General features: G+C 71.2%; 215 protein-coding genes, 4 tRNA genes and 3 pseudogenes (2 of these 222 only partly in view). 66 read left to right on the forward strand and 156 right to left on the reverse strand.

All coding sequences use genetic code 11. The features are described from left to right. The 5 genes from ACTXG6_RS38660 to ACTXG6_RS38680 all read right to left on the reverse strand — a co-directional run. A protein-coding gene (locus ACTXG6_RS38660) for an ABC transporter ATP-binding protein (RefSeq protein WP_445190224.1) crosses the window boundary here: on the reverse strand, positions 1–129 show its start. The gene continues 1,758 nt to the left of window position 1, outside the view; 129 of the gene's 1,887 nt are visible here — the first part of the coding sequence; its start codon is at positions 127–129; its stop codon lies beyond the left edge, outside the window. 150 nt (positions 130–279) lie between these two features. Further along, positions 280–918, reverse strand: coding sequence for an alpha-ketoglutarate-dependent dioxygenase AlkB (locus ACTXG6_RS38665; RefSeq protein WP_445184270.1), 639 nt, complete (start codon positions 916–918; stop codon positions 280–282). Positions 919–992: 74 nt separating this feature from the next. Then, positions 993–1,793, reverse strand: coding sequence for an enoyl-CoA hydratase/isomerase family protein (locus ACTXG6_RS38670; RefSeq protein WP_445184271.1), 801 nt, complete (start codon positions 1,791–1,793; stop codon positions 993–995). An 18-nt stretch (positions 1,794–1,811) separates the two neighbouring features. Continuing rightward, positions 1,812–2,021, reverse strand: a complete 210-nt coding sequence (locus ACTXG6_RS38675) for a helix-turn-helix domain-containing protein (RefSeq protein ID WP_445184272.1) — start codon at positions 2,019–2,021, stop codon at positions 1,812–1,814. A 167-nt stretch (positions 2,022–2,188) separates the two neighbouring features. Then, positions 2,189–3,817: an ABC-F family ATP-binding cassette domain-containing protein gene (locus ACTXG6_RS38680; RefSeq protein ID WP_445184273.1), complete on the reverse strand. Its 1,629-nt coding sequence runs from the start codon at positions 3,815–3,817 to the stop codon at positions 2,189–2,191. 215 nt (positions 3,818–4,032) lie between these two features. Between ACTXG6_RS38680 and ACTXG6_RS38685 the strand changes: the two genes are divergently transcribed. The 4 genes from ACTXG6_RS38685 to ACTXG6_RS38700 are packed head-to-tail and all read left to right on the forward strand — an operon-like array spanning position 4,033 to position 7,561. Further along, positions 4,033–4,824 (forward strand): SDR family oxidoreductase, encoded by a 792-nt coding sequence (locus ACTXG6_RS38685; RefSeq protein WP_445184274.1) that lies wholly within the window; start codon positions 4,033–4,035, stop codon positions 4,822–4,824. A gap of 12 nt (positions 4,825–4,836) precedes the next feature. Continuing rightward, complete coding sequence (locus ACTXG6_RS38690; RefSeq protein ID WP_445184275.1) at positions 4,837–6,009, forward strand: lycopene cyclase family protein; 1,173 nt, start codon at positions 4,837–4,839, stop codon at positions 6,007–6,009. A 38-nt stretch (positions 6,010–6,047) separates the two neighbouring features. Then, positions 6,048–6,497: a universal stress protein gene (locus tag ACTXG6_RS38695; protein ID WP_445184276.1), complete on the forward strand. Its 450-nt coding sequence runs from the start codon at positions 6,048–6,050 to the stop codon at positions 6,495–6,497. After that, positions 6,494–7,561, forward strand: a complete 1,068-nt coding sequence (locus ACTXG6_RS38700; protein ID WP_445184277.1) for an adenylate/guanylate cyclase domain-containing protein — start codon at positions 6,494–6,496, stop codon at positions 7,559–7,561. The genes ACTXG6_RS38695 and ACTXG6_RS38700 overlap by 4 nt, the downstream gene beginning before the upstream one ends. 35 nt (positions 7,562–7,596) lie before the next feature. Here ACTXG6_RS38700 and ACTXG6_RS38705 read toward each other — a convergent pair whose 3' ends face one another. From ACTXG6_RS38705 to ACTXG6_RS38740, 8 genes are all read right to left on the reverse strand, one after another. Then, positions 7,597–7,902 (reverse strand): WhiB family transcriptional regulator, encoded by a 306-nt coding sequence (locus tag ACTXG6_RS38705; RefSeq protein WP_445190225.1) that lies wholly within the window; start codon positions 7,900–7,902, stop codon positions 7,597–7,599. A 395-nt stretch (positions 7,903–8,297) separates the two neighbouring features. Then, positions 8,298–8,654 (reverse strand): metal-sulfur cluster assembly factor, encoded by a 357-nt coding sequence (locus ACTXG6_RS38710; RefSeq protein ID WP_445190226.1) that lies wholly within the window; start codon positions 8,652–8,654, stop codon positions 8,298–8,300. A gap of 71 nt (positions 8,655–8,725) precedes the next feature. After that, positions 8,726–9,232 (reverse strand): Fe-S cluster assembly sulfur transfer protein SufU, encoded by a 507-nt coding sequence (gene sufU / locus ACTXG6_RS38715; protein WP_445184278.1) that lies wholly within the window; start codon positions 9,230–9,232, stop codon positions 8,726–8,728. Beyond that, positions 9,232–10,512 (reverse strand): cysteine desulfurase, encoded by a 1,281-nt coding sequence (locus tag ACTXG6_RS38720; RefSeq protein WP_445184279.1) that lies wholly within the window; start codon positions 10,510–10,512, stop codon positions 9,232–9,234. The genes sufU and ACTXG6_RS38720 overlap by 1 nt, the downstream gene beginning before the upstream one ends. A gap of 10 nt (positions 10,513–10,522) precedes the next feature. Continuing rightward, positions 10,523–11,305 (reverse strand): Fe-S cluster assembly ATPase SufC, encoded by a 783-nt coding sequence (sufC, locus tag ACTXG6_RS38725; protein WP_445184280.1) that lies wholly within the window; start codon positions 11,303–11,305, stop codon positions 10,523–10,525. A gap of 56 nt (positions 11,306–11,361) precedes the next feature. Next, positions 11,362–12,570, reverse strand: coding sequence for a Fe-S cluster assembly protein SufD (gene sufD, locus ACTXG6_RS38730; RefSeq protein WP_445184281.1), 1,209 nt, complete (start codon positions 12,568–12,570; stop codon positions 11,362–11,364). Further along, a complete protein-coding gene (gene sufB / locus ACTXG6_RS38735; RefSeq protein WP_445184282.1) occupies positions 12,567–14,018 on the reverse strand; it encodes a Fe-S cluster assembly protein SufB in 1,452 nt (483 codons plus the stop codon). The genes sufD and sufB overlap by 4 nt, the downstream gene beginning before the upstream one ends. Further along, positions 14,015–14,767, reverse strand: a complete 753-nt coding sequence (locus ACTXG6_RS38740) for a helix-turn-helix transcriptional regulator (protein WP_445184283.1) — start codon at positions 14,765–14,767, stop codon at positions 14,015–14,017. Before ACTXG6_RS38740 ends, sufB begins: the two co-directional genes overlap by 4 nt. Positions 14,768–15,028: 261 nt before the next feature. On the opposite strand from ACTXG6_RS38740, the gene mptB reads away from it, so the two are divergent. The 6 genes from mptB to ACTXG6_RS38770 all read left to right on the forward strand — a co-directional run bounded on the left by mptB (position 15,029) and on the right by ACTXG6_RS38770 (position 21,784). After that, positions 15,029–16,552, forward strand: a complete 1,524-nt coding sequence (gene mptB, locus ACTXG6_RS38745; protein WP_445184284.1) for a polyprenol phosphomannose-dependent alpha 1,6 mannosyltransferase MptB — start codon at positions 15,029–15,031, stop codon at positions 16,550–16,552. Between the two features lie 72 nt (positions 16,553–16,624). Next, positions 16,625–17,572 (forward strand): ABC transporter ATP-binding protein, encoded by a 948-nt coding sequence (locus ACTXG6_RS38750; protein ID WP_445184285.1) that lies wholly within the window; start codon positions 16,625–16,627, stop codon positions 17,570–17,572. Next, entirely contained in the window at positions 17,569–18,360 is a 792-nt protein-coding gene (locus tag ACTXG6_RS38755) for an ABC transporter permease (RefSeq protein WP_445184286.1), read from the forward strand. Before ACTXG6_RS38750 ends, ACTXG6_RS38755 begins: the two co-directional genes overlap by 4 nt. 100 nt (positions 18,361–18,460) lie before the next feature. Continuing rightward, on the forward strand, positions 18,461–19,468 hold the full coding sequence (locus ACTXG6_RS38760; RefSeq protein WP_445184287.1) for a COX15/CtaA family protein: 1,008 nt from the start codon (positions 18,461–18,463) through the stop codon (positions 19,466–19,468). Positions 19,469–19,587: 119 nt separating this feature from the next. Then, the gene (locus ACTXG6_RS38765; RefSeq protein WP_445184288.1) at positions 19,588–20,559 is read left to right on the forward strand and encodes a quinone oxidoreductase family protein; all 972 of its coding nucleotides are present in this window, start codon (positions 19,588–19,590) and stop codon (positions 20,557–20,559) included. 193 nt (positions 20,560–20,752) lie between these two features. Then, entirely contained in the window at positions 20,753–21,784 is a 1,032-nt protein-coding gene (locus ACTXG6_RS38770) for a phenylacetaldoxime dehydratase family protein (protein WP_445184289.1), read from the forward strand. 82 nt (positions 21,785–21,866) lie between these two features. Here ACTXG6_RS38770 and ACTXG6_RS38775 read toward each other — a convergent pair whose 3' ends face one another. Further along, positions 21,867–22,793, reverse strand: coding sequence for a heme o synthase (locus ACTXG6_RS38775; protein WP_445190227.1), 927 nt, complete (start codon positions 22,791–22,793; stop codon positions 21,867–21,869). 374 nt (positions 22,794–23,167) lie between these two features. On the opposite strand from ACTXG6_RS38775, the gene tkt reads away from it, so the two are divergent. The 8 genes from tkt (at position 23,168) to ACTXG6_RS38815 (ending at position 33,625) form a co-directional block, all read left to right on the forward strand. Beyond that, positions 23,168–25,282, forward strand: coding sequence for a transketolase (gene tkt, locus ACTXG6_RS38780; protein WP_445184290.1), 2,115 nt, complete (start codon positions 23,168–23,170; stop codon positions 25,280–25,282). A gap of 14 nt (positions 25,283–25,296) precedes the next feature. Next, complete coding sequence (gene tal, locus ACTXG6_RS38785; RefSeq protein ID WP_445184291.1) at positions 25,297–26,409, forward strand: transaldolase; 1,113 nt, start codon at positions 25,297–25,299, stop codon at positions 26,407–26,409. Beyond that, the gene (locus ACTXG6_RS38790; protein ID WP_445184292.1) at positions 26,406–28,010 is read left to right on the forward strand and encodes a glucose-6-phosphate isomerase; all 1,605 of its coding nucleotides are present in this window, start codon (positions 26,406–26,408) and stop codon (positions 28,008–28,010) included. Before tal ends, ACTXG6_RS38790 begins: the two co-directional genes overlap by 4 nt. A gap of 103 nt (positions 28,011–28,113) precedes the next feature. Further along, a complete protein-coding gene (zwf, locus tag ACTXG6_RS38795) occupies positions 28,114–29,670 on the forward strand; it encodes a glucose-6-phosphate dehydrogenase (RefSeq protein WP_445184293.1) in 1,557 nt (518 codons plus the stop codon). 90 nt (positions 29,671–29,760) lie between these two features. Further along, positions 29,761–30,711: a glucose-6-phosphate dehydrogenase assembly protein OpcA gene (opcA, locus tag ACTXG6_RS38800; RefSeq protein ID WP_445184294.1), complete on the forward strand. Its 951-nt coding sequence runs from the start codon at positions 29,761–29,763 to the stop codon at positions 30,709–30,711. Beyond that, on the forward strand, positions 30,708–31,490 hold the full coding sequence (gene pgl, locus ACTXG6_RS38805; protein WP_445184295.1) for a 6-phosphogluconolactonase: 783 nt from the start codon (positions 30,708–30,710) through the stop codon (positions 31,488–31,490). Before opcA ends, pgl begins: the two co-directional genes overlap by 4 nt. Before the next feature lie 293 nt (positions 31,491–31,783). Next, positions 31,784–32,566 (forward strand): crotonase/enoyl-CoA hydratase family protein, encoded by a 783-nt coding sequence (locus ACTXG6_RS38810; RefSeq protein ID WP_445184296.1) that lies wholly within the window; start codon positions 31,784–31,786, stop codon positions 32,564–32,566. A gap of 102 nt (positions 32,567–32,668) precedes the next feature. After that, a complete protein-coding gene (locus ACTXG6_RS38815) occupies positions 32,669–33,625 on the forward strand; it encodes an LLM class flavin-dependent oxidoreductase (RefSeq protein ID WP_445184297.1) in 957 nt (318 codons plus the stop codon). A gap of 55 nt (positions 33,626–33,680) precedes the next feature. Here the strand turns inward: ACTXG6_RS38815 and ACTXG6_RS38820 are convergent, their stop codons facing one another. The 22 genes from ACTXG6_RS38820 to metK all read right to left on the reverse strand — a co-directional run bounded on the left by ACTXG6_RS38820 (position 33,681) and on the right by metK (position 56,471). Beyond that, positions 33,681–34,952 carry a TrpB-like pyridoxal phosphate-dependent enzyme gene (locus ACTXG6_RS38820; RefSeq protein ID WP_445184298.1) on the reverse strand — a complete coding sequence of 424 codons (1,272 nt, stop codon included), beginning with the start codon at positions 34,950–34,952 and terminating at the stop codon, positions 33,681–33,683. Between the two features lie 123 nt (positions 34,953–35,075). Next, positions 35,076–35,420, reverse strand: coding sequence for an RNA polymerase-binding protein RbpA (locus ACTXG6_RS38825; protein WP_445184299.1), 345 nt, complete (start codon positions 35,418–35,420; stop codon positions 35,076–35,078). Between the two features lie 45 nt (positions 35,421–35,465). Next, positions 35,466–35,702: a preprotein translocase subunit SecG gene (gene secG, locus ACTXG6_RS38830; RefSeq protein ID WP_325703356.1), complete on the reverse strand. Its 237-nt coding sequence runs from the start codon at positions 35,700–35,702 to the stop codon at positions 35,466–35,468. 85 nt (positions 35,703–35,787) lie between these two features. After that, positions 35,788–36,573, reverse strand: coding sequence for a triose-phosphate isomerase (tpiA, locus tag ACTXG6_RS38835; protein WP_445184300.1), 786 nt, complete (start codon positions 36,571–36,573; stop codon positions 35,788–35,790). A 7-nt stretch (positions 36,574–36,580) separates the two neighbouring features. Next, positions 36,581–37,762 (reverse strand): phosphoglycerate kinase, encoded by a 1,182-nt coding sequence (locus ACTXG6_RS38840; protein WP_445184301.1) that lies wholly within the window; start codon positions 37,760–37,762, stop codon positions 36,581–36,583. Further along, positions 37,759–38,769 (reverse strand): type I glyceraldehyde-3-phosphate dehydrogenase, encoded by a 1,011-nt coding sequence (gap, locus tag ACTXG6_RS38845; protein WP_445184302.1) that lies wholly within the window; start codon positions 38,767–38,769, stop codon positions 37,759–37,761. The genes ACTXG6_RS38840 and gap overlap by 4 nt, the downstream gene beginning before the upstream one ends. A 113-nt stretch (positions 38,770–38,882) precedes the next feature. Further along, positions 38,883–39,866, reverse strand: coding sequence for a DNA-binding protein WhiA (gene whiA, locus ACTXG6_RS38850; protein WP_445184303.1), 984 nt, complete (start codon positions 39,864–39,866; stop codon positions 38,883–38,885). Further along, positions 39,857–40,861 carry a gluconeogenesis factor YvcK family protein gene (locus ACTXG6_RS38855; RefSeq protein ID WP_445190228.1) on the reverse strand — a complete coding sequence of 335 codons (1,005 nt, stop codon included), beginning with the start codon at positions 40,859–40,861 and terminating at the stop codon, positions 39,857–39,859. The genes whiA and ACTXG6_RS38855 overlap by 10 nt, the downstream gene beginning before the upstream one ends. A 62-nt stretch (positions 40,862–40,923) precedes the next feature. Beyond that, a complete protein-coding gene (gene rapZ, locus ACTXG6_RS38860) occupies positions 40,924–41,823 on the reverse strand; it encodes an RNase adapter RapZ (RefSeq protein WP_445184304.1) in 900 nt (299 codons plus the stop codon). Continuing rightward, complete coding sequence (gene uvrC, locus ACTXG6_RS38865; protein ID WP_445184305.1) at positions 41,820–43,916, reverse strand: excinuclease ABC subunit UvrC; 2,097 nt, start codon at positions 43,914–43,916, stop codon at positions 41,820–41,822. Before uvrC ends, rapZ begins: the two co-directional genes overlap by 4 nt. Positions 43,917–43,972: 56 nt before the next feature. Beyond that, a complete protein-coding gene (locus ACTXG6_RS38870; RefSeq protein ID WP_445184306.1) occupies positions 43,973–44,677 on the reverse strand; it encodes an HAD-IA family hydrolase in 705 nt (234 codons plus the stop codon). Positions 44,678–44,689: 12 nt separating this feature from the next. After that, positions 44,690–45,766 (reverse strand): dihydroorotate dehydrogenase, encoded by a 1,077-nt coding sequence (locus ACTXG6_RS38875; RefSeq protein ID WP_445184307.1) that lies wholly within the window; start codon positions 45,764–45,766, stop codon positions 44,690–44,692. A 352-nt stretch (positions 45,767–46,118) separates the two neighbouring features. After that, positions 46,119–46,613 carry a PH domain-containing protein gene (locus tag ACTXG6_RS38880; protein ID WP_445184308.1) on the reverse strand — a complete coding sequence of 165 codons (495 nt, stop codon included), beginning with the start codon at positions 46,611–46,613 and terminating at the stop codon, positions 46,119–46,121. Then, positions 46,610–47,098, reverse strand: coding sequence for a 6,7-dimethyl-8-ribityllumazine synthase (ribH, locus tag ACTXG6_RS38885; protein ID WP_445184309.1), 489 nt, complete (start codon positions 47,096–47,098; stop codon positions 46,610–46,612). Before ribH ends, ACTXG6_RS38880 begins: the two co-directional genes overlap by 4 nt. Before the next feature lie 108 nt (positions 47,099–47,206). Then, positions 47,207–48,499, reverse strand: coding sequence for a bifunctional 3,4-dihydroxy-2-butanone-4-phosphate synthase/GTP cyclohydrolase II (locus ACTXG6_RS38890; RefSeq protein ID WP_445184310.1), 1,293 nt, complete (start codon positions 48,497–48,499; stop codon positions 47,207–47,209). Further along, a complete protein-coding gene (locus ACTXG6_RS38895; RefSeq protein WP_445184311.1) occupies positions 48,493–49,155 on the reverse strand; it encodes a riboflavin synthase in 663 nt (220 codons plus the stop codon). The genes ACTXG6_RS38890 and ACTXG6_RS38895 overlap by 7 nt, the downstream gene beginning before the upstream one ends. Then, positions 49,155–49,826: a ribulose-phosphate 3-epimerase gene (gene rpe, locus ACTXG6_RS38900; RefSeq protein WP_445184312.1), complete on the reverse strand. Its 672-nt coding sequence runs from the start codon at positions 49,824–49,826 to the stop codon at positions 49,155–49,157. Before rpe ends, ACTXG6_RS38895 begins: the two co-directional genes overlap by 1 nt. 124 nt (positions 49,827–49,950) lie before the next feature. Beyond that, positions 49,951–51,390 carry an RsmB/NOP family class I SAM-dependent RNA methyltransferase gene (locus ACTXG6_RS38905; RefSeq protein ID WP_445184313.1) on the reverse strand — a complete coding sequence of 480 codons (1,440 nt, stop codon included), beginning with the start codon at positions 51,388–51,390 and terminating at the stop codon, positions 49,951–49,953. After that, positions 51,387–52,346, reverse strand: a complete 960-nt coding sequence (gene fmt, locus ACTXG6_RS38910) for a methionyl-tRNA formyltransferase (RefSeq protein ID WP_445184314.1) — start codon at positions 52,344–52,346, stop codon at positions 51,387–51,389. Before fmt ends, ACTXG6_RS38905 begins: the two co-directional genes overlap by 4 nt. 3 nt (positions 52,347–52,349) lie before the next feature. Further along, positions 52,350–52,910, reverse strand: coding sequence for a peptide deformylase (gene def, locus ACTXG6_RS38915; protein WP_445184315.1), 561 nt, complete (start codon positions 52,908–52,910; stop codon positions 52,350–52,352). A 206-nt stretch (positions 52,911–53,116) separates the two neighbouring features. Beyond that, positions 53,117–55,267 carry a primosomal protein N' gene (locus ACTXG6_RS38920; protein WP_445184316.1) on the reverse strand — a complete coding sequence of 717 codons (2,151 nt, stop codon included), beginning with the start codon at positions 55,265–55,267 and terminating at the stop codon, positions 53,117–53,119. 58 nt (positions 55,268–55,325) lie between these two features. Next, the gene (metK, locus tag ACTXG6_RS38925; RefSeq protein WP_445190229.1) at positions 55,326–56,471 is read right to left on the reverse strand and encodes a methionine adenosyltransferase; all 1,146 of its coding nucleotides are present in this window, start codon (positions 56,469–56,471) and stop codon (positions 55,326–55,328) included. Positions 56,472–56,758: 287 nt separating this feature from the next. Here metK and ACTXG6_RS38930 point away from each other — a divergent pair, with 287 nt between their 5' ends. Continuing rightward, positions 56,759–57,247: an SH3 domain-containing protein gene (locus ACTXG6_RS38930; protein WP_445184317.1), complete on the forward strand. Its 489-nt coding sequence runs from the start codon at positions 56,759–56,761 to the stop codon at positions 57,245–57,247. A 533-nt stretch (positions 57,248–57,780) separates the two neighbouring features. Here the strand turns inward: ACTXG6_RS38930 and coaBC are convergent. From coaBC to pyrR, 10 genes are all read right to left on the reverse strand, one after another. Beyond that, positions 57,781–59,007, reverse strand: a complete 1,227-nt coding sequence (gene coaBC, locus ACTXG6_RS38935; protein ID WP_445184318.1) for a bifunctional phosphopantothenoylcysteine decarboxylase/phosphopantothenate--cysteine ligase CoaBC — start codon at positions 59,005–59,007, stop codon at positions 57,781–57,783. An 8-nt stretch (positions 59,008–59,015) separates the two neighbouring features. After that, positions 59,016–59,291, reverse strand: a complete 276-nt coding sequence (rpoZ, locus tag ACTXG6_RS38940) for a DNA-directed RNA polymerase subunit omega (protein ID WP_445190230.1) — start codon at positions 59,289–59,291, stop codon at positions 59,016–59,018. Positions 59,292–59,293: 2 nt separating this feature from the next. After that, positions 59,294–59,911 (reverse strand): guanylate kinase, encoded by a 618-nt coding sequence (gene gmk / locus ACTXG6_RS38945; RefSeq protein ID WP_445184319.1) that lies wholly within the window; start codon positions 59,909–59,911, stop codon positions 59,294–59,296. Continuing rightward, entirely contained in the window at positions 59,908–60,225 is a 318-nt protein-coding gene (gene mihF / locus ACTXG6_RS38950) for an integration host factor, actinobacterial type (protein ID WP_445190231.1), read from the reverse strand. The genes gmk and mihF overlap by 4 nt, the downstream gene beginning before the upstream one ends. A gap of 344 nt (positions 60,226–60,569) precedes the next feature. Continuing rightward, positions 60,570–61,415, reverse strand: a complete 846-nt coding sequence (gene pyrF, locus ACTXG6_RS38955) for an orotidine-5'-phosphate decarboxylase (protein WP_445184320.1) — start codon at positions 61,413–61,415, stop codon at positions 60,570–60,572. Beyond that, the gene (gene carB / locus ACTXG6_RS38960) at positions 61,412–64,768 is read right to left on the reverse strand and encodes a carbamoyl-phosphate synthase large subunit (protein WP_445184321.1); all 3,357 of its coding nucleotides are present in this window, start codon (positions 64,766–64,768) and stop codon (positions 61,412–61,414) included. The genes pyrF and carB overlap by 4 nt, the downstream gene beginning before the upstream one ends. After that, a complete protein-coding gene (carA, locus tag ACTXG6_RS38965) occupies positions 64,768–65,925 on the reverse strand; it encodes a glutamine-hydrolyzing carbamoyl-phosphate synthase small subunit (protein WP_445184322.1) in 1,158 nt (385 codons plus the stop codon). The genes carB and carA overlap by 1 nt, the downstream gene beginning before the upstream one ends. Beyond that, positions 65,922–67,235 (reverse strand): dihydroorotase, encoded by a 1,314-nt coding sequence (locus tag ACTXG6_RS38970; protein WP_445184323.1) that lies wholly within the window; start codon positions 67,233–67,235, stop codon positions 65,922–65,924. Before ACTXG6_RS38970 ends, carA begins: the two co-directional genes overlap by 4 nt. Before the next feature lie 8 nt (positions 67,236–67,243). After that, positions 67,244–68,188: an aspartate carbamoyltransferase catalytic subunit gene (locus tag ACTXG6_RS38975; RefSeq protein WP_445184324.1), complete on the reverse strand. Its 945-nt coding sequence runs from the start codon at positions 68,186–68,188 to the stop codon at positions 67,244–67,246. Continuing rightward, on the reverse strand, positions 68,185–68,826 hold the full coding sequence (gene pyrR / locus ACTXG6_RS38980; protein WP_445184325.1) for a bifunctional pyr operon transcriptional regulator/uracil phosphoribosyltransferase PyrR: 642 nt from the start codon (positions 68,824–68,826) through the stop codon (positions 68,185–68,187). Before pyrR ends, ACTXG6_RS38975 begins: the two co-directional genes overlap by 4 nt. Positions 68,827–69,108: 282 nt before the next feature. Between pyrR and bldD the strand changes: the two genes are divergently transcribed. Then, entirely contained in the window at positions 69,109–69,597 is a 489-nt protein-coding gene (bldD, locus tag ACTXG6_RS38985; protein ID WP_445184326.1) for a transcriptional regulator BldD, read from the forward strand. A 62-nt stretch (positions 69,598–69,659) separates the two neighbouring features. Here the strand turns inward: bldD and nusB are convergent, their stop codons facing one another. From nusB to ppk2, 3 genes are all read right to left on the reverse strand, one after another. Next, positions 69,660–70,118 (reverse strand): transcription antitermination factor NusB, encoded by a 459-nt coding sequence (nusB, locus tag ACTXG6_RS38990; RefSeq protein WP_445184327.1) that lies wholly within the window; start codon positions 70,116–70,118, stop codon positions 69,660–69,662. 80 nt (positions 70,119–70,198) lie between these two features. Continuing rightward, complete coding sequence (locus ACTXG6_RS38995; protein ID WP_445184328.1) at positions 70,199–71,296, reverse strand: M24 family metallopeptidase; 1,098 nt, start codon at positions 71,294–71,296, stop codon at positions 70,199–70,201. A 34-nt stretch (positions 71,297–71,330) separates the two neighbouring features. Then, positions 71,331–72,197, reverse strand: coding sequence for a polyphosphate kinase 2 (gene ppk2 / locus ACTXG6_RS39000; RefSeq protein ID WP_445184329.1), 867 nt, complete (start codon positions 72,195–72,197; stop codon positions 71,331–71,333). Positions 72,198–72,363: 166 nt separating this feature from the next. Between ppk2 and ACTXG6_RS39005 the strand changes: the two genes are divergently transcribed. Further along, positions 72,364–73,071, forward strand: coding sequence for an MBL fold metallo-hydrolase (locus ACTXG6_RS39005; RefSeq protein ID WP_445184330.1), 708 nt, complete (start codon positions 72,364–72,366; stop codon positions 73,069–73,071). Positions 73,072–73,085: 14 nt separating this feature from the next. On the opposite strand, the gene aroQ is transcribed toward ACTXG6_RS39005, so the two are convergent. From aroQ to ACTXG6_RS39025, 4 genes are all read right to left on the reverse strand, one after another. Further along, entirely contained in the window at positions 73,086–73,532 is a 447-nt protein-coding gene (gene aroQ, locus ACTXG6_RS39010) for a type II 3-dehydroquinate dehydratase (RefSeq protein ID WP_445190232.1), read from the reverse strand. Between the two features lie 14 nt (positions 73,533–73,546). Beyond that, positions 73,547–74,647 (reverse strand): 3-dehydroquinate synthase, encoded by a 1,101-nt coding sequence (gene aroB / locus ACTXG6_RS39015; protein ID WP_445184331.1) that lies wholly within the window; start codon positions 74,645–74,647, stop codon positions 73,547–73,549. After that, on the reverse strand, positions 74,644–75,159 hold the full coding sequence (locus tag ACTXG6_RS39020) for a shikimate kinase (protein ID WP_445184332.1): 516 nt from the start codon (positions 75,157–75,159) through the stop codon (positions 74,644–74,646). Before ACTXG6_RS39020 ends, aroB begins: the two co-directional genes overlap by 4 nt. A gap of 606 nt (positions 75,160–75,765) precedes the next feature. Beyond that, positions 75,766–76,440 (reverse strand): TetR/AcrR family transcriptional regulator, encoded by a 675-nt coding sequence (locus tag ACTXG6_RS39025; protein ID WP_445184333.1) that lies wholly within the window; start codon positions 76,438–76,440, stop codon positions 75,766–75,768. 49 nt (positions 76,441–76,489) lie between these two features. Here ACTXG6_RS39025 and ACTXG6_RS39030 point away from each other — a divergent pair, with 49 nt between their 5' ends. Then, on the forward strand, positions 76,490–76,930 hold the full coding sequence (locus ACTXG6_RS39030; protein ID WP_445184334.1) for an ester cyclase: 441 nt from the start codon (positions 76,490–76,492) through the stop codon (positions 76,928–76,930). 99 nt (positions 76,931–77,029) lie between these two features. On the opposite strand, the gene aroC is transcribed toward ACTXG6_RS39030, so the two are convergent. From aroC to ACTXG6_RS39110, 16 genes are all read right to left on the reverse strand, one after another. Beyond that, a complete protein-coding gene (gene aroC, locus ACTXG6_RS39035; RefSeq protein ID WP_445184335.1) occupies positions 77,030–78,214 on the reverse strand; it encodes a chorismate synthase in 1,185 nt (394 codons plus the stop codon). 12 nt (positions 78,215–78,226) lie between these two features. After that, positions 78,227–78,955 (reverse strand): prepilin peptidase, encoded by a 729-nt coding sequence (locus ACTXG6_RS39040; RefSeq protein ID WP_445184336.1) that lies wholly within the window; start codon positions 78,953–78,955, stop codon positions 78,227–78,229. Between the two features lie 128 nt (positions 78,956–79,083). Beyond that, complete coding sequence (locus ACTXG6_RS39045) at positions 79,084–79,953, reverse strand: urease accessory protein UreD (protein WP_445184337.1); 870 nt, start codon at positions 79,951–79,953, stop codon at positions 79,084–79,086. Beyond that, the gene (gene ureG / locus ACTXG6_RS39050) at positions 79,950–80,612 is read right to left on the reverse strand and encodes an urease accessory protein UreG (protein WP_445184338.1); all 663 of its coding nucleotides are present in this window, start codon (positions 80,610–80,612) and stop codon (positions 79,950–79,952) included. The genes ACTXG6_RS39045 and ureG overlap by 4 nt, the downstream gene beginning before the upstream one ends. After that, positions 80,602–81,408 carry an urease accessory protein UreF gene (locus tag ACTXG6_RS39055; RefSeq protein ID WP_445184339.1) on the reverse strand — a complete coding sequence of 269 codons (807 nt, stop codon included), beginning with the start codon at positions 81,406–81,408 and terminating at the stop codon, positions 80,602–80,604. The genes ureG and ACTXG6_RS39055 overlap by 11 nt, the downstream gene beginning before the upstream one ends. A 58-nt stretch (positions 81,409–81,466) precedes the next feature. After that, complete coding sequence (locus tag ACTXG6_RS39060; RefSeq protein ID WP_445184340.1) at positions 81,467–83,194, reverse strand: urease subunit alpha; 1,728 nt, start codon at positions 83,192–83,194, stop codon at positions 81,467–81,469. Further along, a complete protein-coding gene (gene ureB / locus ACTXG6_RS39065; protein WP_445190233.1) occupies positions 83,191–83,526 on the reverse strand; it encodes an urease subunit beta in 336 nt (111 codons plus the stop codon). The genes ACTXG6_RS39060 and ureB overlap by 4 nt, the downstream gene beginning before the upstream one ends. A 59-nt stretch (positions 83,527–83,585) precedes the next feature. After that, positions 83,586–83,888, reverse strand: a complete 303-nt coding sequence (locus ACTXG6_RS39070) for an urease subunit gamma (protein ID WP_445184341.1) — start codon at positions 83,886–83,888, stop codon at positions 83,586–83,588. A 118-nt stretch (positions 83,889–84,006) separates the two neighbouring features. Further along, complete coding sequence (locus ACTXG6_RS39075; RefSeq protein ID WP_445184342.1) at positions 84,007–84,675, reverse strand: ATP-binding cassette domain-containing protein; 669 nt, start codon at positions 84,673–84,675, stop codon at positions 84,007–84,009. A 76-nt stretch (positions 84,676–84,751) separates the two neighbouring features. Then, the gene (locus ACTXG6_RS39080) at positions 84,752–86,461 is read right to left on the reverse strand and encodes a purine-cytosine permease family protein (protein ID WP_445184343.1); all 1,710 of its coding nucleotides are present in this window, start codon (positions 86,459–86,461) and stop codon (positions 84,752–84,754) included. Between the two features lie 173 nt (positions 86,462–86,634). Continuing rightward, the gene (locus ACTXG6_RS39085; RefSeq protein WP_445184344.1) at positions 86,635–87,495 is read right to left on the reverse strand and encodes a shikimate dehydrogenase; all 861 of its coding nucleotides are present in this window, start codon (positions 87,493–87,495) and stop codon (positions 86,635–86,637) included. 1 nt (position 87,496) lies between these two features. Then, entirely contained in the window at positions 87,497–89,071 is a 1,575-nt protein-coding gene (locus ACTXG6_RS39090) for an endolytic transglycosylase MltG (RefSeq protein ID WP_445184345.1), read from the reverse strand. 5 nt (positions 89,072–89,076) lie between these two features. After that, positions 89,077–89,517, reverse strand: a complete 441-nt coding sequence (gene ruvX / locus ACTXG6_RS39095; RefSeq protein WP_445184346.1) for a Holliday junction resolvase RuvX — start codon at positions 89,515–89,517, stop codon at positions 89,077–89,079. After that, on the reverse strand, positions 89,514–92,207 hold the full coding sequence (alaS, locus tag ACTXG6_RS39100) for an alanine--tRNA ligase (RefSeq protein ID WP_445184347.1): 2,694 nt from the start codon (positions 92,205–92,207) through the stop codon (positions 89,514–89,516). Before alaS ends, ruvX begins: the two co-directional genes overlap by 4 nt. Positions 92,208–92,337: 130 nt before the next feature. Beyond that, entirely contained in the window at positions 92,338–92,637 is a 300-nt protein-coding gene (locus ACTXG6_RS39105; protein ID WP_445184348.1) for a hypothetical protein, read from the reverse strand. Next, on the reverse strand, positions 92,637–93,038 hold the full coding sequence (locus ACTXG6_RS39110; protein WP_445184349.1) for a DUF948 domain-containing protein: 402 nt from the start codon (positions 93,036–93,038) through the stop codon (positions 92,637–92,639). The genes ACTXG6_RS39105 and ACTXG6_RS39110 overlap by 1 nt, the downstream gene beginning before the upstream one ends. A 220-nt stretch (positions 93,039–93,258) precedes the next feature. On the opposite strand from ACTXG6_RS39110, the gene ACTXG6_RS39115 reads away from it, so the two are divergent. Continuing rightward, positions 93,259–94,998 carry a DNRLRE domain-containing protein gene (locus ACTXG6_RS39115; protein ID WP_445184350.1) on the forward strand — a complete coding sequence of 580 codons (1,740 nt, stop codon included), beginning with the start codon at positions 93,259–93,261 and terminating at the stop codon, positions 94,996–94,998. Between the two features lie 13 nt (positions 94,999–95,011). Here the strand turns inward: ACTXG6_RS39115 and ACTXG6_RS39120 are convergent, their stop codons facing one another. From ACTXG6_RS39120 to ACTXG6_RS39130, 3 genes are read right to left on the reverse strand one after another with little or no spacing between them, the layout of a single operon-like run. Next, positions 95,012–95,371 (reverse strand): nuclear transport factor 2 family protein, encoded by a 360-nt coding sequence (locus ACTXG6_RS39120; RefSeq protein WP_445184351.1) that lies wholly within the window; start codon positions 95,369–95,371, stop codon positions 95,012–95,014. Between the two features lie 44 nt (positions 95,372–95,415). Beyond that, on the reverse strand, positions 95,416–95,742 hold the full coding sequence (locus ACTXG6_RS39125; protein ID WP_445184352.1) for a hypothetical protein: 327 nt from the start codon (positions 95,740–95,742) through the stop codon (positions 95,416–95,418). Next, a complete protein-coding gene (locus tag ACTXG6_RS39130) occupies positions 95,739–96,794 on the reverse strand; it encodes a class I SAM-dependent methyltransferase (RefSeq protein WP_445184353.1) in 1,056 nt (351 codons plus the stop codon). The genes ACTXG6_RS39125 and ACTXG6_RS39130 overlap by 4 nt, the downstream gene beginning before the upstream one ends. A 153-nt stretch (positions 96,795–96,947) precedes the next feature. Here ACTXG6_RS39130 and ACTXG6_RS39135 point away from each other — a divergent pair, with 153 nt between their 5' ends. Beyond that, positions 96,948–100,175, forward strand: coding sequence for an ATP-binding protein (locus tag ACTXG6_RS39135; RefSeq protein WP_445184354.1), 3,228 nt, complete (start codon positions 96,948–96,950; stop codon positions 100,173–100,175). Next, on the forward strand, positions 100,175–100,576 hold the full coding sequence (locus ACTXG6_RS39140) for an SRPBCC family protein (RefSeq protein ID WP_445184355.1): 402 nt from the start codon (positions 100,175–100,177) through the stop codon (positions 100,574–100,576). The genes ACTXG6_RS39135 and ACTXG6_RS39140 overlap by 1 nt, the downstream gene beginning before the upstream one ends. A gap of 9 nt (positions 100,577–100,585) precedes the next feature. Here ACTXG6_RS39140 and ACTXG6_RS39145 read toward each other — a convergent pair whose 3' ends face one another. Beyond that, positions 100,586–101,026, reverse strand: coding sequence for a MarR family winged helix-turn-helix transcriptional regulator (locus ACTXG6_RS39145; RefSeq protein WP_445184356.1), 441 nt, complete (start codon positions 101,024–101,026; stop codon positions 100,586–100,588). A 52-nt stretch (positions 101,027–101,078) separates the two neighbouring features. Here ACTXG6_RS39145 and ACTXG6_RS39150 point away from each other — a divergent pair, with 52 nt between their 5' ends. After that, the gene (locus tag ACTXG6_RS39150) at positions 101,079–101,711 is read left to right on the forward strand and encodes a TIGR03086 family metal-binding protein (RefSeq protein ID WP_445184357.1); all 633 of its coding nucleotides are present in this window, start codon (positions 101,079–101,081) and stop codon (positions 101,709–101,711) included. A 105-nt stretch (positions 101,712–101,816) separates the two neighbouring features. Here the strand turns inward: ACTXG6_RS39150 and ACTXG6_RS39155 are convergent, their stop codons facing one another. After that, positions 101,817–103,211 carry a replication-associated recombination protein A gene (locus ACTXG6_RS39155; protein ID WP_445184358.1) on the reverse strand — a complete coding sequence of 465 codons (1,395 nt, stop codon included), beginning with the start codon at positions 103,209–103,211 and terminating at the stop codon, positions 101,817–101,819. 81 nt (positions 103,212–103,292) lie between these two features. Next, a complete protein-coding gene (locus tag ACTXG6_RS39160) occupies positions 103,293–103,556 on the reverse strand; it encodes a hypothetical protein (protein WP_445184359.1) in 264 nt (87 codons plus the stop codon). A 197-nt stretch (positions 103,557–103,753) separates the two neighbouring features. Between ACTXG6_RS39160 and ACTXG6_RS39165 the strand changes: the two genes are divergently transcribed. The 4 genes from ACTXG6_RS39165 (at position 103,754) to ACTXG6_RS39180 (ending at position 109,404) form a co-directional block, all read left to right on the forward strand. Then, positions 103,754–105,916, forward strand: coding sequence for a hypothetical protein (locus ACTXG6_RS39165; RefSeq protein WP_445184360.1), 2,163 nt, complete (start codon positions 103,754–103,756; stop codon positions 105,914–105,916). A gap of 42 nt (positions 105,917–105,958) precedes the next feature. Next, the gene (locus ACTXG6_RS39170) at positions 105,959–106,459 is read left to right on the forward strand and encodes an Lrp/AsnC family transcriptional regulator (RefSeq protein WP_445184361.1); all 501 of its coding nucleotides are present in this window, start codon (positions 105,959–105,961) and stop codon (positions 106,457–106,459) included. A 13-nt stretch (positions 106,460–106,472) separates the two neighbouring features. Continuing rightward, complete coding sequence (locus ACTXG6_RS39175; RefSeq protein WP_445184362.1) at positions 106,473–107,630, forward strand: aminotransferase class I/II-fold pyridoxal phosphate-dependent enzyme; 1,158 nt, start codon at positions 106,473–106,475, stop codon at positions 107,628–107,630. Between the two features lie 181 nt (positions 107,631–107,811). Next, the gene (locus ACTXG6_RS39180; RefSeq protein ID WP_445184363.1) at positions 107,812–109,404 is read left to right on the forward strand and encodes a DUF2637 domain-containing protein; all 1,593 of its coding nucleotides are present in this window, start codon (positions 107,812–107,814) and stop codon (positions 109,402–109,404) included. 645 nt (positions 109,405–110,049) lie between these two features. Here the strand turns inward: ACTXG6_RS39180 and ACTXG6_RS39185 are convergent. From ACTXG6_RS39185 to ACTXG6_RS39215, 7 genes are all read right to left on the reverse strand, one after another. Continuing rightward, a complete protein-coding gene (locus ACTXG6_RS39185) occupies positions 110,050–110,871 on the reverse strand; it encodes an SGNH/GDSL hydrolase family protein (RefSeq protein ID WP_445184364.1) in 822 nt (273 codons plus the stop codon). A gap of 101 nt (positions 110,872–110,972) precedes the next feature. Beyond that, on the reverse strand, positions 110,973–112,214 hold the full coding sequence (locus ACTXG6_RS39190) for a hypothetical protein (protein WP_445184365.1): 1,242 nt from the start codon (positions 112,212–112,214) through the stop codon (positions 110,973–110,975). Between the two features lie 125 nt (positions 112,215–112,339). After that, complete coding sequence (gene aspS, locus ACTXG6_RS39195; protein WP_445184366.1) at positions 112,340–114,142, reverse strand: aspartate--tRNA ligase; 1,803 nt, start codon at positions 114,140–114,142, stop codon at positions 112,340–112,342. A 109-nt stretch (positions 114,143–114,251) separates the two neighbouring features. Further along, positions 114,252–114,662 carry a PPOX class F420-dependent oxidoreductase gene (locus tag ACTXG6_RS39200; RefSeq protein WP_445184367.1) on the reverse strand — a complete coding sequence of 137 codons (411 nt, stop codon included), beginning with the start codon at positions 114,660–114,662 and terminating at the stop codon, positions 114,252–114,254. A 29-nt stretch (positions 114,663–114,691) separates the two neighbouring features. Then, a complete protein-coding gene (locus ACTXG6_RS39205) occupies positions 114,692–116,077 on the reverse strand; it encodes a purine-cytosine permease family protein (RefSeq protein ID WP_445184368.1) in 1,386 nt (461 codons plus the stop codon). 87 nt (positions 116,078–116,164) lie between these two features. Further along, complete coding sequence (locus tag ACTXG6_RS39210; protein ID WP_445184369.1) at positions 116,165–116,632, reverse strand: nucleoside deaminase; 468 nt, start codon at positions 116,630–116,632, stop codon at positions 116,165–116,167. A gap of 100 nt (positions 116,633–116,732) precedes the next feature. Next, positions 116,733–118,817, reverse strand: a complete 2,085-nt coding sequence (locus ACTXG6_RS39215) for an intein-containing Rv2578c family radical SAM protein (protein WP_445184370.1) — start codon at positions 118,815–118,817, stop codon at positions 116,733–116,735. 151 nt (positions 118,818–118,968) lie between these two features. On the opposite strand from ACTXG6_RS39215, the gene ACTXG6_RS39220 reads away from it, so the two are divergent. From ACTXG6_RS39220 to ACTXG6_RS39235, 4 genes are all read left to right on the forward strand, one after another. Continuing rightward, positions 118,969–119,223 (forward strand): hypothetical protein, encoded by a 255-nt coding sequence (locus tag ACTXG6_RS39220; RefSeq protein WP_445184371.1) that lies wholly within the window; start codon positions 118,969–118,971, stop codon positions 119,221–119,223. Further along, positions 119,220–120,212 (forward strand): LysR family substrate-binding domain-containing protein, encoded by a 993-nt coding sequence (locus ACTXG6_RS39225; protein WP_445184372.1) that lies wholly within the window; start codon positions 119,220–119,222, stop codon positions 120,210–120,212. The genes ACTXG6_RS39220 and ACTXG6_RS39225 overlap by 4 nt, the downstream gene beginning before the upstream one ends. Positions 120,213–120,275: 63 nt before the next feature. Then, positions 120,276–121,493 carry a serine hydrolase domain-containing protein gene (locus ACTXG6_RS39230; protein WP_445184373.1) on the forward strand — a complete coding sequence of 406 codons (1,218 nt, stop codon included), beginning with the start codon at positions 120,276–120,278 and terminating at the stop codon, positions 121,491–121,493. A 61-nt stretch (positions 121,494–121,554) separates the two neighbouring features. Further along, entirely contained in the window at positions 121,555–122,889 is a 1,335-nt protein-coding gene (locus tag ACTXG6_RS39235) for a YibE/F family protein (protein ID WP_445184374.1), read from the forward strand. Here the strand turns inward: ACTXG6_RS39235 and hisS are convergent. Next, entirely contained in the window at positions 122,855–124,117 is a 1,263-nt protein-coding gene (gene hisS / locus ACTXG6_RS39240; RefSeq protein ID WP_445184375.1) for a histidine--tRNA ligase, read from the reverse strand. The genes ACTXG6_RS39235 and hisS overlap by 35 nt on opposite strands. Next, entirely contained in the window at positions 124,114–124,818 is a 705-nt protein-coding gene (locus ACTXG6_RS39245; RefSeq protein WP_445184376.1) for an MBL fold metallo-hydrolase, read from the reverse strand. Before ACTXG6_RS39245 ends, hisS begins: the two co-directional genes overlap by 4 nt. 183 nt (positions 124,819–125,001) lie before the next feature. On the opposite strand from ACTXG6_RS39245, the gene ACTXG6_RS39250 reads away from it, so the two are divergent. Continuing rightward, positions 125,002–125,877, forward strand: coding sequence for a peptidylprolyl isomerase (locus ACTXG6_RS39250; protein ID WP_445184377.1), 876 nt, complete (start codon positions 125,002–125,004; stop codon positions 125,875–125,877). An 807-nt stretch (positions 125,878–126,684) separates the two neighbouring features. On the opposite strand, the gene ACTXG6_RS39255 is transcribed toward ACTXG6_RS39250, so the two are convergent. The 15 genes from ACTXG6_RS39255 to pdxT all read right to left on the reverse strand — a co-directional run bounded on the left by ACTXG6_RS39255 (position 126,685) and on the right by pdxT (position 142,774). Next, positions 126,685–128,982, reverse strand: coding sequence for a RelA/SpoT family protein (locus ACTXG6_RS39255; protein ID WP_445190234.1), 2,298 nt, complete (start codon positions 128,980–128,982; stop codon positions 126,685–126,687). Between the two features lie 95 nt (positions 128,983–129,077). Continuing rightward, positions 129,078–129,644, reverse strand: coding sequence for an adenine phosphoribosyltransferase (locus ACTXG6_RS39260; protein WP_445184378.1), 567 nt, complete (start codon positions 129,642–129,644; stop codon positions 129,078–129,080). Continuing rightward, on the reverse strand, positions 129,641–130,906 hold the full coding sequence (gene secF, locus ACTXG6_RS39265) for a protein translocase subunit SecF (protein ID WP_445184379.1): 1,266 nt from the start codon (positions 130,904–130,906) through the stop codon (positions 129,641–129,643). Before secF ends, ACTXG6_RS39260 begins: the two co-directional genes overlap by 4 nt. Position 130,907: 1 nt before the next feature. Then, positions 130,908–132,686: a protein translocase subunit SecD gene (gene secD / locus ACTXG6_RS39270; protein ID WP_445184380.1), complete on the reverse strand. Its 1,779-nt coding sequence runs from the start codon at positions 132,684–132,686 to the stop codon at positions 130,908–130,910. Between the two features lie 321 nt (positions 132,687–133,007). Further along, positions 133,008–133,454, reverse strand: coding sequence for a preprotein translocase subunit YajC (gene yajC / locus ACTXG6_RS39275; RefSeq protein ID WP_445184381.1), 447 nt, complete (start codon positions 133,452–133,454; stop codon positions 133,008–133,010). A 40-nt stretch (positions 133,455–133,494) separates the two neighbouring features. Next, positions 133,495–134,541 carry a Holliday junction branch migration DNA helicase RuvB gene (gene ruvB, locus ACTXG6_RS39280; protein ID WP_445184382.1) on the reverse strand — a complete coding sequence of 349 codons (1,047 nt, stop codon included), beginning with the start codon at positions 134,539–134,541 and terminating at the stop codon, positions 133,495–133,497. A gap of 37 nt (positions 134,542–134,578) precedes the next feature. Then, on the reverse strand, positions 134,579–135,184 hold the full coding sequence (gene ruvA / locus ACTXG6_RS39285) for a Holliday junction branch migration protein RuvA (protein WP_445184383.1): 606 nt from the start codon (positions 135,182–135,184) through the stop codon (positions 134,579–134,581). A 5-nt stretch (positions 135,185–135,189) separates the two neighbouring features. Then, positions 135,190–135,810 (reverse strand): crossover junction endodeoxyribonuclease RuvC, encoded by a 621-nt coding sequence (gene ruvC / locus ACTXG6_RS39290; protein ID WP_445190235.1) that lies wholly within the window; start codon positions 135,808–135,810, stop codon positions 135,190–135,192. A gap of 694 nt (positions 135,811–136,504) precedes the next feature. Next, the gene (locus tag ACTXG6_RS39295; RefSeq protein WP_445190236.1) at positions 136,505–137,125 is read right to left on the reverse strand and encodes a nucleoside/nucleotide kinase family protein; all 621 of its coding nucleotides are present in this window, start codon (positions 137,123–137,125) and stop codon (positions 136,505–136,507) included. A gap of 83 nt (positions 137,126–137,208) precedes the next feature. Beyond that, complete coding sequence (locus ACTXG6_RS39300) at positions 137,209–138,159, reverse strand: PfkB family carbohydrate kinase (RefSeq protein ID WP_445184384.1); 951 nt, start codon at positions 138,157–138,159, stop codon at positions 137,209–137,211. Beyond that, entirely contained in the window at positions 138,156–138,956 is an 801-nt protein-coding gene (locus ACTXG6_RS39305; protein WP_445190237.1) for an ATP-binding cassette domain-containing protein, read from the reverse strand. The genes ACTXG6_RS39300 and ACTXG6_RS39305 overlap by 4 nt, the downstream gene beginning before the upstream one ends. 59 nt (positions 138,957–139,015) lie before the next feature. Continuing rightward, positions 139,016–139,999 carry an ABC transporter permease gene (locus ACTXG6_RS39310; protein ID WP_445184385.1) on the reverse strand — a complete coding sequence of 328 codons (984 nt, stop codon included), beginning with the start codon at positions 139,997–139,999 and terminating at the stop codon, positions 139,016–139,018. Between the two features lie 55 nt (positions 140,000–140,054). Then, positions 140,055–141,074 carry a substrate-binding domain-containing protein gene (locus tag ACTXG6_RS39315; RefSeq protein ID WP_445184386.1) on the reverse strand — a complete coding sequence of 340 codons (1,020 nt, stop codon included), beginning with the start codon at positions 141,072–141,074 and terminating at the stop codon, positions 140,055–140,057. A 245-nt stretch (positions 141,075–141,319) separates the two neighbouring features. Then, positions 141,320–142,075 (reverse strand): YebC/PmpR family DNA-binding transcriptional regulator, encoded by a 756-nt coding sequence (locus ACTXG6_RS39320; protein WP_445184387.1) that lies wholly within the window; start codon positions 142,073–142,075, stop codon positions 141,320–141,322. 42 nt (positions 142,076–142,117) lie between these two features. Beyond that, entirely contained in the window at positions 142,118–142,774 is a 657-nt protein-coding gene (pdxT, locus tag ACTXG6_RS39325) for a pyridoxal 5'-phosphate synthase glutaminase subunit PdxT (RefSeq protein ID WP_445190238.1), read from the reverse strand. Positions 142,775–142,874: 100 nt separating this feature from the next. Between pdxT and ACTXG6_RS39330 the strand changes: the two genes are divergently transcribed. After that, positions 142,875–145,040 (forward strand): elongation factor G-like protein EF-G2, encoded by a 2,166-nt coding sequence (locus tag ACTXG6_RS39330; RefSeq protein WP_445184388.1) that lies wholly within the window; start codon positions 142,875–142,877, stop codon positions 145,038–145,040. Positions 145,041–145,143: 103 nt separating this feature from the next. On the opposite strand, the gene ACTXG6_RS39335 is transcribed toward ACTXG6_RS39330, so the two are convergent. Together ACTXG6_RS39335 and ACTXG6_RS39340 are read right to left on the reverse strand one after the other, a co-directional pair. After that, positions 145,144–146,148, reverse strand: coding sequence for a cytochrome d ubiquinol oxidase subunit II (locus ACTXG6_RS39335; RefSeq protein WP_445184389.1), 1,005 nt, complete (start codon positions 146,146–146,148; stop codon positions 145,144–145,146). Then, on the reverse strand, positions 146,145–147,491 hold the full coding sequence (locus ACTXG6_RS39340) for a cytochrome ubiquinol oxidase subunit I (protein ID WP_445184390.1): 1,347 nt from the start codon (positions 147,489–147,491) through the stop codon (positions 146,145–146,147). Before ACTXG6_RS39340 ends, ACTXG6_RS39335 begins: the two co-directional genes overlap by 4 nt. An 81-nt stretch (positions 147,492–147,572) precedes the next feature. Between ACTXG6_RS39340 and ACTXG6_RS39345 the strand changes: the two genes are divergently transcribed. From ACTXG6_RS39345 to ACTXG6_RS39355, 3 genes are read left to right on the forward strand one after another with little or no spacing between them, the layout of a single operon-like run. Further along, a complete protein-coding gene (locus tag ACTXG6_RS39345; RefSeq protein ID WP_445184391.1) occupies positions 147,573–147,914 on the forward strand; it encodes a BlaI/MecI/CopY family transcriptional regulator in 342 nt (113 codons plus the stop codon). Continuing rightward, positions 147,911–148,672 (forward strand): M56 family metallopeptidase, encoded by a 762-nt coding sequence (locus tag ACTXG6_RS39350; RefSeq protein ID WP_445184392.1) that lies wholly within the window; start codon positions 147,911–147,913, stop codon positions 148,670–148,672. Before ACTXG6_RS39345 ends, ACTXG6_RS39350 begins: the two co-directional genes overlap by 4 nt. Continuing rightward, complete coding sequence (locus tag ACTXG6_RS39355; RefSeq protein WP_445184393.1) at positions 148,591–148,815, forward strand: hypothetical protein; 225 nt, start codon at positions 148,591–148,593, stop codon at positions 148,813–148,815. The genes ACTXG6_RS39350 and ACTXG6_RS39355 overlap by 82 nt, the downstream gene beginning before the upstream one ends. Here ACTXG6_RS39355 and ACTXG6_RS39360 read toward each other — a convergent pair whose 3' ends face one another. After that, the gene (locus ACTXG6_RS39360; RefSeq protein ID WP_445184394.1) at positions 148,816–149,124 is read right to left on the reverse strand and encodes an AzlD domain-containing protein; all 309 of its coding nucleotides are present in this window, start codon (positions 149,122–149,124) and stop codon (positions 148,816–148,818) included. After that, complete coding sequence (locus ACTXG6_RS39365; protein WP_445184395.1) at positions 149,121–149,744, reverse strand: AzlC family ABC transporter permease; 624 nt, start codon at positions 149,742–149,744, stop codon at positions 149,121–149,123. Before ACTXG6_RS39365 ends, ACTXG6_RS39360 begins: the two co-directional genes overlap by 4 nt. A 121-nt stretch (positions 149,745–149,865) precedes the next feature. Here ACTXG6_RS39365 and ACTXG6_RS39370 point away from each other — a divergent pair, with 121 nt between their 5' ends. Beyond that, a complete protein-coding gene (locus ACTXG6_RS39370; protein ID WP_445184396.1) occupies positions 149,866–150,420 on the forward strand; it encodes a helix-turn-helix domain-containing protein in 555 nt (184 codons plus the stop codon). Positions 150,421–150,900: 480 nt separating this feature from the next. Here ACTXG6_RS39370 and ACTXG6_RS39375 read toward each other — a convergent pair whose 3' ends face one another. From ACTXG6_RS39375 to ACTXG6_RS39415, 9 genes are all read right to left on the reverse strand, one after another. Then, a complete protein-coding gene (locus ACTXG6_RS39375; RefSeq protein WP_445184397.1) occupies positions 150,901–152,697 on the reverse strand; it encodes a hypothetical protein in 1,797 nt (598 codons plus the stop codon). Positions 152,698–153,022: 325 nt separating this feature from the next. After that, positions 153,023–153,961, reverse strand: a complete 939-nt coding sequence (gene pdxS / locus ACTXG6_RS39380; RefSeq protein WP_445184398.1) for a pyridoxal 5'-phosphate synthase lyase subunit PdxS — start codon at positions 153,959–153,961, stop codon at positions 153,023–153,025. A gap of 59 nt (positions 153,962–154,020) precedes the next feature. Next, a complete protein-coding gene (locus tag ACTXG6_RS39385; protein ID WP_445184399.1) occupies positions 154,021–155,004 on the reverse strand; it encodes an NUDIX hydrolase in 984 nt (327 codons plus the stop codon). Next, entirely contained in the window at positions 155,004–156,200 is a 1,197-nt protein-coding gene (locus tag ACTXG6_RS39390) for a glycosyltransferase family 4 protein (RefSeq protein ID WP_445190239.1), read from the reverse strand. Before ACTXG6_RS39390 ends, ACTXG6_RS39385 begins: the two co-directional genes overlap by 1 nt. A gap of 38 nt (positions 156,201–156,238) precedes the next feature. Next, positions 156,239–157,192, reverse strand: coding sequence for a phosphatidylinositol mannoside acyltransferase (locus tag ACTXG6_RS39395; RefSeq protein WP_445184400.1), 954 nt, complete (start codon positions 157,190–157,192; stop codon positions 156,239–156,241). Beyond that, positions 157,189–157,911 carry a phosphatidylinositol phosphate synthase gene (gene pgsA, locus ACTXG6_RS39400; RefSeq protein ID WP_445184401.1) on the reverse strand — a complete coding sequence of 241 codons (723 nt, stop codon included), beginning with the start codon at positions 157,909–157,911 and terminating at the stop codon, positions 157,189–157,191. The genes ACTXG6_RS39395 and pgsA overlap by 4 nt, the downstream gene beginning before the upstream one ends. A gap of 43 nt (positions 157,912–157,954) precedes the next feature. After that, a complete protein-coding gene (locus ACTXG6_RS39405) occupies positions 157,955–158,527 on the reverse strand; it encodes an HIT family protein (protein WP_445184402.1) in 573 nt (190 codons plus the stop codon). After that, positions 158,524–160,599: a threonine--tRNA ligase gene (gene thrS / locus ACTXG6_RS39410; protein ID WP_445184403.1), complete on the reverse strand. Its 2,076-nt coding sequence runs from the start codon at positions 160,597–160,599 to the stop codon at positions 158,524–158,526. The genes ACTXG6_RS39405 and thrS overlap by 4 nt, the downstream gene beginning before the upstream one ends. Positions 160,600–160,696: 97 nt before the next feature. Then, positions 160,697–161,953, reverse strand: coding sequence for an alpha/beta hydrolase fold domain-containing protein (locus ACTXG6_RS39415; protein ID WP_445184404.1), 1,257 nt, complete (start codon positions 161,951–161,953; stop codon positions 160,697–160,699). A gap of 808 nt (positions 161,954–162,761) precedes the next feature. On the opposite strand from ACTXG6_RS39415, the gene ACTXG6_RS39420 reads away from it, so the two are divergent. The 5 genes from ACTXG6_RS39420 (at position 162,762) to ACTXG6_RS39440 (ending at position 169,370) form a co-directional block, all read left to right on the forward strand. Beyond that, positions 162,762–165,788, forward strand: coding sequence for a transglycosylase domain-containing protein (locus tag ACTXG6_RS39420; protein ID WP_445184405.1), 3,027 nt, complete (start codon positions 162,762–162,764; stop codon positions 165,786–165,788). A gap of 64 nt (positions 165,789–165,852) precedes the next feature. Then, a complete protein-coding gene (locus ACTXG6_RS39425) occupies positions 165,853–166,047 on the forward strand; it encodes a hypothetical protein (RefSeq protein WP_445184406.1) in 195 nt (64 codons plus the stop codon). A gap of 63 nt (positions 166,048–166,110) precedes the next feature. Further along, positions 166,111–167,064, forward strand: a complete 954-nt coding sequence (locus ACTXG6_RS39430; protein ID WP_445184407.1) for an SDR family oxidoreductase — start codon at positions 166,111–166,113, stop codon at positions 167,062–167,064. Between the two features lie 288 nt (positions 167,065–167,352). After that, positions 167,353–168,879 (forward strand): linalool dehydratase/isomerase domain-containing protein, encoded by a 1,527-nt coding sequence (locus tag ACTXG6_RS39435; protein ID WP_445184408.1) that lies wholly within the window; start codon positions 167,353–167,355, stop codon positions 168,877–168,879. After that, positions 168,876–169,370 carry an SCO family protein gene (locus tag ACTXG6_RS39440; RefSeq protein ID WP_445184409.1) on the forward strand — a complete coding sequence of 165 codons (495 nt, stop codon included), beginning with the start codon at positions 168,876–168,878 and terminating at the stop codon, positions 169,368–169,370. Before ACTXG6_RS39435 ends, ACTXG6_RS39440 begins: the two co-directional genes overlap by 4 nt. A 26-nt stretch (positions 169,371–169,396) precedes the next feature. Here the strand turns inward: ACTXG6_RS39440 and ACTXG6_RS39445 are convergent, their stop codons facing one another. Then, complete coding sequence (locus tag ACTXG6_RS39445; RefSeq protein WP_445184410.1) at positions 169,397–170,062, reverse strand: TetR/AcrR family transcriptional regulator; 666 nt, start codon at positions 170,060–170,062, stop codon at positions 169,397–169,399. Between the two features lie 79 nt (positions 170,063–170,141). Between ACTXG6_RS39445 and ACTXG6_RS39450 the strand changes: the two genes are divergently transcribed. Continuing rightward, positions 170,142–170,966 carry an oxygenase MpaB family protein gene (locus ACTXG6_RS39450; RefSeq protein WP_445184411.1) on the forward strand — a complete coding sequence of 275 codons (825 nt, stop codon included), beginning with the start codon at positions 170,142–170,144 and terminating at the stop codon, positions 170,964–170,966. 31 nt (positions 170,967–170,997) lie between these two features. Here the strand turns inward: ACTXG6_RS39450 and ACTXG6_RS39455 are convergent, their stop codons facing one another. Then, a complete protein-coding gene (locus ACTXG6_RS39455) occupies positions 170,998–171,435 on the reverse strand; it encodes a hypothetical protein (RefSeq protein WP_445184412.1) in 438 nt (145 codons plus the stop codon). A gap of 192 nt (positions 171,436–171,627) precedes the next feature. Beyond that, positions 171,628–172,695, reverse strand: a complete 1,068-nt coding sequence (locus ACTXG6_RS39460) for a serine hydrolase (RefSeq protein ID WP_445184413.1) — start codon at positions 172,693–172,695, stop codon at positions 171,628–171,630. A 396-nt stretch (positions 172,696–173,091) separates the two neighbouring features. Here ACTXG6_RS39460 and ACTXG6_RS39465 point away from each other — a divergent pair, with 396 nt between their 5' ends. Both ACTXG6_RS39465 and ACTXG6_RS39470 read left to right on the forward strand, forming a co-directional pair. Further along, entirely contained in the window at positions 173,092–173,910 is an 819-nt protein-coding gene (locus ACTXG6_RS39465; RefSeq protein WP_445184414.1) for an amino acid kinase family protein, read from the forward strand. Between the two features lie 31 nt (positions 173,911–173,941). Beyond that, complete coding sequence (locus ACTXG6_RS39470; protein ID WP_445184415.1) at positions 173,942–174,781, forward strand: amino acid kinase family protein; 840 nt, start codon at positions 173,942–173,944, stop codon at positions 174,779–174,781. Here ACTXG6_RS39470 and ACTXG6_RS39475 read toward each other — a convergent pair. After that, entirely contained in the window at positions 174,765–175,238 is a 474-nt protein-coding gene (locus ACTXG6_RS39475; protein WP_445184416.1) for a hypothetical protein, read from the reverse strand. The two genes, ACTXG6_RS39470 and ACTXG6_RS39475, sit on opposite strands and share 17 nt — an antisense overlap. A 602-nt stretch (positions 175,239–175,840) precedes the next feature. Between ACTXG6_RS39475 and ACTXG6_RS39480 the strand changes: the two genes are divergently transcribed. Next, a complete protein-coding gene (locus ACTXG6_RS39480; RefSeq protein WP_445184417.1) occupies positions 175,841–176,821 on the forward strand; it encodes a helix-turn-helix domain-containing protein in 981 nt (326 codons plus the stop codon). A gap of 46 nt (positions 176,822–176,867) precedes the next feature. Here ACTXG6_RS39480 and ACTXG6_RS39485 read toward each other — a convergent pair whose 3' ends face one another. The 5 genes from ACTXG6_RS39485 to ACTXG6_RS39505 all read right to left on the reverse strand — a co-directional run bounded on the left by ACTXG6_RS39485 (position 176,868) and on the right by ACTXG6_RS39505 (position 179,613). After that, positions 176,868–177,344: a hypothetical protein gene (locus ACTXG6_RS39485; protein ID WP_445184418.1), complete on the reverse strand. Its 477-nt coding sequence runs from the start codon at positions 177,342–177,344 to the stop codon at positions 176,868–176,870. Between the two features lie 202 nt (positions 177,345–177,546). Beyond that, positions 177,547–177,621, reverse strand: a tRNA-Val gene (locus tag ACTXG6_RS39490). 47 nt (positions 177,622–177,668) lie between these two features. Further along, positions 177,669–178,076, reverse strand: coding sequence for a TIGR02611 family protein (locus tag ACTXG6_RS39495; protein ID WP_445184419.1), 408 nt, complete (start codon positions 178,074–178,076; stop codon positions 177,669–177,671). Then, positions 178,073–178,948, reverse strand: a complete 876-nt coding sequence (locus ACTXG6_RS39500; protein WP_445184420.1) for an anti-sigma factor domain-containing protein — start codon at positions 178,946–178,948, stop codon at positions 178,073–178,075. Before ACTXG6_RS39500 ends, ACTXG6_RS39495 begins: the two co-directional genes overlap by 4 nt. After that, entirely contained in the window at positions 178,945–179,613 is a 669-nt protein-coding gene (locus tag ACTXG6_RS39505; protein ID WP_445184421.1) for an RNA polymerase sigma factor, read from the reverse strand. Before ACTXG6_RS39505 ends, ACTXG6_RS39500 begins: the two co-directional genes overlap by 4 nt. Before the next feature lie 242 nt (positions 179,614–179,855). On the opposite strand from ACTXG6_RS39505, the gene ACTXG6_RS39510 reads away from it, so the two are divergent. From ACTXG6_RS39510 to ACTXG6_RS39525, 4 genes are all read left to right on the forward strand, one after another. Beyond that, entirely contained in the window at positions 179,856–180,287 is a 432-nt protein-coding gene (locus tag ACTXG6_RS39510; RefSeq protein WP_445184422.1) for an SsgA family sporulation/cell division regulator, read from the forward strand. Between the two features lie 92 nt (positions 180,288–180,379). Beyond that, a tRNA-Gly gene (locus tag ACTXG6_RS39515) sits at positions 180,380–180,452 on the forward strand. A gap of 54 nt (positions 180,453–180,506) precedes the next feature. Then, positions 180,507–180,578 (forward strand) — tRNA-Cys (locus ACTXG6_RS39520). A gap of 1 nt (position 180,579) precedes the next feature. After that, positions 180,580–180,654, forward strand: a tRNA-Val gene (locus tag ACTXG6_RS39525). 84 nt (positions 180,655–180,738) lie between these two features. Here ACTXG6_RS39525 and ACTXG6_RS39530 read toward each other — a convergent pair. The 3 genes from ACTXG6_RS39530 to ACTXG6_RS39540 all read right to left on the reverse strand — a co-directional run bounded on the left by ACTXG6_RS39530 (position 180,739) and on the right by ACTXG6_RS39540 (position 183,963). Continuing rightward, complete coding sequence (locus ACTXG6_RS39530; RefSeq protein ID WP_445184423.1) at positions 180,739–181,893, reverse strand: site-specific integrase; 1,155 nt, start codon at positions 181,891–181,893, stop codon at positions 180,739–180,741. After that, positions 181,877–182,170, reverse strand: coding sequence for a helix-turn-helix domain-containing protein (locus ACTXG6_RS39535; RefSeq protein WP_445184424.1), 294 nt, complete (start codon positions 182,168–182,170; stop codon positions 181,877–181,879). Before ACTXG6_RS39535 ends, ACTXG6_RS39530 begins: the two co-directional genes overlap by 17 nt. Positions 182,171–182,484: 314 nt before the next feature. Then, the gene (locus ACTXG6_RS39540) at positions 182,485–183,963 is read right to left on the reverse strand and encodes a YfjI family protein (protein WP_445184425.1); all 1,479 of its coding nucleotides are present in this window, start codon (positions 183,961–183,963) and stop codon (positions 182,485–182,487) included. 129 nt (positions 183,964–184,092) lie between these two features. On the opposite strand from ACTXG6_RS39540, the gene ACTXG6_RS39545 reads away from it, so the two are divergent. Further along, positions 184,093–185,793 (forward strand): IS1634 family transposase, encoded by a 1,701-nt coding sequence (locus ACTXG6_RS39545; protein ID WP_445190161.1) that lies wholly within the window; start codon positions 184,093–184,095, stop codon positions 185,791–185,793. Positions 185,794–186,159: 366 nt separating this feature from the next. Here the strand turns inward: ACTXG6_RS39545 and ACTXG6_RS39550 are convergent, their stop codons facing one another. From ACTXG6_RS39550 to ACTXG6_RS39590, 9 genes and pseudogenes are all read right to left on the reverse strand, one after another. Further along, entirely contained in the window at positions 186,160–187,134 is a 975-nt protein-coding gene (locus ACTXG6_RS39550) for a bifunctional DNA primase/polymerase (protein WP_445184426.1), read from the reverse strand. A gap of 251 nt (positions 187,135–187,385) precedes the next feature. Beyond that, a complete protein-coding gene (locus tag ACTXG6_RS39555) occupies positions 187,386–189,665 on the reverse strand; it encodes a hypothetical protein (RefSeq protein WP_445184427.1) in 2,280 nt (759 codons plus the stop codon). 156 nt (positions 189,666–189,821) lie between these two features. After that, positions 189,822–190,652, reverse strand: a complete 831-nt coding sequence (locus ACTXG6_RS39560; RefSeq protein WP_445184428.1) for a hypothetical protein — start codon at positions 190,650–190,652, stop codon at positions 189,822–189,824. Further along, a complete protein-coding gene (locus ACTXG6_RS39565; RefSeq protein WP_445184429.1) occupies positions 190,649–191,086 on the reverse strand; it encodes an SsgA family sporulation/cell division regulator in 438 nt (145 codons plus the stop codon). Before ACTXG6_RS39565 ends, ACTXG6_RS39560 begins: the two co-directional genes overlap by 4 nt. Positions 191,087–191,243: 157 nt before the next feature. Then, positions 191,244–191,717 (reverse strand): hypothetical protein, encoded by a 474-nt coding sequence (locus ACTXG6_RS39570; protein ID WP_445184430.1) that lies wholly within the window; start codon positions 191,715–191,717, stop codon positions 191,244–191,246. Beyond that, positions 191,714–192,073, reverse strand: a complete 360-nt coding sequence (locus ACTXG6_RS39575; protein WP_445190344.1) for a hypothetical protein — start codon at positions 192,071–192,073, stop codon at positions 191,714–191,716. Before ACTXG6_RS39575 ends, ACTXG6_RS39570 begins: the two co-directional genes overlap by 4 nt. Before the next feature lie 7 nt (positions 192,074–192,080). Then, a pseudogene (locus ACTXG6_RS39580) lies at positions 192,081–192,356 on the reverse strand (RRQRL motif-containing zinc-binding protein); the annotation flags it as partial. Next, a complete protein-coding gene (locus ACTXG6_RS39585) occupies positions 192,353–192,637 on the reverse strand; it encodes a hypothetical protein (RefSeq protein ID WP_445184431.1) in 285 nt (94 codons plus the stop codon). The pseudogene ACTXG6_RS39580 and the gene ACTXG6_RS39585, both read right to left, overlap by 4 nt. Next, positions 192,638–192,907, reverse strand: a complete 270-nt coding sequence (locus ACTXG6_RS39590; protein WP_445184432.1) for a hypothetical protein — start codon at positions 192,905–192,907, stop codon at positions 192,638–192,640. Between the two features lie 691 nt (positions 192,908–193,598). Between ACTXG6_RS39590 and ACTXG6_RS39595 the strand changes: the two genes are divergently transcribed. The 6 genes from ACTXG6_RS39595 (at position 193,599) to ACTXG6_RS39620 (ending at position 197,473) form a co-directional block, all read left to right on the forward strand. Further along, complete coding sequence (locus ACTXG6_RS39595; protein WP_445184433.1) at positions 193,599–194,438, forward strand: sigma factor-like helix-turn-helix DNA-binding protein; 840 nt, start codon at positions 193,599–193,601, stop codon at positions 194,436–194,438. A gap of 34 nt (positions 194,439–194,472) precedes the next feature. After that, a complete protein-coding gene (locus ACTXG6_RS39600; RefSeq protein ID WP_445184434.1) occupies positions 194,473–195,252 on the forward strand; it encodes a hypothetical protein in 780 nt (259 codons plus the stop codon). Positions 195,253–195,496: 244 nt separating this feature from the next. Then, positions 195,497–196,183, forward strand: coding sequence for a hypothetical protein (locus tag ACTXG6_RS39605; protein ID WP_445184435.1), 687 nt, complete (start codon positions 195,497–195,499; stop codon positions 196,181–196,183). 81 nt (positions 196,184–196,264) lie between these two features. Further along, positions 196,265–196,744 (forward strand): DUF732 domain-containing protein, encoded by a 480-nt coding sequence (locus ACTXG6_RS39610; protein WP_445184436.1) that lies wholly within the window; start codon positions 196,265–196,267, stop codon positions 196,742–196,744. 19 nt (positions 196,745–196,763) lie between these two features. Then, positions 196,764–196,976: a hypothetical protein gene (locus tag ACTXG6_RS39615; RefSeq protein WP_445190345.1), complete on the forward strand. Its 213-nt coding sequence runs from the start codon at positions 196,764–196,766 to the stop codon at positions 196,974–196,976. An 83-nt stretch (positions 196,977–197,059) separates the two neighbouring features. Beyond that, positions 197,060–197,473, forward strand: coding sequence for a winged helix-turn-helix domain-containing protein (locus ACTXG6_RS39620; protein ID WP_445190240.1), 414 nt, complete (start codon positions 197,060–197,062; stop codon positions 197,471–197,473). 473 nt (positions 197,474–197,946) lie between these two features. Here ACTXG6_RS39620 and ACTXG6_RS39625 read toward each other — a convergent pair. Beyond that, positions 197,947–198,374 (reverse strand): annotated as a pseudogene (locus tag ACTXG6_RS39625) (IS256 family transposase); the annotation flags it as partial. Between the two features lie 327 nt (positions 198,375–198,701). Between ACTXG6_RS39625 and ACTXG6_RS39630 the strand changes: the two are divergent. The 3 genes from ACTXG6_RS39630 to ACTXG6_RS39640 all read left to right on the forward strand — a co-directional run bounded on the left by ACTXG6_RS39630 (position 198,702) and on the right by ACTXG6_RS39640 (position 206,082). Beyond that, entirely contained in the window at positions 198,702–200,621 is a 1,920-nt protein-coding gene (locus ACTXG6_RS39630; protein ID WP_445184437.1) for a hypothetical protein, read from the forward strand. A gap of 3,360 nt (positions 200,622–203,981) precedes the next feature. Next, positions 203,982–204,182 (forward strand): hypothetical protein, encoded by a 201-nt coding sequence (locus ACTXG6_RS39635; protein ID WP_445184438.1) that lies wholly within the window; start codon positions 203,982–203,984, stop codon positions 204,180–204,182. 982 nt (positions 204,183–205,164) lie between these two features. Further along, positions 205,165–206,082 (forward strand): SCO6745 family protein, encoded by a 918-nt coding sequence (locus tag ACTXG6_RS39640; RefSeq protein WP_445184439.1) that lies wholly within the window; start codon positions 205,165–205,167, stop codon positions 206,080–206,082. 198 nt (positions 206,083–206,280) lie between these two features. Here the strand turns inward: ACTXG6_RS39640 and ACTXG6_RS39645 are convergent, their stop codons facing one another. From ACTXG6_RS39645 to ACTXG6_RS39660, 4 genes are all read right to left on the reverse strand, one after another. Next, positions 206,281–207,621 carry an NAD-dependent epimerase/dehydratase family protein gene (locus ACTXG6_RS39645; RefSeq protein ID WP_445184440.1) on the reverse strand — a complete coding sequence of 447 codons (1,341 nt, stop codon included), beginning with the start codon at positions 207,619–207,621 and terminating at the stop codon, positions 206,281–206,283. Positions 207,622–207,876: 255 nt separating this feature from the next. After that, positions 207,877–208,500: an NADPH-dependent F420 reductase gene (locus tag ACTXG6_RS39650; protein ID WP_445184441.1), complete on the reverse strand. Its 624-nt coding sequence runs from the start codon at positions 208,498–208,500 to the stop codon at positions 207,877–207,879. A 216-nt stretch (positions 208,501–208,716) separates the two neighbouring features. Beyond that, positions 208,717–209,142, reverse strand: coding sequence for a nuclear transport factor 2 family protein (locus ACTXG6_RS39655; protein WP_445184442.1), 426 nt, complete (start codon positions 209,140–209,142; stop codon positions 208,717–208,719). 283 nt (positions 209,143–209,425) lie between these two features. Beyond that, positions 209,426–210,160, reverse strand: coding sequence for an SDR family NAD(P)-dependent oxidoreductase (locus ACTXG6_RS39660; protein WP_445190241.1), 735 nt, complete (start codon positions 210,158–210,160; stop codon positions 209,426–209,428). A 292-nt stretch (positions 210,161–210,452) separates the two neighbouring features. On the opposite strand from ACTXG6_RS39660, the gene ACTXG6_RS39665 reads away from it, so the two are divergent. Next, the gene (locus ACTXG6_RS39665) at positions 210,453–211,376 is read left to right on the forward strand and encodes a LysR family transcriptional regulator (RefSeq protein ID WP_445184443.1); all 924 of its coding nucleotides are present in this window, start codon (positions 210,453–210,455) and stop codon (positions 211,374–211,376) included. Between the two features lie 258 nt (positions 211,377–211,634). On the opposite strand, the gene ACTXG6_RS39670 is transcribed toward ACTXG6_RS39665, so the two are convergent. The 5 genes from ACTXG6_RS39670 to ACTXG6_RS39690 form a co-directional block, all read right to left on the reverse strand. Then, on the reverse strand, positions 211,635–212,642 hold the full coding sequence (locus tag ACTXG6_RS39670; protein WP_445184444.1) for a zinc-dependent alcohol dehydrogenase family protein: 1,008 nt from the start codon (positions 212,640–212,642) through the stop codon (positions 211,635–211,637). A gap of 323 nt (positions 212,643–212,965) precedes the next feature. Further along, complete coding sequence (locus ACTXG6_RS39675; RefSeq protein ID WP_445184445.1) at positions 212,966–214,534, reverse strand: amino acid permease; 1,569 nt, start codon at positions 214,532–214,534, stop codon at positions 212,966–212,968. A 113-nt stretch (positions 214,535–214,647) separates the two neighbouring features. After that, positions 214,648–214,905: a hypothetical protein gene (locus ACTXG6_RS39680; protein ID WP_445184446.1), complete on the reverse strand. Its 258-nt coding sequence runs from the start codon at positions 214,903–214,905 to the stop codon at positions 214,648–214,650. Between the two features lie 61 nt (positions 214,906–214,966). Further along, positions 214,967–215,356 carry a VOC family protein gene (locus ACTXG6_RS39685; RefSeq protein ID WP_445184447.1) on the reverse strand — a complete coding sequence of 130 codons (390 nt, stop codon included), beginning with the start codon at positions 215,354–215,356 and terminating at the stop codon, positions 214,967–214,969. Continuing rightward, positions 215,353–215,649, reverse strand: a complete 297-nt coding sequence (locus tag ACTXG6_RS39690; RefSeq protein ID WP_445184448.1) for an ArsR/SmtB family transcription factor — start codon at positions 215,647–215,649, stop codon at positions 215,353–215,355. Before ACTXG6_RS39690 ends, ACTXG6_RS39685 begins: the two co-directional genes overlap by 4 nt. 291 nt (positions 215,650–215,940) lie before the next feature. On the opposite strand from ACTXG6_RS39690, the gene ACTXG6_RS39695 reads away from it, so the two are divergent. After that, entirely contained in the window at positions 215,941–216,375 is a 435-nt protein-coding gene (locus tag ACTXG6_RS39695) for a cupin domain-containing protein (RefSeq protein ID WP_445184449.1), read from the forward strand. Here the strand turns inward: ACTXG6_RS39695 and ACTXG6_RS39700 are convergent. From ACTXG6_RS39700 to ACTXG6_RS39745, 10 genes and pseudogenes are all read right to left on the reverse strand, one after another. Beyond that, positions 216,367–216,654, reverse strand: a pseudogene (locus ACTXG6_RS39700) (dioxygenase family protein); the annotation flags it as partial. The gene ACTXG6_RS39695 and the pseudogene ACTXG6_RS39700 overlap by 9 nt on opposite strands. Before the next feature lie 85 nt (positions 216,655–216,739). Beyond that, a complete protein-coding gene (locus ACTXG6_RS39705; RefSeq protein ID WP_445184450.1) occupies positions 216,740–217,591 on the reverse strand; it encodes a citryl-CoA lyase in 852 nt (283 codons plus the stop codon). Between the two features lie 24 nt (positions 217,592–217,615). After that, a complete protein-coding gene (locus ACTXG6_RS39710; RefSeq protein ID WP_445190242.1) occupies positions 217,616–218,473 on the reverse strand; it encodes a CaiB/BaiF CoA transferase family protein in 858 nt (285 codons plus the stop codon). Between the two features lie 17 nt (positions 218,474–218,490). Next, complete coding sequence (locus ACTXG6_RS39715; RefSeq protein ID WP_445184451.1) at positions 218,491–220,008, reverse strand: IS1634 family transposase; 1,518 nt, start codon at positions 220,006–220,008, stop codon at positions 218,491–218,493. Between the two features lie 64 nt (positions 220,009–220,072). Then, on the reverse strand, positions 220,073–220,441 hold the full coding sequence (locus tag ACTXG6_RS39720) for a CoA transferase (protein WP_445184452.1): 369 nt from the start codon (positions 220,439–220,441) through the stop codon (positions 220,073–220,075). Positions 220,442–220,461: 20 nt separating this feature from the next. After that, a complete protein-coding gene (locus tag ACTXG6_RS39725) occupies positions 220,462–221,976 on the reverse strand; it encodes an MFS transporter (protein WP_445184453.1) in 1,515 nt (504 codons plus the stop codon). A gap of 55 nt (positions 221,977–222,031) precedes the next feature. Beyond that, positions 222,032–222,679, reverse strand: coding sequence for a flavin reductase family protein (locus ACTXG6_RS39730; protein ID WP_445184454.1), 648 nt, complete (start codon positions 222,677–222,679; stop codon positions 222,032–222,034). A 28-nt stretch (positions 222,680–222,707) separates the two neighbouring features. After that, positions 222,708–223,187, reverse strand: a complete 480-nt coding sequence (locus tag ACTXG6_RS39735) for an enoyl-CoA hydratase-related protein (RefSeq protein WP_445184455.1) — start codon at positions 223,185–223,187, stop codon at positions 222,708–222,710. A gap of 336 nt (positions 223,188–223,523) precedes the next feature. Beyond that, the gene (locus ACTXG6_RS39740) at positions 223,524–225,017 is read right to left on the reverse strand and encodes an aldehyde dehydrogenase (RefSeq protein ID WP_445184456.1); all 1,494 of its coding nucleotides are present in this window, start codon (positions 225,015–225,017) and stop codon (positions 223,524–223,526) included. Positions 225,018–225,064: 47 nt separating this feature from the next. Next, a complete protein-coding gene (locus ACTXG6_RS39745) occupies positions 225,065–226,408 on the reverse strand; it encodes an MFS transporter (protein WP_445184457.1) in 1,344 nt (447 codons plus the stop codon). Positions 226,409–226,611: 203 nt separating this feature from the next. Between ACTXG6_RS39745 and ACTXG6_RS39750 the strand changes: the two genes are divergently transcribed. Next, positions 226,612–227,379, forward strand: coding sequence for an IclR family transcriptional regulator (locus ACTXG6_RS39750; RefSeq protein ID WP_445184458.1), 768 nt, complete (start codon positions 226,612–226,614; stop codon positions 227,377–227,379). Positions 227,380–227,482: 103 nt separating this feature from the next. Here ACTXG6_RS39750 and ACTXG6_RS39755 read toward each other — a convergent pair whose 3' ends face one another. The 3 genes in view from ACTXG6_RS39755 to ACTXG6_RS39765 are tightly spaced (each overlapping or abutting the next) and all read right to left on the reverse strand, a layout consistent with a single transcriptional unit that may run on beyond the window. Continuing rightward, a complete protein-coding gene (locus ACTXG6_RS39755; protein WP_445184459.1) occupies positions 227,483–228,262 on the reverse strand; it encodes an alpha/beta fold hydrolase in 780 nt (259 codons plus the stop codon). Then, entirely contained in the window at positions 228,259–228,738 is a 480-nt protein-coding gene (locus ACTXG6_RS39760) for a (2Fe-2S)-binding protein (RefSeq protein ID WP_445184460.1), read from the reverse strand. The genes ACTXG6_RS39755 and ACTXG6_RS39760 overlap by 4 nt, the downstream gene beginning before the upstream one ends. Beyond that, positions 228,735–230,686: the 3' portion of a xanthine dehydrogenase family protein molybdopterin-binding subunit gene (locus ACTXG6_RS39765; RefSeq protein WP_445184461.1), read on the reverse strand. Its footprint extends 382 nt past the window's final position; the window shows 1,952 of its 2,334 coding nt (coding positions 383–2,334); the start codon falls outside the window, past its right edge — the gene reads right to left on this strand; it ends in the stop codon at positions 228,735–228,737. Before ACTXG6_RS39765 ends, ACTXG6_RS39760 begins: the two co-directional genes overlap by 4 nt.

The following is a 230,686-nucleotide window of genomic DNA, read 5'->3' on the forward strand; positions in this document are numbered from 1 at the left end:
GATCACGGTGAGTAGCAGGAACACCAGGATCGACCGCCGGTACGGGCTGGCGAAGAGCCAGATCCGGGGCAGTGTGCCCTTGGCCACCGACCGCTCACCGATCTCCTCGCGCCGGGCCGCCGCCCGCATCATCGATCTGCCGCCCATGCCGCCCGCCATGGCGCCACCCGCTTCCTCGTCAATCGTTCCGCTCAGTCGAACACGGCGACAGCCGCGTCGCTTCCCCGAGCACCCGCGTTAGGAGTGTGCAACCTCAAGCTAAGTACAGGTCAAGCTGGGTCAGCCGAGGTAGGCGTGCCGGAACTGGACGCTGATCCGCGGCCCGGCCCTGCGCACCTTGGGCACCGCGTGCTGCCAGGTGCGCTGGCAGGAACCGCCGAGGACCAGCAGATCCCCCGGGCCGGGCATCAGCCCGACCGAGTGGCCACCGCCCGTCGGGCGCAGCCGGAACGGCCGCACCGCGCCCAGCGAGACCAGAGCCACGGTCGCCGTCGGCAGCTCCCTGGCGACCCGGTCGCCGTGCCACGCGACGCTGTCCGAGCCGTCCCGGTAGAGGTTCACGCCGACCTGGGTGAACTGCTCCGCGTACCGGGCGGACAGCACCCCGGCCATCCGGGCGAGCACCGGTTCGGCCAGCTCCACCGGTGACCGCTCGGTGAGCACCCAGCGGTGGGTCAGCCTCGGCTCCAGCACCATTCGCTCGTACATCCGCACCTCGCGAGGGCCCTGCCAGGGGGTGTTCGCCAGCAGTCGGTCGAACAGCGCGTCCGCCCCGCTGAGCCAGCCGGGCACCAGGTCGACCCAGGCTCCGTCGGACAGCCCGTACCGGCGGCGACCGGCGAAGCTCTCGTCGATGTCCGGAGCGTCGTCCCCGCCGCCGAACAGCGACGGCTGCCACCCGAGCTCTCCGACGGGCACTCCGGCCCCAGAACCGGCCCCAGAACCGACCACGAGAGCGACACTAGCTCACCTCGAACGTATATTCGAGTACGCTATCCCGTGCCGGCGACGAGCGAACGCAACCGCCGCACCTGGGCGGCCCGCTCGTTGGCCAGCGCCTCGGCCGGCCCCGCGCCGTCCACGATGGCGGACAGCAGCCCCAGCGTCGCGGCTGTGGCGCCGGCCGGCGCGGCGGTGAGGGAGTCGACGAGCTGGTCGACGGTGGCGTCCAGCTCGGCGTTGGGCACACTGCGCAGCGCCAACCCGATGTCCACCGCCTCGGCCGCCCCGACACGGCGCCCAGTCAGGCAGATCTCCACCGCCCTGGCGTAGCCCACCGCACGTACCAGCGGATAGGTGCCGCCCAGGTCGGGCACGATGCCCAGGGTCACCTCGGCCATGCTGAACTTCGCGTCGTCGGCGACCACCCGCAGGTCACAGGCCAGTGCGAGCTGGAACCCGCCACCGATCGCGTGGCCCTGCACCGCCGCAACGGTGAGCCATCGCGGTTCGCGCAGCCAGGCGAAACCAGCCTGGAAGCCGGCCAGGTGCGCCTCGGCCTCGGCCTCGGTCATGGTCGCGAGGCCGGCCATGCTCGGGACGCCGTCCAGCCCGGCTGGATCGAACATGCGTCGATCCAGCCCGGCCGAGAACGCGCGCCCAGCGCCCCGCACCACCACCACGCGAACCTGGTCGTTGACCTGGTCACGCAGCGAGTCGCCGATCGCGGCCAGCGCCGCCCAGGTGTGCGGCGTCTGCGCGTTCAGCGACTCGGGGCGATTGAGCGTGATTGTTGCTCGGGGTGGGCGAACCTCGAAGGTCAGCCCAGCCCGGTCCAGCAGGTCGGACGGCACTGATGGGGTCAGGGCGTCCTACTTCTTCTTGGTTCGGGTAGCGCCGCCGCGACCACGCAGCGTCACCCCCGTCTCGGAGAGGACCCGGTGGACGAAGCCGTACGAACGACCCGTCTGCTCCGCCAACGCACGGATGCTCGCGCCCTTCTCGTACTTCTTCTTGAGATCGTTCGCTAACTTGTCCCGCTGGGTGCCAGTGATACGAGCACCCTTTTTCAGGTCGGCCACTCGGTCGGCCCTCCTTCGCCGGTTCGGGATCGCTCCGCCAGATCCCTTGGTGGCGACATGATGATCCACCGGACCCGATCAACGCCAGGAGATCGACATAGAGATCGGCGAACGGTTCGGCCAAATGGCTTTCGCGTCTGGGTGATCATTGATACGCGTTCGGGTGATCAGGCCAGCGTGACGAGTTCCAGGTAGTCCGCGGACCAGTGGTCCTCGGTCCCATCGGGAAGCACGATCACTCGCTCGGGGTGCAGTGCGTTGGCCGCGCCCGGGTCGTGGGTCACCAGCACCACAGCGCCCTCGTAGCGGCGCAGCGCGTCCAGCACCTGCTCCCGACTGATCGGGTCGAGGTTGTTGGTCGGCTCGTCCAGCAGCAGCACGTTGGCCGCTGAGCTGACCAGCCCGGCCAGCGCCAGCCTGGTCTTCTCGCCACCGGACAGCGTGCCGGCGATCTGCTTGAGCTGGTCGCCGGAGAACAGGAAGGCGCCGAGCAGGGTCCGCAGGCGTTGCTCCGGGGCGTCCGGGGCGGCGTGCCGGATGCAGTCCCACACGGTGGCGTCCAGGTCCAGGGTGTCGTGCTCCTGGGCGTAGTAGCCCAGCCGCAGCCCGTGGCCCGCCAGCACCTCGCCGCTGTCCGGCTGCTCCTGCCCCGCGAGCAGCTTCAGCAGCGTGGTCTTGCCGGCGCCGTTGAGGCCCAGCACCACCACCCGGCTGCCCCGGTCGATCGCCAGGTCCACCCCGGCGAAGATCTCCAGCGAGCCGTAGGACTTCGCGAGCCCCTCAGCGGTCAGCGGGGTGCGGCCGCACGGCGCGGGTTCCGGGAACCTGATCTTGGCGACCTTGTCGTTCTGCCGTACGTCGTCGAGCCCCGCGATCAGGTTGTCGGCCCGGCGCGCCATGTTCTTGGCGGCCACCGCCTTGGTCGCCTTGGCACCCATCTTGGCCGCCTGCAGGTGCAGCGCGGCGGCCTTCTTCTCCGCGTTGGCCCGCTCGCGGCGGCGGCGCTTCTCATCGGTGGCGCGCGCGTCGAGGTAGCGCTGCCAGGACAGGTTGTAGCTGTCGATCTCGCTGCGGGTCGCGTCCAGGTACCAGACCTTGTTGACCACGGCGCCGAGCAGCTCGGTGTCGTGGCTGATCACCACCAGGCCACCCTCGTGGCGCTGCAGGAACGACCGCAGCCAGCTGATCGAGTCGGCGTCCAGGTGGTTGGTCGGCTCGTCCAGCAGCAGTGTGGTGGCCGAGCGGCCGCCGGAGCCGGCATCGCTGGCCGCGTACAGGATGCGGGCCAGCTCGACGCGGCGGCGCTGACCGCCGGAGAGCGTCTCCAGGGTCTGCTCCAGCACCCGGTCCGGCAGCCCGAGGTGGGCGCAGATCCGGGCCGCCTCACTCTCCGCTGCGTACCCGCCGAGCGCGGAGAAGCGCTCCTCGATGCGGCCGTACTCGCGGACCGCGCGGTCCCGCTCGGCGCCGTCCACCAGCTCGGCCATCGCGCCCTGCGCCTTCTCCATCTCGCGCAGCAGCTGGTCGAGCCCGCGCGCGGAGAGCACCCGGTCCTTGGCGGACACCGAGAGATCGCCCTCGCGCGGGTCCTGGGGCAGGTAGCCGACCTGGCTGGTGGCGGTGACCGAGCCGCCGTAGGGCTGCGCCGAACCGGCCAGCACGCGCATGCTGGTGGTCTTGCCGGCGCCGTTGCGCCCGACCAGGCCGATCCGGTCGCCGGCGGCCACCCGCAGGTTGGCGCCCGCGACCAGGGTGCGCGCGCCGGCACGCAGTTCGATGTCGGTCGCGGTGATCATGCGGGACCAGCCTGGGCCGTAGCGGCGAAAGCCGCGAGAACCACGAGAACCAGTTGCCAGGGGACGAGCCAGGACACGGGAAGAACTCCAAACGAGTGTCGGACAGGGCAGTCTGGCCCGCCAGCCGTGGCTGGTGGGCATCCAGGCGGCTTAGCTCGTCCGGACCACGCACTCCAGTGTAAAGGAAGGGGGTACTCCGATTAGGGTCAGCGTCCATGACCGCTGTCACCCCCGACCTGTCCGACCTCACCGGCCGCGTCGCCGTCGTCACCGGCGGCAGCCGGGGCATCGGCTACGGGATCGCCGCCGAGCTGCTCTCCCGGGGCGCCTCGGTGACGATCACCGCCCGGAAGCCCGACGAACTCGCCGCGGCCGCCGAGAAGCTCGCCACCGACGTCCCGGACGCCGCGAAGCGGGTGCTCGGGCTGCCCGGCAACGCCGGCGACGCGGCGTCCCGGGCCGAGACCGTGGCCACCACGGTCGAGCGCTTCGGCTCGCTGGACATCCTGGTGAACAACGCCGGCGTCAACCCGGTCTACGGCCCCCTGATGGACGCCGACCTGGACGGCGTGCGCAAGGTCTTTGACATCAACGTGGTGGCCGGGCTTGGCTACCTGCAGGAGGCGTACCGGGCCTGGATGGGCGAGCACGGCGGCGCGGTGGTGAACCTCGCGTCCACCGCCGGGTTCCGCTCCACCGGGGTGATCGCCGCCTACGGGGCGGCCAAGGCCGCGCTCATCCGGCTGACCGAGGAGCTGGCCTGGCAGCTCGGCCCGTCGATCCGGGTGAACGCGGTGGCCCCGGCCGTGGTCAAGACGAAGTTCGCCAGCGCGCTCTACACGGGGCGCGAGGAGCAGGTGGCCAACGCCTACCCGATGAAGCGCCTCGGCACCCCGGAGGACGTCGCCCAGCTGGTCGGCTTCCTGGTCTCCGACGCCGCGTCCTGGATCACCGGCGAGACCGTCCGGGTGGACGGCGGCATCCTGTCCACCGGCAGCCTGGGCTGAGCTCGCGCCACTGTGCTGGACGTGTTGGTGGTCGGCGCCGGGCCGGCCGGGCGCGCGGTGGCCGCCGCCTGCGGTGAGCGCGGGCTGCGCACCCGGGTGCTGGACCCGGCGCCGGGCCGGCCGTGGCGCGCGACCTACGGCGCCTGGCTCGACGAGCTGCCCGCCGAGCTGCCGGACTCGGTGGTGGCGGCCGCGGTGGCGGGCCGGGCCATCGCGGCCACTGAGCACCCGCTGAACCGGCGCTACGCGGTGCTCGACGTGCCGGCCCTGCGCGCCCACCTGGACGAGCGGCTCGCCGCCGCCGGGGTGCGGGTCGAGCGGGGCCGGGCCGAGCGGGGCGCGCTGCCACCGGCCGGGCTGGTGATCGACGCCGGCGGCGCGGCGCAACCGCTCTCGGTGCGGCGGCCCCGGCCCCGGGTGCGCGCCGAACAGACCGCGGTCGGTGTGGTGGTGCCGGCCGAGCTGGCCGCGCCACTGCTGCCGGCCGGTGACGCGCTGTTCATGGACTGGCGCCAGCACGGCGGCCCCGGCGGCTGGCCGACGTTCCTCTACGCGGTACCGCTGGGCGGCGGCCGGGTACTGCTGGAGGAGACCTCGCTGGCCCGCCGGCCGGGCCTCGACCTGGACACCCTCACCGCACGGTTGCGCGCGAGGCTCGCCGCGCACCGGATCCGGCCGCCCGCCGACGCCCCGCGCGAGGTGGTGCGCTTCGCTCTCGACCTGCCGCGCCACGCCGGCCCCGGCGTACTCGGCTTCGGCGCGGCCGCCCCGCTCACCCACCCGGCCACCGGCTACCAGCTGGCCGAGGCGCTGCGGCTTGCTCCGGCGGCGGCCGCGGCGGCGGCCACCGCGCTCCCCGACGGGCCGGCCGCCGCGCTCGCCGCGACCCGGGCGGTGCTCTGGCCGGCTCCGGCGCGGGCGGTGCACCTGCTGCGCCGGCGTGGCCTGGAGAGCCTGCTGCGACTGCCGCCGGCGCAGCTGCCGGCCTTCTTCGAAGGATTTTTCGCGCTGCCGGACCGCCGGCGCCGCGCCTACCTCAGCGGCCGAACCGATTTCGCCGGTACCGCCGCCGCTATGACGGGTATGTTCGCGACCACGAGCTGGCCGGTCCGACTTCGCCTGATTGGGTCTTCATTGCTGGTCAGCGCCCCTCCCGAGTCAACCACATGGAGCAACGTGGAGTAGTTTCTGACCTAACAGACGCCACAAGAAGGAGGCTCCCGGTGGGCTCCTACCAGAAAATTGTCGTGGGTACGGACGGCTCCGACACCTCGCTGCGCGCGGTGGACCGTGCCGGCTCCATCGCCGGCGACAGCAGCGCCGAGCTGGTCATCGTGTGCGCCTACGAACCGGCCAGCCGCGAAGAGGTCAGGGCCGCCGCCGACGCCCTGGGCAGCGAGGCCTACCAGGTGGTCGGCTCCGCGCCCGCCGAGAGCCTGCTGCGCGACGCGGCCACCCGGGCCCGCTCCGGCGGCGCCCAGAAGGTCGACACCATCGCCGTGCAGGGCAGCCCGGTCGAGGCGCTGAGCGACGCCGTGGACGACCGCAACGCGGACCTGCTGGTGGTCGGCAGTGTCGGGCTCAACACGCTGAGCGGCCGGATCCTGGGCTCGGTCCCGCAGAGCGTGGCCCGCCGTTCCGGCGTCGATGTGCTCATCGTCCATACGACGTGACCGATCACGCTCCCGCCAGGGAGCGCGTCTGGCTGGGCCGGCTCGGCCGGCTGCTCGACCTCGGCACCAGTCCCGAGGTGCGGCAGGACGACGACGCCCGGCACCGGCAGTTCGAGGAGCTCATCCTGGGCGGGCCTCGGCGCTACACCAGGGCCCAGCTGCTCGCGGAGAGCGGCATGGATCCCGATCTCATGATCCAGCTGTGGCGCTCCCTCGGGTTCGCCGAGGTGCCGGATGACGAGGTCGTCTTCACCGAGGGCGACCGGGACGCGCTGAGCCAGCTCGAGCTGCTGCGGCAGGCGGGATTGCTTCCGGTCGCCGTCGAGGACGCGGTGGCCCGTTCGGTCGGGCAGGCGATGGCCGGCCTGGCCGACTGGCAGATCGAGATGCTGTACCAGCTGTTCGACTACGGGCACCGCACCGTGGACGAGCGCGAGATGATGGAAATCACCGAACGCGTCATCCCGCTGCTCGAGCAGATGCAGGGCTACGTCTGGCGACGGCACCTGGCCGCCGCGGCCGGTCGGGTGCTCGCCGCGACGCCCGGCGAGTCGGAGACCCAGACCCTCACCGTGGGGTTCGCGGACCTGGTCGGCTTCACCAGGGCCACCCGCCGGCTCAGCCCGACCGACCTGACCAAGCTGATCGGGGACTTCCAGGGCGTGGCCACCGACGTGGTGGCCACCTGCCGGGGCCGCGTGGTCAAGACGGTCGGTGACGAGGTGCTGTTCGTCGCCGACGCCGCACCGGACTGTGTGGAGATCGCACTCCAGCTGGTCGAGCGGCTCGCGGCCACGCCGTCGCTGCCGGAGCTGCGGATCGGCCTCGCGGTCGGCGAGGTGGTGACCCGGTTCGGCGATGTCTACGGCGAGGCGGTCAACATCGCCGCCCGGCTCACGGCACACGCGCGGCCAGGTCGGATCCTGGTGGATCGCAACCTGGCCGCGGCACTCGAGCACGACTCACGCTTCCGACTGCATTCGCGCCGGCCTCTGGCTGTCCGGGGCTACCGGCACCTCCAACAGTGGGAACTGACTCGCGCGGACTCCGAATCCTCTTACTAGGCCGCCTCTGGAAGGCTGCCCCCTAGAACGCGTCTCTAGGCGACCGTCGACTCCTGGTACGACTGCTGCTTGATCTTCGCCGGCCGGCCGCGACCCCGCTTGAACGGGATCACCCGCCCCCGCTCGAAGATCTCGCCGCCCCAGACGCCCCACGGCTCGCGCCGGTTCAGGGCGCCGGCGAGGCACTGCCTGCGGATCGGGCATTCCTGACACAGGGCCTGCGCGCGGCCCAGCTGTTCCGGGTGCTCGGCGAACCAGAGGTCCGCCTCCTCGGTACGACACGGCAGCCCTACCTCGGCGCCCGGTGCGGCTGCGAGCAGCCCACCAAGGTCGGGAGCCAGGGTGTACTGCGAGCTGCCCGCACTGATGGTTCCGCCGTCAAGCGGAATCTTCGCGACGAACACTGTCTTACCCCCTCTATCACTGAGCGACACGGGTCGCTCAGTGATTCAGCCTGCCGGGTGGCGGCTTTGGGGGCGTCCCTCTCACGGACCGAACCATCTCCTCCTTAAGGTGGACAACAGCCCAACCTGAAGGATGAGATGTGCGGCTGACCTGCGGGTTCGTCAAAAGACACGCAGGTGGCGCCTGGGCGGCGCGCGAAGGATGCTACGTAAGTAGTACCCCGAACGATTCGGAACGCTACCAGCGTAGGACGCAGCGCCCTAGCGTTAATTGCTAGGAACCCTCATAGACATAGCGGGCTCATAACAATCGGCCGGTCCGAGCGAGGGTGTCAGACCGTGAAACCGAGCGCCCGGAGCTGCTCCCGGCCATCCTCGGTGATCTTGTCGGGGCCCCACGGCGGCATCCAGACCCAGTTGATCTTGACGTCGTCCACTAGGCCGCTGCCGCCGGAGCCGACCAACGCGGAACGGGTCTGGTCCTCGATGACGTCGGTCAGCGGGCAGGCCGCCGAGGTGAGTGTCATGTCCACCAGGGCGACCTTGTTGTCGTCCACCCGGATGTCGTAGACCAGGCCGAGATCGACCACGTTGATGCCCAGCTCGGGGTCCACGACGTCGCGCATCGCTTCCTCGAGGTCGTCCAGGCTCGGCGTGCCGGCGCTCGGTGCGGCGGCCGGCTCGGGCATGCCTGCCGCGCCGCGCACCACCTCGGTGCCGTCGGTGTCGGTTGCGGGTGTCGTGTCGGGCTGTACGTCAGTCACTTCTTTGCTCCGTTCACTCCCGGTGCCGTGCCGGATCCCTCTGTGCCGCGGACGACCGCGTCCTTGAACGCCATCCAGCCGAGCAGCGCGCACTTCACTCTGGCCGGGTACTTTGCCACGCCCGCGAAGGCCACTCCGTCACCGAGTACGTCCTCGTCCGGCTCGACCGTGCCCCGACTCTGCACCATCTCCTGGAACGCGTCCAGGATGCGCATCGACTCCGCCACGCTGCGCCCGACCACCAGGTCGGTGAGCACCGAGGCGGCGGCCTGGCTGATCGAGCAGCCCAGCGCGTCGTAGGACACGTCGGCGACCACGAGCGAGTCACCGGTGTCGGTGGCGGCCGTGCCGTTGCTCTTGAGCGACACCCGCAGCGTCACCTCGTCGCCGCAGGTCGGGTTGACCTGGAAGGACTCGGCGTCGAACGGTTCCCGCAGGCCGGCGCCGTGCGGGTTGCGGTAGTGGTCCAGGATGATCTCCTGGTACATCTGGTTGAGCTGCATCAGGCAACCCCGAAGAACTTCTGCGCGGTGCGGACGCTGTCGATCAGCACCCGGACCTCGTCGACCGTGTTGTAGACCGCGAAGCTGGCCCGCACGGTGGCGGCCACCCCGAAGCGGCGGTGCAGCGGCCAGGCGCAGTGGTGACCGACCCGGACGGCGACGCCCTCGTCGTCCAGCACCTGACCCACGTCGTGCGCGTGCACGTCGTCCACCACGAAGGACACCGCGCCGCCCCGGTCGTCCAGGCCGGTCGGACCGATGATCCGCACCCCGGGCAGCTCGGCGAGCCCGGCCAGCGCCGCCGAGGTGAGCTCGCGCTCGTGCTCGGCGACGACGTCCATGCCGATCGCGGTCAGGTAGTCGACCGCGGCGGCCAGCCCGACGGCCTGCGAGGTCATCGGCACGCCGGCCTCGAAGCGCTGCGGCGGCGGTGCGTAGCTCGAGCCCTCCATCCGGACCAGCTCGATCATCGAGCCGCCGGTGAGGAACGGCGGCATCGCGGCGAGCAGGTCCTCCCGGCCGTAGAGCACTCCGACCCCGGAGGGTCCGAGCATCTTGTGCCCGGAGAACACCGCGAAGTCCACCCCGAGCGCGGCCAGGTTCACCGGCCCGTGCGGCACCGACTGGCAGCTGTCCAGCAGCACCAGCGCGCCGACCTCGCGGGCCCGGCGGACCAGCTCCTCGACCGGGTTCACCGTGCCGAGCACGTTCGACTGGTGCACGAAGGCGACCAGCTTGGTGCGCTCGTTGATCAGGTTGCGCGCCTCGTCGGAGTCGAGGTCCAGCCGGCCGTCCGCACCCACCGAGAACCAGCGCAGGGTGGCACCGGTGCGCCGGCAGAGCTCCTGCCAGGGCACCAGGTTCGCGTGGTGCTCCATCTCAGTGACCACGATCTCGTCACCGGGGCCGACCGCGAACCGGGAGGCCGGGTCGCCGGCGCCGTAGCCGATGCTGGCGTTGCTGATCGCGTAGGCGACCAGGTTGACGCCCTCGGTGGCGTTCTTGACGAACACCACCTCGCCCGGCTCGACACCGACGAACCGGGCGATCCGGGCCCTGGCCGACTCGTACGCGTCGGTGGCCTCCTCGGCGAGCTGGTGCGCGCCGCGGTGGACCGCCGCGTTGTGCTGCTCGAGGAACGCCCGCTCGGCGTCCAACACCTGGCGCGGGCGCTGCGAGGTCGCCCCGGAGTCCAGGTAGACCAGCGGTTTACCGTCCCGCACGGTGCGGGACAGGATCGGGAAGTCGGCCCGCAGCTTGCCGACATCAAGCTCGGTCACGTCGGGCTCCCTACTGGGCGGCGGTGGCTGAACCGCTGGTGAAGCGCACGTAGCCGTGCTCCTCCAGCTCGTCGGCCAGCTCGGCGCCACCGGAGGCGACAACCCGCCCGGCCGCGAACACGTGCACCACGTCCGGGGTGATGTGCTTCAGGATCCGGGTGTAGTGCGTGATCAGCAGGACCCCGACGTCACCCTCGGCCTTGTACCGGTTGACCCCTTCGGACACCACCCGCAGCGCGTCCACGTCGAGCCCGGAGTCGGTCTCGTCCAGGATCGCGAACTTCGGCTTGAGCAGGGAGAGCTGCAGCACCTCGTGCCGCTTCTTCTCACCGCCGGAGAAGCCCTCGTTCACGCTGCGCTCGGCGAACGCCGAGTCGATCTCGAGGTCGGTCATCGCGGCCTTGACCTCTTTGACCCAGTGGCGCAGCTTGGGGGCCTCGCCGCGCACCGCGGTGGCCGCGCTGCGCAGGAAGTTCGACATGGAGACCCCGGGCACCTCGACCGGGTACTGCATGGCCAGGAACAGCCCGGCCCTGGCGCGCTCGTCCACGCTCAGCGCGAGAACGTCCTCGCCGTCCAGCAGCACCTCACCGGAGGTGACCTCGTACTTGGGGTGGCCGGCGATCGCGTAGGCCAGGGTCGACTTGCCGGACCCGTTCGGACCCATGATCGCGTGCGTCTCGCCGGACCGGACGGTCAGGTCGACGCCGCGCAGGATCTCCTTCGCTTCCGGATCCGACCCGGACCCGGCCCGTACCTCTACGTGCAGGTCCTTGATCTCAAGGGTGGACATGTGTGCTCGTGCTCCAGATCGTGTGTGGTGGGAAGTGTCGAACCGGACGGAGGCGTCTACCGTTCGTCGTTCATGGCGGCCAGCTCGGCCTCGACAGCTGCTTCGAGCCGCTCGCGCAGCGCCGGCACCGAGATCCGGTTGATGATCTCGTTGAAGAAGCCGCGTACCACCAGGCGGCGGGCGACCGTCTCCGGAATGCCCCGCGAGCGCAGGTAGAACAGCTGCTCGTCGTCGAACCGGCCGGTCGCGCTGGCATGCCCGGCGCCGGCGATCTCGCCGGTCTCGATCTCCAGGTTGGGCACCGAGTCGGCGCGGGCACCCTGGGTCAGCAGCAGGTTGCGGTTCAGCTCGAAGGTCTCGGTGCCCTCGGCCCCGGCCCGGATCAGCACGTCGCCGATCCACACCGTGTGCGCGTCCTCGCCCTGCAGCGCGGACTTGTAGACCACGTTCGAGCGGCAGTGCGGCGCGGAGTGGTCGACCAGCAGCCGGTGCTCCAGGTGCTGCCCGGCGTCGGCGAAGCTCAGCCCGGCCAGCTCGGCGTCCCCGCCGGGCCCGGCGTAGCGCACCGTCGGGCTGATCCGCACCAGGTCGCCACCGAGGCTCACCGTGGTGGCGCGCAGCGTGGCGTCGCGGCCGACCAGGATGTGCTGGGCGCCGACGTGCACCGCGTCGTCGGCCCAGTCGTCGATCACCACGAGGGTCAGCTTGGCGCCGTCGCCGAGCACCACCTCGACGTTGTCGGCGAGCGTGCCGGAACCGGTGTAGTCGAGGACCACGACCGCCTCGGCATGGGTGCCGGCGCGCAGCTGCAGGTGGGCGAGCGCGGTGCGCCCGGCGCCCGGGCCCGCCACCGTGATGGTGACCGGCTCGAGCTGGCCCTCCATGGTGACCACGGTGGCCGCCGGGGACCCCGACCACGCCAGCGCCGCCACCCGGTCGGCCGGCGCGCCGGCCTCCCCGATGCGCGGGTCGGCCGCCGGGTCGGCGGCCGCCACCGTCTCCACGGTCAGGCCCTCGGTCGGTCCGGACACCCGGAACTCGGCCTTGCCGTCGATCAGAGCCGTGGCTGTGTCCAACGGCCCGGCGAGCCCGCGTAACCGGCGCATCGGGGTGAAGCGCCAGTTCTCCTCGCGCCCGCTGGGTACCTCGAAGGCCGCCGGGTCGTAGGAGGTGAACCGCTCCCCCGCCGACGCGGCGGGCACCACTCCGGTGCCCTTCTTCGCCCCGGCGAGCTCCGGGGCCAAACCACTGACCTCTGTCGTCATCCGACAGAACCCTCCATCTGCAGCTCGATCAGCCGGTTCAGCTCCAGCGCGTACTCCATCGGCAGCTCGCGGGCGATCGGCTCGACGAATCCCCGGACCACCATGGCCATCGCCTCGTCCTCGGTCAGACCACGGCTCATCAGGTAGAAGAGCTGGTCCTCACTGACCTTGGACACGGTGGCCTCGTGGCCCATCGACACGTCGTCGTTGCGCACATCCACGTAGGGGTAGGTGTCACTGCGACTGATCTGGTCGACCAGGAGTGCGTCGCACTTGACCGTCGAGCGCGAGTGGTGCGCTCTCGGGTTCACCCGCACCAGGCCCCGGTACGAAGTGCGTCCGCCACCCCTGGCCACGGACTTGGAAATGATCGTGGAACTGGTGTGCGGCGCCAGGTGGGTCATCTTGGCGCCGGCATCCTGGTGCTGGCCCTCACCAGCGAACGCGATGGACAGCACCTCGCCCTTGGCGTACTCGCCCATCAGCATGACGGCCGGGTACTTCATGGTCACCTTGGAGCCGATGTTGCCGTCGACCCACTCCATGGTGGCGCCGGCTTCGGCCTTGGCCCGCTTGGTGACCAGGTTGTAGACGTTGTTCGACCAGTTCTGGATCGTCGTGTAGCGGCACCGGCCGCCCTTCTTCACGATGATCTCCACCACCGCGCTGTGCAGCGAGTCCGAGGAGTAGATCGGCGCCGTACAGCCCTCGACGTAGTGCACGTAGGCACCCTCGTCGACGATGATCAGCGTCCGCTCGAACTGGCCCATGTTCTCGGTGTTGATCCGGAAGTAGGCCTGCAGCGGGATGTCCACGTGCACGCCGGGCGGCACGTAGATGAAGGACCCGCCGGACCACACCGCACCGTTGAGCGCGGAGAACTTGTTGTCACCGTGCGGGATGACCGAGCCGTAGTACTCCCGGAACAGCTCCGGCTGCTCGCGCAGCGCGGTGTCGGTGTCCAGGAAGATCACGCCCTGCGCCTCGAGGTCCTCACGGATCGCGTGGTAGACGACCTCGGACTCGTACTGCGCGGCGACACCGGAGACCAGCCGGGCCTTCTCCGCCTCCGGGATGCCCAGCTTGTCGTAGGTGTTCTTGATGTCCGCCGGCAGGTCGTCCCAGGTGGCGGCCTGCTTCTCGGTGGACCGCACGAAGTACTTGATGTTGTCGAAGTCGATGCCGGACAGGTCGGCACCCCAGCGCGGCATGGGCTTGCGCTCGAACAGCTTCAGCCCCTTCAGCCGGCTCTCCAACATCCACTCCGGCTCGTTCTTCAAGGCCGAGATGTTCGCGACCACGTCGGCCGAGAGACCGCGCCGGGCGTTGGTGCCGGCCGCGTCGGAGTCCGCCCAGCCGAAGGCGTAGTTCCCCAGGGAGGCAATGGTCTCCTCCTGGGTGAGCTGCGTCTGGGGCGTCTCAGCCGTCCGCTCAGGAGCGGTAGTCATACGCGCTGCCTCCCTTTCGGGATGGTTGTGGTGGTTTCGTTCTGCCGCTCGGCGCGCGGTTGGTGGCCGCGATCGGGAATGCCGAGTGGGACGTGTGTGGTGCACGCGGCGTCGCCGCGGGCGATGGTGGCAAGCCGTTGCACGTGGGTGCCGAGCAGCTCGGCGAACACGTGGGTCTCCGCCTCGCACAGCTCCGGGAACTGCGCCGCGACGTGCGCCACCGGGCAGTGATGTTGACAGAGTTGCTCGCCGTTGCCGGTCCGGCGCGCCGCCGCCGCGTAGCCCTGGGCGGTCAGCGCCTCGGCCAGCGCGCTGGCCCGCTCGGCCACCGTCTCGCCCTCGGTGATGCCGATCCGGTGCCGCTCGACCAGCTCGGTGGCGCGGCGCTCGGCGAAGTGCCGCACCGCGTCCGGGCCACCGGTCTCGGCCAGGTAGCGCAGCGCGGCGACGGCCAGGTCGTCGTAGCCGTGCCCGAACCGCACCCGGCCGGCCTCGGTCAGCAGGTACAGCCGCGCCGGCCGGCCCCGTGCCCGGGGGCCGCGGCGGGGGGCCTCGCGGGTGGTCGCCTCGCCGTCGGCGAGCATGACGTCCAGGTGCCGGCGGACGGCGGCGACACTGAGCTCCAGCTCGGCGGCCACCTCGACGGCGGGCACCGGGCCGTGCTCGAGCAGCTGCCTGGCCACCGCGACCCGGGTGCCACCGTCGGAGACCGTGGCGCGGAGGCCGGAATCGGCCGTCCCGGCGCGCACGCCCTCGTCCGGCGCCGGCCTCTCGACCGTCGCCGGAGCAGCTCCGGTGGTTTTCACAACACCAGTGTTGCGTATTTCAGCTCGCACGTCCAAGGCGGGCCCCCCGTGGTGACCCGCCTCACTCTGGACTCTCACTCCGCGCTGACGTTCGATGACGGCGAGTTGCGGCTGGGAACCGCGCCCGCCGGCCGGTACCGGCGGCTTTGCCACGCCCTGACCCGATCAGGGCATGCGGCGGACCCTGCCATAGGCTTTCCCGCTATGGCGGCGCCCGACCTGAGCACTCACCAGGCGGCTGAGGGGTCCCCTGAGTCGGCCGCCGGGACGGGTCCGGCCAGGTCGAACCACCCCAGCGCGAGCACGGTGCGGCGCTTCGGCATGACCGGCGCACTGCTGATGGCGATCGGCGCGCTCGGCGCCGGTGCGCTGCCGGTACCCAACCCCCTGTTCGGCACCCGGCTGTTGGGGCTGCCCTCCCGCAACGCGACGGTGTCCATCGCCATCACCTACGCCGGCATGGCGATGGTGGTGCTGGGCTGGCTGTGGCTGGGCCGGATGCTGAAGCGGGACCAGAACGGCGGCACGCCGCTGGCCAAGGGCTTCATCGCGCGCACCATGATGCTGTGGGCGCTGCCGCTGCTGGTGGCCCCGCCGCTGTTCAGCAAGGACGTCTACAGCTACCTGGCGCAGAGCGCGATCGCCGCCAGGGGGCTGGACCCGTACCTGCTCGGTCCGGCCGACGCGCTGGGCATCGACGACCCGCTCACCCGCAGCATCCCGACGGTGTGGCGCCCCACCCCCGCGCCGTACGGCCCGCTGTTCCTCTGGCTCGGCAAGTGGATCACCGGGCTGACCGGCAACGACGTGGTGCTCGGCATCTTCGCCCACCGGCTGCTCGCGCTCTGCGGGCTCGCGCTGATCGTGTGGGCCCTGCCCCGGCTGGCCAAGCGCCTGGACCTGGACCCTCGCTCCGCGCTGTGGCTCGGGGTCGGCAACCCGCTGGTGCTGTTCCACCTGTTCAGCGGCGTGCACAACGAGGCCCTGATGCTCGGCCTGATGCTCGCCGGGCTGGAGGTCGGGCTGGCCCGGTCCTGGCTACTGGGCACCGTCATCATCACCCTGGGTGCGGAGATCAAGATCCCGGCGGCACTGGCGCTGGGCTTCCTCGGCATGTGGGCGGCCCGCGAGCGCGGTGGCCGGCCCCTCGACGTGGCCAAGGTCGGGGTGTCGATGGCGGTGGTGTTCAGCGCGGTCATGGCCGGCGTCGCCTATGGCACCGGTCTGGGCTTCGGATGGATCAACACCCTCGACATCCCGACGCTGATCCGCAGCTGGGTATCGGTGAGCACCGACCTGGGCGTCATCGGCGGCCAGCTCGGCGTGCTGGCCGGGATGGGCGACCACACCACCCAGGTGCTCACGCTGACCCGGGCGCTCGGCGGCGTGGTGTCCGCCGCGATCTGTGTGTGGTTGCTGTTCGGCACCCTGCGCGGCCGGATCGACCCGGTCACCGGTCTGGGCTGCGGCCTGGGCGCCGTGGTGCTGCTCAGCCCCACCGTGCACCCCTGGTACCTGCTGTGGGCGGCCATCCCGCTGGCCGCGTCCACCGCCCGGATCCGCTACCGCCGCCTCTCGGTGGCCGGCTCGGCGATCGTCGCGCTGCTGGTGCCGCCCACCGGGGCCGACTTCTCCTTCCGCCCCTACCAGCTGCCGATGGCCATCGTCGCCGGCGCGGTCATCCTCTTCGTCCCGCTCTGGCTGGTGCGCCACCGGATCCCGCGCTAGCCGGAGCACTGTGTCCAGGGTCCCCTCAGGGGCGTCCCGGCGACTGTTCGACGACACGTAGAATCAACTCCTGTGAGACCCTCCCCCGCCGCCGCGTCGCTGGATACCGCGCTCACGGTGCACGGACTGGTCAAGCGCTACGGCGGGGTCGCCGCGGTGGACGGGATCGACCTGGTGCTGCCGGCGGCCTCGGTTCTGACGCTGCTCGGCCCGAACGGCGCCGGCAAGACCACCACCGTGGAGATCTGCGAAGGCTTCCGCCGCCCGGACGCCGGCGAGGTCCGGGTGCTCGGGCTGGACCCGGTGACCCAGGGCGAGCGGCTGCGGGCCCGGATCGGCGTGATGCCACAGGGCGGCGGTGCCTACCCGAGCGTGCGGGCCGGCGAGATGCTGCGGGTCATCGCGGCCTGCTCGGCCCGCCCGCTGCCGGTCGAGTGGCTGCTCGACGTACTCGGCCTCACCTCCTCCGCGCGCACCCCGTTCAAGCGCCTCTCCGGCGGGCAGCAGCAGCGGCTCGCGCTGGCCTGCGCCGTGGTCGGCCGGCCCGAGCTGGTCTTCCTCGACGAGCCGACCGCCGGGATGGACCCGCAGAGCCGCCACCTGGTCTGGGAGCTGATCGGGGCACTGCGCCGGGACGGGGTCTCGGTGCTGATCACCACCCACCTGATGGACGAGGCCGAGGCACTCGCCGACCAGGTGGTGATCATCGACAACGGCAAGGTCGTCGCCCAGGGCACCCCGAGCTCACTGACCGCGCGCAGCGGCGAGCAGCAGCTGCGGTTCCGGGCCCGCCCCGGGATGGATCTGGACGCGCTGGCCGGGGCGCTGCCGTCCGGCTACCGCACCGAGGAGCCCATCGCGGGCAGCTACCTGGTGTGCGGCCAGATGAACCCGACGGTGCTGTCCGCGGTCACCACCTGGTGCGCCGACCAGGGCGTGCTGGCCGACGAGGTGCGGGTGGCCCGGCGCAGCCTCGAGGACGTGTTCCTGGACCTGACCGGGCGGGAGCTGCGCTCATGAGTTCTTCGCCTGCGTCCCGGTTCCCGGCCGGCACCTTCCTGCCCTCCCCCGGCCGCGGCCACCTCGGTCGGATGCTGGCCACCCAGGCCGGGGTCGAGGTGCGGCTGGCGTTCCGCAACGGCGAGCAGGTGATGCTGACGCTGCTCATCCCGCTGGCGCTGCTGGTCGGGCTCACGCTGCTCAACGTGGTCCCGCTGCCCGCGCCTCGGGTGGCCATGGTGGCGCCGGGGGTCCTCGCGCTGGCCGTGTTGTCCACCGCGTTCACCGGGCAGGCCATCTCGCTGGGCTTCGACCGCCGCTACGGGGTGATCCGGCGGCTGGCGGCCACCGCGCTGCCCCGCTGGCTGCTGGTGGCCGGCCGGCTGGTGGCCGTGCTCGGGGTGGTCGCCATCCAGCTGGTCGTGCTGGGCGCGGTGGCCGTCGCGCTTGGCTGGCGCCCGGCGGCGGCCGGGGTGGGCTGGGGGCTGTTGCTGGTGCTGCTCGGCTGCGCGGCGTTCGGCGGCCTCGGCATCCTGCTCGGCGGCACGCTGCGGGCCGAGATCGTGCTCGCGGTGGCCAACGTGATCTGGTTCGTGCTGCTGCTCGGCGGCGGCATCGTGCTCCCGGTGTCGCAACTGCCCGCCGGCCTCGCCGAGGTGGCTCGGCTGCTGCCCTCCGGAGCGCTCGCCGAGGGACTGCGGACCGCGCTGGTGACCGGGCAGTTCCCCGGGATCTCCCCGCTCCTAGTTCTGCTCGCCTGGGCCGCCGTCGCCGCCGGGGTGGCCGCCCGCACCGTCCGCCTGCGCTGAGCCGTTCGTCCGTCGCGGCGCGGCCGCGCGTCCGTCGCGGGTCGGGCCGGTCGGGAGCGGTCTGTGCGGGGCGTCGGAACCGGCCGCCTACGATGGCTCGGTGCCCCGTTCCACCCTGTTGAGCAGGCTCCCCGCCACCCCGCCTCGGGTCATGCGAGCACTGGCCATCGCGGCACTGGTCGCCAATGCGGGCATCGCGGTGACCGGCTCGGTGGTGCGGGTGACCGGGTCCGGCCTCGGCTGCCCGGCCTGGCCGTCCTGCTTCCCGGGCAGCCTCGTCCCGGACCCGCGCTACGACGTCGCGCCCCTGCACCAGTGGGTGGAGTTCAGCAACCGGCTGCTCACCGGCGTACTCAGCGCGGTCGTGGCGGCCTGCCTGCTCGCCGCGCTGAACACCCGGCCGCGCCGGCGCCGACTCACCCTGCTCGCGGTCTCCATGCCGGCCGGCGTCGTCGTCCAGGCGGTGATCGGCGGCATCACGGTGCTCGCCGGGCTGGCCTGGTGGACCGTGTCGGTGCACTACCTGGTGTCCATGGTGCTGGTCTGGCTGTCCGTGCTGCTGGTCCGCGCGACCGGGCAGCTGGACGGACCGCCGGTGCCGGCGCTGCCCGCCGCCGGCCGCGGGTTGGTCGCACTGAGCACGGTCGCGCTGGGCGCTCTCCTCGCCGCCGGCACCCTGGTCACCGCCGCCGGGCCGCACGCCGGCGACGCGAAGACCCCCCGGCTGGGCCTCGGCGTGCCGCAGATGGCCCAGCTGCACAGCGACCTGGTGATCGGCTACCTCGGTCTGCTGGTCGGGCTCGGCTTCCTGCTGCGCGCGGTCGACGCGTCGGCGGTGCTGCGGCGGCGGCACTGGGTGCTGGTCGCCGCGGTGCTCGCGCAGGGCGCGCTGGGTGGGATCCAGTACGTGCTCGGGGTGCCGGAGGTGTTGGTGTCGCTGCACGTGCTCGGCGCCTGCCTGACCACCGCGGCCGCCGCCGCGCTGTGGGCGGCCAGCACGGACCGGCCGCCGGTCCCGACGGTGCGGCCCGGCACCGACGGCGCTCCGGGGACCAGTACGCCGGATGCCGCGACCTCGTCGACGCCAGCCGGCAGCCACTCCCGCTGAGCCAGCTCCGCTCCGGCTGAGCACCGCACTCAGACCGTCGGAAAGGTTACGGCGGCGGCCCGCCGCGGCGGGCAGAATCGGCGGCGGATCTCACGGGCGGATCTCACGGAGGGAGCACGATGCGCGCGGTGCAGGTGGAGCAGACCGGCGGACCTGAGGTGATCAAGCTCGTCGAGCTGGACGACCCGGTCCCGGCCGAGGGCGAGCTGCTGGTCGAGGTCGCGGCCGCCGGGGTGAACTACATCGACACCTATCTCCGGTCCGGGCTCTACCCCAGGCCGACGCCGTTCGTGCTCGGCCTGGAGGGCGCCGGCACGGTCCGCGCGCTCGGCCCCGGGGCGACCGGCTTCGCGGTGGGCGACCGGGTCGCCTGGTCGGAGGCGCAGGGCAGCTACGCCACGCTGGCTGTCGTGCCCGCCGCTCGTGCGGTGCACATCCCGGACGCGGTGACCGATGAGCAGGCCGTCGGTGCGCTGCTGCAGGGCATGACGGCGCACTTCCTGGTGACCAGCACCTACCCGGTGGCGCGCGGCGAGTCGGTGCTGGTGCACGCCGCCGCCGGAGGCGTCGGACTGCTGCTCACCCAGCTGGCCACCGCGCGCGGCGCGCACGTGATCGGCACGGTGTCCACGCCGGAGAAGGCCGCGCTGGCCAAGGACGCGGGCGCCGCCGAGGTGATCCAGTACACCCAGGTCGCCGACCTGGCCGCCGAGGTCCGGGCCCTGACCGACGGCCAGGGGGTCTCGGTGGTCTACGACGGGGTCGGCAGGACCACGTTCGACGCCAGCCTGGCGAGTCTGCGCCCGCGCGGCATGCTGGTGCTGTTCGGCGCCGCCAGCGGGCCGGTGCCCCCGGTGGACCCGCAGCGGCTCAACGCCGGCGGCTCGCTCTACCTGACGCGGCCGACGCTGTTCCACTACGTGGCCAGCCGCAAGGAGCTGGAGTACCACTCCGGTGAGGTGTTCGCCGCCGTGGCCAACGGCACGCTGAACGTGCGGATCGGGCAGCGCTACCCGCTGCGGGACGCCCGCCGGGCCCACGAGGACCTGCAGGGCCGGCGCACCACCGGAAAGCTCATCCTGCTCCCCTGACCCCGCACTGAACCCCTTGTTACCGAGCTGCACACCAGGCAGGTTCCCGGCGCTCACAACCTGCCTCCTGTGCAGCTCGGTAACAACAGGCCGGCGCGTGGGTCAACGGGCCGGCGCACTGATGACCCGCTGAGTCAAGAAGGTCGGCAGTCCTGAACCAGCGGACCCGGCACCGGCGGGCCAGGCTGGGCCGATGGAGTCAGCCATCCCGGGCCACCTCACCGTCGAGCGCACCCGCCACCGCCGCGTCCCCGATGACTACGCACCCCCGTACCCGGCCTTCGTGGCCCGGAACCGAACCGGGGTACGCCAGGTCGTGATGGCCTATCTGGGGCTGCAGTTCCGGGGTGCGGCGCCCGGGCACGCCCTCGACGAGCTGGACTCCGCGTTCGCCGCACCGGACGGCCCCGGCCACCACGACCGGGCCAGCCAGACCGACCCGGCCGGCTACACCGACATCGTGAGCATCGCCTACTGGGACGACCCGGGGGCCTTCGACCGCTGGTTCAAGTCCCACCGGCAAGGCTGGCTGTCCGACGACCGGCCGGCCGACGGCACCGGGCGGTGGATCGAGGTGATCCGCCCGATGATCGAGGAGTTCGAGACCCTCTTCAACCTGCCGGACCGCCCGGAAGGGGTCGCGGTGATCGCGGAGGCCTGGAGCGACGAGATCCAGGAGCACGCCTACTGGGGCGGCATGCGGGACCGTATCCCGCTGTCCCAGAACGACCCGATGCCCGGCGGCGGCGCACCGGAGGTGCAGCGGGACGGCGCCCGGGTCCGGGTCCACCCGAAACAGGGACTGTGCCTGATCCGATCGGGGCAGGACTGGGCCGACACGGTGGGTGACGAACGCTCGCTGTACCTCGACGACGTCGAGCCGGTACTGCGCGCCGGCATGGACTTCCTGCGCGACGAGGGGCGCCCGATCGGGTGCTACGCCAACCGCTACCTCAGGGTCCTCGGGTCCGATGGCCAGCCGTCGGACCGGTCCTTCGGCATGAGCTGGTGGCGCAGCCTGGACGCACTGGAGCGCTGGTCCGAGTCGCACCCCACCCACGTCGCCATCTTCGGCGCCGCGATGAAGTACCTGATGAAGATGGGGCCGGCCGCGAAGCTACGGCTCTACCACGAGGTCTCGGTGGTCGGGCCCGACGAGCAGTACTTCGAGTACCTGGGCTGCCACGACGGCACCGGGCTACTCGGCGCCGGTCTCCGGGCCTGACGCGCGCGGCAGGGGCGCGAAGGCCGAACCGACCCGCGTGCGGAGCCGGTACCTGAGACCGGTTCTCAGGACCGCGCGCCGGTCAGAACGGCCAGCCGAGCACCGGCAGACCGAGCGCGGCATCCACCGCGACGGTGATGAACAACCCACACAGGTACGTGTTCGACAGGTGGAACAGCCGCATCGGCCGTGCCTCCCCGCCGGCCCGCACGGTGGCGTGCAGCCGGTGCGCCATCACCACGAACCAGCCGCCGGCCAGTACCGCCACCGCCGCGTACACCCAGGACGTGACCGGGACCAGCAGCAGCGACCAGGCCGCCATCAGCCAGGAGTAGACGACGATCCGGATGGACACCTGCGCCGGGGGGGCCACCACCGGGAGCATCGGCACTCCGGCGGCGGCGTAGTCGTCGCGGTAGCGCATGGCCAGCGCCCAAAAATGCGGCGGCGTCCAGAAGAAGATCACGCCGAACATGACGAAGGCCGGCCAGTCCACCCGCCCGGTCACCGCCGCCCAGCCGATCACCACGGGCATGCAGCCCGCCGCGCCACCCCAGACGATGTTCTGTGAGGTTCGCCGCTTCAACAGCAGGGTGTAGACCAGCACGTAGAACGCGATGGCGGTCACCGACAGCGCCGCGGCCAGCCAGTTCGTGGTGAGTCCCAGCCACAGTGCACTGAGCGCGCCCAGTACCAGGCCGAACACCAGCGCGTGTGCCTTGGGCACCTGGGCCTGGGCCAGCGGCCGGGCCTGGGTGCGCTTCATCTTGGCGTCGATGTCCGCGTCGACGACGCAGTTCAGCGCGTGCGCACTGGCCGCCGCGACGGCGCCCCCGACCAGCGTGGCGATCAGCAGCCACACCGAGGGGAGGTGTCCGCCGCCGGTGCGGCGGCCGGCCAGGAACATGGCCGGAACGGTCACAACGAGCAACTGCTCGATGATCCGGGTCTTGGTCAGCGATACGTAGGCCCGCAGTACCGACCGGCCGCGCTCGATCCGGGGCGTCATACGGGCGCGGGACGCCGACGGACTCAGCACGGGGCGTTCGTCCGCCCTGTTCGGCACACCGCGAGCACCTCACATGCAGGTCAATTCGGGAGTCGGCCCGAGATGGGCCGACAAGCGCGTCCACTGTGCGGAACGAGCCGAAGCCGATGTTAGCCGCCGGGTGTTTGCGCAAGGCTTACCGGGTAGTCCTACCGATCCGCCCGGAGTAGTGATCACAATAAGTGTCGGAGCAGGTCTAGATTGGTACCGAGCCGTCGACCGTAACTCTGGCCAGTTGTCGCGACAGGACCGGGTCGGAGATCGGCCCACTCGAACAGCGCCACACCAACGCACCGAAGTATCAGCGACGTACCAAGGTCAGGAGCAATCCTCCCGTGTCAGATACCACCATCGCCGAGCTCACCAAGCGCTCGGTTCCCGAGAACTGGACCGAGCTGGACACCCGGGCCGTTGACACGATCCGGGTGCTGGCCGCCGACGCGGTGCAGAAGACGGGCAACGGCCACCCCGGCACCGCGATGAGCCTCGCCCCGGTCGCATACAGCCTGTTCCAGCGGGTCATGCGGCACGACCCCAGCGATCCGGACTGGCTGGGCCGGGACCGCTTCGTGCTCTCCTGCGGCCACTCCAGCCTGACCCTGTACATCCAGCTGTTCCTGGCCGGGTACGGGTTGACCCTGGAGGATCTGGAGTCGCTGCGCAAGTGGGGCTCGCAGACCCCCGGCCACCCCGAGCACGGCCACACCCCCGGCGTGGAGATGACCACCGGGCCGCTCGGCCAGGGGCTCGCCTCCGCAGTCGGCATGGCGATGGCCAGCCGGCGCGAGCGCGGCCTGCTGGACCCGGACGCCGCCCCCGGGGAGAGCCCGTTCGACCACCAGATCTATGTGATCTGCTCGGACGGCGACATCGAGGAGGGCGTCACCTCGGAGGCCTCCTCGCTCGCCGGCACCCAGCAGCTGGGCAACCTGACGGTCATCTATGACGATAACCACATCTCGATCGAGGACGACACCTCGATCGCACTGTCGGAGGACGTCGCCGCGCGCTACGAGGCCTACGGCTGGCATGTACAGAAGGTGCACGGCGCCGAGGACGTGACCGCGGTGCTGGCCGCCATCGAGGCGGCCAAGGCGGAGACCGACCGGCCCAGCTTCATCGCGCTGCGCACGATCATCGGCTACCCGGCGCCGCACAAGATGAACACCGGCAAGGCCCACGGCGCGGCGCTCGGCGCCGACGAGGTGGCCGAGGTCAAGAAGGCGCTGGGCTTCGACCCGGACCAGAGCTTCGTGGTCGAGGACAAGGTGCTCGAGCACACCCGCGGCGCACTGGAGCGCGGCAAGCAGGCGCACGCGCAGTGGCAGAAGGAGTTCGACGCGTGGGCCTCGGCCAACCCGGAGCGGGCCGCGCTGCTGGACCGGATGCGCCGCCGTGAGCTGCCCGCCGGCTGGGACGACGGCCTGCCCAGCTGGGACCCGGAGGACGAGAAGAACGCCGGCGGGGTGGCCACCCGCAAGGCCTTCGGCGCGGTGATCAACGGCATCGCCGACGCGCTGCCCGAGCTGTGGGGCGGTTCGGCCGACCTCGCGGAGAGCAACAACACCACGATCGAGGGCGCGGTCTCGTTCGGCCCCTCCTCGATCGTCACCAAGGACTGGGGCAACTCCAGCCCCTACGGCCGCACGCTGCACTTCGGCATCCGCGAGCACGCCATGGGCGCGATCATGAACGGGATCGTGCTGCACGGCGGCACCCGGGTCTACGGCGGCACCTTCCTGGTGTTCAGCGACTACATGCGGCCCGCCGTACGGCTGGCCTCGCTGATGCAGCTGCCGGTCATCTACGTCTGGACCCACGACTCCATCGGCCTCGGCGAGGACGGGCCGACCCACCAGCCGATCGAGCACCTGCCGGCGCTGCGCGCGATCCCCGGCCTGAACGTGGTCCGCCCCGGCGACGCGAACGAGACGGCGTACGCGGTGCGGGCCATCCTGACCAACCCGACGGCGCCGGCCGGCATCGCGCTCACCCGGCAGAACCTGCCCATTCTCCAGGGCAGCTCGGCCGAGGGCGTCGCCAAGGGCGCCTACGTGCTGGCCGACTTCGACGACACCAGCCCGTCCGCCCAGAAGGTGATCATCCTGGCCACCGGGTCGGAGGTGCAGCTGGCCGTCGAGGCCCGCGAGCGCCTGGCCGCCGAGGGGGTGTCCGTCCGGGTCGTCTCGGTGCCCTGCCTGGAGTGGTTCGAGCAGCAGGACGAGGCGTACCGCCGCACCGTGCTGCCGCCGGAGGTCAAGGCCAGGGTCGCGGTCGAGGCGGCCCAGCCGCTGACCTGGTACCGCTGGGTCGGCGACGCCGGCGAGATCGTCGGCATCGACCACTACGGCGCGAGCGCCGACTACAAGACGCTGTACGAGAAGTTCGGGATCACCGGGGACAGCGTGGTTGCCGCCGCCCGCTCTTCCCTCCAGAAGACGAACAGCTGAGGAGCGCACATCCCATGACCGAGCAGAATCGACTCGCCGCGCTTAGCGAGGCCGGCGTGTCCATCTGGCTGGACGACCTGTCCCGGGAGCGGCTCGACTCGAACAACCTTGCCGAGCTGATCCGCGACTTCCACGTGGTCGGCGTGACCACGAACCCGACCATCTTCGCCAACGCGCTGAGCCACGGGGAGGCCTACAACGCGCAGATGCGCGAGCTGGCGTCCCGGGGCGCATCGGTGGACGACGCGGTGCGCGAGGCGACCGTGGCCGACGTGCAGCGCGCCTGCGACCTGTTCCGCAACACCTGGGAGGGCACCAGCGGCGTCGACGGCCGGGTGTCCCTCGAGGTGGCCCCGGACCTGGCGCACGACACGGAGGCCACCGCCGCGCAGGCGCTGGACCTGTGGAAGGGGGTGGACCGGCCCAACCTGATGGTCAAGATCCCGGCCACCGTGGAAGGCTTGCCGGCGATCACCAGCGCGATCAGCGAGGGAATCAGCGTGAACGTGACGCTGATCTTCTCCATCGAGCGCTACCTCACGGTGATGGACGCCTACCTGAGCGGCCTCGAGCAGGCCGCCGCCAACGGGCACAACCTCGCGTCGATCCAGTCGGTCGCGTCCTTCTTCGTCTCCCGGGTGGACACCGAGATCGACCCCCGGCTGGAGAAGATCGGCACCGACGAGGCGCTCGCGCTGCGCGGCAAGGCCGCCGTGGCCAACGCCCGGCTGGCGCACGAGGCGTTCCGCAAGGTGTTCTCCTCCGACCGCTGGGCACCGCTGGCCGCCAAGGGCGCGCACCCGCAGCGGCCGTTGTGGGCCTCGACCGGGGTGAAGAACAAGGCCTACCCGGACACCCTCTACGTCACCGAGCTGGTCGTCGCGGACACGGTGAACACCATGCCGGAGGCGACGATGAAGGCGTTCGCCGACCACGGCGAGGTGAAGGGCGACCGGGTCACCGGCCTGGCCGACGACGCGCGACGGGTCTTCGACGCGCTGACCGCGGCGGGCGTGGACGTGCCCGACGTGTTCGAGGTGCTGGAGCGCGAGGGCGTGGAGAAGTTCATCGCCAGCTGGAACGAGCTCAAGGAGACCGTGCGCGAGCAGCTGGAGGCCGCTAAGTGAGTTCGGTCCAACTCCGGATCGTCGATCCCGACCTGGCCGACGAGGCCAGGCGGATCGCGACCGGGCTGGCCGATGACAAGGTCGCCTCCGCCATCGCGGCGAAGGACGCGACGCTGTGGGGTCCGGACGCCGAGTCCGAGGCATCGGTCCGGCTGAACTGGGTGGACCTGGGCACCAGCTCCCGCCCGCTGGTGGCCCGGGTCGCCGAGCTGAAGTCCAGGCTCGCCGCGACCGGGGTGCACCGGGTGGTGCTGGCCGGCATGGGCGGCTCGTCGCTGGCCCCCGAGGTGATCTGCCGGACGGCCGGCGTGCCGCTGGTGGTACTGGACACCACCGACGCCAGCCAGGTGGACGACGCGCTGGCCGGTGACCTGCCCTCGACCGTGCTGGTGGTGTCGTCGAAGTCCGGCTCCACGGTGGAGACGGACAGCCACCAACGGATCTTCACCGAGCAGTTCGTCGCCGCCGGGCTGGATCCCGCCGAGCACATCGTGGTGGTCACCGACCCCGGTTCGCCGCTGCACGCCCGCGCCGAGGACGCCGGCCTCACGGTGATCGCCGCCGACCCGCACGTCGGCGGCCGGTACTCCGCGCTCACCGCGTTCGGGCTGGTGCCGGCCGGGCTGGCCGGCGCGGACATCGGCCAGCTGCTCGACGACGCGGCGGCCGCCGCCGAGGTGCTCGGCCAGGACGCGACGGACAACCCCGGCCTGCTGCTCGGCGCCGCCCTCGGTTCCCGGCACGCCGCCGGGGCGGAGAAGGTCGTGCTGGCCGACACCGGCTCGGGCATCGCCGGCTTCGCGGACTGGGCCGAGCAGCTGATCGCGGAGTCCACCGGCAAGCTGGGCACCGGGCTGCTGCCGGTCGTGGTGGAGAGCGCGCACGCGCCCGGTTTCGCCGACGCCGGTGACGACGCCACCACGGTGGCCATCGGCCCTGACCCGGACGGCGCCCTGATCACGACCGCCGGCCCGCTCGGTGGCCTGTTCCTGTTCTGGGAGTACGCCACCGCGGTGGCCGGCCGGCTGCTCGGCATCAACCCGTTCGACCAACCGGACGTGGAGGCCGCCAAGAACGCGGCCAGGGCGCTGCTGGACGCCCCGGCCGCCGGCTCCGACTCCCCGCCCACCTTCACCGACGGCGCGATCGAGGTGTTCGCCGGCGACTGGCTGCCGGCCGACGCGGAACGCACCGCGGTCGGAGCGGTGCGTGCCCTGCTGGCCGCCGCCCCGGACGCCGGCTACCTGTCCGTGCAGGCCTACCTGGACCGGCTCGCGGACGCCTCGACGGCGGTACTGCGGCCGGAGCTGGCGACGCTCTCCGGGCTGCAGACCACGTTCGGCTGGGGCCCCCGGTTCCTGCACTCCACCGGCCAGTACCACAAGGGAGGCCACCAGAACGGGGTGTTCCTGCAGATCACCGGCTCGGTGGTCGCCGACGTAGCGGTGCCGGGCCGCCCGTACACCCTGGCGGTCCTGCAGCACGCCCAGGCGCTCGGCGACGCCGGGGTGCTCACCGAACGGGGCCGACCGGTACTGCGACTGCACCTGACCGACCGGGAGCTGGGCCTCGTCCAGCTCGCCGCCGCACTCACCCGATGAGTACCGTCCGGACCCACCACGCGGTCGGCGCCGCCAGCCCGGCCCCCACCACGGACTGACCCCGCGACCACGGACCGGGTCGCCACCAGGAAGGCATAGCGCGATGAGTGAACCGTCCGTGCCAGGCAGGCCGGAGGGCTGGTCGAACCCCCTGCGCGACCCGAAGGACAAGCGACTGCCCCGGATCGCCGGACCCTGCGGTCTGGTCATCTTCGGGGTGACCGGCGACCTGGCCCGCAAGAAGCTGATGCCGGCGGTCTACGACCTGGCGAACCGGGGGCTGTTGCCGCCGGGCTTCGCGCTGGTCGGCTTCGCCCGCCGGGACTGGGAGCACGAGGACTTCGGCAAGGTCGTCTACGACGCGGTGCGCGAGCACGCCCGCACCCCGTTCCGCCAGGCGGTGTGGGACCGCCTCGCGGAGGGCATCCGGTTCGTCCAGGGCACCTTCGACGACGACGACGCGTTCGACCGGCTCAGCGACACGGTGCGCGAGCTGGACGAGGTCCGGGGCACCGGCGGCAACCACGCGTTCTACCTGTCGATCCCGCCGGGCGCGTTCCCGGTGGTGTGCAAGCAGCTGGCCCGCTCCGGGCTGGCCGGGCAGGACGACCCGATGGAGTGGCGCCGGGTGGTGATCGAGAAGCCGTTCGGGCACGACCTGTCCTCCGCGCGCGAGCTGAACGCGATCGTCAACGACGTGTTCCCCGAGGAGTCGGTGTTCCGCATCGACCACTACCTCGGCAAGGAGACGGTGCAAAACATCCTGGCGCTGCGCTTCGCCAACCAGCTGTTCGAGCCGATCTGGAACGCCAACTACGTCGACCACGTCCAGATCACCATGGCCGAGGACATCGGCCTCGGCGGCCGGGCCGGCTACTACGACGGCATCGGCGCGGCCCGCGACGTGATCCAGAACCACCTGCTGCAGCTGCTCGCGTTCACCGCGATGGAGGAGCCGGTGGCGTTCACCCCGCTCGAGCTGCGCACCGAGAAGATCAAGGTGCTGCGCGCGACGAAGCTGGTCGCCCCGCTGGCGGAGACCACCGCGCGCGGGCAGTACGCCGGCGGCTGGCAGGGCGGCGAGCAGGTCGTCGGGCTGACCGAGGAAGAGGGCTACAACCCCAACTCGACCACCGAGACCTACGCCGCGATCACCGTCGAGGTGGACACCCGCCGCTGGGCCGGGGTGCCGTTCTACCTGCGCACCGGCAAGCGCCTCGGCCGCCGGGTCACCGAGATCGCGGTGGTGTTCAAGCGCGCGCCGCACCTGCCGTTCGACGCCACCATGACCGAGGAGCTCGGGCAGAACGCGCTGGTCATCCGGGTACAGCCGGACGAGGGCGTGACGATGCGGTTCGGGTCCAAGGTGCCGGGCTCCACCATGGAGGTCCGCGACGTGAACATGGACTTCGGCTACGGGATGGCGTTCACCGAGGACTCCCCCGAGGCCTACGAGCGGCTCATCCTGGACGTGCTGCTGGGCGAGCCGTCGCTGTTCCCGGTGAACGCCGAGGTGGAGCGGTCCTGGCAGATCCTCGACCCGGTGCTGGAGAAGTGGGCCGAGTCCGGCGCACCGGAGCCCTACTCCGCCGGCAGCTGGGGCCCGGCCGGAGCGGACGCCATGCTCGCCCGCACCGGCCGCGTCTGGCGCCGGCCGTGACCGCCCCCTTGGATCCATTCGAGCCATTCGAGCCATTCGAGACTTTCGGGACTTTCGGGACTTTCGGGACTTTCGAGCTGGAGACGACAGATGATCGTTGACATGCCCGCCACCTCGACCCAGCAGCTCAACCGGAAGCTGGTGCAGCTGCGGGAGGAGAGCGGCGTGCTGGCCCAGGGTCGGGTGCTGACCTTCGTGGTGGTCACCGACGACAGCACGAACACCGAGGAAGCCATCGAGTCCGCGATCGAGGCCAGCCGGCAGCACCCGTGCCGGGTGATCGTGCTGGTCCGGGGTGCGAAGAAGGCCGCGGCGCGGCTGGACGCGCAGATCCGGGTCGGCGGCGACGCCGGTGCCAGCGAGGTGATCGTGCTGCGCGGCTACGGCCCGCTGGCGTCCGCCGAGGCCTGCGCCGGCATGACCATCCCGATGCTGCTGCCGGACGCCCCGGTCGTCGTCTGGTGGCCCGGGCAGGCGCCGGCGATCCCGTCCCAGGACCCGGTCGGCCGGCTGGCCAACCGGCGCATCACCGACGTGGCCGCCGAGAAGAACCCGGTGCGGGCCCTGGAGCAGCGCACCGCCAGCTACGCACCCGGGGACACCGACCTGGCCTGGACCCGGCTCACCCTGTGGCGGGCGCTGCTCACCGCCGCGCTGGACCAGCCGCCCTACGACGACATCACCGGCGCGGTGGTCGACGGCGAACCCGAGTCCGCGTCCACCGACCTGATCGCCGGCTGGTTGCGCAGCCGGCTGTCGGTGCCGGTGAAGCGGACCAAGATCGGCGCGGTCGGCGGCCTGCACTCGGTGCGGCTGAACCGGGCCTCCGGTCCGATCGTGCTGGTCCGCCCCGACGCGAAGACCGGCACGCTCACCCAGCCCGGCCAGCCCGAGCGGTTGGTGACGCTGGCCCGCCGGCCGGTGCGCGACTGTCTCGCCGAGGAGCTGCGCCGCCTCGATGCGGACGAGACGTACGAGAAAGCGCTGGCCGGGTTGCATGACATCACCCGGGGTCGCGCACCGGCCGGAGCCCGCAGGTGAGCGCCAGTCAGGTCGTGGTGCACGCCACCCCCGACCTGGTCGCGGCCAGCGCGGCGGCCCGGCTGATGGTGCGGCTGGTGGACGTGCAGAACGCTCGAGGAGTTGCCTCGGTGGTACTCACCGGCGGCCGCACCGGCATCGCGGTACTGGAACAGCTGCGCCAGTCGCCGGCCCGGGACGCGGTGGACTGGTCTCGGGTGGACATCTACTGGGGTGACGAGCGGTTCCTGCCGCCCGGCGACCCGGAGCGCAACGACACCCAGGCCTACGATGCGCTGCTGAACCACGTTCCGGTGAGCCCGGAGCGGGTGCACCCGATGCCGGCAGCCGACGACCGGTGGCGCGACGACCCGGACGGTGCGGCGGAGGCCTACGCGCAGGAGCTGGCCGAGCTGGCCAACCCGGAGGAGGACCACGGCCCGGTGCCCCGCTTCGACGTGTGCCTGCTGGGCATCGGCGAGGAGGGGCACACCGCGTCGATCTTCCCGGCCTCCCCCGCCGTCTACGAGACCGAGCGCACCGTGGTCGGGGTGCACAACTGCCCCAAGCCCCCGCCCACCCGGATCAGCCTCACGCTGCCGGCCATCCGCCGCTCGGCGGAGGTCTGGCTGCTCACCACCGGCGAGTCCAAGGCGGCGGTGGTGGCGATGGCGCTGGGCGGCACCGGTGAGGTCCAGGTGCCCGTCGCCGGGGCCCTCGGCCAGCGGCGCACGCTGTGGCTGCTGGACCGGGCGGCGGCCAGCAAGCTCCCCCGCGACCTGGTCCCGCCGCTGATCTGACCGCGCGGCGGGCACCCGGCTCCGGACCACGCACCCGGTCTCGTCGCCGCACACCCGGTGACGTCGCCGCACACCCGGTGACGTCGCCGCACACCCGGTGACGTCGCCGCACACCCGCCGCAGTAGGTGCGCGGCAACCACAGCGGGTGCGCGGCGCTCGGTGCCCGGGGCCCGGGTGCGCGGCGCGGTGCCCGGGGCGCTCGATGTCCGGGCGCGCGGTGCCCGGGCGTCGGTGTGCGGCCGACACCGTGCCGTGGCGCACGGGCGCCGAGCCGGCCGATAACGTGCGGGACATGAGCAGCCAACCCGCCGTGTCGGTCGAACGATCCGGGCCGGTGTACACCGTCGTCCTGTCCCGCCCGGCCGCGCGCAACGCGGTGGACGGGCCGACCGCCGCCGCGCTGGTCGCCGCGTTCCGCGAGTTCGACGCCGACCCGACCGCCTCGGTCGCGGTGCTCTACGGCGACGGTGGCACGTTCTGCGCCGGCGCCGACCTGAAGGCGATCGGGACCGAGCGCGGCAACCGGGTGGACCCGGACCCGGACGCCGACGGCCCGATGGGGCCAACCCGGATGGTGCTGTCCAAGCCGGTGATCGCCGCGGTGAGCGGGTACGCGGTGGCCGGCGGGCTCGAGCTGGCGCTCTGGTGCGACCTGCGGGTGGCCGAGCAGGACGCCGTGTTCGGGGTGTTCTGCCGCCGCTGGGGGGTGCCGCTGATCGACGGCGGCACCGTCCGGCTGCCCCGGCTCATCGGCACCAGCCGGGCGATGGACCTGATCCTGACCGGCCGCGAGGTGCACGCCGAGGAGGCCGAGCGGATCGGCCTGGCGAACAGGGTGGTCCCGTCCGGCACCGCGCGCCAGGCCGCCGAGCAGCTGGCCGCCGAACTGGCCGCGCTGCCGCAGACCTGCCTGCGCCACGACCGCCTGTCCGTGCTCGAGCAGCACGGCCACACCGAGCGGGACGCCCTGGTCACCGAGTTCGCGCACGGCCAGATCTCACTGACCGCCGACGCACTGTCCGGCGCGGCCGCCTTCACCGCCGGAGCCGGCCGCCACGGCACCGCCCGCACCTGAACCGGCAACCCCCGGCACACAGCGCGGCGGCGCCGCACACAGGGCGCAACCTGTGTGCGGCGTGCCGACGGTGTGTGCGGTCGGGGCTCCTAGAGTTGGGCGGTGGCCGCCGCGCTGGGTGTCGTACTTCCCCCTGACCTCCCGTCCGAGCTGTTCCGCGCGTACGCCCGCCGGGCCGACGAGCTCGGTCTCGACGAGCTGTGGGTGTTCGAGGACTGCTTCCTGCGCGGCGGCATCGCCCAGGCCTCGGTGGCGCTGTCGATCACCTCGCGGATCCGGGTCGGGGTGGGCATCCTGCCGGCCGGCGCGCGGAACGTGGCATTCGCCAGCCTGGACATCTCGACGCTGGCCGAGCTGTTCCCCGGGCGGCTGATGGTCGGCATCGGGCACGGGATGCCCGTCTGGATGCGCCAGGTCGGCGCCTGGCCGGCGAGCCCGGTGACCCTGCTCGAGGAGTACATCGCGGCGCTGCGATCCATCCTGGCCGGCCGCCGCACCACCGTGGACGGCCGGTACGTCACCGTGCGCGATGTCGAGCTGCACCGCCCTCCCGACATCGCCCCGCCGGTGTTCGCCGGCGTCCGGGGCCCGAAGTCGCTGGCCGCGTCCGGGCGGGTGGCGGACGGCACGATCCTCGCCGAGCCGACGACGCCGGAGTACCTGCGCTCCGCGCGGGCACACATCGGCGTCGGTGGGGAAACCCACGAGATCGTGGCGTACAACGTGGGCGCGGTGCACGATTCGGCCCCGGTCGCCAGGGACCGGGCCCGGCGCGGCCTGCAGTGGATCGGCGAGAAGGACTGGGCCCCGCACCTCGCCGGGCTGCCCTTCGCCGCCGAGCTCACCGAGCTGCGCGCCCGGGCCGGCGACCGGGAGGAGTTCGCCCGGCGGCTACCCGACGAGTGGGTCGACCAGCTCGCCGTGGTCGGTACCCCGGCCCAGGTCGGGGAACGGCTGGCCGTGTTGGCCGAGGCGGGCGCCCAGCACCTGGTACTCAACCTGGCCGGCCCCGACCCGCTCGACTCGCTGGACGCGCTGGGCCGCGTGCTCCAGCGCTGAGCCCGCCGCCAGCAGCGCCCGCCGCCAGCAGCCCGTGCCCGTCGAGCGCCCGCCGCTAGGAGCCCTGCTCGTCGGGCAGGCGGCCGGCGAGGTAGTCCTCGTACGCGGACAGGTCCAGGAAGCCGTGGCCGCAGTAGTTGAACAGGATGACCTTCTCCTCACCGGTCTCCCTGGCCGCCAGCGCCTCGTCGATCACCGCGCGGATCGCGTGCGCGGCCTCCGGCGCGGCCAGCTTGCCCTCGGTGCGCGCGAACTGCACCGCCGCCTCGAACACCTTGCCCTGCGGGTAGGCCACCGCCTCCATCCGACCGTCCCGCACCAGCGCGGAGATGATCGGCGAGTCGCCGTGGTAACGCAGCCCGCCGGCGTGGATCGACGGCGGCACGAAGTTGTGCCCGAGGGTGTACATCGGCAGCAGTGGCGTGAGCCCGGCGGTGTCGCCGAAGTCGTACTCGAAGGTGCCCTCGGTCAGCGTCGGGCAGGACAGCGGCTCGACCGCGACCAGCCGCACCCCGGCGTCCGGTACGAACGGGAACGCGATGCCGCCGAGGTTTGACCCACCGCCGCAGGGCGCGATCACCACGTCCGGCAACCGCTCGCCGGCCAACCCCAGCTGCTCCTTCGCCTCCAGCCCGATCACCGTCTGGTGCAGCAGCACGTGGTTGAGCACCGAGCCGAGCGCGTAGTGGGTGTCCGCCCGGCCGACCGCGTCACGCACCGCGTCGGAGATCGCCGCGCCCAGCGAGCCCGGGTGGTCCGGGTCGTCCACCGGGGACGGCACCACCGAGCCGCCCCAGGTTTCCATGATCACCTTGCGGTACGGTTTCTGCTGGTAGCTGGCCCGGACCATGTAGACCTTGCACTCGAGGTCGAACTGGGCACACGCGAACGACAGCGCGGTTCCCCACTGCCCGGCGCCGGTCTCGGTGGCCAGCCGGGAGATTCCCTCGGCCTTGTTGTAGAACGCCTGCGGCACGGCGGTGTTCGGCTTGTGGCTGCCGGCCGGGGACACCGACTCGTCCTTGAAGTAGATCCGGGCCGGGGTGCCGAGTGCCTTCTCCAACCGGACCGCACGCACCAGCGGCGTCGGCCGCCACAGCCGCAGGATGTCCAGCACCTCGCCGGGGACGTCGATCCACGGCTCGGTGCTGACCTCCTGCCCGATCAGCGCCATCGGGAACAGCGGGGCCAGGTCGTCCGGCCCGATCGGCTCCCGGGTGCCGGGGTGCAGCGGCGGTTGCAGCGGCGTCGGCAGGTGCGGTGTGACGTTGAACCACGCCGTCGGGATCTCGTTCGGGGGCAGCGTCCAGCGACTCATCGGGCGCACGCTAGAGGACCGCGCCGGCCGCCGGTAGGGCCGCCTGGCGGCACAGACAGCCGGCACAGACAAGCCCGCACAGACAGCAGAGCCCGGGTGCGCCCATCACAGGCGCGGCCCGGGCTCGCTAACTCAGACTTCCTCGCGGTGCTTGCGCAGCCGACCCAGTGCCTCGTCCAGGATGGCCGCGCCGTCAGCGTCGCTGCGGCGCTCCTTCACGTAGGCGAGGTGGGTCTTGTAGGGCTCGTTGCGCGGAGGCTTGGGCGGCTGCTCCTGGTTCGGCCCTGCCGGCAGCCCGCAGCGCGGGCAGTCCCAGCTCTCCGGCAACTCAGCCTCGGAGGCGAAGGAGGGCGATGTCTGGTGGCCATTGGCGCACCAGTAGGTCACCCGCACCCGAGGCGCGGTCTCACCCCGCTCTGACTCCCCCATCGGACCCGCACCGACCCGGGTGCCCCGGATCGCGTTTCCACCGGCCATGCCAACCCTCTGCCTCAGTTGTCGAGCTGGGCTCCGCGCGGAACCTCAGCTACCGAGCTTCACCAACAGACCCGTACCGACGATCGCGACCACCCAGATCGCGCCGACGAACAGCGTCATCCGATCCAGATTCTTCTCCGCTCGCGCGGACCCGGAGAGGCTGGACTGCATACCACCGCCGAACAGCGAGGAAAGACCGCCACCGCGACCCCTGTGCAGGAGGATGAGCAGCACCAGCAACACGCTGGTGACGATCAAGACGATATCCAGGGCGAGCTTCATGCCATCCTCATCCGACGGGTACCTGCGCGCACCCGGGGCGTATCCCGGCCTCGAGGCGCGAGGTCTCAGCGTACCTGTCTGCCGATTAGGGCAGCGGGCCACCCGCGGCGATCGCGCACAGCTTGGCGAACTCGTCGGCGTCCAGGCTCGAGCCGCCGACCAACGCGCCGTCCACGTCCGCCTCGGCGATCAACTCGCCGATGTTGCCGGACTTCACCGAGCCGCCGTAGAGCACCCGCACCGAGTCGGCGGTGGCCTGGTCGTAGAGCTCGGCGACCCGCGACCGAAGCGAGCCGCAGACCTCCTGAGCGTCCGCCGGGGTGGCCACCCGACCGGTTCCGATGGCCCAGATCGGCTCGTAGGCGATCACCAGCCCGGCCACCTGCTCGGCGGTCACCTTGGCCAGCGCGTTGTCCAGCTGCGCGGTGCAGTGCGACACGTGGCCGTCCGCCTCACGGATCTCGAGGCCCTCGCCGACGCACAGGATCGGGGTGAGCCCGTTGCGCAGCGCGGCCCGCACCTTGAGGTTGACGAGCGCGTCGTCCTCGTGGTGGTGCTCGCGGCGCTCGGAGTGCCCGACGATCACGTAACTGCAGCCCAGCTTGGCCAGCATCGGCCCCGAGATGTCGCCGGTGTAGGCACCGGAGTCCTTCGGTGCCAGGTCCTGGGCCCCGTGCACCAGCAACAGCTCGTCGCCGTCGATCATGGTCTGGATGCTGCGGATGTGGGTGAACGGCGGCAGCACCGCCACGTCGACCTTCTTGTAGTACTTGTCCGGCAGTGCGAAGGCGAACTTCTGCACCAGGGCGATGGCCTCGAGGTGGTTGAGGTTCATCTTCCAGTTGCCGGCGATCAGTGGCTTGCGGGACACGCGTTCCTCACTTGTCGAGAACGGCCAAGCCGGGGAGCTGCTTGCCCTCCAGGTACTCCAGCGACGCGCCGCCGCCGGTCGAGATGTGCGAGAAGCCGTCCTCGGGCAGCCCGAGCGCGCGCACCGCGGCCGCCGAGTCGCCCCCGCCGACCACGCTGAACGCGCCGCCGGCCGTGGCGTCCACGACCGACTGGGCCACGCCGCGGGTTCCCTCCGCGAACGGCGCCAGCTCGAACACACCCATCGGGCCGTTCCAGAACACCGTCTTCGCGCCGGCCAGCACCTCGGCGAAGGCCGCCACCGACGCGGGGCCGATGTCGAGGCCCTTCCAGCCGTCCGGGATGGCCCCGGCGCCCACCGTCCGGGTGTTCGCCTCGGCCGAGAAGTCGTCCGCCACCACGACGTCGGACGGCAGCACGATCTTGCCCGACTCCAGCAGCTGGCGGCAGGTGTCGACCTGTTCGCTCTCCAGCAGCGAGTCGCCGACCGAGTGCCCCTGGGCGGCCAGGAACGTGAAGCACATCCCGCCGCCGACCAGCAGCCGGTCCACGCTCGGCAGCAGCGCCTCGATCACCGCGAGCTTGTCGGACACCTTGGAGCCGCCGAGCACCACCACGTAGGGCCGGGCCGGGCTCTCGGTCAGCCGGCGCAGCACCTCGACCTCGGCACTGACCAGGCTCCCGGTGTACGCCGGCAGCCGCAGCGCCACGTCGTACACCGAGGCCTGCTTGCGGTGCACGACGCCGAAGCCGTCGGAGACGAACGCGCCGTCCGAGCCGGTCAGCGCGACCAGCTCGTCGGCCAGAGCGCCGCGTTCGCCGTCGTCCTTGCTGGTCTCACGCGGGTCGAACCGGATGTTCTCCAGCAGCACCACATCGCCGGCAGCCATACTCGGCACGCCGTCCGCCAGCCGGATCAGCCGGACCGGTGCACCCAGCAGCTCCCCGAGGCGGGCGGCCACCGGGGCCAGCGAGTACTTCTCCTCCGGGCCGCCCTTGGGCCGGCCGAGGTGCGCGATGACGATCACCTGGGCACCTTCGGCGGACAGCTCGGAGATGGTCGGCACCGAGGCACGGATCCGGCCGTCGTCCGTGATTCGTGATCCGTCGAGCGGCACGTTGAGGTCGGAGCGCACCAGCACGGTGCGCCCCGAGACCCCCTCGGCGATCAGGTCGTCGAGCGTCCTCACAGCTTGGACGCCACCAGGGCGGTGATGTCGACCAGCCGGTTCGAGTAGCCCCACTCGTTGTCGTACCAGCCGACGATCTTGACCTGGTTCCCGATCACCTTGGTCAGGCCGGCGTCGAAGATGCACGAGTGCGGGTCGGTGACGATGTCCGAGGAGACGATCGGGTCCTCGGTGTAGTAGAGAACGCCGGCCAGCGGGCCCTCGGCGGCGGCCTTCATCGCCGCGTTGACCTCTTCTGCGGTGGTGTCGCGGCCGACGACGGCGGTCAGGTCGGTGGCCGAGCCGGTGGGGATCGGCACCCGCAGCGCGAAGCCGTCCAGCTTGCCCTTCAGGTGCGGCAGCACCAGCGAGATCGCCTTCGCCGCGCCGGTCGAGGTCGGCACGATGTTGATCGCGGCGGCCCGCGCCCTGCGTAGGTCCTTGTGCGGGCCGTCCTGCAGGTTCTGGTCCTGGGTGTAGGCGTGGATCGTGGTCATCAGACCGGTCTGGATACCCGCCAGGTCGTCGAGCACCTTCGCCATCGGCGCGAGGCAGTTGGTGGTGCAGGAGGCGTTCGAGATGATCGACTGGCTGCCGTCGTACTCGTGGTCGTTCACGCCCTTGACGATGGTGAGGTCCTCACCGGTCGCCGGCGCCGAGATGACGACCTTCTTCGCCCCGGCGTCCAGGTGCTTCGCGGCCGCGTCACGCTTGGTGAACAGCCCCGTCGACTCGACGACGACATCGACGCCCAGGTCCTTCCAGGGCAGCTCGGCGGGGTCGCGCACCGCGAGGCCCTTGAAACCCTTGCCGTCGACCACGATCTCGTCGTCGGTGGAGGTCACCGAGAACGGCAGCTTGCCCAGGATCGAGTCGTACTTCAGCAGGTGGGCCAGCGTGGCGTTGTCGGTGATGTCGTTGACCGCGACGATCTCGATGTCGGTCGAACCGGCGGCGGCCTGCGCGGCCACCGCGCGCCAGAAGTTCCGCCCAATACGGCCGAAGCCGTTCACGCCTACCCGGACCACTCAGCGCCTCCTCGATCGATTCCGTACCTGGGCGACACAGTACCGGCCGAGATCCGGCTGGCAGCCCCCGCCGGGGGGATTTGCGCACGTGATCACACCCCGGCGGGTGCAACTCAGGTGTCGGCGAGCATGTCGGCGGTGACCGCCGACTCGGTGTCCGGCAGGCCGAGGTCGGCCGCGCGCTTGTCGGCCATGTGCAGCAGCCGGCGGATCCGGCCGGCCACCGCGTCCTTGGTCATCGGCGGGTCGGAGAGCTGACCGAGCTCCTCCAGCGAGGCCTGGGTGTGCTCCAGGCGCAGCCGGCCGGCGGCCAGCAGGTGGTCCGGCACGTCGTCGGCCAGCAGCTCCAGCGCCCGGCGCACCCGGGCCGAGGCCGCGACCGCGGCCCGCGCCGAGCGGCGCAGGTTGGCGTCGTCGAAGTTCGCCAGCCGGTTCGCGGTGGCCCGCACCTCACGGCGCATCCGGCGCTCTTCCCAGGCCAGCACCGAGGAGTGCGCGCCGAGCCGGGTGAGCAGCGCGCCGATCGCGTCGCCGTCCCGCACCACCACGCGGTCCGCGCCGCGCACCTCGCGGGCCTTCGCCGTCACGCCGAGGCGCCGCGCCGCACCGACCAGGGCGAGCGCCGCCTCCGGCCCGGGACAGGTCACTTCGAGCGCCGAGCTGCGGCCGGGCTCGGTCAGCGAGCCGTGCGCCAGGAACGCCCCCCGCCAGGCCGCCTCGGCGTCGCAGAGACCGCCGGACACCACCTGGGGCGGCAACCCGCGCACCGGCCGGCCGCGCAGGTCCAGCAGACCGGTCTGGCGAGCCAGCCCGGCGCCGTCCTTCACCACCCGGATCACGTACCGGGCGCCCCGGCGCAGCCCACCGGAGCTGATCACCTGCACCTCGGAGGTGTGCCCGTAAAGGTCGTGGATCTCCCGCCGCAGCCGCCGGGCCACCGACCCGGTGTCCACCTCGGCCTCGATCACCACCTTGCCGCCCACGATGTGCAGTCCACCCGCGAACCGCAACAGCGAGGAAAGCTCGGACCGGCGACAGCACGGCTTTGTCACCGACAACCGGCTGAGCTCGTCCTTGACCGACGAAGTCATCGCCACCCGTTGCTCTCCTCTCGGCGGGGTCCCGCTGACACATCGCTATCTCGTTCCCGGTCCCACTGACTCGCCTGAGCCAGCACGGACCGAACCGCATCCGCGAGCGCAGCGGGATTGTGCCTTGGCGACCCGTCCGGCTCTCCGATAGGGGCCAGTACGGCCCGCGCACCGAGTGCGGCCGCGGAGCGTTGCAGCCGCTCCGGTACCGGTACCGCGCCGGTATCGGCCAGTACCGCGTCGATCCGCAGCTCTGGAGCGTGCTGGCAGAGTACGTCCAGGTACTGTTCGGGTGAGAACCCGGCGGTCTCCCCGGGCTGCGGGGCCAGGTTCAGCACCACCACCCGCCGCGCCGGCGTGTCCAGCAGCGCCTGCCGCAGGTCCGGCACCATCAGGTGCGGCAGCACGCTGGTGAACCAGGAACCGGGCCCGAGTAACACCAGCTCAGCGTCCCGCACCGCCGCCACCGCCTGCTCGCACGCCTTGGGGTGGCTGGGCTGCACCCACACCCGACGCACCCGCCCCGGGGTGCTGGCCACCGCGACCTGGCCCCGGATCCGGCTCACCGCCTCCGGGTCGCGCCCCAGTCCGGCCACCTCGGCCTCGATGACCAGCGGCTCAGTGCTCATCGGCAGTACCCGCCCGCGCACCCCCAGCAGCCGGCAGGCCTGGTCCAGCGCCGCGACCGGGTCGCCGAGCACCTCGATCAGCCCGGCCAGCAGCAGGTTGCCCACCGCGTGCCCGGCCAGCGCGCCGCTGCCGCCGAACCGGTGCTGGAACAGCTCACCCCACAGCGCCCCGGACGGCCCGTGCTCGGCCAGCGCGGCCAACGCCATCCGCAGGTCGCCGGGGGGCAGCACGCCCAGCTCCCCGCGCAGCCGCCCGGAGGACCCGCCGTCGTCCGCGACCGTGACCACCGCGGTCACGTCCTCGGTGAGCAGCCGCAGCGCGCTGAGCGTGGCGTAGAGCCCGTGCCCGCCACCGAGCGCGACCGCCCGCAACGTGCCCAAAGGCGCCGCGTTCGAGGGCGCCGGGTCCGGGGGCGCCGGGTCCGGGGGCGCGCTCACTCGCGTCCCAGGTCGCGGTGCACCACACTCACCGCGACACCGTCCTCGCCGCGCATCCGGCGGGCCAGTTCCTCGGAGATGGCCACGCTGCGGTGCTTGCCGCCGGTGCAGCCCACCGCAACGGTCAGGTAGCGCTTGCCCTCACGCCGGTAGCCGCCGTTCACCAGTTTCAGCAGATCGTGGTAACGGTCCAGGAACTCCCCGGCGCCCTCCTGGGACAGCACGTAGTCCCGCACCGCGGTGTCCTTGCCGTTGAACTCGCGCAGCTCCGGGATCCAGTACGGGTTCGGCAGGAACCGCATGTCCACGACCAGGTCCGCGTCCATCGGCAGGCCGTACTTGTAGCCGAAGGACAGCAGCGTCATCCGGGTCTGCAACGAGCTCTCGGTGCCGAAGGTCTGCTCCAGGGCCGAGCGCAGCTGGTGCACCGACAGCGCGCTGGTGTCCAGCACCAGGTCGGCGACGTTGCGCAGCGGGCCGAGCAGTTCCCGTTCGGCGGCGATGCCGTCGGCGAGGCGGCCGACACCCTGCAGCGGGTGGCCGCGCCGGACGTGCTCGAACCGCCGGATCAGCACCTGGTCGCTGGCCTCCAGGAACAGCAGCCTCGGCTTGTAGCCCCGGGCGTCCAGGTCCTTGATCACCGAGGACAGGTCGTCGGTGAACGCCCGGCTGCGCACGTCCATCACCACCGCGATCCGGGTGATGTCCCCCCTGGCCTTGGCGCCCAGCTCGACCATGGTCGAGATCAGCTCCGGCGGCAGGTTGTCCACCACGAACCAGCCGAGGTCCTCCAGCACCTTCGCGGCGGTGCTTCTCCCCGCCCCGGACAGGCCGCTGACCAGTGCGACCTCGATCCCCGGGGTAGTCGTTGCGGTGGCTTCCGGCCTCGAGCTCACGATTGGTCCCCCTGAGTGGCTGTGGGCCGCTGTTCCCCGGCGGCCTGGTTGTCGACGTGCAGCGCGGCGACCACGGCGGCCGCTGTCCGGGGACCCATCCCGGGCACGGCGGCGATCTCGTCGGGGCCGGCCTGGCGCAACTTGCGCAACGAACCGAAGTGCTTGAGCAGCGCGGTCCGCCGGGACTGTCCCAACCCGGGCACCGCATCCAGCTCGGACGCGGTCATCCGCTTGGACCGCTTCTGCCGGTGGTAGGTGATGGCGAACCGGTGCGCCTCGTCCCGGATCCGCTGCAGCAGGTAGAGCCCCTCGCTGGTGCGCGGCAGGATGACCGGGTCTGGGTCGGCGGGCAGCCACACCTCCTCCAGCCGCTTGGCCAGGCCGCACACCGCCACATCGGTGACCCCGAGCTCGGCGAGCACGGCCGAGGCCGCCTCCACCTGCGGCTGGCCGCCGTCCACCACCAGCAGGTTCGGCGGGTAGGCGAACTTGCGCGGCCGGCCGGTCACCGGGTCGATGCCACTGCGGACCGCCGGCTCGGCCTCGTCCTGTTCCAGCTCGGTCCCGTGCGCCGCGGTCCCGTTCAGCCCGGTCCCGTTCAGCCCGGTCCCGTTCAACCCGCTGCTGTCCGGGGTGTCAAGCCCGGTGTCGCCCGGCTGTTCGGTCTCCACGAGGTAGCGGCGGAACCGGCGGCGGACCACCTCGGCGATGGACGCCACGTCACCGCCGTCGGCGCCGTCCCGCACGGCGAACCGGCGGTACTCCGACTTGCGGGCCAGCCCGTCCTCGAACACCACGAGCGAGGCCACCACGTCGCTGCCCTGCACGTGGCTGACGTCGATGCACTCGATGCGCAGCGGCGCGGTCTCCAGCCCGAGCGCGTCCTGGATCTCGGTCAGCGCGGCGGACCGGGCCGTCAGGTCGCCGGCGCGGCGCAGCTTGTGCTGGTTCAGCGACTCGGCGGCGTTGCGCGCCACGGTCTCGGCCAGCGCCCGCTTGTCGCCCCGCTGCGGCACCCTCAGCTGCACCCGGGAGCCGCGCAACCCGGTGAGCCAGTCGGCGAGGGCGTCCGCGTCCGGCGGCAGCTCGGGCACCAGGATCTCCCGGGGCACCGGCTGGGTGGCGTCGTCGGCGGCCTCGGCCAGCGCGGCCTGCTCGCCGTAGAACTGGGTGACGAACCGCTCCACCAGCACCGCCGTGGTCTCGCCGGCGCCCTCCTGCTTGTCGGTCACCCAGCCGCGCTGGCCCCGGACGCGGCCACCGCGCACGTGGAACACCTGGACGGCGGCCTCCAGCTCGTCCTGCGCGAAGGCGACCACGTCAGCGTCGGTGCCGTCGCCGAACACCACCGCCTGCCGTTCCATCGCCCGGCGCAGCGCCCCGATGTCGTCGCGCAGCCGGGCGGCCCGCTCGAACTCCAGTGCGTCCGAGGCAGCGCTCATCTGCCGCTCGAACTCGCGGACCATCCGGTCGGTGCGCCCGGACAGGAACTCGGTGAAGTCCCCCACGATCGTGCGGTGCTCGTCGGCGGTGACCCGCCCGACGCACGGCGCGGAGCACTTGTCGATGTAGCCGAGCAGGCAGGGGCGACCCATCTGGCCGTGCCGGCGGAACACCCCGGACGAGCAGGTGCGCGCCGGGAACACCCGCAGCAGCAGGTCCAGCGTCTCGCGGATCGCCCAGGCGTGCGCATACGGGCCGAAGTAGCGCACGCCCCTCTTCCGGGGGCCCCGGTAGACGTGCAGCCTCGGGTACTCCTCGTGCAGCGTCACGGCCAGCACGGGGTAGGTCTTGTCGTCCCGGTAGCGCACGTTGAACCGGGGGTCGAACTCCTTGATCCAGTTGTACTCGAGCTGGAGCGCCTCCACCTCGGTGGCGACCACGGTCCACTCCACGTGCGCCGCCGTGGTCACCATCTGGCGGGTTCGCGGGTGCAGGTTGGACAGATCGGCGAAGTACGAGTTCAACCGGCTGCGCAGGTTCTTCGCCTTGCCGACGTAAATCACCCGACCGCGTTGGTCGGAGAAGCGGTACACCCCCGGCGCCTCCGGGATGGTGCCGGCGGCCGGGCGGTAAGTGGAGGGATCGGCCATGATGACTCCAGCGTAGAGGGCTGGCCAAGCACCCTCTGGACCTGCCGGGGCGGCGCCTAGGCCGGCAGTGCCAGCAAACGCTCGATGACGTCGTCCAACCGCTCGGCGACCACGTGCGGAGCGTCGAACACGTCGGACATGCCGCCCTCCACCCGGGTGGCGAAGCCGGCCAGCAGCCCGGCCCGCACGGCCCCGTGGATGTCCCAGGAGTGCGCCGCGACCAGTGCGGTCCGCGCCGGCTCGGCACCGACCCGCTGACAGGCCCAGTGGTATACCGCCGGCGGCGGCTTGAACGAGCTGATCTCCTCCGCCGAGATCACCCCGCGCAGGTAGCTGCGCAGCTGGGCGAGGTCGAGCGCCTCGCGGACCACGTCGGCCGACCCGTGGGTGAACGCGTACGCCGGCACCTTGGCCTTGGCCAGCATGATCAGCGCCGGCTCGACGTCCGGGTGCGGCGGCAGCTCGGCGAACCCGTCCAGCACGTGCTGGACAGCCGCCTCGCTGAGCCGCCGGCCGGTGGTGCTGATCAGCGCCGAACGGGCCACCTCGGCGAACGGCGGCGAGCCACCGGCCAGGGTGAGCGCCATGCCGTCGCGGAGGGTGCGGGCGAAGAACAGCTCCAGCTCGTACTCAGGGCGACCGACGTCGACGAACCGGGAGCGCAGGGCGTCCAGCTGCAGCAACGTCTCGAAGACGTCGAGCAGCACCACCTTGGGGCGTCGAGCCCTGGTGCGCTCGGGCACTCCGGTCGGCGGGGTCATTACCGCACCGCCTCATCGACTAGGGGATCTTGAGGGTGTGACCGGAGAGGAGGGTAACGGTGGGTGTCCAGGCGGTTGCTCCCGGTAGCGCTTAACTGCACGGATTACCCGACGCACCCGGGCAGCGTACAGCGGGGAGAGGGCGTATCCCGGGTACGAAGCCAACCAGGTGGCACTGCCGAGGCTCACCGCGTCCGCACCGGCCCAGAAGTACTCCCGGCAGTCGTCCGCGGTCCGGATGCCGCCGGTGGCGATGATCGGCAGCGTCACGCCGGCGTCCCGCAGCTCCGCCACCACCCGCAGCCCGATCGGCTTGATCGCGCGCCCGGAGAGTCCGCCGTACCGGTTGGCCAGGAGCGGCTCGCCGGTGCGCGGGTCGAGCCGAAGCGCTTTGACGGTGTTGATCGCGGTGAGCGCACTGACCCCGGCCTTCGCCGCGCGCCGGGCGTTGTCCAGGTAGTCCACGTCCGGGGAGAGCTTGAGGATGACCGGGTGGTTGCTGCGCGGCACCGCCTCGGTGAGCACCGCGTCCAGGATCTGGGAGAAGTCGAAGTTCACGTTGTGGCAGGACACGTTGAACTCGACGGCGGCGATGTCACCGGCCGGCACGGCGGCGTTCACCGCGTCGACCAGGCTGACGAACTCCGCCGAGGAGAACCCGCCGAGGGAGATGATCGTGCGCTGCTCACGGGTGCGCGGGTAGTAGTCCCGCAGGTACGCCTCGATACCGACGTTGCACCAGCCGAAGGCGTTGATGAAGCCGCCGTCGACGCCGCGCAGCACCCGGCCGTAGCGCTTGAGCAGCCCGGGGAGCTCCCTCGGTGACCAGTCCTCGCGGGTGGTGAAGTGGCCTTCGCGGGGCTCGACGGTCAACGTCCGGGTGGTCACCGCGCCGAACTCGGCCAGCTGCAGGAACAGCGCCACCGGGCTCATCCCGTAGAACCCCGAGCTGGACACCCCGTAACCGAGCAGGCTGGACGAGGTCACCAGCCGGTTGCGCAGCACGATGTCACCGAGCCGGACGGGCTCGTCGGTTGGCTGCCTACCTCGGGTGAGCGGCACGTACACCTCCTGAAGTGTCCGCTCCATTGTCCACTACCGCCGTCCCCTGCCGCTGCGGCGTCCGGTGGCTCGGGCCGGGAGGCGGGGCGCCGCCGGGAGGCGGGCGACCGGCTCAGCGTTACCGAGCTGCACACCAGGCAGGTTGCCAGCGCGAAAAACCTGCCTGGTGTGCAGCTCGGTAACACGCGGCCGCGGGGGCGGCGGGCTGCGACGGCGCGCGTCCCACGTGGACGTCGCGCACCTCCACCATGCGCGGCGTCGACGGGACATGTGCGACGCAACGTCCGCAACTGCGCGGCCAACGCGTGCGGGCCAGGCCACTCCGGGCCGGGCCACTCCAGGGCCACTCCAGTCCGGGGCCAGGCCACTCCGGGGCGGGCTAGTCCGGGGCGCTGCCGGCGGTGTTGTGCGCGGCGTGCAGCGCCCGCAGTTCGCCGATCGCGGTCACCGCCCGCTGGCCGTCCACCAGCTGGATGGCCGACACCGGTAGGTACTCGTCGTCCGGCAGCTCCAGGCGGGCCCACCGGGCGCCGTCCGGGAAGCTCACCTCGAGCACCTCCGACCAGGGGAGGTAGCGGGTGATCAGCAGGTTGCGGACCTCGACGCCGTCCGCGTCGGCCCGCACCCTGGCCAGGGTGAGGCTCAGCACGCCGAGCGACATGAACAGCCCGAGCAGCACCATCGCCACCTGGTCGTCGGTGTGGAAGTAGACCCCGGTGGAGACGCTGCGCAGCGCCACCGCGACCGCGGTCATCACCACGAACAGCACGACCGCGGCGATCCAGGCCACCCAGCGCACCCGCCACGGCCGGATCACCAGCCGGGGCTCGGCCACCCCGGCCACCCCGGCCACCCCGGCGTCCCCGCCGCTCACCGCGATTCCGCCGCCCGCAGCGCGCGCAGCGCCAGCGCGGTCTGCAACGCGGCCGCGCAGGCGTCGGCGCCCTTGTCCTCGTCGGCGCCGGGCAGCCCGCTGCGGGCCACCGCCTGGTCCTCGGTGTTGCAGGTCAGAACGCCGTTGCCGACCGGCGTGGACTCGTCGAGCGCGATCCGGGTGAGCCCGGCGGTGACCGAGTCGCACACGTACTCGAAGTGCGGGGTGCCGCCCTTGATCACCACGCCCAGCGCCACCACCGCGTCGTGACCCTTGGCCAACTCCTGGCAGATCACCGGCAGCTCCAGCGAACCGGGCACCCGCACCACGGTCGGCGAGGTGATCCCGGCGTCGGCGGCCACCGCCAGTGCTCGTTCCAGCAGCGACTCGGCGATCTTCGGATGCCATTGCGCCGCCACGATGCCCAGCCGCAGACCCGCCGCGTTCAGTTCACCGGAGTCGACCGGCCGGCCCTCGCCACTCATTCGCCCACCTGCCCGGATGCCGTCATACCGCTACCTTGCCGGATCCGGTCCGGGCCGCGCCTGGCCGGGTCCCCCGGGACCCGGGATCCCGCTGTGCCGCCGAGGTGCTCAGGCGGTGACACCGCCGGTGTCCCGGTCGTCCAGGCCCTCCACCGAGTCCAGGTTCGGCAGGTCGTGGCCCATCCGGTCGCGCTTGGTGCGCAGGTAGTGCAGGTTCTCCCGGGTCGGGCGGATGGGCAGCGACACCCGCTCCACCACGCGCAGCCCGTAGCCCTCCAGCCCGGCCCGCTTGTCCGGGTTGTTGGTGAGCAGCCGCATGGACCGAACCCCGAGGTCGACCAGGATCTGCGCCCCGGTGCCGTAGTCGCGCGCATCGGCCGGCATGCCCAGCGCCAGGTTCGCGTCCACCGTGTCCACGCCGGACTCCTGCAGCTGGTAGGCCTGCAGTTTGTGCATCAGGCCGATCCCCCGGCCCTCGTGGCCGCGCACGTACAGCACGACGCCGCGGCCCTCGGCCGCCACCGCGGCCAGCGCCGCGTCCAGCTGCGGGCCGCAGTCGCACCGCAGCGAACCGAACACGTCACCGGTCAGGCACTCCGAGTGCACCCGGACCAGCACGTTCTCACCGTCGCCGAGGTCGCCGTAGACCAGCGCGATGTGCTCGATGCCGTCCAGCACGTTGTCGTAGCCGTAGGCCACGAAGCCACCGTGCGGGGTTGGGATCCGCGCCTCGGCCACCCGCTCGACCTGCTTCTCGAACCGGCGCCGGTAGGCGATCAGCTCCGCGATGGTGACCAGGGCCAGGTCGTGGTCCTCGGCGAACACCCGCAGCTCGTCGGCGCGGGCCATGTCGCCCTCGTTCTTCTGCGACACGATCTCGCACAGCGCCCCGGCCGGCTGCAGCCCGGCGAGGCGGGACAGGTCGACCGCGGCCTCGGTGTGCCCCGGGCGGCGCAGCACACCGCCCGCCTTCGCCCGCAGCGGCAGCACGTGACCGGGCCGGACGAAGTCACTCGCGTGCGCCTCGGCGCCGGCCAGCAGCCGGATGGTGTGCGCACGGTCGGTAGCCGAGATGCCGGTGCTGACCCCCTCCTTGGCGTCCACCGTGACGGTGAACGCGGTGCGGAAGGCATCGCCGTTGGAGTGGTACATCGGCGGCAGGTCGAGCCGGTCGCAGTCGTCCTCGGTGAGTGCCACGCAGATGTAGCCGGACGTGTACCGGACCATGAACGACACCAGCTCGGGTGTCGCCCGCTCCGCCGCGAAGACCAGGTCGCCCTCGTTCTCGCGGTCCTCGTCGTCCACCACCACGACCGCCTTGCCAGCGGCGAGATCGACTATCGCCCGCTCGACGCCCGCGAACCGCTCTTCGAGGGAGTGATATCCCGGGTTGCTCACCACGACCTCGCACCGCCTTCCTCGACGGGCTCCACCGCTTCCGGCGGAGCCTGTCCCACCGGTCCGGGCAGGTAGCCCGAGACCAATCGCTCGACGTATTTGGCGAGGACGTCAACCTCGATATTGACCCGGTCGCCCGACTGCCGCACGCCGAGCGTGGTGTCGGCCAGGGTGGTCGGGATGAGCGCGACGGAGAAACTGTCCCGGTCCACCGAGGCCACCGTCAGCGACACCCCGTCCACCGCGATCGACCCTTTTTCGACCACGTACCGGGCGAGTCCGTTACCCAGCCTGAACCTGATCTCGGCGGTGCGCTCACCCGGTGTGTGCGACATCACGGTCGCGGTTCCGTCCACATGGCCCTGCATGATGTGCCCGCCGAAGCGCTGACCGTTGGACATGGCCCGCTCCAGGTTCACCCGGGCACCGGTCGCGACCCCGGCCAGGCTGGACCGGCGCAGCGTCTCGGGTACCAGCTCCACACTGAAGTCCGCACCGTCCACCTCGACCGCCGTGAGACAGACCCCGTTCACCGCGATCGAGTCGCCGTGGCGGGTGTCCGAGGCGACCACCGGGCCGCTGATCACCAGCCGCACCACGTCGTCCTGCTCGCGGACCTCGCGGACCTCACCGACCTCTTCCACGATCCCGGTGAACATCAGTGCACCCCTCCCCGGTGTGCGGAAACCCGCCCGGCCTGGGCGCGCAGCGCCGCCACGGCCTTGGCCGGGTCGTCCGCGCTGTAGACCGCCGAACCGGCCACGAAACAGTCCACGCCCGCCTCCGCCGCCGCCTCGATGGTGTCTTGGTTGATCCCGCCGTCGATCTCCACCAGCAGGGTCAACTGCCCGGTGTCCACCAGCCGCCGTGCCGTGCGCACCTTGTCCAGCACCTCGCTGATGAATCCCTGGCCGCCGAAGCCCGGCTCCACGCTCATCACCAACAGCGTGTCGTAGTGCCGAAGTATTTCCAGGTACGGCTCGAGCGGGGTGTTCGGCTTGACCGAAAGGCCCGCCTTGGCGCCTGCCGCGCGCAGGTTCGCGGCCAGCTTCACCGGGTCGGCGGCCGCCTCCACGTGCACCGTCACGTTGTACGCGCCGGCTTCGGCGTACCCGATCGCCCACCGGTCCGGGTCGTCGATCATCAGGTGACAGTCCATCGGGATGTCGGTGTGCCGCAGCAACGCCTCCACCACGGGCAGCCCGAGCGTGAGGTTCGGCACGAAGTGGGCGTCCATCACGTCCACGTGCAACCAGTCCGCGCCGGCCACCGCGGCGGCCTCGTCCGCGAGGCGGGCAAAGTCCGCCGAGAGAATGCTCGGCGCGATCATCGGGGGCACGTCCGCAGATTACGCCCGGATGACAGGGCGCGACGCCCGGCCGTGGGGTCGGCTTACCGTGACGACGGTTACCCCCGTTCGGGCGCGCCCGGTCGGACCCATCTGCCGCGCCGCGTCAGCCGGTCCGGCGCAGCAGCGCGAGGAACATCGCGTCGGTGCCGTGCCGGTGCGGCCACAGCTGCACCGCCGGCCCGTCGCCGAGTCCCGGCATCTCCGGCAGCACCTCGCGGGCGTCCAGCCGCTCGACGTTCGGGTGTTTGCGCAGTACCCCGGCGAGCACCCCGTGCGTCTCACCGACGTGCGGCGAGCAGGTGGCGTAGCCGACGACCCCGCCGACCCGGACGTGGCGCAGTGCGGCGGTGAGCAGCTCGCGCTGCAGTGCGGTCAGGCCGGCCACGTCGGACGGCTCGCGCCGCCAGCGGGCCTCCGGCCGGCGCCGCAGCGCACCGAGCCCGGTGCACGGCACGTCCACCAGCACCCGGTCGTACCCGCCGTCCGGCAGCGGCGCCTCCCGGCCGTCGGCCACGTGCACGGTGACCGGCAGCTCGGCGGTGTTGTCGCGCACCAGCTGGGCCCGGTGCTCGGACGGCTCGACCGCGTCCAGCAGGCCGCCCTCCAGCTCGACCAGGCCGCCCAGCATCGCCGCCTTGCCGCCCGGGCCGGCGCACAGGTCCAGCCAGCGTCCGGTGTCGGCACCCACCAGCGGGGCGCTGGCCAGCCCGTAGGCGACGAGCTGGCTGCCCTCGTCGATCACCAGCGCGAGGCCCTGCTTGATCGCGTCGAAGTCGCCGGGGTCGCCGGAACCGGGATCCAGGCGCACCCCGTAGGGCGAGTACGGCGACTGCTCACCGCCGGTGGCCAGCGCCAGCTCCTCGGCGGTGATCACCCCGGGGCGGGCCAGCAGGTGCACCAGGGGGCGCTCGTCGTCGGCGGCCAGCAGCGCGTCCAGCTCGGTCGAGGCCCCACCCAGCGCGTCCGCGAAGGCCTGCGCGATCCACTTCGGGTGGGCGTGCCGGAACGCCAGGTGCCCGATCGGGTCGGTCGCCGCGTCCGGGGCCAGCTGGGCCACCCACTCCGGCTCGGTGCGTTCGCCGACCTTGCGCAGGATGGCGTTCACGAAGCCGGCCGAGCGCGACCCGGCGGAGGACCGCACCAGCTCCACGGTGGAGTCCACCGCCGCGTGCGCCGGGATCCGGGTCCGCAGCAGCTGGTAGGTACCCAGTCGCAGCGCGTCCACCAGCGGCGGTTCGATCTTGCTCATCGGGCGGCTGGCGCAGGCCAGGATCACCGCGTCCAGCAGGCCGCGGGCCCGGCAGGCGCCGTAGCCGAGCTCGGTGGCCAGCGCGGCGTCCCGACCGGAGAGCTTGGCCCGGCGCAGGATGGATGGGAGTGCCAGGTTGGCGTAGGCGTCGCGTTCCCGGACCGCGGTGAGCAGCTCGAGCGCGGCGGCCCTGGCCGGGTCGGTGGCGGGCGGCCGCACGGGGGTGGTCCGGCGCGCGGGCGGTCCCGGGTTGCCCGGGCGGGACGGCCGGCCGGAGCGGCGGGGCGCGTTCATGCCCGCACCTCGGTCAGCCCGCTGCTCGCCGCGACGAACCGCTCGCCGGGCTCAGGGCGGATTCCCCGCGCCCAGTCCGAGGCCGGCATCTCCCGCTTGCCGGCGGCGCGCACGGTCCCCAGCTCCACCGCGCCGGCGGCGGAGCCGACCAGCACCCGGCGCTTCTCCACCCGCAGCTCGCCGGGCAGCAGGCCGGTGTGCTCCACCGGGTGCGCCGGCCCGAGGCCGAGTCGCTCGGCGCGGAACGTGGTCCAGGCGCCCGGTTCCGGGGTGACCGAGCGGATCAGCCGGTCCACCGCGGTCGCCGGCGCGCGCCAGTCCACCTCGGCGTCGGCCACGGTGACCTTCGGGGCGTAGGAGACCCCCTCGGCCGGCTGCGGCACCGGGCGCAGCAGGCCGTCCTCGATGCCGTCCAGGGTGGCCAGCAACAGCTCGGCGCCGGAGCGGGCCAACCGGTCCAGCAGGTCGCCGGAGGTGTCCCGGGGCCCGATCGACTCGGTGACCACGCCGTACACCGGGCCGGTGTCCATGCCCTCCTCCAGCCGGAAGCAGCTGGCCCCGGTCACCTCGTCGCCGTGCCGGACGGCCGCCTGCACCGGGGCCGCGCCGCGCCACGCCGGCAGTACCGAGAAGTGCAGGTTGACCCAGCCGTACCTGGGCACCGCGAGCAGCGCCGGGCGCAGCAGTGAGCCGTAGGCGACCACCGGGCAGCAGTCCGGCCGGTACGCGGCCAGCGAGGCGACGAAGTCGGGCGCGGACGGTTTGGGCGGGCGCAGCACCGGAACGTCGTGGGCGGCGGCCAGCTCGGCCACCGGGGAGGGGGCGAGGCGCCGGCCGCGACCGGTCGGCGCGTCCGGCCGGGTGAGTACCGCGACCACCTCGTGCCGGGGGGATCCGAGCAGCGCGGACAGGGCCGGCAACGCGGCGGTCGGCGTGCCGGCGAATACGAGCCTCACGAGCTATCGAGCCTTCCCGAACAGCGGATGTGGGCTGGTCTTGACGACCGGTGGACTGGCCGGGTCGGCCTGCGCGAACCAGGGCGCGGAGCGGATCTCGGCCATCGCGAGCTTGCGGGTCTCGGCGTCGAGGCGGTCCAGGAACAGCACCCCGTCCAGGTGGTCGGTCTCGTGCTGGATACACCGCGCCAGCAGCTCCGAGCCCGCCACCTCCACCGGGTCGCCGTGCATGTTCCACCCGTTCGCCACCACGTGCAGGTGCCGGCGGCAGTCCCAGTGCATGCCGGGGATGGACAGGCAGCCCTCCGGGCCGTCCTGCATGTCCTCGCCGACCGCGTCGAACGTCGAGTTCACCAGGTGGCCCTCGAAGCCGTCGCAGCGGTAGGTGAAGACCCGCAGTCCGACACCCAGTTGCGGGGCCGCCAGGCCGGCGCCGGCCTCGTCGTTCATCGTGTCGGTGAGGTCAGCGACCAGCCTGCGCAGCTCAGCGTCGAAATCGACGACCTCCGCCGCGCGACTGCGCAGCACGGGATCGCCGAAGAGCCGGATCGGCTGGATTGCCATCGTGGGTTGCCGCTCCCTGGTTGAGCTCGCTGGGACCGCCGACCAGCTTAGTGTTCGAACCGCACCACCCGCCGCCCCTCCCCGTGGCGCACCCCCGTTACCGAGCTGCACACCAGGCACCTCGAACCATGATCGAACCTGCCTGTTGTGCAGCTCGGTAACAACGGGCCGCGCCGGACGGGCGGACCGGGGGCGGTAGGACCCTCCTAGCCGATCTCCTGCGGGTCGAGCTGGACGCGGACCGGGTCCGGCGCCTTGCGGGCCGTGCGGGCCGCCTGGCCGGCGGCCATCGCGGCGGCCAGCGCCCGGCCGTCGGTCCGGGGCACCCGCACCAGCGCCCGCTCGCGGACCGCGCCGGACGGGGCCGGGTCCAGTTCCGCCGGGCCCAGTACCTCGGCCGAGTCGGGCAGCAGGAGCGCCGCGATCAGCTCGGCCACCGCGTCCGGTGCACCGTCCACCGCCGCCATCCGGACCGCCGGCGGGAACCCGACCTCGGTGCGGCCGGCCAGCTCCGCGGCGGCGTGACCGACCGGGTCCCACCGGACCAGGGCGGCTACCACGGCCAGTTCGGGGTCGGCGGCGACCACGACCCGGCCGCCGGCGCCGGCCGGGCGGACCAGGGCGGCCGCGGCCATCCACCGGCGCAGCGTCTCCTCGGCGACCCGCAGGTCCGGCCGGGACAGCAGCGCCCAGCCGTCCAGCAACAGCGCCGCGCCGTACCCGGCACCGCCGGCCACGCCGTCCACCCACGGCTCGGCGCCGGGGGTGGCCACCACCAGCGCGGGACCGGCCGGCACCGTGGCGTGCACGTCGGCGCCGCCACCGGACCCGCGCACGGCCACCCCGGGGAACGCCCGACCGAGCTCCTCCGCGGTGCGCCGGGCGCCGACCACGGTGGCACGCAGCCGGCGGGAACCACAGGTCGCGCAGCGGAACGTCGGCGCGGCCACCCCGCACCAGCGGCAGGTCGGCGAGACGGCGGTGTCGCTCGCGGAGCCGTTCGCCCCCGGACCGGCCCCGGTGCCACCGCCGACCGCGGCGCGCGGCAGCCCGAGCGGGCCGGCGCAGTGCCGGCAACGGGCCGGCTCCCGGCAACCGGCGCAGGCCAACCCCGGCACGTAGCCGGCCCGGGGCACCTGGATCAGCACCGGTTCACCGCGACCGATCGCCGCCCTGGCCGCGTCGAACGCCACCCTCGGCAGCCGGGCGGCGCGGGCGTGCGGGTCGTCCACGAGCTGGGCCTCGGTCTCCCCCACCGGGGTCACCCGGGGCGCGGCGGCGCGCAGCTCGGTGCGCTCGGCGGTCACCTCGCGCGCCCAGCCGGACTCGACCAGCAGCTGCGCCTCGGCGGTCCGGGCGAACCCGGCGACCAGCAGCGCGGCCCCGGTGGCGTGCGCCCGGTGCATCAGCACGTCGCGGGTGTGCGGGTACGGGGCGCGCGGCTCGGCGTGCAGGTCGTCGCCGTCGTCCCAGACGACGAGCACACCCGGATCGGCGATCGGGGCGAACGCGGCCGCCCGGGTACCGACCACCACCCTGCTGTGCCCCCGGCGGATGGCCAGCCAGCTCCGGTAGCGCCGCGCGGGACCCAGGTCGGCGGTGAGCGTGGTGACCCGGTCCTGCCCGAGCAGCTCGCCGCAGGCGGCCGCCACCCGTGCGACGTCCCGCTGGTCCGGGCAGACGATCAGGGTGCCCCGGCCGGCGACGAGTGCCCCGGCCGCCACCTCGGCCAGCCGGCCCGGCCAGTCCTCCCCGGGTACCGGCTGCCACACCGCGTGCGCGCCCCGGCCGGCGGCGACCGCGTCCAGCAGCGCGGCGCCGTGCCGGTACCGCCGCCAGCCGTCCTGGTTCGGGGCGGGGGGCGGCGGTGTCGGCAGGGTTGTCGGCAGGGTTGTCGGCAGGGCTGTCGGCAGGGTTGTCGGCAGCGGTGTCGGCAGGGTTGTCGGCAGGGTTGCCCCGCCCACCGGCTCCGCCTCGGCCCGGGCGTGCCGGGGCGGCACCGCGAGGCGCACCACGTCGGCGAACGTGCCGGCATAGCGGTCGGCAACCGTCCGGCACAACGCGGCCAGTTCGGCGGACAGCACCGGTTCGGGGGACACCACCCGCTCCAGCCAGCCGAGCTTGCCGACATGGTCGGAGCGCTCCACCCGGTCCAGCAGCACGCCGTCCACCAGCCGACCGGAAAACCGCACCCGCACCCGGACCCCCGGCTGTGCGTCGTCGGCCAGCTGGTCGGGCACCTGGTAGTCGAACGGCCGGTCCAAGTGCGCCAACGGCACGTCGACGGCGACCCGCGCGACCGGGAGCTCGGCGGCCGCCCGCCGCTCCCCCCGCCGCGTCGGGCGTGCCGTCGTCACACTGCCCGGTCTATCAGACGGAGCCCGAGTGCCCCGCCGGTGGTCAGGCCCGGAACGATCAGGCCCCGGCGGCGGACTTCAGCGCGTCCGCCCGGTCCGCCCGCTCCCACGGCAGGTCCAGGTCGGTGCGGCCGAAGTGGCCGTAGGCGGCGGTCGGTGCGTAGATCGGCCGCAGCAGGTCCATGTCCCGGATCAGCGCGGCGGGCCGCAGGTCGAACACCTCGGTGATGGCGCCCTGGATCTTGCTCGGGTCGACCACCTCGGTGCCGAACGTCTCCACGAACAGCCCGACCGGGGCCGCCTTGCCGATCGCGTAGGCGACCTGCACCTCGACCCGCTGGGCCAGCCCGGCGGCCACCACGTTCTTCGCCACCCAGCGCATCGCGTACGCGGCCGAGCGGTCGACCTTCGAGGGGTCCTTGCCGGAGAACGCGCCGCCGCCGTGGCGGGCCATGCCGCCGTAGGTGTCGACGATGATCTTCCGCCCGGTCAGCCCTGCGTCGCCCATCGGGCCGCCGATGACAAACCGGCCGGTCGGGTTGACCAGTAGCCGGCACTCCGAGCTGTCCAGCTTCAGCGCGGCCAGCTCGGGTTCCACCACATAGGTCTTGATGTCGCCGACCATCTGGCCGTCCAGGTCGACGTCCTCGGCGTGCTGGCTGGACACCACCACGGTGTCCAACCGGACCGCCTGGTCGCCGGCGTACTCGATGGTGACCTGGGTCTTGCCGTCCGGGCGCAGGTACGGCAGCAGGCCGGACTTGCGGACCTCGGCCAGCCGCCGGGCCAGCCGGTGCGCGAGCGCGATCGGCAGCGGCATCAGCTCGGGGGTGTCGGTGCAGGCGTACCCGAACATCAGGCCCTGGTCACCGGCGCCCTGGCGGGCGATCAGGTCGTCGAGGTCACCCGCCTCGAGCCGGGTCTCGTAGCCGGTGTCCACACCCTGGGCGATGTCGGCCGACTGCGCGCCGATCGCGATGTTGACGCCGCAGGAGTTGCCGTCGAACCCCTTGGCCGAGGAGTCGTAGCCGATCTCCAGGATGCGCTCCCGGACCAGCGTCGGGATGTCCACGTACGCGCTGGTGGTCACCTCGCCCGCGACGTGCACCTGCCCCGTGGTGACCATCGTCTCGACCGCGACCCGACTGCGCGGGTCCGCCGCCAGTAGGGCGTCCAGAACCGAGTCGCTGATCGCATCGCACATCTTGTCCGGGTGACCCTCGGTCACCGACTCGCTGGTGAACAACCGCCGGCTGCCGCTCGCCACTCGCACTCCTCAGTCTGTCGCAGATCGGTATCGCTGATTGCCACTTGAGCCTAGACGACGACTCCCACGATCCCGACGCGGAAGACGCCGCTATCACAACTAGGCCGGCCGATACCAGCCCCAATTGAGCACTGAACGAGACCGAGGCGTTACCGAACGCCATTGCGGTCGTTGACCCCGAATGAATGCGGACCCCGCGACCGTTTCGAGAGAGGTAGACAAAAATGCCGAAGGTTCGAGTTAGTGGACGGATAGCCGCCCTGGTCGGCCTGGTGGTGGCCGCCGCAACCGCGCTCGTGCTGGCGATGGCCGGCCCCGCGCTGGCCGCCGGCAGCCAGCTGACCAGCTGCACCGACCAGGTGCGGGTTCGGTCCCAGCCGAGCACCAGCGCGCCGGTGATCGGCAGCTGCCAGGCCGGCGAGAAGGTTACCGTCGACGAGACCCGCAACGGATTCGCCCACCTGGTGAACAAGCAGGGCTGGGCGTCCGCGGACTACGTCGCGCTGAACAAGCGCAGCGGCAGCAGCTCGAACCACCCCGCGTCCTCGCGCAACAACGACAACGGCAACGACAACGGCGATGCCGGCACCAGCGACAACGGCGACGACAACAGCGACAACAGCGACAACAGCGACAACAGCGACGGCAACAGCGACAGCGGCAGCGACAGCGGCAGCGGCTCGAGCGGCGGCAGCGCCCTCGGCGGACTCTGAGCCATCCCTGGGCCGTGGCCCGTGCTCCTCGATAGGAGTACGGGCCACGGTCCAGCGCTCCGCAGGTCCTTCTCTCCCCATCCGGGCGCGCTCCTCGGCCCCGCCGGCCCACCCAGCCGGCGGGGCCGACTGCATTCCGGACCCGTACTTCAGGACCAGCGGGGGCCCGGGTCGGGTAGCCCGGCAGTGGTCAACTCAACGAAATTCTGGTCAAAATCATGATCAAACCAGAAATACGTCGAGTTGACCATGAACGCCGGTCCAGCTGACCGGCCGGTGCTGGTGACGGCCCGGTCACCAACCAGCAGTGGTTACACCAGGCATCTTCTGGCCGCCTCGGCTGAGCGAGCCGGCTGTGCAGTTCGGCAACAACAGGCTCCTGTGCGGCGACCGTGGCGGGGCGCCCGGTCAACTCGTGTCCACGCGCCAGGAACGAGCTGCACACCAGGCAGGTTGCGACGGCGCGCGACCTGCCTCCTGTGCAGCTCGGTAACAAGAGGCGGGGCCCCGGACGGCGACCGCGAGTCGGGCGGTTAGCCCAGCCGGGCGGCGACGGCGTCCCACACCCGGGAGGCCAGGAGCGCCTTGGACCCGTTGGCCAGCTCGGTCTCGCCACCGTCGGCGGCCAGCAGCCAGCCCCCGTTGTCCGGCTGCTCGAACGCCACGCCGTCACCCACCGCGTTGACCACCAGCAGGTCGCAGCCCTTGCGGGCCAGCTTCGCCCGGCCGTGGTGCAGCACGTCGCCGGACTCGTCGCCGGTCTCGGCCGCGAACCCGACCACCAGCTGGCCGCCCGGGCGCAGCCCGACCAGCTCGACCAGGATGTCGGGGTTGGTGGCCAGGGTGATCGTGGGTGGGCCGGACTCGGTTTTCTTGATCTTGTGCCCGACCAGCGACTCGGGCCGGAAATCGGCCACCGCGGCGGCCATCACGACGGCGTCGGCCTGCTTCGACTCGGCGACCATCACCTCACGCAGCTCCGCGGCGGTGCCCACGGTGACCATCCGCACCGAGGCCGGGGGCACCAGGTCGGCGGTGTGCGCACTGACCAGGGTGACCTGGGCGCCGCGCTGGGCAGCGACCCGGGCCAGCGCGTAGCCCTGACGGCCGGATGATCGGTTGCCCAGGAACCGGACCGGGTCCAACGGTTCGCGGGTGCCCCCGGCGGACACCACCACCCGGCGCCCGGCCAGATCCTGGGGCAGTGCGTCGGGGCGTTCCAGCAGGAGGCGGGCCAGCTCGGCGATCTCCACCGGCTCCGGGAGTCGCCCGGGGCCGGTGTCCACCCCGGTCAGCCGGCCGGCCGCCGGCTCCAGCACCACGATGCCCCGGGACCGCAGCAGCGCCACGTTGTCCCTGGTGGCCGGGTGCAGCCACATCTCGGTGTGCATGGCCGGCACCAGCAGCACCGGGCAACGCGCGGTGAGCAGGGTGGCGGTCAGCAGGTCGTCGGCCCGGCCGTGCGCGGCCCTGGCCAGCAGATCGGCGGTCGCCGGGGCGATAACGACCAGCTCGGCCTGCTGGCCGAGCCGGACGTGAGCCACTTCGGGCACGTCGGTGAACACACCGGTGTGCACCGGCTGACCGGACAGTGCCTCGAAGGTGGCGGCGCCGACGAAGTTGAGCGCCGACTCGGTCGGGATGACCCGGACCTGATGGCCGGACTCGGTGAGCCGGCGGAGCAGTTCACATGCCTTGTATGCGGCGATACCGCCGGCCACGCCGAGAACGACGCGCCGACGGTCGGTCACCAGGGACATGCCCTAACTCACTCGGCGCCTTCGGTGTGCTCGAGCAGGCCTTCGTGGATCTCGCGCATCGCGATGGACAGCGGCTTCTCGCGCGGGCCCGGCTCGACCAGCGGGCCGACGTACTCCAGCAGGCCTTCGCCGAGCTGCGAGTAGTAGTCGTTGATCTGGCGCGCCCGCTTGGCCGCGTAGATCACCAGCGCGTACTTCGAGCTGGCTTTGTCCAGCAAGTCATCGATAGGCGGGTTGGTGATGCCCTCGGGCGTGGTTAGCCTCGAGTTGTCGGTCAGCGGCATGCTCACTCAAAAACTCCTGCGGGGGTCTCGATGGCGGTTCCCCCACCGGGGGCGCCAACTAACAACGATACCAATCGCGGCACGACCTCGTTGATGTCGTCGTTGACCACGGTGATGTCGAACTCGGCAGCCGCCGCCAACTCGTCGCGGGCGGTGGCCAGTCGGCGCTCGACGACCTCCGCGGATTCGGTACCTCGGGAGCACAGTCGGGACACCAGGTCCTGCCAACTGGGCGGTGTCAGGAACACCATCAGCGCATCCGGCCGGGCGGCCTTGATGGCACGGGCGCCGGCCAGATCAACTTCGATCAGTACCGGATCGCCCGCCGCCAGATGTTGCGCGACCGGGGCCGCCGGGGTCCCCGAGCGATGCAGGCCCCGGTGGATCTCGGCCCACTCCAGGAGCTCGTCCGAGGCGATCATGCGATCGAACTCGGCATCGCTCACGAAGTGGTAGTCCCGGCCGTCGACCTCACCGGGGCGCGGCGCCCGGGTAGTCACCGAGACGCTGAAGAACAGCGACGGCAACTCCGGGCGCAGCGCCTTGACCACGGTGGACTTTCCGACGCCGGAGGGGCCGGCCAGTACGACCAGCCGTCCCCTCGCGGCCCCGTCGGTCACTCCGCGTCGAAGTCGGCGAGCAGCGCCTTGCGCTGCCGCTCGCCGAGACCACGCAGCCGGCGGCTCGGCGCGATCTCCAGGCGTTCCATGATCTGCTGGGCGCGCACCTTGCCGACGCCCGGCAGGGCCTCAAGCAGTGCCGAAACCTTCATCTTGCCCAGGACCTCGTTCGAGTCGGACTGGGTAAGAACCTCTTTGAGGTTGGTCCCGCCGCGCTTGAGACGGTCCTTGAGCTCGGCCCGAATCTTGCGGGCGGCCGCGGCCTTCTCCAATGCGGCGGCCCGCTGTTCCTCGGTGAGCTGGGGAAGGGCCACGATCTCCTCCGTCATGTACAAGCTTGTCGTGCTCTGTCGGTGACTCGAACGTACTCACTGACCTTGGCCGCCTCGCAACGGGGGTCCCCTGAGAGCCAGGTCAGGGCCAGGTCAGGACACATAGGGCCGTTTGGCGCAGGCTTTCGTAGGCTCGGCGCGCGGCGGTGTCCACGGATCAACAATGGCGCCCGGCGCGCCGTCCGCGCACCGTGATATGGGCCAACCGGCTGAGAGAACGCCCAGAGCGGATACACCCGTAGCGGCCCCGCGAGAACGCCGGGCGGTCACCGAGTTGCGCCAGCCTGCCCGATCCCGCGTCGGTTCGGCGCCTGATCAGCGCCGGTTCAGCTGGCCAGCGCGGCCCGCCAGGACCGCGCCGCCGCTCGCAGTGCGCCCTGGTCAGGGCCCTTTCCGAGCACCGCGCGGGACACCGCCGGCAGTACCACGCCGGCCACCCCGGCGAACCGGGCCGCCAGGTCCGCCGGCGTACCGCCCTGGGCACCGAGCCCCGGGGCGAGCACCGGGCCGTTCAGCCCGCCCAGTGCCAGCCCGTGGTCGTGGGTCGCGCCGATCACCACGCCGACGCTGCCCAACGGGGCCTGACCGGCGTTCACGGCCGCCGCGCCGTCCACCATCGCCTGCGCCACCGAGTGCCCGGCCGGGTCCGCCTGGACCTGCGCCGTCTGGACCTGCCCGCCCTCCGGGTTCGACGTGCGCGCCAGCACGAAGATCCCGCGCCCGGTGGCCGCCGCGGCGTCCAGCGCCGGGCCCAGCGAGCCGAAGCCCAGGTACGGCGACAGCGTCACCGCGTCGGCCGCCAACGGGCCGCCGTCGGCCAGGTAGGCGTCCGCGTAGCCGCCCATGGTGGAGCCGATGTCACCCCGTTTGACGTCCAGCAGGACCAGCGTGCCCGCCTCCCGCGCGTCGGCGAGCAGCCGCTCCAGTACCGCGATGCCGGCCGAGCCGTGCCGCTCGAAGAACGCCGACTGCGGCTTGAGGATCGCGACCTCGCCGGCCAGCGCGGCCACCGCGCCCCTTGCGAAGCGCTCCAGCCCGGCCGGGTCGTCGTTCAGCCCCCAGGCGGCCAGCAGCTCCCGGTGCGGGTCGATGCCGGCGCACAGCGGCCCGTGCGCGGCCACCGCCTCGGTCAGCCGCGCCCCGAACGTGGCCACCACCGGGCCGGCGGTCACTGTGCCGCCTCAGCGGGAGGGAGTGCTTCGGCGCGGGCCTTGCCGAGCGCCGCGTGCAGGTCCTGCAGCGAACGCACCTCGAGCCCGCCCCTGGTCAGCGCCTCGATGCCCTGTACGGCGGCCGCGGCGGCCTGCACCGTGGTCAGGCAGGGCACCCCGCGCGACACCGCCGCGGTCCGGATCTCGTAGCCGTCCACCCGGGGCCCGGGGTTGCCGTACGGGGTGTTGATGATCATGTCGACGCCGCCGTCCAGGATCAGCTCGACGATGTTGTCCGGGCCCTCGAAGTGCTTGCGCACGATGGTCACCGCGATGCCGTTGCGGCGCAGCACGTCGGCGGTCCCCGTGGTGGCCAGCACCTCGAAGCCGAGGTCCGCCAGCCGCTTCACCGGGAAGATCATCGCCCGCTTGTCCCGGTTGGCCACCGAGACGAACACCTTGCCGCTGGTCGGCAGCGAACCGTAGGCGGCCGCCTGCGACTTGGCGAACGCGTTGCCGAACGAGGTGTCGATGCCCATCACCTCGCCGGTGGACTTCATCTCCGGGCCGAGCAGCGAGTCCACGCCCTTGCCGTCCGGGGTGCGGAACCGGTGGAACGGCAGCACGGCCTCCTTCACCGCGACCGGTCCCAGCAGGTCCGAGCCGGGCAGCACGCCGCCGTCGCCGTGGGCCGGCAGCAGGCCCTCGGCGCGCAGTTCGGCGATGGTCGCGCCGAGCATGATCCGGGCGGCCGCCTTGGCGAGCGGGACGGCGGTCGCCTTGGACACGAACGGCACCGTGCGCGAGGCGCGGGGGTTGGCCTCCAGGACGTAGAGCGTCTCGCCGTGCAACGCGTACTGCACGTTGAGCAGCCCGCGCACCCCGACGCCGTGCGCGATGGCCGCCGTGCTGTGCCGCACCGCGTCCAGGTCGGCGCGCCCGAGGGTGATCGGCGGCAGCACGCAGGCCGAGTCGCCGGAGTGCACCCCGGCCTCCTCGATGTGCTCCATCACGCCGCCGAGGAAGATCTCCGCGCCGTCGCACAGCGCGTCCACGTCGATCTCGATCGCGTCGTCGAGGAACCGGTCCACCAGCACCGGGTGTTCCGGGCTGACCTCGGTGGCCCGCTGGATGTAGCCCTCCAGCGTCTCGTCGTCGTAGACGATCTCCATGCCGCGCCCGCCGAGCACGTAGGACGGCCGCACCAGCACCGGGTAGCCGATCTCCTCGGCGATCTTGCGCGCCTCCGCGTACGAGGTCGCGGTGCCGTAGCGCGGCGCGGGCAGCCCGGCGCGCTCCAGCACCGCGCCGAACGCGCCGCGGTCCTCGGCGAGGTTGATCGCCTCCGGCGAGGTGCCCACCACCGGCACGCCCGCGTCGGCCAGCCGCTGCGCCAGCCCCAGCGGGGTCTGCCCGCCGAGCTGCACGATCACCCCGACCACGCCGGGGCCGCCGGAGCCGGACTCCCGCTCGGCGTGCACCACCTCGAGGACGTCCTCGAAGGTCAGCGGCTCGAAGTAGAGCCGGTCCGCTGTGTCGTAGTCGGTGGACACCGTCTCCGGGTTGCAGTTGACCATGACGGTCTCGTAGCCGGCCGCCCGCAGCGCCATCACGGCGTGCACGCACGAGTAGTCGAACTCGATGCCCTGCCCGATCCGGTTCGGCCCGGAGCCGAGGATGAGCACCTTGGGGCGCTCGGTCTGCGGCGCGATCTCGGACTCGGCCGCCGGATCGGTCTCGTAGGCGCTGTAGTGGTACGGCGTGAGCGCGGCGAACTCGGCGGCGCAGGTGTCCACCGTCTTGTACACCGGGCGCACCCCGAGCCGGTGCCGCAGGATGCGCACCCCGTTCTCGCCGGCCAGCTCCGGGCGCAGCGCGGCGACCTGCCGGTCGGACAGCCCGTGGCGCTTGGCCCGCAGCAGCAGGTCGGGGTTCAGCACCGGGGTGTCCAGGATCTCGGTACGCAGCTCGACCAGCGAGGCGATCTGGTCGACGAACCACGGGTCGATGCCGGTGCGCGCCGCGACCTGCGCGACCGTGGCACCGAGGCGCAGCGCCCGCTCCACCCCGTAGATCCGCCCGTCGGTCGGGATCGCGATCTCGTCCAGGGTGGACTCGAGGGTGGCGCCGTCGGGATCCGGGCGGGTCCAGAACCCCGCCTCCTTGGTCTCCATCGAGCGCATCGCCTTGCCCAGCGCCTCGGCGAAGCTGCGACCCAGCGACATCGCCTCGCCGACGCTCTTCATCGTGGTGGTCAGCGTCGGGTCGGCGCCCGGGAACTTCTCGAAGGCGAACCGGGGGATCTTGACCACGACGTAGTCCAGCGCCGGCTCGAAGCAGGCCGGGGTCTCGCCGGTGATGTCGTTGCGGATCTCGTCCAGGGTGTAGCCGACCGCGAGCTTGGTGGCGATCTTGGCGATCGGGAACCCGGTGGCCTTCGAGGCCAGCGCGGAGGACCGCGACACCCGGGGGTTCATCTCGATGACGACCAGGCGGCCGGTCTCCGGCTGCACCGCGAACTGGATGTTGCAGCCGCCGGTGTCCACGCCCACCGCGCGCAGCACCTGGATGCCGACGTCGCGCATGTGCTGGTACTCGCGGTCGGTCAGCGTCATGGCCGGCGCCACGGTGATCGAGTCGCCGGTGTGCACGCCCATCGGGTCCAGGTTCTCGATCGAGCAGATGACGACCACGTTGTCCTTGCGGTCGCGCATCAGCTCGAGCTCGTACTCCTTCCAGCCCAGCACGCTCTCCTCGACCAGGATCTCGGTCACCGGGGAGGCGTCCAGCCCGATCGCGCCGAGCCGCTCCAGGTCCTCCGGCGTGTACGCCAGCCCGGAACCCAGCCCGCCCATGGTGAACGACGGGCGCAGCACCACCGGCAGGCCCAGCTCGCCGGCGGCGGCCCTGACCTCGTCCATCGAGTGGCAGACCGCGCTGCGCGGCACGTCCCCGCCGATACCGAGCACGATGTCCTTGAACTTCAGCCGGTCCTCGCCGCGCTGGATGGCGTCGAAGTCGGCCCCGATCAGCTCAACGCCGTAGCGCTGCAGCACGCCCTGCTCGTGCAGCGCGACGGCGGTGTTCAGCGCGGTCTGCCCACCCAGGGTGGCCAGGATCGCGTCCGGCCGCTCGGCGGCGATCACCTTGGCGACGAACTCCGGGGTGATCGGCTCGACGTAGGTGGCGTCCGCGAACTCGGGGTCGGTCATGATCGTCGCGGGGTTGGAGTTGACCAGGCTGACCCGGATGCCCTCCTCGGCCAGCACCCGGCAGGCCTGGGTGCCGGAGTAGTCGAACTCGCAGGCCTGGCCGATCACGATCGGCCCGGAGCCGATCACCATCACGTGCCGCAGGTCTTCCCGGCGTGGCATCAGCGGGCTCCCGTCGGGTTGGTCATGAGATCCACGAAGCGGTCGAACAGGCCCGCCGCGTCATGTGGACCGGCCGCCGCCTCGGGGTGGTACTGCACGCTGAACGCGGGGACCTCCAGCGCCCGGACCCCCTCGACGGTGCCGTCGTTCGGGCAGCTGTGGCTCACCTCGGCGCGGCCGAACGGGGTGTCGAACTCCTCCCCCGGCTCACCTTCCAGCGCGAACCCGTGGTTCTGCGCGGTGATGGCCACCGTGCCGTCGGTGTGGTCGATGACCGGGATGTTGATGCCCCGGTGGCCGTAGCGCATCTTGTAGGTGCCCCGGCCCAGCGCGCGGCCGAGGATCTGGTTGCCGAAGCAGATGCCGAACAGCGGCAGCCGCCGGTCCAGCACCTCGCGGGTGAGCGCCACGACGGCGTCGGCGGTGGCCGGGTCGCCGGGGCCGTTGGACAGGAACACCCCGTCCGCGCCGAGCTCCAGGATCTCGGCCAGCGTCGTGGCGGCCGGCAGCACGTGCGTCTCGATGCCCCGCGCCGCCAGCATCCTCGGGGTGTTCGACTTGATGCCCAGGTCCGGCGCGGCCACGGTCAACCGGCGTTCCCCGGCGGCGGGTACCACGTACCGGGTCGGCGTGGTCACCTCGCCGGTCAGGTCGGCACCCTCCATCGAGGGGCTCCGCCGCACCCGCTCGACGAGTTCGGCCGTGTTGGTCACCGCACCGGCCAGCACCGCGACCTCCGAGCCGGAGAACACCCCGGCCCGCATCGCGCCGCGTTCGCGCAGGTGGCGGACCAGTGCGCGGGTGTCGATACCGGCGATGCCGACGACGCCCTGGGTCGCCAGCTGGTGCTCCAGGGTGTCCTCGGAACGCCAGTTGGACGGCACCCTGGCGGGGTCGCGCACCGCGTAGCCGGCCACCTGGATCCGGGTCGACTCGTTGTCCTCGGCGTTCCAGCCGGTGTTGCCGATCTGCGGCGCGGTCTGCACCACGATCTGGCGGCAGTAGGACGGGTCGGTCAGCGTCTCCTGGTACCCGGTCATCCCGGTGGTGAACACCGCCTCGCCGAGCGCGGTGCCACTGGCGCCGTAGGACTCGCCGGTGAACACCCGCCCGTCCTCCAGCACCAGCAGGGCGGTCCTGCTGTTCGGGTCGCTCATTTGCGTATGTCTCCGTCCCGCGCGGTGATCCGCCCGCGCAGCACCGTGGCCACGACCTGGGCGGGCAGTCTCATGCCCTCGTAGGGGGTGTTGCTGGCCAGGCTGGCGAGCTTCGCGCCGCGCACGGTCCATTGTGCGTCCGGGTCGACGAGGGTCAGCGTGGCCGGCTCGCCGACCGCCAGTGGGCGGCCCTGGTCGGGCAGCCCGGCGATTTCGGCGGGACGTTCGGACAGCACCCTGGCCACTCCGCGCCAGTCCAGCAGGCCGGGCTCCACCATGGTGTGCACCAGTACCGACAGAGCGGTCTGCAGGCCCAGCATGCCCGGCCGGGCGGCCGCCCACTCGCAGTCCTTGGCCTGCGCGGGGTGCGGTGCGTGGTCGGTGGCCACGCAGTCGATGACGCCCTCGGCCAGTGCGGTGCGCATCGCCGCCGTGTCGGAACCGGTGCGCAGCGGCGGGTTGACCTTGTTGACCGGGTCGTAGCTGGTCAGCACGGCGTCGGTGAGCAGCAGGTGGTGCGGGGTGACCTCGGCGCTGACCCGCACGCCGGCCGCCTTGGCCGCGCGCAGCACCTCGATGGTGCGCGCCGACGAGACGTGGCAGACGTGCAGCGCGGCGCCGGCGTCCCGCGCCAGCGCGCAGTCGCGGGCCACGATGGTCTCCTCGGCGGCCGCCGGCCAGCCGGCCAGCCCCAGCCGGGCGGCCACCGCGCCCTCGTGCGCCTGGGCGCCGTCGGTCATCCGGGGGTCCTCGGCGTGCTGGGCGATCACGACGTCCAGCGCGGTGGCGTACTCCAGTGCCCGGCGCATCAGCACCGGGTCGTGCACGCAGTGCCCGTCGTCGGAGAACATCCGCACCCCGGCGCCGGAGGCCGCCATGGTGCCCAGCTCGGCGAGGCGCTCCCCGGCCAGCCCGACCGTCACCGCGCCGACCGGGTGCACGTCCACCAGGCCGACCTCGGCGCCGCGGCGGTGCACGTGCTCGACGATCACCGCGTTGTCCGCGACCGGGTCGGTGTTCGGCATTGCGAAGACGGCGGTGAACCCGCCCAGCGCGGCGGCGGCCGACCCGGTCTCGATCGTCTCGGCGTCCTCGCCGCCCGGTTCGCGCAGGTGGGTGTGCAGGTCCACGAACCCGGGTAGCACGACGAGCCCGTCGGCCTCGATCACCTCGGTGTCGTCCGGGTTCTCCAGCCCGGTGCCGATCTCTGGGCCAATTTCAGCGATAACGCCGTCGGCCAGCAGCAGGTCGACCGGGTCACCTTCGCCGTACAGCCGGGCACCCTTGATCAACAAGTTCGAACCAGTCATCGTCATCCTCATACCTCGGGTGCGCCGGCGAGCAGGTGGTAGAGCACGGCCATGCGCACGTGCACCCCGTTGCGTACCTGAGCCAGGATCGCCGCCCTCGGCGAGTCGGCCACCGCCGGGGCGATTTCCATGCCGCGCACCATCGGGCCGGGGTGCAGCACCACGGCGTGCTCGGGCAGCATCGCCAGCCGGCGCTCGGACAGCCCGTACCCGATCGCGTACTCGCGGGACGAGGGGAAGAAGCCGCCGTGCATCCGCTCGGCCTGCACCCGCAGCATCATCACCGCGTCCAGTCCGGGCAGCTCGGCGTCCAGGTGGTGGCCCACCCGGCAGGGCCAGCCGGCCACCCCGACCGGCAGCAGCGTCGGCGGCGCGACGAGCACGACCTCCGCCCCGAGGGTGGCCAGTAGCAACACATTGGAACGGGCCACCCGACTGTGTGTGACATCGCCCACAATGCCGATTCGCCGACCGGAGATCGAACCCAGCCGGTCCCGCAGGGTCGCCGCGTCCAGCAGCGCCTGGGTGGGGTGCTCGTGGGTGCCGTCGCCGGCGTTCACCACGGCCGGCCCGGCGCCCTCCAGCGCGTCCCGGCCGCCCCATGCCGCGAGCCGGTGCGCCGCGCCGGAAGCCGGGTGCCGGATGATCACGCAGTCCGCGCCGGCGGCCGCCAGGGTGGCCGCGGTGTCCCGCAGCGACTCCCCCTTGGACACCGAGGAGCCCTTCGCGCTGACGTTGATCGTGTCCGCGCTCATCCATTTGCCGGCGATCTCGAAGGACACCCTGGTCCGGGTGGAGTCCTCGTAGAAGAGGGTGATGATGGTCCGACCACGCAGCGTGGGCAGCTTGTGGACCTCACGGCCGAGCAGCGCCTGCTTGAGCCGGTCGGCGGTGTCCAGCAGCAGGTTGGCGGTGGCCGCGTCCAGATCACCCGTAGAGAGCAGATGCCTCACTCATGGCCTCCTGGGGCACCGGTCTCCGGATGGTTCTCCTCGCCGGCGCGGCGCAGTAGCACCACGTCCCGGCCGTCGACCTCGGAGAGCAGCACCGCGACCTGCTCGCTACGCGCGGTCGGCACGTTCTTGCCCACGTAGTCGGCCCGGATCGGCAGTTCCCGGTGCCCCCGGTCGACCAGTACGGCGAGCTGCACCGCGCGCGGCCGACCGTGGTCGCGCAGCGCGTCCAGCGCGGCCCGCACGGTGCGCCCGGAGAACAGCACGTCATCCACCAGGATGACCAGCTTGTCGTCCAGGCCACCGCTGGGGATGGAGGTCGGCTCGAGCGAGCGGGCCGGGCGGCGGCGCAGGTCATCTCGATACAGAGTCGCGTCCAGGGTGCCGACGTCGGGCGCCGCGCCGGCGAACTCGGCGATCGCCGCACCCAGCCGGCGGGCCAACGTCGCGCCCCGGGTGGGCAGGCCGAGCAACACCACCTGGTCGGCCTGTCCGGGTCCGTAGGCGGTCTTCTCGATGATCTGATGGGCGATGCGCGCGATCGTGCGGGCGACGTCCGACTCGGTCAGCAGCTCAGTGTCTCGCTCGCTGCCGGTACCGGCCGGTTGGTCGCCGCGCGCGCGCCGGGGGGACGCCACGCGGAAACTCCTCTCCTTCCCCGCCTCACTGGACGGGCCTTAAAGGACTGTCCCTGGGGACGGGCACGACGCTACCAGGGCCGGCCACTCGATCGGGCGGCGCGGGGGGCTTGGCAATCAGCCGACCGGGTGGAGTCAGACACATCCGTGGGCCGCCGTCCAGAGACCAACTTGACCTAGTGACGAAAACGAGCGCATGATTACTCTGCGTATTGATCACAACGCCCCCCGCACCTTCACCTGACGGCTAACTGGGGCAATGCTGAAACGGAGACTCGCCACATGGGCGACTACGCCAAGGCGCTGGGTGCCAAACTCCGCGCCATTCGGCAGCAGCAAGGCTTGTCGCTGCACGGCGTCGAGCAGAAGTCCGGCGGCCGCTGGAAGGCCGTGGTTGTCGGCTCCTACGAGCGAGGCGACCGCGCCGTGACTGTGCAGAAGCTGGCCGAGCTGGCCGACTTCTACGGTGTGCCGGTGGCCGAGCTGCTGCCTGAGGGACGGGTGCCATCCGGCGCCGAGCCCGCCACGAAGATCGTTATCAACCTCGAGCGACTCCAGCAGCTGCCCGCCGACAAGGTCGGCCCCCTTGCCCGCTACGCCGCCGCGATCCAGAGCCAGCGCGGCGACTACAACGGCAAGGTGCTGTCCATCCGGACCGAGGACCTGCGATCCCTGGCGATCATCTACGACATGACGCCCGGTGAGCTCACCGAGCAGCTCGTCGACTGGGGGGTGTTACCCCCCGAAGCCCGTCCGGTCCGCGAGGACTAGAGCCGTGCCCGCCCACGTGTCGTGGCTGCCAGAGCACGACAGGTGGGCGGGACCGCGCCGGCTCAGCGCTCCTGGTCGACCGGCGGGTCGGCGGGCGTGGGGGCCAGCCCCGGTCGCAGGTGCTCCGCGATGTCGGCGATCCGGCCGAGCACCCCGTTCACGAACCGGGGCGAGTCGTCGGTGGACAGCGTCCTGGCCAGCTCGACCGCCTCGGTGATCGCCACCGGGTCGTCGATCTCGTCGATCCAGAGCAGCTCGTAGAGGCCGATCCGCAGCAGTGTCCGGTCGACGGCCGGCATCCGGGCCACCGACCAGCCCTCGGAGTGCTCGGTGAGCAGCTGGTCGATGCGCTCACGGCGCTCGACGACCCCCTCGACCAGCCTCGCGGCGTACTCCGAGACCGGCGGGGCGTCCTCGGTGCCCTGCCGCTCCTTGAGCACGACCAACGGGTCGGCCCCGCGCGCCTCGGACTCGAAGAGGATGTCCAGCGCGCGCTTGCGGGCCTTCGTACGTGCCCTCATGCGAGGTCACCGAGGTCGTTCCTGCTGGCCCTGTTCGCCACTTGCCGGTACATCCCCTTCAGCTGCGCATGGCCGCCGCGCTACAGCGCGAGGAGCTCCTTACCGGTGAGGGTGAGCAGCTCGGCGCCGTCGGGGCGGACCACGAGCGTGTCTTCGATTCGGACACCACCCCGGCCGGCGAGGTAGACACCGGGCTCGACGGTGACCGCCATGCCGGATGCCAGCGTACCGGCGCCGGTGGCCGACAGCGCCGGTGCCTCGTGGATTTCCAGGCCGACACCGTGCCCGAGGCCGTGCGAGAACTCCGGCCCCCGGCCGCCGTCGGTGATGACCGCGCGGGCGGCGGCATCCACGGCAACGACCTCGACACCGACCGCCAGCGCCGCCCGGCCGGCCGCCTGCGCGGCGGCGACCAGCGCGTACAGCTCGCGCTGCCAGTCCGTCGGCCGGCCGAGCACCACGGTGCGGGTCATGTCCGAGTGATAGCCCCCGAGCAGCGCGCCGAAGTCCATCTTGACCAGGTCCCCGGTGGCCAGCACGGCGTCGGTCGGCTGGTGGTGCGGGATCGCCGAGTTCGCGCCGGCCGCGACGATGGTGTCGAACGAGGGACCGTCCGCCCCGTGGCTCCGCATCCGCTGTTCCAGGTCGGCGGCGACGTCCCGCTCGGTCCGGCCGGGGCGCAGGCCGCCGGCCTCGATGACGTCGGCGAGCGCGGCGTCGGCGGCGGCGCAGGCGGCGCGCAGCGCCTCGATCTCCCGGGCGTCCTTGACCGCCCGGAGCTGCTGCACCAGGCCGGGCGCGCGGCACAGCTCAACGCCCTTGCCCTTCTCGGCGGCCACCTCGAGCAGCGCGGCGTGCGCGTCGACGGTGAGGTGCCCGGACTCGAAGCCCAGCCGCCGGATGCCGTCGTTGCCGGCGGCCACCACCAGCACCCGGTCGCAGGCCCGCTCGATGACCCGCCGCACGTCGGGCGCCTCGGCGGCGGCCTGGGTGGTGTAGCGGCCGTCGGTGGCCAACCGGGTGCCCCGCTCACCGGCGGCGGGTACCAGCAGGGCGGCGTTGGAGCCGGTGAACCCGCTCAGGTAGCGGACGTTGACCAGGTCGGTGACCAGCAGGGCGTCCAGCTCGGCGGCGCGCAGCAGCTCGCGCAGCGCGTCCCGGCGGGCGGCGGGTGTCATCCGCCCAGACTAGGGGTCGGCAGGCTCGGGGGGCTCAGTGTGCGTGCTGCAGCAGCGTCGCGGCGTGGTCGGGCACCGAGGTGAACATGTCCCGGGGCGGGCGCTGGTAGCCGCGCTGCGCCGGGCGGGCCGGCAGGGCCAGCTTCGGGGCCTCGACGTGCACGAAGGGCACGCTGGAGAGCAGATGGGCGATCATGTTGATCCGGGCCCGGCGCTTGTCCTCCGCCTCGACCACCGACCAGGGCGCCGCGGCGGTGTCGGTGTGGAAGAACATCTCGTCCTTCGCCCGGGAGTACTCCTCCCACCTGGTCACCGACTGCAGGTCCATCGGGGACAGCTTCCAGCGCCGCATCGGGTCGTCGAGGCGGCCGCGGAACCGGCGCTCCTGCTCGCCGTCGCTGACCGAGAACCAGTACTTGCGCAGCATCACGCCGTCCTCGACCAGCAGCTTCTCGAAGACCGGGGTCTGGTGCAGGAAGCGGCTGTACTCGTCGTCGGAGCAGAACCCCATCACCCGCTCGACGCCGGCCCGGTTGTACCAGCTGCGGTCCAGCAGGACGATCTCGCCGGCGGCCGGCAGGTGCTCGATGTAGCGCTGGTAGTACCACTGGGTGCGCTGGCGCTCGGTCGGCGCCGGCAGCGCGACGATCCGGCACACCCGGGGGTTCAGGTACTCCGACACCCGCTTGATCGCGCCGCCCTTGCCGGCCGCGTCCCGGCCCTCGAAGACCACCACCAGCCGGGCGCCGCTGGTGCGGACCCACTCCTGCATCTCGACGAGCTGACCCTGCAGCCGGAACAGCTCGTCCTCGTAGAGCTGCCTCGGCAGCCGCTTCGGCACGGAGTCGTCGGAGTCGCCGGGGCGGTCCGGGTGCGACTTCTTCTTGCCTGACTTGCTCATCGCTGCCACCTCTGCGCTGCCGTTCCGACCGGCGTCCCTGCTGGCCACCGCTGCCGGCGGTGCTGGCAGGTAACCACGTGATCGCCTCGAGCGCGTCCACCAAGCGGGCGTTGCGCAAAGATGACCTCTTCTCGAGGCACCGGGGACGGCTCATAAGCTGACGGGCATGAGTGACGGCGTGTACTTCCGGCAGCTGCTGTCCGGGCGGGACTTCGCGGTGGGCAACCCGATCGCCACCCAGATGGTCAACTTCAGCTATCTGATCGGCGACGCGGCCCGCCGCGAGGCGGTCGTGGTGGACCCCGCGTACGCGCCGGGCGACCTGCTCGACGTGCTCGCCGCCGACGACATCCGGCTCACCGGTGTCCTGGTCACCCACCACCACCCGGACCACGTGGGCGGCGACCTGATGGGCCACCCGCTGTCCGGGCTGGCCGACCTGCTTGGCCTGTCCCCGGTACCGGTGCACGTCAACCGGAACGAGGCGGAGTGGGTACGGCGTACCACCGGGGTGTCCGCCGCCGACCTCACCGAGCACGAGCACGACGGCGAGGTGCTGGTGGGCGACGTGCCGATCCGGCTGCTGCACACGCCCGGGCACACGCCGGGCAGCCAGTGCTTCCTGGTGGACGGCAAGCTGGTCGCCGGCGACACGCTGTTCCTGCAGGGCTGCGGGCGCACCGACTTCCCCGGCGGCGACCCGGACGCGATGTACACCAGCCTGCGCCAGCTCGCCGAGCTGACCGGCGACCCGATCGTGCACCCCGGGCACCAGTACTCGGCCGAGCCGAAGGCGCCGCTGTCCGAGGTGCGGCGGTCGAACATGGTCTACCGGGCGGACTCGCTGGAGCAGTTCCGGTCGATGTTCGGCTAGGGACCCGGGTTCGGCTAGACGTCGCGGGTGTGGATCTCGTGCTCGGCGATCCAGCGCAGCGCGAGCGGGTACCCGCCGACGCCGAGCCCGACGATCACCCCCGTCGCCACCTCGCTGATGAAACTGTGGTGGCGGAACTTCTCGCGCGTGTGCACGTTGCTGATGTGGACCTCGATCAGTGGGGCGGTGAGCGACGCGCACGCGTCCCGTACGGCGATCGAGTAGTGCGTCCAGGCGCCGGCGTTGAGCACCACCGGGGTGCTGGTGTCGGCCGCCCCGTGCAGCCAGCCCAACATCTCGCCCTCGTGGTCGGTCTGCCGGACCTCGACGGCGAGGCCGAGCTCCTTCCCGGTGCGCACGCACAGCTCGGCCAGCTGGGCGTGCGTGGTGGCGCCGTAGATGAGCGGTTCGCGGGTACCCAGCCGGCCCAGGTTGGGGCCGTTCAGCACCAGCACCGGCAGCGCCCCGGGCTCGCTCACCTCGCCTGCCCCGCGGTCGCCGCGTACGCCGCGGTGAGCAGGTCCGGGCTCGGCCCGTCCAGCCGGCCGGGCTTGGCCAGCCCGTCCAGCACCACGAACCGCAGCTGGCCGGACTTGACCTTCTTGTCCAGCTTCATCGTCTCCAGCAGTTCGGGCAGTGCGTCCGGCGCGTAGCTGACCGGCAGCCCGAGCGCACCGAGCAGCGTGCGGTGCCGGTCGGCGGTGGCACCGTCCAGCCGCCCGGCTGCCCGGCCGAGCTCGGCGGCGAACACCAGCCCGACGCTCACCGCGTCGCCGTGGCGCCAGCGGTAGTCCTCGCGGCGCTCGATCGCGTGCGCCAGGGTGTGCCCGTAGTTGAGCACCTCGCGCAGGTCGGACTCGCGCAGGTCGGCGGACACCACATCGGCCTTGACCTGGATCTTGCGGCGGATCAGCTCGGGCAACACCTCGCCGGCCGGGTCCACGGCGGCGGCCGGGTCGGCCTCGATCAGGTCCAGGATCACCGGGTCCGCGATGAAGCCGCCCTTGACGATCTCCGCCATGCCGGGCAGCAGCTCCGCGGCCGGCAGGGTGTGCAGGGTGTCCAGGTCGACGAGCACGGCGGCCGGCTCGTAGAACGCGCCAACCAGGTTCTTGCCGGCGGCGGTGTTGATCCCGGTCTTACCGCCGACGGCGGCGTCCACCATGCCCAGCAGGGTGGTCGGCACCTGCACCAGCCGGACGCCGCGCATCCAGGTGGCCGCGACGAACCCGGCCAGGTCGGTGACCGCACCGCCGCCGAGCCCGAGCACCGCGTCACCCCGGGTGAGCCCGATCTGACCGCAGATCTCCCAGCAGAAACCGAGCACGCCCAGCGTCTTGGCATCTTCGGCGTCCGGTACCTCGGCACGGTGCGCGTCGATCCCGGCGGCGGTCAGCTGGGCGCGCAGCTCCTCGGCGCGGGCGGCCAGTGGCGCCTGGTGCAGGATCACCGTGCGGGTGGCCCCGCCCAGCGCCCGCCGCAGCTCGTCGGCCGGCAGGCCGCGCCCGATGATCACGTCGTAGGGGCGGTCCGCGCTGACCCGGATGCGCGCCGCGCTGGCGTTCGCGCCGGTCATGACGCCGCCGCCGGCAACGCGTTCAGCACGTCCGCCACCACGTCCGAGGGATCCCGGCCACTGGTCACCACCGTCGCGCTGGCGACCGACTCGTAGACCGGGCGGCGCTCGGTGAGCAGCTGGCGCAGATGCGCCCTCGGGTTCGGCAGCAGCCACGGGTGCAGCGGCAGCAGACCCTCGCGCCGCAGCAGGTTGTCCAGGTCGACGTCCAGGAACACCACCGCGCGGCCGGCCAGCAGCTCTGCCGCGCCGGGCGCGGTCGGCGTGCCGCCACCGAGCGCGAGCACCCCGCCGAAGGTGTCCAGCAGGGCGCGCAGCGCCTCGACCTCGAGCTCCTGGAACCGCTCCCGGCCGAGCTCGACCACCAGCTCGCCGGCCTCCAGGCCGTGCGCATCACGGAGGTCGTCGTCGAGGTCCTTGAAGCCCACCCCGAGCCGCTCAGCGACCCGCCGGCCCACCGTGCTCTTCCCTGACCCGGGCGGCCCCACCAGGATCAGCGCCGGTTTGGTCATATCTACCACCCCCACAGCGTATCGAGTGCCCACGAGCGGGTTGCCGCATCACCCGAGGTGCCCTGGCGATACGCGGTACCGCCGTCGCTCCGGGACGCCGCGGCTCCGGGACGCCACTCGGCGTGTTGTTACCGAGCTGCACAGGAGGCAGGCCGCGAGCGCCGAAAACCTGTCTGGAGTGCAGCTCGGTAACAACAGGCGCGCCGGTGTGCCGCGCCCGCCCGATGTGTGCCGCGCCTGCCCGATGTGTGCCGCGCCTGCCCGATGTGTGCCGCGCCCGCCCGGTCTGTGCCGCCCGATGGCCGCGCCCCCGGGTATGTGCCGCGCCCGCCCGATGTGTGCCGCGCCCGCCCGATCTGTGCCGCGCCCGCCCGGTCTGTGCCGCCCGATGTGCCGCGCCCGCCGGTATGTGCCGCGCCGGCCCCGTGTGCCGCCCGATGTGCCGCGCCCGCCCGGTCTGTGCCGCGCCCGCCCGGTCTGTGCTGCCCGATGTGCCGCGCCCGCCTGGCGTGCTGGGAAGCCCGACTCGGTGTGCTGGGAGGCCCGACTCGGTGTGCTGGGAGGCCCGACTCGCGCGGCATTCGCTGGCGGCTCGGGGCGGCGAGGCTAGCGACTCGCGGGAGTCGGCCGGGCCGGCGCCGGGGTGGCGGCGCTCTCGCGTACGGCTTCGCGCTGCAGCGCTCGGGCCGCCCAGCGCATCACGTCGACGGCCTCCGCCTCGCCGAGCCCGCAGGCATCCCGCGCGGACACCATCGCCTCGACACCGCACACCAGCATGGTGGACATGACCAGTCGGCGGTGCTGGTCGGCGGGCAGTACCTCCGCCAGCGGCGCGAGCGCGAGCTCGACCGACTCCAACCGGTGGCTGCCCCGGATCGGCACCCGGTCGCGCTCCGGCACGTCGACCCGGGACAGCCAGCGCTCCAGGACCGCCTTCAGGACCGACCGCCACAGCGCCTCGTTCTCGAACTGGAAGTCGGTGATCGTTCTGACCAGCGCGTCTATCCGGTCCTCGGGATCTTCGGGGAGGGTGGCGAGCACGGCGTCGATCTTCGGCTGGGCCTCGCGGGTGGCCATCTCCAGCGTGAGGACCTGGGTGTTGGGGAAATACCGGTAGGCGGTGGCGGGTGAGACCAGCGCCGCCTCGGCCACCTCGGTCATCGTCGGCGAGTGGCCCTGCTGACTGAGCTCGACCGCCGCGTCGACCAGCGCGCGCCGGGTTCGCTGTTTCTGGTTGGCCCGGCCCGTCGTGAGGGAATTGTCTTGACGTGAGAGAGCCATCTCATGACGATAACACCCTCGCACTGACGCTCTGAGGGGATACAAGGACATGCAACCTGCCGAGATGGACGAGATCATGGGGCGGCACTACGCCGCGGAGGCGGCGCACGACCTGAATGCGCTGATGGCAACGCTGACCGACGACGTGATCCACGACGTGGTCGGCCACCCGACCCCGATCCTGCGGGACCCGGAGGCGATCAAGGCGCGCTACACCGAGTTGTTCGCCGATCTGGGGGACGAGCAGGTGGAGCCGCTCCGTCGGCTCTACGGCAACGACTTCATCGTCGACGAGGCCATGGTCACCGCGCGGGCCACCGGGATGATGCTCGGCATCCCCGGCGACAACCGCCAGGTGACCTTCCGGCTGATGCACGTCTGCGAGTTCCGGGACGGCGGGATCAGCCGGGAGAACGTCTGGATGGACGTGGGCGCACTCATGCAGCAGCTGACCGCGCCGGCGCAACCGGTGGAGTCGGCGGCGCCCTGACCTGGAGCGGCAGTCAGCTCAGCCAGCCCGATCGGCGGTCGGATCGAGGGGGGTCGCCGGCCGGGCTGGCCGGCGGCTCACCCCGGCCGTCGGGTCAGCTCAGCGCTCGAGCTTCTCGGCGGCGGCGGCGAGATAACCGCGCACGTTGCGGGCGGTCTCGGCGATCGAGTCGCCACCAAACTTCTCCAGCGCCGCGTCGGCCAGGATCAGCGCCACCATGGCCTCGGCCACCACGCCGGCGGCCGGCACCGCGCACACATCGGACCGCTGGTGGATGGCCTGCGCCGCCTCGCCGGTGGCGATGTCGACCGTCTGCAGCGCGCGGGGCACGGTGGAGATCGGCTTCATCGCGACCCGGACCCGGACCGGCTCGCCGTTGGTCATGCCGCCCTCGATCCCGCCGGCGCGGTTGCTCAGCCTGGTCACCGGGGCACCGGGCACCATCTCGTCGTGCGCCGCGCTGCCCCGCCGCCGCGCGGTGCGGAAACCGTCGCCGATCTCAACGCCCTTCATGGCCTGGATGCCCATCAGCGCCCCGGCCAGCCGCGCATCCAGCCGCCGGTCGGAATGCACGTAGCTGCCCACCCCGACCGGCATCCCGTACGCGATCACCTCGACCACGCCGCCCAGGGTGTCGCCCTCGCGCTGGGCGGCGTCGACCTCGGCCACCATCGCCTCGGTGGCCGACTCGGTGTACGCCCGCACCGGACTGGCGTCCACCCGCTCCAGGTCGCCAGGGCCGGGCAGCTCGCCATCCGGCGCCTCGACGGTCCCCAGCTCGACCACGTGGGACACGATGTCGACACCGAGGCCCTGACGCAGGAACGCCTTCGCCACCGTGCCCAGCACCACCCGGGACGCGGTCTCCCGGGCACTGGCGCGCTCCAGCACGGGCCGGGCGTCGTCGAAGCCGAACTTGGTCATGCCGGCCAGGTCGGCGTGGCCAGGGCGGGGCCGGGTGAGCGGGGCGTTGCGGGCCCGGTTCTCGATCAGCTCGGGATCGACCGGGTCGGCGGACATCACCGTCTCCCACTTCGGCCACTCGGTGTTGCCGATCCGGACCGCGACCGGGCCGCCCTGCGTCAGGCCGTGCCGGAGCCCGCCAATGACCTCGAGCTCGTCGGCCTCGAACTTCATCCGGGCACCCCGGCCGTAACCCAGCCGGCGGCGGGCCAGCTCGGCGGCCAGCTCCTTGGTGGTGATCTCCACACCGGCCACCATGCCCTCGAGCACCGCGACCAGCGCCGGACCGTGCGATTCACCCGCGGTTATCCAACGCAACACGACTAAATCCTCTCACGCGCCGACCAGCGGGCCACCGGTGCCGGCGGCGGCGAGCACCAGCCACCCGGCCGCGAGCATGGCTGGACCGTGTGGCACCCCGCCGGCCCACCCACCGCCGGCGGCGCGCGCCCCGGGCGGACCGGCTCTGACCGACACCGTCCGCCCCCACACCGTGCTACTGAGCCCCGCCCTGACCTGCACAGCCCACCTCAGCACCGCCCGACCCAGCGCCACCCCGACCGTGAGCAGCGAGGCCAGCAGCGCGCCCACCAGCACCGCTGAGAGGGACAGCGCACCCAGCGCCGCGCCCAGCCCGGCGGCGAGCTTCACATCACCGGCGCCCAGCGCGCCCGGGGCGAGCACCCGCACCGCGAGGTACCCGCCGGCCAGCACCCCGGCGCCGAGCACCGCCCTCAGCACCGCCGCACCGCCCAACGGCACCGCGAGCAGCAGCGCCGCCGGCAGCGCCGGCAGGGTCAGCGCATCCGGCAGCCGCCCGTGCAGCACGTCGACCGTGCCGGCCGCCACCGCCAACCAACCGAGCCCGAGCAGCAGCGGCAGCAGCGCCGGATCCAGCCGGCCGGCGGCCCACCAGCAGCCGCTCGCCGCCCACAGCGTGCCGACCAGCAGCTCGCAGTACGGCGGCGGGACCACCGCACCGCGCCGCAGGTGCCCGAGTAGCCAGCGGGCCAGCGCGCCGGCCAGCATGCCGAGCCCGCCGAAGAAAACCAGATGTGCCATGTCCCGAGCGTGCCCGGGCCGCCGGTCGCGGTGCCGGCGATGAGCCGCGGTCTGTGGACAACTCAGGGTGCTGGGGACAACTCGACCCGTCGGCGGTGCCGGCAACGCCGGGATGTCCGACCGCTCCGCTACCGTGCCGCCGGCACCGCCTGGGCCGAACCACCCGGGCCGCCCAGGACGGAACCACCGGGTCCGGCCGCGTCTGAGCCGCGCTCGCCCGCCGAACCCGAACCCGAACCGCACAGCACCCGGGACAGGGCCACCGGGTCGGTACCCAGTGCGACCAGCAGCCAGCCGGGGCCGGCCAGCTCGTGCCGGGCCCAGCGCAACCCGGCGCACTCCCCCACCGGCGGCCCGCTCGCCAGGGCGGCCGCCAACGGTCCGCCCAGCAGGCCCGATGCCGCACCAGGCAGCGCCGACGCCGCCGACACCGCCGTGCCGGCGCCGAGCACGGTGCCGACCAGCCGCTGCCCGCCGGTGCCGGCCGGGCCGGTGAGCGCCGGATCCGCGCCGTCCAGCAGCGTCGTGTGCCGGACCAGCGCCGCTCCCGCGTAGTCCGCCGCGAGCACCCCCCGGTACCGCCCGCCGCGCTGCCCGTGCCGGCCGAGCTGTACCTGTTCCCGGACCACGGCGGCGGCGCCCTCGGCCAGCGTCAGCCGGAACGTGGCGTGCAGCTCGGCGCCGTCGCACACCACGGTGGGTTCGGGCAACCAGTGCAGCCGGGCACCCTCGTCGAGTTCCGCGATGACCGTCCAGGACGCCGGCCCGGAACCCGGACGGCCGCGCTGGGCCACCGTCGCGGCCGCCGTGGCCACGGTCAGCTCGGTGCCGGCGGCCAGCCGGATGCGCAGTTCGAGCTGGTCACCGCCGAGCGGGCCACCGGCGGCCTGCACCAGGTGCACCCTGGCCGGACCGGTGCGGCGCAGCACGACCGGTGCCTCGGCCCGCCAGCGGATCCGCTGCCCGGGCGCGACGTCCAGCTCGCCGGCCGCCTTCACCCGACCAGCACGGCCCGGCGCTCGCGCACCCACCGCACCACGTCCGGCACGTCGGGCCGCTCGCGCAGCGAGGTGAACAGCGTCGGCCGGCCGTCCCGGACCCGCTCCGCGTCGGCTCGCATGACCTCCAGGTCGGCGCCGACCAACGGGGCCAGGTCCACCTTGTTGATCACGAGGAGGTCGGACCGGATCACCCCGGGCCCACCCTTGCGGGGCACCTTGTCCCCGCCGGCCACGTCCACCACGAAGATCTGCGCGTCGATCAGGCCGTAGCTGAAGGTGGCGGTCAGGTTGTCCCCGCCGCTCTCCACCAGTACCAGTTCCGGGTCGTGCGCCTCGATCAGCTCCTCGACGGCCGCCAGGTTGGCGGTGATGTCGTCGCGGATCGCGGTGTGCGGGCAGCAGCCGGTACGTACCGCCCTGATCCGGTCGTCGGGTAGCACGGCGTGGCGGCGCAGGAATTCGGCGTCCTCCTCCGTGTAGATGTCGTTGGTCACCACCACCACGGAGAGCTCGTCGCGCAGCTGCGCGCACAGCGCCGCGACCAGCGCGGTCTTGCCGCCGCCGACCGGGCCGCCGATGCCGATCCGGAACCCGCGGCGCGGTCCGGCGGGCAGCGTACCGGCGAAATGATCATGACTGATGTTGTCAAGATGCAAAGAGGGTCACCTCCGAGGTGTGGTGCAGTTCGGCCAGAATCTCCGGCAGCGGGGTGGCATCCGAGGGCAGCAGGTCCGGGTCGGCGGCGGCCACCGCCAACGCGGCGGCTCCGCAGGCCTGTGCGGCCACCCGGTCGGCCAGCGGGGCGAGCGACGCCTGCACCGCGGCAGCCCCCAGCGGGTCGAGCCCGAGCAGCCGGACGGCGGCCGACGCGGCGCCGCCGGCCAGGTGGTGCAGTGCCAGCGCGGCCGCCTGTCCTGGGTCCGCACCGGCCGCGGCCGCCGCTGCGCCGAATACCAGCGGCTGGTGCGGGCGCCCGAATGCGGCGAGCTCCCGCAGCGGCGGGTACGCCGGCCAGGCCCGCCCCGAGGTTCGCAGCAGGGCCACGCCCTGGGCCCGGGACGCCTCGCGCAGCGCCGCCGACGGGGTACGCGCATCCAGCGCCGCATCCCAGGAGCTCCACCCTCGTGAGTGGCGAGTGGTCCCCTGAGACCACTCGCCACTCACGGGGATGCCAGGGGCGGCAGTGCTCAGGGTCGCGGCGGCCGCCGCGAAGGAGGCGGCCACCAGGCCGGCGGTGCGGAGCCGGGCGTCCAGGAACAGTGCCAGGTCGTCGGTGCTGGTCAGCAGGCCGCGGTCGACCAGCGCCTCGACACCGCCGGAGTGCCCGTGCCCGCCGGCCGGCAGCCGCGAGTCGGCCAGCAACAGAAGCCCCGCGAGCCTCACCACCGAACCCACCCAGCGCACCGCGCCCACCGAGCCCGCCCAGCCCACCGCGTCGACGGCAGGCGCCAACCGGCTAGTCGGAACGAACTGGCCAGCTCCGCCATCAGAACAGCCATCAGCTCAGCCATCAGAACAGGAAGTAGCGCTGGGCCATCGGCAGCTCCACCTGCGGCGCCTCCTCCGCCACCTCGCCGTCGATCCGCACGGTGAACGTCTCCGGGTCCACCTCGATCCGGGGCAGCGCGTCGTTGTTCGGCAGGTCGGCCTTGCGCACGCCGCGGGTGTCCTTCGTCGGCACCAGCCGCCGCCGCACCGCGAGCCGGTCGGCCAGATCGGAGCCGTCGGACAGCGCGCCCGGGGCCACGAAGTGCACCGACGTGTCGGAGGCGCCCTCCGGCGAGGCCCCGAACATCGGCCGGGGCAGCACCGGCTGCGGGGTCGGGATGGAGGCGTTCGCGTCGCCCATCGCGGCCCAGGCGATGAAGCCGCCCTTGATCACCAGCGAAGGCCGGACCCCGAAGAACGCGGGCTGCCAGAGCACCAGGTCGGCCAGCTTGCCGACCTCGATCGAGCCGATCTCACCGTCGAGGCCGTGCGCCACCGCCGGGCAGATCGTGTACTTGGCGACGTAGCGCATCGCCCGGTGGTTGTCCGCCGCGCCGTCGCCGGGCAGCGCGCCCCAGCGCTTCTTGCCCACGTGCGCGGTCTGCCAGGTGCGCAGGATGACCTCGCCGACCCGGCCCATCGCCTGGCTGTCCGAACCGATCATGGAGATGGCGCCGAGGTCGTGCAGCAGGTCCTCGGCGGCGATGGTGGACGGGCGGATCCGGCTCTCCGCGAACGCCAGGTCCTCCGGCACCGACGGCTTGAGGTGGTGGCAGACCATCAGCATGTCGAGGTGTTCGGCCAGCGTGTTGACGGTGTGCGGCCGCGTCGGGTTGGTGGAGCTGGGCAGCACGTACGGCTCGCTGGCCACGGTGATGATGTCCGGCGCGTGCCCGCCGCCGGCGCCCTCGGTGTGGTACGCGTGGATGCCCCGCCCGGCGATCGCGGCCAGCGTGTCGGCCACGTAGCCGGCCTCGTTGAGGGTGTCGGTGTGGATGGCCACCTGGACGCCGGTCTCGTCGGCCACGCGCAGGCAGGCGTCGATCGCGGCCGGCGTGGAGCCCCAGTCCTCGTGCAGCTTGAAGCCGGACGCGCCGTTGGCGACCTGTTCGCGCATCGCGTCGAGCCCGACGGTGTTGCCCTTGCCCAGCAACGCCACGTTCAGCGGCAGCGAGTCCATCGCGCGCAGCATCCGGGCCAGGTACCAGGCGCCCGGGGTCACCGTGGTCGCCTTGGTGCCGTCGGCCGGCCCGGTGCCGCCGGCGATCCAGGTGGTCACCCCGGAGCCGATCGCCTCGGGCGCCTGCGTCGGGCTGATCAGGTGGACGTGGCAGTCGACCGCGCCGGCGGTCAGGATGAGCCTGTTGCCGGCGATGATCTCGGTGCTCGGGCCGATGACCAGCGCGGGGTCGATGCCGTCCATGATGTCCGGGTTGCCGGCCTTGCCCAGCCCGACGATCCGGCCGTCGCGCACCCCGATGTCGGCCTTGATCACGCCCCAGTAGTCCAGCACCAGCGCGCCGGTGATCACCAGGTCCGGCGCCCCCTCGGCGCGCGAGGTTCGGGACTGGCCCATCGACTCGCGGATCACCTTGCCGCCGCCGAAGACGACCTCGTCACCGCCGCGCGGCCCCTGGCAGCGGTCCTCGGTGACCTCGATCAGCAGGTCGGTGTCGGCGAGGCGGACCCGGTCACCGACCGTCGGCCCGTACAGCTCGGCGTAGCGCGCCCGGTCGATCTCCCAGCTCATGCGTCACCCTCCGAAAACGACGCCTCCGAAAGCGACGCCGACGACGGCGCCTCCGGCAGCCTCAGCCCGGGCACCGTCGCGGTACCCCCGAGCGGGGTCAGCGCGACCACCCGCTGCACCCCCGGCTCGAACCGGACCGCGGTGCCGGCCGCAACCGCGAGCCGCCGCCCGTGGGCCGCCGCGCGGTCGAACGACAGCGCCGGGTTGACCGCCGCGAAGTGGTAGTGCGACCCGACCTGCACCGGTCGGTCCCCGGTGTTCACCACGGTGAGCTCCAGGGTCTCCCGGTCCACCAGCACCGGCTCGGCGGCCAACAGGTACTCCCCCGGCACCACCGGGTCGGCCCCGCTCGCCGAGCCCGCAACGGCGCCACTCAACGGATCGGCGCCGCTCACTGGATCGGCCGGTGCACGGTGACCAGCTTGGTGCCGTCCGGGAACGTCGCCTCGACCTGCACCGAGGTGACCATCTCGGGCACACCGTCCATCACGTCGTCGCTGGTCAGCACGTGCTGGCCGGCGGCCATCAGGTCGGCGACCGAACGCCCGTCCCTGGCCCCCTCCAGTACGTAAGAACTGATCACCGCGACCGCCTCGGGGTAGTTCAGCCGCAGGCCGCGGGCCCGACGCTCGTCCGCCAGGCGGGCCGCCAGGTGCAACAGCAACCGCTCCTGCTCATGCGGGGACAACAGCAACGCGATCTCCCTTCGCCGCCGGGAACGCTAAGCAGCGGCTGTCACGGTGAGATTTCCGCGGTGTTACGGCAGCGCGCGCTCCGACGTCCCCACACCAGATCCGTGCGGCGATCATGCACTACCGCCCCACCGGCCACGCCCGGGTGGCGCCCGCCGGACCTGCCGGACGAGGGAGCAAACCTGTCCATTCCGGGGGATACCCGGGACCCCGGGCCGGCCCTAGAGTTCTTCCACCGCCGGCCTGCCAGGCCTCAGGTCTCCCCCAAGAGCCCTGCCGTCCCCAGCGGCGGGCCGGCGGTCCAGAGCGTGTCCCGCGGATCATCCGGCCGGCTGAGATCCACGGGACACGCTCCAACGCAGCGGCCGCCAGCGCGTGGTCGCGTGCCTTGGGGCTGGCGTAGGCCTTCAGGTGCCGGGCGCGCCCCATCAGCACCATGTCGATGACCCGGTACGCGAACGCCGAGGAGTGCGCCTGCGGCACGTAGCCGACGGCGCCGCCGGCCTCGACCGTGCCGCCGGTCGGGGTGAGCAACCCGGCCGCACACCGCAGCAGGGTCGTCTTGCCGCGCCCGTTCGGGCCGAGCACCGCCACCACGCTGCCCGGTGCCACGGTCAGGCTGACGTCCCGGAAGACCCACTGGCCCGGGGTGAACGCGAGACTCACCTCGCCGATCTCAAGCATCGGACCAGGCCCCACCGCACCGGCCACGATCGCGGCCACCGCGGCCAGCAGCAGCCACCGCAGCCGCTCGCGCCCTGACCCCCCGCGAGTCGGGGCTCTCAGCACACCGAGTCGGAGCTCTCAGCACACGGGTGGGGGTGGGGGTGGTCGTGCCCCCGCGCCGACCACCCCAGCCCGCTCGCTAGCGCCCGGCCACCGGCGAGCGCGCCACGGTCGGCGCCGCCAGGGCGACCGGGCCGTCGGCCGGCGTCTTGCACTGGTCACCACAGGTGCTGTTCAGGCTGCAGCACAGCGAGCACACCACGCCGCCCTCGGTGACCGGGCAGGCCGCCAGGTCGGGCCGCTCGTAGTCGGTGTCGCACGCCCCGCAGTGCCCGATCGCCACCGAGAGCGTGCCGTTCCCGTCCAGCATCGGCGGCTGGAGCTTGTCCTCCCGCGCCAGGTAGTACCTGCCCTTGGTGGCCACGCACAGCACCGGGGACAGCACGAACGCGATGACCAGCGCCAGGAACGGCGAGTAGGCCGCCATCAGCGCGCCGAACGCCCCGAAGAAGGCCAGGATTGAGAACACCGAGGCGATCACCATGGAGCCGAACCCGACCGGGTTGACCGACCGCAGGTGGGCCCGCTTGAACTCGATGTAGGACGGGCTCCAGCCCATCGGCTTGTTGATCACCAGGTCGGCCACCACCGCGCCGATCCAGGCGATCGCCACGTTCGAGTAGAAGCCCAGCACCGCGTTCAGGAACCCGAACACGCCGAACTCCATCAACGCCAGCGAGATCCCCACGTTCAGGAAGATCCAGACCACCCGGCCGGGGTGCGCGTGCAGCACCCGGGAGAAGAAGTTCGACCAGGACAGCGACCCGGAGTAGGCGTTCGTGACGTTGATCTTGATCTGGGACAGCACCACGAAGAACACCGCGACCGGCAGCACCGCCCAGATGGGCAGCACCAGCCCGAGGCCATGGGTGAACTGCTGGATCGGCTCGACGGCGGCGGCCTTGCCCACCTCGTCCAGGATCCAGACCGCGAGCAGCCCGCCGGCGATCTGCTTGACCGCGCCCAGGATCACCCAACCCGGCCCGGCGGAGAGCACCGCACCCCACCAGCTCCAGCGGTTCGCCGCGGTGAGCGGCGGCATGAAGCGCAGGTAGTCGACCTGCTCGCCGATCTGCGCGATCAGCGAGAGGGCGACACCGGCAGCCAGCCCGACACCGAGCAGGTGCACGCCGGAATCACCGGACGGGCCGGCGAAGGAGACGAACTTCGAGTACGCGTCAGGATGCTGCGCGGCCAGCGCGATCAGCGGCGCCACGAAGATGACCAGCCAGATCGGCTGGGTCCAGGCCTGCAGCTTGGTCAGTGCCTTCATGCCGTAGATGACGATCGGGATGACCATCAGCGAGGTGATCAGGTAGCCGATCGGCAGCGGGATGTGCAGCCCCAGCTCGAAGGCCTGCGCCATGATCGAGCCCTCGAGTGCGAAGAAGATGAAGGTGAAGCTCGCATAGATCAGCGAGGTGAGCGTCGAACCGAAGTAGCCGAAGCCGGCGCCCCTGGTCAGCAGGTCCATGTCCAGCGCGTACTTCGCCGAGTAGTAGGCGATCGGGATGCCGGTGACGAAGATGACCGCCGCCGCCAGCAGGATGCCGACCAGCGCGCTCGGTGCGCCGTTGGCCAGCACGATCGAGGATCCGATCGCGTAGTCGGCCAGGTAGGCGATGCCGCCGAGCGCGGTGGAGGCCACCATGACCGGTGCCCAGCGGCGGAAAGTGGTGGGTGCGAACCTCAGGGAGTAGTCCTCGATCGACTCCCTGGCGGCCCAGCGCCGGAATCGCGCGCCGCCGCCACGCGAGTTGACGATGGTCGCGTCAGTGCTTTCTGTCATCGCATCGCTCATCAGTGCCTCCAGGCAGGCCGCCAAGGCGTGCCACGGTCAGGTGAACGAGGCGACAGTAAGGAGCACCCGTGACACCGAAGTGACCTCGTGTAACAACCAACAACATGTTTGCGGTTGGTGTGCGCTGCGCCAGGCGACCGATGGCGCGGCTGGCAGAGCGACTAGCGTGAGCCGACTCCGCCGGCCGCCGGGGTGCTCGGGGACGCGAGTGCGGCGGCCATCGCGGCCCTCGGCGCCGGGCGCCCGGTGAACTGCTCCACCTGCCCGAACGCCTGGTGCAGCAGCATGTCGAGGCCGGTGGCCAGTTGCCCGCCAGCCTCGGCGATCGCCGTGGCCATCGCCGTCGGCCACGGGTGGTACGCCACGTCGAGCACGAACGCGGCGCGGGCGGCGGCCGGCGCGCAGTCGTCGGCCACCCCGGGCGGCACCGTGCTGACCACCAGGTCCACCCCGTCCACCCCGGGCAGCCGGGGATCCCAGCCGATCACCTGGGCGGCCAGCCCGAACCGGCCGGCGACCGCGATCGTGCCGGCGGCCCGCTCCGGGGTGCGCACCATGAGGGTGACGTGCTCGATGCCGAGCTCGGCGAGCCCGGCGACGGCGGCGTCCGCGGTGGCCCCGGCGCCGATCACCAGCGCCCGGCCGGACCGCGCGCCCGGCCAGCCGCGTCCGGTGAGCGCCCCGGTCACCCCGTCGATGTCCGTGCAGTCCGCCCGCCAGGCCCCGTCCGGCAGCCGGACCAGTGTGTTCGCCGCACCGACCGCTACAGCTCGCTCGGTGCGCAGGTCGGCGCGCGCCAGTGCGGCCCGCTTGCCGGGCATGGTCACCGACAGCCCGACCCACTCCGGGCCCAGCCCGTCCACCAGCCCGGGCAGCGCCGCCTCGTCGCACTCGATCGCGTCGTAGCGCCAGCCGTCGAGCCCCAGTGCCGCGTACGCGGCCCGGTGCAGCGCCGGCGAGCGGGAGTGCCCGACCGGCGAACCCAACACCGCCGCCCGCCTGGGCCCCGGCTCGGCCGCCACCTCAGAACGCCCCGGCGGAGATCGCGGCGCTGACGTTGCGCTGATGCTCCGGCAGCGTGGTCGCGAAGCACGACGTGCCGTCCTTCTGGCAGCGCACGAAGAACATCCACGGGCCGGCATCGGGGCGCAGCGCGGCCTGGATGGCCCGCTGGCCCGGAGCGCCGATCGGCGTGGGCGGCAGCCCGTAGTTGAGGTAGCTGTTGTACGGGCCGGCGCTGTGTCGCGCCCCGTCGCTGGTGCGCACCGACTGCAGGTCCAGCGGGTAGTTGACGGTGGAGTCCAGCTCGAGGCGGACCCGGTCACCGAGCCGGTTGTAGAGCACCTGGGCGATCTTGCCGAAGTCCGGCGTGATGCCCTCCTTCTCCACCAGCGAGGAGATCACCAACAGCTGGTACGGGCTGAACTTGCTCTGCCCGGCCATCGAGGTGACCCCGAGCGCCTCGTACTGGGCGACGGAGCTGGTCACCAGGGTGCGCAGGATGTCCTGGGCGGAGCTGCCGGGGCGCACGTCGTAGCGGCCGGGCGCGATCAGCCCCTCCAGCCGGCGTCGCGGGTCCGCCTTGGCGACGTCGCTCAGCGCCCAGCCCGGTACCCCGAGCTGGCTCGGTGCGGTGGTCGCCATCGCGTTGTCGAGCTGCTCCGCGCTCACGCAGGTGCTCGCGCCGTTCAGCGTGGTGCAGCTGGCCCTGGAGATCAACGACAGCGCGCCGGGGGTCACCGTGCCGTCCGGACCTCGGGTGTCGTCCAGCTGGACCCCACCCTTGATCTCCAGTTGCCCGACCCGCGACGCCGGGTCGAGGATCAGCCCGACCGCGTCCGCACCGGACATCTGCAGCCGCAGCCGGTAGTAACCCGGTTGCACGGACCGGGCCCGGGACTCGTCGTCGGCGGCCGCGCTGGTGAAGGCCTTCGCGCTGCGCACCACGTCCTGCGCGGCCAGTTCGACGGCGATGGCCCTGGTCGTGTCGCCCGAGTTGACCTGCACGATCACGTCGCCCCGGCCGGGGCCGTCATAGTCCGGCGCGGCGAACAGGGACTGGTAGAGCAGGTAGGCGCCGACCCCCACGATCGCGGCGAACCCCGCGAGGACCAGCAGCGGGCCACGCCAACGACGCCGGCCCGAACCCGGCGGGCCGGGGCCGTCGCGACCGGCCGCCGGCGACGGACCCCGCGCGCCGGAAAGGTCCGCACCGCTCGGCTGGACCGGTCGATGGCGGACCTGCTCGTTCGCCCGGTCCCGACCGTTCGCCCGGTTCGGTCCGTGAGCCCGGTCCTGGCCGTTTGCGCGGTTCGGTCCGTTCGCCCGGTTCGGGTCGTTCGCCCAGTTCGGGTCGCTCTCCCGAGGCGGGCCGGGTCGGGCGACCTCCGGGTCGTCCGTACGCGCCCAGCCCCGGACCGCCGCCAGCGGCTGCGTCTCGTAGTCCCGTTCAGCGCCGTAGTCCCGTTCAGCGCCGTAGTTCGGGTCGGCGCCGTGGTCCGGCTCGGCGCCGTAGTCCGGTTCAGCGCCGTGGCCAGGCTGGCCCGGGGCACCGCGCCCGGGGCGGTCCCACGGGGGGCCGCCCGGTCTGGAGTCCACCCCGGTCACCCGCCGCCGACCGTGCGCCGGGAATCCAACCAACCCTGCAGGATCTCCACGGCGGCGGCCTGGTCGATGACCGAGCGCTGCTTGCGCCCACGCACACCGCGCTCGCGCAACGCCCGGGTGGCGACCACGGTGGACAGCCGCTCGTCGGACATCTGGATCGGCACCGACAGGTGGCCGGCGAGCAGTTCGACGTACTGCCGGGCGGCCGCCGCGGCTGGGCCTTCCCGGCCCGCGAGCGTGCGGGGCAGCCCAACCACCACCTCTACCACCTCGTACTCGACGACGAGCTCAGCCAGCTGACGGAGGTCAGAACCGTCCCTCTCGTCCCGTCGGAGAGTAACCAGCGGGGTCGCCAAAAGCCCACCCGGGTCGCTGAGGGCAACCCCCACCCGGACCGAACCGACATCGACCCCGAGCCGCCGACCTGGCTGGCTCACCCCGAGGCACGCGCGCCGGCCGCGGCCCCGCCGTCCCGGAGCGCGGCGCGCAACGCGGTTACCGCCTGCGGTACGCCGGCCGGGTTGGTCCCGCCGCCCTGGGCGAGCTCGGCCTTGCCGCCGCCTCGGCCACCGATCGCGGCCGCGAACGAGGGCACCAGCTTGCCGGCCGCGAGGCCATCGCGACGGGCCGCCTCTGTGGTCGCCACCACAAAGGAGAGCTTGTCGCCGGCCGAGCTGAACAGCGCGACCACGCCCGGCCTGGTGCCGAGCCTGCCGCGCACGTCGCTGGCCAGCGCGCGCAGGTCGTTGCCCGGCACGCCGTCCGGCGCGGCGGCCGCCACCAGGAGGACGCCATCGATGTCCTCGGCGCCGGCGGCCAGCGCGCCGGCCGAGGCGAGCACCGCTTCCTCGCGGTGCTTCTCCAGGTCGCGCTCGGCGTTGCGCAGCCGCTCGACCAGCCCGGAGATCCGGTCCGGCAGGTCCTCCGGGCGCGACTTGAGCTGGTCGGCCAGCTGCGAGACGAGCAGGTGCTCCTTCGACATGTACTGGAACGCGTCGAGCCCGACCAGCGCGTCGACCCGGCGCACGCCGGACCCGATGGAGGCCTCGGACAGCACCTTGACCAGCCCGAGCTCACCGGTGCGCGCGACGTGGGTGCCACCGCAGAGCTCGCGGGAGTACTCACCCATGTCGACCACCCGGACCCGGTCGCCGTACTTCTCGCCGAACAGCATCATCGCGCCGAGCTTGCGGGCCTCGTCCATGGAGGTCTCGTACGCCTCCACCTCGCGGTTCTCCTGCAGGACCGTGTTGACCTCGTCCTCGATGTCGCTGAGGGCGGCCGGCGCCACCGCACCGGTCGGCGAGGTGAAGTCGAACCGCAGCCGCCCCGGCGCGTTGAGCGAACCGGCCTGCGCGGCGGAGGTGCCGAGCGCGTTGCGCACGCCGGCGTGCACCAGGTGGGTGGCGGTGTGCGCACGGGAGATGGCGGCGCGGCGCCCCTTGTCGACCTCGGCCACCACGGAGGCGTCCAGGGTCACGGTGCCGGCGGTGACCACACCGCGGTGCACCCGCAACCCGGCGACCGGCGACTGCACGTCGTCGATCCGCACCGTGAAGTCGCCGCCGCGCAGCACCCCGGTGTCGGCCTGCTGGCCACCGGCCTCGGCGTAGAACGGCGTGCGGTCCAGCACGACCTGCACGACCGAGCCCTCCGAGGCGGCCGCGACCGACTGGTCGTCGACGAGCAGCCCGACCACGGTGGCCTCGGCGCTCAGCGTGGTGTAGCCGAGGAAGTCGGTGACGCCGTGCATGTCCAGCACGGCGCGGAACACCGAGGCGTCGGTGTGCCCGACCTTGCGGGCGGCGGCATCCGCCTTGGCCCGGTTGCGCTGCTCGTTCATCAGCGTCCGGAACCCGTCCCCGTCCACGGACAGGCCGGCCTCGCCGGCCATCTCCAGGGTCAGGTCGATCGGGAAGCCGTAGGTGTCGTGCAGCGCGAACGCCTGGTCACCGGGCAGCTGGGTGCCGCCGGCCTTCTTGGTCCGCTCGACCGCGAGGTCGAAGATCCGCGAGCCCGAGGTCAGCGTCTGCAGGAATGCCTCCTCCTCGGCGCGCATCACCGCGGAGATCCGCTCGAAGCCGGTCGCCAGCTCCGGGTAGGACGGTGCCATCTCGTCGCGGACCACCTCGGCGAAGGCGCCGAGCACCGGCTCGTGCACACCGAGCAGCCGCGCCGACCGGACGATCCGGCGCAGCAGCCGACGCAGCACGTAGCCGCGCGCCTCGTTGGACGGCGTGACGCCGTCACCGATGATCATCACGCCGGACCGGGCGTGGTCGGCGATCACCCGGAACCGGACGTCGTCCTCGTGGTCCGCCCCGTAGCGCCGCCCGGACAGCTCCTCGGCGCGGGCGATCACCGGGCGGACCAGGTCCGTCTCGTACACGTTCGCGACACCCTGCAGCAGGTAGGCGACGCGCTCGATGCCCATCCCGGTGTCGATGTTCTTGTTGGGCAGCTCACCGATCGGCGGGTACCCGTACTTGGGGCTCTGCGGACCCCGGATGTCCTGCATGAAGACCAGGTTCCAGATCTCCAGGTACCGGTCCTCGTCGACCACCGGGCCACCGTCGCGGCCGTGCTCGGGGCCCCGGTCGTAGTAGATCTCCGAACACGGGCCGCCGGGGCCGGGCACGCCCATGTCCCAGTAGTTGTCCTTGCCGTCACGGCGCTGGATGCGTTCCTGCGGCAGGCCGGCGATCTGTTGCCAGAGCCGGATCGCCTCGTCGTCGGTCTCGTAGACGGTGACCCAGATGCGGTCGGGGTCGAAGCCGTAGCCGCCGGCGTCCTGCGACCCGGTGACCAGGTTCCAGGCGTGCTCGATCGCCCCGGCCTTGAAGTAGTCGCCGAAGGAGAAGTTCCCGGCCATCTGGAAGAACGTGTTGTGCCGGGTGGTCTTGCCGACCTCGTCGATGTCACCGGTGCGCACGCACTTCTGGATCGACGTGGCACGCGGGTACGGCGGCGGCGCGTCACCCAGGAAGTACGGCTTGAACTGCACCATCCCCGCGTTCACGAACAGCAGCGTCGGGTCGTCCAGGATGAGCGAGGCACTGGGGACCCGGGTGTGTCCGGCGTGAACGAAATGATCGGTGAAACGGCGGCTGATCTCGTGGGTTTCCACGGTGGCACTCTCTTGAGGTCGGTCTAGCTGGCGGTACGGATAGGGACGGCACGGCTGGTACGCGACTGTGCCGGGTCAGAGCTGCAACGGGGCAACGCCGACAGCACAAGCGTAGGCGGCAGAATCGAGGCTAACCCCGATCTCCCGCCCCGGGCGCTCGCCGCTGGGCCGGTTGCCCGGCGCTCGACATTCCGGGCAGTGGCTGGCCGGTGCGCTGCTCGACCATGTCGGTGAGCTCGTGCTCACGCTCCGACATGCCAGCACGCACCTCGGCGCCGAACGAACCGATCGCGGCGGCCAGCTCACGCAGACCGTCGCCCACCTGCTCGCCGACACCGGCCGGGGTGAGCCGCTGGGCTGCCTCGGCGGCCTTGCGGGTGAGGATCACCCCGGTTGCCACGCCGAGGCCCAGCCAGAACAGCCGCTTCATTACTTGGCGCTCCGCCGCCGGGACCGTCGGGACTTCTCCCCGCCGCTCTTGCTGGCCTTGCGCGCCCTGATCGCCTTCGACACTCCGTAGGAGAACGCGGCGGTCTTCACCAGCGGGCCGCCCATGGTGGCGGTGAACAGCGAGGTCAGGGCCGAGACGTTGCCCGTCACCGAGCGCGCGTTGGTGGTGATCCCGTCGACCCGCTGCAGCTGGGTGTTCACGTGGGTGATGGTGCGGTCCGCGTTCTGCAGCAGTGGGGCGCTGCCCTCGTGCGTCTTGCGGATCGCGATGGTCGCCTCGTCCAGCGTGCGACCGAGCTTGATCAGCGGAATCGCCAACAGCACGACCAGCAACACAAAGGCGCCAGCGGCGATCAACGCGGCAATCTGCCCTGCCGACATGGCGCGCCTCCCCCAGTTCGGGTCAGTCAATAATCCAAGCAGGCCAGCCGTAGTCGTGGCCCGTGACACAGCGCGGCCAGGTTACCGCCCCTGCCCACGTCACGGCCGCGCGACCCGGTGGAGGTCGAGATCCACTCGAACGGGCGGAGCGGGCAAACCGAGGCGGACCCGCCGATGCGATGATCTTGGTGCGAACCGGCTGTAGCCGCACCCTGGGACCGTGCTCGAACGCGCCGGCGCTGTGGTCGGCCTGCTGCTGTCCCTGGCCGTCACGACCGGGCCCGGGCCGCAACCCGCGCCTGTCCCCGGGCCGCCACCGACCAGTGCTCCGGCCGCACCCTCTTCGGTGGCACCCGCTCCGGTGGCACCCGCTCCGGTGGCCGGCGCTCCGGTGGCACCCGCTCCGGTGGCCGGTGCTCCGGCGCCGACTCCGGTTGCGAGCGCTCCGGCCGCACCCGGCGGTCCGGCACCCGGCGCCTCGGCGCCCGGCGGTCCGGCACCCGGCGCCTCGGCGCCCGGCGGTCCGGCGCCCGGCCCCGAGTCGATGACGGTCGCCGGCCCGGTGGCCGGCCCGCGCCCGGTGGAGATCCCGGACCAGCGCAGCGAGACAGTGACCGCCTTCCGGCACCCCGACGGCGCACGCACCGTGGTGTTCTCCAGCGGGCCGATCCGGCTGCACCGCGGCGCCGCGTGGCTGCCGGTCGACCTGACCCTGCACCGCGATCCGGACGGCGGTATCCGGCCGATCGCGCACCCGGACACGCTGTGGCTCTCCGGCGGCGGGCACCCGGCCGACGCGGCGGCGGTCCGCGGCCCGGACGGCAGCAACATCGCGCTGCCCTGGAACGCCCCACTGCCGGCACCCCGGTTGACCGGCAGCCGTGCCGTCTACCCGAACGCGCGGCCCGGCGCCGACCTCGTCATCGAGGCCACCCGGACCGGTTTTGTGGCCACCCTGGAGTCGGTGACCGGCACCTCGACCCCGCTGGGGCGGGCAACCACGCCCGGAGCCGCCCGCCATCCCGCGCCGGCGGCCGCCGCGGCCCCACCGGTCGCGTCGGCTCCGGCCGCTACCCCGCCGGTCGCGCCTGCACCGGCCGCCCCACCGGTCGCGGCCGCCGAGCCGGCGCCGCCCTCGATCCTGCCGCCGGCACCGATGGCCGAGGCGCCCGCCGCCTCGCCCGCCACTCCCGCCGCCAGCGCCGGCGGCGCGCAAACTCCGGCCACGCCCGTCGCCGGGCAGATTGCCACGCCCGTCGCCGGGCCGACGGCCAGGCCCGCCGCCACGCCCACCGCCGCGCCCGCCGTCGCGCCGCTCACCCTGCGGGTCACCCATCCCGGTGCGACCGCCGACGCGCTGCCGGCGGCCACAACGCCCGAACTCATGACCGGGCCGCCCGGCGCGATCGCGGCCAAGGGGGTACTGAGCCGGGTGGTCGCCACCGCGGCCGGCCAGCTCAGCCTGCCGTTCAGTACGACCGTCCAGAGCACGGTGCCCGGCAGCGATCTCTCCGGTGACCCCGACATCAAGCTCGGCAGCTACGACGGCCACTCGGTGGCCAGGAGCTTCCTGTCCTGGGACCTGTCCCGGCTGCGCGGTCAGCGGGTGATGGCGGCCACCCTGCGGCTGTACGCGGACTGGTCGTCGTCGTGCCAGGCAAGTGGCTGGGAGGTCTGGGCCAGTCCGCCGGTCGGACCGGCGACCCGGTGGGCCAACCAGCCGGCCGGCGACCGGGCCTGGGCGAGCAGCACCGCCACGAACGGGCACGACGCGCACTGCCAGCCCGGCTGGACCAGCGTCGACCTGACCGATCTCGTGAAGGGCTGGGTCCAGGCCGGCGCGAGCAGCGGCACCGTGCTGCTGCGCGCCGCGAACGAGTCGGACCCGCTGAGCTGGAAGCGGTTCAGCTCCGGCGCCGGCCCGAACGTCCCGGCGCTCGGGGTCACCCTCGCGCCGTGACCCCGGACCGGGCTCAGCCGTCCCAGGCCTGCACGGCGAGCTGGCGGGTGATGAGCCCGTCCTGCAGGGTGGCGACCGTGGCGCACAGCACCGCTGTCCCGTCGGCGTAGCGGCAGTGCTCCACGAAGGACACCCGGTCCGGGGTGGCCATCAGGTCGGTCACCTGGTGCGTCATGTCCCTGCCCGCGATGTCGTGCAGCAGCGCGCCGATCTGCTCCGCGCCGCGCAGGACGGTGGGGTTCGATGGCGGGTGGTCGCGGTCGACGATGGTCAGCTCGGCGTCGGCCGCGTACCCGGCCAGTTGGGCGGTGGCGTCACAGCTCTCGATGGCCCGGCGGAACGCGGTCATGTCGATGGTGGCGGTGGCGGTCATGGCTGTTCTCCTGACGGTTGGTGGTGCGGTGCTCTCGTGGGCGGTCAGTAGGGACGGGACTGGCGGACGTCGAGGTTGCGGAACTCGGGCTCGCCGTCGCAGATCGCGCGCAGCTCGGCCAGGAACGTCGCGGTGGCCCGATGGCCGGAGTTCGCCATCGCCTCCGGGTAGCCGGGGAACTCGACCACCGCCAGGTAGCGGCCCGGCCGGTCCCGGTCGGCGGCGAGGATGGACCACCGGGTGGTGCGCGCGGTGCCGATCGTTTCGGCGAACCGGTCCTGGATGCCGTCGTACTCGGCGATCCGGTCGGTGTTGAACTCGAAGATCTGCACGAAAGCGCCGGGCCCGGACACGGCGCTGCCGCCGCTCACGGCCGGGCCTCGAACACGAGGTTGAACGGGGTTTGCGCGGCGCGGCGGAACTCGCGGAACCCGGCGGCCAGCACGACCTCGCGGATCGCCGCCTCGCCGGCCTGGGCGCCCAGCGCGTAACCGCCGTCCTGGGAGCGGGCGTTGGGCACGCACAGGTAGCTGGAGAAGGAGTAGAACGCCCGCCCGACCGGGTTCAGGTTCTCCTCGACGGTGTCCCCGGCGAACGGCTCGACGATGAGCCAGCTGCCGTCGCCGGCCAGTGCCTGCCGGATGTGCCCAGCGGCGGCCAGCGGGTCGCCCATGTCGTGCAGGCAGTCGAAGGTGGCCACCAGGTCGTAGCCGGTACCGGCGAACGCCTGTGCCGAGGCCACCTCGAAGCTCACCCGGTCGCCGACCCCGCTCTCCGCCGCGCGCTTGCGGGCCAGCTCGATCGACGTCTCGTGGTAGTCGGAGCCGACGATCGCCGCGTCCGGGTACCGCTGTGCGAGCAGCACGGTGGACGCGCCGAGCCCGCAGCCCACGTCGGCGATCCGCCCGCCGGCCAGCAGCTTCTCCTCCACGCCGGTCAGCGCGGGCAGCCAGCTCGACGTCAGGTTCGCCAGGTAGCCGGGGCGGAAGAACAGCTCGGTACCGGTGAACACGTCGGTGTGGTGCTCGTGCCACGCCATCCCGGCGCCGGTGCGGAACGCCTCGGTGATCTGCGACTCGGCGCGCAGCGCTCCCAGGGCCAGCACGAATGCCCCGGGCAGGTACACCGGTCCGTTCGGGTCGGCCAGCGCGAAGGCCTGCTCGGCGTTCATGCCGAACCGGCCGGACGCCGCGTCGTAGTCGACGTAACCGCCCGCGGCCTGCCCGCGCAGCCATTCGGTGAGGTAGCGCGGGTCGGCGGACACCCGGTCGGCCAGCTCCTCGGGGGTCGCGGGTCCCTCGGCGAGGGCCCGGTACAGCCCGAGCCGGTGGCCGGTGACGATGTTGCCGGCGGCCATGGTCGCCCCGAGGTCGCCGACGAATCGGCCGAGAAATTCCGTCAAACGCTGTTCGTCCACTGCCATGACGTGCTCCTGGTGGTTGTGGGTCGGACACCGGGCAGGGGGCTGAGCATCGGCGGACCCCGTCCGCGCACCGTCAACCCAGCGTCAACGGGCCGACCCACTACCTCCGTTCGGCGGAGACCGCCTGGGGCCACCCGCCGCTATCGTCGGCTCGTGCTGCGGGTGCGCCTGCTCGGTGAGCTGCGCGTGGAGCGGGACGGCGCCGAGGTGCCGCTGCCCGCCTCCGCCGCGCGGGTGCTCGCCTACCTGGCGCTGCGGCCCGACGCGGGCGACCGGGACACGGTGGCCGCGACGCTGTGGCCGGACACCGGCCGGGACAACGCGCGGGCCAACCTGCGCACCGCGCTCTGGTCACTGCGCCGGGCGCTCGGCGGCGACGCGGTGGTCGCGTCGCGAGGTTCGGTGCGCCTGAGCACCGAGCTGGTGTGCACCGATCTCGCCGAGCTGGCCGGCACCCCCCACGGCGACGCGGCCGCCACCGAGGCACTGTCCACCTCCGAGGCACTGTCCACCTCCGACGTGCTGTCCGGCCTGGACGACGAGTGGGCCGCCGAGGCACGCGCCGCGCACCGCGACCGGCAGGTCGAGCTGCTGGACCGGCTGGCCGAGCGCGCCGACGCCGCCGCCGACGTGGCCGGCGCGGTCCGCTGGTCCCGTCGCCGCTGCGCCGCCACCCCGCTGGACGAGCCGGCGCACCGCGCGCTGCTGCGCCGGCTGGCGGCGGCCGGTGACCGGGCCGGTGCGGTGCTGGCCGGTCAGGAGTTCACCGCGCGGTTGCGGACCGAGCTGGGGGTGGCGCCCGGGGCGGCGACCCGGGCGGCGCTGGCCCGGTTGCGCGCCGGACCGGCCGAGGCCCCCGCGCACGTGCACGCCGAACCGCCCCGAGGGCCACTGTTCGGCCGCGCCGGCGAGCTCGCGGCGCTCACCGCCGCGTGGTCGGCGGCGCGGGCCGGGGCCGGCCAGGTCGCGCTGATCACCGGCGAGGCGGGCCTCGGTAAGACCCGGCTGGTCACCGAGCTGGCCCGGCGCGCCGACAATGCCGGCGGTCGGGTCGCGGTCGGCGCCGGCATCGACATCGGCGGCGAGGCGCCGCTGGCGGTGTGGCTGGAGCTGGCCCGCGAACTGGCGCACGCGGTGCCGCCGCCACCGGCGGACGCTGTGTGGCCGCGCGAGCTGGGCCGGTTGGCGCCGGAGCTGGCGGCCGTGCTCGGCCAACCCGGGCCGCCGACGCCGGTCGCCGCCCCCGAGCTGGAGCGGGTCCGCATCTTCGACGGGGTGCTGCGGCTGGTGGAGTGGGCCGCCGAGGACCGCCCGCTGTTGCTGGTCGCCGAGGACGTCCACCGGGCCGACCGCGCCAGCATGGCCCTGTGCGCGCACCTCAGCCGGCGGCTGGCGCGGTTGCCGGTGCTGTTCGTGCTGACCCGCCGCGACCGCCCGGAACGGCCCGAGGCGGACGCGGTCGTCGCGGAGCTCATCGGCGCGGCGGTGCCGGTCACCGAGCTGGAGCTGCGCCCGCTCAGCGAGCGCGAGGTCGTCGCGATCGTGCGCAGTCGGGCCGGTGCGCTGCCCGAGCGGGACGTCCAGCGGGTGGTGGACGCCGCGGACGGCAACCCGCTGCTCGCGGTCGAGAGCGCGCGGGCACTCGCGGCCGGGCGGGACGAGCTGCCGCCCAGCCTGCGCGCCGGGGTGCGGGCCAGCCTGCGCACCCTGCCCTCGGCGGCCCGCGAGCTGGCCGAGACGGTCGCGGTGGCCGGCCGGGAACTGCGCCCCTGCGAGATCGCCGCGCTCGGCCTCACCGACCGGGCGACCGCCGAGCACCGGGCGCTGGACAGCGGGCTGCTGCGTCGCCGCGGTGGCGCCCTGGGGTTCCGGCACGCACTGCTGGCCGAGGCGGCCCGTGCCGACCTGGCCGACCCGACCGCCGTGTACCTGCGGCTGGCGTTCGCGGTGGAGGCGGCGGCGGAGGCGGAGACCGCGTTGGGCGCCGATGTGACCCCCGGTGCCGAGCCTCGGCACGCCGAGGTGGCGCGGCTGCTGGGGCGGGCGGACCGGGACGACCTCGCCGCGCCCCGCTGGTGCCGCGCCGCGGGGCACGCCCGCTCGGTCGGCGCACTGCCCGAGGCGGCCGCGTTCTGGGCCGAGGCGACGCGCTGCGCCCCGGCCGCCGCCGGCCCCTGGCTCGAGCTGGGCGAGGTGCACGCCTGGCTGGGCCGGGTGCCCGACTACGAGCGGGCCTGGCAGACCGCGCTCGGGTTGCTGACCCCGGCCGAGACACCCGCCGCCTGGTGTCGTCGCGGGCGGCTGCTGCGCGGGGTGATGTGCCACCCGGCCGGTTCGCTGGCCGCCTACCGCACCGCGCTGGAGCTGATGCCGGCCGTGCCGGACGCCGCGGTGCGGGCCGAAGCGCTGCTCGGGGTGGCCTGGGGTGAGGCGACGGCCGGCGACCCGGCACTGGTCGACGGGCTGCTCGACGAGGTCACCGGGCTGCTGCCGCAACCGGATGCCAGCACCACCGCCGACCTCGAAGGGGTCCGGCTGCACGCGCTGATCAGACTCGGCCGGTTCGACGAGTGTCGGTCGGTGGCGGACCGCGCCGGGGCGGCCGCCGTAGCGGCGCGCCGACCCGACCTGGCGTACGGGGCGTGGGTCAACGCCGCCTGCGTACTGGCCGCCGGCGGCGACCTGGCGGGCGCGCTGACCATGGCGGACCGCGCGATCGCCGCCGTCGACGGCATCGCGATGCTCACCGTTCGTTGCCTGGCCGCGCGCACCCACCTGCTGTCCCGGCTGGGTCGCCACGATGAGGCGACCGCGTGCGTGCGGGGTCAACTGGAGCTGGCCCGGCGACTGGACTCCGCCCCGCTGGAGGCGCTGACCTGGTACGACGCCGGCCTGGTCGCGCTGGCGGCCGACCAGTTCGGCGAGGCGGCGGCGCTGCTCGGGGACGCGCTGGACGCCGGGGCCGAGCTCAGCCGACCGGCCGCGCGGCTGGCCAGGGCGGAGGCGCTGGCCGCCGCCGGTGACCCGGAGCGGGCCGAGCTGGAGCTGCGCGCCGCGGTCTGCGAGCCGGTCGGGCCCGCTGACCAGGCCTGGGCGCTGGTGCCCCGGGCGGCCCGGGTGCAGGGCCTCGTCGCGCGCGCCCGCGGCGACCGGGCGGTGGCCAGGGCCCGGCTGCGCGAGGCGGCGGCCGGCTGGCGGCGGCTGCGCCCACCCCGGCTCGGCGACTCGCACCTGGCGAACCTGGTCGACCTGGGCCGGCCGCCGGTGGTCGGGTTGGTCGAGCCGGACCGCGAGCTGGCCAGGGTGTGCGCGGAGCTCGCGGACCTCGGCGACCACGTCGACCACGTCGACTTCGGCGACCACGGCGGTGAGGTGAGCTGATGCCTGGCTTCGAGCTGAGCGGGCGGTCCCGGGCCCCGGTGGAGGAGGTCTGGAAGCTGCTCTACGACCCGAGCCGGTTCCCGGAGTGGTGGGCCGGTGTGGAGACGGTGCAGTCGCCCGCCACCGAGCCCGACGAGTACGTGCTGTGGCCGACCGGCTACCCGGACTTCCCGATGCCGCAGCGGTTGCGCGGCAGCCGCGCCGAGGGCCGGGTGACGATCTCCTGTCAGATCTCCGACCTGGAGTTCAGCTGGCAACTCACCCCGGACGGCGACGGCACCCTCATCCAGGTCACGGTTGCGCTGCCCGAGCGGGAGGCGCACCGGCTGACCGGCCAGCGTGAGGTGATCACGACCTCACTGGGCCGGCTCGCCCAGCTCGCCCAGGTCGAGGCCGGCTGAGCCTCGGGGTCAGCGCTCACCCCGCCGGCCCGCGACGAGGTCCGCGACCCGCTCCAGGGTGTCGATGAACGCGGCCCGCTCGGCCTCGGGCAGATCGGCGAGCAGCCGCGCCTCGAGGCGGCGGATCGCACTCTGACAGGCGGTCACCAGCTCGGTGCCGGCGTCGGTGAGCTGGATGATCCGGTTCCGCCGGTCCGCCGGGTCCGGGATACGGCGCAGCAGGTCACGCGACTCCAGCCGGTCCAGGATCGGGATCAGCCGGGTCGTGTCGCGCCCCGTGTGGGCGGCCAGCCTGGCCTGGGACTGCACCGGGCCGTCGCGCAGCGCGACCAGCACCACGTAGTCCCACATCTGGACACCCAGCTCGGCCAGCACCGGCAGCTCGGCGGCCACCATCGCCTGGCCGAGCCGGACGAAGGTGGCACCGAGGTCGTGACGCTGCCCGGTCATGGACGGACCATAACCGCTGGACAATTCATCTACCTCTGTAGATAATCTACTCATGGAGATTATTGATTCGCGCCCGTTGCACCGTCGCGCCCTGGAGCTGGCCACCGGCATGGTCGATCGGGTCGGCCCGGCCGACGCGACCCGCCCCACGCCGTGCCCGCCGTGGGACCTGTCCGCCCTGCTCGGACACATGATCGGCCAGAACCACGGCTTCGCCGCCGCCCTAGAAATCAGCACCGGGATCAGCACCGGGATCAGCACCGGGATCAGCACCGAGGCCGACGTGTCGGTGTCTGCGTTCGCGCCCCGACCGCCCGGACCGGACCTGGTCAGCGAATGGAAGGCCTCCACCGACCGGCTCACCGCGGCCTTCGACGGGGCCGACCTGGCGCGCCCGGTGCTGCTGCCCGAGATCAGCGAGCAGTTCCGGTTCCCGGCCGCCATGGTGATCGGCTTTCACCTGCTGGACACCGTGGTGCACGGCTGGGACGTGGCCACCGCGCTGGGCCTGGACTACCGACCGGACGACGAGCTGGTCGCCAGCACGCTGCGGATCGCCGAACAGGTCCCGGACGGGCCGGTCCGCGAGCAGCCGGGTGCCTCGTTCGCCCCCGCCCTCCCGGCCCCCGACGGAACCGACCCCTGGCCCCGCGCACTGGCCCTGCTCGGCCGCCCGCCGCGCTAGACCGCCACCCCTACTCGGCCCGCACAGACCTGCCGCGGGCCGCACAGCCCGTACAACCCCTGTGCGGCCGGCACCCGCTCTGTGCCGCCGGGAAGGGGGTGCGCGCTACTCGCCCCGGATGGCCCGGCGGAGCTTGGGGACGCGCTCGGCCAGTGCCCGCTCGGCGCCTCGGCCGGCCGGTTGGTAGTAGTCCTTGCCGACGAGCTCGTCCGGCGGGTACTGCTGGGTGAGCACACCCTCCGGGACGCCGTGCGGGTAGCGGTAGCCGATCGCGTTGCCGAGTCGGGCGGCACCGGCGTAGTGGCCGTCGCGCAGGTGCGGCGGCACCGCGCCGACCGCGCCGGCCCGCACGTCGGCGATCGCGGCGTCCACCGCCATGATCACCGCATTGGACTTGGGCGCGGTCGCCAGGTGGACGGTGGCCTGCGCGAGCGCCAGCCGCGCCTCCGGCATGCCGACCAACTGGACGGTCTGCGCGGCCGCCACCGCGACCGGCAGCGCTGTCGGGTCGGCCATCCCGATGTCCTCACTGGCGTGCACCATCAGCCGCCGCGCGATGAACCGGGGGTCCTCGCCGGCCACGATCATGCGGGCCAGGTAGTGCAGCGCGGAGTCGACGTCGGAGCCCCGGATCGACTTGATGAACGCGCTGATCACGTCGTAGTGCTGGTCGCCGTCCCGGTCGTAGCGCACCGAGGCCTCCTCGACCACGGTGCGCACGGTCGCGGCGTCGATCACCGGTTCGGCCCCCTCGGCGACCAGCGCGGTGGCGGCGTCGGCGGCCGCCTCCAGCACGGTCAGCGAGCGGCGGGCATCGCCGGCGGACAGCCGGACGAGCTGCTCGCGGGCCTCGGCGGTCACCCCGACCCGGCCGCCGAGCCCGCGCGGGTCGGTCACCGCCCGGTCCAGCACGACGCCGATGTCCGCGTCGGTCAGCGACTCCAGCTTCAGCACCAGTGAGCGGGACAGCAGCGGGGTGACCACCGAGAACGACGGGTTCTCCGTCGTCGCCCCGACCAGCAGCACCAGCCGGTCCTCCACGGCGCCGAGCAGCGCGTCCTGTTGGGTCTTGGAGAACCGGTGCACCTCGTCGATGAACAGCACCGTGGTCTGCTCGGTGCGGTCCAGGCGGCGGCGGGCGTCGTCGATCACCGCGCGCAGCTCCTTGACCCCGGAGGAGAGCGCCGACAGCGCCACGAAGTGTCGCGAACCGTGCCCGGCCATCAGCCGCGCGATGGTGGTCTTGCCGGTCCCCGGTGGCCCGTAGAGCAGCACCGATGCCGGCGCGGCGCCCTCGACCAGCCTGCGCAGCGGCGCGCCCTCGGTCAGCAGGTGCCCCTGCCCGACCACCTCGGAGAGCTCGCGCGGGCGCATCCGGACGGCCAGCGGGGCGGTGGCCGACGGCTCGGACCCGGGCCTCGACCCGGCGCCGGCCGCGGCGCTGGAGGCGGCACTGTCGATATCGATGTCGAACAGACCGTCGTTCGTCGGACCACTCACGGCCCCGACGCTACGCCAGCGGCCGGTCAGGGCATGCCCTGACCGGCCGCTTCGCGCGCCGGCAAACCGGCACGAGTACGTCTAGGCCGCCATCGGCGGGGCGCCGCCGGGCGGCTGGTCATCGTCACCGTTGCGCCCGGAACGCCCGCGCCGCCGGTCCAGCACCTCCGCCCGGTACCGCTCGCGCTCGACGGCGAGCAGCTTGCGCTCCTCGGTCAACCGGCGCACCTCCTCGGCGGTGCGCTTGCGCAGGGTCCGCTCCCGGGCCGCGTCCGCCGATCGACCGGCCAGGAAGGCGGCGAAGACCAGGAAGCCGTACGCGAAGATCATCCAGTAGGTCCACATGGGAGGCCTCCGTTCTTGGAGGTGCACTTTGGGCAGCTGAATGGTCGCATCCTCCTGTTCGGTTGAAATCTGCCTAACAGGTGAAAACCACTGAAAAGTTGACTACATTCAGTCAGTACGTGTCGTATCGCCAGAAGCTTGCGTATGGACCGCGTCGGCGGGCACACTCGCCGGAGCCGCCAGGAAGGCCCGCCCCCATGCACCTCGCCGCCCAGATGCCACCCGCGAAGATGGGCTCGCGCGGCCTGATGGAGCTGCGGATCGCGCGCAAGATCGCCGCCCTGAGTGGCATCGCCGGCGATCCGGAGAGCTCCGAGGATGCCGGCGGGGGGCGCGCCTGGCTGTCGGACTACCGGCAGCTGACGATGACCGAGCTCACCCTGGGCGCTCCGGTGCGCGCCAAGTCCGAGGACCCGCTGATCAGCGACAGCGGGGCGTTCACCCGGGACGGGCGGCGTTTCGTCGCGGTCAACGGGTCGAAGGTGGCGTACCTGCCGATCCCGAACGTCGCGCTGGCGAACTACGGCCCGGACACCAAGGCGGCCCTGGTGCTCACCGGCGCCAACCGGGTCCTCGAGCCGGTCGCCGACGCGGTGCTGACCGCGATGGAGCACCTGCTCGCCGGACTCGACGACCAGTTGCTGCTGGTCGCGGTCGCGCAGTGCCTGCTGCAGGAGGTCTTCCAGGCCCAGCCCGTGCTGGTACTCAACGGTGTCCAGGCCGGCATCATCCAGCGCGCCCTGATGCTGCCCACCTCGATGGTCCAGTCCGACGAGGACGGGCCGCGCGAAGTGGCCAGGGTCGAGCTCGGCTGGCCGAAGGACGAGCAGTGGGACTCCCCGAGGGACCTCGCCGTGGTCTACCAGCTGTGGGACGCACTGGTCGCGCGCGGCACGCTGTTCGACTCGCTCGGCCAGCCGGTGCCCGCCGACCCGGACCAGAAGCCGTACCTGCGCCCGCTGCCGCTGTCCCGCTTCGAGCAGGACGGCCTGAACACCAGCACCGGCGACGCCGAGGCGCGGATGCGGCTGCTGGTCCGGCTGCGGGACAGCAGCGAGTCCCAGCTGGCCGGCAGCACACCGGGCGCGCCGCGCTGCCGGCTCTGGGTGCGCCGCCCGGCCGGCCGCAACCCCTGCGCCGAGGTCGTGGTGCCCCGCCAGCGGCAGATCGAGGTGCTGCTCGCGGTGACGGCCGACCGGCTCGAGCTGAGCCACCCCGACGAGCCGGCCGACGACGAACGCGTGATGGCACTGCCCCGCCTGGACCCCGCCGACTGGGTCGAGGAGAGCCTGCTGCGGCGCCGCGCGGTGCTGCTCGCGCACTACTACGCGATCCGGGCGGCCGGCTGGATCGGTGGGATGACCGCGCTCGGCCGCCGCCGGGACCGCACCGAGTGCGTGCAGCGCTGCGCCATGCTGGTCGACGCCGCCCGCCAGCTGCTGGACACCGACGACCCGCTGCGCGACCGGCTGGTCGTGTTCGGCCTCGGCTACCAGCTCCCCTACGACGCGACGCTGGGCAACGCGGTGGCCTACTACCCGGAGCTGGCGGCGACGGTGGACCGGGTGATCGACCGGGTGGCGCGCACCGGGTTCGGCCAGGCCGACCTCGTCGAGCAGCTCGAGCTCGTGCTGTTCGACCTGAACAACGCGCGCCGGGCGGCCAGCCGGGGCGTGGTGACCGAGCCGAGCACCGAGCGGTTGACCGCCGACATGCGCCGCTGGTGGCAGGTGGCCCGCGAGCTGCGCGACCAGCTGATCGCCGACGAGAGCGAGCGGACCTACCTGGACCACGACTACGCGGCGTTCCTGATCGAGTCCGACGACGCCGCCGAGGTGCTGAGCGGGCTGGACCTGCTGCAGCGGGTCACCCCGGAGCGGGAGCGGGCCGCCGAGCGGGAGGGCCGGTGGAGCAGCCTGCGGGTCGCCTACCGGAGCTACCTGCACGGGCTGGCCGTCGGGCTGGACCGCGACCTCGACCCGGCGCTGCGCACCGACTGGGCCGCCGAGGCCGTCCAGGTCGCCGCCCAGGTACGCGAGCACCCCGAGACCCGCGCCTATCTCGACCGCCGCAGCCGGACCCGCCCCGGTGGGCCACCGCCCCGCCTGGACCGGGCGGTGTTCGCGCTGCTGCTCGACCTGGCCGGGGCCTGGGTCGCCGCCGTGCTCAGTGGCGCGCTGCCGGCCGCGGCCGCCGACGGTGCCGCTGGGCAGGCCGATCTGGCGGTCAAGGAGATGAACGACTACCTCGCCACCGTCCGGGGTGAGCAGGACACCGGGGCGCCGGGCGTGCTCGCCATGCCACTCGCCCAGGCCGACGAGCTCACCCGCCGCTGGCTGGGAGCCCGGAGTAGCGACTGACCGGCAACGGGGCCGATCGGGGTCGCGGTTAAGGTCGGGTCCGTGCGCGAGATCCTGGACATCCTGGCCCGTGACGGGCACGCGACCGCCGAGCGGATCGCCACCATGACCGACATCCCGGAGGAGACCGTCCGGGAGCGGATCAGCGCATGGGAGGCAGCCGGCATCATCCGCCGGTACAAGGCGGTGGTGGACTGGGACCGGTACAACAGCGCCGGCCCCACCGACCTGCCGGAGACCATCACCGCGTTCATCGACGTCTCGCTGGTGCCGTCGCGCGGGGTCGGCTTCGACGACGTGGCCGCGCGGATCTCCCGCTTTCCCGAGGTGCGATCGGTCTACCTCGTCTCCGGCAGCCAGGACCTGCGCTGCACGGTGACCGGCACCAGCCTGCGTGACATCAGCGAGTTCGTCTCGCAGAAGCTGTCCACCATCGACCGGATCCGCTCCACCGCCACCCACTTCGTGCTCAAGACCTACAAGCGCGACGGCGACGCCTTCCTCGAGCCGGATGCCGACCACCGGCTGCCGGTCGTCCCGTGAGAGGCCGGCGACCGTGAAGCCGCTGAACAGCGTGATCTCCGCCTGCCCGCCCTCGGGTATCCGGCGGTTCTTCGACATCGCCGCGCAGCGTGCGGACGTGATCTCACTCGGCGTCGGCGAACCGGACTTCGTCACCCCGTGGCGGGTCCGGGAAGCGGGCATCTTCGCCCTGGAACACGGCGCCACCACCTACACCTCCAACGCCGGGCTGCTCCGGCTGCGCGAGCTGATCTGCGCCGAGCTGGCCGGCCGCTACCAGGTCGAGTACGCCCCGGACGGGGACTGCGTGATCACCGCGGGCGTGTCGGAGGGACTGGACCTGACCCTGCGGGTGCTGCTCGAACCGGGCGAGGAGGTGATCGTCCCTGAGCCCTGCTACGTCGCCTACCGGCCGTGTGTCTCCTTCGCCGGCGGGCGCCCGGTCCCGGTGCCGACCAGCGCCGAGGACGGCTTCCGGCTGCGGATCGACGCCATCGAGGCCGCCGTCACCGACCGCACCAAGGCGATCCTGATCGGCTCCCCGGCCAACCCGACGGGCGCGGTGCAGAGCCGGGAGGACCTGGCCGCGCTGGTCGAGCTCGCGGTCCGGCACGACCTGTACCTGATCTCCGACGAGATCTACGACCGGCTGACCTACACCGGCGCGCACACCTGTCTGCCCTCGCTGCCCGGAGCCAAGGAGCGAACCGTGCTGCTCGGCGGGTTCTCCAAGGCGCACGCGATGACCGGCTGGCGGGTCGGCTACCTGTGCGCGCCGCGACCGGTCGCCGAGCTGGCACTGCGGATGCACCAGTACACGATGCTGTGCGCGCCGCACGTGTCCCAGCTGGCCGCCGTGGAGGCGCTCACCTCCGCCGGTGCCGAGGTCGACGAGATGGTGGCCGACTACGACCGCCGGCGCCGGGTGTTCGTCAAGGGCCTGCGCGAGATCGGGCTGGACTGCCCGGAGCCCGGCGGGGCGTTCTACGCGTTCCCGTCGATCCGCTCCAGCGGGCTGGACTCGGAGACCTTCGCGGAGCGCCTGCTGCACGCGGAAGGCGTCGCGGTGGTCCCCGGCAACGTCTTCGGTGCCCCCGGAGAGGGACATATCCGCTGTTCGTACGCCACCGCACTCCCTCTTTTGGAAGAAGCATTGGAACGAATGGGGCGGTTCTTGCGACAGTGTTCGTGAGCAGGTTCGTGAGCAGGTTCGTGAGCAGGTTCGTGAGCAGGTCCGTGAGCAGGTCCGTGAGCAGGTCCGTGAGCAGGTCCGTGAGCGGGGACGGCACCGTCGGGTGGAGAGCATCGGTGGCACCCCCTAGAGTGATGGCCGACCACTGATCGTCTTCAGTGGCGGAGATGGGGGGATCTCCATGCCGGACCCCGACGCCGCATGGAACCGTGCGCCGGGCCGTGCTGAGCGGCGCTGGCGCAGGTTCAGCGCCTCGCTGCCGATGCGGACGGCGCTGTTCGCGGTCGGCTCGGTCTGGATCCTCGGGTGCGTCTGGTCCTACCAGGAGCAGAGTGCGTTCGCCGCGTCCAAGGGCTTCACGTTCCCGCACCTGCTGCCGCTGGTGATCGACGGGTTCGCGGTGTCGATGGCGGGGGTGGCCTGGGCCGCTTCGCTCGATGCCCGGCCGGCGATCCCGGCCCGGCTGGCCACGCTGGTCGCGGTCGCGGCCTCGTCGGCGAGCAACGGTGTCTGGGCGTACCTGCGCGCCAACCACGACATGGTCACCGTGGTGCTCGGCGTGACGGTCCCGATCGCGGCGAACCTGGCCTTCGAGGTACTGCTCGCCGAGCTCCGCCGCCAGGTACAACGCCGGCGGGGGCTGCCGCCGCCGGTCGCGGTGCCCTACCCCCGGATGATCCGGATCGTCCTGGCGCCCTGGCAGACGTTCCGCACCTGGCGCGCGGTGGTCCTGGAGATCACCGCGATGGACCACGCGGTGTCCCGGCCGGAGAACGTGCAGCACGCCGAGCCGGGCATTCCGCCGACCGCCACCGCCGTGCCGGCCGCGCGGGCCACCGCAGGGCCCGCCACGACCGCGACGGTGACCCGGGCGGCCCGGCCGGCCGCCGCCCAGGTGAACGGCCGCGCCGACACCGCGCTGCCCGCCGCCGCGCACCCGCCCGCCGAGCCCGCCCGTGCCCAGTCCGGGCACTCCCAGCCCGCGTACGCCGAGTCCCCGTACGCCGACGCGCACGCCGAGCCCCGGTACGCCCGGTCGCCGTACGGTGAGTCGAGGTACGCCGAGCCCGAGTACGGCCAGCCCGAGTACGCCCAGCCCGAGTACGCCCAGCCCGAGTACGCCCAGCCCGAGTACGCCCAGCCCGAGTACGCCCAGCCCGAGTACGCCCAGCCCGAGTACGCCCAGCCCGAGTACGTCGAGTCTGATCACCGCCAGCCCGCGTACGCCGAGCCCGCGCAGACCGCCAGCTTTCAACACACTGAGCACCCACCGGTAACCGACCCGAGGACCACGGGCCCGACGGTCAGCCAGCCCGTCGCCGTCGCCCAGCCGGCCCCGGTCGCCCAACCGGCACCGGTCAACCAGCCCGGCGCCATGCCAGCTGTGCGCCCGACGCCCGCGCGACCCGCCGCTCCGGCGGCACCGCAACAACCCGGCCGGCCCACCCAGGCCCCGCCGACGGCGCAGCGGGTACCCGCGCGGCAGACGCCCGCACGGCAGGCCCAGGACTCAGAAACCGACACCGACTCCGGCTCGGGGCAGGACCGGCGCCCGATCGATCCCCGGGTCGTGCAGTTGGCCCAGCACCTGGCCAACACCGAGGACACCAGTGAGCTCACCGGCGAGCAGGTCGCGAAGCTGCTCAACATCGACGTGGCGCCGCGCACCGGCCGGCGGTTGCTGGGTCAGGCCCGGGAGCTGGTCAGCCGGCGCGCCCAGGCCGAGACTGACGGCGTGGAGGATCCCGAGCTCAGCGTGATCGGCGGGCGGTAGGCCGCCCTCCGTCACCGTTTGACCCCACCCACAAGGAGTTCCCGGCCGCCCCGGCGGCGGCGGCGGCGGGCGGCGGGCGGCGGCGGGCGGCGGGCGGCGGCGGGCGGCGGCGGGCGGCGGGCGGCGGCGGCCTCTTGTTACCGAACTACACAGGAGGCAGGTCGGGAGCGCCAAAAACCTGCCTGGTGTGCAGCTCGGTAACAACAGAACGCGGTGCCCCGGGCTGGCGGCCGCCGGGCGTCGGCGGCCGCCCCACGAGCCGGCCACCCGCTCGCTCTGGAGCCGCGAGGCTGACCGCACACCCGTTCGGTACGCCGCACACCCGCTGCAGTGGATGTGCGGCGCACACGCCAGGTGCGCGGTGCGCACGACGCTGTGTGCCGCCGCGCGGCGGCCAGCCCCAGCGGCGGCCAGCCCCCAGCGGCGGCGGCCGCCACCCGCTCGCTCTGGAGCCGCGAGGCTGACCGCACACCCGTTCCGTACGCCGCACACCCGCTGCAGTGGATGTGCGGCGTACACACCGGGTGCGCGGTGCACGGTGCGCGGTGCGCTGTGCGCCCCTGTGCGGCGCCCCCGTGCGGCGCCCCCGTGCGGCGCCCCCGCGCGGCGCCCCCGCGCGGCGCCCCCGCGCCCCGCGGTGCGCGGTTAGTCCCGGCAGCGGCGCCGGTCCCGCCAGGCGATCGAGGCGGCGTAGGGCACCAGGTCACGCCCGCGCCGCCACAGCCACGGCAGGCCCTTGAACAGCAGCCACAGCAGGTGGTGCGCGGCGCTGATCTCACGCCCGCCGGCCCTGGCCATACCAACCGGTCTCGGCACCGCGAACCCGGCGTCGGTGAGCAGCTCACCGAAACCGCGCGCCAGCAGCCGATGACCCAGCTCGGAAGGATGCAGCCGGTCCACACTCCAGGTGGCGCGGTCGTAGCCGCCGGGCAGCTCGTGCAGGTCGAGGCAGCCGATCCGGTGCCGCGCCGTGATCGCGTCGGTGACCGCGTTGAGCTCGCCGATCCGGTCGCGCAGCGCGCGGCGCAGCGAGCCGGGCAGCCAGAACACCTGGCTGTGGTCGTGGAACCGGACGGTCAGCACGGTGGCGCCGACGGCCCGGAGCCCGGTCACCACCGCGTCGTAGTCGGCGTCCAGCCCCGCCGCGTCGAAGTCCGAGCGCAGCGTGTCGTTCATCCCCACCACCAGCACCGCGACGTCCGGGCGGAACCGCAGCGCCACGGCCAGCTGACGGTCGCGCACGCACGCCATCCGCGCGCCGGGGAAGGACACGTTGGCGTAGCGCACACTGTCGCGCTCGCCCAGTGAGTCGAGTAGCAACGGCCCGAACCCGCGCCAGCCACCGCCGGGCAGCGGGTCGCCGATACCGACCGGGGTGGAGTCGCCAAGGACGACCAGGCTGCGCACTGCCCTCGAGAGCTCGACGGACGCGGGGTCCGGCAGCGGAGTGATGATCTCAGCGGTCACGTCTGCACACGATCACGCGTCTGGGCTCACCCCCGGTGATAACCGGATGACGCGTTGTGGACCGCTTGCCGAACGGTCGGTGCCAGGGCCGGTTCGCGGGCCTATCGCGGCCCTTTCGGGGTGTTCAGCGCCCGATTTCGGAACGCCGGGAACAGCGGCAGCTCGGCGGGGCCGTCGCCGAGGCGCTTGCCCAGCGCCGTCACCATGGACTCGGCCAGCTCGACCGTGCCGGCCCGGTTGCCGATCGCGGCGTCCCGGGCGAGCAGCGTCCAGTAGTGCGCCAGCGCGAGCAGCGACCTCGGCGAGCGGGTGGCGTCCCGACCGATCAGCGCGTTCTCCGCCAGCGCCTTGGGCAGCAGCTGCAACGTGCACAGCCACACCCACAGCAGCTGCGCGTCCAGCAGCCTGGCGGCCAGCCGGGCCGGCTCGCCGAGGTCGGGCCACACCTGCACCACCTCCGAGCGCCAGGCCGCGAGCATCGCCTCGGGCATGCCGGCCGGCATCGCGAAGCTGCTCTCACAGCCCGGGAACGGCACCCGGGTGTACGCCGCGTCCAGCATCACGTCCCGGAAGCAGCCCCACTCGAAGTCCACGAACCGGACACCCCTGCTGGTCACCAGGTTGTTGTCCGGGCAGGTGTCGGACGGGCTGAACGCGCGGTACCGGGTGCCGCCGAGCAGTCGGGCGGTCGCGTGCGCCTCCCGCGCGGCCTCCGCGCTGACGGTGACCCCGAGCTCGGCGGCGACCAGCTCGGGCACCGACGCCAGCGCCATCCGGGCCTCAACGGCCATCGGGTCCCGCCAGGACCGCTCCCCCATCCGGCGCAGCAGCGCGTCGAAGTCGTGCTCGCGGCCGGCGGTGACCGCATGCAGCCGGCCGAGGGCCCGCGCCCAGGTGAGCAGGCAGCGTTCGGCCGCGGCGGCGTCGCTGCCGAACAGCTTGTCGGCGAGGGTGGACGAGCGGCCAAGGTCCTCCAGCACCAGCAGCCGGTTCGCCGGGTCGTGCGCGACCAGCTCGGGGCTCGGCCGGTCCCCGGACAGCGCGGTGAACAGCTGGCAGCTGGCCGCCTCGTGCCGGAACCGGTCCGCCCGGCCGGGCGTGGGGTCACGCTGGTAGTGCTTGATCACCAGGCTGCGCGGCAGGCCGAACGGATTCTCCGCGACCCGCGCCCGCAACACCACGGACCGGGCGCTGCCGCCGCCGAGGTCCTCCGGGTCGGCCAATGTCACAGTCGCCCCGTACCGGCGTGTGAGGAGCTGCTCGGCGAGGTTGAGTGCGCGTACCACGACCAATGAGGTCGTCGTCGTGTCGGCCGGCCGAGGACCGGCGGCGGGACGGATCATCGCCTCCGACCCTACCCGCCGGAGTGCCCCGGCCCTACCTTTCCGTGATTCCCGCCCGCCCGGGACAACCAGAGAACCGGCACCGCGGCGAGCACGATGCCCACCAGGGTTGATCAGGACCCCTCCTACCCGGCGGCCGGCCCGGATGCCTGGTCAGGCTTGGGTTCGGGTTTCGCCGGTACCGCGTCGATGCCGGCCTCCTTGCGCTGCTCGGGGGTGATCGGCGCGGGTGCCGAGGTGAGCGGGTCGTAGCCGCCGCCGCTCTTCGGGAACGCGATCACCTCGCGCAGTGAGTCGGCACCGGTGAGCAGCATGCAGGTGCGGTCCCAGCCGATCGCGATGCCGCCGTGCGGCGGCGGGCCGTAGTTGAACGCGTCGAGCAGGAAGCCGAACTTCTCCCGTTGCTCCGCCTCATCCATGCCGAGCAGCGCGAACACCCGTTCCTGCACGTCCGAGCGGTGGATACGGATCGACCCGCCGCCGATCTCGTTGCCGTTGCAGACGATGTCGTAGGCGTAGGCCAGTGCCTGGTCGGGCGCCTCCTCGAAGCGGTCCATCCAGTCCTCGTTGGGCGAGGTGAACGGGTGGTGCACGGCGGTCCAGCCCAGCTCGTTGCCATTGTCGTCGCGGATCCGCTCGAACATCGGCGCGTCCACCACCCAGACGAACGACCAGGCGCTCTCGTCCACCAGGCCGCACCGCTTGGCGATCTCACCCCGGGCCGCGCCGAGCAACGCCCGGGCGTCGGACGGGTGACCGGCGGCGAAGAAGATGCAGTCCCCCGACCGGGCGCCGACGGCCTTGGCCAGCCCGTCCTTCTCGGCGTCGGACAGGTTCTTCACCACCGGGCCGCGCTCGTCGACCGTGCCGTCCTCGCCGATCAGCACGTAGGCCAGACCGCGGGCGCCGCGCTGCTTGGCCCACTCCTGCCAGGCGTCCAGCTGGCGGCGGGCCTGCGACGCGCCACCGGGCATCACCACGGCGCCGACGTACGGGTTCTGGAACACCCGGAAGCCGGTGTTGGCGAAGTAGTCGGTGAGGTCGGTCAGCTCGAGGTCGAACCGCAGGTCGGGCTTGTCGCTGCCGTAGCGGGCCATCGCCTCGGCGTAGGTCAGCCTGGCGATCGGGCGCGGGACCTCGTAGCCGGCCAACTCCTTCCAGAGCGCGGCCACGACCTCCTCGCCCAGCTCGATGATGTCGTCCTGGGTGACGAAGCTGGCCTCGATGTCCAGCTGGGTGAACTCGGGCTGGCGGTCGGCCCGGAAGTCCTCGTCCCGGTAGCAGCGGGCGATCTGGTAGTACCGCTCCAGCCCGGCGACCATCAGCAGCTGCTTGAACAGCTGCGGGCTCTGCGGCAGCGCGTACCAGGAGCCGGGCCGCAGCCGGGCCGGCACCAGGAAGTCGCGGGCGCCCTCCGGGGTCGACCGGGTCAGCGTCGGGGTCTCCACCTCGACGAAGTCGCGCTCGTGCAGCACGTTCCGGGCGATCCGGTTGGCCTCGCTGCGCAGCTTGATCGCGGCGGCCGGGCCGGACCGGCGCAGGTCCAGGTAGCGGTACTTGAGCCGGATCTCCTCGCCGACCTCGGTGTGCTCGTCCAGCGGGAACGGCAGCGGGGCCGACTCGCTGAGCACGGTCAGCTCGGTGGCGGTGACCTCGATCGCGCCGGTGGGCAGCTCGGGGTTCTCGTTGCCGGCCGGGCGGGTCGAGACCTCGCCGGTGATCTGGACACAGAACTCGGCGCGCAGCCGGTGCGCGCGCTCGGCCATCTCGCCCTCGCGGAACACCACCTGCGACACCCCGGAGGCGTCCCGCAGATCGATGAAGATCACCCCGCCGTGATCGCGGCGGCGGGCGACCCAGCCGGCCATCGTCACGGTGTTACCTGCATTTTCGGCGCGCAGCGCGCCGGCGGGGTGGGTACGAATCACGGTTTGTGAGGTTAGCTGGCCGCCCCCGGGGGTCGGCCAGCAGGTTTCGCCTCAGCGCTTGACACCGGGTAGCTGTCGGAACGTGTCAGGCAGGAACGTGCCAGGTGGGTCAGCCGGAACGGTCCGGGCCGGCCTTGGTCATCTCGATGCGCACCAGCACACGGCGCTCCGCCACCATGGCGGCCCGGTAGTCGTCCCAGTCCGGGTGCTCACCCGAGATGTCCCGGTAGTAGTCCTCCAGCCCGGGCAGCGCATCGGGAAGCGACACGACCTCGGAACGCCCCTCCAGCTGCACCCAGCGGCCGTAGAACTCGTCCGGGAACACGCACACCCAGACCCGGGGGTCGCGCCGCAGGTTGCGCACCTTGTAGGCGGTCTCCCGGCTGCTCACCAGGATGTGCCCGGCGGCGTCCACCCCGGCTGTCACCGGGGACAGCTGCGGCGTGCCGTCCGACTTGAGCGTGGCCAGCACCGCGTGGTGGTGGTCCCGCACGTACTTCCGCGCCTCGTCGAGATCCATGCTCCAGACCCTAGTCGCGCGCGAGGACCTCAGGCGTCGGTCGGGGCGGCGCCGGAGTTGCGCGCGGCCCACGGCCGCAGCACCGCGTACACCGCCGCGGCCAGCACGAAGCCGACCAGGAAGGCGATGTCCCCGAGCCCCGGCACCGCCTTGGCGACCAGGCCGGTGAAGTCGGTCTGGTTGGAGAACAGCGGTACCGACACCGCGATGCCGACCAGCATGGCCACCGGCCCGGCCCAGTTCCGGTACCACTTCGCGTAGAGCAGCTGGTCGATCGGCTTGCCCCGGCGCAGGTACTGGTCGGTGAACATGACACCCAGCCACGGCCCGATCCAGTAGGCGATGACCAGCAGGAAGCTCTCGTACTTGCTGCCCGCGTCCTGCAGGCCGGACCAGGCCAACAGGAAGCCGACGATGCCGAACACCACCGCGACGAGGGCGCGGCGGAAGGTCAGCGGCAGGTTGATCCCGAGGGTGAGGAAGGACATTGTGCCCGAGTAGATGTTGATCACGTTCGCTGAGACGGCACCGAGCACGATGGCCAGCAGGGTCAGGGCGGCCAGCCAGCCGGGGAGCTGGCCGGTGAAGGTGCTCGTCGGGTTGTCCGACATCCCGCTGGCGGTGACCGAGGCCGCGCCGACGATCTCCAGCACCATGCAGGAGATGAACACCCCGAGCCCGGCCCAGATACCGGTCATCTTGGCGCTGACCGTGGCGGGCAGGTAGCGGGTGTAGTCCGCAGCGTAGGGGTTCCAGCCGGCGGCGTAGCCGAACGCCGCGCCGGTGGTGAGCAGGAAGCCGCCGGGCACCGGGTGGCTGGCGGCCGCCGGGTGCGCCTTGGCCAGCAGCACCACCGAGGTGATCAGGAACACGATGCCGAGGAAGATCAGCGCGTACTTCTCGAACGCCTGCACCAGGTTGTGCCCGAAGAACGCCACCAGCACCTGGGCCAGCACCACGATCACCAGCGCGAGGAGCGTCGGCATCTTGGTCAGCGTGCTCAGCGCGAAGGCACCGCTCACGCTGTTGACCGCGAACCAGCCGACGCCGGCGGTGATCGAGTTCAGCCCGGCCGGCAGCGCGTTGCCGAAGAAGCCGAAGCTCACCCGGCTGAGCACCATCTGCGGTACGCCGTGCTTCGGCCCGCGCGCGGAGAGCACGCCGTGGGACAGCGAACCCAGCACGTTGCCGATCAGCAGGGCCAGCACCGCCTGCCAGAAACCGAGGCCGAACACCCCGACCGCGAGGATGCCGAGGAAGACGGTGGCGAACTCGAGGTTCGGCGAGGTCCAGGTCCACAGCAGCTGCAGCGGCCGGCCGTGCCGGTCACCGGTGGGGATGAACTCCACCCCGCCGGGCTCGACGGCGCCGATCTTGTCCCCGTAGACACCGGGCCGGACGGGTTCGCCAGCCACCGCACCGGTCGAGTCCACAGAGTCTGTCGTCAGGTCAGCCAACGGAGATCGCCGCCAATTTCGCTCGCAGGGAGTCCTTCAGCACCGTCACGATGTCTCCTCGCCGATGTCCTCGAACCACAGGTCCGGCCGGGCGGCGATGAACTCGGTCATCAGCCCCACACAGCGGGGGTCGTCCAGCGTGGTGACCCGAACCCCGTGCTCAGCCAGCCAGTCCTGGCCGCCGTAGAAGGTGCGGTTCTCCCCCACGATCACCTCGCCGATGCCGAACTGGCGGACCAGCCCGCTGCAGTACCAGCACGGCGAGAGCGTGGTGACCATGATCGTGTCGGAGTAGCCGGGGCGGCGGCCGGCATTGCGGAACGCCGCCGTCTCCGCGTGCATCGAGGGGTCGTCGTCCTGCACACGGCGGTTATGCCCCCGACCGAGCAGCTGGCCGGACCGGTCGAACAGGGCGGCCCCGATGGGCACCCCACCCTCGGCGAGGCCGGCCCGGGCTTCCTCGAGAGCCACCGCGAGCAGCGTCGTCGGGTCCGTGGCGCTGAGCTGAACCATGGGCATACCCTCAGCGACCGATCCCGCTGACGCAATGGTCGGAGTGCTTCGATCGGGTAAATTTGGCCAGCATCACGTGCCGTCCGTCAGGTGGTTGCGGCTACAACAACGCCAACTGTTCACCCCCTCCGGTCGTCGGCCCGGGGCCAATCACCCCCGAGGGGAAACTGGCCGCACCGTCGCCCGGCATCCCGCCGGACGCGCCTGGGCGGGCCAGCCCGTGCCGGCGCAGCAGTGGCCCCACCCGGGCGCCCAGCGCCTCCCGGTAGCGCCGGTCGACATAGGCACCCCGGGCGTAGAGCCGCCGGTACGGCTCCAGCAGCCCCGGGTACGACTTGGCCAACCAACCCAGGAACCACTCCCGGGTGCCCGGGCGCAGGTGCAGGGCGAGCACCGTGGCTCCGCTGGCGCCGGCCGAGGCGATCTGGCCGAGCAGCTCGTCGAGCGCCTCGGTCGAGTCGGTGAGCAGCGGCAGCACCGGGGCCACCATCACCCCGCAGGACAGCCCGGCGTCGGTCAACCGGCGCACCAGCTCCAACCGGGCCGCCGGCGACGGTGTGCCCGGCTCGAGGCTGGCCTGCAGCTCCCGGTCGGCCAGCGCGATCGACACACCCAGCCCCACCGACACGTCCGCCGACACCGAGGCGAGCAGCGGTAGGTCCCTGGCGAGCAGGGTGCCCTTGGTGAGCACCGAGAACGGTGTGCCGGAGCGGGCCAACGCCCTGATCACCCCCGGCATCAACCGGTACCGACCCTCCGCGCGCTGATACGGATCGGTGTTGGTGCCCATCGCGACGTGCTCACGACCCCACCGCCGGGACCGCAGCTCGTGCTCCAGCACCCTGGCCACGTTGACCTTCACCACCACCTGCCTGTTGAAGTCCTCCCCCGCGTCCAGGTCCAGGTAGGTGTGCGTGTTCCGAGCGAAGCAGTTATGGCTGACCACGCCGTCGGCGACGAAGTCGCCGGTGCCTGTTGTGATGTCGTACATCGGCAGTGTGAGTCCTAGCGGCTCGATCCCGACCACGCCCAGGTTGGCATCGTTCTTGATTGCCTCACCCTCGGTGTCCCGTTTTCGAGTGATCGCCGGGTCGACCGCATGGAAGAACCGCATTCGGTCGACCTGGCCACCGAGGAGGCGGATGGTCCGAACACCGTTCGCCTTCACGACATCCTCGACCCAGCGGAAACCGAGTCTGTTCAGCGCTCCGACCGTCCATCCGATGATGTCCGGATCGGCGTTGGAGATACGGAGAATGCCCCGCGAGCAGCTGCCTTCGGCGTCGAAGATCCCCGCCAGAAAGCCCCGTATCCAGTCCTCGTCCGGCACCGTAGGCCACCGGAGCAGGCCGCGTACCGTTTCCACACCGCGCCTGGACTGGTTGCGAATGGCGTTGATAGGGCGTCGCGCTCCCTTCGCCGCGGCGAAGGCGAACTCATCCGTCGGCACCCCGTGGTCCGCGAGGTAGAAGCGGGACCGCCGGAGCGCCTCTCCGTCGACCAGGGCCAGCCGGAAACGGTGAACGTCGGCGGGCCCACGCCCGGGCCGCTCATACGAGTAGCTGCCGACATGTCCGTCACCCTGGATCATCCCGAACAGGTAACCGCGTTCGTAGGACTCGGACTTCGTCGGCCCGGCGGCGAATCTGCCGGTACCCAGCAAAGAGTTGCCGGTGGTCAGGTAGGGGCGCCTCCCCGCGCCACACATCCCACCGGTGACGTGCTTCCAACCCCGCTCGGTGAGAAAGCGGTGATCACCGCTGGTGACAAGCTCTGTTCCGTCCGCGAGGGTGACTCGAAAGGCCGTCTTTACTGTCGCCCAATGAGCGAGGACGGTCGTCCGCACATACCGGCGGTACGGGCCACGCCGCTCGGTCCCATAGATCTCGTCCCCGACCCGCAGTTCGGCGAGCGCGCGGACACGTCCGTCAGCGAGCAGCACTGGCGTCTCACCGACCGCGCAGTAGGTGCACGCATGGCTGCAGCCCCGGTACGGGTTGATCGTCCAGCCGAACGGCATCGCACCGGCGGGCACCTTGTTCAACGCCGAGCGGGCCTCCACCTCGTGGAACACCATCCCCGCGAACTCCGGCGTGCGGACCGAACGCAGATAGCCACCCATCCCGGGCAGCACCGCGGCGGAACCGACCCCGTCCGCCCCGACCTCCTGGTTACCCCACCGCATGCCTCTATTCGAACATATGTTCGCATCAGGTGCAATCCGGTGCGCCCATGTCCTTCGTTTTGCCGGCCACCGGGACTAAGGTCGAAAATTCCGCGCTGGAAGCGACGTGGGAGGGGGAGCGGCTCCGGATCTTCCAAAGGAGCGGCCAGCGATGACGACACCGGTGGCGGTGGGGCGGATCGAGTTCAGTACGACGGACCCGGACCGCGCGATCGACTATCTCAGCCGCGTCTACCGAACGAGCCTGCGGGTCAGCGGCGCGCGGGACGGATACCTGCATCGGCACACCCGAGTCGACGGCGGTTCATTCGCCATCGACGACGTGTGGTTGCCCCTCCACATGTGCGTGCGGCAGGAGCCGCTGGACTCGCCTCGCCCGACCGCGTTCCCGGCCCGATCCGGTTGACCAGTCTCCAGCCCAGGTCCGCCCTGGCCGCGCTGCAGTGGCAGCGCACGGTCACGTTCCTGCACGACGTGCTCGACAACTCCGAGGCCGCGGCGCAGCCACTGATCACCGGCAACGCCGCCCGGCTGTTGGCCGCGACCGTGCTGACCACGTTCCCCAACACCGCCATCCTCGACCCCACCGCACCGGATCGCCAGGACGCCACCAGCACGACCCTGCGGCGCGCTATCGCGTTCATCGAACAGCGCCTCGGCGACGAGTTCCTCCCGGAGGCCCGCCGCGTGCTGGCCACCGCCCGGCACGCGCTGGAGGTGGGCCGCCTCGCCGCCCAGGGACACGCCGGTGAGGTCCGCTTCGGCTACGCCGAGGACCTGGGCTCCCGGCTCATCCAGCTCGCCGTCCCGCGGCTCGGCCGCCGCGCGCCGTCCGCCCGGGTGCAACCCCAGCCGATGACCACCCCGGAGCAGTTGGCGGCACTCACCGACCGGCGCCTCGACCTCGGCTTCGGTTGGACGCCCGAGCTCACCGGTGATCTCACCGCCCTGCTGGTCTCCCGCGAACCGCTCGTGGTCGCGCTCGCGGCCGAGCATCCGCTCGCCGCCGCACCGGCCGTGGACCCGGTGCACCTGTCCCACCAGCCGCTGCTCGTCGTGCCCCGCGAGGTCAACCCGTACCTGCACGACCGGGTCATCAGTCAGCTCACGGCACGCGGCGTGAGCGTCACCGTCCACCAATACGTGTCCAACCTCGACCGGATGCTCCCGCTGGTACTCGCCGGCTCCGCCATCGGCGTCACGGTCCCCAGCGCCGCCGCCGCCAACCCGACCGAGGGGGTCGTGTACCGCCCGTTCACCGAGCCCAGCCCGCACGTCGACGTCAGCCTGATCTGGCGCCGCGACACCACCAACCCGTCGGTCCCCCTGCTCGTCGACGTCGTCCGCGAGCTCCGCGACACCGGCGCCTTCCTGCCGCCGGAACCGGCGGGCTGATTCCCTCGGGATGACGTGTCCGGTTCCGGCTCCCCGCCCCGACCTACCCGCATGGAGGTCACCGTGAGCACAGCTCGACCCGCCGCCCTGTCCCCGGCACGGCTGGCGCATCTGCACCGGGTGATGGCCGGCCACGTCGAGCGGGAGGCGGTCTCCGGCGTCGTCTACTACCTCGAGCGGCGCGGCCAGACCCACCTGGAGTCGGTCGGGCACACCGCGCTGGACCGCGCCGACCCGATGCGCGCGGACACCATCTTCCGGATCGCCTCGGTGACCAAGCCGATCACCGCGGTCGCCGCCATGATGCTCGTCGAGGACTGCGTGCTCGGACTGGACGACCCGGTCGACGAGCTGTTGCCCGAGCTCGCCGACCGGCAGGTGCTGCGCCGGATCGACGGCCCGCTCGACGACACGGTGCCGGCGAACCGGCCGATCACCGTGCGGGACCTGCTCACCTTCCAGCTGGGGTTCGGCGTGGTCCTGGCGGCGCCGGACAGCCTCCCGATCCAGCGGGCCTGGTCGGAGCGGCAGCTCGGCGGTACCGCGCCGCCCACACCCGCCGAGGGCCCGGAAACCGACGAGTGGCTGCGCCGCCTCGGCGAGCTGCCGCTGATGCACCAGCCCGGCGAGCGCTGGATGTACAACACCGGCGCCGACGTGCTCGGCATCCTCCTCGCGCGGGCCGCCGGCCAACCGCTGCCGGAGCTGCTGCGGCAGCGCATCTTCGAACCGCTCGGCATGGTGGACACCGGGTTCAGCGTGCCGCCCGGGAAGCTGTCCCGCCTCGCCACCAGCTACGACACCGACCCGGGGACCGGCAAGCTCAGGCTGCTGGACGGGGTGGCGGACAGCCAGTGGCGGCAGCCCCCGCCGTTCGCCTCCGGTGCCGGCGGGCTGGTGTCCACGGCGGCGGACCTGGCTGCGTTCGGCCGGATGATGCTCGCCGACGGCGGCTACCCGGGCGGGCGGCTGCTGTCCCGGCCGACGGTGCGGGCCATGCTCGTCGACCAGCTCTCCACCGAGCAGAAGGCGGCGTCCACCCCCGAGGTGTGGGGTTTCGACCACTGCGGCTGGGGGCTCGGCCTGTCCGTGATCAACCAGTGGCGGCCGGGGGAGCCCGGCGGCTTCGGCTGGGACGGTGGCGTCGGCACCTCCTGGTACTGCGACCCGGACGAGGGGCTGATCGGCGTGCTGCTGACCCAGAGCACGTTCACCTCGCCCGCCGGGCCGGCGATCCGGCGGGACTTCTGGACCTGCGCCTACGCCGCGATCGCCGACTGACACCGCGTCCTTCGGCAGGGGGCCGGGGGGCGTCTCAGCCGGGCATTGCGAGGATGCCGGCATGGGACGCCACGGTCGCGAGCGCCGACCCGCCACTGAGGCACCGTCGCGATCGTGGCCCACGACGGAGCCCGACGACGCGCTGACCGCCCCCCAGGCCCCGGTCACCCGCCAGAACCCGTCCGCCGGGCACGACCACGGATACGGTCATGGCCACGGGCACGGTCCGGCGGCACCGGCCAGCCGCCGGGTCCGGATCCTGCTCGCGGTGTTCCTGGTGCCGTGCGCGATCGCCAGTGTGGTCGGCGTGCTGCTGCTCTACCCGTTCAGCGGCGTGCCGCCGGTACCGGGCGCGCGCCAGCAGATCGTCGACGCCGACGTCGCGGCGGTCACCCCGGCGGACTGCAGCCAAGCCGCCCCCGGCCAGAAACAGGGCCCCCAGGACTGTGTGGCGCTGAGCCTGATGATGACCGACGGCGCGGCCGCCGGGCACGGCATCGTCAGCGTGTTCCCGGTGGAGCCGACCAGCCCTAAGTACCGGGTCGGCGACAAGGTCGTCCTGCAGTACGGCGGCGGCGACCCGAACGACACCGGGTCCTACCAGGTGGCCGACTTCCAGCGGAGCACCTCGCTGTGGGTGCTCGGGCTGCTGTTCGCCGCCGCGGTGATCCTGCTCGGCCGTTGGCGCGGGGTGGCCGCCCTGGTCGCGCTCGGCGTCAGTTTTGTGGTCCTGATCATGTTCATGCTGCCGGCGATCCTGGACGGCCGCGGCCCGCTCGCGGTCGCACTGGTCGGCGCCTGCCTGATCATGTTCGCGGTGCTCTACCTGAGCCACGGGTTGTCGGCGCGGACGTCCACGGCGGTCCTCGGCACCCTGGTCAGCCTGGGCCTGATCGGGGTGCTCAGCGCAATCTTCACCACCGCCGCCCAGCTCACCGGCCTGGACGACTCGACACAGAACCTCGTCGCGGCACTGGGCAACGGCACGCGCCTGGACCCGCGTGGCCTGTTGCTCGCCGGCTTCGTGATCGGCGCCCTCGGTGTGCTGGACGACGTCACGGTGACGCAGACCAGCGCGGTGTGGGAGCTGCGGCGGGCGAACTCCCTGCTCAGCCCGGGTGAACTGTTCGCCGCCGCGATGCGGATCGGCCGCGACCACATCTCCTCGGCGGTGAACACCCTGGTGCTCGCCTACGCCGGCGCCTCACTGCCGCTGCTGCTGTTCTTCAGCGTGTCCGGGTTGAGCCTCGGCCAGTCGATGAGTGCCCAGGACGTGGCCAGCGAGCTGGTCCGCACCCTGGTCGGCAGCATCGGGCTGGTCGCCTCGGTGCCGATCACCACCGGGGTGGCGGCGCTGGTGGCTAGCCGCGAACCAGCTCCGTCACCCGCTGGCTGACCTGCTCCAGCGCGACGTCGACCTGGGTGCCGTCGCCCAGGTTCTTCACCCCGATGGTGCCGGCGTCCAGGTCTCGCTCGCCGAGGACCAGGGCGAACCGGGCACCGGAGCGGTCGGCCGCCTTCATCGCGCCCTTCAGCCCGCGCCCGCCGTAGGCCAGGTCCACCCGCACCCCGGCGGCCCGCAGCTCGCCGGCCAGCGCGACCAGCCGCCGCTTCGCCTTCTCCCCCAGCGGCACGCAGAACACGTCGCAGCGCGCCGGGTCGGCCACGGTCAGCCCCTCGGCGCGGGAGGCCAGCAGCGTGCGGTCCACCCCGATGCCGAAGCCGACCCCGGACAGCGGCTGCCCGCCCAGCTCGGCCATCAGCCCGTCGTAGCGCCCGCCGCCGCCGATGCCGGACTGCGCGCCCAGGCCGTCGTGCACGAACTCGAACGTGGTCTTCGTGTAGTAGTCCAGCCCGCGCACCATCCGGGGGTTCTCGACGTAGGGCACGCCGAGGTCGTCCAGGTGCAGCTTGACCTGCTCGTAGTGCTCCCGGCAGGCGTCGGAGAGGTGGTCGACCATGAGCGGCGCGTCGGCCATCAGCGCCCGCACCTCGGGGCGCTTGTCGTCCAGCACGCGCAGCGGGTTCAGCTCGGCGCGCGCCCTGGTCTCGTCGTCCAGCGGCAGCGCGCGCAGGAACGCCTGCAGCAGCTCGCGGTAGGCCGGGCGGCAGGTGTCGTCGCCCAGCGAGGTCAGCTCGAGGCGGAACCCGGTCAGCCCGACCGCCCGGAACCCGGCGTCGGCCACCGCGATCACCTCGGCGTCCAGCGCCGGGTCGTCCACGCCGATCGCCTCGACGCCGACCTGCTGCAGCTGCCGGTACCGGCCGGCCTGCGGGCGCTCGTACCGGAAGAACGGGCCGCTGTAGGACAGCTTGACCGGCAGAGTGCCCCGGTCAAGCCCGTGCTCGATCACCGCGCGGACGACGCCGGCGGTGCCCTCCGGGCGCAGCGTCACCGACCGGCCGCCCCGGTCGGCGAAGGTGTACATCTCCTTGCTGACCACGTCGGTCGACGCGCCGACGCCGCGGGCATAGAGCGCGGTGTCCTCGAAGATCGGCAGCTCGATGGACGCGTAACCGGCCCGGTCGGCGGCGGTGATCAGGGCGGACCGCACCGCGACGAACGCCGCCGAGTCCGGCGGGTAGTACTCCGGGATGCCCTTGGGGGCAGCGAACGTGCTCACAGTCCTCGTCTCACTGTCAGGTCCGGATCGGCGCTCGGCGCCAGGTCGCGCAGGAACGGGTTGCTGCCCCGCTCCCGGCCGATCGTGGTGGTCGGGCCGTGCCCGGGCAGCACCAGGGTGGCGTCGTCGCGGGTCAACAGCTTGTCGCGCAGGCTGGCCAGCATCAGCCGGTGGTCACCGCCGGGCAGGTCGGTGCGCCCGATCGACCCGGCGAACAGCGTGTCCCCGGCCAGGATCAGCTCGGCGCCCTCCCCGGTGGTGCCGCTGAAGATCACCGAGCCTGGCGTGTGGCCGGGCGTGTGGTCCACGGTCAGCCGCAGCCCGGCTAGGTCCAGCACCGCGCCGTCGTCGAGCGGGCGGACCTCCCGGGGCTCGCGCATCTCCAGGCGGCCGCCGAAGAACGCGGCCGCGTCGGCGCTGAGACCCTTCAGCGGATCGGCCAGCAGGTCCCGGTCGTCCGGATGGATCCAGGCCGGGATGTCGTGACCGTCGCACACCGGCGCGACGCTGAACGTGTGGTCGAAATGGCCGTGCGTGAGCAGCACCGCGACGGGGTTCAGCCGGTGCTCGGCGAGCAGCTCGGTCAGCGGCTCGACCGCGTCCTGACCAGGGTCTACCACCACGCAGGGTTCGCCGGCGGCGGCGGCGACCACAAAGCAGTTGGTCTGGAACGCGCCAGCGGGAAAGCCTGCAATCAACACCAGGCCAGCCTAAGGCCTGCAGCCGCGGCCACCGCGCCGCGGCCACTCAGCGCCCGCTCGCTAAGCTGCGGCGTTGCCTCGGGCCGGCATCGGTGAGCGACCGACCGCGCCGAACGAGTGCCCCGTCATTCGCCGGGCCCGAGTGCGCAGATCGAGCAGTGGGGTATGGGAGGACGTTCAGCGGTGACGACGAACCAGCAGCGCCGGGAAGCAGCCAAGCGCAAGCTCCAGCGCCAGCAGGAACGCCGGAACGACCGGTCGAAGCGCCGCAAGAAGACCGCGGCGATCACCGCTGTGGTCGTCGTGGTCGCGGTGGTCGCCGCGGTGGTGCTGTTCAGCACCCTCGGCGGTGGCTCCACCCCGCCGGCCGCCAACAGCGCCGCCCCGCCGAGCACCGCCGCGAACGCCACGCCGCCCCCCGCCGCCCCGGTCAACATCCCGACGCAGATCGCGCCGCCGCTGAAGCGCCCGACGGCGTTCCCCGCGTCGGTGAACTGCACCTACAAGCCCGACGGCCAGGCCGCCCGGCCGGCCCAGGCGCCACCCGGCGCCAACGTCAGTGCCCGGGGCACCGCGCCGGTCGCGCTGGCCACCAGCGCCGGCCAGATCGACATGACCCTGGACCGCGACCTGGCACCGTGCACGGTGAACAGCTTCGTCAGCCTGGCCAAGCAGGGCTACTTCAACAACACCTCCTGCCACCGGCTGACCACCTCACCCGGCCTGCAGGTACTGCAGTGCGGTGACCCGACCGGCACCGGCAGCGGTGGCCCCGGCTACTCGTTCGCCGACGAGACCTACCCGCAGCTGACCTACGGCCGGGGCTACCTGGCAATGGCCAACGCCGGGCCGAACACCAACGGCAGCCAGTTCTTCATGATCTACGGCGATGCCTCGGCGCTGACCCCGGACTACACCGTGTTCGGCTACATCACACCGGCCTCGCTGCCAGTGCTGGACAAGGTCGCCAAGGCCGGCGACGACGGCTCGCTCGACCCCAACCCCGGCGGCGGCAAGCCCAACATGGCCGTCACCATCACCAAGGTCACCGTCAGCTGACCGGGGCCGCGTTCGCTGCTCCGGTGGCCGCGCCAACTCAGCCTCGACGCCGCGCACTCGCGTGCTTCTCGCGCAGTCCGCACCATGCGCGACGTCCACGGCAAGTGCGCGACGTGCGGTCGTAAGGTGCGCGGGAACTACGGAACGTGCGCGGGAATAACACGAGGTACACGGGAGTCAGACTCTGGGGCTTAATTCATGGTCAACGTAACGTCAGGCCTGTTTTGGAGCTCAGAAACCAGCCTGACGTTACTTTGATCACGAAATGGCGCCTTACGCCGCCAGATTGAGCGCGCAGCAGCTCAGGGCACAGCGCCCAACCACGCCACCCACGTACCAGGCCCCCGCGCCACCGCGCGACCGGCCGACAACCCATCCCGGCCGACCGACCTACCAGGCCCCCGCCCCACCCCGCGACCGGCCGACAACCCATCCCGGCCCACCGACCTACCAGGCCCCCGCCCCACCCCGCGACCGGCCGACAACCCATCCCGGGCCCACCGACCTACCACGCCCCCGCGCCACCGCGCGACCGGCCGACAACCCATCCCGGGCCCACCGACCTACCACGCCCCCGCCCCACCCCGCGACCGGCCGACAACCCTCCCCGGCCCACCGACCTACCACGCCCCCGCCCCACCCCGCGACAGGCCGACAACCCTCCCCGGCCCACCGACCTACCAGGCCCGCGCCACCGCGCTCCCGCGCCACCGACCTAGCGAGCTCCCACGGGCCCGGCCAACCGGACCACCGCCCACCCAACCCGGCCCAGCCCGCCCGGACCCCGCCCTGGGCCCGGCGGCCGACCTACCGCGCCGAGGTCACCCGGTACACGTCGTACACGCCCTCGACGTTGCGGACCACCCGCAGCAGGTGGCCGAGGTGCTTCGGGTCGCCCATCTCGAAGGCGAACCGGGACACCGCCACCCGGTCCCGCGAGGTGGTCACCGACGCGGACAGGATGTTGACCTTCTCGTCCGCCAGCACCTTCGTCACGTCGGACAGCAGCCGGTGCCGGTCCAGTGCCTCGACCTGGATGCTGACCAGGAACATCGCGCTCGGCGACGCGTGCCACTCGACCTCGACCAGGCGCTCGCTCTGGCCGCGCAGCGAGTCGGAGTTGGTGCAGTCCGAGCGGTGCACGCTGACCGCGCCGCCGCGGGTGACGAAGCCGATGATCTCGTCGCCGGGCACCGGGGTGCAGCAGCGGGCCAGCTTGACCCACACGTCGGTCATGCCGCCGGCATCGCCGACCACGGCGACACCCGAGTCGCCGCTCGCCCTGCGGCGCTGCACCGTGGACGGGGTGGCCCGCTCGGCGAGCTCCTCCTCCGCGTCCTCGACGCCGCCGAGCAGCGCGACCAGCCGGGCCACCACGTGCTTGGCGGACGCGTGGCTCTCCCCCACCGCCGCGTACAGCCCGGACAGGTCCGGGTAGTGCAGCTCCCGGGACAGCGCGGCCATCGAGTCGGCCGAGGCGAGGCGCTGCAGCGGCATGCCGGTGCGGCGGGCCTCCCTGGCGATGGCCTCCTTGCCCGCCTCGATGGCCTCCTCGCGGCGTTCCTTGGCGAACCAGTGCCGGATCTTCGCCTTGGCCCTCGGTGAGGCCACGAAGGTCAGCCAGTCCTGGCTGGGTCCGGCGCCGCCGGCCTTCGAGGTGAAGATCTCGACGACTTCGCCATTCTCCAGCTTGCGCTCGAGCGCGACCAGGCGCCCGTTCACCCGCGACCCGATGCAGCGGTGCCCGACCTCGGTGTGCACCGCGTAGGCGAAGTCGACGGGGGTGGAACCGGACGGCAGGGTGACCACGTCGCCCTTGGGGGTGAAGACGAAGATCTCCCGGGTAGCCAGGTCGTAGCGCAGCGACTCGAGGAACTCCCCCGGGTCGGCCGCCTCGCGCTGCCAGTCGAGCAGCTGGCGCATCCAGCCCATCTCGTCGACCTCGACGGCCTGCCCGGTGTGGGTGCCCCTGGTCTCCTTGTAGCGCCAGTGCGCGGCGATGCCGTACTCCGCCGTACGGTGCATGTCCCTGGTCCGGATCTGCACCTCGAGCGGCTTGCCGTCCGGCCCGATCACCGTGGTGTGCAGCGACTGGTAGACCCCGAACCGGGGCTGCGCGATGTAGTCCTTGAAGCGGCCGGGCATCGGCTGCCACAGCGCGTGCACCATGCCCATCGCGGCGTAGCAGTCCCGCACGTCGTCGACCTGGATCCGCACACCCACCAGGTCGTGGATGTCGTCGAAGTCCTTGCCCTTGACGATCATCTTGCGGTAGATCGAGTAGTACTGCTTGGGCCGGCCCTCGACGGTCGCGGCGATCCGCGCGCCGTCGAGCTGCGCGTTCACCTCGTCGATGACCTGGCGCAGGTAGGTGTCCCGGGACGGCGCGCGGTCGGCAACCAGCCGGACGATCTCGTCGTACTTCTTCGGGTGCAGCAGCGCGAAGGCCAGGTCCTCCAGCTCCCACTTGACCGTGGCCATGCCGAGGCGGTGGGCCAGCGGGGCGAACACCTCGAGCGTCTCGCGCGCCTTGCGGGCCTGCTTCTCCGGCGGCAGGAAGCGCATCGTGCGCATGTTGTGCAGCCGGTCCGACAGCTTGATCACCAGCACCCGGGGGTCCCGGGCCATCGCGACCACCATCTTGCGGATGGTCTCGGCCTCGGCCGCCGCGCCGAGCTTGACCTTGTCCAGCTTGGTGACGCCGTCGACCAGGTGCGCGACCTCCTCGCCGAAGTCGGCACCCAGCTCCTCGAGCAGGTAGCCGGTGTCCTCGACGGTGTCGTGCAGCAGCGCGGCGACCAGCGTGGTGGTGTCCATGCCCAGCTCGGCCAGGATGGTCGCGACCGCGAGCGGGTGGGTGATGTAGGGGTCGCCGGACTTGCGCTTCTGGTCCCCGTGCCGCTCCTCGGCCACGTCGTAGGCCTGCTGCAACAGTGCGAGGTCGGCGTTCGGGTGGACCTGGCGGTGCACGGCGGCCAACGGCTCCAGCACCGGTTTGACCGCGCCCGCACGCGGCGAGGAGATGCGCCGCGCGATGCGGGCCCGCACCCGGCGGGTGGCCGACGGTCGGGCGGGAGCAGCGGGCGGCGCGGTCTCGGCCGGCACGGCCGGTTGACGCTCAACGGTACTCACGCGCGCTCCACGTTACGAGGATAGCGACGTTGCCGCCGGTCCGTCCCCCGGCCGGGTTAACATCCCGCTCAGCCGCGCATCAGGGCGTGCAGAGGGCGACCGGCGAGCGCACCGCGGCCGCCCAGTGCGGTCAGCTCGAGCAGCACACCGAGCCCGACGACCACGGCGCCCACCTGCTCGAGCAGCTCGCAGCTGGCCCGCAGGGTGCCGCCGGTGGCCAGCACGTCGTCGACCAGGTACACCCGGGAACCGGGGTGCACCCCGCCGGCCGGCAGCTCCAGCGTGGCCGAGCCGTACTCCAGCTGGTAGTCCCGCGACGCCGCGACCAGCGGCAGCTTGCCCGCCTTGCGCACCGGCACCATGCCGACCCCGGCAGCCAGCGCGACCGCCGCGCCGAGCAGGAAACCTCGGGCCTCCACGCCGACCACCACGTCCGCACCGCTCGCCGGCCGGGCCATCGCACCGATCACCGCGCCGAACGCCGCCGCGTCCGCCAGCAGCGGCGTGACGTCCCGGAACAGCACGCCCGCTTCCGGGAAGTCCGGGACGTCCCTGATCAGCTCGGCCGCCCGGGTCAGCTCAGGGGTCGGTTCGTTGACCAGCGTGCTGGGCCCCCGACCGTCCCCGTCGGTCACCGGCGGCGCTTGCCGGTCGGTCGCTCCGTGCGGGTGGCGGACCGGCCGGACCGGGCCGAGCGGTTGCCCGCCGCCCGACGGCTGCCGGCCGCCCTGGCGGGCACCCCGGCGGCGGCCGCGACGGCCCGCTCCCGGCGCAGCTCGCCGTTCAGCGCGGTGTCGTCGGTGACATCCACCTCGCTGGTGTCGCCGTCCGCGTCGACGCTCCCGGCCTGCTTGGCCCGCCGGGCGTACACCCGGTTGGCCTGCTGCTGGAACCGGGCGTCGCGCATCTTCAGGTCCACCAGCACCGGGGTGGCCAGGAAGATCGACGACAGGGCGCCGGCGATGATGCCGACCATCTGTACCAGGGCCAGGTCCGCCAGGGTGCCGACGCCGAGCACGCCGACGCCGACGATGAGCAGCCCGAGCACCGGCAGCACCGCGATGAGCGAGGTGTTGATCGAGCGCATCAGGGTCTGGTTCAGCGCCAGGTTGGCGGTCTCGGGGTAGGTCCGCCTGGTCAGCCCGAGCAGGCCCCGGCCGTTCTCCTTGACCTTGTCGAACACCACCACGGTGTCGTACAGCGAGAAGCCGAGGATGGTCAGCAGCCCGATCACCGTCGACGGGCTCACCTCGAACCCGACGATCGAGTACACCCCGGCGGTGACCACCAGGTCGTGGATCAGCGCGACCACCGCGGCGATCGCCATCGAGCGCTCGAAGTAGACCGCGAGGAAGATCGACACGAGCACCAGGAACACGGCCAGCGCGATCAGCGCCTGGGTGGTGATCTCACCGCCCCAGCTGGACGACACGGCGGTCTCGCTGATCGCGTTCGCGTCCGGCTGGCCGTTCGCCCCGAGCGGGTGGTAGGCGTCGAACAGCGCCTGCTTGGCCTGCTGCTGCTGGGCGGCGGTCAGCGTCTCGGTGCGGACCTGCACGGTCTGTGAGGTGCCGCTGCCGGCCACCTGGACCGACGCCGGCTTCGCGCCGACCGCGTCGAAGATCACCTTGTCGACGTTGAGGCTCGACGCGTCGCCGGTGATGCCCACGGTGGAGAACTGGATCTGGGTGCCGCCCTCGAACTCGATGCTCAGGCTGAAGCCCCGGAACACCATGGAGGCGATGCAGATCAGCACCAGTGAGCCGAAGACCAGGTACCAGCGCTTGCGGTTGCCGACGATGTTGAACGCGCCGGTGCCGGTGTAGAGGCGGCTGAAGAAGTTGCCCCGGGTGGACCGTTCCTCGGACCGGCTCAGGCCGGTTTCGGGGTGTGCCATCTCAGGCTCCCTTCGCGGCCGCGGCCGCCGCGCGCCTGCGCATCGCGCCGATCCGGGCTACCGCGCCCAGCCCGGACCAGGTGGGGCTGCTGAACACCCTGGACTGCGCGGCCAGTACGACCAGCGGATGGGTGACCAGGAAGACCACCACCAGGTCCAGGATGGTGGACATGCCGAGGGTGAAGGCGAAACCCTTCACATCCCCGATGGCCAGCAGGTACAGCACCGCGGAGGCCAGGAAGCTCACCGCGTCGGCGGACAGGATGGTGCGCCGCGCGCGCACCCAGCCCCGGGGTACCGCCGCCCGGAAACTCCGGCCCTCGCGGACCTCGTCCTTCAACCGTTCGAAGAAGATCACGAACGAGTCGGCGGTGATACCGATGGCCACGATGAAACCGGCGACCCCGGCCAGGTCCAGGGTGAACCCGATGGACCGCCCGAGCAGCACCAGCACCGCGTAGACCACGACGCCGGACAGCGCCAGCGAGAGGATCGTGAGCACGCCGAGCGCCCGGTAGTAGAACAGGCAGTACACGAACACCAGTGCCAGCCCGATGGCGCCGGCGATCAGGCCGGCCTGCAGTGAGGCGAGCCCCAGCGTCGCCGACACGGTCTGCGCGTCGGAGGTGCCGAAGGACAGCGGCAGCGAGCCGTACTTCAGCACGCCGGCCAACTGCTGCGCCGAGGCCTGGGAGAAGGACCCGCTGATCTCGGTGGCGCCGAAGATGGGTTGGTCGATCGTCGGTGCCGACACGACCTCGGTGTCCAGCACGAACGCCGACTGCTTGCCGACGTTCGCGGTCGTGTAGTCGCCCCAGATCTTGGCGCCCGCGCTCTTGAACGTCACGTTGACGACGTTGCCGGCCCGCTGCTGGTCGTAGCCCGCGGAGGCGCTGGCGATCTCGGTACCGTCCAGGAAGGACGGGCCGAGCAGGTACTTGGCGGTGCCCTTCTGGTCGCAGGTGACGAGCGGCTTGGTCGGGTCGTCGTAGCCGCGCAGCACGTCGTTGCCGGTGCACTGCAGCTGCTGGATGGCCAGCTGTTGGACGTCCTGGTTCGTGCTCTGCCGCATCGCCCTGGCGAGGGCGATCTCCTTGGCGAGCTCGGGATCGGCGGCCACCGCGTTGTTCAGGCTGGGAGCGGTGTCGCCCGAAGGCGCCGGGGGCGGCGCGGGATTCGGGCTCGGGGTCGGCGGCGGTGCCGGGGCGTGCGGTGCTGGCGCCTGCAGCGCGGCGGCGCCGATGGCGTGCGGTGCGGCCGAGCCCGGGCCGGGTGCCTTGGTGGGCGGCTGGGCGGGCTGCTGGGGGGATGTCTTGCCGGGGGTCGGCGTCGCGTTGCCCGGGCCCGGGGTCACGTTGGCGTTGCCGGATCCGGGAGCAGGCGCGGGCGCCGGGGTTGCGTTGAACGGCCCGGCGAGCACCGTGCGGAACCGCAGCTGCGCGGTCTGGGCCAGGTCCTTGGCGCGTTGGCCCTGGTCACCGGGCACGGTGATGGTCAGGTTGTTGCCATCCTGCACCACCTCGGCGCCACTGACACCGAGCCCGTTCACCCGCTGGTCGATGATCTCGCGGGCCAGCGTGAGCTGTTCCCTGGTCGGCGGCTGACCGGTCGCGGTGCGCGCGGTCAGGGTGACCCGGGTACCGCCCTCGAGGTCGATGCCGAGCTTGGGGTTCGGCTTGCGGTCACCAGTGAGGAACACCAGCGCGTAGAGCACAACGACGATGCCGACGAACGTCGCCACGTACCGCCATGGGCGGATCTGCCCGGCCGGTGGGGCCACTGAACTAACTCCTATGGGATGGCTCGCCCCGATGACACGGGGCGTATGGGGGCTTCACCGATGTTACCGATGCGATCCCTACGCTTTCGCCGGCCCCTCGACGGTCTTTCCCGACGTCACCGTCCGGCGCAGGATTGCACCGCTGAGCGGGTGCTGGTTTACGACACGGTCACCGTTCACGGGATTCGCGGGGATAGCGGGACAGCGAAAGACGGGGCCGTGCGCGGTTTCGCGCATGACCCCGTCCGGTGCGTGCGAATTACTTTCTGACGCCTTGCTCAGGCTTATCCCGACGCCCGGGCAATTCGTCCAGGGTCGTGCTCAGGCGCTGTTGCGTCTCGCGGTGGAGTCGTTCGCCGGCGCCTCGGTGGTGCTGGCGGCGGGGCCGTCGGTCTTGGTCACCTCGGGCGCCGGGGTGGCGGGCGCCGGGATTTCCTCGTGCGCCGGGGCGTCGACGGCCTTCGGCGCATCATCGGCCGGCGTGTCGTCCTCCGAGGCGGGCTCGGTCGGGTTGACCGTCTCGCGGACGGCGGCCCGCACCCAGGTGGTCACCACGCCGGGCGCGATCTCGATGTCGACGGTCTCCTCGTAGCTGCTGTCCACCACGGTGCCGCGCAGTCCGGAGGTCGTCACCACCACGTCGCCCTCGGACAGCGAGCTCTGCAGCTGCTGCATCGCAGCCATGTTCCGCTTCTGCTTCCGGCTGCTGAGCAGGATCGGGATAAACAGCAGGAGGATGATGAGTGGGAACAGCGTAGAGATGTTCATGGTCTCCGTACTTCCGTGAGGGTCATCGGGTCTGCCAACCTCACAACCCGAACAGTACAGGCGGCGGTTCCCCCTGCTCCCCGACCGCGTTGGGCGGCGGTTCGAGGCCCAGGTGCCGCCAGGCTCCGATGGTGGCAACCCGGCCACGCGGGGTGCGCGCCAACATACCGGCCCGCACAAGGAAAGGCTCGCAGACCTCCTCCACCGTAGCGGGTTCTTCGCCCACCGCCACTGCCAGCGTCGATACCCCCACCGGACCACCGCGGAAGGACCGCACCAACGCCGTCAACACCGCTCGGTCCAGCCGGTCGAGGCCGAGCTCGTCCACGTCGTAGACCTTCAGCGCCGCGCGCGCCACCTCCCGGGTGACCGCGCCGTCCGCCCGGACCTCGGCGTAGTCCCGGACCCGGCGCAGCAGCCGGTTCGCGATGCGCGGCGTGCCCCGGGACCGGCCGGCGATCTCCTCGGCGCCGTCCGGGCGCAGATCCACGTCCAGGATGACCGCGGCACGGCGCAGCACCCGGTCCAGCTCGGCCGCCTCGTAGAACTCCATGTGCGCGGTGAAGCCGAACCGGTCGCGCAGCGGCCCGGTCAGCGCCCCTGCCCTGGTCGTCGCGCCGACCAGTGTGAACGGCGCGATGTCCAGCGGGATGCTGGTCGCGCCGGGGCCCTTGCCGACCACCACGTCGACCCGGAAGTCCTCCATGGCCAGGTACAGCATCTCCTCGGCGGGCCGGGCGATGCGGTGGATCTCGTCGATGAACAGCACGTCGCCGGGCATCAGGTTGGACAGCATCGCGGCCAGGTCGCCGGCCCGCTCCAGTGCCGGGCCCGAGGTGATCCGCAGCGCCGCGCCCAGCTCGGTCGCGATGATCATCGCCAGGCTGGTCTTGCCCAGCCCGGGCGGGCCGGACAGCAACACGTGGTCCGGCGGGTCACCGCGCCGGCGGGCGCCCTCCAGCACCAGCTCCAACTGCTCGCGAACCCGGGCCTGGCCGATGAACTCGCTGAGCCGGCGGGGCCGCAGGGTGGCCTCGGTGTCCAGGTCCTCCTGCTCGGCCTCCGCCGACACCACCGGCTCGCTCACGACATCACCTCGCCCAGCTCATTCTCGCGGCCCGCCGTCACCGGGCCTTGCCCAGCCTGCTCAGCGCGGTGCGCAGGGTCGCCGCGGTGTCCACCGAGCCGCCATTCGTGGTTTCGGCCAACACCGCGTCCACCGCCTGCTCGGCCTGCCTGACCGCGAACCCCAGCCCGGTCAGCGCCTCCACCACGTGGTCACGGCCGCTCACCGGGGCGGTGACGCCACCCCCGACCGGCACCCGGGCGACCGCGACGACCTTGTCCCGCAGCTCGAGGACCAGTCGCTCGGCACTCTTCAGCCCGACGCCGGGCACCCGCTTCAGCGCGGCCGTGTCACCGTCGGCCAGTGCCCGGCAGAGCGCGTCCGGCTCGAGCACCGCGAGGATGCTCAGCGCCAGCCTCGGCCCGACCCCGGTGACCGTCTGCAGCAGCCGGAACAACTCGCCCGCCTCGGCGTTGGCGAACCCGTAGAGGGTCAGCGAGTCCTCCCGGACCACCAGCGTGGTGGCCAGTCGGGCCTCCTCACCCCGGCGCAGGGTGGCCAGTGTGCCGGGGGTCGCGTGCACCGCGAGCCCGACACCGCCGACCTCGACCACCGCATGGTCCAACCCGATGGTCAGCACCGGGCCGCGCACCGAAGAGATCACAGCAATCACCGTTCCTTAGAGACGGACCCAGCGGCGGACCCGGCGGCGGACGCAGCGGCGGACGCAGCGGCGGACGCGGCCTGGGCCAGCTTCGCCCGGTGCGCCCGGGCGAGGCGGTCCGAAGTGGCCTTGGCCTCGGCCATCCGGTCCAGCATGGGCCCTCGCCAGCAGTGGCAGATGGCCAGTGCGAGTGCATCCGCCGCATCCGCCGGGCGGGGTGCCTCGGCGAGCCCGAGCAGCCTGGCCACCATGCCGGTGACCTGCTCCTTGTCGGCCCGCCCCGACCCGGTGACCGCGGCCTTGACCTCGCTCGGGGTATGGAACACCACGCGCAGCCCGGCCTGCGCGGCGATCAGCGCGACGACACCGCTGGCCTGCGCGGTACCCATCACGGTGCGCACGTTGGACTGGCTGAACACCCGCTCGACGGCCACCACGTCCGGGCGGTGCTCGCAGATCGACTCCCGCACCGCGTCGGCCAGCATGAGCAGCCGGCGGGACACCTCGGCGTCGGGCGGCGTGCGCACCACGCGGTAGGTCACGCAGCGCACCTGGCGGCCGCCGGTGCCGTCGACCACGCCGATGCCGCACCTGGTCAGCCCCGGGTCGATGCCGAGCACCCGCACCCGCACTGCCCCTCTCGATCACCCCGGAGAACGTCCACGAACACCTGTTCGAGGAGAGGCTACCGGGGGCCTCCGCCCGCACCCCCACCGACGCGCCGGCACCGGCACCGGAGCCGGTCCCACACGGCGGCGCCGGAACCGGTCCCGGCGACGGCACACATCCCATGCCGCGGCACCCACGTTCCAACGTGTGTGGCGTCTGCGCGGGCCGCAGCCGGTCTGTGTCGCCGTGCTCGGCAGCGTGCCAGACCCGTGAGTGGCGAGTTGGGCTATAGCCCAACTCGCCACTCACGGGGTCAGCCGACACGGCACACGGCACACGGGCACACGGGCACACGGCACACGGCACACGGCACACGGCACACGGCACACGGCACACGGCACACGGCGAAGGTAACGCCAGTCCGGTTCTCACGCAGACGAACAAGCGTGGCGTTACGTTGACCTTGACTTCCGCCAACGCAACCGCCTCAGCCAGTTGGCCGCCGCCTCGTAGCCCCATTTGCGTGCTCGCACGGGGCCGCCGCGGCTCGCACAGAGCCTGCGGCGTGGCCCGGTGGGTGTGCGTGTGGCGACAAACGCTGTGTCCCGGCAACGGCACACATCCCCATGCCGCGGCGCATAGGTCCCAACGTGTGGGTGGCGACACGGCGCTGTGTGCCGTCCGCCCGCGGCCGTCCGGCTCGGGCGCGGGCTAGCCGCCGAGGGTGACGACCAGGTCGGCGAGGCCCTTGGTCGCCGTCACCGTCTCGGCGTTGCGCTCGTCGGAGCCCAGCGTCCGCTCCCAGGCCTGCTCCGGCGTCCGGCCGTAGAACTCGTGCCGGGCGGCCAGCCGCTGGCGGCGCAGTTCCTCCGGTACGTCGACGTACCAGATCTCGTCGCACAGGTCCCGGACCGGCCGCCAGGGTCCGTCCGCCAGCAGGTAGTTGCCCTCGGTGAGCACCAGCTGTACGTCCGGGTGGACCGGGACGGCGGACTGGATCGCATCCTCGATCTCGCGGCGGAACTCCGGCGCCCACACCAGCTGCTCGGCCGGGTCGCGCAACCGGCGCAGCAGCGAAACGTAGCCGGCCGCGTCGAAGGTGATCGGCGCGCCCTTGATCTCCACCAGGCCCAGCTCGGTCAGCGCCCGGTGCGCGATGTGGAAACCGTCCATCCCGACCAGCGCTGTGCGCACCCCCCGCCCGGACAGCGCCACCAGCAGCGCCTGGGACAGCGTCGACTTGCCCGCCCCCGGTTCGCCGGTGATGCCCAGCAGGGCACGTCCCCGCGACGCCAGCCCCACCGCCCGCTCCAGCTGCTCCGCCGAGACGATCCCGCCGCTCACCGGGCCGACCTGCTCACCGCTCACCGGGCCGACCTGCTCGCCGCTCACCGGGCCGATCTGCTCGCCGCCGCTCACCGTGCCACCCCTCGCCCGGCCGGGCGCAGCCGCGCCACCACCGCGGCCAACCCCGGATCCTCCAGCCAGGCCCGCGAGCCGAGCCGGGCGCACCGCACCGCCGCCACCTCGGCGGCCAGCCCGGCACACCGGCGCCACTCACCGGGGTACACGGCGAGCGCGGCCACCAACGCTCCGTGGAACGCGTCACCGGCGCCGAGGGTGTCCACCGGTTTCACCACCGGCACCGCCACGCTGCCCCGCTTGCCGTCCATGGTGCTCCACACCACCGGGCGCGGGCCGTCGGTGACCAGCACCGTGGGTACCCCGCGCCGGTGCAGCGCGGTCGCCACACCGAACGGGTCGTCACCGGCGCGGCGCCCACCGGGTGGACACAGGTCGGCCGAGCAGGCGGCCAGGTCGACCCGGGGCAGCACCGGCTCCAGGTCGTCCTTCCAGCTGCCCGCGTCCAGTACGACCGGCACCCTGTCCCGGTTCGCCTCGGCGGCCACCCGGGCGGCCAACGCCGGGTGGTGCCCGTCGAGCAGCACCACGGCAACGTCGTCCAGCAGGCCGGCCAGCGAGTACTGGGCGCCGTCAACACCCCGGTTGCCCAGTGCGCCGGGCGAGACCACGGTGCGCTCCCCGGTGCGGACGTCGACCAGTGCGCTGGCCACCGGTAGGTCCCAGTCCGCCGGTGCCAGGTCGATGACGTCGACGTGGTGGGCGGCCAGGTCGGCGTGCGCCGGGGCAGCGGCCGGGCGGGTGCCCACCGCGCTGAGCAGCCGGGCGGAGCCGAGCAGCCGGGCGGCGGTGACCGCGGCGTTCGCGGCCGGCCCGCCGGCCAGCAGCTCCCCACCCACCGAGCGCTCCTTGCGTCCCCAGTGCGGCGGTCCGGTCACGTGGTGCACCACGTCCAGCGTGGTCAGCCCGACGCAGAGCACGGTGGGTCGGCGGGTCGAGCTCACCCTTCCGACCGGGGCCGGACCACGACCTTCTGATCGACCAGATTGCCGCTCTCGTCCAGCCGGAGCGCCCCGGTCATCAGTGCCACCACCTCGTTCATCTCGTAGTCGTCCGGCTTGACCACGGCGACCCGCTTGCCGAGGCGGTGCACGTGGATCCGGTCCGCGATCTCGAACACGTGCGGCATGTTGTGGCTGATCAGCACCACCGGCAGGCCGTTGTCCCGGATCCGCCGGATCAGGTCCAGCACCATCGCCGACTCCCGCACACCGAGCGCGGCGGTCGGCTCATCCATGATGGCCAGCTTGCGGGCGAACATCGCCGCCCTGGCCACCGCGACCGCCTGGCGCTGGCCACCGGAGAGCGTCTCGACCAGCTGCCCGATGTTCTGCACCGTGGCCACCCCGAGCGCATCCAGCTGGCGCTGTGCCTCCAGCCGCATGCGCTTGTGGTCCAGGGTGCGGAACACGGTGCCCAACAGCCCCTTCTTGCGCTGCTCGCGGCCGAGGAACAGGTTCCCGGCGATGTCCATTGCGGGAGCCACCGCGAGGGTCTGGTAGACCGTCTCGATGCCGGCCTGCCGGGCGTCCAGCGGCGAGTGGAACCGGACCGGCTCGCCGTCCAGCCAGATGGTGCCCTCGTCCGGGATCACCGCACCGCACAGTGCCTTGATCATGGTGGACTTGCCGGCACCGTTGTCGCCGATCACCGCCAGCACCTCGGCGGGGCGCAGGTCGAAGTCGGCCCCGTCGATCGCGGTCACGCTGCCGTACCGCTTGACCAGGCCCTCGGCGCGCAGGACCGCGTCCTCGAGCCGGGGCGGTTCCGCCGGCGTCGCCGTTGCCTCCGCTGACTCGGTCACCGCGACCTCCTCCTGGCCAACTGGTCCAACGCGACCGCGACGATGACCAGCAGACCGGTCGCCACGTCCTGGTAGAGCTCGTCGATGCCGGCCTGGGTGAGTCCGCTGCGCAGCACGGAGACGATCAGCGCGCCGACCAGTGTGCCCAGCACCCCGCCCCGGCCGCCGAACAGGCTGGTACCGCCGATCACCACGGCGGTGATGCTGTCCAGGTTGCCGGTCTGGTAGGCGTTCGGGTCGGCGTTGGGGATCCGGCCGATGGCCTGCCAGGCGGCGAACCCGTAGATCACCCCGGCCAGCAGGTACACGCTGAACAGGGTGCGGTTGACGTGGATACCGGTGAGCCGGGCCGCCTCCGGGTCGTTGCCCAGTGCGTAGACGTGGCGGCCCCACGCGGTGCGGCTCAGCGCGTACCAGGCGAACAGGAACATGGCCAGGCCGAGCAGCATGCCGAGGGTGATCTCGATCTGGCCGAACAGGTAGAAGCGCTGGCCGAGCAGGTTGAGCAGCCCGTTGCTGACCGGGAAGCTCTGGCCGGCCGCGAAGATCCGCGACGAGGCCGCGACCACCGTGAGCATGCCCAGGGTGACGATGAACGGCGGCAGCCGCAGCGACGTGACCAGCACGCCGGAGATGGAGCCGACGGCCGCGCAGAGCAGGATGCCGGCCAGCAGCGCGGTCAGGCCACCGCCGGCACCGGCCAGCTTGGCCATCAGCAGGGTGCCGAACACCATGATCGCGGCGTTCGCCAGGTCGATCCCGGCGGTCAGGATGACCAGCGTCTGGCCCAGGGCCAGGGTGCCGACCACCAGCGACTGCTCGACCACGAGGCTGATGTTGTCCAGGCTGAGGAACGTGTTCGTGACCAGCGAGAACACCACGACGGCCAGCAACAGGGCACAGCTCGGGCCCAGTGCGGGGTAGCGCAGCACCAGCTCGGAGGCGGTGACCCGGCGCCGCGCCCCCACCACAGCCGTCACGTCGCCGCCTCCATGCTCAGAAGATCCTCGTCGCCATCCCCGGCAGCGGGCACGATCAGCCCCAGCAGTTCTGCAAGCCGAACGCGGTGTCCTTGGCTTCCAGGCCGGCCAGCGGCTTGTCGGTGATCAGCTCGGAGCCGGTGTCGTGGAAGCCGGAGGGCTTGGTCCCGTTCTTGGCGAAGTCGACCACCGCGGTGACGCCGTCCTGGGCCATCTTCTTCGGGAACTGCATCACCGTGGCCGCGTACTTGCCGGCCTTGACGTCCTGCACGCCCTGGCAGCCGCCGTCGATCGAACCGATGACGACCTTGCTGGTCAGGCCCTTCGCGGTCAGCGCCGCGTAGGCGCCGCGCGCGGTGGGCTCGTTCAGCGTGTAGACCGAGTTGATGTCGGTGGAGCGCTGCAGCAGGTTCTCGGTCGCCTGCTGGGCCAGGTTCTGGTCACCGTTGGCGTTGGCCCGCCCGACGATCTGCGGGGCGCCGTCGGCCAGTCCCATGCCCTTGAGGAAGCCGTTGTGGCGCTGGGTGTCCACCGCTCCGCCCGGCGTGCCGTCCAGCAGCAGCACCTTCGGCGCGGCGCCGTTCAGTGCGGCCTTGACGTAGGCGCCCTGCTTCTCCCCGGCGCCGAGGTTGTCCGTCGCCCAGGTCGCGTCCACCGCGTCCTTCGGGTCGGTCTCGGTGTCCAGCGCGATGACGGTGATGCCCCGGCTCTTGGCCTGCTGCAGCGCGCCGATGATCCCGCCGGAGTTGCTCGGGGTGATCAGGATGCCCTTGACACCCTGCTGGACGAGGTTCTCGATGGCCGCGACCTGGCCCTCGTTGTCACCGTCGAACTTCCCGGCCAGCGCGATCAGCTGGGCGCCCTGCTGGTCGGCGGCGGCCTTCGCGGCCTCGCGCAGCGTGACGAAGTAGGGGTTGGTGTCGGTCTTGGTGACCAGGCCGACCTTCACCGGGCCCGAGTTGGCGCCGGCCGAACCGCTGTCGCTGGCCCGCTGTGTGCTGCAACCCGCCGCGACGACCGCGACCGCGACCGCCCCTATTGCCACGAACCTGACCGAACCGCTGGAGCGTCGCACCACAATCTCCTCGTCGAGAGCTGAACCGTTCGCCAGCCGCCTCTCGGTCCCGCTTCCCCCTCGAGCCCCGGACGGTGTGCGCAAGATTAGGAGCAGCGATCGAGCGTCGGGAACTACTCGATCAACTGAATTGCGCAAATCTCCACCGTCGCCACCGGTCCGGGGCCGGACCGAAAGCAACACCGGTCCGGTTCCGACCGTGGTCAATCAGGACCGGAGTTACTCTCGGGTCGATCAGAGCGGGTTCACTCGATCTCGGCGAGCACCTCGTCGGTGACGTCGAAGTTGGCGTACACGTTCTGCACGTCGTCGCTGTCCTCGAGCGCGTCGATCAGCTTGAAGACCTTGCGCGCGCCGTCCGCGTCCAGCGGCACCGAGACCGAGGGCAGGAAGGTGAGGTCGGCAGAGTCGTAGTCGATGCCGGCGTCCTGCAGCGCGGTCCGCACCGCCACCATGTCGGTGGCCTCGGAGACGACCTCGTAGCTCTCCCCGATGTCGTTGACCTCCTCGGCGCCGGCGTCCAGCACCGCCAGCAGGACGTCGTCCTCGCCCGCCGAGGAGTCCGACTTGGGCACGATCACGACGCCCTTGCGGGTGAACAGGTAGGCCACCGAGCCCGGGTCGGCCATCTGGGCGCCGTTGCGGGTCATCGCGGTGCGCACCTCGGAGGCGGCCCGGTTGCGGTTGTCGGACAGGCACTCGACCAGCACCGCGACCCCGTTCGGGCCGTAGCCCTCGTAGGTGATCGACTGGTAGTCCGCCCCGCCGCCGTCCGCGCCGGAACCCCGCTTGAGCGCGCGGTCGATGTTGTCGTTCGGCACCGAGCTCTTCTTGGCCTTCTGGATGGCGTCGTAGAGCGTCGGGTTGCCGGCCGGGTCACCCCCGCCGTTGCGCGCGGCGACCTCGATGTTCTTGATCAGCTTGGCGAACATCTTGCTTCGCTTGGCGTCGACGACGGCCTTCTTGTGCTTGGTGGTCGCCCATTTGGAATGGCCGCTCATGGATGCCCCTTCCGCGGCGCTCGCCGCACGTACGTCCCGGGGCTATCCGGTCGCTGCGTTCAGCGATCGATCGCCACCTCGGACCAGGTCGCAGAACAGGCGGTGCACCCGCCCGTCACCGGTCAACTCGGGATGGAACGCGGTAGCCAGCACCATTCCCTGCCGAACCGCGACGATCCTACCCTCGGCCGCTCCGGCGCCCGGCTCCTGCTGTAGCGACCGCGGCACGGTGGCCAACACCTCGACGTCCGGGCCGACCGATTCCACCCACGGCGCCCTGATGAAAACGGCGTGCACCGGGCCGCCCTCCAGCCCGACCAGGGACAGGTCGGTCTCGAACGAGTCGACCTGGCGGCCGAACGCGTTGCGCCGCACCACCACGTCCAACCCGCCGAGCTGGCGCTGGTCGGCGCGGCCGTCGAGCACCTGGCGGGCGAGCAGGATCATCCCGGCGCAGGACCCGTAGGCCGGCATCCCGTCGGCGATCCGGCGGCGGACCGGCTCGAGCAGATCGAAGGTCTCCAGCAGCCGGCTCATGGTGGTCGACTCGCCGCCGGGCAGCACCAGCCCGTCGACCGCGTCCAGTTCGGCGGGACGGCGCACCGCTACCGCGCGCACCCCGCAGTCGGTGAGCGCGGACAGGTGTTCACGGACGTCGCCCTGCAGGGCGAGCACGCCGATGGTCGTCACGTTCCCCAGGGTAGGCGAGTCCGCTCCAGGCCTTGTTTGCGCCGGTCATCGGGTGTGAGATCGGACACACAGCGTGGAGGTAACGAGCAGGTAGACGGAGGTGGTTCAGATGGCAGTCAGAGCTGACGCCGGCCAGGGAGCCGGGGCGATCGTGGCCGAGGACCCGGCCGCGATCCGCAACGTGGTCCTGGTCGGGCCGTCCGGGTCCGGGAAGACCACCCTGGTCGAGGCACTGCTCGCATCGGCCGGCGTGATCCCCAGGGCCGGCACCGTCGTCGACGGGAGCACGATCTGCGACCACGACCCGGCCGCCGTCCGCCAGCAGCGTTCGGTCGGCCTCGCGGTCGCCCCGCTGCGCCACCAGAACATCAAGATCAACCTGATCGACACCCCCGGGTACGGCGACTTCGTCGGCGAGCTGCGCGCCGGGCTGCGCGCGGCGGACGCGGCGTTGTTCGTGGTCAGCGCGGCGGAAGGGGCGACGGACGGGGGTATCGACGCGGCCACCGTGGGGCTGTGGGAGGAGTGTGCTGCGGTCGGGATGCCGCGCGCCGTCGTGGTGGCCCGCTGCGACCACCAACGCGCCGACCTGGAGTCGGAGGTCGACGGCTGCCAGACCACGTTCGGCACCGGGGTACTGCCGCTCTACCTGCCGATGCGCGAGGGCGGGCACCTCTCCGGCCTGTACGGGCTGCTCTCCCGCACGGTCGCCGGCCAGCCCGTCGACGACCCGCCGCCGGACGCCGAAGAGGCCCGCAACGAGCTGATCGAAGGCATCATCGCGGAAAGTGAAGACGAGTCGCTCATGGAGCGCTACCTCGAGGGCGAGGAGATCGACGCCGCCACCCTGATCACCGACCTGGAGAAGGCGGTCGCCCGGGGCACCTTCCACCCGGTGGTACCGGTCTGTGCCTCCTCCGGCACCGGGCTGCCCGAACTGCTGGAGCTGATCGTGGGCGGCTTCCCCTCCCCCGTCGAGCACCCGCTCCCCTCGGTGCGCGGGGTGGACGGCGCCGCGCACCCGCCGCTGACCGCCGACCCGGCCGGCCCGCTGGCCGCCGAGGTCGTGCGCACCTCGGCGGACGCCTACGTCGGGCGGGTGTCGCTGGTCCGGGTGTTCTCCGGGACCCTGCGCCCGGAGCGCTCGGTGCACGTCTCCGGTCACGGCTGGACCGCCGCGAACGGCAACGGCGGCTCGGGCGGCGGATCGGCAGAGGCGCCGGACGAGCACGTGCACGACGGCGACGAGCGGCTGGCCCACGTCTACTCCCCGCTGGGCGCCAACCTGCGCGAGGTGTCCAGCTGCGTGGCCGGCGACATCTGCGCGCTGACCAAGCTCGGCTCCGCCGAGACCGGCGACACCGTCTCCGCCTCCGACCACCCGCTGCTGCTGGACCCCTGGGAGCTGCCGCAGCCGCTGCTGCCGGTCGCGGTGCTGGCGCACACCAGGGGCGACGAGGACGCGCTGATCAAGACACTGGCCCGGCTGGTGGTCTCCGACCCGACGCTGCGCCTGGAGCGCAACCAGGAGACCCACCAGATCGTGCTGTGGTGCATGGGCGAGGCGCACGCCGACGTGGTGCTGTCCCGGCTGCGCGCCGGCGGCGCCGAGGTCGACACCGAGCCGGTCCGGGTGCCCATGCGGGAGACCGTCGCCAAGCCCGGCCGCGCCACCGGGCGGCACGTCAAGCAGTCCGGTGGCCACGGCCAGTTCGCGGTGGTGCACGTCGAGGTGGAACCGCTGCCGCAGGGCTCCGGCTTCGAGTTCGTGTCCAAGGTGGTCGGCGGCTCGGTGCCCACCCAGTACATCCCGAGCGTGGAGAAGGGCGTGCGGGCGCAGATGGACCGCGGGCTGACCGAGGGCTGTCCCGTGGTGGATGTCCGGTTCACCCTGGTCGACGGCAAGGCGCACAGCGTGGACTCCTCGGACGCGGCGTTCCAGACGGCCGGCGCGCTCGCCCTGCGGGAGGCGGCCGCCACCTGCGGCACCGTGCTGCTGGAACCGGTCGACGAGATCACCGTGCGGATCCCGGACGAGCACCTGGGCACCGTGCTCGGTGACCTCTCGTCGCGGCGCGGCCGGGTGCTGGGCACCGAGCTGGACACCGGTGTCGACGGCACCGCCGGGCCGGGGCGCACCGTGGTGCACGCGGAGGTACCGGCGGCGGAACTGTTGCGTTACGCGGTCGACCTGCGCGCGATGACGCACGGCACGGCGGTGTTCAGCCGTCGGTTCGCACGCTACGACCAGGCGCCGGAGAACGTGCGGAGCTGACCAGTGGCGCGGTTGTTGCGTATACCTACGCAGAGCAGCTCTGCGTAGGTATACGCAACGGCGGCTGCCGTTCGACCGCCCGGCAGTTGCTCCCACCCGTCGCTCAGTCCGGCTGGGCGCGCAGGACCCGGAGCATGAACACGTAGCAGGGCGCAATGATCAACAGCCCGGTGAGCAGCACGATCAGCACCGGGCCGGCGATCGCCGGGGGCGCCGCCGAGTCGGCGAGCAGCACCCGGCCGGGCAACACCCACGGGTGCATCCCGAGCGCCCAGCCGGCGAGCAGACCGGCCGGCGCCGACGCCGCCGCGACCCGGGCCAGCGCGTGCCGGCGGCGCCAGAGCAGCACCAGGCCGAGCACCCCGCCGGTCGCCGACACCAGGACCGCCGGCAGGCCCACCCCGCGCAGCTCACCGCCGAGCGCCGGCGGCAACAGTGGCAGCGCGGCCACCGCGAGCGCGCCGGCCAGCATCCCGGTACCCAGCGCCCGCCGGCGGAACCGGGACACCAGCGCCGGCGAGCCGATCCGTTCGGCGTCCCTGCTCAGGTACACCGCCGCCAGGTACGCGCAGCAGGTCACCGCGAGCAGTCCGGCGAGTACCGGCAGCGGCGCCAGGTAGGGCCGCCAGAGCCCGGCCGAACCGTCCGCGCGCAGGTCGCCGCCGGCCAGCGCACCCGCGGCGGCGCCGAACGCGAACGGGGTGAGCAGCGAGGAGATGGCGAACACCCGCCCCCACAGCGCGGTACCCCGCACCGGCCGGCCCGCGCCGATCGGGGCATCCGGGTCGCGCGACGCGCCGTACTGGCGGAACACGAACGCCGCGCCGCGCAGCACGATGCCCAGCAGCGCGATCGAGACCGGGCCGACCAACGCCCTGGACAGGACTCCGAACGCACCCGGGAACCCGGTGAACAGGGTGATCACCACGAAGATCAGCCATACGTGGTTGGCCTCCCAGACCGGCGCCATCGCGCGCGCCACCAGGTCGCGCTGCGCCCGGTTCCTGCTGAGGTCCCAGAGGCCGGCGCCGAAGTCGGCCCCGCCGAGCACCGCGTACGCGGCCAACCCCACGAAGATCACAACGCCCAGCCCGTCGAGCGCGGTCATGCCGGCACCTCGTCCCGCGCCGGGGCCACGGGCGCCGGGTCGGGCGGGGTCGCACCGCGGGCGATCCGGCGCAGGATCGCCACCAGCGCGACCGCGAGCACCAGGTAGACCACCGCCGTCACGTAGAGGTAGCTGACCAGGCCGGTCTGCGTGGTCAACGCGTCCGGAACCCGCATCACCCGGTAGACGATCCACGGCTGCCGGCCGACCTCGGTGACGACCCAGCCGGCCAGCAGCGCAATAAACGGCGCCGGCCCGGCGGCCACCATGGCGAGCAGGAAACCCCGGCGGGCGGTGGGGTGCGGGATGTCCCGGCCGTGTCGCTGGCCCCGGCGGTGCCGCAGGTAGAGCCAGAGCGCCCAGGCGGCGAGCGCCACCAGCGCCGTCCCGATGCCGGCCATGATCTGGAAGGACCAGTGCACCACCGACACCGGCGGGCGGTCCGGCGCCGCGATCGCGTCCATCCCGACCACCCGCGCGTCCGGGTCGAAGTGCAGCAGTAGCGATAGCGCGTTCGGGATCTCGAACGGACCGGCGTGGAACGGCGCACCGTCCATGGTGCGGGGCAGGCTCTCCATCGCGGCGAACTTCGCCGGTTGCACGTCCGCGACGACCCGGGTCGCCCAGTCCCCCACCAGGACCTGCAGCGGGGCGCTGACCAGCCCGAGCACCGCGCCGGCGGCCAGCCCACGCCGGTGGTAGCCGTCGCGGCGGGCGGGGTCGCGCAGCATGGCGAACGCGTAGACGGCGGCTACCGCGAGGCCGGTGCACATCAGCGCGGCCAGGCCCATGTGCACCATCTGCGCACCGGCAGTGGGTGCCCGGAACGGTCCCAGCGCATCGGTGGCAACGAGCCCGCCGCCGGGGCCCGCGACCAGGCCGACCGGGCCGTTCATCCAGGCGTTCGCGGTCGTCACGAACAGCGCGGAGGCCATCCCGCCGACCGCCACCGGGACCGCGGTGAGCAGGTGCAGCCGTGGGCTCAGCCGCTTCCAGCCGTACAGGTAGAGCGCAAGGAAGATCGCCTCGATGAAGAACGCGAACGACTCGAGGGTGAACGACAGCCCGATCGCCGAACCGAAGCGGGCCATGAACGTCGGCCAGAGCAGACCGAACTCGATGGAGAGCACGGTGCCGGACACGGCGCCGACCGCGAACAGCACGGCCACCGCCTTGGACCAGCGCTTGGCCAGTGCGGTCCAGCGCGCGTCGCCGGTGCGCAGCCCGCGCCACTCGGCCGCCAGCATCAGCCACGGCATTCCGACGCCGAGTACGGCGAACACGATGTGGAAGCTCAGCGAGAGCTCCATCTGCTCCCGGGCGGCGGTCAGGTCGTCGATCATGGGCCCAGCGTACTTCTACACGCGGTAGAAGTTCTACTTCTTGTAGAATGACGGCAGTCACGTACGTGGATGAGGAGCGGGATGGCAGGGCTGGGGGAGCTGGAGCGTGCGGTGATGGACGTGCTGTGGGCGGCGTCGGAGCCATGCACCGCGCGTGACGTGCAGGATGCTCTCGCGCAGCGGGAGCTGGCCACCACCACGGTGCTCACCGTGCTCGGCAGGTTGGAACGCAAGGGACTGGTCAGTCGGACCCGCGACAGCAGGGCGCACCGGTACCAGGCCGCCGGCACCCGGGAGGACCACATCGCCACGCTGATGCGCGACGCTCTCGACGGCGCACCCGATCGCGGGGCGGTGATGGTCCGCTTCCTCGGCGGGATGCCGCCGGAGGAACAGGCCGCGCTGCGCGACCTGCTGCGGTGATCCCGACCTCGGCGGCACTGCTCGTGCTGGGGGTGTTGCTGGCCGAACCGGTCAGCCGGGCGCTGGCCGCCGCCCGCTGGCCGGCCCGCGACCCCACCGGCGCCCTGCTGCTGTGGCAGGCCGTCGGACTGGCCGGGGGGCTCGCGCTGCTGGGCGCCGGGGTGAGCTTCGGGTTGGCCCCGCTGGGCTCCTCGCTCCCGGTCGCCGTCGGTCAGCTCGCCGAACACCTGCGCCACCGCGACTGGCCGGCCGGGCTCGGGGTGTGGCAGCTGCTCGCGCTGGCCGCCTCCCTCGCGCTGGCCGCCCGACTGCTCGGCGTGCTCGGCCTGGCCGCCATCCGCACCCTGCGCGCCCGGCAGCGGCACCGCGACCTGCTCGACGTGCTCGCCACCCCGTGGCCGGCGATGGCCGGCGCACGGGTGCTCGCGCACCCACTGCCGGTGGCGTACTGCCTGCCGGGGCTGCGCTCCCGACTCGTGGTCAGCGAGGGCACGCTGGCCGCCCTCTCCCCCGCCGAGCTGGCCGCCGTACTCGCACACGAGCGCGCCCACCTGCGGGAACGCCACGACCTGGTGGTGCTGCCGTTTGTGGCCTGGGGTGCGACCGCGCCCTGGGTACCGGGAATGGCGCGGGCCAGGTGGCGGTGGCGACCCTGGTCGAGATGCGGGCCGACGACGTGGCGAGGGCCCGGGCCGGCGAACTCGCGCTCGCCGGTGCGCTGCGACAGGTCGGCGGCGGCGCCGCGCGGGCCACCCTGACCTCGTTCTCCGCCGCCGTCAGCGGCCGGCTGGACCGCCTCGACCACCGACCGAGCCGGCCGTCCCTGGTGGCGCGCGCGGCATCCCGGCTCGCCGCGCTGGCACTGGTCGCGGTGCCCACCGCCGCCCTGCTGCTCCCCTGATCAGGAGACGCCGAGCAATCGCAGCGCCGCCGTCCCCCCGGCCGCCACCAGCACCACCACGACCAGCGGCAACCGGCACCAGGCGGCGAGCGCACCGAGCGCGACCCCGGCCGGTCGGGCCCACCCGGCGAAGCCCTCGCCCTGGATGAACACGGCGGTCGCCACCAGTGCCGCGAGCAGCGCGGTAGCGCCGAGGTCGAGCAGCCGGCGGACGCGGTCCGGGATGGTCAGCCGGCGGCGCAGCAGCAGACCGGACAGCCGGATCAGGTAGGTGCCCGCACCCAGCGCGGCAACCGCCCAGCCCGTCACGACACCACCTCGTACTCCTTCGGCGCGCGCCCCGCGGCGACCAGGCCGGCCAACGCCAGCAGCACCGGCAGCCCGGCCGGCACCCAGGGCGTGACCAGCAGGGCGGCCGCCGCGCCGAGCAGCGCCACCCGGGCGGCATCCGCTTCCCGCAGCGCCGGCAACAGCAGCGCGAGCAGGGCGGCCGGGAACGCGGCGTCCATCCCGAAGTGGCTCGGGTCCGGCACCGCCGTGCCGGCCAGGGCACCGAGCACCGTTCCGACGTTCCACCCGATGAACATCAGCGCGCCGAGGAGCCAGTACGCGCGCCGGGCCCGTGCCGGGCCCGTCCGGGAGCGGGCGAACGCGATCACCTCGTCGACCATCAGATGCGCGCCCAGCAGCCGGGCCGGCCAGGATCGACCGACGAGGCCACCCACCGCGAGACCGAACGGCAGGTGCCGCAGGTTGAGCAGCAGCCCGCCGAGCACCGCGGCCAGCGGCGCGCCACCGGCGGCGATCACCGCAACCGCGAGGAACTGGGACCCGCCGGCGAACACGAACACCGACATCGCCACCGTGAGCAGCAGCGACACGTGCGCGGACGCGGCCAGTGCGCCGAAGGCCGCCCCGACCACGACCATCGCCGCACCCAGTGCGACCGCGTCGCGGAGGTCCTCCCGTGGGGTCGTTCGCCAAATCGAACACATAGTCCCCTATGCTGAACATGACAGAGGCCGTTCGTCAAGTCGAACAGAGAGTCCAGTGGAACGAACAGACCCGATTCCCCTGATTGCCCGCGCGCTGCGCCGGGAGCGCGACCGGGCCGGGCTCTCCCTGACCGAGCTGGCCCGACGGGCCGGCATCGCCAAGTCGACGCTGTCGCAGCTCGAGTCCGGGAACGGCAACCCCAGCGTGGAGACGCTGTGGGCGCTGGCGGTGGCGCTCGACGTGCCGTTCAGCAGGGTGGTCGACCCGCAGCCGCAACCGGTCCGGGTCATCCGGGCCGGCGCCGGCCCGGCCATCCCGTCCACCGAGGCGCCGTACAGCGCGACGGTGCTGTCGACCTGTCCGCCGGGTGCGCGCCGGGACCTGCACGTGATCGCGCTCGAGCCCGGCGCCGCCCGGGTCGCCGAGTCCCACCTACCGGGGACGGTGGAGCACCTGGTCATCACCGCCGGGCGGGTCCGCTGCGGCCCGGTCGACGAACAGGTCGAACTCGAGGTCGGCGACTACGCGTGCTTCGCCGGCGACGTGCCGCACAGCTACCTGGCGCTCGCCCCGGCCAGTGCCGCGGTACTGGTCATGGAGTACACCTGACCGCTGGTTGCCACACTGGGGGTAACGCAGCGTCACCGACAGGGCGGCCCCGGTGTCAACCCTGGCGCGACTGGCGCATGCCTTGTCACCGAGACCAACGCCAGCCCGGTATTTTTCGCTGAGAACCGGACTCATGTCGACCTCGGCGCAACCCGACCCCGCAGGTCAGCGGCCTGAGTCGATCGGCCGGTCACCGACTGTGCCCCCTGGGGTCGTGGCGGCGGCGGGTCTGTCGATCATGACCGTTGCGGCGCACGGCTCTGCCGCGAGGCACCGACCGGGCGCCTCGCGGCAGAGCGTGCATAGTTCAGGGCGCTACTAGTGCCCCGCGCCGGAATCTGCGCAAATAATTCCGGCGCCCAGATGGCGCCTGCCGGCGTTGCCGCCCTGGCGGATACGCCCGGTATGAGCTGCGGGCGGCGTCTTGCCAGCCACCATCTGAATCACCGGACTTATCACACGAATTTCCGGCGCGGGACACTAGCTGCCCGCGGGTGCCGCCGGAGCGGCCGCACCCGGCAGCGCGGGAGCTGGCGGGAAGGCCCCCGGCACCGGGAGACCACCGGGCAGTGCCGGCAGACCAGCCGGCAGACCAGCCGGCAGACCAGCCGGCAGCCCAGCCGGCAGCCCAGCCGGAACCGGAAGCCCACCAGGCACCGGGAGACCACCCGGCAACGCCGGCAGCCCAGCCGGCAGACCGCCCGGAACCGGAAGCCCACCAGGAATCGGAAGGCCGCCAGGCACCGGAAGACCACCGGGTAGACCGGCCGGAAGCCCACCGGTGACCGGGAGACCACCGGGCAGTGCCGGCAGACCAGCCGGCAGCCCAGCCGGCAGACCACCCGGAACCGGAAGCCCACCGGGCAGTGCCGGCAGACCAGCCGGCAGCCCACCCGGAACCGGAAGCCCACCCGGCAACGCCGGCAGACCAGCCGGCAGCCCAGCCGGAACCGGAAGCCCACCCGGCAACGCCGGCAAACCGGCCGGCAGACCACCAGGAACCGGCAACCCACCAGGCAACGCCGGCAGACCAGCCGGCAGACCAGCCGGCAGACCACCAGGAACCGGCAACCCACCCGGCACCGGAAGTCCGCCAGGCACAGAGGGCGCCCCAGGATCCGGCGGGGCGGGCGGCTCAGGTGCGGCCGGCAGATCCTTGGCCCGGTCCGAGCCGGTCACCTCCGAGCCGGCCAGGTTGTCCGCCACAGGCGTTGCCGCCGGCGGCAACGCCTGCGCGGCCGCGGCGGCCGGAGCCGCGGGTACGGCCGGCAGGCCACCAGGCAGAGCGGGCGCCGCCGGCAACCCAGCCGGCAGGCCCCCGGGCAGCGCGGGCGCCGCCGGCAACCCAGCGGGAAGTCCCCCGGGCAGCGCGGGCGCGGCCGGCAACCCAGCCGGCAGCGCGGGCGCGGCCGGCAACCCAGCCGGCAGACCGCCAGGCACCGCCGGCAGGCCGCCGGGCACCGCGGGCAGACCAGCCGGCAGACCACCAGGCACCGCCGGCAGGCCGCCAGGAACCGCGGGCAGCCCACCGGGCACCGCCGGCAGACCAGCCGGCAGACCACCAGGCACCGCCGGCAGGCCGCCGGGCACCGCGGGCAGACCAGCCGGCAGACCACCAGGGACCGCCGGCAGACCACCAGGGACCGCCGGGACACCGGAGGGCAGACCAGCCGGAACGCCGGCCGGCAGACCAGGATCCGGGGCGATCGGCGCCGGCGGCAGCACCGACGGCGGGCTGGCGTCGCCCGGCGGGGCCGGTGCGACGGACGGCGACGGCAGCGCCGGCAACGGGTCCGCGCCGGCCGGCGACGCCGGGAGCTGCGCTTCCGCCGGCGTCGATCCGGCGTCGGCGGGCAGGTAACCCGAGTCCGGTGTCGAGCCGCTGGCCGAGTCCGGCGAGGAGGCCGCGTCCGGCGTCGAGCCCGCGTCCGGCGTCGAACCGGCGTCCGAGGAGTTCGCGTCCGGCGAGGCACCGGCGTCCGCGCCGGGCGGCGTCGGCTGGGAGTCGGCCTTCGGCAGCACCGCGGCCGTCGACACGTTGCTGGCCAGTTCGCCGGCAGCTGTCGTCCCGTGGTCCGAGGCGCCCGCGAACCGGGCACCGGCCACCGCGAGCACCAGCGCACCGACCAGGCCGGCCACCACCAGCGCGTGCCGGCGCTGCAGCAGCGCACCGCTGTCCGGCGCCATCCTCGGTAGCACGCCCCGGCCCCGGTCCCGGCGGTTCCTGTTCAGCTCCCGGCGCCGCGCCCGCAGCCGTGCCGCACGTCGTTCCCGCATCAGGACCCCTCCCCCGACCGGGTCCCCGTCGCGCGGGCCGGCGTCACCTTCGCCTCAGCTAAGTTCCGGTGATCCGTGCCGCCGTGCGGTTCGTGCCAATCGACCGCGACACAGTGTGAAGTCACATAAGCCACAGCAGTCACACGAATCACCTCCTTTAACGTCAGTCTCATTGCTCACAGGAATATAGGTGAGTTGAGTGACGAAGGAGCCAAGATTCACCGCAGAGCGTGACACGGTCGATACCCATCGAGCACGGAGAGTACTGCCGCGCTACCCGGAGATTAAGAGAACGACAACGCCAGGAGGCGAGCCGACAGGCGCTCTACCAGCCGCGGTCCGCGTAGCGCTGGCTCTCCGGCAGGTCGCTGAGGTTGATTCCGACCATCGCCTCGCCGAGTCCCCGGGACACCTTTGCGATCACGTCCGGGTCATCGTGGAAGGTGGTGGCCTTGACAATTGCCTCGGCGCGGAGAGCCGGGTCACCGGACTTGAAGATCCCGGAACCGACGAACACACCCTCGGCGCCCAGCTGCATCATCATGGCCGCATCGGCCGGCGTCGCAATGCCGCCGGCGGTGAACAGCACGACCGGCAGCTTGCCCGCCGCCGCCACCTCGGCCACCAGCTCGACCGGAGCGCGCAGCTCCTTCGCGGCCACGTAGAGCTCGGAGCTGTCCAGCCCGGCGAGCCGGCGGATCTCGCCCCGGATGGAACGCATGTGCCGGGTGGCCTCGACGACGTTGCCGGTACCGGCCTCGCCCTTGGACCGGATCATCGCGGCACCCTCGGAGATGCGCCGCAGGGCCTCACCCAGGTTCGTCGCGCCACACACGAACGGCACGGTGAACGCCCACTTGTCGATGTGGTGCGCCTCGTCGGCCGGGGTGAGCACCTCGGACTCGTCGATGTAGTCGACACCCAGGGACTGCAGCACCTGCGCCTCGACGAAGTGCCCGATCCGCGCCTTGGCCATCACCGGGATCGAGACCGCCTCGACGATGCCCTGGATCATGTCCGGGTCGCTCATCCGGGCCACGCCGCCCTGCGCGCGAATGTCCGCGGGCACCCGCTCGAGCGCCATCACGGCCACCGCGCCGGCGTCCTCGGCGATCTTCGCCTGGTCGGGGGTGACGACATCCATGATCACCCCGCCCTTGAGCATCTCCGCCATGCCTCGCTTGACTTTGGCGGTCCCGAACTGGGAGCCCTGCTGGGCCGATGTCGATTCGGAACGATCGGACGGGAGTTGCTCGGCGGACACGCTGTGACCTCTCTGCCTTCGGTTCGGTACCCGATGGGGTACTCCCGATTGTAGGTCGGTCAGGACACCACCCGGGTCACCCCGTCCCAGTGGCTTGCGCGAAGCCCGCCGAGCAGGTCGCCGAGCTGCCTCGGGAAGATCACCGCACCGGTGCCGCGCAGCTCCTCGTCGGTCCACCAGTGGTGGCCCAGCACGACGTCCGCCTCCAGGTCGCTGAAGCCGGAGGTGTCGATCCGGCCGAGGTCGGCGTGGGCCAGGAAGAACTCCTCCTCGGCGGCGAAGTTGCGGCCGTCGAAGCTGAACACCACGTGCCGCCGCCAGACCGGACCGACCAGCTCCGCGGCGGGCAGCTCCAGACCGGTCTCCTCGGCGAGCTCGCGCCGCGCCGCCGTGCGGCAGTCCTCGCCCGACTCCACGCCGCCGCCCGGGGTGAACCAGAACGACTCCTGCGGCCGGGCGGGGTCGATCCCCTCGAACAGCAGCACCCGCCCGGCGGAGTCCAGCAGCAGCACCCGCCCGGCCCGGCGGCGCCGCGGTGGCACCACGGTCGAGTCGTCCCCGCCGGCGTCCGCGTCCACGATCTCGAAGTAGCTGGGCGCGGGCGCCTTGCCGGCGAGGCGCAGCCAGCGCACCAGGCGCCGCGAGCGCAGCGCCCTGGTATCGCGCACCGCGTCGTTGTGCACCCGGCGGGCCAGCATGACCCGCTGCTGGGCGTCGGCGAGCTCGCCGTGCAGGTCCGCCGGCATGTCCTGCTCCGACAGCGCCCCGAGCAACCTGCTCAGCTCATTCTCGGCGGTCTCCCGCTCCGGTGGTGGCACCCGCTCGGTGCGCCTCGCGGCGCCCAGCAGCTGTTCGTCGCCGAGCTCCCTTGCCAGCGCTCTCGCGACCATCGCGCGGCGCTCCAGTGCGGCGAGCAGTGCGGCCTTCGCCGCATCGGTGCGCACGTGCAGGCGGTCCAGCCGGTTCGCCCTCAGCAGGCAGGAGGCCACCACGAGGAGCGCAACGGCGAGCAGGCAGAACAGCAGCAGCCCGAAGGCGTCCATCAGCTCGCCGCCGACCGGTGGTCGACCCCGCGCGGCCCCGCCGACCGCCCGGTGACCGGGCGGCGCGGGTCGGCCGCGATCGCCGCCTCGTAGACCCGCAGCACCGACCCCGCGACGACCGGCCAGTCCCACTGCGCGGCCCTGGCCCGGCCGGTGGCCGCGAGCTGGGCCCGGCGCCGGTCGTCCGCGAGCAGCGCGCCGAGCGCCCCCGCCAGCGCGGCCGCGTCACCGGTCGGCACCAGCAGCCCGGCCCGGCCGTCGTCGAGCACCCGGCGGAATGCGTCCAGGTCGCTGGCCAGCACCGGAGCGCCGGCCGCCATGGCCTCGGTGACCACCATGCCGAAGCTCTCGCCGCCGAGGTTCGGGGCGCAGTAGACGTCCATCGAGCGCAGCGCGGCCGCCGTGGTGAGGTCGTCGGCCTCGCCCAGTACGTCCATCCGGGCCGCAAGGTCAGGCCCGGCGCGGCGGCGCAGCGCGGCCTCGTCACCCCGGCCGACGACCAGCAGCCGGGTGTCCGCGATGCGCTCCGCCGGGAGCGCGCGCAGGGCCTCGAGCAGGACGTCCATCCCCTTGCGCGGCTCACCGAACCGGCCGAGGAAGCCGACCGTGCGCACCCCGGGGCGGGGGTAGCCGGGCAGCGTGGGACCGTCGGCGAACCGGGCCACGTTCACCCCGTTCGGGATCTCCACCGCGTCGCCGCCGAGGTGCTCCACCTGCACCCGGCGGGCCAGCGGGGACACCGCGATCCGGGCGGTGATCTTCTCCAGCATCGGGCGCAGTACACCCTGGAACGTGGTCAGCGCGCGGGACCGGACGGTGGCGGTGTGGAAGGTGGCCACGATCGGCCCGTCGGCGACCGCGAGCGCGATCATCGAAAGGCTGGGGGCGATCGGCTCGTGCAGGTGCAGCACGTCGAAGTCGTTCTCGGCCAGCCAGCGGCGCACCCGGGAGTACGCGACCGGCCCGAAGGTCAGCCGCGCCACCGATCCGTTGTAGCGCACCCCGACCGCCCGCCCGGCCGGGGTCACGAAGTCGGGCAGCGGCGGCTGCCCCGGCGCGGTGCGGGACACCTCGGCGGGCGCCAGGACGTTGACGCTGTGCCCGAGCGCTCCCAGTGCCTTGGCCAGGTCGACCACGTGGGTCTGGACGCCGCCGGGCACGTCGAACGAGTACGGGCAGACGATGCCGATCCGCAGGCCGGCGCCCGGTGTCCGCGCGAGTCGCCCGAGGTCGCTCATCGGGCCGCCTGGGCCACCGGGGCCGCCGCGCGGTCGGCGGACCAGACCGGCTGCAGCATGTGCCAGTCGGCCGGGTGCGCCGCGAGCTCGACCGCGAACACCTCGGCCAGTGCCTGGGTGGCGGCCCGCACCGCCGGCCCGCCGGGCCCGGCCGGCACCTCGATGGGCGGGTGGAACCGCAGGCCCCAGCCGCCAGCGGTGAACCAGCCGCCGAACGGCAGCAGCGCGGCGCCGGTGTGCCGGGCCAGCTGGGCCGGGCCGCCGGGCAGCCTGGCCGGCTCGCCGCAGAGATCGACCTCGATGCCGCCGCCGGTCAGCTCGCGGTCGGCGACCAGGCAGACCACCCGGTTGGCGCGCAGCCGGGCGGCCAGGGTGGCGACGGTCCGGGCACCACCGTCGGCCGGCAGCACCTCGAACCCGAGTGACTCCCGGTACCCGACGAAGCGCCGGTACAGCGACTCCGGGTGCAACCGCTCGGCCACCGTCACGAAGGTCGCCGGCTCGCCGCGGCGGCGCAGGGCCTGCACCAGCCAGGCGCCGGCCACGTCCCAGTTCCCGCTGTGGGTGAGCGCGGCGACCACGCCCCGGCCCTCGGTCAGCGCGCGGTCCAGATGCTCCACCCCGGCCACGGTGGGATCCACCGCATCGTGCAGCGCGACCGGGTCCATTGCCGGCAGCCGGAACGCCTCGCACCAGTACCGGGCATAGGAGCGCAGCCCCTGCGCCACCACGGCGTCCAGCTGCCCGTCGGTCGGCGCCGGCCCGGCGTGTGTGAGCACCCTGGCCAGGTTCGCCCGCAGCTGGCGCGCGCCGGCGCCGTCCCGGCGGGCGGCCAGATCGGCACCGGCCCGGAACAGCCCGCCGGCCAACCCGGCCGGCGCGGCGCGCACCGCCCGCCAACCCAGGGCGTAGCCAAGGTCGGTCAGCCGCCCGGTCAGCTCGCCGGTCACCGGGACTCCGGCCCCTCGTCCGGGCCGGGCAAGACCCCGGACTCGTCCGAGCCGCTCTCGGCCGCCGCTTCAGTTGCCGGCTCGGCCGCCGCCGCCTCGGCCAGCGCGGCCGTGCTCGCCGCCGCCGACCGGTACACCGACAGCAGCCGCTGGCCCAGCGTGATCACCGAGCCGACCGCGAGCAGCCACAGCGCCACCGCCAGCGCCCCGGGCACCCCGAGGCCCTGCAGCGCGGTGCCGACCAGCGCCAGGATCAGTCGCTCGGCGCGCTCCACCAGGCCACCCTGCGCGGACAGCCCACTGGCCTCGGCACGCGCCTTGAGATACGAGACCACCAACCCGGCGACCAGCGAGATCATCGCCGCGACCGCCGTGTGCGGCTGGTCCCCCAGCCGCAGGCACCACCAGGTCAGCGCCGCGAACAGGGCGCCGTCGGCGAGCCGGTCGCAGGTCGAGTCCAGCACCGCGCCGAACTGGGTACCGGACCCCTGCGCCCGCGCCATCGCCCCGTCGACCAGGTCGAACAGCACGAACGCGGTGATCACGCAGACGCCGACGAAGAGCTGGCCCCTGGGCAGGAACCACAGTGCGGCGGCCATCGAGCCGACCGTGCCGAGCACGGTGACCAGGTCCGGCGGGATGCCCCAGCCCACCAGCGTACGGCCGAGCGGGTCGGTGACCCGACCGACCGAAGCGCGGGCGACAATGTTGTCGAGCATGGACCCCTACCGGGCGAACGCGATGGCTGGTGCTCCCCCAAGCCTATTCCGTGCCGCGCTCCGGCCAGGCCCCGACCAGCAGCTCCCGGGTTTCGGAGAGCAGCTGCGGGATCACCTTCGTCTGCCCGACGACCGCGATGAAGTTGGCGTCCCCACCCCAGCGGGGCACCACGTGCTGGTGCAGGTGGTCGGCCAGCGAGCCGCCGGCCACCGCGCCCAGGTTCAGCCCCACGTTGAACGCGTGCGGCGCGGCGACCTTCTTCATCGCCCGCACCGCGCGCTGGGTGAAGTCCATCAGCTCCGCGGACTCGGCCGGGGTGAGGTCCTCGAGCTCGGCGACATGGCGGTACGGCACCACCATCAGGTGGCCGGGGTTGTACGGGTGCAGGTTGAGCACTGCGTACACCGAGGTACCCCGGGCCAGCACCAGACCGTCCTCGTCGGTCAGCTTCGGGATCCGGCAGAACGGGCAGCCCTCCTCGGCGCTGCTCGCGGCGGCCTCCTTGATGTAGGCCAACCGGTGCGGCGTCCACAGCCGGCGGAACCCGTCCGGGACCGCCGCCCCGTCCAGGCCGACCAGCTCGGGCGGGCCGGCAGGTGCCGCCGGGTCCGTCACGTGGCTCCCGCGTCGAAGTTGTGCTCGGTCGGCGAGGAGTTCTCCCGGCGCGCGATCCACTCGACGATCGCCTCGACCGCCTCGACCAGCGGCACCCCGTTGCGCTGGGTGCCGTCCCGGAACCGGAAGCTGATCGCATCCGCCTCGGCGTCGCGGCCGCCGGCGAGCAGCAGGAACGGCACCTTCTGCAGGGTGTGGTTACGGATCTTCTTCTGCATCCGGTCGTCGCTGGCGTCCACCTCGACGCGGACCCCGCGCGAGCGCAGTGTCTTGGCGAGCTGCTCGACGTACTCGGTCTGGTCCCCGCTGACCGGGATGCCGACCACCTGCACCGGCGCCAGCCAGGCCGGGAACGCCCCGGCGTAGTGCTCGGTGAGGATGCCGAAGAACCGCTCGATGGAGCCGAACAGCGCACGGTGGATCATCACCGGTCGGGGGCGGGAGCCGTCCGCGGCGGTGTAGGTCAGGTCGAAGCGCTGGGGCAGCATCAGGTCCACCTGGATGGTGGACAACTGGTGGTAGCGCCCGATCGCGTCCTTGGCCTGCACCGAGATCTTCGGCGCGTAGAACGCCGCGCCCCCCGGGTCCAGCACGAGCTCCAGGCCGCTGCCCTCGGCGACCTCGCGCAGCGCGGTGGTGGCCTGCTCCCACTCCTCGTCGGTGCCGATCGACTTCTCCGGGTCGCGGGTGGACAGCTCCAGGTAGAAGTCCTCCAGCCCGTAGTCGCGCAGCAGCTGCAGCACGAAGTCCAGCAGCGAGCGGATCTCGTCCTGCATCTGCTCGACCGTGCAGTAGATGTGCGCGTCGTCCTGGGTGAAGCCGCGGGCGCGCATCAGCCCGTGCACCACACCGGACTTCTCGTACCGGTACACCGTGCCGAACTCGAACAGCCGCAGCGGCAGCTCCCGGTAGGAGCGCCCCCGGGCCCGGAAGATCAGGTTGTGCATCGGGCAGTTCATCGGCTTGAGGTAGTAGTCCTGCCCCTGCCGGCGCACCGTGCCGTCCGCGTTGCGCTCCTCGTCCAGGTGCATGGGGGGGAACATGCCCTCGGCGTACCAGCCGAGGTGCCCGGAGGTCTCGAAAAGCTGGCCCTTGGTGGCGTGCGGGGTGTTGACGAACTCGTAGCCCGCCTCCTCGTGCCGCTGGCGGGCGTAGTTCTCCAGCTCGCGGCGGATGATGCCGCCCTTGGGGTGGAACACCGGCAGCCCGGAGCCGATCTCGTCCGGGAAGGAGAACAGGTCCAGCTCGGCGCCCAGCTTGCGGTGGTCGCGCCGCTCGGCCTCGGCGATCCGCTCCAGATGCGAGTCCAGGGCCTCGGCGGACTCCCACGCGGTGCCGTAGATGCGCTGCAGCTGCGGGTTCTTCTCGCTGCCCCGCCAGTACGCGGCGGCGCTGCGGGTCAGCTTGAACGCCGGGATGAACTTCGTGGTGGGCAGGTGCGGGCCCCGGCACAGGTCGGACCAGACGACCTCGCCGGTGTGCGCGTGGACGTTGTCGTAGCTGGTCAGCTCGCCGGAGGCGTCGACCTCCATCACCTCGGAGTCGGCCTCCGTACCGGCGCCCTTGAGCTCGATCAGCTCCAGCTTGTACGGCTGGTCGGCCAGCTCCTTGCGCGCCTCGTCGAGCGAGTCGAACTTCCGCCTGGCGAACCGCTGACCCGACTTGATGATCTTCCGCATGGCGGACTCGAGCTTGGTCAGGTCCTCCGGGGTGAACGGGTTCGCCACGTCGAAGTCGTAGTAGAACCCGTCGGTGATGGGCGGGCCGATGCCGAGCTTGGCCTCCGGGTACAGCTGCTGGACGGCCTGGGCCAGCACGTGTGCCGCCGAGTGGCGGATGACGCTCCGGCCGTCGGCGGTGTCCGCGCCGACCGGCTCGACCTCGACCTCGGCCTCCGGCGCCCAGGCCAGGTCGCGCAGCGCCCCCGCCGCGCCGGCGGACAGGTCGCGGACCACCACGACGGCGGTCGGTCCGGTGGTCGGCAACCCCGCCTCCCGTACCGCCGAGCCGGCGGTCGTACCGGCTGGCACCCGGATGGGAGCAGGCACGGGACGGGATACGGGACCGGACACGACGGGCTCCTTATAGGGGGAACGACACAAGCACGAACATGAACGCGAGCACGACGGGCGCCGAGCGCGCCAGTCAGTTCCGATGTTAGTGCTCCGTTTACGACCGCCGACGAGCCGCCTCGACTGTGTCCAGACCGATTTGGCCAGCTCCCGCGGTCACCGATCGGTTCCGCACCTCGGTGAGGAACCGGTACACCGCGTCGACGGTGTGCGCGGTGCGCGCGGTGGCGAGCGCGTCGAAGCCGTGCTGGGCGTGCGGGAGCTCGGCATATCCGACCGCCGAGGGTGACCCGGCGCGCAGCGCGTCGACGAGCCGGCGGGACTGCTCGACCCCGACGATCGCATCGGTGGAACCGTGCACCACGAAGAACGGCGGCGCGTCCGCGCCGACCCGCAGTGCGGGTGAGGCCTGCCGCCAGGTGCGCTCGTCCTCGGCGTAGCTGGTACCGATGATCTTGCCCTCGAGCAGCGCGAACAGCCCCTGCCGGTCGCGGGTGAAGTCGTGCACGCCGTACAGCGGCACGGCCGCCGCGAGCGCCGTGTCGACCTCGGCGAACCCCGGCTGGTAGTCCGGGTCGTTCGGGCTCAGCGCGGCCAGCGCGGCGAGGTGCCCGCCGGCTGAGCCGCCGGTGATGGCGATGAAGTCGGGGTCGCCGCCGTGCCCGGCGATGTGCTCACGGGTCCAAGCGATGGCCCGCTTGACGTCCACCACCATCGCCGGCCACCGCGACGCGGGGGCCAGCCGGTAGTTGACCGTCACACACACCCAGCCGCGCTCGGCGAGGTACCCGAGCAGCGGCTCGGCCTGGCCGACCTTGTCACCCATCTGCCATGCCCCGCCGTGTACCTGCAGCAACACCGGCGCCCGCCCGTCCAGCGGCAGGTCGCTCCGGTGCCAGACGTCCAAGGTGCCGAACGGGCCGTGCTCGCTGTAGCTGATGTCGGCCACCCGCCGGTACCGCCGCCGGGCCGTTCGGCCGGACAGCACGCCGGCCGGCCGTCTCCCTGCCGCCACCGAGCCGGTCGTGCCGGTCAGGTCGACGCCGGCCTGGCGCAGCGCGTCGGCGAGCACTTCGGCCGAGCGCCGGGCGTCCCCGGCCAGCCCGGCCAGGCCCGCCAGTACCGCACCGTTGAGCGCGACCCCGACCACCCGGGACAGCCCCCGGGAGCGCAGCGCGGCGGCGCCGGCCAGCACGTGCGCGCCGGCGAGCACGGCGGGGGTCTCGGAGGCGAGCGCGCTGGGCACCGCGTTCACGACGGACAGCGGCCAGCGACCCAGCACCGGCCGGTAGGCTCCGGCCACCGCCGCCCCGCCCAGCGCCCCGACCAGCATCGGAACCGTTCCACGGCGCACCTCGGGCCACCCCCTTCAACCCGCCGTCCGGCGGTTCGCGATCATCGATCCGAGGCTACGCGACAGCGAGGAAGAGGTGCTTTCACCGTCCGTAGCCAGAGCGACAGACATATCCACAGCAAGTGACCAGATCGGGCGGCCGAACGGGTGAGTTTGGTCGCCTCCCCGCATCGCGGTGGTGCGGGGAGCCGTTGATCTGGCGGACCTCGCGCCACAGCCGATCCCCAGCGGCTGGTCGCGGACGCTGCATAAGCCAAGGTGGGAGGCCTCGCGGGTGTCTGGAGCACACGCTGGGCCGTCCGGTTCGCCCGGACGGCGCAATGCTCCGGGGACCCCTGATGCCCGGGAGGTGCCCGCACAGGCGCCTCGTCCCCAGTCTCAGTCCGAGTCGTCTCAGCCCGAGTCGACTCAGCCCGAGTCCCGGTCCGAGCCTTGGTCCGAGTTCCCACCGCCGGCGACCGGGGCGCCTTCCCCACCCGGCGCGCGCCGCATCGCGCCCCCGATCGGTCCCGGCGGCCCGGCGGGGCCCAGTGGTCCCGGACCGGTCGGTCCTGGTCGTCCCGGTCCGGCCGGCCCCGGTGCACCCGGCCCGGCCGCGCACCGCCGGCCGGTGCCCCCCGCCGTGCGCCAGCTCGCCGCCCGAGGCGCGCCCGGCGCGTTAGCCGGGGCCCCGCGCCGGGGCCCGCAACCCCCGCCGCAAGGGCCACCCCCCGCCCAGGATCCGCGCGGACCGGGTCCGCGCTCGCCAGAGCCGCGCGGCGACCGCTCCCCCGAGGTCAACCGAGTCAACCGACCGGGCGCCGGCCCGGTGAACCCGGGCAACGGACCCCGCGAGCAGTTCGCGCTGCCCAGGCGGCAGCCCCGAAAACCGCTCGGGCGGGACGGGGCGGACGTGCCCGAGCAGGCCGGCACCAGACGCCGGTCCGATCTGCCAGAACAGGCCGGCAACGGCCGCCCGCCGGGTGTGCCGGACGTGCCGGACGTGCCGGACCATGGCCGCCGGTCGGCCCCGACCGAGCAACCTCCGCGTGGCCGTCGACCGGTCGGTGCGCCGGAGCAGGCGCCGAACGGCCGCCGGCCCGGCACCCCCGACGAAGCCCTCAACGGGCGCCCCCCGGGCACCCGGGAACAGGCCGGCAACGGCCGCCGTCCCGGCTCGCCCGAGCAGCCCCTCAACGGCCGCCGACCGGCCGGCAACCCGGAACAGTCGCCCAACGGCCGCCGCCCCGGCACCCCCGACGACTCCCCCAACGGCCGCCGCCCGGGCACCCCCGAGCAGTCGCCCAACGGACGCCGCCCCGGCACCCCCGACGACTCCCCCAACGGCCGCCGGCCAGGTACCCCGGAGCAGTCGCCCAACGGACGCCGACCCGGCAACCCGGAGCAGGCCCGGCCGCCCCAGGCCGAGCCGGACGCACCGGACAACGCCACCGCGGCCCGCCTCCTCGCCGAGGGCCGGGCCCGGATGGCCACCTCGTCCCCCGACGCACCGGAGGACGAGGCACCGGCGCGGCGCAAGGACCGGCGGATCGGCGGCCGGTTCGACATGACGGAGCTGACCGCCCGCGCCGCGGTGCTGCCCGAGCAGGCGAAGGAATGGTGGGACCGGTCCCTGCGGCGGCGCCGGACCCGGCTCGCCAAGTACACCCCGAAGCAGCTCTGGTGGCACCGGGCCCGGCTGGCCGGCCTCGGCGCGGCGGGGCTGTTCGTGGTGCTGCCGGTGATGCTGTTCTTCATCGGCTACCTGTGCTTCAGCGTCCCGACGCCGGACGACGCGGTGAACAAGCAGGTCGCCACGATCTCCTTCGCGGACGGCAGCCAGCTGGCCAAGGTCGTCCCGCAGGAGGGCAACCGGATCAAGGTCAGTATCGACCAGATCCCGAAGCATGTGCAGTTCGCGGTGCTCTCGGCCGAGGACCGGAGCTTCTTCTCCAACCCCGGGTTCGACCCGATCGGCATCGCCAGGGCGGCCGTGCGGCAGCTCACCGGGGGCGGGGGCGGCGGGTCCACGATCACCCAGCAGTACGTGAAGAACTCGCTGGTCGGCGACCAGCACTCGCTGTGGCGCAAGTACCGGGAGATGATCCTCGCGGTCAAGATCTCCCAGGAGAACACCAAGGCCGACATCCTCGCCGACTACCTCAACGCGATCTACTTCGGCCGGGGCGCCTACGGCATCCAGGCCGCCAGCCAGGCGTACTTCGGCAAGAACGTCTGGGAGCTCAGCCCCTCCGAGGGGGCGCTGCTCGCCGGCGTCATCCAGTCCCCGTCCCGCTGGGACCCGGCGGTCGACCCGCAGCACTCCGTGGAGCGCTGGACCTTCGTCGCCGACGGCATGCTCCGGCAGGGCTGGATGACCCCGGAGCAGCGCGCGGCGGCCCGGTTCCCGGTCACCATCCCGCCGCGGCGGATCTCCGGCGGCGTGCCGACCGACGACCGCGGCCTGATCCTGAGCGCCATCAAGGACGAGCTGGAGTCCCGGGGCATCAGCGAGCAGGAGTTCAGCCAAGAGGGGCTGAAGATCACCACCACCATCGACCCGGTCGCCCAGCAGCAGGCGGTGGACGCCGTGCACAAGGGGCTCGACGGCCAGCCGCCGAACCTGCGCAGCGCGCTGGTGTCCATCGATCCGCAGACCGGCTCGGTCCTGGCCTACTACGGCGGCGACAACGGCGTCGGCCTGGACTACGCCAGGGTGCGCAAACAGCCCGGTTCGACGTTCAAGCCGTTCGTGCTGCTCGCCGACATGCTGCAGCCCACCCCGATGGGTCTCGGCACCCAGTTCAAGGGCGAGCCGCTCCCGGGGCTGCGCAATGCCGACGGCGCGTCCTGCCAGGTCTGCGACATCAAGCAGGCGATGACGATCTCCAACAACGTGATCTTCCACGAGCTGGCCATGCGGGTCGGGCCGCAGAACGTGGCCGACGCGGCGAAGCTGGCCGGCATCACCGCCCCGCTGAACAAGGTCGACGCCGGCATCGCGCTCGGCGACAAGGAGGTCACCCCGGTCGACCTGGCCTCGGCCTACGCGACCATCGCCGCCGGCGGCGTCTACCACCCGCCGCACCTGGTCACCAAGGTGACCACCTCCGACGACCGGGTGCTCTACGAGGCGGTGAACCCGCCGTCGCAGCGGTTCAGTGCCCAGGTCGCGCGCAACGTCATCGAGGCGATGCTCGGCGTGCCGACCTACGACAAGCTGACCCTGTCCGGGAGCCGGCCGGTGGCGGCCAAGACCGGCACCGTGCAGTCCTACGTCGAGAACCAGAACAACGACGCATGGACCGCCGGCTTCACCCCGCAGGTGGCCTCGGTGGTGTGGATCGGCACCGACCAGAACACCCCGATCAAGAACGCCAAGGGCGCCCCGATCTCCGGTGGCACGATGCCGGGCACGATCTGGAAGACCTACATGTTCGACGCCACCAAGTCCCAGCCGGCACAGTCCTTCGGGCCGTACAAGGCGATCGGCACGCCGCCGGCGGTGACCGGTCCGACCGACGGGTTCATGGCGGGTGGCGCCCCGGCGGCGCCGGCCGCCCCCGCCCCGGACGCCGCCGTGCCGCCCTCCGATGCGCCGCCGCCCCCGGAGCAGAACGACGAGCGCCCGTCCAGTTCGGACAACAGCGACAGCGGCAACAGGGGTGGCGGTGGCGGTTCGCACAAGGAGTGCGGCCTGCTGACCTGCAAGACCGTGCAGGACGAGGGGCAGAAGGCGCCGTCCTCGAGCTCCGGCGACTCCGGCGAACAGGCCGAGGCACAGCCGAGTCCCGAGTCGGACTCCGGCTCGACCGGCACCGCGATCCCCTCGACCAGCCAGCCGGTACGCGGCTAGAACCTGCCCCCACCTGGGCTAATTTGGTCCCTCCCGTGCCGTCGGCGGGGGAATCATCTGCCAGATGCGGACCTTCGAGGTGCTGGCCTGGGCCGAGTCCGGCGGCTTCGTGCTCTACGTCCCCGAGGTGGAAGCGCTGACCAGGGCCAGGAAGCTCGACGAGCTCGAAGCCGCGGCCCGTGACCTGGTCGCCGAACTGCTCGGCCTCGAACCCGGCACCATCGGCATCACCCTGCGCTTCGAGCGCCCGCACCCCTGACCGGGCCGGGTCCGACGGCCGGAACCCACCGGGACAGTCGGTGGCTGATGGCACTCTCAGGTCATGGGTGAACAGGGCGGCGGACCGACAGGCGGCAATCCCACGAGCGGTGCTCTCACGGGCAGGGTGGCGCTGGTCGCCGGGGCCACCAGGGGCGCCGGGCGTGGCATCGCGACGCAGCTCGGGGCGGCCGGTGCCACGGTGTACGTGACGGGCCGCTCCGGCGGTGGTCAGCGCTCGGAGTACGACCGTCCGGAGACCATCGAGGAGACCGCCGAGCTGGTCACGGCGGCCGGCGGCAGGGGCATCCCGGTCCGGGTCGACCACCTGGAGGCCGAGCAGGTCCGCGACCTGGTGGCCCGGATCGACCGGGAGGCCGGCCGGTTGGACGTGCTGGTCAACGACATCTGGGGCGCCGAGCTGCTGTTCGAGTGGGACACCCCGGTCTGGGAGCACTCGCTGGATCGCGGGCTGCGGATGCTCCGCCTCGCCGTCGACACCCACCTGGTGACCAGCCACTTCGCCCTGCCACTGCTGATTCGCCGGCCCGGCGGCCTGCACGTCGAGATCACCGACGGCACCGCCGAGTACAACGCGGACACCTACCGGATCTCCACCTTCTACGACCTGGCGAAGGCTTCGGTGATCCGGATGGCCTGGGCACTGGCCCACGAGCTGCGCCCGCACGGGGCCACCTCGGTCGCACTGACCCCGGGCTGGCTGCGCTCGGAGATCATGCTCGACACGTTCAAGGTCACCGAGGACAACTGGCGGGACGCACTGGCCGAGCAGCCGCACTTCTGCATCTCGGAGTCACCCGCCTTCGTCGGGCGCGCGGTCGCCGCGCTGGCGGCCGACCCCGAGGTGTCGCGCTGGTCCGGCCGGTCGCTGTCCAGCGGGCAGCTGGCGAAGGAGTACGGGTTCACCGACCTGGACGGCAGCCGCCCGGACGCCTGGCGCTACCTGCCCGAGGTGCAGGACGCGGGCGGGCCCGCCGACGCCACCGGATACCGCTGAATCAACCGCGCTGAATTAGTCGCGCCGCCCGTCCACGCCCGGCACTACCCTCGCTGGTTCAGTGATCACCAGGCGTGAGGAGCGGCGTGAGCGAACCTCTCCACCGGGGCCATCGCGATCCACGTCGGCACCCAGACCTACGAGGTGGAGTTCCGCGGCGACCAGAAGAGCCACCACGTGCACAACGTGCTGCTCTGGCACATGGGCGTGCGCTAACAGCGCACCCGCCGGGTGGCGCGGCAACCGGTGCGGTGGCGCCGCCGACATACCGGCGTAGCGTCGGTGACCATGACGTTGTCCGTGCCACTGGATCGCGAGCAGCTCGGCCACCTGCGCCACTTCGACAACCTGTCCCGACGCCTACCGAACGACTGGTCCCTGATGCAGGGCAAGGGCCAGGGCCAGGACGACTTCGGCAGCTACCGCTTCCAGCTGGCCTACATGGCCTACGCACTGGCACTGACCCACCGGCACCGGCTGCCGGCCGCGCCCGGGGCGTTCCAGCCCACCTTCCAGCGGCTGATCGACAAGATCCTCGAGCCCGACGTGTGGCTGTACTGGCGCGACGTCAGCCAGGGCGGTTCGGTGTTCAACGCCCACCTCGCCGAGGAGTTGGGCGAGGAGTGGGACCCGGTGGTCCGGGACAACATCATGTACAGCGCCTACGTCCAGTCCATGGCGCACCTCTACGCCTACCTGTTCGACGACGACCGCTACGCGGCGCCGGGCGCGCTCACCTTCCGGTACTGGTCGTTCTTCTGGGGCGGCGCCGAGCGGCGGTTCAGCTACGACCAGGACTCGCTGGCCGAGAACCTCTACTGGCAGCTGGTCGAGGGCGGTTTCGTCGGCATCGCCTGCGAGCCCAACTGCGTGTTCCAGATCTGCAACCAGCCCGCCATCCTGGGCTTCCGCATGCAGGACCTGCGCACCGGCGGCAGCCGCGCCGAGGAGATCGTCCGCGGCTACCAGAAGGCCTGGGAGCAGTACGGCCGGCTCGACGGGAACGGCCACTACAACATGATGATCAGCGCGGACACCAGGGAGGTGCGGCCCAACCAGACGCTCGCACCGTGGGTGGACGCCTGGTGCGGTGCGCTGATGAACAGCTGGAACCGCGACTTCGTGCACCGGAACTACCCACGCCAGGTCCGGGAGTTCCTGGTGCCGGGCGGCGACGGCGCGCTCTCCGTGCGGTCCGCCCCGGCCATGGAGGTGATGGGCCAGACGGTGGTCAACGACACCTGCGACTTCGGCTGGGTGGCCGCCTGGGCCTCGGAGATGGGCGACACCGAGACGCTCACCGGCCTGTTCACCCACGCCGACCGGTACTTCGCGCCGACCTGGCGGGACGGCGGGCTGTACTACCCGCGCAACGACACCCCGGCCGACGCCGACGGCAACCGCACCGACATCGAGCCGATGAGCGGCAACGTGCTGCTCGGCTACGCCCGCCTGAACGTGCCGGACGGCTTGAACGGCCTCTACCAGCAACCCTGGGACCGGGCGCACTTCAGCAACCCGGCGCTGACCGAGGTCGACCCCGAGGTGGAGGTGAGCCGGGCCGTGTTCGCCGACGGCGCGCTCGACTTCCGACTCCGGAGCCGCGAGGGCGGCGAGCCGGGCCGGGTGGTGATCGGCCGGCTACCCGGCCGGGGCGACTGGACACTGCGCCGCGACGGCGAGGTGCTGGCCAGCGGGGCGGACGCGACGGTGCACAGCTCGGCGGACGCGGCAGTTCGCGCCGGCGACGGCGGCGTCGAGCTGCGCTGCCCGGCCGGACCGGCCCGCGACTACACCCTGGCGGTGACCCGATGAGCGCGCCGCCGGTCGGGGGTTCGTTCACCCTCGTCGACCACCACCGCAACCGGGTCACCGAGGCGAGCTACCGCGGCAAGTACGCGCTGCTGTTCTTCGGCTTCACCCACTGCAGGCAGGTCTGCCCGGCCGCGCTGCTGAAGCTGTCCACGGCGCTCGACCTGCTGGGCCCGCTGGCCACCGAAGTGCGGGCGCTCTACGTGACGGTGGACCCGGAGCGGGACTCGTCCGAGGTGCTGCGCGGCTTCCTCTCCGAGTACCCGAGGTTCACCGGGCTGACCGGATCCGCCGAGCAGGTCGATGTGGCCAAGCGGGCGTTCCGGGTGTTCGCCCGGCGGGCCGAGGACCCGGAGGACCCGGAGGGCTACGCGATGCCGCACACCGCGTTCAGCTACCTGCTCGACCGGGACGGCCGCTACGCGGAGCACTTCACCGACGCACTGGAGGCCGCCGAGATCGCGGCGCGGATCCGTACCCAGCTGACCGGCTGAGTCCGCTCGGGCTGACCGCACACCGGTCAACCCTCGCCGTCGGGCCGCGCTCCGTCCCGCATCGGCTCGTCCCGCACCGCTTGCGCCATGAGCGCCAGGAACAGGTCCGTGCAGTGGTCGACCAGCCGCTCCGGGTCGATCTCCAGGTGGCCGTGCAGCCACGCCGTCAGCGTCTGCGCGAGCCCGCCGACGGCGAACTGGGCGGCCAGGTCCAGCCGGAGGCCGCCCGGGATGCCGAAGAACGCCCTGGTGTGCCCGCCGAGCAGTCGGGGGAACAGCTCCGCCGCCTCCAGCCGACGGTGTGCCAGAGAGGGGCTCAGGAACGCCGTGGAGAACAGCAGCCGGCCGCGCCGGGGGTCGTCGACGATCGTGCGCACGATGTTGGCCAGCCCCGCCCGGGTGCGCGCCCTGGCGTCCCTCGGCCCGACCGCGACGGCGGCCGCCGTGGTGGCCGCGATGTCCTGGACGACGTGGTCGTACACCGCCAGGGCGAGCGCCTCCCGGTCCGCGAAGCTCTCGTAGAAGTAGCGCGCGGCCAGCCCGGAGCCGGCGCACACGCTGCGCACCGTGAGGTTGGCTTCGCCCTGGTCCGCGCTGAGCAGGTCCAGTCCGGTCTCGATCAGCCGGGCCCGGCGCCTGGCCCGGCGCTCGTCGCCCTGAACGCCGCCGTACCTGCGCTCCGCTGACTGCATGCCTGCCATCTTGACACCTGAGCGGGCTCGCGCTTCCATGTTGCTAACAGATGTGAGCAGATTCAGGGAGGAATCGGCGATGACCGCGTCAACCTCGGCTTCCGTGGACATCCGGGAGCTCGCGATCGGCGCGGGATTGCTCGCCGGCCCGGCCAACGTGATCATGCAGCTGGCCCGCCCCGGAGTCGGCTACGGCGTGGTGGAGAGCACCGTCGACAGCGGCAAGGTGACGCTGCACCCGATCAAGCGGGCGCGCACCACGCTCAGCTACCTCGCGGTGACGACGCTGGGCACCGACGAGGAGCGGATGCTCTACCGGCGGGGCGTCAACAGGTCACACGCGGCGGTCCGCTCCACCGAGTCCAGTCCGGTGCCCTACAACGCGTTCGACGTGGACCTGCAACTGTGGGTCGCAGCCTGCCTCTACGTGGGCTTCCAGGACACCTATCGGCTGTTCGGCACTCCCCTCGACCCGGTGACCTGGGAACGGATCTACCGCGAGTCGGCGGTGCTCGGTACCACCTTGCAGGTCCCGCCGGACCGCTGGCCGGCCGACCTGGCGGCGTTCCAGCGGTACTGGGACTCGGCCCTCGAGCAGGTCTCGATGGACGACCCCGTCCGGGACTACCTGACCGACCTGATCATGCTTCGCCACCTGCCGCTGCCCATGAGGGCCGCGTTCGGTCGGTTCAGCCGGTTCGTCACCACCGGCTTCCTGCCGCAGCGCTTCCGGGACGAGATGCGGCTGCCCTGGGACGCGCGCCGGCAACGCTGGTTCGACCGGATCATGGCGGTTCTCCGCGCGTTCGTGCGGGTCTCGCCGCCGGTGCTGCGCACCTTCCCGTTCAACCTCTACCTGATCGACCTGCGCTGGCGCATCCGCACCGGCCGCCCACTCGTCTGAGCGAGCGAGCGACGGGCGGTGCGGGTGTCGGCTAGGCGCCGACCAGCAGCGAGCCGTTGCCGGAACGTGCCGCCGCGTGGGAGTTGATCAGCGCCGCGAACGCCCGGACCTTGCGTGGGGAGAACACCGCGGCGGTCGGGACCGTCCACTCCCAGTCCGGGCCGGTGATGGTCAGGCAGACGTCGCGCACCGTGCCGAGATCGGTCCGGCGGTCGGCGGACTCGGACACCGTGGCGCGCACGCCGACCAGCGAGTGGGCCTGGCGGCCCCGCTCGACCCGGTCCCGGTACAGGGTGACGCCGTGGTACCGGGCAACGAGGTCGCCGACCCGCGTGACGAACCTGGGGCGTTCCGCCTTGGCGAGGTGGTACTCGTCCCTCGCGTGGCGGATATCGCTGCTGGTCCTGGCGATGTCGTGGCGGATGCGCTGGCCGCGGCTGGTGATGTCCTGGCGAAGCTGGGTGAACAACGGAGTTCTTTGCTCTCTTTCTGCGTACGGGTAGGTCACCCGGGTCGTCGCGGGAGCACCCCCAGCCGTTACGCCGCCGCGCCGACTAACTGGCCCACAGTGCTCGGCGCCACAGCGCACGGGACCGCCGCACCACCGCGACCGGGTACGCGCCACCGCCGGACAAGGCGGCCCGGGACACTGTCACTCGGGTCAGCCGTCCGGCGCGGGCACCGTGACCGGTGCCGGCACCGGCTGGCCGAACAACAGCGCCACCAGGTCACTGACCGCGTGGACGCCGTCGGCCAGGGCGCCGCGCGGGTCCACCTGGTACATCACCGCGACCACATACCGCTCCCCCGGACCGGCGAAGCCGACGCTGTCCGCGACCCAGTGCTTGCCGTAGCTGTCGGACTCGAACGACCAGCCGTCCTTGTTGCCGGGCTGGTTGCCGGCGCCGGCCGCCCAGACCCCCCACCGCTGGTTTGGCGCGACCGCGCGCATGGCCGCGACCAGGTAACCGCGGTCGGCCGGGTCCGTCACGGTCAGGATGTGCCGCACCAGCGCGGCCAGGTCGTCACTCGTGCACTTCACGAAGCCCCAGTACGCCCGGGTGCTGAAGCCCGGCACGAACCGGACCCCGGGCATCCCGAACCGCTCCCGGAACCGGGCCAACATCGCGTCGTCGCCGTACTTCGCCCACAGCCGGTTCGAGGCCGGCTCGTCGGAGTTGGCGAGCATGGCATCCAGGTCGCGCCGGTCGGCGGCGGACAGCGTGATCGCCCCGGCCCGCCCGCGCTCCACCAGGTCGGTGGCGATCGCCAGCTTGATCGCGGACGCCGTCCAGCCCGGCTGCCGGGTCGCCCCGACGCGCCAGCTCAACCCGGTCCGCCGGTCGGTGAATACCGCGCTCAGGTAGCCGTGGCCACCGCCGGAGCGGGCCACGTACGCGCTGGCGGCGGCGAAGCGCCGTTGCTGGTCGCAGCTCCAGGCGGTGCCGTTCGTGCAGTCGGCCGGCGCCGGTGCCGCGGCCGACACAGCCGGCGCTGGTGCGGCAGCCGCCTCCGGCGCCCCGGTCGCGGCCGGCACCGGTGCGGCGGTGTCGACCGCCGGGGTCGCCGGAGGCTGGGCGCAGCCGAGGAGGGCGGCGGTCAGGAGGACGCACCCGAGCACGGGGCGGGCACGGCGGGGCAGCGGGCTGATGCCGCGGACGCTACCGGAGCACGGAGCCGTGGGGCCGAGGCCGGTCGGCCGCCGGGCGGGACACCAGACGAGTGACATTCGGCTCGTTTCCACATCGCCGCCGGGACCGCTGCGGCGGACCCGAGGCGAGGTGCGGTCCGCTGCCGCGGTAAGTCCACATTGCTCGGTCCGAATTCCCGGAGGAAGTGATCACCGCGGCCGACCGTCCGTACCGGCTAGGGTCCTGAGTCGGAGGTCCGGTGCCGGATCCGGTGATCCAGGCGGCGGCTGGCAAGGCCGCGGATCGCCTGGATATCGGGCATATCCTGGCGATCGAGAACGCAGTCAGGCGCCACCTGGGCGGCGGAGGCGGCGCCGGGAACTTCCGACTCAGGACCCTAGCTTCGTGACCAGCGCCCGGGCCTCCGATCGGCGAGGCACGGTCCCGACGTGACCCGAACCGTCGGTGCCGGGGGCAGCGAGAGGAGATCCAGCGTGACGATCGGCGCGGACCGGGCGACGTTGGAGTCGCTGTTGATGACCCGGTCGCTCAGCGACCCCGAACTGATGGCGGCCAGCGACGCGGCGCCGGACTACCCGATCCTGCCCGACGCGAGCGTGCTCAAGATCGGCGGCCAGAGCCTGATGGACCGCGGCCGGTCCGCCGTGTACCCGGTCGTGGAGGAGCTCGCGCGGGTCAAGCGCGAGCACAAGCTGCTGATCGGCACCGGCGGCGGCACCCGGGCACGGCACGTGTACTCGGTGGCCGCCGAGCTCGGTCTGCCCACCGGTGTACTCACCGGGGTGGGCGCCGCGGTCGCCGGGCAGAACGCCCAGATGCTCGGCTACCTGATGGCCCGCTACGGGGTACCCGTGGTGGGGCACGAGGCGTTCAGCGCACTGCCGCTGCACCTCGCCGAGTCGCACGCGGTGATCTTCCCCGGGATGCCGCCGTACGACATGTGGCAGCGGGTGCCCAGCGAGGGCGTGATCCCGCCGTACCGCACCGACGCCGGCTGTTACCTGGTCGCGGAGGTCTACGGCTGCCGAAACATGATCTTCGTCAAGGACGAGGACGGGCTGTACACGGCCAACCCCAAGACCGATCCGGGCGCGACCCTGATCCCGGAGATCACCGTCGACGAACTGATCTCCCTCGACCTGCCGGACGTCGTCGTCGAGCGTCCGCTGCTCGAGCTCATGCGGCACGCCAGGCACGTCAGGTCGGTGCAGGTCATCAACGGGCTGAAGCCGGGCCTGATCACCCGGGCCCTCGCCGGCGAGCACGTCGGCACGATCATCTCGGCCGCATGAGCGCCGTCCACCAGCCCACCGGGGGAACATCGTGACCGACACCCGCTCCGAGTCCGTGCCGCTGTTCGCGGTCAAGGACGTGCCGTCCGCGCTGATGCGCCAGACGCTGCTGGACCGCGACCTGGTCCGGGCGATCGACCGCCCGGTGATCCGGTTGCTGCCGTGGCTCAACATCGTCGCTCTCGGCGGCCGCTCGATCATCGACCAGGGCCGCGACGCTCTCGGTCCCGTCGTGGCGGAACTGCGTGGCGCGCTGGCCGACCACCGGCTGCTGATCCTCACCGGGCCGGGGGTGCGCGCCCGGCACATCCTCGGCGTCGGGCTCGACCTCGGCCTGCCGACCGGTGTGCTCGCCGCGCTGGCCGCCACCGAGGCCGAGCAGAACGGCCACCTGGTCGCGGCACTGCTCGCCGAGCAGGGCGTGTCCTACCTGCCGCACACGGCGGTCGCGCACCAGCTCGCGGTGCACCTGGCGGCCAGCCGCGCGGTCGTCTCCAACGGTTACCCGCCCTACGGGCTCTACGAGTTCCCGCCCGAGCTCGGCAAGATCCCGCCGCACCGGTCGGACTCCGGGGCGTTCCTGCTCGCCGACGCGTACGGCGCCAACAGCACGACCTACGTCAAGGACGTCGACGGCGTCTTCACCTCGGACCCGGCCGGCGGCGGCAACCCCGAGCTCATCGGGGAGATCACCGCCGCCGACCTGCTGGCCAAAGACCTGCCGACGCTGCCGATCGACGCCACCGTGCTGAAGCTCATGGCCAACGCCAAGAACGTCAAGCAGATCCAGATCGTCAACGGCCGCACCTCCGGCAACATCACCAAGGCCCTGCGCGGCGAACACGTGGGCACCATCATCCGCACCGCCTGACCGCGCACCGGGCGCAGCTCTGCGTAGGGATACGCAACACCCGCGTACCGAGCGGTACGTCAGCGGGGTCCCAGCCATGATCAAACCCCACTGACGTACCACTCGACGTCAGCGCAACAAAACGCGCCCGCAGCTCGAGCAGCCGCCGGACCCGGTGCACCGCCTGCGGCATACCGACCAGGTCGTCGAGCTCGAACCCGTACTCGTCCAGCACCCGATGCTGCACAGTCGGCGGTGGCAACCCGGCCAGCACCAGCCCGAGTCGCAGCCGGGTCTCCCTCGGCGACTCCGCACGGGGGTCAGCCAGCTGGACCACCCGCTGCAGGCGCCGACAGCCGCGCGCTCCCGGTGTAGCGGCCCGCCTGGCCAGCAGCGCCGCCGGGGCGAACCGGTGCAGCTGATCTCGGCTGACCAGCCCCCCGGCGACCGCCTCGCTACCCAGGAACGGACCCGACACACGTTCAGCCTGACCCACCGGGCATCCGCGCCGGGGTCATTTCGCCGAATCAGCTCTGGCTGGACTTCCTGCCGGCGCGAGTGCCGAACCAAGTGAACCCGTTCTGGTCTAGCAGCCATCGGGTCCGGCTGGCACCGTCGTCGTCATGTGGCCACCGCCGGCACAACGTGTCAATCTGCACGACGCCCGCACCCGCTGTCCGGTATGCCATGGCGAAGGCGCTGTTGCCCATCCCAGGGCCATGGTGCTGGCGTCGTGCGGAGCGGTCTGGGGATACGAGGCCAAGCCGTGCTGGGACTGTGACGGCCACGGTTGGCTTCCCGGCGTGGTACTCCCCCTGTAACCGCGGTCAGCCAGACCGACAACGTGGTGAGCGTTCACCCGGCCACCCGCCGCGAAGGACGCCTGTCGCCGCTGTTCAGGGGCCAGGTCAGCTGGTCTGATGGGGTGGTGTTGGAGCTCCGCTGCTGTGGGGTCACGGTTGGCGGGGTCTAAGCTCCGCGGCGCGCGCCCGGCTCCGGGGGTTGTCAGGACCATCTGCCCCGGCGGAATCAATTCGCGCCTGTGTGGATGAGGCTGTGTCTCGCAAAGGAGCGACACGGATGGCCGCGCACGTATCGGACATCGGCGCGCCGGGACGAATCGACTTCACCACCACCGACTCCGGCGTGGCGATCGACTACTTCCAGAACGCGTACCGCACGAACATGCGGTTCAGCGGGGTACGGGACGGCCAGACGTACGCGCACAGCCGCCTCGACGCGGGCATGTTCGCCATCGACGACGTACGGCTGCCGCTGCGTACCGGGGTGGCACTGGACCCGTTCAACTCGCTGGTCATCGTCAACCTGCGGGCAGGCAGGTTCGAACGCGAGTGCGCCGGGATCAACGAACGCTTCGTCGGCGGTGATGTCTTCATCGATGCCGATCCAGTCCTGCCGGCAATCCTGCGGATGTTCGAGACACACCTTCAGACGATCATGCTCGACCTGTCGGTACTCACCCAGGTGGCCGCCACCTCACCCACTCGGGCACCCGGCCCGATCCGCTTCACCCACTTCCAGCCCATCTCCCGCAGCGCCGCCACGCACTGGACGAACTCCGTCAATTACCTCACCGAGCTGCTGGCGCGCCCAGAGGCCGCCGCCCAGTCGCTGATCCGGGGATCAGCCGCCCGGTTGCTCGCCGCGACCGCGCTGGGCACCTTCCCCAACACCGCGATCACCGAACCCACCGCGCAGGACCGACGCGATGCCACCAGCGCCACCGTGCGCCGGGCCACCGCCTTCATCGAGCAACACCCCGATGCCGACATCAGCGTCGCCGACATCGCCGCCGCCGCCAACGTCAGCATCCGGGCCGTCCAGTTCGCTTTCCGCCGCCACCTCGACATCACCCCCATGCAACACCTGCGCGACGTCCGGCTCGACCGGGTCCATCGCCAACTACTCGGCACCGACCCGAGCAGCGGGGCAACAGTCACCGACATCGCAACCCGCTGGGGCTTCTGCAACCAGAGCCGCTTCACCTCCCGCTACCGGCAGGCCTACGGCGTCAGCCCCCGCGACACCTTGCGTGGGTAGCCAGCTACCCCGCCGGACCTGACCCGCGGTACCGCCGCGCTCCGGCTCAGTCGTTGCGGCGGTAGTTCTGCCGCTGGGCCCAGACCCGTTTCTGGTCGTAGCGGGCTCGCCCGAACTCAGCCGTCCACCGGCCCACGAAGAAGCCGGGAATCGAGCCGACCGCCATCAGTAGCCAAGTCGCGGCAGTCATGACCCGACCCGGCTCGGACCGCCCGGGGCGGTGAATCCGGTGTGCCCGAAGACAGCCCACGCCCGCCCACACCCAGCTCTGGATGGCGGTCTCGACGACGAAGGCGATGGCACCGAAGAAGTAGACGTCACGATACGGCGCCGGGAGCCGGTCAGGGACAAGCGTGGCGGCGGCCGCGTATACCGGCGCGTACAGGGTCAGCAGCCACGCCCAGGTCCGCACGTGCTCGCCCTGGGAGGCAAACCAGTCGGCTACGGCTTGGCCGTCGGCGGTGGCGTCTGGCGGGGTGCCCAGCGCGATCGCGGCGGCGGCGTACAGGACGACCGACAGCACAGCCAGGACGAGCTCCGTAGTTTTCGCCCACTCTCCGAAGCGGGTCTACACCAAACGTGACGAGAGTGAGTGGAACGCGAAACCGCCCCCGGTGTTGACCGAGGGCGGCGATTGAGGGGACGTGGTCGGACAACGCCGACAGCATCACGCCGAGTTGCTGGCTGGAAATGGTGAGGATGAGAGCCAAACTGGATGTTTTGGCTGGTGGGCGATACTGGGATCGAACCAGTGACCTCTCCGGTGTGAACGGAGCGCTCTCCCGCTGAGCTAATCGCCCGCGATCGGGGCGGCTACGCCCCGTCGACGATTGGGAACCTTACCCGATCAGAAAATGGGCGAACGCAGCCAGGTCCAGTCGAGCCCGATCCAGCCTCCGACCAGGCCCCAGCCGCCGAGCAGCCACACCGTGAGCAGCACGACGACGGCCGTGCCGGCGAACACCAACAGCTTGATCGTCCACGATTGCCGACCCAGCCATGCGGTCCAGCGGTCGTAGTGGCCCCGAGCGTAGGTCAGTACCCGGCGCGCCCAGGCGAACTCGGTGGCCAGGATCGCCAACCCGGCGAACACCACCAGCCAGCCAGGGCCCGGGTACGGAATCATCACGATTCCGGCCAACAGGACCAGCCCGCCGAGCACCGCCACCCCGACCCGCCAGAACAACCGCATCGTCGGGTTGGCGTCCAGCTTGGCGCGCAGCCCGGACGTCGGGCGCTCCTCAGCGTTGGTCAACTGGCCACCTGTCCTGTTGCGACGACCAGGCCCGGGGAGTCCGGGGCACGGCGGCCGTTCTCGATTGAGATCGCGTAGCTGGAGAACGGATCGGGCGGCGCCAAGGTTCCGCCGACCGGATGCATGCTCTGGTCACCGGCCCCGAGATCGAAGGCGCCGATCGGCACCGGCTTGCCATCGCCGATTCCCCACAAAACATATGTGGTGTGCTCGGCGTTGTTGGGCGGCAGCGAGACGGAGACGACCTGGCGCTGCCCCTGGGACACCAGCACGCCCGCCACCGGCTGCCCGTTCGGGGCATCGAGTACGGCATGCCGGGAGCCCGGCTGGTTGAGCTGGCTCAGCACCCGCTGCGCCTCGCCGGACCGCGCCTGCGCGGCCTGCTGCTGCTCGGCTCCGCCCAACTGGCGGACGGCGATCCCGCCGATGCCGATCAGGGCGAGCAACACCGTGGCCGCCAGCACCCCGAACCGGCGCCGGCGCGCGGACTGGCGACGTTCCTCGGCGCGCTCCGGTGCGTCCGAGCGCACCGTCGGGCGCACCGGGTTCCAGCCGGCGGACCGCTGGCTCGGGCTGACCGGCTCCGGCGGGGCCAGCTCCGGCCAGGCCTGCGTCTCCCGTTCTTCCATGGGCGTCTGCGCGGTGCCGGCCACCGCGACCATCAGCCGGTCCCGGAGCTCCGGGTGGGGGTCGACCTGCTCGTCCCCGGCGGCCATCGCCCAGATCAGGTCCTCGGTCTCGCGGACGGTCTCCCGGCAGACCAGGCAGGTGGGCAGATGCTCGGTGAACTCGTCCTCGTCGGCCGGCTCCATGACCTGCATCGCCCAGGCGACCGCCTGCTCGGCGTTGGCGCAGCGGCGTTCGGCGCTCATCGGGTGCCACCCGTGGGCTGGGTGGGCTCCCATTGCGACGGGATGAGCACCCGGCGCAGCCGACGGACGCCGTTGTACATCCGCGACTTCACGGTGCCCAGTGGTACTCCTGTGATCGCCGCGACCTCCCGCTGCGTGTAGCCGCCGTAGAAGGCCAGCGCGATGGCCCGGCGCTGTTCGTCCGGCAGCTGTCCCAGTGCGTCCCGGACCTGCCCGGTCACCACGGACCCCAGCGCGGCCTGGTCGGCCCCTGGGCCGGCCGGCACCGAACGCTCGTCGGCGGCGGACGCCGGCACGGTGTGTCGCCGGGCCGAACTTTCCCTGCGCACCGCGTCGACGGCCTTGTGATGTGCCACGGCCAGCAACCAGCTGGAGAAGCGGCCCCGACTCTGGTCGAACCGATGCGGGTCGCGCCACAGTGCGAGGAAGACCTCCTGGACCACGTCCTCGGCGAGCCCCTGATCAGCGCAGATCCGGCGAGCGTGGGAGTACGCCAGCCTGCCGTACCTGTCATAGAGCTGCCCGAGAGCCTGGGTCGAACCCACTCCGACCTGCTGCATCAGCTGCTCGTCCGGCGGGTCGAAGGACCGGGGGGCGAGCGCTCCGCGTCGCGCGCTTCGGCCGGAGTTGCCGGACGAAGCGGAGACGTCGGCGACATCGGCCACCAGCGGAATCCTCACCTTGTAGTAATCGCGCCGAAATTCTGTTCGGTTCAGCCTAGTAGCGCCGAGCGGCCGGCGACGCGCTGACCTCACCGTTCTCGGCGATCGGCCGCAACTCGCACTGCTCCAACCGAGTGAGTGTGGTGCCGCGGAGGGCAATGACCGCCCTTCGAACCGTGACATCTCGGCTGTCCGGTCGTTCTCCATCTTGTATGACGGGCAATAACCCACGGAGGGGCAGCACGATGCGCAACGAGCACGTCACCATCCGCTCTCTCGCCGTGTTCGATCTGCTGGCCCAGCAGGCCGACGCGATGCCGGTGCGGGTCGAGCTGCGGTATGACAGCCGTGATCCATATGCGGTGCATGCGGTGTTCCAGACAGGTCGAACCGACGCAGCGGACGTTGAGTGGGTATTTGCCCGCGATCTGTTCGCAGATGGACTTCTCACCGATGCGGGCACCGGCGACGTCCGGGTACGCCCGGCCGCCGGAGACCCGGACACGGTCGAGATCGAACTCAGTTCTCCCTCGGGCCACGCGCTGTTCTCGACCAGCGCACCGGACCTGGCGGACTTCCTGGACCGGACCTTCGAGGCCGTTCCGCCGGGCACCGAGTACGCCTGGCTGGACCTCGACCTGGCCCTGGAGGACCTCCTCTCCAGCGAAGCGAGCTGATCGGGCCGCTTGGGGGGGCCGGTTTGGAGTCCGGATAGCCGATCGGCTAGGCTTCAACCACAACATCCCGCCGAGAAATCGGCGGGAAACATGCGGACGTAGCGCAGTTGGTAGCGCATCACCTTGCCAAGGTGAGGGTCGCGGGTTCGAATCCCGTCGTCCGCTCGGAGGGTGCTCGGGTCCTTTGCCGGACCTCCGTCTCGGCCCCCCATCAGGTTCGGCGGAGTGGCCGAGTGGCTTAGGCAAGGGCCTGCAAAGCCCTGTACGCGGGTTCGATTCCCGCCTCCGCCTCGGGCGATTAGCTCAGTGGGAGAGCGCTTCCTTGACACGGAAGAGGTCACAAGTTCAATCCTTGTATCGCCCACCACAAACGGCCTGGTCAGACCCCCACAGCGGGGACTGAACAGGCCGCTTCTGGTTTCTGCGGGTTGCTGAGTAACTAACTGAGTAACTACTGGCTCGGGAAGATGCTGTCCATCGTGGCAGCCCCATCCTGGATCACCGGCCGCAACTGCTGCCGGTAGACCATCTCCGTCACGCGGGTGCCGTTGTGTCCGACGAGCACTGAGATCTTCTCGATCGGCACGCCGCTGTCCGAGAGCAGCGAGACGAAGCTATGTCGCAGCTCACGAGGTGTCCACTGCTTCGGATCCAGTCCGGCGGCTCGGACCACCTGCCGGAAGCTGCGGCGCACATTCGCAGCGTCCAGCGGTGTGCCTACCACAGAGGCAAACACTAGATCAGTCTCCTTCCACCCCTTCCCAGCGAACGCCCGCTGGCGCTCCTGGGCAGCGCGATGTGTTCGAAGCGCCTGCACACAGCGCCCCGAGATCGCCAGCGACCGCCGAGACTTCGGCGTCTTGGTGTCGCCGGTTGCGCGGACCGAACGCCACACCATCAGGTGCGGCAGAACCGGCGGCTCCGCGTGCTCATCGCCATCAAGAACGACATGCGACCAGGTGATAGCCCGCAGCTCCTCAGTACGCGCACCGGTCAGCAACGCGACTACCAGGTAGGCCCGGAGCGGTGAGGCCTCAGCAGCCGCCATGACCGCGTGAGCTTGACTCAACGTGAGCGATTTCGACCGCCGTCCAGCTCGACCTGTTGGGGTATCACAGAGCAGCACGACGTTCCGCCGGACCTTGTCCCTCGCCTGAGCCCGGCCAATGGCACGGCGAAGTATGGCCTTCACCCGCTGCAGAGTGCTCGTACTGAGGATCTTCGCGCGGTCAGCTAGCCAACGGTCGACGTCCTCGGCGCTCAGCTCCCGCAGCTTTCGACTGCCAAGGTGGCTCACGATGTGAGTCGTAGCCAAGATGCGGCGGTTTTCGAGCGTGCTGGCCGCGCGTCCGGCGAGACCGTATGCCAGCCAGTCCTCCACCGCCTGTCGAACCGTGTAGCTGTCGCTGGCGGCTGTGATCCCGTCCTCGTAGTCGCGGATGAGCTCCTTGAGCTTGTTCTTGGCCTCGGTCTTGGTTCGGCCACTCGCCCGCCGAAAGATCCGCTTGCCGTCTGGCGTGTATCCGACAGTGACCGCCCCGATCCATCGTTGTCGGGCCTCGCTCCAGGTCAGTCCGCCGTCTCCACGGCTACGCCGGCTGGTCATAGGTCACCTCCGATTCGCTGATGAGTAGGGCTACGTACTCGTTGATGGCAACGGCCGGGATGAGTCGCGTTCGGCCTTGGCAGACCGTGCGGAGGCGGCCTGCGCGGATTTGCTCATAGATCACTGAGCGGCTCATCGAGAGCAGAGCCATCGCTTCGGGCACTCGGTAGAGATGTCGCTTCGGGACGGCGGTTGGTGTCGGTGAGGGCTGGGCGTGGTCGGTCTGGTTGTGGTGGTCCTGGGTTCTGGCGACGGTGAGGCGGCGTGGGGCACCCATGTGGGTTGGTTCTCCTTGGTGGCCGTGCGGGAGGTGCTGGCGGCGGGTTCGGTTGGGTGCACGGGGTGCCTCCTGAGGTCGGGTGAGGGTGGGAGTAGCTCCGCAATATCCGCAATATCCACAGAAATACTGGATTCGAGCGTTTGCACTGGTCAGCGTCTTATATGGCGATCTCGTGTTGATCTCCGCAATATTCCGCAGAATCTCCGCAGAAATACCCGGAGGGCCGCGAGAGGGTGCCCGGAGGCCTTCGCCAGGTGTGGAGCGAGTCGACCTGATCGGTCCGGTCGGTCGCCGGGTTCAGCTGGGCGCGGTCATCGTGGTGGCTGCCGGTAGGTGGGATGGGTCCAGTAGGTGGGGCTCGGTGGTCGGCCGCGTTGCCCTGGCCGCCGCTCGGGTGGGGGCTGTTGTTGGATGTGGCCGTGCTCGGTGAGCAGGGTCAGGGGTGCGTCTAGGTCGTCGGCTCGGCGGAACCGGCCTCGGTCCAGGGCACTGAACAGCTCGCGGCGGGTGAAGGTGGCTGGTCGGTCGTGTTCGATCCAGGCCAGGACGCGGCGGGCGTTGTCCACGGTTGGGTCAGTGGTGATGTGGTCGAACACAGCGAGGGCGTGCGCACCGTAGTAGTCGGCCAACCGGCGGGCTTTGTCGAAGGTGTCGCCGCTGACCTGCTGTTTCTCCGGGTTGTCCGGGTGAGTGGCGGCGTGCAGCAGTGCGGCGATTCGGGCGGTTTGGCCGGCGAGTTTGCCGCCCCAGTCTCCGATGTGCGCCCAATCTCCTCGGTGGGGTTCTAGGCGGATTTCGATCTCGTCTTGCAGATCGGCCATAGCGTCATCGGCCTGGGCGGAGAACTGGAATACGGCGGGTTCGACGAGCCAGGCCAGCGTGCGGGCCAGGTGGGCGAGGTGGTCGTCGTAGTTCTGTTCCACCGCCTCCGGCACCGGATTAGGTCGGTTGTTGCGGTGACCGACCATGCTGGTGGGCAGCGAGAACAGGATTCGGGCGAGGAATCCACTGCCCCGCAGCATGGCGGTGTGGCCGAGTTCCTCGATCACGGCCGGCTGCACGGTCAACCCGAGGGTCAGCGCCGGGTTTTCGACCAGTTCGGCGGGCCGGGCGGCACGGTCGACGCGCAGTTGTGTGCCGCTGTAGCCCTTGAGGAACACGTTGGTGTTGACGTTGCCGGAGTAGCGCCCGGCGATGATGGAGAAAATGGTGCCCTCGTCGGACAGAATGGCCAGCCGGCCGCTCTGTTCGGCCAGGACGCTGGCCACCCGTTCCGGGGTGATGTCGTCGACCACGAGTTTCGGTTCAGCTGGGACGTCGATCGCGGCGGCGGACAGGGCCGCTTGGATCGCCTCGGTGATCGCGGAATCGCGTTGCTCTGCCGGTGCGCTGGCGGCCACTTTCTCGGCTTTGTCCAGCGCTGCCTCGGCGGCGCGTCGCTGGACCAGGGCGGTTTGGATGTTCTCGGTGGCCTGCTCGCGCAGTCGCTGCTCCAGTGCGTAGATGGGTCGGATCATGGCGTTGAACACTGGCGATTTCCGCTCCGAGGGCTTCATCACCACGACGGTGTAAAGGTTGACCGGTTCCACCCATCCCCGACGCACACGGGCGAAAGCTCGGCCCCCGGCGACGGTGGACAGCGCGGCCAGTCCGACGCAGCCGGCGAGATCGTGTGGCGTCTGGGTGGCCTCGGCGACAGCGGCAACTTGATCGGCAATCCATCCCGGCAATGCGTCGGTGGGAAACACCGGCAGCGTTGAAACCCCGAGTTCCGCGGTTGATGGGCACATAGGCTCCTTCTGATTCGTGTTTGTGCTGGTAGTGGGTCTGCGGCGTCCTCGGAATCTCCGAAAAGCGTGGGCACACGACTTGTGGTGTCGGGCTTGATCACGCTGGCTGTTCCTGGTCGGCTGGTGGGCATGTATCTGCGGGCGACGCAGCGGAAGAACCGGGACGGCACGGTCGTGCGATACGTGCAGCTGGCGCACAACCGTCGGGTGGACGGGGTCACGCAGGCGCAGGTGCTGTTGAACCTGGGCCGGGAGGACCAGCTCGACCGCGACGGGCTGGCGCGGCTGGTCACCTCGATCAACCGCTACCTGGGCACCGCTGATGGGGCGGTGGCGGATGCCACGCAGCTGGTCGGGGACGGGCTGTCCGTGACCGGCTCACGCCCGGTAGGGGCGGTGCACCTGCTCGACGGGCTGTGGCGGGCGCTGGAGATCGACACCGCGCTGCGCAAGGTACTCGGGCCGCGCCGGTTCGCCACCGACGTGGAGCGGGTGCTGTTCGCGCTGGTCGCCAACCGGGCCATCGACCCGATGTCGAAGCTCTCCGCGGGCGAGTGGGCCAGCCACGACGTGGCGATCGACGGACTCGAGTCGATGGACGAGGACCAGGCCTACCGCGCCATGGACCTGCTGGTGGAGGCCGACGCCCAGGCCGAGGTACAGGAAGCGGTGTTCTTCGCCGTGGCCAACCTGCTCAACCTCGAGGTCGACCTGCTGTTCTTCGACACCACGTCCACCTATTTCGAGCGCGACACCGAGGACAGCGGCGACGAGGCGTTCCGCCGTTACGGCCACTCCAAGGACCACCGTGACGACCTCCCGCAGATCGTCATCGGGCTGGCCGTCACCAAGGAGGGCATCCCGGTGCGCGTGTGGTGCTGGCCCGGCAACACGTCCGATCAGGCAATCCTGCCCGGAGTGAAGGACGACATGCGCGGCTGGCGCCTCGGACGCGTCATCACCGTCGTCGACCGCGGATTCTCCAGCGCGGACAACCTGGCCTATCTGCGCCGCGCCGGCGGGCACTTCATCGCCGGGATGCGCATGCGCGACGGGAATCCGCTGGTCGAGCAAGTACTCGCCCGTCAGGGCCGCTACCAGCAGGTCAAAGAGAACCTGCGAATCAAGGAAGTCCGCCTCGGAGCTGACACCGACGTGCGGTTCGTCATCTGTCACAACCCCGAACAGGCCGAGCGCGACCGCACCCAACGCGAAGACGCGCTCACCCGACTGGAAGCCGAGCTCGAGCGGATCAAGCAGGCACGCGAACGCGACCGCAAGAAGACGAACGCGACAACCCGACAGAAGGCTGAAGCCGCGCACACCAAGGCCGAATGCGCACTGCGCGATCACCCGACCCTGGGCCGCTGGCTGCACCAGTCACCGACCGGCAGGTTGTCACTCAACCGCGCGAAGATCAAGCAGGAGGAACGGCTGGACGGCAAGTACCTCATCGCCACCTCCGACCCACACCTCAGCGCCGAGGACACCGCCCTGGGCTACAAGAACCTCCTGGAAGCCGAGCGCGGATTCCGCGACCTCAAGTCCAGCCTGCTACTGCGGCCGGTCTTCCACCGGCTCGAACACCGCATCCGTGCCCACGTCCTGCTGTGCTGGTTGGCGCTACTGCTCGTGCGCCTCGCCGAACGTCGCGCCGGCATGACCTGGCGGCGCATCAACACCGAACTCAGCCGGGTCCACGCCGTGACGCTGACCGGCAGCGCCGGCACCGCCGTGCACACCACACCGCTCACCACCGCCCAGGCGGCCATTCTGCGCGATTGTCAGGTATCCGCCCCGACCACCGTGACCGCGCTAGACCCGGCCTGACCAGGCAAAACACCCACCCGAGCCTGGCGAACGGCGTAGGCACACGCCCCCTCCGCGCCCTCACGGGCGTTCCCCCAGGTCAAACCCCGAATCCGACCCGCCCATGTGCCTCTCAACTGCGGAACCCGGGTTGAAACGGTCCCTAGCGATACCGGCGGCTCCCACACCGGCGCCGGTACTGCTGACAGGGTCGGGTTGGGGTCTGAGTTGGCGGGAACCATGCGCAACGGGCGGGCCGGTTCAGTCATGTTGTGCACCTCCTTCAGGGGGTCGAGGACGGCTCAGCGGGCCCTGAGTTGCCTGCTGAGCGGCGAATCCGGGTGGGTTGGAGTGGACGGTCGCTACCCCCAACGTGGCGGGTGGGTGTCATGCCGCTATTTGCCTCGGTCGGTTCGCCCCGGCACGCAATCCTGAAGCGATGGTTTGCTCGGCCTGGTGCCGACTGAAGGCGCCGACGGCGATGTGGCCGGCGGCCGCCGAGAGCAGCTCGGTGGCGACCTCGGCCTCGGTGAGTGCTCCCCCAGCGACCAGCTGGCCCAGGGCGACGGCGCCCTGGTAGAGCGCGATGTTGCGGTTGGCCTTCGCGGTGGTGACCTTGTGGGTCTCACCGTCGATCGCGGCGGCGAGGTAGCGGCCGCGCGGCCCCCGGGCTGGCCGGATCGGGACAGCCGGCGCCGCTGGGAGCGGTACCGGAGTCAGACGCTGACACAGCCAGTCGGGAAGTGGAGCGGGGTCCTGGTCGTGCAGGACCCGGTAGATGCCCCCGGGCACGACGGAACCGCCGGCTACGACGTAGCCGCCGTGTGCCCGAGTGTCGATCTTCCAGCCGAGTCCGCGTCCCCGGTCGCCGGAGGTGTTGCGTAGCGATGTTTCAGCCGGTTGTTGGTAGTAGAGGTGCAGGCCGCCGGAGGGGGTGGACACCGTGTAGGTCTCCGCCGGCAACGGCTGTCCGGTTTGATCGGCGAGCATCGCGAGGACGTCCTGGCCGTCGCGCACCCCGGGTGTGGTGAGCACCCAGTCCGGTGGTGGGGCGTCGCCGGGTTTGGGCGCGTCCAGGTCGATCACGACCAGTCCGGACGGGCCACAGGCGATCCCGACGTTGTACTCGCGCCGCGTCCAGGCGGTGCGGACGCGGTTCGGGTCGATCGTGGCGCGCTCCTCCCATCCCCTGTGCTGCTGGGCACAGTCGCCGGTGCGGGGACAGTTGTCCTGGCCGTGCAGCGCTGGTGTCTTGGCCCCGGGCCAGAGTGGGAAGACGTGCCATCCGCGTGCGGCGGCCGAGAGGGCTATCTCGAGAAGTGGCGTTGGCGGTCGGTTGTGCTGACGTGTGGCGGTGCTCATGGCGGAGGGACTCCAGAAGTTACGGTGCGTGACCGTGGGTGGGCATGGGTGTGCCGTGCGGTGGCGGTGCGGAGGGGGTTAGATCGTGAGTTAGATCGGGTGTTTCGAGTTAGATTTCTAACTTCGGGTCTTGAACCCTGGTTAGGGTGCTGGCCAGGGCGGAGTTAGAAAGTGATGGAGTGAGTACCCCTGGTTCCGGCGACGAGATTGCCACCGGAACCGGGGGTTGGCGCCGATTGCGCCGTGCTCACTCACTCCCCGCCAACAGCCCTGTCTCGCTGGGCCAGAACCTCACGCACCGTGACCGGATCGACGAGGTTCTTGTTGCCGGTGCGAGGCACCTTGATCCCCATCTCGCCCAACGCGGCGACGAAGGTGGGCACGGTGAACTCGGCGTAGGGCTTCCAGCGCGGCGCCAGGTTGCGCAGCGCCCCGAGCACGTCCCCGGCCGGAACCCGACCGGTCTCGGGCAGCACCTCATCGAGGTCATCGCCCAAGTCCCGCTGCACCTCGACCACCCGCAGGGCTGGGCGGTCGTTGTGTGTTGGGGTGCCGGGGGCGAGCTGGGCCATGGCCCGTTCGAGGATCTCGGTGGCCTGATCCCAGCCGGCGTCGTCGTCGACCTGGATGAAGAACGTTCGCACGATCTCGAACAGCTCTTCCGAGGCTCCGGTGGCGACCATGGTTCCCCGGTCGACGTTGAACCGCAGCTCGGTGGCCCTGATCCCGGCGGCGAAGCTGCCGTCGCCGAGGAACCCGTCGTTGGAGCGCCATGCCTTGACCGCGAAGCAGCCGTTGAACCCGACGTTCTCCACCAGCTCGGCGGGGATTGCGTTGGTCCGGGCGGACTGGGTGTCAAAGACGAGGCTGACCCCGGTCTTGCGGCCCCGCTTGACCACCGCGATCGCCAGCTCGGCGGCCAGTTTGCCCAGCTCACGGTGGCTGAACATCTCGTGGCACTCGGAGAATCCGACCAACAATGGCCGCATGTCCGGATGTGCCTCGGCGATCGCGCGGGTCAGCTTCTTCGCACCCAGCTCCGAGAGCCGACCCTCCCGGCGGCCGACCTCGTCATAGAGCTGTTGTAGGTGCTCGATCGCTGACTCGATGTGCTCGGCGGTGACGCCCTTCTCGTAGCGGGCCAGGCGTGGGGTGTAGGCGTCGAAGTCGCCGTTCTGGGCGAACACGTGCATCCGGATCTCCGCGAGCGGATCCAACGCGACTCCGGCGACCGCGCACCGCACTGCGTTGGACTTGCCCTGCCCCGGTTGCCCACCGAACACCGCGTTTGACCCGACGATGGGCATCCGCACCACGTCGCCGCGCTGGGTGATCCCGATCGGGACCCCCTCGAACACGTCCGCCGCACCGTCGTTGAGCAGCGGATACTCCGGTGTGGGCTTGTCCATGACCCCGGAGTCGGCGACGTAGAGGTTGACGTAGCCGGCCTTGCCGCCTTTCTCCCTCCCGTAGTCGGCCGGCCACACCTCGACGGCGTTGCGGTGCAGGTTCTTCGCCAACACCGGCCCCAGATCGGCGACCATCTTCGGGGTCACAGACATGGGCAGGTCGAAGATCGCACGGAACCCCCGGAACGCCCCCTGCCCCTCCCGGGTCGGGGTCAGCTCGAAGCGGGGCACCCAGCCTTCCTTGAAGGCGGTCTTCATCGCCGAGATCGGCAGGTGCCGCAACGCCGCCACGATGGCATCGGCGGTGACCAGCGCCCCCATCTCGTCCTCACGCTCACCATCAGAGCGCAGCCAGCCCGGCGCGGTGGCCTGGACCCGCCCGGTGTGCCACAGGTAGACCACGAACCCGACCGTGACCGTGGTGAGCAGAGTGGCGCCGTAGACGGACAGGAACCACACGGTGAACGCGATCGCGTTAATCACCCCGACGATCGGGCCGATCACCAGCGCAATGTCCTTGTTCGCCAGCGCGAGCACGATCCCCAAGCCCAGGAGCAGCATGGTGGTAGCGGCGAACCCGACCGCGATCGCCCGGAGCAGGTCCAGGGGTGAGCGGATCCAGTCCATGACCCGGTCATGGCGGCGCTGCTTCTCGCTGACGTCGCGGGTCTCCCACTCCAGCAACATCTCGTGATTGCCCGACAGCTCCGCCTGGGTCATCAACCGCTCATACCGGCTCGCGCCGTGCGCGTCGCGCCACCGCTTGACCAAAACCCCAGCACCAGCGACCGGGTGCCACCCATGACGGGCCACCGCCCGAGCGGTGCGGCGAGTGTGGGGATGGGTAGCCACCGTCCGCGCGGTAGCAATCACGGTGACCGTGCCCCGCACCGTGACCGAACCTGCCCGGCGCAGCACCAGGGCCTTACCGGGCTTGAGCGGCTCGTCGACGATCTCGGCGTCGACGACCTCACCCTCAAACAGCGACGCGTCCACGAACTCGGTCGTCGCCTCGTTCACCGGGTTGTTCGTGGGGCCGTTTGTGGGGTGGTTCGCGAAGTCCCCGGGGCCGGGGTTCGCGAACCGGTCCCCCGGATCGTCGTTGGTGGGTTGCTCAGACATTCGCCGGCTCCTTGCTGTCGTTCTGGTGGTTGGGCGACCCGGCCTGGTGGAACGTCTTGGCGGAGGGACCACCAGGGCGGGTGTGGAGGACTTCGTGCGGGACGGTGCGGGCACTGTCGGCCCCGGGTAGCCAAGGGCGGTGTGGTTGCGGCGGGATCACGCTGCTTCCTCCTGGCGGTTGTTCTTCTCGTGGTTGTCGTCGGTGGTGGTTTGGGTGGGCATCTCGGTGCCCCGCCCTGTCTGGGCTTGCTCGGTGCGCAGGGTCTTGGCCAGGGCGAAGCTGAGCGTCTTGCCGCACCCGGTGACCTGCTGACACCAGCCGGCTGTCGGCTCAACCCCGTCGGTCAGCGCGGCCCGCGCCTGGACCAGGTAGTCCGCCTCCAACCGGCGCGGCGCCGGCTGTCGTGACTTGCCCGGTTTGCGCCGGACTGGGCGACGCGACTTCACCGCCACGCCCGTCCGCTCAACCGCCGGCTCCGGGGCCGGCACTGGGTTGGTGGCCGCCGGCTGCGCGACCGCCTCGGTGTCCCGGACGTCCCGCTCGGCGGGGTTGTCGGCCGGGTCCCCGAGCAGGTGGTGCAAGGTGGCCCCGGCGCCCAGGACCAGGACGGGTAGGCAGGCCACGAACACCACGACCGGGGTCGGCGCTGTGGCGTGTCCGGTGGTGGTCAGGACGTGGTAAACCACCTGCCCGACCAGCCCGAGTAGCAGCGCGATCCCGGACGACCAAGCGGCGAACAATCTCGCGGCTCGGGGCATCGGGCGACTGGTCAGCCAGGTCCCGAGGGCGTAGGCGGAGTAGGCCTCCACCCCGATCGGCAGGGTGATCGCGGAGTTCAGCTTGAAGGTGTCCGCGATCCCGGGCAGCGGGTAGACCACCCCGAACCCGGCCATGGTGCCCAACCCGACCCAGCCGGCCCAGATCGACACCGCCGCCGGGGCCGCGAGCAGCAACAGCGGCCATCGCGTTCTCGCCGTGTGTCTCATCGGTTCTCTCCTTCCAGCAACAATGCGATTTCGGCGTCAATGTCGATGACCAGCGACTCCGCCCCCGGCGGGACCTGGTCATAGGTGGCGTCGAGGAACTCGGCCAGCTCGGCGGTGAGGAACTCGAACACCGCGCACCCGGACGGGGCATCCAGCTCGATCACGGTGACGTCCTGCCCGCAGTCCGGGCAGCACTCACCGTCCGGCCTGACATGGATGTCCCCGACACCGGAGGAGGTGTGCAAACCCCGGGCGAGCAGGTCCCGGGCGAGAAACCACCCCACATCATCACAACCGCTGTCACCGACCAGGAACACCAGCTCCACCGCGTAGGGGTCGCTCTCCCGCCAACTCAGCCGCACCGCGACCTGCACTACTCCCCTGGCACTGAGTTGGTCCGCGACCGTGAAGCACCGCACGCTGCTGCCGTTCACCGCACACCCCCACCGAACTCGACACACCCGACCAGGACCGCGCGCTCTACCATTGGTTTCTCCTTGCTGTCGCTCTGGTGGTTGGGAGACCCGACCTGGTGGAACGTCTTGGCGGAGGGACCACCGGGTCGGGGTTCAACACCTGTTCGGATGTCGGTCATCGCTGTTCACCACCCGCTGAGCCGTCCTCGACAACGGCCAATCCGGCGGGGGCGACCTCGCCGGACTCACTCATGGCGGCCGGGAAGACGACCAGCAGCCGCTGTTCGAGCGGCATCGCCAGGACGTGGCGGGCGTAAGCCCGGACCCGCAGGAACTCCTCCGATGCCCGCCCGGCGGTACTTGCGGCATCAGGAAGCTCGTCGAGAAGGAACATCCCGGCGACCGCCCCGGCGATCAGCCAGCCCCAGTGCCCGGCGGCCGAGTCCAGCAGGGCCGCTCCTTCGCGGTAGTGCACGATCACGAAGGTCAGGTAGACGAGGTCGAGGACCAGCCGGGCCAGCGCCCACACCAGCCGGCGCCGGGTCTCGGCGAGAGCCTCGCTCGGGTAGCGATCGAAGATCACCATGTCGTAGTCCCCCGCAGTCGTCGGGTGTGCCTGGTCGGTCGAGTTGTTGTTGTGGCCGCTCATCGCGGGTCTGTCCCTTCGGTTGAGGTGTCGTGCTCGGTGGTCTGGTGCTGGTCCGTGCTGTCGTTCTGGTGGTTGGCAGGCCCGGCCCGGTGGAACGTCTCGGCGGAGGGACCACCAGGGCTGGACAGATCAGGAAGCGCCAGCTCGGGCACCGTGGGTGCGTCGACCTCGGTGACGTGGCGTTCCTCGGTGACCGGGCAGTACAGGCAGCTGCGGAACTCGAACGCACACGACCCATCGACGAAGAACCCGTCCTGATGGGCGGCGATCCCCTGCCCGCACCCGCAGGTCAACCAGGTCCCGAACGCATGCCCGCCGCGGCGGCGGCCGGCGGGTTGCCTTTGCCAGGGCCTCAAGCTGCGCCGTGGTTGGCGTCCGTTTGGGCTTGGCCAGGTCTAGGCGGTAGAGACTCGCCCAGCGTGGCCACGAGCGGCGGCCCCACGCCAACCAGGCCGTGACCTCCTGCCCACCCGGGCGCAGCCGTACGGCGGCAAGCTGCCGCGTCGTGGCCAGCCCGGAGGGTGGCCACTGGAACCGGAACACCGGCAGCTGCGCGTGGAACCCCGAGCACGGCCACCACCGCCCATCCCACAACTCCACAACCGCCCGAGGACCGGGGCGAGGCACCGCGTACGTCACGCCGCCTCCCCCACCCGCGGGGACACGCCCTGACGGGCCGGCAACGACCGCACCACAGCGGCCAACACCCGCCGCTCCATCCGACGGCGCCGACGCTCCGCCGCCGACCCATCCACCAGCGCCGACGTCGACCCCGCCACCGCAGTCACCTGAGTGGCTACCTGCCCGATCAGCTGGTCGATCGCGGTCTCGTCAAGCCCGTCCGGGAAATACCCATCCGGTGCGACTCCGCTATAGCTCACGTCGCTCATGTCGAACGCGTTGATATCCCAGCCAGTCATCTACTTGCCTTCCTCGTTGCTGTGCTCGGTGATCCCTCGCGTGCACTTTTGGACTCGTTGAGCGATGCGTTGTTCTCGGCGGCGACGGGCGGTGCCGTCCCGCAACGCGCTCGTCGGAACGGGCAGGCCCTGACGTACTTCAGACAATTGCTTCGAAAGCCGTTCACGGACAACGAAGTACTGAAACTCCATGTCCAGGGAGCACCACAACATGGTGGGGATCTGGGCGCTCCAGCCCTGTTCGTGCTGGTCATCGGCAGTGACGTCCATGGAAGTACTCCTCGCATGATTCGACTTGTGGCAACGAAGGACCGTTGATCCCCAAACCCCCACAGCCCAGCAAGAAGAAAACAGTGGGACGTGAAGGAATGGCACCCAACGGTTCAGGTGCAGGCCGCGAAACGCGGCCTATAAACGACAGGGCTCGATTAGACCCACGGCACGAACCGCGAGACGGCCTCTGTCAAATCACACTATTGTCTTATCTCACGTGACGAATACGCCTGCAAGAGTTTTACCTCGATGCGCATTGCCCGCCTGACGCCGCGTGAGCGACGCAAATCTCAAAATCACTTCGTCCGCTTCACCTGGAGACCCAGCGACCAGGGAGACGCCCGAGCAAGTCGGACTCCCAGCGGCGCGCTGGTCGTCGAGCCGATCAGTGGACTATGAGTAAGCCCCACTGATCTGGCCTGTATACCCGGGTCAACATGCTCACCACAGAACCGAGACTTGCTCGAATCTGGGCCTCTGACCTGTGGCTTTGACGTCTCACGGCGCCTCACCTCCGAAGTTTCGATCCGAGCGCTCCGTGCTGATGCCAACAAGGTAACCACGGCTAAACCAGGGCTGTCAACCCCCATAAACTTCCATGTTCAGCGGGGGCGACTGCAAGGGGGCTCGCTACCCGGGGTACACACCGCTACACTTCGACTACCCCCCTGACATCAAGGAGCCCGCAGTGACCGACCCCGAGCGCGTGGCCGCGATCAGCGACCCCGCCGCACGCGCGGAAGCGGCCGGAGAGGCCATCGACCAGCACCAAGTTCTGATCGCCGAGCTGTCTCGGGTGCGCCGAGAAGCCCTCGAACAGATGCTCAGTGGAGGGATGACTCAGACTCAGATCGCGGCCAGACTCGACATGTCGAAGGGGCGGGTTTCGCAGCTGTTGACCGCCGGCCTGCGACCCGAGCGAGCCTTCTACGGGACCGGAAGCCTCACTGTCGCCATCGGTGCCAAGCGCGAGGCGAACAGGGCCGACCCGAGCAATGTTCTGTCTGCCGAGGCATTCGGAGCGTTCGAACTATTGAGCGAGTCGGCGCGACGAACTGGACTTGACGCATCGTATGAAGTCGTGCCCATGCCCGGCAACGTGCGACTGAATCGTCCCAACCTCATCGTTCTGACCAATCCGCGACTTCTGCCCTTCCTTAGTCAGATCATGGAGGCGGATCCACATATCCGCTACCTCGACGACGAGAAGGGTTGGTATCTAGAGGACCTCACCACGAAGCAGCAGTACCGGTCGCCCCAAGATAACGGCGAGAATGCGGATTACGGCTACGTTGGCCGCCTGCCCCGCCCGGACGGCAAAGGAACGTTCCTATACTTGGCCGGCACCCACGCGGCCGGAACGCTTGGAGCCGCCCACTACGTTGCCGAGAATCTGAGCCAGCTGTACAAGGATTTGAAGACGCGCCGATTCTCAACCATCGTGCGGTACGAATACGAGGAAGGGGACCGGCTCAACAGGCGCGGCCTGAGTCTCGCCACTCCGGTGTACCGACACGAAGGCGCGTAGGATGCGCGTCCAGATTGCTACCGAGCCTGGGTCCGTGGGCAAGCCGAACGAAGACCACGCTCTTGCAGGGAGAAACCTAGCTGTAGTCGTAGACGGACTCACTGCGCGGACCGAAAGCGGGTGTATCCACGGCGTGGCTTGGTTTGCCGAGCAGCTCGCGCAGGCCGTGCTCAGATTCGAGCACCTCGGACCAGCCGGCGCACTCCGCGCGGCCATTCAGCACACGGCGTCGCTCCATGCCGACACGTGCGACCTGACCGATCCGGCTACTCCCTGCGCGGCGATAGCCATAGTTCAGATCGGCGACGATTCCCGCTTGCGGTACCTCGTACTCGGAGACGTATCTGTTGTGCTCGCCGGGGATGAAGTCAGGCGTGTTGTGAGCGACCAAAGGATCAACGATACTGCGCTTGCTCAAAGAGCCGAGGCTGACGGACTTCCCTACGGATCGGAGGCGAAGTCAGCTGCCCTCGTCAGGATGAAACGAGCGGAGATGGCGGCTCGGAACAAGCCAGGCGGATACTGGATCGCGGGCGCCGACCCGGCTGCTGTCGACCACGCGATAACCGACGAGGTTCCTATATCAGAGCTGAGTAGAGTCGCTCTGCTCTCGGACGGCGCTGCCCGAGTTGTGGATTTGTTCCAGCTCACGGACTGGACCGGAGTGCTCAATCTCCTCGCCAAGAACGGCCCTCGCGAGCTAATTGAGCACGTGCGGGGTGTCGAACTTGACGACGCAGAAGCGACTCGGTGGCCTCGCAACAAGGTGTCTGACGACGCAACGGCCGTTTACTGCGATCAACTTCATTCATAACGATGGCGAGTCGTTCTCACTCCCCGAACAAGATCCACCCAGAGTTGACCGACGTCCTGGCCTACGAGCGGCCGCTCCGATGTCGTGGCGAAAGGGCGTGGGAACGGAAGCGCCGCCGAGCGACGGCGTTCTAGCTCGTCGTAGGGTTGAAGCTGGCGGCGTGACCCGAGCGTCCCAGCCCGCCAGGTGGGCGGTCGCCGAACGCTGCCCACACTCCGGTACAGACTAGGGCAGGCCGATCTAGGTGACTGCAGGCGGAATCTTCGGCGTAGTCGGTCATCTCTGGGCCGGATTCTGCGCCTACATCCTCGGTGTCGGCGCGGGTGCAGTGCAGAACTGGATCGCAGCCGCCGCACTGCTCGTCGCGGGCGGCGCGGCTTGGTTCACCCGGCGGGCGAACAGGATCGCCCGGCAGGCCAACGAACACGCCGCAGAGGCCAACCAACACGCTGCAGAGGCCAACCGGCTTGCCCGAAACGCGGTGGAAGAAGCCAGACGGTCCGCCGAGGCGGCCGAGCAGGCGTTCAACCTGGCCGCCGTCGATGCCGAGCGCCGTGAAACCCAGCGCCACGAAGCCAACGGACCGCAATTCGACATTGTCGAGAACCAACCAAATCCGAACACCACCCTGACGATCCGGCTACGTATCCGCGGTGGCCCGCCAATGTCCATCTACCGCATAACCTCACCAAGCACGATTGTCGATGGCCTGTCATTGCCACAAGGAACACTGTTTGACGTGCTCTTATATCCGGCGACGGAGATCGGCGAGGTTCTGAACTTCATCGCGCACCTCAAGGTCATGCCTGCGCGGAACACCGACACCTCTCTGAGGCTGGAGATCGACATCGAGTCGTGCGACGACGTTACGCGGACGTGGCATCGCACAGTGTCAGTGCCGATCACTGAAATCCCTACTCTCCGGCGCTGATACTCCTCTGATCTGAGCAGTCGAACGCGGCGGTTGCATCGCGTGACTACGCCGATCGTTGCAGTGTGTAACAGAGTCTCTGTGATTGGCGACACGGTCGCTGATCAGCCCCGCTCCGGGTTGATCTACAACGCGACTGGAGTGAGCCCCATGGCCGCTACCTCAAATTCGGATTCAGAAAGCAGGAAGGTCGGCGCAATCGGTTGTGTTGTGCTCGTTGCGATCATTTTTTTTATTTCATTGATCGGCGCCAGCTGTAGCTCGGACCCCTCGACGCCGCCTCCGCCTCCCGACATCCCGGATCAGCAGGGGGCGGCCCGCCCCGACAGTCCGGCAACCCAACAGGCGGAGACGGCCTACCTCGAAGACCTTCAAGAGCGTGGTGTCCCGATGACCACCAAGACCACACTCAACGGCTATGCGACCTGCCTCATCTTGCGGTTCGGGACGTCCGTCGATTCCGCGAACAGCCAGGCACAGTCGTCATTCGGGCTGACCCCCGACCAGGCGACGGCGTTCGTTGACGCCGCTCAAAGAGATCTTTGCTCGCATATCCACTGAGACGGAAGTGAGCGATTCAATGACCGAACGGACCCTCGTACTGTGCCGGCTCCCCACGAGCCAACTCCCGGCCGACCTGTTCGATCTCAAAGTCGTTCAGTTCCCGAACGAGGTAGATCCCACGCTGGTCGAATACTCTGGCGCCGACCAGCGCGTTACCTCTCATACAGTCACAGTCCTTCCCGACGGCGACCTACTGCTCTCCCTCTGGGTCGAACGCAACAACACCTGAGCGACCGGCGCAAACGGTTATGTCATCCTCGACCAGCCAGGCCAAGCCTTCCACAGGCTCGGGGCGCCGTCGGCGCTGCGAGCCTGACGCGGAAGTTCAAACCTGGTGAGAAGCTCCCCTCCAGCCCCGAGCTGGCGAAGAACTATGGGGTCGCTCGGATGACCATCCAGCATACGATCCGACTGCTGTGGGACGACGGACTCATCGTCTCCCGCCAGGGCAGCGGTGTGTTCGTGCGTGAGCGCACCGAGCGACCGGTTGGACTCCGGCCACATTTGGAGCGCGCGTTCGAGCAGCCCGATGTCACTGTCGACTTCGCGGGATTCTCGGGCGAGACGCTGCACGGTGCCACCGCGGAGCCTCTCGACAAGATTCGCGCCGGTCCGCTGCGGCCTAACTCGCTCCGAGTCCGGCTCCTGGTCCCAGACCCGACGAGCCCCTGGTCGCTTCCCTGTCGCACATCACCCGACGGAGGACAAAGGTGCCGGCCAATGTGATCCCCAGGGTGACACGCGACGTAGGTCTGCCACCTGATGTGCGTCACTTGGGCTAGGAAACTGTGGTGTCAGCGGTCCGTGGCCGCTGTCCTTTGATGCTACGGACTGGTTGGTCGGTGGTGCGTCGCACGACGATCGTGTCGGCAGCAGAAGGTCGGCCGCGATGGTTTCCTCGGAGACGTGTGTGGTGTGAACCGCTCAACCTGGGGAAATCCGTGAGCGCCGACAACGTGTACGGCGACGGTCTGGTGTTTGTGTTGAACTGAAGTTCGGCCCCGGACGGACCGCCGGCTAACGGCTGATCGGCGCCGAACAACTCCGCCGCGTTCGTAAGCGCAGAGACATCGTGTGGGAACAGCACAGGTACGGCGCGACGTACCTGCTCGAGCGGGCGTCAATCCGCGAACTGCTGAGCAGCAACCACATCCCGATCGTCCACCGAGCAATCGTCAAGACCTGTGGATGAAGATCCTTTAGGCGGCCTCGGGTTGGAGGTGTTCGATCGGTCGTTCGACTAGTTTGCCGCCCTCGAACACGGCGCCGGCGCGGACGAGCGCGACCAGGTGTGGTGCTTTCACTGCCCGCCAGCGGTTCTGGGCGGCCTCGATGAGCTTGAATGCCATGGCGAGCCCGGCAGCTCGGGAACCGGGACCGCCGTCGTCGTCGATCTTCGCCGTGGCCTTGGGGAACTTCGCCCCGTAGGCGACCTCGAACGCCCGCACGGCGTCGAGTGCGTGCCGGCGGTCCTCGGGCCCTCCAGATCTCCGCGAGCGCCCTCTTGGGCCCCGGGATGGGCAGACTTCGGCAGCGCGCCGAGAAAGTGGGCGATCTTGTGAAGTAGAGCGCTACTCACTTGCCGGAGCTGTGGCCGGAGCCGCCGCCAGAACCGCCAGAACCGGAGCTGCCGCCGGAACTGCCGCCGGAACCGCCGGAACCGGAGCTGCCGCCGGAACCGCCGCCAGAACCACCAGAGCCGGAACTGCCGCCGGAACCGCCGGAACCGGAGCTGCCGCCGGAACCGCCGCCAGAACCACCAGAGCCGGAGCTGTGGCCGGAGCCGCCGCCAGAACCACCAGAACCGCTTGAGCTAGAGCCACCCGAGCTGCCGCTCGAGCCGCTCGAGCTGGAGCGGACCGAGCTGGAGCTGAAGCCGGTCGAGCCGCCACCCGAACTGCTCGAGGCGCTTGGGCTCGACCCGCGAGTGCTACCCGTGGAGCCGACTGTTCCGGTGGTCGAGCGCGCAGTGTTGCTGGCCGCGTCCGAAGTTTTGACCGGTGCGGTCAGGCCGCTCAACGCCGACCCCGCTGAGGAGCTCGAGGCATTGGGCGGGCTGCTGGCGGACGTGGTCGTCGCGCTGGCCTTGGTGGACGGGGACGCGGTCGTCGCGCTGGCCTTGGTGGACGGGGACGCGGTCGTCGCGCTGGCCTTGGTGGACGGGGACGCGGTCGTCGCGCTGGCCTTGGTGGACGGGGACGCGGTCGTCGCGCTGGCCTTGGTGGACGGGGACGCGGTCGTCGCGCTGGCCTTGGTGGACGGGGACGCGGTCGTGGTCGGGCTGGTGGTGCTGGGTGTGACCGCGCCGAGCAGTCCGCTGGTCAAGTTGCTGACTGCCCCGGCAGGACTCGGTGTGCTCTGCGGTGCGGTCGTGGTCGGGCTGGTCGTGCTGGGTGTGACCGCGCCGAGCAGTCCGCTGGTCAAGTTGCTGACTGCCCCGGCAGGACTCGGTGTGCTCTGCGGTGCGGTCGTGGTCGGGCTGGTCGTGCTGGGTGTGACCGCGCCGAGCAGTCCGCTGGTCAAGTTGCTGACTGCCCCGGCAGGACTCGGTGTGCTCTGCGGTGCGGTCGTGGTCGGGCTGGTCGTGCTGGGTGTGACCGCGCCGAGCAGTCCGCTGGTCAAGTTGCTGACTGCCCCGGCAGGACTCGGTGTGCTCTGCGGTGCGGTCGTGGTCGGGCTGGTCGTGCTGGGTGTGACCGCGCCGAGCAGTCCGCTGGTCAAGTTGCTGACTGCCCCGGCAGGACTCGGTGTGCTCTGCGGTGCGGTCGTGGTCGGGCTGGTCGTGCTGGGTGTGACCGCGCCGAGCAGTCCGCTGGTCAAGTTGCTGACTGCCCCGGCCCCGGTTACGCCGCCGACGGCGCTGGTCACACCGCCGACGACGCCGCCCACATCGCTTGTCAGACCCCCGAGGGTGCTCCCGACGGCACCGGTCACGCCACCGACGACTCCGCCCACATCGCTGGTCACACCGCCCACGACCCCGGTAACACCGCCGACGGCACTGGTCACACCGCCGACGACGCCGCCCACATCGCTTGTCAGACCCCCGAGGGTGCTCCCGACGGCACCGGTCACGCCACCGACGACTCCGCCCACATCGCTGGTCACACCGCCCACGACCCCGGTAACACCGCCGACGGCACTGGTCACACCGCCGACGACGCCGCCCACATCGCTTGTCAGACCCCCGAGGGTGCTACCGACGGCACCGGTCACGCCACCGACGACTCCGCCCACATCGCTGGTCACACCGCCCACGACCCCGGTAACACCGCCGACGGCACTGGTCACACCGCCGACGACGCCGCCCACATCGCTTGTCAGACCCCCGAGGGTGCTCCCGACGGCACCGGTCACGCCACCGACGACTCCGCCCACATCGCTGGTCACACCGCCCACGACCCCGGTAACACCGCCGACGGCACTGGTCACACCGCCGACGACGCCGCCCACATCGCTTGTCAGACCCCCGAGGGTGCTACCGACGGCACCGGTCACGCCACCGACGACTCCGCCCACATCGCTGGTCACACCGCCCACGACCCCGGTAACACCGCCGACGGCACTGGTCACACCGCCGACGACGCCGCCCACATCGCTTGTCAGACCCCCGAGGGTGCTACCGACGGCACCGGTCACGCCGCCGGTCGCGCTGGCTACCGCGCCGGTTACGCCGCCTAGGTTGGTTCCGCCTGAGCTGGTCGTTGTGGCTCCACCGCTGTTCCCGCTTGAGCCGGGTGTTGCGGGGCCGCTGTTGCCAGGCGGTGTTCCAGCCCCCGTCACCGGGGGCGCGACCTGGCCTGGCGCGGGGGTCGCGGGAGCTGTGGGTTGGGGCGGTACCCCGCTCAGCGCGGGCGGCACGGTCGGGCCTTGAGCGGGCGGCGCAGTCCCGGTCGAGGTCCCGGGAGCTGCGGGTTGGGGCGGTACCCCGCTCAGCGCGGGCGGCACGGTCGGGCCTTGAGCGGGCGGCGCAGTCCCAGTCGAGGCGGAGTAGGACGCCTGGGAGACCGCGAGCGGGAGGCCGCTGAGGCCCGCTGCGCTACGCAGTTGTCCATCCGGGCCGATCACGAGACCGAGGCCGCCGAGGAGGCCGCCGAGGAGTCCGCCGGGCAATCGGTAGCCGGGCTGCCCTGGAATGTTAAGACTGGGATAGCCGCCATCCACCGTGTGCGAGTCTTTGGGGACGAGGATGGCCTGCCCGACCAGGACTGCGACGGTGGCAAATGAGCCCACGACGACGACCGCCCCGGCCGCCGTCTTCTTGCTATTGGGGGCAGTCGGCAGCTCGCGGAGTGTCCGGCAGATGCGAGGGTTGACCGGACGATCCGGGAGGAGCGTCAGCCGCCCCTCCCGTCGCAGCAACGCGGTCACCGACACCGCCGTACGAGAGTCAGGGTCGTACGCGTCGGCGACCCTGGCCGTCCTAGTTCGCGGGCCGAGGAGTTCGGCAACGGTGATCACAGATTGGCTAGATCGATTACCGAGCTGCTGGGGAGCATAGAGTGCCACGTTCGTGGTCCTCCTGATGGACAGTGGGAGCCGCCTAGGTTTACTCCTCGTGAATGCCGTCGCCAAGTGTCACTCACCCGCTCATCGCTACCGCCTGTCTGGCCTAGTCTCCATTCGCAGACGATTACAGACCGCTTACCGTGGCCGTCGGTCCGGATGGCTCAGTGCACAGCCCAGCCCGCACCAAGCCGGTCGATCCATATGCCCTAGCGCCAGGAGTTCGCTACCGCCATCTGTGCCCTCGCCGGGCGGGCAGGTCTCCGGGATGGCGAGGGCATGGCAGCCGCGTGACAGTCAGAGAGTGGGCACGGTGCGGTGCCATCCCGCCGACCTCCCCAAGGGCTACCAGGCCGCTCAGCGGGGGCAAGCCTGGCATACTCAGCCGGCGGTCAGGCCCATAGGTTGCCCCCGCCGAGCGGCCTGGTCGGGCGATGCCAGGTCGACGGGATGGCAGCTCGCTCGGCTCGTGGATTCCGAGCAAATCCGGAGCAAACGGCCAATCAGCGTCCGTCACCAGATGACACGGGACAACACAAACGTCCACGCAAACGCCCAGCTCAGACACAGGCCGGACGAAGGCAGGCCCCTGAATCCGGCTTGACACGGAAGAGGCCGAGTCCGCCCCCGGGGATCACGGGCTCGGCACCCGCGCACCCGCCCGGCGGAACCGACACCATTCGAACGTCCGTTCCAAGCGCGAGCGCCCTGGGCGTCCGTCAGCGCCGGCCCATCCGGCACGACCAGGCACCAGGGGCGGCCGCCTGCGCTGACTAGGCGGTGCCCCGAGGCCTGTGAAAATTCGCTTTTCGGCCGCTTGCGGGTTAAGTCCGCGTTTACGGTGCTCGTGGCATCACCCGATCGTGTGTCACCGTGGTGTCGCGCTACCGCGCCGACCCCCCGGGCGCGGACGCGATGGTGACCGGCTCGGCCGCAACCCCCGGTGGCCGGCCGGTCTCCACCCACATGGTCACGATGATCGTCTGTCGCCTCCATGCGGGTGCGGATGATGGAGGAGTCGGCGATGACGCCCAGCAACCGGATCGAACTCCGCGCAGTCCACACTTCGCCCGACATCACTGGACCCGGGCGAGAGAATCAGCCCGCGCCGCGCGGTGGGCTTGCTGGCCGCGCGTTAGCGGGGCGCTGCCGACGATGTGGCCACCCCGTCGTGGGCTGCAGGACTGCCACCGGCGCGGTAATGGCAGTGGATCCGCGCCCGGTTCCCGGCGGTGAGCTGCTCATCAACCCCAGCACGGACAGCATCGTGGCGGTGCGCAACCCAAGTGAGGTGATCCACGCGCGCCGCCATGGTGACGCAGGCTTTGTCCCCCACGACCGGATCTGTCCCGGGCGGCGGGAGGCGCTCAGCATCGATATGCGTTCGTACAGTGTGCTCGCGCCGGGTGCGTAGGTCGGGGTCTGCCGCAGCCGCTGTCATGGCCGGATTGCGCGGCACGAGGCCGACTGCGCTCCATCCGCCACTTCGACTATCGGATCGAAGGCAGCGTTGCTCGTGGTAGCGGGCGCGTGACACGTTCCTTGCTGGCGCCCTCGGACACGGCTGGCGGCCAGTTATGACGTCACAGAGGAATTTAGGCGCCTCTTCTCGCGATCTCAGAACCAGCCTCCGCGATCGACGGCCCCGCAGCACTGCTCGTGTTGCTCGGCGTCGTGCGCCCGAGCGGGCCGATGTAAGCGCTACACCTCCGACTGTGCCAGAGCGGAGAGCCTCGTGAGGGTCAGATTTTCGGAGACACTCCGGCCGCGAGGCGGCTCGGCGTGGGCTGCGGGTATTTCTGCGGAGATTCTGCGGAATATTGCGGAGATCAACACAGGATCAACCCGCATGCCTCTGACCAGCAGAAACGCGGCCACCCGGTATTTCTGCGGATATTGCGGATATCGCTGAGCCATCCCGCTGCGCGGCGGGGTGCCTTGGCGCTCGGCGGAGACGGCCGAGCTAGCCGGAAGCGGCCCGAGGAGAAGCACCGCCGGTGCGTTCGCTATCGCGAACTGATTGGACAGTCTGGCTGATCATGTCGGCGCCCTGCCCTAGCCTCCTGACCAGCAAACATCGCGATGGGGGGCAACGATGTGGAGGATCACGCTGGTCCGAACGGTGATTGTCACGCTGTCGAGCGTTCTGGTGGCAACGGGCTCTCTATGGATGCCGAGAGCCCATCTGATGACGCCCTATGTTGACTTGGCCTACTCCGCACCCGACGCGGTGGTGAACAAGGACGGGTCGTGGACAGTGAAGGTGCAGTCCCCGAACGCGATCTTCGGCCAGATTGCCTGCACCGGTAACTACGTGGCCCCCGAGATAGCGACCCGGGGCGCATCAACCGCCGTGCACTACGGAATCAAGTTCTTCTGCACGGACCCAGTCCAGTATTCCATCCGAATTGGACTGGACGATTTCTACGAGACCGGACCCGGCGCTGGTGGGGCAGTCGCGAGACGGTCCGCATCGGGAAACCCGAGAGCCTATGAGGAAAGGGGCGGAGTGTCACCGCAACCGTTCCTTGACGGATTTTCCCGGCCATGCGTGAACAACCAGAACAGCGGATTCGAAATCTGGGATCAGAGCACACTCGGGGCGAGCGAAAAACATAATGCGCGGAGCGCGCGAACCACGGTCGGCTGCCGCGTATGACAACGCGATTGCGGCTCGAACCATCCCCGAGGGCTCTACGATCGTTCGAAGGTCAGGTAGCCTCGCGTCATGACTGACCTGAGCGTGCCCTCGGGCCTCAGCACCGAGGAACGCCGCGAATGGCTGCGCAACAAGGCCGCTGAGCTGTCTGAGGCGACCGGGCAGTCCAGCGGGATCACCGACCACTTCACCAACAGTGACGGTGAGGAGAGTTGGATCATGTGGTGGAGCGAGGAGCAATACGAGCCCACCAGCGAGTCCGAGCGCTAATCCGCGAGCGTCTACCGGATCGGAACACCCGTGCGGGCGGGTCACTCACAGGTGAAGGTCCGAAGATCAACCGAGTTGCACACCAGCAAGGGAGCTGCTCACCGGACCTCAGTTCGGGGCCACATTTGACGTCTCCCCCTTACTCGTCGAGTGGGTGATCGATCTCCGTGGGCAACGTCCCGAAAGTATGGAGACAGTGTTACAAAACTACTGCTGGAACATTGGTAGGTCACGATGGTCGCCGTCCGGCTCTCTAGCTTGTTTTGTAACACTGTGATTGATGAACTACTTCAAACTGGGGCGTCTGCCGCGACAACCCAGGGCAGCCCCGAATGTTTCAGCGGCTTGCGAACTCCCCTTCAGCTGCGGAACGACCCGACCACCTGCATGCAGCTCGCAGTCATGGTCCCATCCCGCTCAGCTCTCGACTGAGTAACTAACTGAGTAACAACCGCTGCAACCAACTGGGCATAACCACGGACAACGACGGACCTTGAACCCCCGATGACCTGCGACTATGGCCTGGCAGGACAGCTAGGCCAATTGCTTGACACGGAAGAGGTCACAAGTTCAATCCTTGTATCGCCCACCACTGAACGGCCTGGTCAGAACCCCCTAGCGGCACCTGACCAGGCCGATTTCGTTTCTACGGGCGCCCTGCTTGGCTAACTGCTTGACTACACCTGCCGATCCGCATGTCGACCTCAGCAAGCGCGCTGCACGGCTCTGCGCGACCGTCGCTTGCGGATCAGGCCAGCGTTGAGGGCCGGGGTCGCGGTTGGGCTCGACGATGGTGGTGTGGCCCTGTCAACCGTCCGCCGGGCAACGCGGGCTTAGGTCATGCCCACCTCCACGTCATCGTGGCGCTCGCCGGATCACCCTGCTCCGCTCCCAGCCTAGGGACGGGGACCGGCCGTTGTCGCTCGTCCTGATGGGGGTGGCGACCGTCGAGCCAGAACCGGGGCCTACTAAGTTCCCGCCTATGGACTACGAGGCCGCCGTCGCCACGTTCTTCACTACCGCACCCGAAGGCACCATGTGCCCGCCCATCGTCACCGACGGTGGGCCGGCCCGGCAGCTACGGGACGCGCTGGAGCCGTTGGCCATGCACGCGGTGTGGGCGCAGGAGGTCTACCAGTCCCTGTCCGCGCACGGGCTGGACTTCATGTCCGCCTACGTGTGCGGGCGGGGGTCGTCGCTGGGTGACGTGCCGTCCTCCGTGGTGGCCGCCGCGTTCGCGGTGTTCCCGCTGGAGGCGATCGACCAGCTGTGGACCGACGGCCTGGGCAAGCTGGAGCGCACCGAGCTCATCGCGCTGCGCGACCGGGGCGTCGGGGCCAGCCTGCGCCGGGTGCTGGGCGACGTGACCACCGAGGCCGAGGTGCTCGAGGTGGCCGAGACGCTGGAGCTCGCGTCGGCGGCCGCCGACGGCGCCGGCCGGCCGCTGTTCTCCGCGCTGCGAGCCGCGCCGATCCTGGACGACCCGTACGCGCGACTGTGGCGGGCCGCCGACGTGGTGCGCGAGCACCGGGGCGACGGGCACGTGGCCACCTGCGTCGGCGCCGGGCTGGACGGTTGCGAGATGAACATCCTGACCGAGCTGTGGCTGGGCTACCCGCTGGGCGAGTACAGCCACACCCGGGGCTGGTCGCAGGAGGCCACGGCAACCGCGATCGCCAGACTCACCGTGTCAGGGCTGATCGCCGACTGGCAGCTCACCAAGGACGGCTGGCGGTTCCGCACCCGGCTGGAGGACCGCACCGACGAGAGCCAGCGCACCCTGATCCGCGCCCTGGGCCACCAGCTCACCCCGGTGCTGGAGAAGGTGTCCGCGTGGTCGGACCGCTGCATCGGGGCCGGCGCGTTCCCGTCCGACCCGCGCAAGCGCGCCGCCGGCTGAACCGGCCGCCGGGGGGTGTGCGGTGCTCGCCGGGTCGTGGTCGGCTCCGGCGGTGGCGGCGGGACCGCCGAGGGCATGGGCGACGTGGCCGGTGGCGTCGCACCACCTCGCTCACGAACCTTCCCAAGACCCGGAGCAGGACCGCCGACTGCGCGGCCCGCATCGCGTTGCCAGATGATGGCGGCCGTGTTGCGTGGGTCAGCCGTGCTTGACCAGGTCGTTGACGGCCTGGGTGTCTTTGTAGAAGGCGGTCGCGCCGTGGATCTTGCCCTCACGCACCGTGTAGTGCTCCACAACCTCCATCGGCAGTCGACGCCCGCTCTTCCGGGAGGTGAACACGAGGCTGAGCCGCATCTCCACTACCTCGCCGGCTTCGACAATGGCGGAATCCCGCACAGTCATTTCTGCCGAAGTGTTGATCGCGGCTTCCAGTCGCGTGAACCCGTCGGGTCCTCGCCACTGCCCTCCCCAAGGCAGGGTCTCTGCCTCCTGCCAGACCGCCTCCTCGTCGACCATCTCCAGGGCCCCACTCATGTCACCGGCTCCCATGCGGGACACGAACTTCTCCAGCGTCGCCACACCGTTGTTGCCGGCTGAGGTGCCGGCGGGGAAGTAATGGCCGTTGTCCAAATCGGCGAGCAGGCCGGGGTGAGCGGGTTCCCAGCCGAGGGTCTGGCGGGTGATGAGGTTGGAGGCCGGGAGGTTCAGCGTGACCAGGTTCGCGAGGAACCCAAAGTGTGCCGGCAGCATCATTACGTCCGCGGGAACGCTCACGGCAGGCAGGCCCAGACGGCTGCCCATGGCCTCGGCGATCTCGCGGAACGGGATGCCCCCGTCCCCAATCGCGTGCCACTGTTTGCCGGCTGGCCCCTTCTCCAGCGCCAAGCGGAACAACGAGGCGACATCGCGGACGTGCACGGCGCCCCACAGGTTCGCGCCGTCTCCGGGGTAGCCGACGAAGCCCGTCTCCTTCGCGAGCGCGATCAGCAGCGGGAGGAAGCCGGCATTATCGGTCGTGCTGTGCATGATGGTGGGAAGCCGAACGACCGAAGACCGCACTCCCCGCTCGGCGAGGCCGACCACGGCGGTCTCGACGACGTTACGGGCCCGCAGGGTGCCCGTGTACTCATCGCCGCCAGGAAGGGCCGGGTCGTCCTCGGTGGCCGGCCGGCCCAGGTTTTCCCACCCTGGCGAGCCAATGCTGCCTGCCGCGACCAGCGGCTTTCCGGTTCCCGCGAGTGCCTCGCCGTACGCGAGCACGACTGCGAGCTCCGCGGCGGCGACGGCGTCGATCCCGCCGGAGGGAAGCAGGTCTTGCCGGTGCGCGACGTGGATGACGCCGTCGGAGTCCGCGGCCGCCTCCTTGAGCCCGTCGAGATCCTGGAGGTCGCCGCGACGCACCTTCGCGCCGAGCGCGGACACCGCCGCCGCGGCCGTGTCCGACCGGGCCAGGCCGGTGACCTCGTGCCCGGTGGCGATGAGCTCGGGGATGATGTACGAACCGGAATGGCCGGTCCCGCCAGTGACAAAAACGCACATTTCACTGTCCTTGTGAGGGTAGGTGGAGGGCTGTTCTTCTCGTGGCGTAGAACGACTGGTGTCATGTGGCGCGAGAAGTGGTGGACGGATGCGCTCAGCTGAGAATGCTGACGCCGAGGAAGAAGTTGGTGACGTCGCCGGCGATGAACACGTCCAATGGGCGACCCTCGGCCGGGCCGGCCGCCAGAACAGCGGAGAACCAACCATTGTCAGGGCGCGCGGCGCCCTGTTCGCCGACTGCTCGGCCCCAGGGGCTCAGCCGGTAAATTCGTTGACGCCGAGGGCGAAGTCCCAGTGGCCAACCCCGTTGCCGGCGAGGCCCATCGTGACCACGCCCACTCCTTCCAGCCAGTGCGCCATTTTCAGGCCGCCGACGTCCAGCGGGCGCAGCCCGAGGCTCTCGATGAATGCCGCCACGCCCGCCTTGGCCTGCGCATTGTCGCCAGCGATGAAGACGTTGGGTCGGCCCTTCTCCAGGACATTACGGAAGATCGTGTTGAATGCCTTCACCACGCTGGCGCTGGCCGGGGCCACCTTGGCGACTTCCTGCGCGATCGAGGTCTCCTCGCTGTGGGCCAGTCCGTCGAACGTGGCGTTGAAGGGGTTGCTGATGTCGACGATGACCTTGCCCTCGAGGGCGTCTCCGTATTCGGCGACGACCGGAACGACACCGTCGTACAACAGGGCCGTGATGACGATGTCCCCGGCCGGGACGGCGCCCCACTTGCCCGTCGTCGCGCCGCCGCCCAGAGCCTTGGCCAGGTCATCGGCCTTGGACTGATCGCGTCCCATGACCTCGACGGTGTTGGCGCCCGCCACCGCGAGCGTGCCGATGGTACGGGCCATGTTCCCCGTACCGATGAGGGTGATGCTGCTCATGAGGTGTGCTCTCTTCCTGTTCTCGAGGTGACGCTCTGTCTCGTTCGTGCCGGGTCAGGCGCAGGGCGTCGGCCGCGACGTTTCTGGGCCAACTGCCGCGCCTTTCCCGGCACCTCCGGCTCGTCTTCCGCCGGTAGATTGGGATGCGTGAACCTGCCGCCATTCCAAAAAGAGGTGGTCAGGTGAGGGACATGGGACGAGGGCATCCCGTGATCGTTACTCTCCCTTGGTGCGCATTTCCCAGGGCCGCATGCCGACGAGAGGCGCGAGGTGACCCTGCATTTCGACGGCGGACGGCAGCGGGCGCCAAAATATGGTCACCTCGGCAATCTTGCCGTCCGCGTCGAGCAGGATGTAGTCCATCCCGTTGACCGCCGTGTCTTCGATCTGCAGCCGGAAGAATGCGGCGTGGTGGGTCTCGCCGCTGAGGACCTCCTTGTAGGTGAGGTCCGCCGCGACCGTGGAGACGCCCTGGATGGCTGCCGTGACGTCCTCGCGGCCGGTGAGCGGCTCATCGCTGAGTGGGCTGATCAGCACCACGTTCTCGGCGAGGACACGGGCGAGAGCGTCTTTGTCCGCGCCGCCGTGCATGCAGTCGACGAAGGACTCGACGGTGGCGCGGTGCTGGGCGAACGTGGTCATGGCTACTCCTCGTTGTGTATGAGACCCGGTCGGCACACCGACCCGCGGGTCCGGGTCGGCGCCGCACCCCAGGAGGCCCGGACCGGCTCCGGCAGGGTCGGCAGGAACTCGGTCAGGTACTCCCAGACGGCTTGCAGTGTGGGTTCGGGCAGCTCATCATCGACACACGCGAATTCGGCGCCCGCGCAACACTTCGGCGTGTTGCGGATGTCCGCGTTCGAATCAGTTCATTGTGGCGACTGGGTTGTTGTGGGGTGTGCCCGCGGCATTCCTGGTGTGTGGTTCAGATGGCGGTGGTGCCGCCGTCGGTGACCAGTTCCAGGCCGTTGACGTAGCTGGAGTCGTCGGAGGCGAGGAACAGTGCCACAGTGGCGATTTCTTCGGGGCGGCCCATCTTTCCGCGGGGTATGAGGGACTCGAATGCGGCCTTGGTTGCCTCGTCGAACAGTTCTTCCTGTTTGGCGGTGGCGACCTGACCGGGAGTCAGGACGTTGACCCGGATCTTGCGGTCGCGCAGTTCGTTGAGCCAGACGCGGGCCCAGGCCTGCTGGACGGCTTTGCTTCCCGCGTAGAGGCTCCAGCCGGGGAAGGCGCCGAGGGAGGCGTTGGATCCGGTCATGAAGATCGAGCCGTTGTCGTTGATCAGCGGCAGTGCCTTCTGCACGGTGAACAGGGTGCCGCGCGCGTTGAGCCAGAAGGCGCGGTGGAACTGTTCCTCGGTGATCTCGCCGAGGACGGCGGGTTCGCCCATCCCGGCGCTGGCCCACAGCACGTCGATCGAGCCCTTTTCACGCTTGACGGTGTCGTACAAGCGGTCCAGGTCGTCCAGTTCGGCCGCGTCACCCTCGACGGCGGTGACGTTGCGGCCGATCAGCTTGACGGCGTCGTCCAGTGCTTCCTGCCGCCGGGCCTGGATGAAGACGTGCGCTCCTTCCTCGACGAACAGTTTGGCGCCGGCCAGTGCCATGCCGGTGGATCCGCCGGTGATCACCGCTACCTTGCCATCGAGCTTTCCCACGATCACTCCGTTGAATTGATGGGTATCCGAAACAGTTCGGTTCTTTGCCGCCACCCGTCGTTGTCAACGGTCATGTCGTCAACGCCGTCGAAGACGCGATGGACGGCGCCCAATTCCTGACGTGCTCATTCTGGGATTGGGCCCTGCTATCAATTCCCAATGCCGAATTCTTATGCCGACTCGCCCCCGACCCATTAGGTACATATTCAGCATGCCATTGGCCTGACCGGACGTCCAAGACTTCTTTCAGCCGTTGCGATACCCTGGAGGCATCGCCGGACCGGGAGGCTCCATGGATCTGGACCTGCGCAAGTTGCGGTACTTCGTCGCCGTCGCCGACAAGCTGCACTTCGGCCGCGCCGCCGACGAGCTGCACATCGCGCAGCCGGTGCTCAGTCGGCAGATCCGCGCGCTGGAACAGGATCTCGGCACCCCGCTGTTCACAAGGGACAGCCACGGCGTGATGCTGACCGACGCCGGCAGGCAGCTCCTGACCGACGCTGGCCCACTCCTGGCCTCCACGCACGCGGTCCGCCGCCGGGTGACCGTGGCCGCGCGCGGCAGCCAGCGGCTAATGGTCGGCTTCCGGGCAGGCATCGCGGTCACCCCGGCGGTACGGCTGTTCGCCACCCAGCACCCAGACGTTGTCGTGGACATGCAGCGAATCGAATGGGACGACCAGGCCCCGATGCTGCTCGACGGCCGCATCGACGTCGGCTATGTGCGGCTGCCCATCGACGAGGCCGGCCTGCGCGTCACCCCGCTATACACCGAGCCGCGGGTGGCGGTGCTGCCCATCGGCCACCGATTGGCCGGCAAGGAACAGATCACCGAGGCCGACCTGGCCGGCGAGCCGCTGGTCTGGCATGTCGACACGAGCACGCAGCCCACCAGGCGCCCGCACCCTAACGCCGGGTACCTGGTGCGTGGGGTGGACGAGACGCTCGAGCATGTCGCGGCCGGCCGGGGCATCTCGTTCCTGGCCCGTTCGGCGACCGTGTTCTACTCACATCCGGAAGTCAGCTATGTGCCCATCCCGGCTCTGGCGCCCGACCAGGTGTGCCTCGCGGTGGCGGCATCGCGCACCTCGCCGGTGGTCGACGACTTCTTCACCGCGGCTCAGGCGACGGCCGAGATCACCGCAGAATGTGGGAACTATGAGATGTGGCAGCTTGGAAGCGGTGCCGTTCAAAGCCCGGTTGAGCAGTTCGACTGACAACAGTAGCGCAACCGAGTACATCTAGCCGGCGCTGCTTGAGCTATGCCAACTCCTTGACTCAAGACACTCACGCAGCTTGATCGACACGCCGACAAGTCGGTGGCAATCACCCCGGGTCGTCGCGCGCGCTGTGATGCCTCGTTGTCTGGGGCCACCGAGTGTGGCCAGCATCGCCGGCAGGTCGTTGATGCGGGCCCCATGCCGGAGCCAACGGCCACCGAGTACCAGCGGATCACCGTGCTGTGCCTGGGGGTGTTACTCCACTTTCAGCAGGATCTTGCCGCCACGGAGGAGATGCTGCACCGCGTCCTGGATGTGCTCGAGGGGGTACACGCCCGCCACGGGGACAACGAGGGTGCCGTCGGCCACCAGCGGTGCCGCCTCACGAATGACAGGCACCACCTTGTCGCGGTAGTCGAAGTCGCCGACAAAGAATCCGCGGACGGTGAGGTGCTTGCCGACCAGTGTCGAGGTGTCGACCCACATGGGTTCGTCCCTGGCCCAGGAATAGCTGACCAACCATCCACCGTCGGACAGCAATTCGAGCAGCCGCGCCACCACCGGACCACCGACGGCTTCCACTGCCAGCGCCACTCGCGCGTCGCCGATCACTGCTCGAACATCGCCGACCGCGTCGGGGTCATCGACGTGGACCACGTCGGCCCCGGCTGCTGTGAGCTCGGCGAACGTTGCGTCGTCACGGGCCAGGTTGATCGTCTTCAGTCCACGAAGTTTGGCTAGCGCGATCAATGACCGTCCCACACCGGAGTTCGCGGCGTTCTGAACCACCCAGTCACCGGGCTGCAGGGGGGTGCATTCACTGAGCATCAACCCTGCCGTCGGGGGGTTGCTGCCCAGCATCGAGTACTGCTCGATGCTGCCGCCGGCGGGGAGTGCGAACAGGCTGTCGGCGGGCACGACGAGCCGCTCACGCCACGCACCGGCATACAGCGGTAGCACGACCAGATCGCCGACTTGAAGTCCATCGACCTCGGCGCCAGTGGCAAGCACGCGGGCGACCCCCTCTGCGCCTGGTATGTGGGGCAGGGGTGGTCGCGCCAGCATGCCGCCGACAACCAGTAGGTCGTGTTTGTTCAACGGCGAGACCTCAACGCTCAAGAGAACCTCATGCGGACCCGGTGGCGGCGGCTCCTCGATGTCGACGACGCGGAGCACCTGCGCGGGGTCGCCGAACTGTTCCATCTGGATGGCGCGCATACCGATTCCTCTCGCTTCGAAGGTCAGGCCGCTGTTGAGGACCATCCGACTCCGCTGTGATGCGGAGCGCAAGGCAATGAGTCTGCGCCGGAAGGTCTACGCGCCGCTCCCTCCCTACGCCGACGAACGGCGGATCGCTGACGGCTGCTGCGACGAGCTTGATAGCAGTAAAGAAAGTTCTCACACCGCAGATCAGGCCGAGCAGTGCGCCAATTGCTGTACTGATCGCGATTCTGACCGTCACCCCTTCTGGCCAGACTGTCTATCTGTTGAGCTATCGGCGCAGGTCAGCGCCGTGGCGCAATTCGTTCCGCTTCAACCTGTAGCTGAGCGGCGTATCGCCTGGTGGGCGGTGTCCCGACTGGACACTAGGAGACCCCCTCCAGCTCTTCGCCGGATTCGTCGACCTGCCTGATCGGGCCGGTGAACCAGTGCTTCACCGACACGTGCCAGTAGATGAACAAGAGGATCAGCACGCCGCCGACCAGGATCGGGGTGTAGTTCACCGCTTTCCACTCGAACGACGGGTCCCATGGCACCCCGGCGTTGCTGTAGGGGAACAGCGCGATGATCGAGGTCACCAGAATCTCGACTACCGCGACCGGGGCCATCCACGTGTGATGGCCGCGCAGGTTCCAACTGCCCACCTCGAACGAGGCGCCCATCCGCCAGCGCAGGTAGATCGGGATAGCGAAGCACAGGTAGAGCCCGACGACGCCGATCGAGACCACCGCGAAGAACGCCACGGGGACGGGTGCGCCGTTGACATCGACGGCAACGAGTGCGGGCAGCGTGATGATCGCCGCGACCACGGCGGTGACCATGACCGCATTGGCCGGCACCCTGCTCTTGCTCACCGCCGACCACAGTTGATGGCCCGGTACCGCACGGTCGCGGCTGAACGCGAACAGCATCCGCGAGGCGCTCGTCTGGCAGGCGGTGGTGCAGAAGAGCTGCCCGGCGGCCGAGATCAGCAGGAGGGTACCCACCCACTTGGGACTCAGCGCCTGGTTGAAGATCGTCACTACCGCACCGCCGCTGGCTGTCACCTTGTCGGCGTCCCGCACCGCGAACAGGAACGACAGCAGCAGGATCCAGCCACCGATGGCCGAATAGAAGATTGACCGCCAGATGCCTTTGGCCGCCGCGTCGCCCGCTGAGTGGGTCTCCTCCGACAAGTGCGCGGACGCGTCATAGCCGGTGATCGTGTACTGCGTCAGGATCGCCGCGATCGGCAGCACGAAGATCAACCAGCCGAAGCCCTTCCCACCGCCGAACATGCCACTGTTATTGATCGTCTGGGCGAACACATCGGAGAAGCTGGCGTGCTGCTCGGGTATGAAGATCAGGATCAGCACCACAGCGGCCGCGCCGATCACGTGCCACCACACCGAGATGTTGTTGATGATCGCCAGCAGGTGCGACGAGAAGATGTTGATGATCGCCGACCCGGCCAGGATGACCACGAACAGCAGGAACGTCCTCGTCAGGCTGTAGCCCGCCAGCCAACTCTCGCTGAACGTGCCTAGCGTCAGGTCCACGAACGTCGCGCAGCCGTAGGCCACCGACGCCAGGATGGCGATCAGGCCGATGAGGTTCAGCCAACCTGCGTAGAAGCCGGCCTTTGGGCCGCCGAGTTTGGCCGCCCACCAATAGATTCCGCCCGAGGTCGGGTAGGCCGACACGAGTTCGGACATGCACAGCCCGATGATCAGGATGAAGATCGAGACGAGCGGCCAGCCCCAGGCGATTGCCGCCGGGCCGCCGTTGTTCCAACCTAGGCCGAACGAGGTGAAACAGCCCGCCAGGATGGAAATGATCGAGAACGAGATCGCGAAGTTCGAGAAGCCCGACCAGGATCGGTGCAACTCCTGCGCGTAGCCGAGCTTGGCGAGTTGTCGCTCGTCATCGTTCAAAATCTCCTGACCGTCTGACATCGCGGCTCTCCTTCGTGAGACCACAGCGCCGTGCGGACGAGCGCTCGCTGCCTAGGCACAGTAGATCGCTACCGGCCGGCTGTCCCACCTTTGGAGATAACAGGTTCGACTATTCAAGCGCCGAGCTGTAGGTCGTCGTGGGCGACCTGCCAGCTGGTGAGGTCGCTGGCTAATGCCGTCGCAGACAGGTGCGTGAGCACGAGTTGCCGGCAGGTGAGCCGATCGCGATAGCGCGCCAAGGTGTCAAGGTCGAGGTGCCAACGCACTGGGTGAGGGTTATCGCCCTCGCACAGGAACACCTCGACGTCCCCTGCGGCAAACCGACCGCCCGACCCGAATGCATCACCGCTACCCACCACCGTCAGCCGCATCAGACCATCCTCACTCAAAGCGGGCAGCCAGCTGCCCGATGTTGCTGGCGGCGGTGAGCGACTACTTCATGGCGGCGATCTGGATCAGGTTGCCGCAGGTGTCGTCGAAGACGGCGGTGACCACCGGCCCCATGTCGGTCGCGTCTTGGGTGAACTCGACGCCCAGTCCCTTGAGCCGCTCGACCTCGGCGTAGACGTCGTCGACGGCGAACTGGGTGAACGGGATGCCGTCGGTGACCAGGGCCTTCTTGAACGGGCCCGCCGCCGGGTGGCCGTCCGGCTCCAGCAGCAGTTCGACGCCGTCCGGGTTGGCGGGCGAGACCACGGTGAGCCAGCGGGCCTCGCCGACGGGCTCGTCGGTCTTCTTGATGAACCCCAGCTTCTCGGTGTAGAAGGCAAGCGCCTTGGCCTGGTCGTCGACCAACACGCTGGTGATGTTGATGCTGATCACGGGTTCGGTTCCTCTCGGTCGATGGGCCACCGCTCGACGATCGAGCGCAGCGGGCTCGTGTCGATGTGGTGGAACTTGTACCGGCCCTGCCGCCGGGTGTGCACCAGGCCGGCCTGTTCCAGCACCGCGAGGTGCTGCGAGATGGCCTGGCGCGAGGAGGCCAGGCCGTGCTTCATGGTCAGTCGGCCGCAGATCTCGAACAGCGTCTGACCGTCCTTGTCCGTCAGCTCGTCCAGGATGGTGCGTCGCGTCGCGTCGCCGATTGCCTTGAACAGGTCGGGGTCCGCGTCCACAGGCCCAGTTATAGGCAAGTCCTCACTTGCCTGTCAAGGTTAAGAATGGCCGCATGCGCGCTGATCGCCGACCGCACGCGAGCTGACCAGCACCTTCGGGTGCTGGCCGCCCGGACCTTCGACTTCGTGGACTGAATCATGGATTGAACGGCGCTATCGTCGATGCATGCCACCCCGCCGACGGCGTCCCCGCGGCCACGCGGGCGTCGACCGGCATCGTGAGGCAGTCGGCTGCTGCTCGGCCGACGGCCTCGCTGCACCCCGATCCAGAACAGCCCTCGGAAGGATTCGATGATCGACCAGCCGGAAACTGCCCAGCCCGACACCGACCAGCCGGCCTTCGCCCCCGTTCGGCCGGTGGATCGGGCGAAGTTCGCGGCGCTGGCGCCGGACGAGCGGTACTCGCAGATGCTGCTCGGCCATGACAACGGCGCGCGGCACTGCTCCATCGCCTACATCCAGACGCCCCCCGGAGGCGGATCACCGGAAGGTCTGCACACCCACGAGGGCGACCAGATCTTCTTCGTGCTCCAGGGCACGATGAGCATCGAGGTCGACGGTACCGAGCACTCCGTCGAAGCGGGCAATCTGATCGTCTTCCCTGCCGGCGTGCCGCACCGGAACTGGAACGACGGGACCGAGCCCACCGTGCACCTGGCCGTCAACGCCCCCTTGCCCGACCCGGCCAAACCGTTCGCGCGCCGGGTCAATCCAGCGTCAGGCTGACGAGCAGAACGTCGCGCACGGCCCCTCGTCCGAGTCCACAGCGACTTGCGCGAGCACGACGTCGTAGGGCGTGTACCGCCGGCCGTCGTCGCCGGACCGGGGGTCGAGCGCCAGCTCCGGCTTGGTGGCCTCGGCCACGTCGCGCGCCGGCCGCCAGGCGTGCCAGCCGGCCGCCGCGATCAGCCTGCCGGTCGGGCCGTCGGTGGGGATCTGGTACGGCGCGGGGCGCACCGTGTTGATCTCGAAGCAGCCCTGCTCGTCGGCGACCACGACCGCGCGGAAGACCTGGCTGGCGGAGGCGCCGGAACCAGCGGCGGTGGGTGGGTGCTCGGTGGTGGTCACAGCGGCTCTCCTCGCGGTGGATTCACGGAAGGTCTGTCGGGGGCGGTGGGGCGGTCTCTCCTGGGTCGCACTGCTCGGTTTGTGCGTCGGGGTCGACGTAGCGCACGTGCCGGTCGACGCTGGCGTACACCTGGTTGGCGATGGGCGCTCGCCGCTCCTCGGCAAGTTGGCCGAGCAGGCCGGCAGTTCGTGCCAGCAGCGCGAAGCCCCGCAGCAGCTCGACGGGCAGGCCCAGGTCGGCGAGCACGGCGCCGCACATGCCCGCACCGTTGAGCGGCAGGTGACGCCCGAAGACCTGCGCCGAGACCCGTCCGATCGCGGTGAACAGCTCGAGGTGCGACCCGTAGCGGTCTTCCTCGCAGGCGATCCGCAGCAGCACCGGGTTGCGCGGCTCCTCGGTCTTGTGGACTGGGTGCCCGAGTCCGGGCACTGGCCCTCGCCGGGCCTCGCGGTGCTGGACCAGCACTTCTGTCGCCAGGCGGTCCCACCCGGGTTGGTCGGCGGGGGGTGGTTCGGGCTGGGCCGCGAGGGCGCTCGCCAGGAACCGGGCGGTGTCCTCGGTGACCCCGAGGAAACGGGAGCCACCGCCCAGGATTCCGGCGGCGATCGCTCCCTGCACCGATTCTGGAGCGCTGAAGTAGGTCAGGCGCGCGGCGATGGCCGACAGGGTGAACCCGTGGTCGGCCAGCGCGACCAGGGTGGCTTCGAAGAGCCGGAGCTCGCCCGGCGTCGGTCTGCGCATGCTGACCAGCCAGAACGCGAGCTCCCCGAAGGAGACCTGGCCCATCAGCTCACCGGCCAGGTCCTTACCGAGCAGCGTGATGCTGTCGGCGTCCGACATGCCCAGTGATGTCGGGTAGCGGGTGTCGTCCACGGTCGATTCCCCGATCCCTCGCCATCAGCCTTCGAGTAGCCGAGCGATCTCGGATTCCGGGTAGTCCAGCCGGTGCAGGACGGCGGCGAGATCGGCGTTGTACGCCGGGGCACCGCCGCGTGGCCGGTCCGCGCCGGTCCCGGGCGCCACGACGTATCGACCGCCGAGCGCGCCCGAGGTGGCATCGAACTCCCGTACGACGCCCAAGGCCTCGGCTTGCGGGTCGCTGAGCGCCTCCGCGATGTCGTTGATCGGGCTGCACGGGACATCGTGCTGGTACAGACGCTCGAGGACCTCGGCGCGGGTCCACCTGCCGAACTCCTCGGCGAGGGTCTTATGGACAAGATCATAATTCTCGATCCGCCGATCGGCGGAGCTGAACCGGGGATCGGATGCCAGATCCTCACGGCCCAGTGCCTTCGTCAGGCCCTCCCAGAACTTCTGCCGGGACGACACGTGGATGGCCACCGGTTTGCCGTCCTCGGTGACAAAACCATAGGACTGCGAGTAGTGCGCCCGCGACCACGCGTCGGCCGTCGTGCCGTTGTCGAGATAATCCGCGATCGCGAGGGGCTGAAAGGCGAGCGCGGACTCCAGCATGCTCACCGAAACCCTGCTTCCGGTACCGGTGACGTTCCGGTTCACCAGTGCGCTGGTCACCGCGTATGCGGCGAAGATCCCGGTGACCTGGTCGATGATGGTCGGCCCGATCGCCTCTGGCTGATCCAGCGAGACGAGTTGGCTCCAGAAGCCGGACTGCGCCTGGACAACGGCGTCATAGGCCGGCCTCCGAAAATCCGGCCCGTACAGCCCCATGCCCGATATGCCGCAGTAGACAAGTTCGGGATTGCGCTGCCGGAGTACCTCGTAGCCCAGCCCCAGCCCCGACTTGGCTCAAATTAGTGCGCACGTTCGCGCCGGTGGATGCGTGTGAGCGCTTCCTGTAGGTCCTCGGGGATGGGGTCTTCGGCGGTGAGGAGCTGGCCGGCGGCGTTGATCTGGACGGTTCGGTAGCGGCGGGCGGTCCGGACGAACCTGCGGATCGACCAGCCGGTGCGGTCTTCGACCAGGCGAGAGACCGCGAGTGCTGCGAACACGATCGTCAGGTGTGCCTCGATGGAGGCGCGTTTGTGGTGGTAGATCGGTCGGGCGGCGAGGTCGTGCTTGGACATCCGGAACGACTTCTCGATCTGGAACAGCCGGTGGTAGGCGCCGATCACGAACTCCGGTGTCGGCTCGGGCAGGTTGGTGATGTAGCCCTTCCATCCGGCCAACGTCCGCGCTTTGGTCTCCAGGGCGCGGTTGACGCTCTTCTTGGCGTCGACGAGCTTGATGAACCGGTTGCGCTTGACCGGGATCTTCCCGTCCACGGCCTTCTCTGCCTTGGCGATCTGCTCGTCGATGCCGTGCAGCGTGCGCCGGGCCCGATCAGCGGTGTACTGGTAGTAGACGACCTGGTCACGGCGCTTGTCGGACGGCCCAGCCGGTCTGGGTTGAATCAGGATCAGCTTGTCCGGGACCGGCTCGTCAGGGTTCTTGCGCCGCCATTCGGTCACTACGTAGGGGATGTCTGGGGTCTTCGCACCGAGGATGAACGTCAGCCCCGCGGCCTCGATGGCCTTCATGTTCCCGTCGGAGATCATCCCGGCGTCGGCGACGATGGTGACATCGGCCAGGTGGTGGGCTGCCATGAACGCGGTGATCGTCGGGACCATGGTCGTGGTCTCGGCCCGGTTGCCCTCGAACGCCTCGACCATCAGCGGGAACCCACTAGCGTCGGTGAGCAGCCCGATGGTGATCTGAGGTTCCAGGCGGCGCTCCTTGGAGAACCCGGGCTCGCGGAACCCATCGCCGGCGTCAGCCTCGAAGTACAGGGTCGAGACGTCGTAGAGCACCAACGATGCCGGCCCGAGACCGGCATGCGTCGCGCAGGCAGCGGCGAGCTTGGCCCGCCACGCATCATCGGCATAGGACTGCAAGCGGCGCTTGAGGGTGGCGTAGGAGATCGCGTCGACACCGGCTTCGGCCAGGACCCGCAGGCTGTCCTGCTTGCTGGTCGGCTCGATGATCCGGGCCAGCACCAGCTGGCGGAACACCTCGTCGCCGGCGACCGCGTCGTCGAATCCGAGCTGGTCGTAGGCGGTGCACAGCGCATCCCACAGCGGCGCCATCCGCGTCGACACGATCTGCAACGGACCCGACCCGACCGTCGTGACGGTCTCGGGGTCCAAGCCCAGCTCGAGTTCGCCCTGCCCGCCGGCCAGCCGCCGGCGGGCGACGGCCTTGAGGGCTTCGATCGCCTGCTCGTCACGCGCGGAGCCCAAGTGCTCGATATCGCGTGCACCGCGCCGGGAACCGTGCACGATCTGCACCGCGGTCGCACCCGAGCCGGTCCGAACCGTGCGCACGTACGCCACCAGCGCAGACTACGAGATCCACTTAGTGCGCAGAATCAGCCGATCCAGCCGGTGAACCCGCAGCTCAACAACCCGACGCCGCCTTCAAGATCCACCCATGAGCCAAGTCAGGGTAGACAAGTTCGGGATTGCGCTGCCGGAGTACCTCGTAGCCCAGCCCCAGCCGGTCCATCGTGCCTGGGCGGAAGTTCTCCAGAACGACGTCCGCCTCTGCACACATGTCCAGAAAGACGCGTCGGCCGTCATCCGATTTCAGGTCCAACCCGACGCTGTTTTTCCCCCGGTTCAGTGCGTCGAAGAACGTGCTGCGCCCCTGCGAAGCCCCGCCCCAGAACCGGAACGGGTCCCCGCCGGGCGGCTCCACCTTTGTGACGTCCGCCCCGTAGTCCGAGAGGATCATGCCGGCATACGGCCCGCTGACGACCGTTGCCACCTCGAGTACCCGAATCCCAGTCAGAAACCCCATTCTGTCCTGCCCATCTCCGCACGCATTCGCCGAACGAACACGGGAGCCCACGCGAAGCAACCGACTATTGGGAGGTAAATGCTCATTCGAAACCTCGTTCCCCGCCGCTCATCGGCGGCTTTCCTGAGTCGTTTAGGTGGGTTGCCACCCGCGCCCACAGGTCCGGCCGTTCGAATAGTCCCGCGTGTGGGTGGTTGCTGGCCGCCCGACAGGTCACGCCGCGAGGTCTCACCAATCAGCAACACCGAGGCCAGGGTGATAGCGAAACAAATAGCGAGGAACGCGGATACCCAGGCGCTCCCTCCGCCCAGGGACTGCAATTCGGTGGCGATCAGCGGAGTGAAGCCACCACCCAGCATGGCCGCCATCTGGTACCCGATAGATGCACCCGTGTAGCGGACATTTGTGCCGAACATCTCGGTGAGCAGCGCCGCCAACGGCCCGTATGTGGCGGCCTGCAAGAGTGCAGCCAGCATCATCCCGACGACAAGTCCGCTGGTCGACCCGTCAATCAGCCAGAGGATCGGGTACGCCAGGACCACACCGGAGCCCGCAGCGGTTGCCATCACAGCTTTGCGTCCCACGTGATCGGACAGCACGGCGAATACTGGCGTAGCCAGGAGCACCAGCAAGGCGCTGGCGGTCACCGTCCAGATGATCGTGGACTCGTCGTAGCCAAGATGGAGCGCGTAAGCCACACCGTAGATGTGACCGAAGGCCAGCACCACGAACGTGGCAAGTCCCGCGCCGCAGGCCAGGACCGGTGCTCGAGGTGTGCGCAGCACCGTCAACAGCGGCGAGCGCACTGTGCTCTTCTCGGACTGTGCTTGCTCGAACAGCGGGCTCTCCGTGATCGCCAGCCGGACGAACAACCCGACGCCGCACAAGAGAATGCTCAACAGAAACGGTATCCGCCATCCCCACGCCAGCAGCTGCTCCGACGGCAGCAGCACCACCAGCGAGATAGCAATCTTGGAAACCAGCGAGCCGGCCGATGCACCGACCTGCACGCTGCTGGACCAGAAACCGCGACGCCGCGAGTCCGCATGTTCGACGACCATCAGTGCCGACCCGCCCCATTCGCCACCGGCAGCGATCCCCTGCACCAGACGAAGAATCAGCAAAAAGATCGGCGCCCAGATGCCAATCGTTCGATAGGTAGGCAGGATTCCGATGAGAAAACTGGCGACGCCCATTGTGACCATGGTCCAGGTCAGCACGGACTTACGCCCGAACCGATCGCCGAAATGACCGAGGACGACGCCGCCTACAGGCCGGGTGATGTATCCCGCGGCCATCGTGCCGAAGGCGGCCATGGTGCCGGCGACCGGCGACGCCGAGGGGAAGAACAACTTGTTGAACACCAGGGCGGCCATGGTGCCGTATAGCAGGAAGTCGTAGAACTCGATGGTAGTACCGAGTAGCGCGGACAACGCCACTCTGCGCAACTGGGCTGGCGGTGCGGTCACGGAACACACCTGCTCGTAGGTCTTCTTGTCCACGAATTCGACCACCTTGACGTCATCATTGGCCTCCAGTTCGTAGACACCAGGAGCGCTAGACGCGTCCCTCAAGCCCTGAGGCAAGAGCGGAATCTCCGCCGGGGATAGTCATCGTGAACACGGACTCGACCGATGTGTACTGGTTGTACCCGAGCCGAGCCAGGGGTCGGATCTTGAGCACGTCCACCATCCCGTCCGAGATGGCCCAATCAGCGATGTGGATGGCCAGAACGCGGGCGATGATCAGGTCGACCGTCTGGCCCGTGTTGCCCGCGATCCGAATCGTCTGGACGTATCGGCACTCCATGCTGACCGGAGACTCGGCGACCCTGGGCGCCTTCACGACCCGGGATTCAGCCGATGTCACCCCCGCGAATTCGAACTCGTCGTCCCCGGGGGGCAATTCCCGTGCGGAGCGGTTGACTGCCCCTCGTAGTTCATAGGTCGCGAGGTTCCAGACGAACTCACCGGTGGCCTCGATGTTCCGGACGGTGTCTTTTCGAGTGCCGGTCACCCGCTGATTGATCGCGATGCTCACCGTCGGCGGATCGAATGCCACGTTCTGCGACTGGCTAAAGGGCGCAAGGTTGCGGCGCATGTCAGGGTCAACCGTGGAGATCCACCCAATCGGGCGTGGTACGCATATCGACTTGAACGGGTTTCGGGACAGCCCGTGCTCCGTTACCCCTGGCTCGTAGTACATCGTGTCGCCTCCAGGCCTTTTGGCTGGCCTAGCCGGCCGGATATGGCTCGTCGACCGGCCGGTATGCCTTCTTGTCGACAAATGCCGAGAGCCCGGTACTGTAGCCCTTGGTCGGGTCGGTCGCCTTGAGCTGGACAAATTTTGCACTCAGGTAGTCGAGAGCTTGGTCGTTGTCCATCCCGCGCCTAATCATTCGGTAAACCTCCTTTGTTGCCCTTGCCACGTTTTGATTCTTCTTCATCAACATCTCGGCGAATTCCTGAACTCGCTTGTGGAGCTCGTCGGGGAGGGTGGTGAAGTTGACAAGTCCGACCTCTTGCGCGCGGTTGGCGCTGAAGGTTTCGCCAGTCAGAACGTAGTAGAGACCCTCGCGGTAGCCCATAGAATCCACTACCGCCTTGGTCACCATGCCACCAGGGATGATCCCCCAGTTGACCTCGGAGAGACTGAACTTGGCGTCTTCGGAGGCGATAGCAAAGTCGCAGGCAATGCACCTCGAGGGCGTCAAAGGCAGCGGACATGTCGCGGTGAACCTTGGGGCTCATCGCATTGAGCTTCTCGGGGCGGTTTAGGTATACCCAAGCAATACCGTCCCCTTCCTTTACGATCGTGACGGTAGAATCTACCTCTGTCGAGTTGGTCATTTCCTGCCTCTCCTGGTCGAAACTGAGATTGCCCTGCTTTGTTGAGCGGCGGAGCACACTGTCGACTTCCGTAACCCGGCGGACTCGCTGAGGGTCCTGTCTAAAGACTCATCCGGATCGACTCTCGCGGCTCACCTAGTATCGTATAGTGGACTTATTGTCCTGTCCAGAGGACAGGTCGATAAAATCGAACTTACGGTTCAGCCCAGGACGAACGGGTTTCTGGGTTCGTTCGAAAGGTTCACCCATATTGACTTGGTTTCGGTGTACTCGCGGATCGCGTCTATGCCGTTTTCGCGACCCAGTCCACTCTGCTTCACGCCTCCAAACGGCACACCGGCCCCCACAACCCGATATGCATTGATCCACACGGTCCCGGCCCGCAACTGATGGGCCACGCGATGGGCTCGACCTAGATTTTCTGTCCATACTGCCCCCGCCAGGCCGTAAGGGGTTCCGTTCGCGATGCGGATGGCTTCTTCCTCGTCCTTGAACCTGGAGACCGCCAGTACGGGACCAAAGATCTCCTCATCCACGACAGACATTCCTGGAGCCGTTCCCGTGATGACCGTGGGCTGCATGAAGAGGCCGCCGAGAACGGGGTCGGATCGGCCTCCGCAGACAATCTCGCCGCCGTCAGAGGACGCCTTCTTCAAGAAGGACTGAATCTTTGCGAACTGTGCCGGATTAGATACCGGTCCCATTTCTGTGTCCGCCGCCGCGGGATCGCCCAGCTTGATGGCTTCGGCACGATCCACGACGCTCTGCACGAAGTCATCGTGGATGCTGTCTTCTACCAGGAGCCTCGAGCCCGCCATGCACGTCTGGCCCGTAGCGGCAAAGATGCCAGAGATGACTCCGTTCGCGGCAGCATCGAGGGGTGCGTCCGCAAAAACGATCTGCGCGGACTTCCCGCCGAGTTCGAGGACCACACCGGAAAGGTTCCGCATCGCTGACATGCCAACGTCGATTCCGACCGCCGTGGATCCGGTGAAGGCGACTTTGTCGACATCGGGGTGGGAAGCCAACGCCCGACCTACGTCAGGACTGATCGACGTAACGACGTTGAAGACGCCCGGCGGGAAGCCCGCCTCGTGGACGCGCTCCGCGAAGGCAAGCGTCGAGACAGGTGTGTGCTCCGACGGCTTGACAACGAATGTGCATCCCGCCGCAAGTGCGGGTGCGAGCTTCCACGCCATGAGGAGGAGCGGAGAATTCCACGGTGTGATTGCGGCAACCACGCCCACGGGCTCGCGAACGGTATAGGCAAGATACGACGGCTGCTGCGTCGGGATCACATCGCCCTGGATCTTGTCGGCCAAGCCGGCGAAGTAGTGGTAGTAGTCGGCCAGCGCGTGCATCTGGCCGACCATCTCACGAAGCAGTTTGCCGTTGTCCTGCGTCTCAATGCGGCCGAGCTCCTCCGCATCGCGTTCGATGATGTCCGCGAGTCGTCGGAGGAGACGGCTGCGCGCGGTCCCGCTGACGGCGGCCCATTCCGGAAATGCGTGCTTGGCGCTCTGGACGGCGCGATCGACATCCGCGTGGTCAGCGTTCGGCACTTCGGCCCACTGGATGCCATCGAAGGGGTTGATGCTCGCAAACGTTCGTCCCGAGATAGCGTCGACGAATTCGCCACCGATGAACATCTTCTTCGCGAACGTGTGAGGGCGGCCGCTCGGGATTGCAGTCACCTGAAGTCCTTTCGCTGAGCCCATTGCGGCGGTTCCTTTCATCGGGGTCAGTGCTGCGTGGTGGGTAGGCCGAGCCGCTGGGCATCGCGGTGGGGGCGGATGGCGACCGCGGCGGTGATGCCACCGGCGAGCAGGAGCGCTCCGAGTAGCCAGAACAGGTGGTGGAATCCGCCGAGCGCGCTGCTGGCGTGTTGGATGAGGGCACCGGTGAGGTAGGGGGCGTAGAGGCCCGCGGTGCTGAAGCCGATGATGCTGAAGGCCATGACGGCGGGGCGTTGCCGGACAGGGCAGATCTCGGCAGCGGTGAGGTTGACGAGACTGAGGGTGCCGCTGGGCAGCCCGAATGCGACGGCCAGCAGCGGGATCTGCCAATCGGACGTTCCGGTGGCGGGGACGAGCAGGAGGCAGGCTCCGCTGATGGTCCCGATGGCGCCGATGGTGAAGCCGCAGGACCAGCGGGTGGGCACACCGCGGGCGGCGAGCCCGCGGGCGAGCGCTCCCGTGCCGATCATGCTGACGATGCCGACGATCGGAGGCAGCGCCATGATCGACCCGGTGGTCGTGAGGCTGTAGCCGAGGCCCCTTTCCAGATACGTCGGAAGCCAGGTGGCGGAGATGACCACGGCCCAGTAGGAGAAGTGGGCACCGGCGACTCCTCCGAGCCAGGTGGGTGTGGTGAGGATCTTGCGGTAAAGCACGCGGGGATCGGTGGTGGTGTCGGCAGCCGCGGTCGTGGTGCCGGTCGTGTCGGCGGCGTAACTGGTGAACGGCCCGATCCGTCCGATGATCAGCCACACCGCCGTCCAGATGAGCCCGACGACCGCCAGCACGAGAAAGGCCGCGCGCCACCCGAAATTGGTGATCACCCAGGTAAGGCTCGGTGCGGCGATGGCCAGGCCCAAGGCGCTGCCGGCCGTGGCGATCGAGCCGGGCAAGGCGCGCTCACGGTAGGGGAACCAGGTGTAGAGGTGGTGGACCAGCAGGGCGGTACTCGGGCCCTCCGCCGCGCCGAGCAGGATCCGACTGGCCAAGAGCGCCGGCAGGGTGGCGAACAGCAGCACCGCGTCCTGTGCGAGTGACCACACCACCACGAGCGCGGCGAGCACCCAGCGGGTGGACACCCGGTTGGCGATCAACCCGACGGCAATCGGCGTCAGGCAGAACAGGAAGAACAGGCTGCTGCCGGCCAGGCCGAACTGGGTGGGCGAGAGGTGCAGCTCGCGCATGATCGGCTCGGCTGCCAGCCCGATCACGCCCTTGTCCGCCCAGTTAATGATCATCATGACGGTCAGCCAGCCGGTAATCCCCCAGCCAGCCAGGCGCCGGCGCCGATCCCGCCCGGCGTCCTCGACTCTGGGCAGGGTGCGCGTGGTCTCGGTTTGATGCGTCATCGCGGTTACTCCGAGGGCAAGCTGTGGTGGGGGTCACCACGGGGTGGCGAGGCCCAGCGTGGCACCGGGGGGCCGGCACTTCCTACACTTCTATTCCGTTGAACGGAATATCGCGGTGCGGCTGGCTGCCGCCGCCGTGACGGAACGCGCAGACGCCGACGTCGCGTGACCTAGGCTGATCCGGCTCTCGATGAGGAGAAAGCATGGCTGGGCAGATCCGGGAACCCGGGCGCACGACTACCAGCCGTGTATTGGCCTTGTTGGGGGCGTTCGGGCCCAAAGACACCAGCCTGTCGCTGGCCGAGTTGTGTCGGCGCACGGGATTGGCGCCGGCCACCGCGCACCGGATCGCCGGGGAGTTGGTCGCCTGGGGTGGGCTGGAACGCACCGACGGGCATCGCTACGAGATCGGGCTACGACTGTTCGAGATCGGCATGCGCGCCCCCAGCCGCCGCGGCCTAGCCGAGGTGGCGGTGCCGTTCCTGGAAACCCTGTACGAGGTCACCCGCGAAAACGTCTACCTCGCCGTGCGCGACGGCCACCAGGCGGTGTACCTGCACGCCCTCACCGGCAGCCACGCCGTCGCCGCGCCGGCCCCACCAGGGGGACGACTTCCGTTGCACGCCACCGGCATGGGCAAAGCTCTGCTCGCTTTCACCCCACGCGAAGTCGTCAACGAGGTGATCGCCGCCGGGTTGACCCGCCACACCCCGCACACCATCACCGAACCCGCCATGCTGCTCCGTGCCCTGGCCAAGATCCGCCGGGATGGCTACGCAACGGGCAACCAGGGTCACTTCTTGGGCGCCGTCTCCGTGGCCGCGCCCGTCCTCGGCCCCGACGGCTACGCTGTCGCCGCCATCTCCGTCGTGGTGCACAGCGTTCGGGCCAACGTAGCCAGACTCGGCCCCGCCGTGCGTACCGCCGCCCAGGGCATCGCCCGCCAAGTCGGCACCCATCCGCCGGGGTAGGACCGACCTCACCCTGTGGCCACGTCCGACAGCATGAAACGAGCCGCGCCTGGACCTCGGCTGAGGTTTTGATCTTGCCCGCTTATCGGCGCCGCGCCGCTCCTCAGCCGCTCAGGTGGGTTTCCACGCGGGCCCAAAGGTCGGGGCGCTCGATCAGGCTCAGGTGGCGCGTGTCGTCGAGCACCTCGAGTCGGGCGTCGGGGATGCGTGTGGCGAGCACCTGGGCCATGGCCGGCGGGGTGGCGTAGTCGTCCCGCCCGACCAGCACCAGGGTCGGTGCCTTGATACCGCTCAGCCCGGCCTCCGCGTCGAGCCCGGCGAAGGCGTGGCAGGCGGCGGCGTGCGCGACCGAGTCGGTGGCCACGAAGATGTCCGACACCCGCCGCACCTCGTCGGGGCGCGCCTGGATGAAGGCCGGCGAGAACCACCGGTCGACCTGGAAATCCACCTGCTTCTGGCGCGGCACGCCGACGGCCTTCTCCGCTCGCTCGGTCCACTGAGCGGCCCGGTCCGGGCCGTAGCAGGCGGTGGTGTCGGCCAGCACCAGGTGGGCGACCAGGTCGGGCCGGCGCTGGGCGAGCAGGATCGCGGTGCTGCCGCCCATGGACAGCCCGATCACGTCGACCGGCCCGTCGGCGGACGCCTCGATGACCGCCGCCACGTCGTCGGCGAGGTCGGCGATGGTGAACGGGCCGCGGTCCCAGTCCGAGCCGCCGTGACCCCGCGCGTCCGGGGCGAGCACCGTGCGGGTGTCGGCCAGCGCGGTGGCCATCGGGTCCCACAGTCGCCCGGAGAGCGCAAGGGCGTGCAGGGCAACCAGCGGCCGCCCGCCACGGCCGGTGACGGCGACCTCGAAGCCGCCGCGCGGGGTGCCGACCTTCATGCCGACCGCCGTTGTCGTTCGGCCTGCCGGCGCTGTGCGGTGGCCTCGATGGCGGTGCAGATCTCCTGGTAGGTGCCGCAGCGGCAGATGTTGCCCTCCAGGTGCGCGGCGATTTCGGCACGACTGGGCGCCGGGTTCTCGGCCAGGAGCTCGTGGCCCATCAGCACGAACCCGGGGATGCAGTAGCCGCATTGCATCGCCGCGGCGGCGACGAACTCCTCGACCACGTCGTCGTCCTCCGGTAGCCCGTCGGCGGTGGTCAGCGGCACCCTGTCGTAGCGGACCGCGCGGGCCAGGCAGCTGCTCACGCTGTGTCCGTCGGCCAGCACCGTGCACGCGCCGCAGGCGCCGACGCCGCAGCCCTCCCGGACGCTGGTGTGACCGATGCGCCGCAGCACCTCCAGCAGCAGGTCGTCGTCGCCGACGCTGACTCGCTGCCGCACCCCGTTCACCGCCAGCTCGATATCGGTGCTCATGACTGGCCTTCCTGCTCGGTGAGGGCGGTGAGGATGCGTTCCGGGGTGAGCGGTAGCCGGGGGAACCGGATGCCGATCGCGTCGCGTACCGCGTTGGCGATGGCCGGGGCCAGCGGGATGATCGTGGTCTCGCCGACCCCTTTGGCGCCGTACGGGCCGGTGCGGTGCGGGCTCTCCACGATGATCGGGGTGATCTTGTCGGGCAGGTCCAGCACCGAGGGCAGCTGATAGTCCAGCAGCGTGCCGTTCACGATCTGGCCCTCGTCGAAGACCAGTTGGTCGAACAGTGCGTGCCCAATGCCCATGATCGCCGCGCCGGTGAGCTGTTGCTCGACCAGTGTGGGGTTGATCGCCCGGCCCACGTCGCCGGCTACCGCGAGGTGCTCGATGTGCACCCGCCCGGTCTCGGTGTCCACGGTGAGCTGTGCCGCGACCGCGCCGGCGAACCAGTGCTCGGTGACCCGCTCGGACTGGCCGGTCTCGTGGTCGTAGGGCACCCATGAGGTGGTGAAGTTGGCTTCGGTGGTCAACGTGGTGCCCCGCGCTCCGAAGTGCCCGTGCAGCAGCTCCGGCACCGACACCCGCTCCTGGTTCTGCGCGCTGATCAGACCGTCGCCGGTCAGCTTGACGTCGGTTGCGGGCACGCCGAAGCGTGCGGCGGCCAGCTCGAGGAGCTTGTCCCGCATGGCCTCGGCGGCCCGGCGCACGGCGTTGCCGGTGTGGTAGGTCGAGCGGCTGCCGGCGGTGATGGTGTCGTACGGGGTGACGTCGGTGTCGGCGGTGACCACCCGGACCTGGCCCTCGCCCAGGCACAGTGCCTCCGCCGCGATCTGCGCCATGATCGTGTCGCTGCCCTGGCCCATGTCCACGGTGCTGATCAGCAGGGTGGCCGAGGCGTCCTGGTTGAGCTGCAGCACGGCGTTGGAGATCGTCGGGGTGAGCACCGCCTTGATCCCGACGGCGACCCCCCGGCCCCGCCGCAGCCGGCCGTCCGCGCGCTCCAGCGGGGTGTCCCAGCCGACGGCCTCGGTGACCGCGTCCAGGCAGCCCACGAAGTCGGCGCTGTGGATCGGGGTGCCGACCGGGCTGACGTCGCCCTCGCGCAGCAGGTTGCGCCGCCGGAACTCGGCCGGGTCCACACCGGACTCCCGGGCCAGCTCGTCCACCAGCGACTCGTGCGACCAGGTCACCTGGGGCACGCCGAAGCCGCGGAACGGGCCGGCCGAGGGCTTGTTGGTGTAGACGCAGCGGGACCGGACCTCGACGTTGTCCACCCGGTACGGGCCGGCCGCCACCATGCCGGACTTGGCGGTGATCCGTGGCCCGACGTCGGCGTAGGCCCCGGTGTCGTAGCGCACGTCGGCGGTGGACGCGACGATCCGACCCTCGGCGTCGGCGGTCATGCTGCCGGTCACCGCGACGCCGTGCCGGGTGGTCAGCAGGAACGCCTCCTCCCGGCTGGCCACGATGCGCACCGGCAGCTTCTGGCTCCAGGCCAGGGCCGCGGCCAATGGCTCCAGCCGGTCGTACATCTTGGCGCCGAAGCTGCCGCCCAGCGGGGCGGAGCGCACCCGCACGGCGTTGAGCGGGATACCCAGCAGGTCGGCCACCGACTGCCGCACGTAGGACGGGGTCTGGGTGGCGGACAGGATCTCCAGTCGGTCCCCGTCGCGCCAGGCGGCGGTGAACGGCAGCTCGATCGGGACATGGTGGGTCGGCGGGCACCAGAACTCCTCGCGCACCGTCACCCCACCCGCCGAAGCCGCCGCCGCGTCGCCGCGCAGGAGGTGATACTCGTAGTTGACGTTGGTGTCCCGCTTGCCGCGCAGGTGCTTGAGGTCACCGAAGATGATCGACGGCCGCAGCTCCTCGTGCACGTACGGTCCACCGGCGGTTGCCGCGTCCACGTCGTGCACCGCGTCCAGCTCCGCGTAGTCGACCAGCACTC

The organism is Pseudonocardia sp. Cha107L01 (assembly GCF_052566575.1).

Bases quoted from the DNA above. Each gene is read 5' to 3' on its own strand.
- ACTXG6_RS38680 (WP_445184273.1), bottom strand. From the start codon at position 3,817: ATGATCACCGCGACCGACATCGAACTGCGTGCCGGCGCGCGCACCCTG.
- ACTXG6_RS38685 (WP_445184274.1), top strand. From the start codon at position 4,033: ATGACCGCTGTCACCCCCGACCTGTCCGACCTCACCGGCCGCGTCGCC.
- ACTXG6_RS38710 (WP_445190226.1), bottom strand. From the start codon at position 8,654: ATGCCCGAGCCGGCCGCCGCACCGAGCGCCGGCACGCCGAGCCTGGAC.
- sufU (WP_445184278.1), bottom strand. From the start codon at position 9,232: ATGCAGCTCAACCAGATGTACCAGGAGATCATCCTGGACCACTACCGC.
- sufC (WP_445184280.1), bottom strand. From the start codon at position 11,305: ATGTCCACCCTTGAGATCAAGGACCTGCACGTAGAGGTACGGGCCGGG.
- sufD (WP_445184281.1), bottom strand. From the start codon at position 12,570: ATGACGACAGAGGTCAGTGGTTTGGCCCCGGAGCTCGCCGGGGCGAAG.
- sufB (WP_445184282.1), bottom strand. From the start codon at position 14,018: ATGACTACCGCTCCTGAGCGGACGGCTGAGACGCCCCAGACGCAGCTC.
- mptB (WP_445184284.1), top strand. From the start codon at position 15,029: ATGGCGGCGCCCGACCTGAGCACTCACCAGGCGGCTGAGGGGTCCCCT.
- ACTXG6_RS38755 (WP_445184286.1), top strand. From the start codon at position 17,569: ATGAGTTCTTCGCCTGCGTCCCGGTTCCCGGCCGGCACCTTCCTGCCC.
- ACTXG6_RS38765 (WP_445184288.1), top strand. From the start codon at position 19,588: ATGCGCGCGGTGCAGGTGGAGCAGACCGGCGGACCTGAGGTGATCAAG.
- ACTXG6_RS38770 (WP_445184289.1), top strand. From the start codon at position 20,753: ATGGAGTCAGCCATCCCGGGCCACCTCACCGTCGAGCGCACCCGCCAC.
- ACTXG6_RS38775 (WP_445190227.1), bottom strand. From the start codon at position 22,793: ATGACGCCCCGGATCGAGCGCGGCCGGTCGGTACTGCGGGCCTACGTA.
- tal (WP_445184291.1), top strand. From the start codon at position 25,297: ATGACCGAGCAGAATCGACTCGCCGCGCTTAGCGAGGCCGGCGTGTCC.
- zwf (WP_445184293.1), top strand. From the start codon at position 28,114: ATGAGTGAACCGTCCGTGCCAGGCAGGCCGGAGGGCTGGTCGAACCCC.
- opcA (WP_445184294.1), top strand. From the start codon at position 29,761: ATGATCGTTGACATGCCCGCCACCTCGACCCAGCAGCTCAACCGGAAG.
- ACTXG6_RS38810 (WP_445184296.1), top strand. From the start codon at position 31,784: ATGAGCAGCCAACCCGCCGTGTCGGTCGAACGATCCGGGCCGGTGTAC.
- ACTXG6_RS38825 (WP_445184299.1), bottom strand. From the start codon at position 35,420: ATGGCCGGTGGAAACGCGATCCGGGGCACCCGGGTCGGTGCGGGTCCG.
- secG (WP_325703356.1), bottom strand. From the start codon at position 35,702: ATGAAGCTCGCCCTGGATATCGTCTTGATCGTCACCAGCGTGTTGCTG.
- uvrC (WP_445184305.1), bottom strand. From the start codon at position 43,916: ATGGCCGATCCCTCCACTTACCGCCCGGCCGCCGGCACCATCCCGGAG.
- ACTXG6_RS38870 (WP_445184306.1), bottom strand. From the start codon at position 44,677: ATGACCCCGCCGACCGGAGTGCCCGAGCGCACCAGGGCTCGACGCCCC.
- ACTXG6_RS38875 (WP_445184307.1), bottom strand. From the start codon at position 45,766: ATGGAGCGGACACTTCAGGAGGTGTACGTGCCGCTCACCCGAGGTAGG.
- ribH (WP_445184309.1), bottom strand. From the start codon at position 47,098: ATGAGTGGCGAGGGCCGGCCGGTCGACTCCGGTGAACTGAACGCGGCG.
- ACTXG6_RS38895 (WP_445184311.1), bottom strand. From the start codon at position 49,155: ATGTTCACCGGGATCGTGGAAGAGGTCGGTGAGGTCCGCGAGGTCCGC.
- rpe (WP_445184312.1), bottom strand. From the start codon at position 49,826: ATGATCGCGCCGAGCATTCTCTCGGCGGACTTTGCCCGCCTCGCGGAC.
- ACTXG6_RS38905 (WP_445184313.1), bottom strand. From the start codon at position 51,390: ATGAACGCGCCCCGCCGCTCCGGCCGGCCGTCCCGCCCGGGCAACCCG.
- def (WP_445184315.1), bottom strand. From the start codon at position 52,910: ATGGCAATCCAGCCGATCCGGCTCTTCGGCGATCCCGTGCTGCGCAGT.
- metK (WP_445190229.1), bottom strand. From the start codon at position 56,471: ATGTGCGATGCGATCAGCGACTCGGTTCTGGACGCCCTACTGGCGGCG.
- ACTXG6_RS38930 (WP_445184317.1), top strand. From the start codon at position 56,759: ATGCCGAAGGTTCGAGTTAGTGGACGGATAGCCGCCCTGGTCGGCCTG.
- coaBC (WP_445184318.1), bottom strand. From the start codon at position 59,007: ATGTCCCTGGTGACCGACCGTCGGCGCGTCGTTCTCGGCGTGGCCGGC.
- rpoZ (WP_445190230.1), bottom strand. From the start codon at position 59,291: ATGCCGCTGACCGACAACTCGAGGCTAACCACGCCCGAGGGCATCACC.
- carB (WP_445184321.1), bottom strand. From the start codon at position 64,768: ATGCCACGCCGGGAAGACCTGCGGCACGTGATGGTGATCGGCTCCGGG.
- carA (WP_445184322.1), bottom strand. From the start codon at position 65,925: ATGAGCGACCCGAACAGCAGGACCGCCCTGCTGGTGCTGGAGGACGGG.
- ACTXG6_RS38970 (WP_445184323.1), bottom strand. From the start codon at position 67,235: ATGACTGGTTCGAACTTGTTGATCAAGGGTGCCCGGCTGTACGGCGAA.
- bldD (WP_445184326.1), top strand. From the start codon at position 69,109: ATGGGCGACTACGCCAAGGCGCTGGGTGCCAAACTCCGCGCCATTCGG.
- nusB (WP_445184327.1), bottom strand. From the start codon at position 70,118: ATGAGGGCACGTACGAAGGCCCGCAAGCGCGCGCTGGACATCCTCTTC.
- ACTXG6_RS38995 (WP_445184328.1), bottom strand. From the start codon at position 71,296: ATGACACCCGCCGCCCGCCGGGACGCGCTGCGCGAGCTGCTGCGCGCC.
- ppk2 (WP_445184329.1), bottom strand. From the start codon at position 72,197: ATGAGCAAGTCAGGCAAGAAGAAGTCGCACCCGGACCGCCCCGGCGAC.
- ACTXG6_RS39005 (WP_445184330.1), top strand. From the start codon at position 72,364: ATGAGTGACGGCGTGTACTTCCGGCAGCTGCTGTCCGGGCGGGACTTC.
- aroB (WP_445184331.1), bottom strand. From the start codon at position 74,647: ATGACCGGCGCGAACGCCAGCGCGGCGCGCATCCGGGTCAGCGCGGAC.
- ACTXG6_RS39020 (WP_445184332.1), bottom strand. From the start codon at position 75,159: ATGACCAAACCGGCGCTGATCCTGGTGGGGCCGCCCGGGTCAGGGAAG.
- ACTXG6_RS39025 (WP_445184333.1), bottom strand. From the start codon at position 76,440: ATGGCTCTCTCACGTCAAGACAATTCCCTCACGACGGGCCGGGCCAAC.
- ACTXG6_RS39030 (WP_445184334.1), top strand. From the start codon at position 76,490: ATGCAACCTGCCGAGATGGACGAGATCATGGGGCGGCACTACGCCGCG.
- ACTXG6_RS39040 (WP_445184336.1), bottom strand. From the start codon at position 78,955: ATGGCACATCTGGTTTTCTTCGGCGGGCTCGGCATGCTGGCCGGCGCG.
- ACTXG6_RS39060 (WP_445184340.1), bottom strand. From the start codon at position 83,194: ATGAGCTGGGAGATCGACCGGGCGCGCTACGCCGAGCTGTACGGGCCG.
- ACTXG6_RS39080 (WP_445184343.1), bottom strand. From the start codon at position 86,461: ATGACAGAAAGCACTGACGCGACCATCGTCAACTCGCGTGGCGGCGGC.
- ACTXG6_RS39105 (WP_445184348.1), bottom strand. From the start codon at position 92,637: ATGAAGCGGCTGTTCTGGCTGGGCCTCGGCGTGGCAACCGGGGTGATC.
- ACTXG6_RS39110 (WP_445184349.1), bottom strand. From the start codon at position 93,038: ATGTCGGCAGGGCAGATTGCCGCGTTGATCGCCGCTGGCGCCTTTGTG.
- ACTXG6_RS39120 (WP_445184351.1), bottom strand. From the start codon at position 95,371: ATGACCGCCACCGCCACCATCGACATGACCGCGTTCCGCCGGGCCATC.
- ACTXG6_RS39130 (WP_445184353.1), bottom strand. From the start codon at position 96,794: ATGGCAGTGGACGAACAGCGTTTGACGGAATTTCTCGGCCGATTCGTC.
- ACTXG6_RS39140 (WP_445184355.1), top strand. From the start codon at position 100,175: ATGCCTGGCTTCGAGCTGAGCGGGCGGTCCCGGGCCCCGGTGGAGGAG.
- ACTXG6_RS39145 (WP_445184356.1), bottom strand. From the start codon at position 101,026: ATGACCGGGCAGCGTCACGACCTCGGTGCCACCTTCGTCCGGCTCGGC.
- ACTXG6_RS39150 (WP_445184357.1), top strand. From the start codon at position 101,079: ATGGAGATTATTGATTCGCGCCCGTTGCACCGTCGCGCCCTGGAGCTG.
- ACTXG6_RS39160 (WP_445184359.1), bottom strand. From the start codon at position 103,556: ATGTGGACCTACTGGATGATCTTCGCGTACGGCTTCCTGGTCTTCGCC.
- ACTXG6_RS39165 (WP_445184360.1), top strand. From the start codon at position 103,754: ATGCACCTCGCCGCCCAGATGCCACCCGCGAAGATGGGCTCGCGCGGC.
- ACTXG6_RS39180 (WP_445184363.1), top strand. From the start codon at position 107,812: ATGCCGGACCCCGACGCCGCATGGAACCGTGCGCCGGGCCGTGCTGAG.
- ACTXG6_RS39190 (WP_445184365.1), bottom strand. From the start codon at position 112,214: ATGATCCGTCCCGCCGCCGGTCCTCGGCCGGCCGACACGACGACGACC.
- ACTXG6_RS39200 (WP_445184367.1), bottom strand. From the start codon at position 114,662: ATGGATCTCGACGAGGCGCGGAAGTACGTGCGGGACCACCACCACGCG.
- ACTXG6_RS39210 (WP_445184369.1), bottom strand. From the start codon at position 116,632: ATGGTTCAGCTCAGCGCCACGGACCCGACGACGCTGCTCGCGGTGGCT.
- ACTXG6_RS39215 (WP_445184370.1), bottom strand. From the start codon at position 118,817: ATGCGGTGGGGTAACCAGGAGGTCGGGGCGGACGGGGTCGGTTCCGCC.
- ACTXG6_RS39220 (WP_445184371.1), top strand. From the start codon at position 118,969: ATGACGACACCGGTGGCGGTGGGGCGGATCGAGTTCAGTACGACGGAC.
- ACTXG6_RS39235 (WP_445184374.1), top strand. From the start codon at position 121,555: ATGGGACGCCACGGTCGCGAGCGCCGACCCGCCACTGAGGCACCGTCG.
- secF (WP_445184379.1), bottom strand. From the start codon at position 130,906: ATGGCACACCCCGAAACCGGCCTGAGCCGGTCCGAGGAACGGTCCACC.
- yajC (WP_445184381.1), bottom strand. From the start codon at position 133,454: ATGAACATCTCTACGCTGTTCCCACTCATCATCCTCCTGCTGTTTATC.
- ACTXG6_RS39320 (WP_445184387.1), bottom strand. From the start codon at position 142,075: ATGAGCGGCCATTCCAAATGGGCGACCACCAAGCACAAGAAGGCCGTC.
- ACTXG6_RS39330 (WP_445184388.1), top strand. From the start codon at position 142,875: ATGGCAGTCAGAGCTGACGCCGGCCAGGGAGCCGGGGCGATCGTGGCC.
- ACTXG6_RS39335 (WP_445184389.1), bottom strand. From the start codon at position 146,148: ATGACCGCGCTCGACGGGCTGGGCGTTGTGATCTTCGTGGGGTTGGCC.
- ACTXG6_RS39340 (WP_445184390.1), bottom strand. From the start codon at position 147,491: ATGATCGACGACCTGACCGCCGCCCGGGAGCAGATGGAGCTCTCGCTG.
- ACTXG6_RS39345 (WP_445184391.1), top strand. From the start codon at position 147,573: ATGGCAGGGCTGGGGGAGCTGGAGCGTGCGGTGATGGACGTGCTGTGG.
- ACTXG6_RS39365 (WP_445184395.1), bottom strand. From the start codon at position 149,744: ATGGTCGTGGTCGGGGCGGCCTTCGGCGCACTGGCCGCGTCCGCGCAC.
- ACTXG6_RS39375 (WP_445184397.1), bottom strand. From the start codon at position 152,697: ATGCGGGAACGACGTGCGGCACGGCTGCGGGCGCGGCGCCGGGAGCTG.
- ACTXG6_RS39385 (WP_445184399.1), bottom strand. From the start codon at position 155,004: ATGGACGCCTTCGGGCTGCTGCTGTTCTGCCTGCTCGCCGTTGCGCTC.
- pgsA (WP_445184401.1), bottom strand. From the start codon at position 157,911: ATGCTCGACAACATTGTCGCCCGCGCTTCGGTCGGTCGGGTCACCGAC.
- ACTXG6_RS39425 (WP_445184406.1), top strand. From the start codon at position 165,853: ATGCGGACCTTCGAGGTGCTGGCCTGGGCCGAGTCCGGCGGCTTCGTG.
- ACTXG6_RS39430 (WP_445184407.1), top strand. From the start codon at position 166,111: ATGGGTGAACAGGGCGGCGGACCGACAGGCGGCAATCCCACGAGCGGT.
- ACTXG6_RS39435 (WP_445184408.1), top strand. From the start codon at position 167,353: ATGACGTTGTCCGTGCCACTGGATCGCGAGCAGCTCGGCCACCTGCGC.
- ACTXG6_RS39440 (WP_445184409.1), top strand. From the start codon at position 168,876: ATGAGCGCGCCGCCGGTCGGGGGTTCGTTCACCCTCGTCGACCACCAC.
- ACTXG6_RS39445 (WP_445184410.1), bottom strand. From the start codon at position 170,062: ATGCAGTCAGCGGAGCGCAGGTACGGCGGCGTTCAGGGCGACGAGCGC.
- ACTXG6_RS39450 (WP_445184411.1), top strand. From the start codon at position 170,142: ATGACCGCGTCAACCTCGGCTTCCGTGGACATCCGGGAGCTCGCGATC.
- ACTXG6_RS39460 (WP_445184413.1), bottom strand. From the start codon at position 172,695: ATGTCACTCGTCTGGTGTCCCGCCCGGCGGCCGACCGGCCTCGGCCCC.
- ACTXG6_RS39480 (WP_445184417.1), top strand. From the start codon at position 175,841: ATGGCCGCGCACGTATCGGACATCGGCGCGCCGGGACGAATCGACTTC.
- ACTXG6_RS39500 (WP_445184420.1), bottom strand. From the start codon at position 178,948: ATGAGCGCCGAACGCCGCTGCGCCAACGCCGAGCAGGCGGTCGCCTGG.
- ACTXG6_RS39510 (WP_445184422.1), top strand. From the start codon at position 179,856: ATGCGCAACGAGCACGTCACCATCCGCTCTCTCGCCGTGTTCGATCTG.
- ACTXG6_RS39530 (WP_445184423.1), bottom strand. From the start codon at position 181,893: ATGACCAGCCGGCGTAGCCGTGGAGACGGCGGACTGACCTGGAGCGAG.
- ACTXG6_RS39535 (WP_445184424.1), bottom strand. From the start codon at position 182,170: ATGGGTGCCCCACGCCGCCTCACCGTCGCCAGAACCCAGGACCACCAC.
- ACTXG6_RS39540 (WP_445184425.1), bottom strand. From the start codon at position 183,963: ATGTGCCCATCAACCGCGGAACTCGGGGTTTCAACGCTGCCGGTGTTT.
- ACTXG6_RS39545 (WP_445190161.1), top strand. From the start codon at position 184,093: ATGTATCTGCGGGCGACGCAGCGGAAGAACCGGGACGGCACGGTCGTG.
- ACTXG6_RS39550 (WP_445184426.1), bottom strand. From the start codon at position 187,134: ATGAGCACCGCCACACGTCAGCACAACCGACCGCCAACGCCACTTCTC.
- ACTXG6_RS39555 (WP_445184427.1), bottom strand. From the start codon at position 189,665: ATGTCTGAGCAACCCACCAACGACGATCCGGGGGACCGGTTCGCGAAC.
- ACTXG6_RS39560 (WP_445184428.1), bottom strand. From the start codon at position 190,652: ATGAGACACACGGCGAGAACGCGATGGCCGCTGTTGCTGCTCGCGGCC.
- ACTXG6_RS39570 (WP_445184430.1), bottom strand. From the start codon at position 191,717: ATGAGCGGCCACAACAACAACTCGACCGACCAGGCACACCCGACGACT.
- ACTXG6_RS39585 (WP_445184431.1), bottom strand. From the start codon at position 192,637: ATGACTGGCTGGGATATCAACGCGTTCGACATGAGCGACGTGAGCTAT.
- ACTXG6_RS39590 (WP_445184432.1), bottom strand. From the start codon at position 192,907: ATGGACGTCACTGCCGATGACCAGCACGAACAGGGCTGGAGCGCCCAG.
- ACTXG6_RS39615 (WP_445190345.1), top strand. From the start codon at position 196,764: ATGACCGAACGGACCCTCGTACTGTGCCGGCTCCCCACGAGCCAACTC.
- ACTXG6_RS39635 (WP_445184438.1), top strand. From the start codon at position 203,982: ATGACTGACCTGAGCGTGCCCTCGGGCCTCAGCACCGAGGAACGCCGC.
- ACTXG6_RS39640 (WP_445184439.1), top strand. From the start codon at position 205,165: ATGGACTACGAGGCCGCCGTCGCCACGTTCTTCACTACCGCACCCGAA.
- ACTXG6_RS39645 (WP_445184440.1), bottom strand. From the start codon at position 207,621: ATGTGCGTTTTTGTCACTGGCGGGACCGGCCATTCCGGTTCGTACATC.
- ACTXG6_RS39650 (WP_445184441.1), bottom strand. From the start codon at position 208,500: ATGAGCAGCATCACCCTCATCGGTACGGGGAACATGGCCCGTACCATC.
- ACTXG6_RS39655 (WP_445184442.1), bottom strand. From the start codon at position 209,142: ATGACCACGTTCGCCCAGCACCGCGCCACCGTCGAGTCCTTCGTCGAC.
- ACTXG6_RS39665 (WP_445184443.1), top strand. From the start codon at position 210,453: ATGGATCTGGACCTGCGCAAGTTGCGGTACTTCGTCGCCGTCGCCGAC.
- ACTXG6_RS39670 (WP_445184444.1), bottom strand. From the start codon at position 212,642: ATGGTCCTCAACAGCGGCCTGACCTTCGAAGCGAGAGGAATCGGTATG.
- ACTXG6_RS39675 (WP_445184445.1), bottom strand. From the start codon at position 214,534: ATGTCAGACGGTCAGGAGATTTTGAACGATGACGAGCGACAACTCGCC.
- ACTXG6_RS39680 (WP_445184446.1), bottom strand. From the start codon at position 214,905: ATGCGGCTGACGGTGGTGGGTAGCGGTGATGCATTCGGGTCGGGCGGT.
- ACTXG6_RS39695 (WP_445184449.1), top strand. From the start codon at position 215,941: ATGATCGACCAGCCGGAAACTGCCCAGCCCGACACCGACCAGCCGGCC.
- ACTXG6_RS39730 (WP_445184454.1), bottom strand. From the start codon at position 222,679: ATGTACTACGAGCCAGGGGTAACGGAGCACGGGCTGTCCCGAAACCCG.
- ACTXG6_RS39745 (WP_445184457.1), bottom strand. From the start codon at position 226,408: ATGACGCATCAAACCGAGACCACGCGCACCCTGCCCAGAGTCGAGGAC.
- ACTXG6_RS39750 (WP_445184458.1), top strand. From the start codon at position 226,612: ATGGCTGGGCAGATCCGGGAACCCGGGCGCACGACTACCAGCCGTGTA.
- ACTXG6_RS39755 (WP_445184459.1), bottom strand. From the start codon at position 228,262: ATGAAGGTCGGCACCCCGCGCGGCGGCTTCGAGGTCGCCGTCACCGGC.
- ACTXG6_RS39760 (WP_445184460.1), bottom strand. From the start codon at position 228,738: ATGAGCACCGATATCGAGCTGGCGGTGAACGGGGTGCGGCAGCGAGTC.